Raw genomic sequence first — 230686 nt, forward strand, 5'->3', positions numbered from 1 at the left:
GCATCATTTAACGAAGTCGATGGTATCCCCGCAACGGGAAGCAAATGGTTAATGACAGAAGTTTTGCGCAATCAATGGGGTTTTAAAGGTTTTGTTGTTACAGATTACACCGGTATTCCTGAAATGATAGCACACGGAATGGGCGATTTACAAACTGTTTCAGCACTGGCATTAAATGCTGGTGTAGATATGGATATGGTTGGCGAAGGCTTTCTTGGAACTCTAAAAAAGTCCTTAGCTGAGAAAAAAGTAAATATCGAACAAATTAACCGTGCCTGCCGCTTAATTCTTCAGGCAAAATACAAACTAGGTTTATTTGAAAATCCATATAAGTTCTGTGATGTGAAAAGAGCGGAAACGGAGGTTTTCACACCCCAAAACCGACAGGCAGCGAGGGAAATTGCTTCGGAAAGTTTTGTTTTATTAAAAAATCAAAATAACGTTTTACCACTAAAAAAGACAGGAACAATAGGCTTAATTGGCCCTTTAGCAGACAATACAGCTAACATGTATGGCACCTGGAGCGTTGCCGCATTATTCGATAAATCGATAACTGTGTTACAAGGGATGAAAAACGCTGTAGGAGACAATGCTAAAATTCTAACCGCCCGCGGTTCCAACTTCCTCGCCGATTCGGTAATGGAGCATCGTTATGTTAATATTCATAACAAAACTTATGCCCGCGACTCGAGAACTGAAGAAGAGCTCATAAAAGAAGCTGTTAATGTTGCCAAAAAATCGGATGTTGTAGTTGCAGTATTGGGAGAAGGTTCGGAATTTACGGGGGAGAGCAGTAGTGTTACCGATATTCAAATTCCTCAAACCCAGAAAAATTTATTGAAAGCTCTAGCGCAGACGGGAAAACCAGTAGTACTGGTTTTATTTACCGGCCGTCCCTTAGCTTTAAATTGGGAAAATGAAAATATCCCGGCTATACTAAATGTATGGTTCCCCGGTAGTGAGGCTGGAAATGCCATTTCTGATGTCCTCTTTGGTGATGTAAACCCATCAGGAAAGCTGAGTGCAACCTTCCCTCAAAATGTGGGACAAGTTCCAATTTTTTATGCCCATAAAAATACCGGTCGGCCATTGGCAGATGGAAAATGGTTTGAAAAATTCCGTTCCAATTACCTGGATGTAAGCAACGAACCGCTTTATCCTTTCGGTTATGGGCTTAGTTATACAACTTTTACATACGGCGATATTAAATTAAGTTCGAACACTTTAACTAAAGGAAAAAGCATAACTGCTACCATCGCAATTACCAACAATGGCACTACTGGTGGTAAGGAGGTCGTTCAGCTTTATACAAGAGATTTAGTTGGCAGCATCACACGTCCTGTTAAAGAGCTTAAAGGTTTCCAAAAAATATACCTTAAAGCCGGCGAAACAAAAAATGTCACTTTTTCAATTTCGGAGCAAGATCTAAAATTCTACAATTCAGATTTAAAATTTGTAGCGGAACCAGGAGATTTTAAAATTTTTATTGGCACAAATTCAAGAGACGTTAAGGAGGCTTCTTTTAGCCTGAAGTAAATTTAAAACCATTTAGTAACAACCCCGACTATTGTATAATGGTCGGGGTTTTTTATTTTTGCAACATGAAGCAAATATTTGTAACCTTATTCTTGATGGCTTTTATGTCTGTTTTAAAAGCGCAGGATTTAAATAAATACGATAGGGGTAATTTTATAAAGGGTAAAGACTCTATTTCTTACAGAATTCTTTTCCCGGAAAATTTTAATCCAGCTCAAAAATATCCGATTATTTTCTTTTTACATGGTAGTGGAGAAAGGGGAAATAATAATGAAAGCCAGTTGGTGCATGGCGGCAAACTGTTTTTGAAAGAAGAGGTCAGGAAGAATTTTCCGGCAATTGTTGTATTTCCGCAGTGTCCGGCAAACGATTACTGGGCTAATGTAAATATTTCATCTAACGAACAAGGAAAAAGAAGTTTCAGTTTTGTTGAGGGTGGAAAACCAACAAAAGCAATGAAAGCTTTAAACAAAATGGTAAAAGATTTTTTAAAAAAACCATTTATCAATAAATCGCAGGTGTATGTCGGCGGGCTGTCTATGGGTGGAATGGGTACTTTTGAGTTATTGAGAAGGCAGCGAAAAACCTTCGCCGCAGCAATTGCCATTTGTGGAGGCGATAACACCAACAATATTGAGAAATATAAAACTGTACCACTTTGGATTTTCCATGGTGGTAAGGATGATGTGGTTGATCCCGCTTTTTCAATCGCAATTTCTGAACGATTAAAAACTGTTGGTGATGAGGTAAAATTCACACTGTATCCTTTAGCCAATCATAATAGCTGGGATAGTGCTTTTGCTGAACCAGATTTGTTGCCATGGCTGTTTAGCCATAAGCGATAGATTATGTTAGAGGCTGTATCAAATTAACTAGCATTAATGGCAGAATTTTATTTCGCTTTCCGTCATTCTCGCCCGGGCGGGAATGACGGAAAGCGCTATGCAATAGCATTAGGATTCCCAATCAGATGGGAATGACGACGTATCAAAATGTAATTTGCTTAATGATCCAAAGTTAATCTTTTTTTATACAGCCTCTTAAAGAAACGTTATTCAGCCATATTATGGTAAACAGCCTGAACGTCATCGTCTTCTTCCAATTTATCAATCAATTTCAATACGTCTGCTGCTTGTTCTTCAGTAACTTCGTGATGCGATAAAGCAATGCGTTCCAGTTTAGAACTCTTTAATTCAATGCCTTTTTCTTCCAAAGCCTTTTGTAATGAACCAAAGTTTTCGAAAGCACCCTGAGCAACTGCAACATCATTTCCTTCTTCATCGGCTTCAACGTATAACTCTTCTAAACCAGCATCAATTAATTCGAACTCAAGTTCTTCCAAATCCAGGCCTTCAGCTGGTACAAATCGAAAAACAGATTTACGGTTAAATACAAAATCCAATGAACCTGTTTTACCTAAAGAACCATCGGTTTTATTGAAATAACTACGGACATTGGCAACGGTACGGTTTGTATTATCGGTTGCTGTTTCAATCAAGACCGCAACACCATGTGGCGCATATCCCTCATAAACAATTTCCTCATAATTTGCCATAGATTTATCGGAAGCACGCTTAATTGCCGCTTCCACTCTATCTTTGGGCATATTTACAGCCTTTGCATTTTGCATTGCTGTACGTAAACGTGAATTGGTTTCAGGATTTGGACCCGATTCTTTAACAGCCATTACAATGTCTTTACCAATACGGGTAAATTGTACGGCCATTTTAGACCAGCGTTTAAACTTTCTTTCTTTTCTGAATTCGAATGCTCTTCCCATTTTTTAGTATTAAGTATTTGGTATCAAGTATTTAGTATCAAGTATCAAGACCGGGCAATTGTCCCCCAGTTTAAACCTCATCCCTTATCTTATACCTAATTTCTGCTTTTAGCTTTTCTTTAAATTATTTAACATATCAATTGTGAGTTTCGATAAATCAAACTCTGGTTTCCAATTCCAGTCATCTCTTGCAACACTGTCATCGATAGAACGTGGCCAGCTGTCGGCTATTTGCTGACGTGGATCTTTCTCTCCGTAAGTTAACTTAAAATCGGGAATATGCTTCCTGATTTCTGTTGCTAAAATTTCCGGTGTAAAACTTACACCGCCAAAATTATAACTACTTCTAACCGAAATCTGGTCTGCAGGTGCGTCCATTAATTCAATCGTTCCGCGGATGGCATCGTCCATATACATCATAGGCAATTCAGATCCTGCGTTCAAGAAGCTCTGGTAACTGCCTTTTTTCAGTGCATCGTGGAAAATGTGAATTGCGTAATCCGTTGTTCCGCCACCTGGCGCTGCTTTCCAGCTGATTAAACCAGGATAGCGAATGCTCCGTACATCCAAACCATATTTCTGGTGGTAATATTCGCACCACCGCTCGCCGGCGAGTTTACTGATTCCATAAACCGTGTTCGGATCCATGGTACAATATTGCGGCGTATTATCTTTCGGCGAATTTGGTCCGAATACTGCAATTGAACTTGGCCAGTAAACTTTTGCCGTTTTATATTCCAATGCTAAATCCAAAACGTTGAGCAGGCCATTCATATTCAAATCCCAGGCAAGTTTAGGATTTTGCTCACCAGTTGCAGATAATAAAGCGGCCAGCAGATAAACCTGTGTGGGCTTGTATTTTTGAAAGATACCTTTAATCATTTCCTTATCAAGCACATTAACAAACTCAAACGGCGCGGAGTTTTTTATATCATAATCCGGCCTACGGATATCGCAGGCGACTACATGATCATCACCATATATTCTACGTAACATGGTTACCAACTCTGTACCTATTTGTCCGTTAGAACCTAAAACAACTATATTTTCCTGCATATTTTTTTTCGAGATTGAGCAAAGGTAAAAAAATGAGATAAAAGGGCTACAAAATATTTAAACTAAGTGTTTAGCTCCAGATCGATCGACCTGGGCAACAGGTAATGAGCATCTTTAACCGTATTTATACCTGATAATTTTAAATCTACAAGAAATAAATTATTACATACTTGAATTCCAGACTTAAAATAAGTGTCTTCAATCGGAATAATTTACAGATTTCGTACCTTGTATCAAGTACCTGCTATTGCTTATAGGCAATTTTCTACTTTAATTAAGTTGGCTCGAAAAAAATAGATGTAATGCGTTTTTTTGGTGTTTGAAAATAGCTGATTAAGCGTATATTTTTTCAAAGCAAGATTTAGGACAAAAAAACGTTAATCTAAGTATTACGAAAAATTCAGGAATAGGAAAAGTATGCTCCTGGATCAACTGAATTTTTGCAATAAACCCCTACTACAACATTCATTAGTAAATGTAAAATTCATTAGCGCTAAATGTAAATTATACACGAAGTAATTATCGGGGATAATATTGCTTGAATGCCATTTAAACCAACAAAAAAAATATTATTTAGAACTATTCTTTCTAGTAACAATCGCATTGTAAATAATTAATAAACTAAAAATTTAAACGTTTTTATGGCATATTTTTTTTAATATTACCAACCAATATATAACAACACATATAAACGATGCATAGAAGAGAAGCACTAAAAAACGTGGCATTTCTGCTTGGAGGCGCAATCTCCGCGAGTACGATGGGCGTTTTATTTGAAAGTTTTACGCTCCCGGAAAATGAAAAAAACTTTGTATCCTATTCTCTCCAGGATGAAAAGATTTTTGCTGAGTTTGCCGATATTATTGTTCCGACAACAAAATCATCTGCGGGCGCAAAAGCAGCTGGTTTGGGCAAATTTATACCTATGATGATGCAAGATTGTTACCCTGCTACAATGCAAAGTTCTTTTGCCAAGGGTTTCAAGGAACTTCAGGATAAATCGATGAAAGATTTCAAAAAAAGTTATGCAGCATTGACCGTTGCGGAGAGAACGAAATTAATGGTTGATTTAAGGGCGATGTCATTGGCACAAAAGGAAACTAAATCTGACGAAAATAGGGATATAGTATATTTCTTTACGACTGCTAGGGATTTAACTTTATTGGGCTACTATTCTTCAGAAATTGGCTGCACTAAAGCCCGAGAGTACGTGCTTATTCCCGGTAAATATGACGGTAATGTACCGTTAAAACCCGGTCAAAAATCCTGGGCAACCTAATTTCTCAACTACAACGACAAAACATCATGAATTTAAATACTAATTTAAAAGCGGAAAATACTTACGATGCTATTGTTATAGGATCGGGGATTAGTGGCGGCTGGGCTGCAAAAGAACTTACTGAAAAAGGTTTACGTGTTTTAATGCTTGAAAGAGGCATGAACATTGAGCACATTACCGGTTATGAAACTGCTATGAAAAACCCATGGGATTTTGAACATGCAGGTAGATTAACCGAAGAGCAAAAACGTACGCATCCGGTTCAAAAAAGAGATTATCCTTATCAGGAAGCCAACGAAAAATGGTGGGTAAATGACTTGGAATGTCCATATACTGAAGATAAACGGTTTGATTGGTATCGCGGTTTCCATGTTGGTGGTAAATCATTAATGTGGGGTAGGCAGAGTTATCGTTTAAGCGACCACAACTTTGAAGATAATGCCAAAGATGGTCATGGGGTTGATTGGCCAGTACGTTATGCAGAAATGTCTCCCTGGTACGATTATGCAGAAAGATTTGCAGGTATAAGTGGTTCTAAAGAGAACTGGCCTACTTGTCCCGATGGTGAATTTTTACCTCCCATGGATTTGAATGTAGTGGAGAAATCAGTTAAAGCCCGCGTTGAAGAGCATTATAAAAGAGAACGCATCATCATGATCGGTCGTACGGCTAATTTAACTGTGCCTCATAAAGGTCGTGGCAATTGCCAGTATCGTAATTTATGTAGTCGAGGATGCCCTTTTGGAGCGTATTTCAGCACACAGTCTTCCACCCTACCCGCTGCTATGGCAACAAAACGTTTAACGTTAAGGCCATATTCTATCGTGAATCATATCATTTACGATAAGGATACCAAGAAGGCTAAAGGCGTAATGGTTATCGATGCAGAAACCAACAAAACGATGGAATTTTATGCAAAAATCATCTTTGTTAATGGTTCTACCTTAGGTACAACTTTCATTCTATTAAATTCGACTTCCGAAGCGCATCCAAATGGGTTAGGTAATTCAAGTGGTCAGCTTGGTCATAATTTGATGGATCATCATTTCCGCTGCGGCGCATCTGGCGAAGCAGAAGGTTTCGATGATAAATATACTTACGGGCGGCGTGCAAACGGTATTTACGTTCCACGATACCAAAATATTGGTAACGATAAACGCGATTATTTACGCGGTTTTGGTTATCAGGGTGGCGCAAGCCGCGCCAACTGGCAAAGTGATGTTGCAGAACTTTCTTTTGGTGCAGGTTTAAAGGAAAAGATGACTAAACCAGGCAAATGGACTATGGGCTTAGGCGGTTTTGGAGAAATGTTGCCTTACTACGAAAACAAAGTTTACATAGACAAAACCAAAAAAGATAAATGGGGTCAGCCGGTATTAGCAATTGACTGCGAATACAAGGAAAATGAGAAGAAGATGCGTGTGGATATGATGAATGATGCAGCAGAAATGTTGGAAGCAGCTGGCATGAAAAACATTAAAACGTATGATAACGGGTGTTATCCTGGCATGGCTATCCATGAACAGGGAACAGCCAGAATGGGTGCAGATCCAAAAACATCAGTTTTAAATAAATGGAACCAAATGCACGAAGTTAATAACGTTTTCGTAACTGACGGAGCTTGTATGCCATCTATTGCATGTCAGAATCCATCGTTAACATTTATGGCTTTAACGGCCCGGGCCGCAGATTACGCAGTAAAAGAATTAAAGAAAAATAACATTTAATAAAAAGTAAATGCAAAAGGTTTAAGGTTTATGGCTCGGTCCGTTTACCTTAAGCCTTTTGTCGTTATCTTATCCCTTATGCAAAGAAAACTAAGAATGGGCATGATAGGCGGCGGTAAAGACGCTTTTATCGGTGCCGTACATCGCCTTGCGGCTAACATGGATGGTTTGATTGAACTATCTGCGGGTGCCTTAAGTGTAAATCCCGAAGTTGGTTACGAATCAGGAAAAATGCTGTTCCTTCCGGATAACCGGATTTATAAAAACTATGAAGAAATGCTCCAGAAGGAAAGTGAACTTCCTGCTGATGAACGAATAGATTTTGTAACCATTGTTACGCCTAATTTTGCGCACTTTGCTCCTGCAATGATGGCTTTGGATTTAGGCTTCAATGTCGTTATCGAGAAACCAATGACACTTACTTTGGATGAGGCCAGACAACTCGATGCCAAAGTGAAAGAAACCGGTCTTACGCTTTGTTTAACGCATACTTACTCTGGCTATCCTATGGTTAAACAAGCAAAGCAAATGGTCAATGAAGGTATTTTAGGTGAAGTAAGAAAAATCATCGTGGAATACCCTCAAGGTTGGTTAAGTACATTATCTGAAAGAGAAGGAAATGCCCAGGCGGCATGGAGAACAGACCCATTAAAAACCGGAAAAAGCGGTAGCATGGGCGATATTGGTACGCATGCGGCTCATCTAGCAGAATATATTTCGGGATTAAAAATTTCGAAAATTTGTGCCGATTTAAGCATCGTAGTTCCGGGTAGAGCGATTGATGATGATGGAAACGTTTTGCTAAAGTTCGATAATGGATCTAATGGCGTTTTAATCGCTTCGCAAATTGCGGCGGGAGAAGAAAATGCTTTGAAAATTAGAGTTTACGGCGAGAAAGGTGGCTTAGAATGGCACCAGATGGAACCAAACACCTTAATCGTAAGATGGCTAAATGAGCCTGCCCAAATTTACAGAACCGGTAATGGCTACATGGGTAGTTTCGCAAAACACAATACCCGCACACCTGGCGGTCATCCGGAAGGTTATCTGGAAGCTTTTGCAAATATTTACAGAAATTTTGCGTTAACTGTTGATGCTAAGCTTAACAACGAACAGCCAACGGCAGAAATGTTAGATTTCCCGACTACAGAAGACGGCATAAGAGGAATGGCTTTTATTGAAAATGTTGTAAACTCAAGCAATTCTGACCAGAAATGGTGGGACTATAAAATTTAATCGGATATGACGACTATAAAAGGACCAGCAGTATTCTTAGCGCAATTCATCAGCGATGAAGCACCGTTTAATTCTTTGGAAAGCATCTGCGAATGGGCTAATGGATTGGGCTTTAAAGGCATTCAAATGCCAACGCTCGATTCGAGATTTATTGATTTGCAAAAAGCTGCCGAAAGCAAAACATATGCAGATGAGTTGAAAGGAAAAATTGCTTCTTATGGATTAGAAATTACAGAACTTTCTACACACCTTCAGGGACAGTTGGTCGCGGTACATCCTGCTTATAATGATTTATTCGACGCTTTTGCACCGAAAGAAGTGCATGGCAATGCAAAAGCCAGAACCGAATGGGCTGTACAACAAATGAAATATGCTGCTCAAGCCTCACAAAATTTGGGTTTGAATGCACATGCCACTTTTAGCGGTTCATTATTGTGGCAATATTTCCATCCATGGCCTCAGCGTCCGGCAGGATTGGTTGAAGAAGGCTTTGCAGAATTAGCTAAACGCTGGACACCAATCTTAAATGAATTTGATAATTGCGGTGTAGATGTTTGTTATGAAATACATCCGGGAGAAGATTTATTTGATGGGGAAACCTATGAAATGTTTCTTTCTGCAGTGAATAATCATCCTCGGGCATGCTTATTGTATGATCCTTCTCACTTTGTGTTGCAACAATTAGATTACATTCAATACATCGATTTTTACCATGAAAGAATCAAAGCTTTCCACGTAAAAGATGCAGAATTTAACCCTACAGGCAAACAAGGTACTTTTGGAGGATACCAAAGTTGGGCAAACCGCGCGGGCAGATACCGTTCTCCAGGCGATGGGCAGGTTGATTTTAAAACCATTTTTAGTAAATTAGCTCAATATGATTTTAAAGGCTGGGCCGTTATGGAGTGGGAATGCTGCATTAAAAACCAGCAGGATGGTGCCCGTGAAGGTGCAGAATTTATCAAAAACCATATTATTAAGGTAACAGATAAAGCTTTTGATGATTTCGCAGCATCTGGTAACGATGCTGATTTTAACAAAAAAATATTAGGTTTATAAAACAACATTTAAGAACACACAAAAGAAAACTTGCAGGTTGAATTATTTAAATAAAACGATTTATGCAAGCTGAATACTAATAAAAACATACACACACATGAAAACCTGCATAAGCAACAACTAGAAGAAATTAACCGCTTATGCAAGCTTGAATTCCTTTAAAACAATACACACACATGAAAAAAACATTTTTAATTTTAGGCGCGGTTGTAATCTTTATGGCGTCTTTCTCGAAGGCAGATTTAACGAAAGAAAAAGCGGTTTCAGCAATCGCGCCAAAAAACAATCACGTGGTTTTACAAATATCTCCGGGTGAAAAATTAATAAACAAATCTGATTGCTTAGGTTGTCACAACAAAACCAACAAAATTATTGGTCCGGCTTATGTAGATGTGGCTAAAAAATATCCTGCAACAGAGAAAAATATTAATTACTTAGCTGATAAGATTATTAAAGGCGGAACAGGTGTTTGGGGCACCATGCCAATGACAGCACACGCAACTTTGAAAAAGGAAGATGCTAAGTTAATGGCAAAATATATACTTTCATTGAAGAAAAAATAGACCAGTTATATAACCTACTAATAATGAAAACAGAGCAAGAAAATAAAAACATGGGTAACCGCCGTGATTTTATTAAAACCAGCGCCATTGCTGCCGCTGCATTTATGATTGTTCCACGCCATGTTTTAGGTGGCAAAGGATTTTTAGCACCTAGTGATCGATTACTTGTTGCTGGTATTGGTGCAGGTGGCAAAGGCCAGAGTGATATTGCTATGTTTGCTAAGAGTGGCAAAGCCGATATTGCTTTTTTGTGCGATGTTGATGATAGAAGAGCTGCTGCGAGTGTAAAGGCTTTTCCTAAGGCGAAATACTACAAAGACTGGAGAGAATTGCTTGATAAAGAACATAAAAATTTCGATGCAGTTTCAGTTTCCACACCAGACCATAATCACGCGATACAGACTTTAGCGGCTATGCAGCTAGGGAAGCATGTATATGTGCAAAAGCCGCTTACGCATGATATTTACGAAGCCCGTATTTTGACCGCTGCAGCAAAAAAATACAAAGTTGTAACTCAGATGGGAAATCAGGGGGCATCGAATGATGGACCCCGCCAGATGAAGGAATGGTATGAAGCAGGCTTGATTGGTGATGTGCATACTGTTTACGCCTGGACCAACAGACCTGTCTGGCCTCAAGGCATTCCGTGGCCTGACAAAAAAGCCGAAATTCCTAAAGAGTTAGACTGGAATTTATGGCTTGGTACAGCTCCGGATAAAGATTATGTAGATAAATTAGTGCCATTTAACTGGCGTGGCTGGTGGGATTATGGTACAGGCGCGCTGGGCGATATGGGTTGCCACTTAATTGAAGCACCTTTCAGTGTATTAAATTTAAAATATGCTAAAGAGGTTGAGGCAAGTGTTGGTTCTGTTTATGTTGATGAGTTTAAGAGAGGTTATTTCCCTGAAAGTTGCCCTCCATCGAGCCATGTTACTTTAAAATTCCCTAAAACCAATAAAACTAAAGGTGACGTTACACTACACTGGATGGACGGTGGTATTCAACCGGAACGCCCAGATGAATTGGAAGCAAATGAAACATTCGGCGATGGCGGAAACGGAACCTTATTCGTAGGTACAAAAGGTAAGATGATGAGTGAAACCTATAGCGCTAACCCGAAACTTTTACCATTAAGTAGAAACAAAGACATCAAAGTTGCATCTAAATATGCCCGTGTGCCAGATGGTGCCAACGGACACTACAAGCAGTGGGTGGAAGCAGCTATTGCTGGCTACGGCAAGCAGGAAGTTAGTTCCCCATTCGAAATTGCTGGTCCGTTAACCGAGGCCTTATTAATGGCAAATTTAGCAATCAGAAGCTTTGATATTCAAAAAACAGTGAATGGAAAAGTAACGTATCCGGGAAGATATACTAAAATGCTCTGGGATAACGATAACATGAAAGTCACTAATTTTGACGAAGCCAACCAGTTTGTAAAACGTGAATACCGCAAAGGCTGGAACAACCTGACGCTTTAATAAAAATACATCCTCAACCCCGCAGGTTTAAACCCGCGGGGTTCAAACATTAAAATATGAAAAAAATCTTTCTTTCTGCTTGTATCTTATTAGCAGTTACGCAGATATCAAAAGCTCAAAAAGGCTTTAAGCCATTGTTTGATGGCAAAACCACAACAGGCTGGCATACTTATAACAAAACAATTGTAGGTAGCGCATGGCAAGTTCAGGATGGAGCGCTTCACCTTGATTTAGCCACGAAAGGCAAAGATGGCGGCGGCGATCTAGTAACAGATAAAGAATATGGTGATTTCCATTTAAAATATGATTGGAAAGTAGCGCCTAAAGCAAATAGTGGACTCATTTTTTACGTGCATGAAGACCCAAAATTCGGCGCAACTTACTCAACGGGATTAGAGATGCAGGTAATTGATAATGATGGTCACCCGGACGGAAAAATTACAAAACACCGTGCAGGAGATTTATACGATTTGGTAAAGAGTACATCCGAGCCGGTAAAACCGGTTGGCCAATGGAATACAGCCGAAATCATCAGTAAAAAAGGCCATTTAACCTTAATATTAAACGGCGTTACGGTTGTAAAAACTACGCTTTGGGATGACAATTGGAAAACGCTGGTTGCCGGCAGCAAGTTTGCAACTTGGAAAGACTGGGGAACATTCAAAACCGGAAAAATCGCATTACAAGATCATGGTGATGAAGTATGGTATAAAAACATTTCAATTAAAGAACTATAATTTATTAAAGATTTAGAGAGAAAATGCATAATGTGATCAGACGTTTTCTTACAAAACAACCTAACTTTTTCTAAACCAAATAACCAAATGAATAGCACTACTCGCTTTAAACTTTCTTTCATGATGTTCCTTGAATTTTTTATCTGGGGCGCATGGTTCGTTACTTTAGGAACGTTCCTGGGTAATAATTTAAAAGCAACCGGCGCCGAAACCGGTGCTGTATTTTCAACACAATCATGGGGCGCAATTATCGCCCCCTTTATTGTTGGCTTAATTGCTGATAGATATTTTAATGCCGAAAGAATTTTAGGCGTTTTACACATTATTGGCGCGGTTTTAATGTACCAGATGTACAATGCAACTGAAATAAGTGTTTTCTATCCTTATGTTTTAGGCTATATGATTCTTTTCATGCCTACCCTGGCCTTGGTTAACTCGGTTTCGTTTAACCAAATGAAAGACCCTGAAAAAGAATTTTCAAACATCAGAATTTGGGGAACAATCGGCTGGATTGCAGCGGGTTTGCTTATCAGCTTCTTCTTCCACTGGGATTCAAAAGAAGGAACAGAATCCGGTCTGCTAAGAAACACTTTCCTAATGGCCGGAATCGTTTCGTTGGTTTTGGGTGTATTCAGCTTTACGTTACCTAAAACACCTCCGAAAGTTACAGGGGAAAAAATTACCGTTTCTGACGTTTTAGGACTGGATGCTCTAAAGTTGTTGAAGGACAAAAACTTCTTAATTTTCTTCATATCATCAATTCTGATTTGTATTCCATTGGCATTTTATTATCAAAATGCCAACCCATTCTTATCTGATATTGGAATAGATAACCCCACTGGAAAGATGACAATCGGTCAGGCCTCTGAAGTTATTTTCCTGCTTTTTATACCAATTTTCTTTAAACGTTTTGGCTTTAAAATGACCATACTAGTTGGTATGTTGGCTTGGGCCGTGCGCTATGCATTATTTGCATATGGCAATGCGGGCGAATTAAGCTTCATGTTAATACTTGGTATTGCCTTACACGGTGTTTGTTATGATTTCTTCTTTGTCTCAGGGCAAATTTATACAAATTCCAAAGCAGGCGAACGTTTTAAAAGCTCCGCTCAGGGTTTGATTACGTTGGCTACTTACGGTGTAGGTATGCTTATCGGCTTCGCCGTTGCGGGTAAAATTTCTGATGCTTATAAATCAGCAGAAGGTGTTATCGATTGGAAAATGGTTTGGATTATTCCCGCCGGTATCGCAGCGGTTGTATTTGTGCTGTTTGCGCTGGTATTTAATGATAAATCAAAAGCGGCTGTAGACGCTAAAACAATATAATCATGCAATCAAATTTAAACAGAAGAAACGCCTTAAAAAATATCATTGCCGGCACGGCCGCAATTGGTGTTTCTTCCGGTTTTTCGGCGTTAGCTATGGATAAAACAGATTTGATCGAGCCTACAACAAAACTCAAAGGGAACATTAACCATTCTGTGTGCCGTTGGTGTTTCAGTGCGCTTGATTTAGAAACTTTGTGCATCGAAGCCAAAAAGCTAGGCTTAACGGGAATCGATTTGGTTGGTCCGAAAGATTGGCCTACGCTAAAAAAACACGGATTAACATCCAGCATGTGTAATGGCGCTGAAATCAACCTCGTTGATGGTTTCAACGACAAGAAGTTTCATGACCAGTTAATCAAAAATTATTCTGAAATGATTCCTTTAGTTGCAGCTGCAGGATATAAAAACCTGATTTGTTTTAGCGGAAATCGACGAGGAAAAGATGACGAAACGGGCTGGAACAACTGTGCCGAAGGCTTGAAGAAGCTCATGCCACTTGCCGAAAAGCATGGTGTAGTTTTAGTTATGGAGCTTTTAAATAGTAAAGTAAATCACAAAGATTACCAGTGCGACACCACGCCATGGGGTGTCGAATTGTGTAAGCGTGTGGGATCTGAGCACTTTAAATTGTTATATGATATTTACCACATGCAGATCGATGAAGGTAATGTCATCAGCACGATAAAAAGCAGTCATAATTATATTGCGCACTACCATACCGCTGGTGTTCCCGGCAGAAATGAAATCGACGATACGCAGGAACTTTATTACCCTGCTATAATGAAGGCTATAGTAGAAACAGGCTTTAAAGGTTTCGTAGCACAAGAATTTATCCCTAAAAATGCAGATAAACTGGCTTCTTTAAAGGAAGCTATTTCAATCTGCGATATTTGAAAAATATATGATATCGAGAAGAAAATTTATAACCAATAGCAGTATGACAGCAGCCGCTGCTTTTTTAATGCCCTCATTTGCTTTTGCAGCAGAAAAAAGAGTGGTCGGCTTGCAATTATATACGCTTCGTGAGGAACTTCCTAAAGATGTAAAGGGTGTTTTAGAGAAAGTAGCAAAAGCCGGATTTAAAGAAGTTGAAACCTATGGTTTTTCTATCAAGGATCAGTTTTGGGGATTTACACCTGCAGAATTCAAAAAAATTTTAGATGCTAATGGCTTAAAGGCTGTTAGTGGTCACTACAGTTACCTTTTAGAGGATAATACTGGTGAGTTAAAGGCCGCAGTAGACGCCGCTAAAGTTTTAGGAAGTGACTACGTTACTGTGCCCTGGTTAGACCAAAGCGTCAGGAAAAATGCCGATGACTATAAAAAATTGGTTGGCAAAATTAATAAGGCTGGTCAAATGTGCAAAGATGCGGGTATTCGCATTGCTTATCATAATCATGATTTTGAATTCGAGAAGCTGGGCGATACAACGGGTTATGAGATCCTCTTAAATGGAACAGATAAAAGTATGGTCGACTTTGAGCTGGACTTGTATTGGGTTGTCCGTTCGGGTCATGATCCGATTAAGTTGTTCAAGGAAAATCCAGGACGCTTTACCATGTGGCATGTGAAAGACATGGATAAAACCAAAAAAGAATGGAATACGGAAGTAGGAAAAGGTGCTATAGACTTTAAAACAATTTTTGCATCTGCGAAACTTTCTGGTATGAAACATTTTTTTGTTGAGCATGAAACCAATTACAATCCAAATCCGCTTGAGTCAATTGCCGTAAGTTGCGCTTACATTAAAAAAGAGTTAATTTAAATAAAAGCATTGTCGATGAACTCAAGAAGAACATTTATAAAACAGGCAGGATTAGCAGCTGGCGCAGCATTGTTAATTCCATCTTTCGCTTTTGATAAAGTAACAAAAAAAGTTGGCTTGCAGCTGTATTCTTTACGGAAGGAATTGCCTACTGATGTAACAGGTGTAATTGAAAAGGTAGCTCAGGCTGGTTTCAAAGAAGTAGAAACTTATGGCTTTGCCAATGGTAAATTTTGGGGATTAACGCCAAAAGAGTTTAAAAATTTGTTGAAGGATAACGGATTAAAAGCACCAAGCGGCCACTATGGCATGGATGAATTTAGCAAAACCAGAAATACAGATAAACTAAAAGCTGATATCGAATCATCTGCAGCAATTGGCGGAAAGTATTTCACTATTGCAGGTGCTCATGTAGATATGAATAAAGGTGTCGATGGTTTCAAAAAAGTGGCTGATGACTTTAATAGAGTTGCTGAACTAGCGAAAGCATCGGGATTAAAATTTGCTTATCATAACCACGATTTTGAATTCAAAAAATTAGGAGATACAACAGGCTACGACATTTATTTATCCGAAACCGACAAGGATCTGGTCAATTTCGAGCTGGATTTATATTGGGCCGTTCGTTCTGGAAATGATCCAATCGCTTTATCTAAAAAATATCCCGGGCGTTTTACAATGTGGCATGTTAAGGATATGGATAAAGCAAAACCCGAATGGAATACTGAAGTAGGCAACGGGTCAATTAATTTTAAAGCAATTTTTACTGAAGCAAAACTGTCTGGGATGCAGCACTATTTTGTAGAACACGAAACCAATTACAATCCCAACCCTATTGAATCGGTTGCTAAGAGTTGTGCTTATATTAAAGCTAATTTAATATAATCCTCATTAGACTTACGAAGTTTCAAAACTTCGTAAGTCTTTATCTAAAAAATTATTAATTCAACTTAGCCGCCAACACACAAGTATTTTTGTAACGCTTCGTATGTCCCTCCAGGTCAAAAACATCAAACAAGACGACATAAATTCCAATCGGGACTAATTTTCCGTCATCTCCTAGACCGTCCCAAATGAGCATGCCTTTTGTTCCAATTGTTTGATTTTTCATCAGGCTTTTTATTAACCTTCCTTTAGCCGAATAAACAAGGACGGTTGCAAAACTGGCATCTTCCGTAACCTGGTAATTAAGCGTTAATAGATCTTCAAAATTATCCCCATCGGGTGAAAAAGTTTTGGACAGCAATTTTACATAACTTTCTTCGCCATTAGGCTCCTGTGAGTTTTTATAGGTTGGGGTTGCAAATCTTACAGATGCTGCTGCAGATTTAAAATTACCTAAATCATTAGCACCTTTGTAAAAAGATACCCTTTCTAAAGAAACGCCGTCAGGATTTTGAAGCAGGGCAACATGCATCTTTTCAGAATAATCAAATCTATCAACTTGTAAGCTATTCCTCAATAAAATCACTGTTCCTTTATCATTATTGTAAATAGGCATACTACTTATCTGCGCAAAATTATCTGGATTTTCACAGGAATAGTCGTTTTTCACGACAGCAACATTCGACGTAATTACCCAATATGTTTTTGGTGGCATTAATAAACTCTGGCTCGATACATTTTTAACATTCCCGGCTTTTCCCGTTGCATCTAAATTGGCCAGCTGTAAATCTTTCAAATCTAAAATATGGTCTGTATTATTATAGATTTCCACAAAATCTACACTCCCAACTTTTGGATTAAAAACTACTTCTGAAATTAAAATATCGTTAGCGGCTATTTTCTTCGCAATAAATAATTTAGCCGTGTTTGCTGTTGGGCTTATAACATTTCCCGCACAATCAGTCAGGTTGGTAACGATTATTGTATTTTCGATTCCTCTTGATAATTCTTTTGAAAACTGAAGCGTAACTACATCAAAGCCTGGTGATTGAATGCTAACCGACTGCGGATTGCCAATACCATTATTGACTACATAATTTTGGAGCTGAACGGCAAATAAACTGTCAACAGGCTTTGAAAACCCGATCTGTACGGTTACACTGTCGATTACACTTGCTGATAAAAGTTTCGGAATTCCTGAGCTTATCTGAGTCCTGTACACAGAATTCTGTTTACCTGGTGTACCGCCTGAAACATCGCTGGAAGCTGACCAATTTTGAGTTCCGCCGCAAACATTCATGGGGTCGATTAGCTCTAAGCTGTAACCGCCTTTTTTCTTTACATCATCTTTATACCAGACGTCATAGTAGTCAACTTTATCAATAAGTTTGCCAGTGTTATCGGTTAGTGTTAGGATATCTTTATCATTATTCAGGCTCGGCCACGGGGAAAGTCCGATTGTTTTCCCATAAGGCTTATACAAAGCTTCATCAGCTTTAGCGGTAAGAATTAAAAATTGATTAGGTTTAATTGTATCGGCCGAAAATGCGTAAGTTGAAGTTTGATCAGTATAAATCCAGCCTTTAGTTAAAATAAATTCGTTTGTTGTATTCCAGATTTCAATAAATTCTTTCTGTGGTAAGGCCGGGCTTCCTGTCGGATTTGCAAATATTTCGTTTATGACCACATCACCGTACCTCGCGATGTAAGGTTTGATATATGTAAAACTTAAACTACTATTGGCAACGATTAAATTTCCTTTTTTGTCCATTACATCTCTTACAGCCAGGTGGTAATCGCCTGTTATAAATTCTTTCGGATAAGTTAATCTGTAAACATTTGCCAAAGCGGTTGAAATGACATTTGATGGACTGCCATATCCATTCGATAGACTATAATTTACGGCATCTGTTGCAGATTTCAGATCTAAAGGCTCAGAGAAGGTGACATCCAGATTATAGGCATCGATCGTGGTAACGCTTTTAATTGTTGGTGGTGTTTTATCAGGAACTAAATCATCAATGGCAAAATCATCGAAGATAAATTGGTTGTATCTTGATGCAGTGGCATACCTGCAAAAAAAGCCTGCAAAGGCCGAAGTTGTAAAACTATTATCTGTAACGCTTCCCTCAAGTATAAAATTATTCCCTCCCGATACATCGGTGAATAATTCCCATTTGCCGGCGGCATCTCTTGCGACCTTAATCTTTGCTAAAACGATATTAGCATTAACTCTTGTTTTCTGAGCGCCGGAGATAATTTTTGTAAGTGACGTTCCGCTCTGCTTGTATAGATTAAATCCATCGCTTGCGCCCGTCTCTCCTATTTGCACAAAATAGCCATTTAAACCTGCCTTTAAATCTTCCTTATCGGATGTTAGGTAAATCCGGACAAAGTTGGTTGTCGTCGGGTCGAAATTGAGCTGCACAAAAAACGTCCAGCTGGCATTTAAGCTTAACAGACTTGCCGTAGATAAAGAAATTGTCTGAGACGCAAGCGCTTGCCCTTGTGATTGCAATTGCTTTTGAGCATTGATTTGAAAATGATTCACATCGCCACTCCAGGTAGGATTTTGGGAGAAATCGCCGTCAATAAATGAATCAGAAACCTGGGAAAATGTATTTTTACAAAATAACAATAGGGATATAAGCAGAATTTTCTTCATATTTGGGCTTATATCAAATGTTTAGTAAATATAATAATTAAAATTTAAAATGAAAGTAGCAGTAGTAGGTGCAACCGGTTTGGTTGGCACTGTAATGTTAAAAGTATTGGAGGAGAGAAATTTCCCTTTAACAGAGTTAATTCCGGTAGCATCTGAAAAGAGTGTTGGTAAGGAAATTACTTTTAAGGGTAAGAAGTTCCCAATCGTTAGCATGGATACTGCAATTGCTATGAAACCGGATATTGCCTTGTTTTCTGCTGGTGGAAACACTTCATTAGAGCATGCACCACGGTTCAAAGAAGCTGGCACAACGGTTATCGATAACTCGTCTGCATGGAGAATGGATCCCAATGTAAAATTAGTAGTTCCTGAAGTTAACGCGCACGAACTTTCTATCGATAATAAAATTATTGCAAATCCAAACTGTTCTACCATTCAAATGGTCGTGGTTTTAAAACCTTTACACGATAAATACAAAATTAAGCGTGTAGTGGTTTCAACTTATCAATCGGTTACCGGAACAGGTGTTAAAGCGGTCGAGCAATTGATGGATGAGCGTAAAGGTATTGATGGACCAAAAGCTTATCCCTACGAAATTGACTTAAATGTTTTACCTCATATAGATGTTTTCATGGAAAACGGCTATACCAAGGAAGAAATGAAAATGGTTAAGGAAACCAATAAAATCATGGGTGATAACAACATTAAGGTTACTGCAACGACTGTTCGTATTCCGGTTATGGGCGGTCACTCAGAATCGGTTAACATTGAGTTTGAAAACGATTTCGATCTGGCTGAAGTGCGTAGTATTCTGGAAAAATCGCCCGGCATTATCGTTGTTGATGATGTAGCAAACTTAAAATATCCAATGCCTAAAGATGCGCATGAAAAAGATGAGGTGTTTGTTGGACGTATTCGCAGAGATGAATCGGCTCCGAAAGCATTAAACCTTTGGATTGTTGCCGATAACTTGCGTAAAGGTGCTGCAACCAATGCAGTTCAGATTGCAGAATATTTAATTCGAAAAGAATTAGTTTAACTACCGACACGTCTTGCTGAATTTATTTCAGCATCTTAATTCAAGAAGACTCTGAAATAAATTCAGAGTGACAACATAATTATAAAAAAGTGATGTGTTTGTTACACATCACTTTTTTTATTTCATTTATTTTTACAATATGAAGTTTTTCAAGTCTGCCTTATTCTTTACTCTGCTATCCTTAAGTTGTTTTGCTCAAAACAGAATTCAAAACCTTGAAAAAGCGTTCAATAATTTATTGGCTGATGAACAGGCAAAACATGCCATTACCTCGCTTTGTGTTTTAGATGCAAATACAGGCAAAATGCTTTTCGCAAGAAATGAGCAAATCGGAATGGCAACGGCCTCAACATTAAAGACCATCACTGCGGCTACGGCCTTCAGCATTCTTGGCAAGGATTTTCGGTTTCAAACGACCCTGGCTTATTCAGGAAATGTAACAGGCGATGGAACTTTGAAGGGCAACCTAATCATCATCGGCAGCGGAGACCCAACTTTAGGCTCATGGCGCTATCAGAATAAAGAAAAAATAGTTTTAACACAGTGGGTGGACGCTATAAAAACGGCAGGAATAAAAAAGATTGAGGGCTCGGTAATTGGCGATGACCGAATTTTCGGTACACAAACCACGCCAGAGGGATGGGTTTGGCAGGATATTGGAAATTACTATGGCGCCGGAACTTCGGGTTTAGCCTGGAGGGAAAACCAATTTGATATCCACCTAAAACCAGGTTCAAGCGTAGCTGAACAAGTTAAGGTGGTCAAAACTATGCCAGAAACCCCATATGTTCAAATCGTAAATGAATTGAGAACTGGTGCCTCAGGAACGGGTGACAGAAGTTATGCATTTCTTCCACCTTACAGCAACGTTGCTTATCTGCGTGGCAGTTGGGGATTGGGAATTAACAAAGCCGGAATATCTGTTGCGCTCCCCGACCCTGCTTTTGATTGCGCCTATCGTCTACAAGATACGTTAAAAAAATTAGGAATTCCGACCGAGCAACCAGCAACAACTGCGAGACTACTGGATTTGAAAAACCAGATGATTCCTGGTATTACACAAAAAATAAACACGATCAGTTCGCCTCCACTAACGGAAATTACTTACTGGTTTTTAAAAAAGAGCATTAATTTATATGGCGAAACCTTGTTAAAAACCATTGCCTTAAAATCTGGAAAAGCAGCGACTACATCGAAGGGTGCAGAAACCGAGATTAATTTTTGGTCAGCGAAGGGCATAGATAAATCGGCACTTAATATTATTGATGGTAGTGGACTATCCCCCGGTGATAGAGTTACAACTTCAGCAATGGCCGGTATATTATTCCAGATTCAAAAAGAAAATTGGTTTCCTGATTTTTATAAAGGTTTGCCAGAGTATAATGGTATGAAAATTAAAAGTGGAACTATAAATGATGTTTCGTCGTTTGCAGGTTACCATACAGACGCATCGGGAAATAAATATGTGGTTGTGATTAACATTAATAACTACAGCGGCAGTAGCATCAATAAAAAGTTATTCCGGGTACTGGATGAGTTAAAATAGATTTTCTTATTTGTTGTTCTCCTTAATGAGAAGTTTCATAATATGTAGAAGTCTCCTTTTTATTTCCCCCCTGGTTTATATGTATAGACTACAATTAAGCTAGGAATTCACATTCTACAAACAGAAATTCGAATTTATATGTTGATACCAGTATGGATTTAAATTTGCCAAACCGGACAAATAACTTTAAAAAGTGTGAAGAGGACTACCATTTTGGCGACCATGTACACCTGGTTGATTCTGCGTTTCTTATGCCACAACTAAATAAACACAGGCGGATCTGGATTTATTTACCAAAAGATTATGCGAAGTCGGAAAAGAAATATCCGGTTATTTATATGCAGGATGGCCAAAATCTGTTTCATGCGAATCCTCCACGGGCTAATGAGTGGGCTGTGGATTCAGTAATGGATAGCTTGATTCGCGAGGGTGCAAAAGAGATGATAGTTGTCGGAATTGACCACGGCGACGACGACAGATTAACGGAATACAATCCTTATGATAGCGAGTATGGAAAAGGTGAGGGAAAAGCTTATGTCTCCTTTTTGGTTGAGACCTTAAAGCCATATATCGATTCGAAATACAGAACTTTAAAAGATGCTAACAATACATCCATTGCAGGCAGTTCGATGGGCGGATTGATTTCAATGTTCGCCATTACAGAATATCCAAAAATTTTTGGTTCCGCAGGAATTTTTAGCCCGTCATTCTGGTTAGCACCGAAAATTTATGATGATATTACAGATAAGCTGAATACACTTAAAAAGAGCAAAATATTTTTTGTGGTGGGCGATAAAGAAGGACAAACCATGGTTCATGAAATGAAAAAGGCTTACACGATTCTTAATCCTGGTGGTTCGAACAAAAATGTGGTGCTTATAGAAAAAGCGGACGGAAAGCACACAGAATGGTTTTGGCACAGGGAATTCGAATCATTTTATAAGTTTATAGCTCAATAATGGAGCGTTGACTTCAGTCAACCGCAATGAAATAAAGATCGCCTAATATCATTGCCTTCAGTTTTTAACTGACAGAAGGCCTAATAATTTTGGCTTTAAGAATAAACATTAAACTCGATTGAGGGCTTAAAAAAGGCAGCAATTGCATTCCAAAAATCAATATTAATTTAAAATTAAAACTTGATTATCTATCGTAACATTAACGCCTAATCGCTTTATTTATTTAAAAAATATACTAACTTTGATGTTACGCTTAGTAATTGTACTTTATACACTAAGCATTTAAAGATTAACAAAAAATCAAATAGAAATGAGCATAATCGTTAATGTCCATGCCAGACAAATCCTCGATTCGAGAGGCAATCCAACAGTAGAAGTTGAAGTAGTAACAGAAGCAGGCGCTTTTGGCCGTGCAGCTGTACCAAGCGGTGCGTCTACCGGGCAATATGAGGCTGTTGAATTACGTGATGGGGACAAATCTACTTATTTAGGCAAAGGTGTTTTAAAAGCTGTTGAAAATGTAAATACTAAAATTGCAGATGCTTTGCGTGGTATTGATGTGTTCGAGCAAAACGCTATTGATAAATTAATGCTGGAACTTGATGGTACTGAAAACAAAGGTAACTTAGGTGCTAATGCTATTTTAGGTGTTTCTCTGGCTGTTGCAAAAGCTGCTGCTGATGAAATTGGTCAGCCTTTATACCGTTATATCGGTGGCGTTAACGCGAACACTTTGCCAATTCCGATGATGAACATCATCAATGGCGGTTCTCACTCTGATGCGCCTATCGCTTTCCAGGAGTTCATGATCATGCCGGTTGGTGCGCCATCTTTTTCTGAAGCTTTACGTTGGGGAACTGAAGTTTTCCATAGCTTGAAAAAAATTCTTCACGATAGAGGCTTATCTACTGCGGTAGGTGATGAAGGCGGTTTCGCTCCTACTTTTGATGGTACTGAAGATGCAATTGAAACGGTTTTGAAAGCAATTGAAACCGCAGGTTACAAACCAGGTTCTCAAATTTGTTTAGCATTAGACTGCGCTTCATCTGAGTTCTACAAAGATGGCAAGTATGACTATACTAAATTTGAAGGTGCTACAGGTGTGATTCGTTCAAGCGAAGAACAGGCACAATATTTAGCTGACCTTTCTGCAAAATATCCAATCATCTCTATTGAAGACGGCATGGATGAAAATGACTGGACAGGCTGGAAAAGCTTAACTGATAAAATCGGCGACCACGTCCAATTGGTTGGTGATGATTTATTTGTAACAAATGTTACCCGTTTACAACGTGGTATAGATGAGAATACAGCAAACTCAATCCTGGTAAAAGTGAATCAAATCGGTTCTTTGACTGAAACAATTAATGCAGTTACGTTAGCTCAAAATAGTGGTTATACTTCGGTAATGAGTCACCGTTCGGGAGAAACAGAAGATGTTACCATTGCTGATTTGGCTGTTGCACTAAACTGTGGACAGATTAAAACCGGTTCTGCATCTCGTTCTGACAGAATAGCAAAATACAATCAATTGTTGCGTATTGAAGAAGAATTGGGTGAAAACGCTCGTTTCATCGGTTCAAAGTTCAAGTACGCGAAAAAATAAACCTCTGATTCCTCTAAAGGAAATAAGAAAATGCATTCCGCCGCTTTAGGCGTGTAGGGTGTTAAGAAGTTGAAAAACTTATTTGCAGAGCATCCGTAGATTTTAAATCTTCGGATGTTTTTTTATACATTTACTTTCTGATATCATAAAATGAAACGTTTAATAGACCTTTTCCGTAATAAGTATTTTATCGCAACAGCTGCGTTTGCGGTTTGGATGCTGTTTTTTGATAAAAACGATATGATGTCGCAATACGAATACCGCAGCCAGGCGAATAAATTGCAGGAAGAAAAGGAATATTTCGAAAAAGAAACCGCTCAGATCAAAAAGGATTTAAACGAGCTTAACACCAACTTAAGTACTGCTGAAAAATTCGCCCGGGAAAAGTATTTCATGAAAAAAGCTAACGAAGACGTTTTTGTTATCATTCATGAAGAGAAGAAAGATTAACCAAGATTATAACCAGCATATACCAGATTTAAGGATAAGGAAGGATTAAACCAGGATTTAAGGATAAAGCAGGATTTATAATTAACTAATATTTATTCGAATTTAAAATTCTGAAAGTTAACAATAAAACAATTGAGCAATTTGAATAATTCAATTTAGACAATCCTCGCTCTATGCTCCATATTTTATACATCATTGCAATCACTGCCGAGGCCATGACTGCCGCGCTTTCTGCTGGCAGAAGAGATATGGACTGGGTTGGTGTTTGCATCATCGCCTGGGTTACTGCATTGGGTGGTGGAACGGTCAGAAATGTATTGTTTGGTCATTACCCCATGAGCTGGGTAGAACATCCTGAGTATTTAGTAATTACAGCTGGTGCAGCCCTATTTGCGGCTTTAATCGCATCCGTAATGACGAAACTCAAAAAACTTTTCCTTTACCTCGATGCCATGGGATTGGTTGTTTTTACTATAATAGGTTGTCAGGTGGCACAGACGATTCATTTACCTTATCTGATTGTTTTATTCAGTGGAATGATTACTGGTTGTGCCGGCGGTGTCCTAAGAGATGTCCTTTGTAATGAAGTTCCATTTCTTTTCAGGAAAGAAATTTACGCCAGTGCAGCAATCGTTACAGGAGCAGTGTATATCGGTATGGAACATTTCCATGGAAGTGAATTAATGGCAACCGTTATAGCGGCTGTTATTGGTTTAGCGATTAGATTACTTTCTATAAAATACCAATGGCACATGCCTAAGTTTGTGTATAAAGATGAGTGGCATTAATTCAGTTTGCAGTTTAGCTGGCAGTTTTCAATTTAACCGCAAAGGCCGCAAAGTTTTCCGCAAAGAAAATAAAATTTAAGTTTTCCCACAGCGCGCACAGAGGCATTAACAGAGAAGAAAATGAGGTTTTTGTTTTACAACCAACCCTGCGTGTTTGGGGCATTTTCTGTTAACAATTTCAATTTAACCGCAAAGGCCGCCAGGTTTTCCGCAAAGAAAATAAAGTTTAAGCTTTACCACAGCGCTCGCAGAGGCATTCACAGAGAGGAAAGGAGGTTTCAGTTTTTACGATCAACCCTGCGTATCTGGTGCATTTTCTGTTAATAATTTCAATTTAACCGCCGAGGCCGCAAAGTTTTCTGCAAAGAAAATAAAGTTTAAGTTTTACCACAGAGCGCACAGAGGCATTCAGAGAGAGGAAGATGAGGTTTCAGTTTTTACAACCAGCCCTGCGTTTTTGGTGCAGTTTCTGATAATAATTTTCAAATTAACCGCAAAGGCACCCAGGTTTTCGCAAAGAAAATAAAGTTATAGATAATAATTACAAACAACCTTTGTGTATTCTGCGCCCTTTCTTTGTGAACTTTGTGGTTAAAATTAAGCCGCTTACTTACAACTCCCCGCTTCTTTTACGTAAAAACCACTCCACACTTAGCAAAGCTAAAATCAACCCGAATAACCATTTGATATTAATGAGTTCATCGTATTTACGATCTTCGTAACTGATGGTCTTGATGTTCTCATTTTTCAGGATTTCATCAGCAATTTTCAATAAATCTGCCGGCATAAAAAGCCTGCCATTGCTTTGTTTGGAGATGGTATTGAGCAATTGATGATTAGCTGTTGTTTGCTGATATTCTGCAATTAACGCATTCACGTAAAAACTTCCAGTGGCAGTAAATTTTTGACCACCAAGAGAAGTATTGGCTACATAAGAATAATTTCCCGCAGGCATTGCTCCCGCGTCGAGTAGATAGCCCTTGTCAGTTTTCGAGAAAACATAGTTAAAAAACTTTCCTGCATCATTTTTTATCTGCAAGTTCACTTCAGATTCGTTTACTGGCTGATAACTTTCATTGTAAAGTGTTCCATTGAATTGGATTGATTCATTTTCATCGTAAGCAGATTTAGATGTAAAAACCTTAAATCTACTTTTATCATCCTTTATGGAAAGATATTGAACGGTTTGAGAAATTAAATCATTTAAACTCGATTGTTCAATTTCATTTTCAGCAGCTGATAATTTCCATCGCCACAAGCCCTCACCCATTAAATAACCGGCTTTTAAACCATTTTCATTAGTAAAAAACAATAATGGTTGTTGCGTAATCACTTTCCCTATACGCTGATTAAAAACTGAAGTTGCGCTTGCATTTACTGTTAATCTACCGAAAGGCATCAACAATGGATCGAAACCTGAAAACTGCTTTTTATCTTCTTCTGATAAATTGAAGCTCGTGAAGCCATTCTTAAAATCTGGATAAACTTCCTGAACAGAGCCGTTAGCGGAACTCAAATTGACCTGAGTCTGAATTTGATTGAATGCATGCACGTTAGATTGTGCACCAAGAATATACCAGACAGGTTTCTTTAAAGCGGTAACTTTCTTCAAAAATGAAGGTGGAGTGTTTTGTGCATCTGGCAGTTGATATAAAACGATTAGGTCGAATTTAGTGGGGTCTGTTGAATTTAAATCATCAGCCAATGCAAGTTTAGCCTCGTAATGCTTATTAAGCGAAATTGCTTCTTTTAAAACCCCTAAATCAGGATGTGGAGCAGCGGCAGCCAACAATACCTTCTGCCTGCCATCAATTACTTCCACATAGAAGGTTTGCGAATTATTTATCGTCGTAATCTCATTAGTCAGTACACCAAGCTGGACGGTATACTTCTGGACACCAATTTTACCCGCATGTAATTTTACTGAAACCGTTTTAACAAATGAATTTCCAGAAATTGCAACATTTTGTTGCTCAACTTTAGCACCATTCTGGCTGACTGTTAAAGCCGTATTCTCCCGGTCACTTTGGAATGCCTGAACCTGAACTTCAATGGTAAAATCATCATCCAAATAAACGATGTTGTTGTAGTTTATATTTGAAATTAAAACATCACGCTTTGGAATGCTATCGCCCAGGGCAATAGTATAAACCGGCGCATTAATCTGGTTGATGCTGTAAAGAGGGTTTCCGCCATGATTAAAGATTCCATCGCTAGCCAAAACGATTGCTCCAACGTTCCTATTGGTGTATTCATCTCCAATTTTTCGGAAAAAAGCAGAGGCATCAGTAAGCTTTCCCTGTTTCTTGAAATCAAATCCATCTCCGACAGAATCGCTGAAATTGTAAGTTTTTACTTCATACTTATCTGATAATCTATCCTGTAAAACCTTAAGATTTTCCTCGTATAATTTCTGATTAAAGGTAGCTGCTTTAACCTGTCCTACGGAAAGTGAGTTATCTTGCCCGATAATAATGACAGGTTTGTCTAAAGTATAGTTTAGCGTTTTAATTAATGGCGCGAATATCAACCATGCAATACCTGTAACAGCAACAGTCCTGACAGTGGCTAAACCATATTGTAGTTTTTTATCAAGATTTTTATTTCGCTGGTACAGCAACCAGGAATATAAAACACCCAAAGCAAGGCAACCCAGAAAATACAAAATAGAAGCACCGGCAAAAAAGCTGTTCATATTTTATAAAGATGCTAATTTTGTGTTTAACCGCAAAGAAATGCAGCCGTTAGATTTAACCACAAAGGACACAAAGTTAGGCACAGAGATACGCAGAGATTAGATAACAAGATTTATTAAAAAAGAGAAATACTTTGTGTTTCTCTGTGATTATTCACAAAAAAAAATCTCTGTGGTTCTCTGTGGTTAAATAATTAGATTTGGCCAAAGAATTCCATGAAATTAACCTGTTTAATCTTTCTCTTGTCCATGAGCATGATGGCCAACGCGCAAAATAATTTCAAGGCAACCCAAATTAAATTCGAAAGAGTAGAAAAAGCTTATGATGAGAAATGGGAAGCTTTAAAGAAATCCATCAAAGCAGCAGGTTATGGCAATGATTTTTCGATGCTCATCAACGCATATAAGGCGGAAGGAAAATTAGAAGTTTGGTTGAAATCTAAATCAGATAAAAACCATTCCCTATTCAGAACCTACGATTTCTGTGCACATTCCGGTACTTTGGGCCCTAAAGTGATAAAGGGCGACGGACAAACACCTGAAGGCTTTTATTACATCAATGTTTTTAATCCGATGAGCAGTTTTCATCTATCGCTTGGTGTAAACTATCCAAATGCCGTTGATTTAGCCAGAACAGGCAAAAATAGAAAAACTGGCGGCGACATTTACATCCATGGAAATTGTGTAACTGTTGGTTGCATTCCGCTTACGGATGATAAGATTAAGGAAGTTTACATTTTAGGCATTGAAGCTATAAACACTGGTCAAGATAAAATTCCGGTTAACATTTACCCATTCAAAATGACTGATGCAAATATGAAGAAGTATTCAGCTCAATTTCCTTTACAGCTCCGCTTTTGGAAAACCTTGCAACCGGGCTACCTGGCTTTTGAGAAGAATAAAACTGCATTAAATATGAAAGAAGATAAGGGACAATATGTATTAAGGTAAAATGCGAAAGGCCTAAGGTTAATATTTTAATTTACCTCAGGCCTTTTAATATTAGAAAATATATCTACGACTTATCTTTATTCTTTGCTCTTTTATCTTTCATCTTTAAAGCATTCCGCCGCAAACAGATAGTGTTTGTCCGGTTACATAAGCGCTCATATCTGATGCCAGGAAAACACAAACATTTGCGATATCATCCGTTTCGCCGGCACGTTTAAGCGGAATATCTTTTTCCCAGCCAGCAACCACTGCAGGGTCTAAAACCTCCGTCATTTCGGTACGAATGAAACCAGGTGCCACCACGTTAGCGCGAATATTTCTTGAACCTAATTCTTTAGCCACCGATTTAGTAAAACCAATAATACCCGCTTTAGATGCAGCGTAATTTGCTTGTCCGGCATTACCTGTAACCCCTACCACCGAACTCATATTAATAAAAACGCCTTTACGGGCTTTCATCATCACTTTCGATGCGGCTTTAGTAACATTAAATATAGATTTTAAGTTGATGTTGATAACGTCGTCCCAGTTTTCTTCACTCATACGCATTAACAAACCATCTTTGGTAATACCTGCGTTATTTACAACGATGTCGATTGTTCCGAATTCGGCAACTACGTCATTAATTAATTGTTCTGCCTGGTCGAATTTTGATGCATCAGAACGGTAGCCTTTAACTTTTGTTCCAAAGCTTTGTAATTCTTGCTCCAATGCTTCGCCTTTTTCTACTGATGATAAATAAGTGAAAGCAACATTTGCACCTTGCTCAGCAAATTTTTCAGCTATTTTACGACCAATACCTTTCGATGCGCCTGTAATTAATGCGGTTTTTCCTTCTAATAATTTCATAACCCCTAAATCCCCTAAAGGGGACTTTTATATAATTTATAAAAAATTTAAACTGTTGTAAAGTTAATACTTAAAACGAAATTGACTAATGACTTTCGAATTAAGACTTAAAGAGCTGGCTCCTGCTGACTCAAGCAATGAAAACTGCCTAATCCCCAGATAATATCTACCGAATTGATGCCGATCACCTTTCTATCTGGGAAACAAGCTTGAATAATATCCAAAGCTTTTTGGTCGTTCACATCATCGAATACCGGAACAATTACTGCAGCATTTGCAATGTAAAAATTTGCATAAGATGCCGGCAAACGCGTATCATCATAAATTACGGGCGAGGGCATCGGCAACTCCACGATGTTTAGCGGTCTCCCATCTGTTAGTCTCATCGCTTTTAAGGCTTCTAAGTTCTCTTGCAGCAAAATATAGTTTTCATCTAACGGATTGCTTTCTACAACCGTTAAAACGGTATCTTCATTTACGAAACGAGTGATATCGTCAATATGTCCGTCCGTATCATCACCTATAATTCCGTCGCCTAACCATAAAACCTGTTCTTGACCATAATATTCAAGCAAATATTTTTCAATCTGCTCTTTGGTTAAATGTGGATTACGATTTTTGTTGAGCAAACAAGCCGTTGTTGTTAAAACTGTACCAGCACCGTTAAATTCAACAGAACCACCTTCCATCACAATATCTGGCGCGAACAATGGCAAACCGAAATGTTTTGCAATTTTTGTAGGTACCACATCATCCAAGTCAAATGGCGGATATTTTCCACCCCAGGCATTGTAACCCCAATCGACTACCGCTTTCTCATTTCCTTTAAGCAAAAATGCAGGCCCATGGTCGCGGCACCACGCATCATTCGTTTCGTTGAAATAGAATTCAATCTGGCTTAAATCTGCATCAACTCTCGCTAATTCAGAAGAAGCAAAAGCTTTCATTTCCTCATCCTTGACATTGATGCGAACTTTTTCGCCTTCGGCAACCGCTTTAATAAATTCACAATATGGCTTGTAAATCATTTCCATTTTCCCTGGCCAGCTCGCTTCTTTGTGCGGCCAGCTTAACCAGGTTGCTTCATGTTTAGCCCATTCAGCAGGGAACGCATAACCCTGTTGTTTAGGAGAATAATCGAATTGATTTAGATTTAAATACTCTTTAGGAGGGAAATTTGACATCAATTTTTGTTTTAGAAAATGAATGGTTCGTGAGGACACAAACCATGGATTTGGATAGTCGTCATCTCGACTGAAGCGCAGCGAAATGGAGCGATCTACTAATAAATACCTGAAGTTAGATTTCTCGACTCGTTTGCACTCCGCTCGAAATGACGATTCTAGAGATTTTTCGCTTTGAGCTTTGGTCTTTAGCCTTTAAGCTTAATCCCCATCAATATACCTCTTCGTAATTGGCTGATAAGAATCGATTCGTCTGTCTCTCAGGAAAGGCCAGTGTTTACGCATGAAGTCACTTTGGTCTAAATCCAGTTCCACAACTTCGGTTTCTTCTTGATCGTGAGAGGCTAGATAAAGTAATTTGCCCTGTGCATTTGTGGCAAAACTTCCACCCCAGAATTTCATACGACCTTCTTGCTCGAAACCAACACGATTTACACTTACAACAGGTACACCATTGGCTACCGAATGTGAACGCTGGATAGTTTGCCAGGCATTGTATTGATCTCGATTTGTTTCCTCATCCTGCGTGGTGTCCCAACCTATAGCTGTTGGATAAAACATAATGTCCGCACCCATTAAAGCAGTTATTCGGGAAGCCTCAGGATACCATTGGTCCCAACATATTAAAATACCGATTTTAGCAAACTTCGTTTCAAAGACTTTATAACCCAAATCGCCCGGAGTAAAATAAAATTTCTCATAATAAGCCGGATCATCAGGAATGTGCATTTTGCGATATTTCCCCAAATAAGAACCGTCAGCATCTAAAACAGCTGTTGTATTATGATACAAACCTTCAGCGCGTTTCTCGAACAACGAAGCAATTACAACAACGCCCAATTCTTTGGCGACAGTTTGCAAAGCATCCGTAGAAGGACCAGGAATTTTTTCAGCCAATTCAAAATTATCGTAATCCTCAACATCGCAGAAATATAATGAGGTAAAAAGCTCTTGCAAACATACGATTTGTGCACCCTTAGCAGCTGCTTCCCTTATCTTAACGATAGCCTTCTCTAAATTTTCCTGTTTATTTTTAGTACAAGTCATTTGTACCAAGCCAACTTTTACTTTCTTCATGTTCATGGAAATAATAAAATGACGGAATGATTAAAGGATAGAATGTTCGACTTACAGACCTATCCACTCATTCAAAACTCATTCATTCAAAATTTTCGTCAAAGTTACTATTTTGTTTAAATGTAGAATGGCATAATAGTGTAATTGTTTTAAGCAAGGTGAAATCATACTGATAAACTTTTATTCTGTTCCTAAAAGCACCCCGGAAACATTCCAGGCACTTGAACTCGAACCTTGCGGTGGTCCCATTGGAATGGTTACCTTAATGGTATGTTGCCCGGCCTTCAAATCGCCTAAACTGATGATATTCGGATTGGTTACCGTTCCGGGGCACCAGTTTGAACGACTTAAATCAGATGAAGATAAACCGCTTTCAAAATTACCAGAGGCGGGATTTGATAAGCGGTAAGAACCACAGTCCTGCCGCCATGGTGTAAAAGCAAAAGCTTCCTTTCCATCCAGCCAGATGGTATTTTTCCGAGGAACAAACTCATCACCACCACCCCAACCACCATGACCAGTTGTAAGGTAACGTAATTTTGCATCTTTAACATCTTTAGCCAATGTAAATGAAACCTCCAAACCCTTATCATTGCTAAACATGGTTGCGTATTCCTGTCCGGCCATTTCCATTACATTAGTAGAATTAAATAAAGGCATAATTATGGCTTTATCAGCCTTTTCCCTGCCGCCATTATGAAGGGTAATGTTTACAGAAACCTTGTGACCGCCCTTATCATAATTACCGATAAAAACCGCTACCCAAGCTTCTTTTCCATTCAGTAATGGAAATAATTCTGAAATGTCTTGTCTATAATAAACTTTATCTGCCCAGGTTTTATCTTTTAACTTCAGGTTATTGTATTTCCCGACACCAAAGGGCGTAAAAAACCGCATCAGTTCAATAACAGGATTATAGTTTGGCGTAGCCACAACACCCTGGTAAACTTTTCCATTACCATTGTCATAAACGGGCAAAACCTTTACCGAATTCTTTAGCGCGTCCATCAGGCTCGTTGGTTTATCCGTTGGAATAATAAAAACAGAACCTGTTCTATCGTAAGCATCGCCGTTAGATTGTTCCGTTACATCGACAAAAACATTTGGACTGGCCGGTACGTCGGGGAATTTAATTTTTCTGGCGATAACTGTTCCACCGGCAAATCGGAAAATAGAATCAGAGCTGAGTTTGTCTGTAAAATTGATGGTTTCGTTATTGAAAACGTTCAGCGTGGTAAACCTGCTTTTCCAAAGCAAATCTTTATATGTTAATCCATCTGTTGGTTTTTGTGCGCCTAAATCAATCGGTTTGTAGTTATTAACTTCTTCAATCTTTGTTGCTGTTACATAACTATTCCCATTTCGGACTTGTTCCAATACCAAACCCAGGTTCTGCCCTAAAACGGTCGGAGCAGCTTTAATTCCGGCATCAGTAGTGTACCACAATTCAATGGTATTGGAGTTTACAATTGTTTTTGCTTTTTTGCACGTGTAACCTAAAATCACTTTAGTTTCGCTACTAAATTCGAATGCCTGTTTAGCAATCGCTGTGCTATCAGCAGTAAAAATTTGATTGTTTTTACCTAAATCTGCAACCTGAAGAAGAATGTTTTCCGGTTTGTAAACAACACTTTGTTCGAATGGATATTTGGCATTGTTCGCTAATATAGTTTCAGTACTTAATACATTTTGCTTTGCGCTGGCAATCACAACTGTTGAATTTCTATCCCCTTTAGGTTTACCGTCTGCAGAGCGCCAGTAAACTATTTTGTAAATAGAATTAACTTTTAATGCCTTTTGCGCCTGAGCCAAAGCAGTAATAAAAAAGAAGAAGATTAGGATGTAAAGCTGTTTCATATTTTCAAAAACCCAAATATAAGCTATCGTTCCAATCTTTCCTCTACAAAAGCGAAGGGCAATAAACTCGTTACACCAGGTACTTTCAAAACAGCGCCATTTAAGCAGTAAAAAATAACTTCAATTGGCTTTTGCTGCTTTCTTTCGAATTCTACCATGACCTGCAAACACCCTCCGCAAGAGGTAACAGGGTTTAAAATTTCGAAATTATCGGTTTTCGCCGTAATCGCCATACTTTCAATAACCGCATCAGGATAATTGGCGCCTATTGAAAAAAGCGCAACGCGCTCTGCACATAAGCCCGATGGGTAAGCAAGATTTTCCTGGTTGCTACCTAAGACTATTTCTCCTGAAGCCAGACGAACAGCAGTTCCTACCCTGAATTTTGAATAGGGCGAATAAGAACTTGCCAAAGCCTTTTCTGCCTGTTCGCATAAGATTTTATCTGGGTTACTCAACTCCTCGATGCCAGTATATTCTTCAAAGCTTATACTTAATTTCGTTAAATTCATATCTTTATAAATCTATACCCGCTGGTCATATTTTTTTTTTATGGGGGGCGAACAATTTAGGTTATTTTTTGTAGTAATTATAAAAGATCGCTTTAATTAATTTTAAAGTTGGCTCCTTCATTTAAAAACACCAAACATAAGTAGCTTTGAATAAATACGTACGTAAAAGTCTTAAAGTTTTACTCTGGGTAATTGCCTCTGTAATCATTCTTGTTGTTGCCCTGGCACTTTCATTAAACATACCCGCTGTACAAAACTTCGTTAAAGGTAAGGCCATTAATTACCTTAAGAATAAAACAAAAACGGAAGTACGCCTGGAAAGCGTTAAAATTGCACTTCCGAAAGATGTTGTTTTAAATAAATTTTATATCGAAGATAGGAAAGGCGACACCCTTTTATATGCTGAAAAGCTGGCGGTCGACATCAGTTTATTTAAGCTTTTAAAAAACACTGTTGAAGTCAATAACATTGAGCTTAAAAACATACGCGCCAATGTAAAACGAATAAATCCGGATACCACTTTTAACTTTTCCTTTCTGGTTGATGCGTTTATGAGCGATCAGAAAAAACCTGAAGAAAAAGTAGATAAAGACACCACTTCCACCCTAAAGTTTTCTGTCGATAAAGTTTCCTTCGAAGATATCGGCATTACGTATCGTGATGACGTTGCCGGAAATGACGTAAAACTTTATTTAGGTGCTTTTAAAACCAAACTTAAGACTTTCGATTTAGCCGGACAGCATTATGTTATTAAGGATCTAACTTTAAACAACACTTCGCTTAGTTATCTTCAACAAAAACCGTTAACACAACTTGTTCAACACCTCACCAACAGCGTTGACAGTAGTCAGAAAGAAAACGGCAAACTACCATTGATAGAGGTGGAAAATTTTGCTTTTCGCAACGTAAAAGTGAATTATGATGACCAGATTTCCACAACAAAGGCGATCGCAGATGTTAATGAGCTGGGTTTGGTTAACCTAAAGGTTGATTTAACGAACAGTAAATATACCGTTGATGATGCGAAGCTTAATAAATCAAATATCCTTTTTGCCTTTAAACCGGCACCGAGCAACGATTTGAAAAAGGTTAAGGATACTGTTGTTACACAGAAGTCGTCTTTGGGACTAATTATTAAAAATATCAGCCTGGCGGATAATAATTTACAATTCGATAATCTAGGTGCAAAAGCCTCTCCGAAAGGAATGGACTTCAATCACCTGAAAATTACCGGATTAAATTTTGGTGCGGGTGATGTGAGTTATAGCGCCGATGGCATCAAAGCCAATGTTAAAAATGGTTCATTGAAAGAAAAAAGCGGCTTTGCACTGAATGAGCTCAAAGGAAACGCGGTTTACAATGACAGACAAATCAAGCTGACCAACTTTATTTTAAAAACGCCCAATACCAGTATCGAAAACGCAACGGAACTGAATTTTACCTCGATGGATGACTTGACCAAACACCCTGAACGGGTAAAACTGGCTTTGAGTTTGAAAAATACCAGCATTGGATTAAAAGATGCGGGATATTTCAGTGATGCCATTCCTGCAAATTACCGCAATGAAAAGATTAAGATCAATGCCGATGTAAACGGGTATATGAACAATCTGAATATTCCACGTCTGCAAATTACTGGTTTAAAAAATACGCAGATTGACATCAGCGGAACGGCTAAAGGTTTGCCAGACTTAAACAAGACCTTTCTGGATTTAAACATTAAAAAAATATATCTGACCAAAAGTGATATTTTAGTTGTCGTACCCAAGAAATCTTTGCCGCCGTCGATTGAATTACCAAATGTGATTAAGGCAAAAGGTAAATTCACAGGTTCGATGACGGATTTCAACACCAATATGAATATCCAGACGGATATGGGCGGTGCCATTTTAACCGCAGCAATGAAAGGTCCGAAAGGACGGGAAAGCTATAAGGCAAATGTTAATCTGAACAATTTTAATGTTGGCCGCTTATTGAAAATGCAGCCAAAACTAGGCCGGGTTACGGTTAAGGCCGATGTTGCAGGTACAGGTTTAGACCCAAAAAAAATAAATGCTAAGTTCAACGCACGTGTTCTAAGTGCTTATTACAATAAATATACTTATCGCAATCTGAATCTTGCAGGCACTTACGCCAACCAGAACGTGGCAATAAAGGGCAGTATGCCAGATAGCAATGCGAACTTCATTTTAAATGCCAAGGCCAGTCTCGCCGGAAAATATCCATCGGTTAAAGCCGATTTGAACCTGAAACAGCTAAATCTTCAGGCTTTGAATTTCAGCCCTACTGTTCTAAGTGCTGCTGGATTGATAAAAGTAGATTTAGCCACCGCCGATGCAGATTATTTAAATGGATCGGTTGATGTTACAGGACTGCAACTGGTAAAAGACGCGCAACGGATAAACGTAGACACAATTTCTGTCCTGGCAAAAACAACTGAAACAGCCAGTGAGTTAACCTTGAAATCAGAAGTTCTATCGGCCAAGATTGATGGTAAGTATCAATTAACAAAAGTGAGCAATGCGATAATAAATGAGATTAATAAATATTACGCATTCGGAGAAGTTACCCAAATCCCGGATCAGCGCTTGAGGTTCTTTGTCCAGGTTTATGATTCAAAATTATTGAAACAGTTTGTGCCTGAATTAACCGTTTTTAAACAATCGCAGTTTTATGGATTGATTGACACCCAAAAAGACAGCTTGCAGATAAAAGGAAATTTCCCTCAAGTGGTTTACGGGGATTTTAAGGTGGATACTACAGTGCTTAACATCAATAACGATAATAATAAATTAACCTATGGGTTGACTGTAAAAAGACTACAAAGCCCGTCCATTGCGCTCTTTAACACCGAAGTTAGTGGAGACGCAGCAAACAACAATTTGGGCATAAATATTTTCCTGCGGGACAGCCAGCTTAAAGACAAATATGTTATTGGTGGTACATTCCAGTCAATCAATAAAGATTTCAAATTTAGCCTGGATCCGCAAAAATTATTGCTCGATTATCAGAAATGGGTGGTTTCGCAAGATAATTACATACAATTCGGCAACTCTGGTATTCTGGTAAATCAATTTCAACTCAGCAATAGCGGCCAATCTTTATCTATAAATAGCAATCCAACACAGCCGAACGCCCCTTTAAACGTAGAATTTAAAGATTTTCAATTGGAAACCCTAACTAAATTTGCTGAGACAGATACCACATTGGTAGGCGGAAGATTAAACGGAACGGCAAATGTTAAAGATTTGGCATCAACGCCAAAATTCGAAGCAAACTTAACTATTGACCAATTACGTTATCAGAAAGACCAGTTAGGCACCTTAAGGTTGGCGGTAAACAACAATACTCAAAATGCTTTTGAGGTTAATCTGGGATTAACAGGGGTCCACGAGTTAAGGGTTAATGGTTTCTATTACACTGCACCGCAAAGCGCATTAGACCTGACGGTTAACATTGACAAAATTGAGATGAAGAACATCGAAAGTTTATCTCAGGGACAGTTAAAAAACGGAACTGGAACGTTAACCGGTGCGTTATCGGTAAAAGGCGCTTTAACAGCACCAAGAATTTTGGGCGATTTAACATTCAACAATGCAGGAATCAATGTGGCGTATGTGAATTCTTATTTCCGATTGCCAAATGAAAAAATATCATTTACAAGCGAGGGAATTGCTTTCAATAACTTCACGCTAATTGATTCTTTAAACCAGAAAGCGATTATTGACGGCAAGGTTTATACCACTGACTTCAAAAATTACCGTTTTGGTTTGGACGTCAGGATGAACAATTTCCGGGCGATTAATTCAACCGCAGCAGATAATGAAATGATCTATGGAACGGTTTTCTTAACCAGCAACATCAAGGTTAGAGGCGACCTGAACCAGCCTGATGTAAACATGACAGTAAATGTTAACAAAGGGACAAAATTCTTCTTTGCCTTGCCTGCCAACGATCCGGCGGTAATTGATCAGGAAGGAATTGTTCAATTTATAGACGCAGATGCACCACCATTTAATGGACAGCGCGCTTTAAAAGTGGACAGCATCAGCAAATCACCGGTTAAAGGAATAAACCTCGTTGCTGCAGTTAAGGTTGATCCAGAGGCAGAACTTAACGTTGTTGTAGACCCTTCAAACGGCGATGCTCTTAACATAAAAGGAGATGCAGACCTGAATGCCACAATGGATCCCAGCGGAAAAATCAGTTTAACTGGGCGTTATGAAGTGGTAGATGGATCTTATAATCTATCTGTTGGTCCGCTCGGAAAAAAAGAATTTAGAATTGTTAAAGGGAGTACCATCATCTGGACAGGCGAACCTACTACTGCAAATGTAAACCTAACTGCTATGTATGAGGTTAATGCGGCACCAATTGACTTATTAAATCAGCCGGATCTAGTTCAGGCTAAAACGAAAATGCCATTTCAGGTTTACCTGATGATGAAAGGTGAGTTGCTTAAACCAATAATTTCATTCAAAATAGATTTACCTGAAAATGAACGGGCAACAGAAATTGGAAGTTTAGCTTATACCAGACTTCAGAATGTAAACCGCGATGAAAGTGAGCTGAATAAACAGGTTTTTGCTTTACTTGCTCTAAACCGTTTTATTGCTAATAACCCATTCCAAAGCTTAGCCGGAGGTGGCGGAGGTGTATCTACACTCGCGCGATCGAGTGTGAGTAAATTATTAACCGAGCAGTTAAATAACCTTACCTCTGATTTAATTCAGGGCGTTGACCTTAACTTTGGTGTTAATTCATCGGAGGATTATTCAACCGGCTCATTGCAGCAAAAAACAGATTTGGAAGTTGGCTTATCTAAAAAATTATTAAATGATAGGTTAACGGTTACTGTGGGAAGTTCATTTGCATTGGAGGGTCCACAGGCACCAGGAGAAAAATCGACTAATATCGCCGGAAATGTGAATGTAGAATATGCCCTTTCGGCGGATGGAAGGTATCGTTTACGGGCTTACAGAAGAAATCAAAATGATATGATTGTGCAGGGCCAAATTATCGAAACAGGGTTAGGATTTACCTTAGTTGTGGATTACAACAAATTCAAAGAGATATTCCAGAAGAAAAGAAACAGAAGAACAAGAAACGTTGAACAGAGAGCACAAAATGAGAAAACTAATTAGACCTATTTTATTTTTATTGGCCTGTTTAGTTTATGCGGGCTGTAGTAGTACGAAATCACTTAAACCCGGACAGGTTTTATATACTGGAGCAGAAGTTAATATCAACCCGGATTCTTCGGGCAAAATTGATGATGAAAAGCAAGTAAAAGCCGACTTAAAAAGCAAAACACGGCCGCGCCCTAATAATAAACTGAAGCTGGCCATTTATAATTTTGCAGGCGAACCTAAAAAACCAAAAGGTTTAAGAAACTGGATCAGAAAAAAAGGCCAGGCACCTGTACTTTTAAGTGAGGTTAAATTAAAATATAACAATGATGTGTTAACAAGCTATCTGCTTAGTGAAGGTTATTTGCAGGCCGTTGTTACCGGAGACACCGTGGTGAAAAATAAAAAAGGAAAAGCCATCTACACGGCAGTTACGGGTGAAAGGTATAAAATCAATAAGGTAAATTTCCCACCGGATTCAGGTGTGCTGACTAACATTATAAATTCCAATAAAGACAAAACCTTACTAAAAGTTGGTGACTATTATGATTTGGACGTTTACAAAAATGAACGCGTCAGGATTGATAATGATCTGAAAGAAAGCGGCTATTTCTATTTTAGTCCTGATTACTTGATTATGCAGGTTGATAGTACGATAGGCAAAAATTTGGTAAACATCACAGTAAAGGTAAAAGATATAGCACCTGATGCCGGGTTGAAACCTTATACGATTAATAATATCAACATTTACCCTAATTATTCTATTCGAAGAGATAGTATACTTCGTCGATTGAAGCCTTTAGAATACCATGAATTTAATATTTATGATGATAGGAATACATTTAAGCCAAGGTTATTTGACCGGTTGGTCTTTTTTCAGAAAGGCGAATTGTATAACCGCAGGGATCATAACCAATCGCTAAACAGAATGGTTAATGTAGGCGCCTTTCAGGACGTCCGGGCTGAATTTCTACCTTTAGATAGCTTTAAAAACAACCAACTAGATTTAAATATCTATTTAACCCCTCTAAAGAAGAACTCACTTACCTTTTCTGTTACAGGAACTAGTAAATCGAACAACTTCGTAGGTTCAGAAGTTAAGGTAACGCAAACCACGAGAAATTTATTCAGGGGTGCAGAGCAATTAGATATTAGTGCGAGCGGTGGTTTCGAAACCCAGACAAGAGGAACCTCATTAGGCAGGAATTCACTTTCACTAACCGCTGAAGGCAAACTGACGTTTCCAAGGTTTATTATCCCATTTTACAAACCAAACAGCACAACTGCTTTTATTCCAAAAACAATCGCTTCGCTTTCCTACCAGATGTTAAACCGTGGTTCTGAATACACTTTGCATGCTTTCAAAGGCCAATTTGGCTATAACTTTAAAGAAAATCAATACAAAGAACATAATTTTAACCCCATATCTGTGAGTTACATATCTACCGGATTTACAGATACAATTATCAGAGATAGTATATTTAAAGCTAACCCACTATTAAGGACTACGCTAGAAAATCAATTCATTATTGGTAGCAACTACAATTTCACTTATACCAATCAAATGGAAGAAAACCGTAGAAACAACGTATATTTTTACGGTGGGGTTGAAACCGGCGGTAATGTTTGGGGCGCGTTTGTTCCCAAAGATGAGGAAGGCAGACGATCGATCTTTAATGTTCCTTTGTCTCAATTTGTAAGATTTGAAGCGGATTTAAGAGATTATTATAAAGTTACCAGAAATGTCGTATGGGCTAACCGGTTAAACCTAGGTTACGGTTATGCTTATGGAAACAGCACATCACTACCGTTTGTCAGACAATTTTTTGCTGGTGGAAGTAACGATATCCGGGCATTTCCAGCCAGAACATTAGGTCCGGGTACCTATAAAGTTCCTGAAGATGCGGTTTTTGCCGATCAGGGTGGCGATATCAAATTGATGTTAAACTCAGAATTAAGGTTTAAAATCGTTAGCATCTTATATGGTGCATTGTTTGTAGATGCCGGTAACGTTTGGCTACGTAAGGAAGATACAGGAATACCTGGCACAACAAATACGGGCAGACCAGGCTCTGAATTTAAACTCAAGAATGCGCTAAATGAACTTGCCGTAGGCACGGGAGCTGGGGTCCGTGTAGATGCAACTATTTTTGTAATCCGTCTTGATGTTGCATTTCCTATCCGTAAGCCATACCTGCCTGAAGGGCAACGCTGGGTATTCGACAATATTTCTTTTGGAAACAAAGATTGGAGAAGGCAAAATTTAATCTTTAATATTGGTATAGGCTATCCTTTCTAAAATTTATGAAATTAATTACCAGGATTAAAAATTTTTTCATTGCGCTTTATCATCTTTTTATAGCCGCAGGAAAGGGTTTTGCCGAAGACAGAATTACAAAACTCAGTGCTTCATTAGCTTACTACACTATTTTTTCGCTTACACCATTAATTATCATTGTCCTTTCCGCGGCCACTCTGTTTTTGGGCGACAAAAGCAACAGTGATACCCGAATTAAGTTTTTTGCACAAGTTACCAATATGGTTGGTTCTGATGCCGCAGCGCAAATCCAGGGCTTTGTTGAGCATTCGACTAAATCCGGTCAATCTACTATCGGATTAATCATCGGTATCTCAACGCTTATTATTGGTTCGACGGCAATTTTTATTGAAATCCAGGACAGTATCAACATGATATGGAAAGTTAAAGCAATTCCAAAAAAAGGCTGGCTTAAAATGCTGACCAACCGGTTGCTTTCCTTTTCGCTTATCGTATCGATGGGATTCTTGTTACTGGTTTCCCTGGTCATAAATAGTGTTGTTGTTGGATTAGGCGACAAATTAATTAACTTAATTTCAAAAACTAACATTGATGAGGTTGTACCCGTAGCAGACGATACAATGGGCTTAATAATTTACATTCTGAATAATGTAATTACGCTGGCCGCAGTAACCGCCGTTTTTACAGTCATATTTAAAGTTTTGCCTGATGTAGTCATCAAATGGAAATCTGCTATAATAGGCGCATTGTTTACCGCAGTGCTTTTTAGCCTGGGAAAATATTTAATTGGTATTTATATCGAAAAAGGTAATCCGGGTTCTGCATTTGGCGCTGCAAGTTCAATCATAGTGATACTGCTTTGGATTTACTATACATCAATAATTCTGTACTTCGGTGCAGAATTTACTCAGGCTTATGCAGAAAAATACGACGGCGGAATTAGCCCTAGCAAATATGCAGTGTTCACGAAAATCACTATAGTTGAGAAAAAGGTGGATGTATTACCTCCTCAACACCCCGAGGATACGATTGATGCGCCGGAAATAAAATCCTAGTTAAAGAATTCCTGTCGTAAATGGATTAAGCCGTTAAGCAACTTCATTAATTAGCTTTGGTTCTTCCTCAACCTCGTCTTTTTCCACACGCAGATTTTTGATAATATGCTGTTGCCGATCAGGTGTATTTTTGCCCATATAGTATTCCAGCAAACTTTTAATCGTCTGGTCTTTCAATATTACCGGGTCAAGCCTGATGTCTTTGCCAATAAACAAACCAAATTCATCAGGTGAAATTTCACCTAAACCTTTAAAACGGGTTATCTCTGGTTTATTGCCTAGTTTTTCTATTGCGTTCCGTCGCTCTTCATCACTATAACAATAAATGGTTTCTTTCTTGTTGCGAACCCTGAATAGCGGGGTTTGTAAAATGTATACATGCCCTGCTTTTACTAAATCAGGAAAAAACTGTAGGAAGAAAGTCATCATCAATAACCGGATGTGCATGCCATCTACATCGGCATCAGTAGCGATAACAATGTTGTTGTAATGCAAGCCCTCTAATCCATCTTCAATATTCAAAGCATGTTGAAGCAGGTTGAATTCTTCGTTTTCATAAACCACTTTTTTAGTTAATTCATAACAGTTAAGAGGTTTGCCTTTCAGACTGAAAACAGCCTGACAATCCACATCCCGGGATTTTGTTATTGAGCCCGATGCAGAATCACCTTCGGTGATGAACAAGGTTGTTTCGTATCGTTTTTCATGTGTGGAGTTAAAATGAACTTTGCAATCCCGAAGTTTTTTGTTGTGCAAGGATGCTTTTTTAGCCCGGTCATTCGCCAGTTTTTTAATGCCCGCGATATCTTTACGCTCCCTTTCTGATTGATTAATGCGCTTTAAAAGCGCATCAGCTACATCAGGGTTTTTATGCAGGTAATTATCGAGTTCCTTTTTAACAAAATCATTTATAAAGGTTGCTACAGATGGTCCCTCCGGTCCCATATTCTGAGAACCTAATTTTGTTTTGGTTTGTGATTCGAATACCGGTTCCTGCACACGTACTGAAATGGCTGCTATTATCGAAGAACGAACATCAGCAGCATCGAATTCCTTTTTGAAAAATTCGCGGATGGTTTTGACGACTGCAGCCCTGAAAGCTGCCTGGTGTGTTCCACCTTGCGTGGTATGCTGTCCGTTTACGAATGAATGATAATCCTCACCATATTGCTGCCCATGTGTCATGGCAATTTCTATGTCGTTACCAATCATGTGAATAATCGGATACCTTATCTCTTCCGGTTTATTAAATTTAGAAAGTAAATCGTAAAGTCCTCTTTCGGAAAAGTATTTCTGGTTGTTGAAGTTTATGGTTAGACCGGTATTTAAGAATACATAATTCCAGACCATGCTTTCTACAAAATCCGGAATGTAATGATAGTTTCTGAAAATGGTTTCGTCGGGATAAAAGGTAATGGCCGTACCATTTCGTTGAGTAGTATCAATTACCGGTTGTTCATTTACGATTTCACCTTTTGAAAATTCAACCTTTTTCGTTTTACCATCACGATAAGATTGTACTGTGAAACTCGTAGACAATGCATTCACCGCTTTTGTACCGACACCATTTAATCCGACCGATTTCTGGAAAGCATTACTATCGTACTTTCCACCCGTATTAATTTTACTTACACAATCTATAACTTTTCCAAGCGGAATACCACGGCCATAATCACGCACATTTATCTTTTGTTCTGAAACGGTTATTTCAATGGTTTTGCCGGTCCCCATTACAAATTCATCGATGGAGTTATCTACAATTTCTTTTAACAAAACATAGATCCCGTCGTCCTGAGCAGAGCCATCACCAAGTTTACCGATATACATACCGGGACGTAATCTGATGTGTTCTTTCCAGTCTAACGATCGAATACTGTCGTCATTGTAAATTACTTCTGCCATAAATATTTTTTACCTGCTTTGAAAACTTTGCTAAAATAGTCATTCCAAAAGAATTTATCTTCCCGGCAGAAGAAAGAAATATCAACAAAATTAGGAGGAAATTAATCCATTGCAAACTTAAAGCAACCCCGTCCCCGCCGATTTCATTTCAGCATAATTTCTGGATTTCGGATAGAAATAATTTCAAGTCATTGCCGTTTAGCCGGTCTGAGGCAATCATTAACTGCATCAACGCCTTAAATATTCCATAATTTCCATATCTTCAACACTTAATTTATTATCCCCTCCATGCAACAAAACAAGCAATTGTCGCTCTTCGATTTATCCATGATTGTGGTAAGTCTGGTTATCGGTATGGGCATTTTCCGTACACCCGTAAATGTTGCAGCAAAGGCGCAAATTCCCGAGTTGTTTTATCTGGCCTGGCTCATCGGCGGCTTTGTAGCCTTTTGTGGCGCATTAACTTATGCAGAAATTGGTTCCCGTTATCCAGTTACGGGAGGCTACTATAAAATTTTTTCCATTGCTTATCACCCATCCATCGCTTTTGCGATAAACTGTATTGTTTTGATTTCAAGTGCGGCATCAGTGGCAGCTATTTCAATAATCGGCGCTGAGTACCTTGGTAAAATCATTTTACCAGTTGAAATGCAGAACGAAACCTTTCGGGTCGCCATTGCCATTACCACCATTTTAGTTTTTTACCTTATCAATTTATTAGGATTAAAAGCAAGTTCTAAAACACAAAATGTATTAACCATTATAAAAATCGCCTTGATTTTGACATTGATTTGTGCTGTGTTTTTCGGCGGGCAGGAACAAACCACTACACCAGTATTTAAAACAGCGGGCGATCAATTACCAACATGGGCCGACTATGGAAAAGCTCTAGGATTATGCCTCATTGCAGTATCTTTTTCTTACGCCGGTTATGCGCAAACCATAAATTTCGGCGGCGAAGTTAAAGAAGCAAAAAAAGTAATTCCGCGTTCAATTATATTTGGGTTGACGATAATTGTTGCTCTTTACCTCATTCTAAACTATGTTTATGTTAAGGTTATTGGCTTTGAGGAACTAAAAACTGCAGAAAGCATTGCTGCCGTTCTGGCTTCAAAACTGTTTGGGCCTGCAGGTTTTAAAATGCTTTCAGTGGTTATTTTCATCTCCGTAATGGGCTATGTAAATGTAAATTTGTTAAGTAATCCGCGGGCAATGTTTGCCATGGGAGAAGAAGGCGCTTTACCCAAATTGTTCAGCAGAATAAACAGAAAAACAGACGTAATTACCTGGAGTTTAACCATCTTCACGGCAGTAGCGGTAGTAATTATCTTTTACGCTAAAACTTTTGACAAGATTTTAAACTATACGATTTTTCTGGAGAGCATCAGCATGGCCAGTTCGGCCGCCACAATTTTCATCCTTAGAAAACGCACAGCACATCTTGATAAAAAAACCATTTATACTGTCCCATTATATCCTATTTTGCCCATCATATTTATTGCTGCCTATACCTTTGTTGCTTTTAGTATTTATGCTGATGACCCAAATGCAGCACTTAACGGATTATATATTTTTATTGGATTTTTGATAATTTATTTCATTTCAAAATTGTTTAATAAGAAATAACTATTAAAGCATTTTAATGCTGATGGGTTCTGAAAGATCTGCTACGAAAAATCAATTTTGGAACCTGTATTACGAAACTATTTGCAAAATGACATAACCATTGAGATAATTTAATGAATAAAACACTCTCGCTAAAACAAGAAATTGCTTACGCTGCCGGTATGATTGGCTGGAGCACAATGACGAATATCATCATTGTGATGCTACCTTATTTCTACCTCCCACCAAGTAATGCAGGCCTGCCGCCATTAGTGCCACAACTTGTTTTTTTAGGTTTGTTTAACATTTTGTCGATTATTGCGGCATCGGGAAGATTGGTTGATGCAATTTTTGACCCGTTCATTGCCTCAAAAAGTGATGCAAGCACCAACCCGGACGGTCGCCGGATGCCCTTTATGAAACTGGCAATTGTACCAGCAATGATTTTCTGTGCATTGGTTTTTTATCCTGTTCAGAAAAGTGAAAGCCTGCACAATGCCTGGTGGTTAACCATTACACTATGCTTGTTTTTTGTATCAGTAACCACTTATATTATCCCTTATAATGCTTTACTTGCTGAAGTTACACACACGCCAAGGCAAAAAGTTAAACTCTCCAGTTACCAGCAAGTCGGTTTCGTAATCGGGATAATCTTATCAGCATGTACCAATAATTTCGCCGATCTGGTGCAGAGTAATTTCTTGGTTGCTAACCGTAGTGAAGCTGTTCAGATTGCCATTTGGGCTTTGTGTATCCTATCCGGACTTGTAATGTTAATGCCTGTTTTCTTTATTGATGAAAAAACATTTTCAGTAGCAAAGCCGACCCACATTCCACTTTGGCCAGCGATAAAAAACACGTTTAAAAACAGGAATTTTAAATATTACCTTATTTCTGATTTTGCCTTTTACACCGCTTTAAGCATCATTTCAAGTGGCTTATTGTTTTTCTGTACAGTTTTATTGGGTCTGCCAGAATCAGAAGGCGGAAAATTTATGGGTGCAATGGTCATGGCGTCTTTGTTATTTTATCCAGTTGTAAATTTCGGTTCAGTAAAAATTGGCAAAAAACCATTTGTTTTGCTGGCGTTTGGTGTGCTCTGCCTGATATTTGTAACCATTTTCTTTTTAGGGAAGCTGCCTCTTGGACCATACACCCAGATTTATATATTAGTTTTATCAGCATCTTTCCCGTTGGCCGCTTTGGGCATTTTACCAACCGCAATTTTAGCGGATATTGCGCAAAAAGATACATTGGAAACAGGCGAAAACCAGGAGGGCATGTTCTTTGCCGTAAAATATTTGTTTGTTAAACTAGGTCAAACTTTAGGCATCGCAATTTTTGCCATGCTTACCATTTACGGTAAAGACCCCGGAAATGACTTTGGATTGCGTTTAAATGGGATTGTAGGTTTTGGCTTGTGTTTAATTGCACTTTTATTTTTTAGCAGGTTTAAGGAAAATACAGAATGACCAGGATTTTAATGATTAAAGGATTCTAGGATTAAGGCTACAATAGCTGGCATCCCTATTTCCATTTTTCCAATTTCAATTACCTATTTTCTATTTTCGATTCCCGCTCTTTTCATTTCCCTAATTCCATTTCCCTTCCTACATTTTCAATCTTACATATATTATCGTATCTTTGCAGCGAAGCAGGAATAAGGGCTTGCCATTCTGAATGGCATATTCTCTCCGCAAGTTAGTCCTTCAACATATGATTGTTCTAGCTTCTTCGATAAATATTACACAGAAAAATACATGTTATTCAAAGAATTAAACCTCATTGAGCCAATCTTAAAGGCCCTTGAGACCGAAGGTTATACACAACCTACCCCGATACAGGAGCAATCCATACCAACAATATTAAAAGGAAAAGATTTATTGGGCTGCGCTCAAACCGGAACAGGTAAAACTGCCGCTTTCGCTATCCCGATGTTGCAATTATTGCATGAAAAGCACATCAACACCAAGGCAACAAAAAACATAAAAGCGTTGGTTTTAACGCCTACACGTGAACTTGCCATCCAGATTGAAGAAAGCTTCAAAGCCTATGGTAGTAACCTAAACTTACGTCGATTGGTAATCTTCGGCGGTGTAAATCAACATTCGCAAGTGGAAGCGCTTAGAAAAGGCGTTGATATTCTGGTGGCTACTCCCGGTCGTTTACTGGATTTAATGAATCAGGGATTTATCAGCTTAAATACCATCGAACTCTTCGTTTTAGATGAAGCGGATAGAATGTTAGATATGGGTTTCATCCACGATGTGAAAAAAGTAGTGGCTAAATTGCCTGCTAAACGCCAAACTTTATTTTTCTCGGCAACTATGCCTGATGAAATTCAAAAGCTAGCCAATACAATATTATCTAATCCAACCAAAGTGGAGGTAACTCCTATCTCTTCTACTGCGGAAACCATCGTTCAATCGGTTTATTTTGTCGACAAGCCGGACAAAAAGAAGTTATTAATCCATCTTCTGGAAGATAAGGATATACAAACCGCTTTGGTTTTCACACGCACCAAACATGGTGCGGATAGAATTGTAAAAGATTTAGCGCATGCGGGAATTAAAGCCGCTGCTATCCACGGAAATAAATCACAAAATGCGCGGCAGCGGGCTTTAACAGATTTTAAAGATAGAAAAATCCGTGTTCTGGTGGCTACAGATATTGCCGCCCGAGGTATTGATATCGACCAGTTATCTCACGTTTTCAACTTCGAATTACCGAATATTCCTGAATCTTATGTACACAGGATCGGCCGTACAGGTCGTGCCGGTGCAAATGGCATTGCCATTTCATTCTGCGATGCGGAAGAAAACGAATACTTACTAGACATTCAAAAACTGATAAAAATTACCTTACCAGTTGTTGATAACCATCCGTATCCACTAACCTGGGAAAGTATGCTGGCTAAAAACCAGGTAAAACGTAAACCGCAGGCACAATCTAAAGGTGGCGGCGGCGCTAAAAGAAATGGCGATGGAAATATGAGTGGCAAGCCCCGTAACGCCAGCAATAACAGACGATTCGGCGGAAATAGAAATAAAGCGAAAGCTTAAAGAAGAAAGCCTTAAAGAACAAAGATAAAGGAACAAAGATGAAGGATTAGGTGCAGAAGCTCAAAGCGGAAAAACTAAAGTTACCTTCTACTAATATGAAAACCCGGGTTATACAATTATAGCCCGGGTTTTATTTTTTATCCGTCGGCTGAAGCCGGACGGCAATGAATGGGCGAATAGTTTAATCCATTCTGCGAACGAATCGTCTTTGCGAGGTACGAAGCAATCCTAATGCGTTCGCTATGAACTTAAAGTTTTAAGATTGTCGTGAATAGCAATGACGGTGCACATAAAAAACCCTGAATTGATTGCTCAACTCAGGGTTCTTTATGTAAAAATTACAGGAAAGCTTTCAGCTTTAGTCTTTAACCTTTCAGCTTTAAAACTTAAACTACCACATTAATAATTTTTCCTTTAACAAAAATGATCTTCTTAGGCGATTTGCCATCTAAATATTTCATGAATTGCTCATCAGCTAACAAAATAGCCTCTACTTCGGGCTGAGCCAAAGTTAAACTCAGGTTGAGGTTCATTTTCATTTTTCCGTTAATGGATACCGGATAGGCAAATTCATCTTCCACTAAATGTTCAGGATTGAAAACCGGGAATTTGGTATAAGACAAACTTCCTGCATCGTTACCCAACTGAACCCAAAGTTCTTCGCAGATATGTGGTGCATAAGGTGATAAAATGACCACCATATCCTGCAAAATGCTTCGTTTATTACATTTTAAATCTGTCAATTCATTCACAGCAATCATGAAGCTCGATACAGAAGTATTGAAAGAAAAACGCTCAATATCGTCCTGCACTTTTTTAATGATTTTATGCAATGTTTTTAGTTCTGCTTTAGTGGGTTCTGCATCGGAAATAGTAAATTCCCAAGCCTCATTGTGGAATAACCGCCAGAATTTACGCAGGAACTTAAATACACCTTCAATACCGTTTGTATTCCAGGGTTTGCTTTGCTCCAACGGACCTAAAAACATTTCGTACATACGCAAAGTATCTGCACCATAACGCTCTATCAAATCATCGGGATTAACCACGTTGAATTTTGATTTCGACATTTTCTCGACCTCAACACCGCAGATATATTTACCAGATTCCAAAATAAACTCTGCATGAGCATACTCTTCTCTCCAGGCTTTGAATTTATTTAAATCTAGCGTATCATTTTCTACAATATTGACATCAACATGCAATGCCGTTGTTTTATATTCTTTTCTTAAGCCAGCAGAAACGTAAGTATTTGTTGGCTTGCCATCGGCGTCATTAACCCTGTATACAAAATTACTTCTGCCCTGAATCATTCCCTGGTTAATCAATTTTTTGAAAGGTTCTTCTTCTTTAGTATAACCCAAATCTTTCAAAAATTTGTTCCAGAAACGGCTGTACAACAAGTGACCTGTTGCATGCTCAGAACCACCAATATATAAATCAACTGCCTTCCAGTACTCAACGGCCTCTTTTGACGCAAATTCAACATCGTTATTCGCATCCATATAGCGGTACCAATACCAACTGCTTCCAGCCCAGCCAGGCATGGTACTTAGTTCGTAACTTCCCCCGTCTTTCGGACTCCATCCTTCTGCTCGCGCTAAAGGCGGTTCACCCGTTTCTGTTGGCAAATATTTATCAATTTCAGGCAAAATTAAAGGCAATTCTTCTTCTTTTATCAAGTAAGGTAAACCATCTTTAAAGTAAACCGGAATTGGTTCACCCCAATAGCGCTGGCGACCAAAAATCGCATCCCGCTGGCGGAAGTTAACCTTTGCTTTTCCCACTTTCTCTGTTTCCAGCCAGTTATTTAAAAATGGAACCGCTTCTTTATAGGTCAAACCATTGATGAAACCGGAATTGATATATTTACCCTCTTTAGTTGGATCGGCTTGCGTATCAATATCCTTTTGTCCATCCAAAATCTGGATAATCGGTAAATTGAAATGCGTTGCAAATAACCAATCGCGCTGGTCGCCACTAGGAACACCCATAACCGCACCTGTACCATAACCAGCAAGCACATAATCAGCAATCCACAATTGGACACGTTCGCCATTTACTGGATTAATTACATAAGTACCTGTAAAAGCACCCGAAACCGTTTTCGTATCCGCCATGCGGTCTAATTCCGATTTTTTTCTGGTTTGAGCAATATAATTCTCTACATCAGCTTTTTGCGCTGGTGTGGTTAATTCGGCAACCCATTCGTGCTCCGGTGCTAAAACCAAATAAGAAACACCAAAAATGGTATCAACACGCGTTGTAAAAACTTCTATAAAGGCCTCACCCCTTCCCTCTCCGAAGGAGAGGGGGTTAGAATCGCCTAACTTATCGACTGCTTTATCCGACCTCTTATCTAATTCTGTTTTTATTTTATTGAAAACATCACCCGAATTACTTAAAACTTCATCATTCGAAAAACGAATTACATCAAAACCTAATTGATTCAGCGCATCAGTTCTAGCTATGTCACTATCTTGATTTTCTACATGATATCCACCATCAACCTCAATAATTAATCTTTTATTTAAGCAAATAAAGTCAGCAATATAAGTTCCGATTGGATGTTGTCTTCTAATTTTATGACCTGTTTTATTATTTCTTAGTTCTTGCCAAAGTGCATTTTCAGCATCTGTCTGATTGCCTCTGTTAACTCTTGCATTTGTCTTTAATATCTCCCACAACAAAGGGTCCCCGGTTTCATAGCCGTAACCCATAGCTCCCTCTCCTTCGGAAAGGGTTGGGGTGAGGATTTTAAACTTTACACTTGCTCCAACACTTTTTCCAATCCAGTTGCGTTGCATTTCTTTAATTGGTTCCGGCCAATCTATGGTATCCAAACCTTGCAAAAGCCTGTCGGAATACGCAGTGATTCTCATGCTCCATTGCATCATTTTCTTTTGCTCAACCGGATAACCGCCACGTTCCGAAAAACCGTCTTTAACTTCGTCGTTAGCTAAAACTGTTCCCAAAGCAGGGCACCAGTTTACGGTACTTTCACGAAGGTAAGTCATGCGGTATTTCAATAACTCGATTTGTTTTTCCTCATCAGAAAAGCTTGCCCAATCGGTCGGTAAGAAAGATTTCACATCTTCATCGCAAATGGCTTTAACATCTGCTGTGCCGGATGCATTAAATTTCTCAATTAAAGTGGTGATGTCTTCTGCCCTATCATTTTCAATGTTGTACCACGAATTGAACAGCTGCATGAAAATCCATTGTGTCCATTTGTAATAAGATGGCTCGCTGGTACGCACCTCGCGACTCCAATCAAACGAAAAGCCAATCTGGTCTAACTGGCGACGATATGTTGCTATGTTGGCTTCGGTGGTAATCGCAGGGTGTTGGCCGGTTTGAATGGCATATTGTTCTGCGGGTAAGCCAAATGAATCGTAACCCATCGGGTGCAGAACATTAAAACCTTTAAGGCGTTTGTATCTCGAAAAAATATCTGATGCAATGTAACCAAGCGGATGACCAACATGTAAACCGGCTCCTGATGGATAAGGAAACATATCTAACACGTAGTATTTTGGTTTTTCGGAATTACTTTCGGCTTTAAACGTCTGATTATCTGCCCAAAACTTTTGCCACTTTTCTTCTATTTCTTTGAATTGGTAATCCATTGCAAGTTTTAAATTTTTAAAGTGGCGAAATTACGGAAATTAAGGGGTTTAGTAAAACCAAAAACGAGTTAAAGCGCTAACTTATTTATTATTATCTTCGTTAATCAAAAATGAGTAGTGATGACGCATATAACAATCGAAAATAAAAAATACGTACTCATCCCCGAAGAAAATTATCAAGAGTTGAAAAAACCAGCAGCCCTGAAACACCATCCCGAGAAAACTTTTTCAATTGCTGAGGCCAGCGCGCAAAGCAAAAAGTTAATCAGGAAATGGTCAGCAGAAAATAGTTATTAAAGAATCGGTAGTAGAAAGCGTCGCCAGGATTCCTGGTATATCGAATCAAAAGGACTTCCTGCAACAGCAGAAAAATTTTCAGATGCTGTTTATGATTTTATTGAGACCTTAGCCGACAATCGGAAAAGATATAGAACCTGTAGAGAACCAGAAAGAATTTAATGGGCTACAAATGTATAGCTTATAAGAAGAAGTACACCTTAGTTTTAATGGAATTCGAGACGGAAATAATTATCTGCGACTTTCTCGCGTCAAAAATGATTCATTGGTAAAAAATACGCCATTGATTATTACAATCAACGGCGCAAGCAAATAATCGGGGGATTAAGATCTTATCTCGTTAAATAATACTTTTTAACAATATTGGTTTTATCCATTTTTGCTGTGAACTGCAGCTGTGTAGCAGATAAGGTGGAAACCGTACAATATGATGTTCCTTCCGGAAAAACCATACTGAAGTCCTTACCTAAAGAAATTATATAACTCCCGATTGTACGCTGATTGGACATACCCAACTCCACTTGGTCATCATCATTCGATTTAAAGTCCATGTAATCATTTATTGTATAGGTAAATGTTCCATTAAGGCTTTCATTTGAGTTGCCCGAAACTTCAATTTTATTAACCATCCATTTACCAATAATTCTGGCTTTTAGCGAACTATCGTCCTTTTTACAAGAGAATAACGCTGCAGTCGCTAAAAAAAGCAAACTTAAAACGGTAATTTGTTTTTTCATTTAGGGGAGATTTAAGTTTTGATTATGATTATTAACGCCCTTTAACCAAATTTCGTACCATTCTAATAAAATAAACGGAATTACATTATGAATTACTTAAGGACTAAATTACTGATTACAGCGTTATAATCATTTAGAAATGCTTTAAATTGGCGTTTATCAGGTATAATTTATATTTTCGCAAAAACAAAATTTAAATACATGGAAGAATTCGAAGTAAGTGATGCATCTAAGAAAACTAAAACGGTATACATCTCTACTATTATTAGTATTGCGTTGGTTCTATTAATGCTGGGACTGCTTGGGTTGGTACTTGTACATGCCAAAAACCTGTCTAACTATGTTAAAGAAAATATCGTATTAAACATCATTGTCGATGAAGGTGCTAAAGAAACTGACGTACTGGCTTTTCAGAAAGAACTGAATTCCAATCCCGCTGTAAAACAAACCCAGTATGTGAATAAAGAACTAGCAGCCCGAAATTTAACTCAGGATTTAGGAGAGGACTTTGTTAACTTTTTAGGTTACAACCCCTTAACTTCTACCTTCGATGTCTATTTGAAAGCAGACTATGCAAATAATAAGAGTATTGACGCTTTAAAAGCCAACATTGCAAAAAACCCTGTTGTCAAAGAAGTGGTATATCAGAGTTCCTTAATTGACATGGTAAATAAAAATATCAATACCATTGGCCTGATAATTTTAGCTTTTGCTGCACTGTTACTTGTCATCTCTATTGCATTGATTAACAATACCATACGTCTTGCGATATACTCACAACGATTTTTAATAAAAAGTATGCAGTTAGTTGGTGCAACGAAAAATTTTATCAGACGTCCTTTCTTATTGTATGCTGCACTTCATGGTTTAATTGCAGCATTTATCGCAATAATTATTTTATTGGCGACATTGATATATGCCCGTAAGGAAGTGCCTGAAATCATTATTCTGAATAATTATACAGAATTTGGTTTCGTGTTTATTGGCCTGGTAATTATTGGCATTTTTATTACAGGAATTAGTACATGGTTTGCAGTAAGCAGGTATTTACGTTTAAAATCTTATCATCTTTATAGATAATGGCAGAGAAAAAAACAGGTCCGGTAACAAAGGACGTTAAAAGCAAGTTGGTTTTCACTAAGAAAAACTATCAGTTATTACTTATCAGCATGGCAATTGTTGCTGTCGGCTTCGTATTAATGATGGGTACAACAGGCAACATTTACGACTTCAGAAGAACTTTGTTAGCACCTTTAGTTGTGCTTTCTGGTTTTGCTTTTGGCATTTACGCGATTCTTAAAAAATAATTTTCCGCTCAGGATTGTAATGGAAAATGCTAAATATATAATTTAGCGTTTCTCTATTGCCGTTATCTAATATAAATTATGAATTCTTTTGAAGCCATTATCCTTGCAATTATCGAAGGATTGACTGAGTTTTTACCCGTATCCAGTACTGGACACATGATTATCGGTTCTTCCTTAATGGGTATTGCCAGCGACCCTTTTGTGAAGCTTTTCACGGTTGCTATACAACTAGGTGCCATTCTTTCAGTGGTTGTATTGTATTTTAAAAGGTTCTTTAAATCGATAAATTTTTACATTAAACTTTTAGTTGCCTTTATCCCGGCAGCAATATTTGGTCTTTTATTGAGCGATACTATTGATGCACTTTTGGAAAGTCCGATGGCAGTTGGGATTTCCTTATTAATTGGTGGTGTAATTTTATTATTCGTTGATAAATGGTTTAATCAGCCAACGGTTACAGAAGAAGAAGATGTTACCTATCTTACGGCCTTGAAAATAGGCTTCTTCCAATGTATCGCTATGATCCCAGGCGTTTCCCGTTCAGGTGCAACTATCGTTGGCGGTATGTCTCAAAAGCTAAGCAGAAAAGTGGCAGCTGAATTTTCATTCTTTTTAGCCGTACCAACCATGTTCGCTGCAACAGCAAAAAAACTTTATGACTTTTATAAAGAAGGAAATACAATTACACACGAACAAACCACTTTATTAATTATTGGTAATGTGGTTGCCTTCATTGTCGCACTTCTGGCGATTAAAAGCTTCATCGGCTACCTGAACAAACACGGTTTCAGGGTTTTCGGCTGGTACAGAATTGTAGCGGGATTAATCATTATCGGACTGTTGCTAACCGGACATAACTTACAAATTATTTAATCTGTATCTTTGCGCAAAAAAGATTTGTGAGTACAGAAAATTCAAAGTTTAAAGATTTCGATTTTGCCGGGGGCGAACTGCTGCTGATTAATAAACCATACAAATGGACTTCGTTTGATGTGGTAGGCAAAATACGTAATTCTTTAAAGCCATTAAAACTTAAAGTTGGTCATGCGGGCACGTTAGACCCGCTAGCAACAGGTTTGCTTATCATTTGTACAGGTAAACTGACTAAACAGATAGATACTTTTCAGGCTGAAGAGAAAGAATATACAGGCACTATGATTCTCGGTGCCACCACACCTTCATTCGATATGGAAACCGAGGTTGAGGAAACATTCGACATCAGCAACATCACAGCAGAAGAAATTTATGAAGCCTGTAAACCCTTTATAGGGGATATTGAACAGTACCCACCTGCACACTCAGCGGTAAAGGTAAATGGTGAACGATTGTATGTGAAAGCCAGACTAGGTGAAGAGGTAGAACTACGTAAACGTTCTGTTTCTGTTCCGGAATTTGAAATTACCCGTATAGAGTTGCCTGAAATCGATTTCCGAATTGTTTGTAGTAAAGGTACTTACATCCGATCATTGATATCTGATTTCGGTAAGCAGCTAAACAATGGTGCTTATCTTTCTAAACTTACACGCACGCGCAGCGGAAACTTTTTACTTTCGAATTCGTTTGAGGTTTTAGAGCTTGTTAATTATATTCGCAGCAAGAAAGATGAAGCTAAAGTACAGGAATAAGCATGAACAACATCAAAAATAAGAATGCCCGGTTAATCAAAGAAATTTTATTAATCATGGCTGGTGTTACTTCGGCATGTTTTGGTCTGAAAAGTTTTTTAATGCCCAGTCATTTTATTGATGGTGGCGTTACCGGCATTTCATTACTTGTTAGCACATTAACCGGCTGGAATCTATCTTACCTGATTGCGATTATCAACATCCCATTCGTAATTTTAGGCTTCAGGCAAATTGGAAAAGGCTTCGCATTGAAAACGGCGATTGCAATTGCCTGCCTATCACTTGCCTTAGTTATCATCCCTTTCCAGCCTATTACCCATGATAAATTATTAATTGCATTTTTTGGCGGGCTGTTTTTAGGTGGGGGAATTGGCTTAGCAATGCGTGGCGGATGCGTAATTGATGGCACTGAAGTACTGGCACTTTACATCAGTAAAAACAGTATTCTTACCGTTGGCAACATTATCCTGGTTTTAAATATCATCATTTTTGCATTTGCTGCATATTTTTTAAATATTGAAACAGCGCTATATGCTATTCTCACCTACCTATCGGCATCAAGTACCATAGATTTTATTGTAAATGGACTGGAGCAGTACACAGGTGTAACCATCATCTCAGAACATCAGGAAGAAATTAAGGGCTATATCATTAAGGATATGAAGCGTGGTGTTACGATTTATAAAGGTGAGGGCGGTTATGGCGAGAAGAAGGATCTTGATATTATTTTTACCGTTGTAACTAAACTTGAGATGAGCAAACTTCAAAGCGCCATCAGACAAATCGATGCAGACGCTTTTGTAATACAACAACAAATTGCCGATCTGAAAGGTGGCGTGGTTAAACGCCATTCTTTACATTAATTATCAATCCATTGAAAATATACAATCATCTTTCCGAATTTTCGAAACTGAATAATGCAATAGTAACCATCGGCACTTTTGACGGTGTACACTTTGGACATCAAAAAATTATAAGGCAACTGGTCGAAAAAGCCAAAGCAGATAATGGAGAAAGCGTAATATTGACTTTTTTTCCGCATCCAAGAATGATTATCGACCCTGAAAATCAGGATTTAAAGATGATTAACACCATAAATGAAAAGGCTGAAATTCTAAAAAGCTTAGGTGTCGATCACCTTATTATCACACCATTTACCCGCGATTTTTCGAATCAGCTTCCCGAAGATTACATAAAAAACACTTTAGTAAACAACATTGGCACCAAACACATTATCATTGGTTACGACCATCGTTTTGGCAAAGACCGTTTAGGTAATCTTGCCGATTTAAAAGCTGCCGGATTACACTATGGTTTCACAGTTGAGGAAATCATGGAACAGGATATTCATGATGTAGCAGTAAGTTCGACTAAAATCAGGCAGGCACTATTAGAAGGCAATGTAGGTTTGGCAGCTGACTATTTAGGCTATCCATTTTCCATTTTCGGTCGTGTAATTAAAGGCGACAAGATTGGCAGAACAATTGGCTTCCCTACGGCAAATATTTTCGTAGAAGAAACCTATAAACTCATTCCCGGCGACGGAATTTATGCGGTAACAGTAGAGATTGGTTCAGCATTGAGCGTTGAGGGTATGGCGGCTGAACAACGTCAAACGCCAAACGCCAAACGCCAAATTTATAAAGGCATGGCTTACATTGGACAAAGGCCAACGATAAATGGTATGACCAGAAATATTGAGGTTAATATTTTTGATTTCAGCCAGGAAATTTATGGCCAGGATATAAAAATGAACTTTTTAAAATTTTTGCGCCACGACGTAAAATTCACCGGATTAGACGCTCTAACTGTTCAGCTTCAAAAAGATAAAGAAGCAACTTTAGATTATTTCAAATCCATATAATAATCGGTTTTATTACAATTTTTTCTTTAAAAAAAGCCTCATTTTAGCTATATTAGCAGCAATGAGGCTTTTTTACATCGTCAACATTTTTATTTTTTTTATTGGCTTTGCAAGCTTTGCTTCGCAAAAAAAGCAGGTTATCGACTCAAAAAAAGGTACTAAACTCAGTATTACTTCAGGCAAAAAACAAGTTAAAATTAATTCCGATTTTAGCCAGTCGAATGAAAATCTGCAGAAAGATTTCATCAATAATACGGTTATTAAGATTTCCCATCCGGCTTGCATTCTGCTCACATTTCTCTCTTTTCTTTTTTTAAAGAACAAATCGACAAAAGCGAGAACGGCAATCAAAAGATTGAAATTTATTTATTGGTACTTATTTAAAATCCTTTATCCGAAACACGTTTTCTGGTAGCAATTATAAATTAGAAGCAGCAATGTAGAATTATAAACATAGCCCTTAGCTATGCTTACCATTTACCCTTTCTCCGAATTTATACATGCATTTACCAGATTTAATAGCCGATTTAGGATTAATTCTTGCCGCAGCGGGAATAACCACACTCATATTTAAAAGAATAAAACAGCCTCTGGTTTTAGGCTACATCTTAGCGGGTCTCTTGGTTGGATCTCACCTAAGTTTCTTTCCATCCGTAACCGATACAAAAAGCATCAATATTTGGGGAGAGATAGGGGTGATTTTTCTACTATTCAGTTTAGGTTTAGAGTTCAGTTTCAAAAAACTGGTTAAGGTAGGCGGGTCGGCTTCCATTACCGCTATCGTTAAAGTACTTTTGATTATTCTTGCCGGTTATCTGGCTGCTAAAGCGTTGGGTTGGTCTGACATGGATAGTTTATTTCTCGGCGGGATATTATCCATTTCCTCGACCATGATAACGATAAAAGCCTTTGAAGAACTAGGTTTAAAACATAAAAAATTTGCTGGTCTTGTTTTCGGGGTTTTAATTGTAGAAGATTTAGTTGCGATTTTACTCCTGGTGTTATTTTCAACACTTGCCGTTAGTCAGCAATCGGCAGGAACAGAAATGTTATTTTCCATCTTAAAACTCGCGTTCTTTTTGGTCCTTTGGTTTTTAGGGGGCATCTTTTTAGTTCCGTCGTTCCTGAAAGCAACTAAAAAATTAATGAATGATGAAACCATGCTGGTCGTTTCCCTGGCACTATGTTTAGTAATGGTTTTACTGGCCGATAAAGTGGGTTTTTCTCCTGCTCTTGGTGCTTTTATCATGGGCTCTATTTTGGCAGAAACAACCCAGGCGGAACGTATTGAGCATTTAACGAAATCTGTTAAAGACTTATTTGCGGCAGTTTTCTTTGTATCTGTAGGCATGCTTATCGACCCTGCCATGCTGGTTAAATACGCCGTCCCAATCTTAGTAGCTACATTTATCATCATTTTCGGAAAGATACTGTTTACTATTCTCGGCGCCTTACTATCCGGGCAACCACTTAAAACATCCGTGCAATCGGGCATGAGTCTAGCACAAATCGGTGAGTTTTCGTTCATTATCGCATCGTTGGGCTTAACGCTCAAAGTAACCAGCGATTTCCTTTACCCGATAGCAGTAGCTGCAGCCGCGATAACGACCTTTACGACACCATACCTAATTAAACTGTCCGACCCGTTTTATCAGTTCTTGAAAAGAAAATTACCACAAAAATGGCTCGATGGAATTGAAAGGTATAGCTCGAGTACCGAGGGCATCACCACTTTGAGCGACTGGAAAATCCTGCTACGATCGTATATTTTTAATACAATTATCCACTCCGTAATTATTATCGCCATTATTTTTTTAGCATACCGATATGTTCAGCCTTTCATTGCAAAAAATGTAGTCAATGGTATCCAGTCTACTATTATAAGTTTGATAGCCTCTTTCATCCTGATGGCTCCGTTTTTATGGGCATTATCGATCAGAAGGATACAAAAAAATGCCTATTCACATTTGTGGCTAAATAAAAAATATACGCGGGGACCTTTGATTGCCATTGAGGTTTTTAGAATTGCCCTTGGTATATTTTTCGTCGGTTTTTTAATGTATGAATTTTTTGATACCTGGATTGCGGCAGGTATTGCTTTAGCACTTATCATTTTGGTAATGGTCATATTTTCGAGAAAGCTACAGGCATTTTACAATAAACTGGAAAAGCGTTTCATGCTCAACCTGAATGCGAGAGAAAATCTAAAGCCGGATATTTTACCCTGGGATACTCACTTAACCGAAATTAAAGTCTCTCCCGAATCAAGTGTTGTCGGGAAGACATTAGCTGAACTGATGATCAGGGAAAAATATGGAGTAAATATTGCTTTGATTGAACGGGGCAGAAATAATATTCCAACTCCTGGAAGGGATGAAAGACTTTATCCTAATGATAACCTGCTACTGATTGGTGCCGATGATCAACTGGCCTCAGTAAAAGCACTTCTGGAAGTCGACATTCCGGATACCGAACAAGAAAAGACTTTTCCTGATAAGGAAATGACCCTGCAAAAGGTTGTGGTAAGTACCGAATCGCCGGTATATGGCCTGAGCATCAGAAATGCAGGAATCAGAGAAAAGGCACAGGCACTAATTGTTGGCATTGAACGTGGTACAAGCAGAATTTTAAATCCTTCATCTGATTTCGTTTTCGATAACGGCGATGTTATCTGGATTGTTGGCAATAACAAGAAGATTAAAGAAGTGATTTAAAGTTGATGTCTTGATACCTGATACTCCTATCTTGATACTAATTTCATACCTTCGTTATTATCCTAAATATGAAAGTCGATAAAGAAAAGAGTGAGTTTCTGGATGATATGATTGAGCAGTGGCAAAACGACGGCTTAATTAGTGAGGAAACCAGCAATAAACTTCGTAAAAGCTATGAGGCCAAAAATTTCGATTGGCTACGCCTGGCACAATATGCTTTCTGGGTTGCGCTTGCCTGCGGATTTATTGCATTAGGTTCTTTGCTTATCGATAATTCTATTCTTAATTATTTAAAAAGGGTTTATAACACACCAAATATTGTCATCGCAATTGTTTCGGGCGGACTCGCAGCCTGGTTGTACATTTTAGGTTTCAGAAGGAAACAAAAACTGGCCCATCTAAAGTTCAGCAACGAAGCCATCGTTTTTTCTGCCATTCTGTTAACAGCAAATGCCATTGCCTATTTCGGAAAGGCATTGGATAATGGCTCGGGTAATTTCTCTATGCTGATATTGATTTCAGTATTCATTTACGGTGCCCTGGGATTTGTTTTCAATTCAAGATTAATCTGGATTTTTGCTTTAATCACTCTTGGTGCCTGGTTTGGAACCGAAACCGGCTATTTAAGTCGCTGGAATTATTATTTTCTTGGGATGAACTACCCCTTACGTTTTGTCATCTTTGGAGCAATATTAACCGCTGCTTCATTTATTATGAAAGTACGTCCGAAAATGCAGCACTTTTTCCAGGTAACTTACATTGCCGGAATGGTGTACCTTTTTATTTCATTATGGGCCTTATCGGTTTTTGGGAATTTTGCAAGCCTGGAAGAATGGTATAGCGTCAGGCAATTAAGTTTGTTTTATTGGGCACTGATCTCTGCAGTAGTATGCGTTGCAAGCACGCTTTTCGGCTTAAAATACCATGATGATATCGCCCGTGAATTCGGGATAACATTTCTTTTCCTGAATCTTTATACCCGCTATTTCGAATACTTCTGGGATAGCTGGCACAAAGCGTTATTCTTTGCCGTACTGGCTGCATCATTCTGGCTTATCGGTAGAAAAGCAGAAAAGATTTGGAATGTTGAGTTTTTAAAATGAAAAATTAAGTCATGTATTATATTGTGGAACAAGGTCTCCATATTTTATGGTTTCTTTTATCACCTGTAGCTGGTGAGTTGCTTCTAAAATACAGCTCCAGGGCAAACATCAAAACGCTCTTAATTTCCAGTGCGTTGTTATTTTCACCAATACTCATCGGATATTCTTATACATTTCCCTATTTCAATGAAATCCTGTTCTTTGTCATTTTATCAACTTCTTATACATTTATTGTTCAACTAATAAATCCGCAAACAAAGATCACCATTTTTGTGGTTTCTGTATTTGGACTATTCGGCTTGGCTTGTCTGTCTAAGATTGCAGGAACAATAACTGTAGAAGAAAAATGGGAGTTCGAAAACTACAAAATCGAATATAAAAAAGATCAGGGTTTTTCTGGCGGCCCTCTATATACTTACAAGTTAAGCAGATACACAAATGTTCCAATTTATATCAAAGAATTAGAAATTAAGGTAGCAATTAAAGATACCCTAGAAGGTTGCTCAATAAATTTTCCAGAAAATCAATTGACATTTGATAAATGTGTGCACAACGACGGCAGACCGGCGCTTACCATTGAGAATCGGTAATAGCAACCAAAGTCACCTATCAAAAAACATTTCTTAACTGATTGACCTCGAGATTACCTTTATTCCTATAGTACAATTATCAGCTGCTTAACGATCAAATAAGCTGCTAAAACGTATAAAAATATCGCTATAGATTTATTAATAATTAAGCTGCTTAAAGCAAATTTCTCCTGAATAAATGTAGCGAAATGTGCATATACATATAATGCCAGCGCCGAACCAAATCCAGAACCAATACTAAAGATTATTAATGATAAGTAATCTGTTTTAATCCATTCATGCAGGATAACATAGTTACCAAAGAACAGCCAGAAAGGAATCTGAACAGGATTTAAAACACCTAAAATTAATCCATAAAGCACACTCCCACTACGCTTATCTTCCTTTTTGCTGCTAGTTTTGGGGGTTTTCTTACGATTTACCCAGGTTATCGTTCCCATCACAATAAACATGAGAATCATGAAGCAATCCACCAGCGTGCCAAGCCTTACCTCGCTTACTGCTTCATTAGGATTGATGTCGCTCATCGCCCATCGTGCAAAACGCATCATCCCGAAAGTGAAACAAATTTCTACGCAGGAGAAAGATAGAATGAAGTACCAAACCTGGCGCATACCTTTATTTATCGCCAGCTGCGCCACTGTGAGGTTGATATTACCTGGGGGTATATAACCCATCGCATTGACCAGGATGCCCAGGAAGAACGTTATAACAAGCATTGCCGAAATTATGGATTTAATTCTAAATGCGATGCCAAATATTTTCCAGTAAACGAATTTTTCGCTTTGGCCAAATCTTCGGGTACACCTTCAAAAACCAGTTGGCCACCACCATCGCCCCCCTCCGGACCGATATCAATCACCCAATCGGCACATTTAATCATATCCATATTATGTTCAATAACCAGGATGGTATTGCCCTGTTCAATTAAGGTATTCAAAGCCTTTAGCAATTTTTTAATGTCGTGAAAGTGTAAACCAGTAGTCGGTTCATCAAAAATGAATAGCGTTTTGTTGGCATTATTCCCTTTTATTAAGAAAGAAGCCAATTTAATACGCTGCGCTTCACCACCTGACAAGGTATTGGAAGACTGACCTAAATGGACATAACCCAGACCAACATCAACTAAGGGATTCAGTTTATTCAGTATTTTCTGTTCATCTTTGAAGAATATAACGGCTTCGTCAATGGTCATATCCAATATTTCTGAAACGTTTTTTTCTTTATAGGTTACATCAAGTACCTGTTGCTTAAAACGTTTACCACCACAGGCTTCACAAGGCAGGTAAATATCAGCCATAAATTGCATTTCAATTTTAACTTCACCCTCTCCCTGGCAAACATCACAACGGCCGCCTTCAACGTTAAAAGAGAATGCTGCGGGTTTCAATCCAGCAGCTTTAGCAGCAGCCAATCCAGAAAATAAGGCCCTGATGTCATCCCAAGCCTTTACATAGGTAACCGGATTCGAACGACTGGAACGACCAATAGGATTCTGATCCACCATTTCTACCGCACTAACCAGTTCATAGTTTCCGAAAATACCGTCGTAAGTTCCGGTTTGTTCACCGGCATAGTTACCAATTGCTTTTTGCAAAGCAGGATATAAAATCTTCTTAACCAGACTCGTCTTTCCGGAACCGGAAACGCCACTCACTGCTGTAAATACACCTAATGGAAATTTTACATCAATGTTCTGGAGGTTATTTTCCCTTGCGCCCTTAATTAGAATATGGTCTTTCCATTTACGGCGTTTTTCAGGAATAGCAATCTTTTCAATTCCAGCTAAATATCGACCTGTTAAACTTTTTTTATCTTTTAAAATTTCTTCATAATTACCACTAAACACCAGGTTTCCGCCATGTGTTCCCGCTTCAGGACCGATATCAATAATGTAATCAGCAGCACGCATCATCTCTTCCTCGTGCTCAACTACAATTACCGTATTACCAACATTTCTTAATGAAATTAAAACTTCAATAAGCTTATTTGTATCCCTTGGGTGCAAACCTATACTTGGTTCATCCAAAACATAAATCGAACCCACCAAGCTACTACCCAGAGATGTGGCAAGATTAATTCTTTGTGATTCGCCGCCTGATAACGTATTCGACAAGCGGTTTAAGGTTAGATAACCTAATCCAACATTGTTTAAATAGAGAAAACGGTTATTGATTTCCGCAAGTAATCGCTTGGAAATCTTGGTATCGTTCGCGTTTAATTTCAATTCATCAAAGAAAACACGTGCCTTTGCTAAAGGCATCAAAACCACATCGATGATTGATTTCTCTGCGATTTTTACATATGATGCATCCTTACGCAATCGGGAACCTTTACAATCCGGACAGGTTGTTTTACCACGATAGCGTGATAGCATTACCCTGTATTGAATTTTGTACGTTTGCTCTTCAAGCTCCTTGAAAAATGCATCCAGTCCGGAAAAATACTTATTACCAGTCCATAATAACTGGCGTTCCTTTTCGGTTAAAGCGCTATAAGGCCGATGGATAGGAAAATCGAATTTAGGTGCTGCCTTCACGAAATTCTGCAACCATACGCCCATTTTTTCGCCTCGCCATGGTGCTATGGCATTATCGTAAACACTTTTACTTTTATCAGGAACGACCAAATCTTCATCAATTCCGATTACATTTCCATATCCTTCACAGCGTTTACATGCGCCATGGGGATTATTGAAAGAAAAGAAATTAGGCGTTGGTTCCTCGAAACGGATACCATCCAATTCAAATCTATCGCTGAAATGCTTTGTTTCGCCCTCAGCCTCAACATAAGAATCCCCTTTGCCTTCAAAAAAGGCAGTTTGTACAGAATCCGCCAAACGGCTTAAAGTTTCTTCTTCCCGATTGGTTACAATTCTGTCGATTAAAATTTGTACCGTTTTATCATCAGTGAGTTCCGCATCCTTAAAATCAGCATCATCTAAAACCAATTCAATTTTTAAGATTTTCCCATCAATTAAAACCCTTAAAAAACCTTTTTGAAGCAAAATTGCCAGTTCCTCTTTAATCGTTCTGTTATTGTGCGGATAAAGGGGGCAAAAAATTGTTACAGTGGTATCTTCCGGAAAGTTACTTACGTAATCCACAACAGTACTTACTGAATCCTTTTTAACTTCTTTGCCCGAAACAGGAGATATTGTTTTACCGATACGCGAAAAAAGTAATTTTAAATAATCATAGATTTCTGTAGATGTGCCAACCGTAGAACGGGGATTTGAAGTAATCACCTTCTGTTCAATGGCAATTGCAGGTGCAATACCTTTAATGTAATCTACATCCGGTTTGTTCATCCTACCCATAAACTGCCGGGCATAACTGGATAAACTTTCCACATAACGACGCTGACCCTCAGCATACAATGTATCGAAAGCCAGAGAAGATTTGCCTGAACCCGACATCCCTGTTACCACGACTAATTTATTTTTAGGAATGGCAACATCAATGTTTTTTAGGTTGTGCACACGGGCACCTTTTATTATAATATTCTTATGCGGATCTTTTTCGGCTTCTTTTTTGCTCATGTATTATAGGAGATAATAAATTATAAACCCTTTTAATTGATTCGGGTTTTATAAATAACATACAAAAATAGGGTACTGAGGTGGTTAATTTATTTTTTAACATTTTATTTTTTGTTTTTTGATAAAAAAAACACTTTCTTTGAATATTAACAACCTCAAAACCAAACTAACACATTCAAAAAACATAGGAGAGCAGCTATAGAAATTAAACTTCTACAAATTAATTTTTAGCAAATAGTACGGGATTTAGTGTAGGTAAACCTATGAATTTACAATCATATAATGATCAGGACCTGGTAAAGTTATACGTTGCCGGGGACGAGAATGGATTGCAGGAACTTTTACGAAGGCATAAAAGTAAAATTTATACTTCTATCTACTTATTGGTTAAAGACCAATATCTGGCGGAGGATATTTTTCAGGATGCTTTTATTAAAGTGATTAATACCCTGCGGTCAGGGCGATACAACGAGGAAGGCAAGTTCTTACCTTGGGTGATGCGTATTGCGCACAACTTAGTTATCGATTATTTCAGGAAGGAAAAAAGAACGCCGATTATTACAAGTTCTGATGGGATGGATGTATTTAATATGCTACACTTTTATGATGAAAGTGCAGAAGAAAAAATGCTTCGTGAGCAAACTCATAAAGACCTCAAAGCGATGATTCATTTGTTACCAGATGAACAGAAGGAAGTGCTTCTAATGCGTCATTATGCAGATTTAAGCTTCAAGGATATTGCTGATCTAACTGAAGTGAGCATTAACACCGCTTTAGGACGTATGCGATATGCATTAAGCAATCTTCGTAAAATGCTGAAGACAAAGGAAATGACGTACAAAGGGTAACATAAATATTACATAAAATATGTAGCGTATTGAAATAAAGCAAATGAACTATCGTTAAGTTTATAAAACAAAAACATTTAGTGCTTATGACAAAAACCTCTACATCAAAAACAAATGTAAATTTACCAACCCAGAACATGTTTCAGTCTACTATTGATAATGAATCTGATGCGGAAATCGACTTATTTTATGATCAAATTAAAAGTAAGTTAGATGTGCTGATTAAAAATCCTTCGGACGATACAATCAACAGGATTTTAGCGTACAGCAACATAAAGTAAGGTTACACGAGCTAAAAAAAAGCTGCTTCACGGGTTGAGGCAGCTTTTTTTATGCTTTTCATTTACACTTTTATTACAAATACCTATTATAAAAGCCATATCTTTGCTTAGTGTAATTTTAACACTAAGCAACGCATGAATAAGAACTTAATTCCCTTAACACTTGGTGGTTTAGGAATCGGCATTACGGAGTTTGTAATGATGGGCTTATTGCCTGACATTTCGAAAGATTTAAATGTTACCATCCCAGAGGCGGGCCACTTAATCTCTGCTTACGCGTTGGGCGTTGTAATCGGGGCGCCATTACTGATAATGATTGCCGGAAAATATCCACCAAAAAAGATTCTGATTGCTTTAATGGTTATGTTCACGGTGTTTAATGCCTTCTCTGCATTCGCCCCTACCTTTAATACTTTATTTGTTGCCCGGCTACTTTCAGGTTTGCCACATGGCGCCTTCTTTGGTGTGGGCTCAGTTGTTGCAAGCCGCATCGCAGAAAAAGGTAAAGCTGCACAAGCGGTTTCCCTCATGTTTATGGGTTTAACCATCGCAAACATAGTTGGTGTACCTCTTGGTACTTATATAGGGCATAATTTTTCATGGCGGATTTCTTTTGCTGTTGTAGTTTTTGTGGGGTTGGTAACCTTATTAAGTCTTAAGTTATGGTTACCGGCTTTGGAAGCGACGAAAAACCGTGATTTGAAAGCGGAGCTAAGTTTTTTTAAAAAACGTGAAGCCTGGATAATTATCGTTATGATTTCCATTGGGACAGGTGGTTTATTTACCTGGTATAGTTATATTGCACCATTGATGACAGATGTTGCAGGATTCGCTTCAAATTCTGTTACTTACATTTTAATGCTTGCTGGCTTTGGCATGATGGTGGGAAATTATATTGGTGGTATTTTAGCCGACAAGTTCTCACCGGCAAAAGCATCGGCGGCCTTGCTGCTAACAATGGTTATTACTTTAATTATTGTACATTTTGTGTCCGCAAATCAGCCTTTGGCTTTAATTATGACTTTTATTACTGGCGCTGTTTCGTTTGCTTTGGCTGCACCAATACAAATGCTCATGATTCAATCGGCAAAAGGTTCTGAGATGCTGGCAGCTTCGGCCAGTCAGGCAAGTTTTAATATCGGAAATGCATTAGGTGCATTCTTTGGCGGCCTTCCATTAGTTTATGGTTTCGATTATACTGCTCCAGCTTATGTAGGCGCAGCAATGGCTTTAGTCGGGGCTTTCTTTGCCTTCTGGTTGATTAAAAGAAACGCATCTAAAACCGAAATTGCAGGATCCGAAATAAAAGAAAAGTACATATTACAGCATTAATATTTTTTGTATTCATTTCGGTAATGCCAGGTTCTGCCATCTAAAAACATGATAAAAAATATAGCCGCCGATCTGTGGTGAACAACATCAAAAATTAAATCACCATCCGGGGAAATTGTTAGTCGTGTCTTTTTAATATCAATCCCACCTGCTAGATAGGGAACAAGTAAAAAGCCAAGATTTTTATTCTTTAGATACATATACCCGTCTTTTCTAAGGCTGGTATTTAAGATGCGCTCCTTAATTATTTGTTCGTTTTCAATATAATTAATTTGCAAATGGCTGCCATCAAGCACCAATAATTCAAATTTATATCTTTTAAATGAATCCAGTTTAAAAGTATCTGCCATCAACTTTCTATCAATCTCCGTCAAGAAATTGTTGTACATCCAATATTTTTGAGTTACGCTGTCCGGTTTCCTTTCTTTAATATCGTAAACTCCATTTAGCTTTTTAACATTTGCTGCATTTAAAGGATAAGGATTGATGAGATTTTTTTCGAATGTTACGCATCCCGAATAAACAAGGGTAAATAAGAGCATTCCAAGAAAGTTTATAACGCATTGATCTCTTTTACTTATAATGCCAGCGGCTGCAAAACTTTTTTTTTGATCATCAGCCAAACCTTCTGAAGAGGTAAATACCGATAATAAATTTATACTTTTCATTTTCATTCCATTTATGCCTTGCCTGAATTAGCAGACGCTCAAAAATAAAAATGAAAAAAGTGGAAGATTATCTCTTTAGATTATAAATAGTCGATTTATCAATTATTAAGAATAAGAAATGACCTAATATAAACCTCAAAGATTCTATTAAAATAATAATACACCTCAATAAATTTAATTAGTTAATATTTTTCATTAACTTCAATCAACAAGATATTCTTTATGATTAATGAGCAAATTATATTTTTTGAGTCAATAAAATCATCGCTACCAAGCTATCAAAATCTGGCATTAAGCATAGCTGATGCATTAGCAATCAGTACCAATGAGGCTTACAAGAAAATCAGAGGAACAAGCATTTTAAACCTGCAACAGATTGTAAAACTCTCAGATCATTTTGGTGTTCCGTTTCTATATCAGCCAAACCAGCTGCCCACTGTAACTTTTAATTATCTGAGCGTAGATCAGGAAATACCAAACATGCTTATTTATCTAAAGGACCTATTGGATAATCTCAAACAAATCCATCGGCGCAACAATAAGCATATTACTATTACTACAGACGATATTCCGTTATTTCATTTTTTTAAGTACCCGGAACTCACCTGCTTTAAATTGTTCTTTTGGTCTGACAGTGTGATGAATACAGAAGTAAAGTTTGACCCTAATCTTTTTGACCAAGAAATCATATCAATCTCCAAAGAACTCAATCAACTTTACCTGGAAATTCCATGTACAGAAATTTGGGCAAAGGACACCGTACATGGTACAATTGAGCAAATAAGATATGCTTATGAAGCTGGCTACATATCAAAAGAATTTGCTACACAAATAATTGAACAAGTAAGATATTGCTTAACCGACATGAACATGTACGCCATCAGCAGTAAAAAGACAATTGATCCAAACCACACTTTTAACTGGTTTAATTGCGATGTATTAGGAAGCATTTCTTATTTAGTCGATTTTAAGGATTCAATGTCTTGCTATAACAGGTTTAATACATTCAATTATTTAAAAACGGAAGATCAATCCTATTGCCAGCAAACCAAACAATGGATGCAGAGCCTCATAGGAAAGTCAGTTTCATTTAGCGGGCAGGGAGAAAAACACAGAAATAAGTTTCTTTATAACGCTTTTGCCGAATGCGACAAACTGCTTGCTGAAATTAATAATTATACAATGTAACTGAAAGCACTTTTCGTAAAGCTTACAGGTAAAGCATTTACCAATAGAAAATAAATACTGCTAAAAAATGGTCGCCTTACAAAATGGCCCATACAATTGAGGTAAAAACAGGAAGATTAAGACCGAAGGTTTTGCGTTCATTTTCACAATATAATCGCGCTCATATTATTTTGCTTGCTATATTTGGCGATGCTTAAAAAAGAACGATATAAACTTTTTGTAGAACATTTTTCGGCGAAGCAACCCGATGCAGAAACCGAACTGCATTACAACAATCCTTATCAACTTTTGGTTGCAGTAATACTTTCGGCACAGTGTACTGATAAAAGAGTTAACATGGTTACCCCCGCGCTCTTTCAGCGATTCCCGAATGCAAAAAGCTTATCTGAAGCAACGCCAGACATCGTTTTCGATTACATCAGAAGCATCAGTTATCCCAACAATAAAGCAAAACATTTAGTTGGGATGGCCAATATTTTAGTCAATGAATTTAATGATGTCGTTCCATCCGGTATAGACGATTTACAGAAAATGCCGGGCGTGGGCCGTAAAACGGCAAATGTTATTGCCTCTGTAATCTACAATGCACCTGCAATGGCCGTAGATACGCATGTTTTTCGTGTGGCAAACAGATTAGGCTTAACAAACGGGAAAACGCCTTTGGCTGTAGAAAAAGATCTGGTTAAAAACCTTCCTCAGCATGATATACATATCGCTCACCACTGGCTAATTTTGCATGGACGATATGTTTGTGTTGCCCGGAGTCCGAAATGTGAAGTTTGCGAAATTACCTACATGTGCAGGTATTTTGAGCGACTACGGGCTAAAAATGAACGAGAAAAGCATATTGCTTAAAATATTTTTAATTTACTATTGACATTAGCTAAAAAACAATTAACTTAGCTAAATATTTTAGTATTACAAGTTTTAAACATAAAAGTATATTAGCCGACAATTCAATTATATTTACGAAATCAAATAACAATAAAACATGGCAAGCGCAAATCCTGATAAATTAAAAGCCCTACAGTTAACGCTGGATAAATTAGAAAAATCTTATGGTAAAGGTACCATAATGAAACTTGGCGATACCGCTATCGAACCTATTGATTTCATTTCGACTGGTTCAATCAGTTTAGATATAGCCTTAGGTATTGGTGGTATTCCTAAAGGTAGGGTAATCGAAATATACGGTCCTGAGTCATCAGGTAAGACTACTTTAGCCACACACATTATTGCAGAGGCTCAGAAAAAAGGTGGTATCGCTGCATTTATTGATGCGGAGCATGCTTTCGATCAATTTTACGCAAAGAAATTAGGCGTTGATACAGATAATCTTTTGATTTCTCAACCAGATAATGGTGAGCAGGCTTTAGAAATTGCTGACAATTTAATTCGTTCTGGTGCTATTGACGTTATTGTTATTGACTCGGTTGCTGCATTGGTTCCAAAAAGTGAAATTGAAGGCGAAATGGGCGACAGTAAAATGGGTTTACATGCCCGTTTAATGAGTCAGGCGCTACGTAAATTAACAGGAACCATTTCAAAAACAGGATGTTGCTGTATTTTCATCAACCAGTTGCGGGATAAAATCGGTGTTATGTTCGGTAACCCTGAAACAACAACAGGCGGTAATGCATTAAAATTCTATGCTTCGGTTCGTTTAGATATTCGCCGTATTTCACAGATTAAAGATTCTGATGAGGTTTCTGGAAATCGTGTGAAAGTGAAAATCGTTAAAAACAAAGTTGCGCCGCCTTTCCGCATTGCGGAGTTTGATGTCATGTTTGGCGAAGGTATTTCTAAAAACGGTGAGATCGTCGATTTAGGCGTGGATTTTGGTATTATCAAAAAAGCTGGTTCATGGTACTCTTATGGCGATACTAAATTAGGTCAGGGTAGAGATGCCGTTAAACAACTTTTAAGCGACAATCCTGAACTAGCTGAAGAGCTGGAAATCAAAATTAAAGCAGAAGTGACTGGTGATAAGTTAGAAGAAAAGTAGTAAAAAACTAATTATCATAAAAACCCCAAACTAAATCAGTTTGGGGTTTTTGCATTTAAAGGGTTGTACGAGTTAGTTGCCATCCTGACTGAAAATTGCATTAAAATCTTTAGTTACATAAACGATAACTAATATTGCTGCAATGAGTAAGGCACCCAGAATAATAACACCCCAACTGCCTTTCATTTTATTTTTATCTTTTCTAATCAGGTAATATAACATTCCGATTAAAGGAATAGCACAAACTATCCAGAATACTAACGATGCTCCAGTCATAAATAAATTAATAAACAATAATCAAACTCAAATAATCAGATCAGGATTTTTAAGATTTAAGGATAAGACATGATAAGTTTTCATCCCTGAAATATTTCAAAATCAATCTTTAAAACTTTCTAGCATTTAAACAATCATAGTAATCCTCAATCTGTGTAATCATTTTCTAAATTCCATTTAATCGATTTGACAATTAACCGATTAACCTTTTCAAAACTCCATTCTCGCCATAGGCGAAACTTCCTGCCCGACAAAATCTTGTTTCAAATACTTTTGATAACCTGCAATGGCAATCATACCCGCATTATCCGTGCAATATTGAAAAGCAGGGATGTAAACTTTCCAGCCCAGCTCTACTGCCATTTCCTGCAAAGTATTTCTCAAGCCAGAATTAGCAGATACACCGCCAGCGATGGCAATTTCATTAACGTTATATTGTTTTGCTGCTTTTATCAGCTTATTCATCAAAATCCGGATGATGCTATATTGAACAGAAGCACAAATATCATTTAAATTTTCGGCAATAAAGGTGGGATTCTCCTTTTCCTGCTTCCTGATGAAATAAAGAATTGAAGTTTTAAATCCGCTGAAGCTGAAGTTTAAATCGTCGATTTTTGGTTCGGCAAACTTAAAGGCTTCCGGATTACCCAACTGAGCATGTTTATCTATCAAGGGGCCACCCGGATAAGGTAATTGCAAAATTTTAGCCGTTTTATCGAAAGCCTCACCGGCAGCATCATCCAGAGTCTCACCAACAATTTCCATGTCAAAATAATCCTTCACCAATACGATTTGTGTATGTCCACCGGAAACGGTCAGGCATAAAAAAGGAAAATTGGGTTTAGGATCGTCAATAAAATGCGCCAATATATGTGCATGCATGTGATTAACAGAAATTAGCGGTATATTTAACCCCAATGCGAAAGACTTTGCGAAAGAAACACCAACCAGCAATGAACCCAGTAAACCTGGCCCGCGGGTAAAGGCAACGGCATTAATGTCTTGTTTTGTGACATTTGCATTTTTTAACGCCTGGTCGACAGCCGGTACGATATTTTGTTGATGTACCCTTGAGGCCAATTCAGGGATTACACCACCATAATTTTCATGAATTGTTTGGTTTGCAATAACATTGGCCGTAATTTTGCCGTTGTTACAAATAGCGACTGAAGTATCATCGCAAGAAGACTCGATAGCAAGTATAACAGACAAATTATTTTTATTTAAGCTGTAAAATTATTAAAAAACTATTTAAAATACTCCTTTGGGTAATTGCATCAATAATTTTGCTGCTGGCGCTTCTCGTTTTTTCATTGCAATTTAAATCTGTTCAAACTTATTTTGCACAAAAAGCAGCTGCTTACCTCTCAAAAGAGCTTAATACCACGGTTTCAATAAAAAGCTTATACATTAAGCCTTTCAAATCCATCGTGCTCGAAGATTTGCTCATTCTGGATCTACAGAAAGATACCCTTTTAAGCACGCCGGCTTTCATGGTCGACATTAACCAGTTATCCATCAAAAAAAAGATAATTGATATTAACACTGTACAAATCAATAACGGAACCTTCTTTTTAAAAGACTTCAAAGATAATTCATCTAACCTCGATTTCATTATAAATTATTTCGATTCTGGTAAACCCAGTGTAAAAGATTCTACCAAAAAACCATATAAAATAGACTTCGGAAGAATAATCATCAACAAGCTGAATTTTAAATACAAGAACTTCAAAGCCAAAGATTTGACACAAGGTAAAACTGTGAATTTTGATAATGTTGATGTTAAAGAGTTGAGTGTGATTATGGAAGGCTTGGACACCAAAAATCATTTGTTTAAAACCAATATTAAAAACCTGACCTTAAAAGAGAAAAGCGGATTTTATTTGAAGAATCTAACAGCGGAAACAACCGTTGACTCCAATGCAATTGAGTTAAAGAACCTGCTATTGGTTACCAATCAAAGTCGCCTGACTAATTATTACCAAATGAAGTTTAAAAGCTTCAAGGATTTCAACCATTACATAGATAATGTGCGCATGAAAGCTATTTTTAAAGATAGCCACATCACGTCGAAAGACGTTGCATTTTTCGCCCCAGAGATGAATTCCATGAAACTGGATCTTGATGTTGACGGGCAGATTACAGGTTTGGTTAACAACCTGCGGGCAAAAAAACTATCTATAAGATCGGGGAAGGCAACCCATATAAAAGGCGATTTTATTATTAAAGGTTTGCCAAAATGGGAAGAGACTTTTATGGATCTGAAAATTGAAATGGCCGGTACAAACAAAACAGATCTGGATGAAGTGCTTGCCGGCATCACGGGAAAGAATAAAAAGCTGGTTCCAAAAATAGTTAGCAAATTTGGCAATATTAACTTCAACGGAAGTTTCACCGGGTTTCAAAATGACTTCATTGCTTATGGCGAATTTAAAACGAAGCTAGGCAGAATCGTGTCCGACGTAAACATGAAAATCGATAAAAACGATGTACCCTCCTACTCAGGGAACGTTAAAACCTACGATTTTAACCTCGGCAACTTGATAGACGAAAAAAGTTTAGGCAGAATAACTTCGTCACTTTATGTTAAAGGAAGCGGCACGGAACTGAAAAAATTAACTGAAAAACTGACCGGTAAAATTGACTACATTGATTTTAATAAATACAGGTACAGAAACGTTAAAATCGATGGAACTTTTGACAAGAAATATTTCAAAGGAAAATTAAGCATCAACGATAAAAACATTAAACTAGCCTTTGATGGCGGCGTAAATCTAAATCCTAAACTACCTGTTTTTAACTTTAACGCAACCATCTCCGGTGCCAGGTTAAAAGCCCTGCATCTGCTTAAAGATTCTTTACGCGTAGATGCAAAATTCACGACCAACTTTTCTGGTACCGATCTGAACAATATCGAAGGACGACTTCGCATTCAGGAAATTACTCTAAAAAACCCTAAAGGTACCTACAGCATCGATTCTGTTGAACTCACTGCAAAAGGAAGGGGTGTTGGTCGCAATCTCGATATTAAGTCCGACATCCTTGATGCAAGCATCAGCGGCAAGTATGATCTGAACTCCATAGGCTCGTACTATAAAGCGATAGCCAAAACGTATGTTCCATCTTTCCAGACTAAGATTATAAAATACAATGAACAGATTTTCCAGTTTAATTTAAGGATTAAAAAGTTCGAACCATTAGCGCAATTAATTTCGCCGGGATTGGAACTTGCGGAAGGTGCTAACTTTATCGGCAACTTCGATTCACGGAACAATACAGCGACGCTTAACGGCTTTGTAAAAAACTTAAAATACCAGGGCATTGTGGTTAATAACATCATTGTCGATGAAAACACCACACCGCAACAATTGCAACTGAATATTACATCGGACAGGGTTCAGATTAATGATAGCCTGTTTATCAAAGATGTAAACATCTCAAATATTTTAAGAAACGATAGTTTAGCATTCAACTTAAAAATGTCGAGCACGCAGGAAGACAATCAGCTCGATTTGAACGGATTAGTAGAATTTACAAAAAATCAGGACACCGCGGCGAGGTTAAGTGTTTTACCATCGATTTTAAAAATCAATAATGAAGAATGGCGCATTCAGGAAAAGGTTCGTATTATTTTAAATAATGGAAAAACAGAAATAAAAAATTTCGATCTGACAAATGGAAACCAGCAGATAACGGTGGATGGTTTGATATCCGACGATTCAAAGGATTTACTTCGGGTAGGCTTTAACGATTTTAATCTTCGAACGATAAATCCATTTTCAAAAGGCTTTGGTGTTAAATTGAGCGGAAATGTGAACGGAAAAACAGACCTATACGGGGTTTTAAAAGGGCCAAGAATTACAGATGACGTTAAAATTGACTCGTTGAATTTTAACGATATTTATATAGGGACATTAACTGATACTTCTTCCTTCAACAGTGATAAAAATAAAATCAATGTTTATACGAGGATCATGGCTGATGATACAGAAACGTTTAAATTATCAGGTAATTTAGACCTCAATGAGAAAGATATAGATCTGCAGGTGAAGATGGACGAAAGTAAACTCACCATTTTTGAACCTTTTGTTAAAACACTGGTATCGAATTTAAAAGGAAATGTTTCTTCAGATTTAACCGTTAAAGGAAAATTGGATAACCCCAAAATTAATGGAAGCCTGTCTTTCAGCGAAGGCCAGCTCATGGTTAATTACCTGAAAACAACTTACATCATCAGTGATGAAGTCCGGGTTGAAAATAGTGTGATAAATCTCAAAGACTTCAAACTTTCTGATATTGAAGGTCATGAGGCGACCGCATCCGGTTCGGTGGATCTAAATGATATTAATGATCCCACCCTGAAAGTCGTATTAACTGCACAGAATTTTATGGCATTAAATACAACTGCCAAAGACAATTCTGTTTATTATGGACGGGCGTACGGTACCGGGATTTTCAAGTTTGATGGCCCTACGAGCAAAATGAAAATCGACATCAAGGCTAAAACGGAGAAAGGAACGGTATTCAATTTACCATTAAACAGTTCCGAAACCGTATCCGATAAAGATTTCATAAACTTTATCAGCAGGGACTCGGCTAAAGTTGTTAAAAAAACGACAAATTTTGATGGCCTCACCTTAACTTTCAAACTCACAATCGATCCTAATACCACTGCGAATATTTACACTACGCTAGGTAATTTAAGCGGGAAAGGTAATGCCGAACTAAACCTCAATATTAACAGCTTAGGCGATTTTGAAATGTCGGGTGATTATACCATCGAAACGGGTAGTTTTGATTTCACTGCGCAGGAGGTTATTAATAAAAAGTTCACGATTCGTCAGGGCGGAAGCATCAGGTGGACAGGGAACCCTACAGCCGCCCAAATAAACCTGAAAGCTGTTTATGCATTAAGAGCAAGTTTAAATGACCTGTTTAAAGCCGCTAACAGAGATGCGAGTGCTAACGCCAATCAAAGAGTAAACACAGAGGTAGAAATGGGCTTAACCGGCTTATTATTACAGCCTGATATTAAATTAGACATCAATTTCCCTTCCAATCCGGCCATCAAAGAAGAATTGCAGACTTACTTCAGCGATGAAAGCAATCGGAACTTACAGGCTTTCAGCTTAATTATCCGAAGAAGCTTTGCACCTGGCAATGGCGGTGAATCCATAGGAAAACAGCTGGGTTCTACAGCTACGAGTACAGCTACGGAATTGATTTTCAACCAGTTCAATAATGTACTTGCATCACTAAACCTGAATTTTATAGATTTAAACGTAAAATCGCTAAGTGAAGCAAGCGCATCTGCTAAACTGTTTAACGACCGTTTGATTATAAATGCGGGGATAGTTGACAGAAATAGTCTGAACGACTTTGCAGTAATCGATTTTTCTAAAAACAATGTTGGTAGTGAAGTGGAAGCTTTATTCCTGATCAGAAAAGATGGAAGTTTAACTGGGAAATTAGCAAATAAACCACCTACCCAACAAAGTATCTTTTTAAATAGTGGTATAAGCGCGACGGCAAATGTCACTTCAATCGGATTAGTGTATACGCAACAATTCGATACTTTTAAAGAATTTTTACAGAAACTCACCGGCACTTACAGAAGAAATCTGAGAAAAAAACAAGCAGAGCAACCTGTTAAAACAAATAAATCGATAAGCAAAGAAGCGATTATTAACGACAGGAAAAATAACCCCAGAAAGTAGTTAGCAGTTACCAGTTGGCGGTTTTAAGTTAATCCAAACTTCCCTGTCCCTGTCTCACAGAACGAAACAGAAATTGAGATTTAATGAAATGGTCTGCGAGACACAGACCATGAATTTTTTAGAATGAAGTTATCAGCTAACAGATGCCAGTTTTCAATTGACAGTAAGTTCAAACTGTGAATTGAAAACCGGCAATTGAAAATTAAATTATCCTTTCATGATGGAGTGACCCATTTTGTCTCTTTTGGTTTTCAGGTAACGCTCATTATGAACATTGCTCTCAATCTCTATCGGAATGTTTTCTACGATTTCCAGACCATAGCCAATCAGTCCGGCGCGTTTAGTAGGATTATTGCTCATCAGGCGCATTTTGGTAACACCCTGCAGCCTCAAAATCTGTGCACCAACGCCATAATCACGTTCATCACCTTTAAAGCCTAATTTGATATTTGCTTCAACTGTATCAAAGCCAGCATCCTGTAAATTATAGGAGCGTAATTTATTGATTAGCCCAATTCCACGCCCTTCCTGGTTCATATAAACAACAACACCCTTACCCTCTTTTTCGATCATTTCCAATGCTTTATGTAACTGAGGGCCACAATCGCAGCGGCAAGATCCAAAAATATCGCCAGTAACACAAGAACTATGTACGCGTGCAAGAATGGGTTCGTCCTCTTTCCAAACGCCCTTAAATATCGCCAGATGTGTTGCGTTGTTATCAAGCTGTGTGTATGCAGTCATCTTGAAATTGCCCCAGGCTGTAGGTAAATCGATGGTAACTTCTTGTTTAACAAGACTGTCGATACCTAATCTGTATGCGATTAAATCTTCTATGGAAATAATTTTAAGTTGATGTTGCTCAGCAATTTTAAATAAGTCCGGTAGACGGGCCATTTCACCATCTTCCTTTAAAATTTCGACAAGCAAACCTGCAGGTCTCATACCAGCTAACCGGGCTAAATCTACAGCAGCTTCCGTGTGCCCTGCACGTCTGATTACACCGCCATCTTTAGCTCTTAAAGGGAAAATGTGTCCCGGACGCCCTAATTCATCAGGATTGGTATTCGGATTGACTAAAGCCAACATGGTTTTAGAGCGATCACTCGCAGAAATACCTGTTGTACAGCCATGACCAACCAAATCTACTGAAACTGTGAAATTAGTTTCATAAGCTGCTGTATTTTTACCCACCATCAAATTCAGATTGAGCTCGTCGCAACGCTCTTCTGTTAAGGGAGCACAAATTAAGCCCCGCCCATAGGTAGCCATGAAATTAATTACCTCCGGGGTTGCATTCTCGGCAGCTGTTAAAAAATCGCCTTCGTTTTCACGGTCTTCATCATCTACAACAATAATAACTTTTCCAGCCCTGATATCCTCAATGGCCTCCTCTATGGTATTTAATTTCGCTTGCATTTTGTGTTTACAATAATCAATAATGAGAGCTGAATTTCGACCGCTTTGATTTAACTGCCTGCCATTCACTAGAGCAAAGGTACAATCTTATTGACCAATATGTTTTAAGAAAATATCATTTAGAAGTAAAGGAAAAACCTCCTCTAATTCTGTTTTTTATTAAAAATTTTATTAAAAACCTGCTTATACTGGTTGATATCAAACAGTGCGGAATCAGCAGTTGCCTTATAGGTGAGGAATATTGCTAACGGTGTCAAAATGATAAAAGCAATCCACATCCCAAAGATGGGGTTAATAGAACCTTCCCTGGCAGATTTTTCAGCTACGGTAGTTACAATATGATAAACCAGGAAAAAGGAAATCGCAATAACAACAGGTAAACCCATACCACCTTTTCTAATAATGGCACCCAGGGGTGCACCAATGAAAAAGAGCAAAATACATGAAGCGGCAAGCGTAAATTTTCTTTGGTATTCTACACTTGTAAAAATTATTTCTCCTCGTAAATCCTCATCCCGCGGACCACTATTTGCCAAATTTTGCGTGATTACGGTTACAGTATTGGATGCGTTCTGAATACTGGATAACCTTGAACCGTTTGGAATGCTTTTCAAAATATTATTATAAATTTTCTTTGGTGTCACTTTAAGCTTTGAATAACCTAATGCGATGTTATTTTGCTTAAAGTTATTTGCTAAACTTTTGCCCGTGTTTCGATAAAAGGTATCTATTTGTTTAGTAAGCGAGTCGCGCTTCCTTACAATTCCTTTCAAACTGAGCATGACCGTGCTATTTCCAAAGGCACCCTGGTCAGTTTTCTGCATATCAAAGGACTCCATACTGAACTTAGGTTCCGTTTCCTTAAATCGACTCCTTGATAAAATCTGCCTGGGATTATACACACCGCTACTGCTCGATTGTTCTTCGTAGGTCACTCCATTTTTAAGGTTAAAGATTAAGTACTTACCGTCTTTAGACTTTTTCATCTCCCCTTCTTTTGCCATTATGATTTTAGGAATTCCATTAGTGCCTTTATGGTCGTAAATCATGATACCGAACATTTTGCCGTCGGCGTCTTTACTGTCTACCCTAATGGAATAGTCGGGAATGCTGTTATTGAAGACACCAGGCTTAATTAAAAAGGCAAGTTTTTTATTCCGCACATCATACATCAAAGAATAAAACTTAAGATTTGCTTTGGGCAGAATATAATTTGAGAAAAAAAAAGACCCAACAGTAAGGCAAAGGATTAAAATAACCAGGGGCTGCATGGCTTTCTGAAGTGAAATACCGGCCGATTTTATGGCGACAAGCTCATAGTTTTCACCAAGTGTACCAAAAGTCATAATGGAAGAAAGCAGCACCGAAAGTGGCAATGCCATGGATATCTGAACCATGGATTGATAGTACATCAATTCGAGTATGGTGTACCATTCAAAGCCTTTGCCAATTAAATCATCTACATATTTAAAGAGGAAAAACATTAACAGAATAAACATTACCACAAAGAAAGTGGCAATAAAAGGCCTGATGAATGTTTTTATAACCAGAAGGTGTATCTTTTTCACCTTACAAAGGTAAACAAAGCATAGAAATATTACGCACCTAAAACGCTTATCAGGTAATCAATCTGGTTATCCCAGATTAATTTTTTTTCTGCAAGCAGTTCATCAGTAGAGAAATCAGTAATCGAAAGTGCAACATCATTGGTTAGTTCATCCTGCACAATTTCCATTTCGAAATAACATTGTGGTTCGTCATCGAGCCATTTAAACTTAACCAGCTTATTTTCTTTTATCGAAACCAGCTTTGCTTTTTGTTCCTCGTCATCCCAGGTGAAAGTATAAACCTGATCGCGGAAATTCACATCATCAGCAAACCATTGTGATAAGCCATTCGGCTCACTTATAAAACTATACAATATTCGTGGCGACGATTTAACCTCGTACTCTAGCGTAAATTTTTTCTTTTCTGCCATGTTAATTCATTACCAGAATAAATTCCGGACTACTTTTTTTTATTTTATTTTTCTAAAGAAAGGTAATTTATTCTATATTTGCAACTCCAAAAAATAACCACCTAAATATTTGATAATATAAGCAAATATTTTTGCCCGGCGGGGTAGCTCAGATGGTTAGAGCGCAGGATTCATAACCCTGAGGTCGGCAGTTCGATCCTGCTCCCCGCTACCGAATCGGCAAAAGAGGCATAATCCAGAGATAATTCTGGTATGCCTCTTTTCTTTTTACTGATAAGTTGCTGAAAATAAGCTATATACAAAAACACTAAATTTATTTCAGTGGTTCGAACTTTATCATTTTTCTTATCATAACTCATACCACTAGGGAACAGTAATGTTTGGAGTTGTTGCTTAGTATGGTAATCACCAGAAAGCCAGTTTAAAGGTAGCTGAGTGGCATATTCTATAGCCAACCTAACGCATTTTAAAAGGTTCGAACTTTTATTAGACAGGATGAGCAAATTCCGCTCAATTTCTCTTTTTTCGTCCGAATATTTCTCATGGTACTTTGTGTAAAGTTCCTGACTTATATCTTCTTCAATATATCTTTCCTCTAATCGCTCCACCTTCTTCTTCACTTCTCTGTGGCTGTTCTCCAACTCTAAAAGATCCGCTTGCTTATTTTGAGTCAACTGGTTAAATGTTGCAGCAACCTGCTCAACCAATAGTTCTATATATTCCTTGGCAATGTCAATTTTAAAGAAATCAAGTATGTCTGCAAATCTGGAATTAAGAGAATCAGCATTTTTGTTATTACAGCAAGCTTTGGTTTTGCATTTATAATAATGTATATTCTTTTTGCGTGCGAGGTAGCCACTCAACGGCTTCCCGCATTCGGCACATACCATAAAGCGCTTCAAAGGAATGTGCACATTTTCTTCATTTAGTGAAAAACCATGGGGAATCTTATCTAGCATACCGTTAACCTTTAAGAAAAGTTCCCTGCTAATTAATTTCTCGTGATTGCCCACAACCACTTGTCCCTCCAACATATTGTGCACCATCAAGCCACAATAGAATGGATTTCTAAAGATTTCTGAGATACGCTGATGAATCAATTTTAGTCCTTTAGCCGCCAACCTATCGCGAATTACCTCATTTGACACATTTTCATAAGCTTTCCATTCAAAGGCCTGACGAATGAGCCTTCCCTTCCCATTTATAACAATCTGCCTTTTGTTCTTCGATCTGTCAATCTCAAATCCTAAAGGGGGATTAGTCGGCCAATCACCACGCAGTAACATCTCTTTTATACCAGCACTACATTTTTGCTTTCTCAATTGATTGTCAAACTCGCCAAACAGGAACAACAACTTTTGTTGCATCTGACCCGAAGCACTCGAGGTATCAATAGGTTGTGTTACGGAAATTATTTCTATACCTAAGCGCCTCAATTCTCCGCTAAGCCAGATTGAGTTGTCATTTCTTGAAAACCTCTCCAGACTATACACTAAGATAGAAGATATTTTTCCTTTGAATTTTTTCACGAAAGAAAGCATGGCGGTAAATTGCTTTCTCTCATCGTTCTCAGCGCTTTCGTAGGTTCCCCCAAACTGAGCGGCAATATTAAACCCAAATTTCTCTGCGTATAGCATACATGCCTTCAATTGGGTTCCCAGGCTTAAATTATCAGCCTGTTCTTTACTACTAACCCTTGTATAGATAACGCATTCCAAGCTTTTGGAAACTTTTTTATTTTGTTTCCCTTTTGCAAATGAGTCGAAAAAAAAGATGTCTGACATAAATAATACTTCTTTTTATTACACTATAAGATACTAATAATCAATTAATTTATCAAGTTTTTTGATCCTTTTTTTCACTTGCATTAAAAATGATTATAGACATTTTTTTGATAGTAAGGATCACATCCTTAGCCTGCTGCTCGGTAAAATGTGAAAACATTTGCTTTGAAAGCACCTCTTCGATCGTTAGATCATGCTGGCGCACAATAGTTTCTATATTTAAATCAAACTCCATATCCATGACGTTTATTTTGAGTAACAAATATTTTTCGAACGGTATTCTGAAGAATAACAGGATTGGATAATCACATTTAATTACGCTCCTGTTAGAAATAGATGCAAATAGGCATAACCTGGGGTGCATCTATCATTAATGTACTCGCATTTTGAGATGAGCACATGAGTCTCCTGTTAATAATTTATCTTTGCAAATCTGAATGATCTATTGCCAAAGATTCAATTACGCCATCGCGGATTACCTCAAATCCCGCTACACTATCTGTATTGTATATCGCGACTGTTTTTGGTGGCCAAAGTTTCGGGTCGTTTGTTTTATCCCAGTCAATCCCAATGCCTGATGGATAATAATCCCAGTTTTCCCAGGCTCTCTCTTTAATTAAAAGTCCGTCGTAACCCAGTACCCTTGTAAGATATTCATTACGGTTACCTTCCCAGTCCATCCCATAGCAGAGCAGATCAGCAACCTTGTAAAAATCAGAGAGCTGGTCATCGTGCCGGTGATTTAGGTATCGCTCGGAAACTCCTGCGCACAGCAAAATACTCCGGACGCGAGATGCGTCCAGAGCTTTGTCAGCATCCAAAATGCTGGCATCCTTGCTGAGTGTTATCTTATAGATTTTGGCATATCCAAGATTATCAAACCCCGATTCACCTTTCAATCTTGACTTCTGGAGTACGAGATGGCTAAAAAGGCAGGCGGCGTCCTCACTTATTGAAGTATAAAATGCATTTCCGAGAGTGAGAGCGTTCCAGCCAACTCCTTTACCGGACTGGATGTTTATTTTCCCACCGTCCAGTCCAAGCGAACCATGATAAAGTGCCAGCAATTCTGGGTTTATTTCCTTTACTTTCAAACTCCAAATTCCGTCTTTAGGTCTATCGGGTAGTTAGCTGTTAGCACCTCCGTCTTGCTTTTCTGCTTTCCTCCTTTTGCATTAACGGAAACCTGTTGCTTTACCGACCATTGATGCCAGCCATGTTCTTTGGCATATTTTTCCAATATTGGAGATGGGTAGGAAGAGAGCAAAAACTTGCCTTTTATTCCGGCCAGTAAAAAAAGAAGGGCTTCAAAATCCCCTTCAGAATAACCGTCATAGTGACCACAGTCAGAGTTGTAGTAGGGCGGATCACAGTAAAAGAAACTATCTGCGGTATCGCGGCTTGCGATGATGTAAAGCGCATCTGCGCATTCTATCTGGCAGTTCTGGAGCCTGATAGCCATTTCTTCAACAAATCCTTCTTTCTTGGAATTTATTTTTTTTGTTGTGGTATTACCTGATTTATCATATCCCCAACTGCTGTCAAGCTGCGAAGAAAAGCTCTGTGATGAAGTCAACCAGACTGCCCATGCCCTTTTTACCTCCGAAAACATATCCGGATTGTTATAGATCACCGAAGCCTTTCTGTGCAGATCCCTGGAATGAAGAGAGATCCTGATCTCCTTTTCTAGTGAAGTAAAATCCTCCTTCGCTACCCTATAAAAATTCATCAGTTCTTTATTGGTATCATTAATTACCTCAACCTTTGATTGTTCTTTAGCAAAGAATACCGCCGCGCCACCAATAAAAGGCTCACAATAAAGCACATGCGGCGGAATTACCGAAACAATGCGCCTGGCTAATTTTTGCTTACCCCCATAATAGCTTATGGGGGTTCTTAATTTTAGTTTGGTCATAAATTCTAATACAAGTCGTCAATGCTTAAATCAACTTTTTCACCCTCAATCATTACCGACACCCTGCACTTGATATCGGGCGTAGCCATACTTTCTACCTGAAAGCGCTTGCCGTTTAAGTTATATAGCAGGTGATCTTCCTTAAGATCAAGGGTAACCCATCCGCTTGCGCGGATGCGGTCTATCTTAGCTAAAAGCTTTCTCATTTTTTCTTTGCTGTTACAAAAGATTATCTTCCTATTTCCTCGCTTTGGGAGGTATCACCATCCCGCTGGTTTTCCCATGGAAACCGCTCTTCTGTATTGCTGGCATCGATTTCGCTTTTTTGGGAAGTTCTTTGCTCAGCCGAGGCCGTGCTTTCTTTTTGCTCTTCTTTTTTAGGAAAGATTTCATCCTGGCGGATAATGGCCATGTTCTTATCATAAACATCAAGTCCCTTAAACTGGGGATTCGCGGTTACCATTACAGCAACGGCTTTCTTACCCACCATCATCTCGGCCGGTGCCAGATGGCCACTTCTCAGCATTTTCATCATACCATCCTTTCCAAGTTCAGTAAGACCCTTGAACGGATATTTGTCTATGGCATCAGATAGCTCAAACTTGAATTCGGGGTAGAATTTTTTCAGGGGATGATTCCCGTAGGCATCCTGAACATCAAGGTTGAGCTTAAACCAAACCTTTTTCTTTTCCGAACCCTCACTGTTTTCCAATTTGGTGTAAACATCCCGTTCAAGTGAGTTCCCAGAGAGTAGTTTATAGGCCTGTAGCACCGTAATCCGGTTGTCCCTTTCCAGATCAAAGATTTGTCTGATAGGCAAGGCACTTCCGGCCTTATTCAGAGTTACCTCATAATCGTTCAGAAAATACATATCGCTCTGCTTGGAGCGGTTGAAATTCAGCATGAACCTGACCTGATCGGAACCAATTGCAGGATTCTTTTTGGCGTTGGCAGATGTGTAGCTTTGCGTAACTCCGAGGGTAAAAGCAGGGAGTTCCCTGGAAATTGCTGATTCAAGAACATCGTTAAGTTTTGTTCCAAAGCCCAGATAATCCAGGCTCTTTTTTAGATAATCCAAATTTTGTTCATTCATAAGAATATATTATTAATTAATCAAAATAGGCTAAGCTGTCGCTCAGGCTGGGGAGGGCTATAGCCATTTTCCCGGGCGAGGTGTTCGCCAAGGGAGATTGCCAGTTCCTCGATGGACGCATATCCGCAATCCTTTAAAAAAGCAGAAAAGAGAAAATGTGACCGGTAGCCGGTACCGGATATAATATTGGAATCTGAGCGAAACTCCAGGTGTACAACGGTTGGCTCTTTTTCATCATTTCTTTTGCTGGGCCAGTTGTACACATAATTGACATTGACATCGAATCCAAATACCCGGATATCGAGACTTATATCCTGTTTGAAAATTTCTGGAATCATGGGAATGGATTTTACCGGATTTGCAAAGGCCTTAGATTAGTCCTAAATCCGGTGATCTTACAAAACCTATTAAGTGAAAAGAGTGATTCCGCACATGAAAATTCGCATGACTTAAAAGTGAAAATCACATGATGGGATAAAACCAGAAAAGTTGCGTCAAATCCTTTCAGCCATAGCGAAATCTTACAGGTTAATACGATTGCAGGCAGATCATCTCCGAATACAGTCACGAATTTCGCATTGGGGAATACCAAGCTGATGCGTATTATACCTTCCGGAAGAGCAAGAAAACCAAACGTTGCCAGCGCGGCATCCCGAAATTTGACTGAGGTAGCATCCGACAGAACTTTTAGACAATCCCTTTTTTCATAAAAAAGATAAACGGTACGGATACATATCTCTGGCAGCCCGTAAGGAATCAGGTATGCGAAACCATCGCACATAACCCATTCTCTGTCCATATTTATCTAGATATGCCATGACTATAGCCGCGGCTATACTCGTTTTTGAACTCATCGAGTTCTCTCTGCTGCAACATCTCGTCTGAAATTGCGCCATCGTTTTTTTTCAATTCCAGGAATGCTGATTCAAAGCCTAGTGAAAAGGGAGTCTGATGAATACTTGAATCCATTATGGGAGCGAGATCTTTTAATAAAAAACCCGCGGCTTTACCGTCTTTCAAAAAAGTTAAGATAAGTGCTGTACGGCTGGCTACGATCCCCTTGGGCTCACTGGCCCTATGTTGAATCATCGTCCCATCGATTAGCTGCACAATGCGTCCTAGGGCAAAATCCTTACTTTTCTTTACATCTAGTTTCTCTCCGTTGATCTGAAATGGAACCTCTACCCCTTTTGGATCATAGGAAATGAACTCCCTGGTTTCACTATCATATTCAAATACGATAGTCCTATTCGTGCCATCAGGAAAATTAATGGGTTTTGCAATATTCTTAACCTCTCCTGCGACCAGCGCATCAGCTTCAACATCCAATAAATCCGGAGACAGTTTCGGCTCCTTGTAAATAGGATGCAATTTTATCTCGTGGAGACTATCTTCATCCAGGTTTAAGGATAGCTTAGCATCCAGGCTATCAATAGCAAAAGCCTCGCTGACCAGATTCTTTAGGTTCACTAAAGAAGTTCTCCTGCCCGAAAGAAGTGCAGCAATGTCTGTGTCGTCCAATAAGTACCTGGTCCCGTCGTATAGCCCTAGCCTGGATAGCTCTGCAACGGGCAGGGCCTCCTCGATAATTATATTTTTCATAAATTCGTTTTATCTGTTTAAATCAAGATGTGATTGGTTCACAGCTTCGCCAATCTGGTTAGTGTGCTTATCATTTTGAAACTCAGCACCCATTTCGCGTTTGAGATATAAAAGCGCTGCGTAGAGTTTATCTTCCCGGCCCAATGTAAATGCATTGCCGTTCAGGCTTTCATGCATCTTCAGCCTTCCCTGTTTTAAATGGCCTAGAACCTCATAGACCGATCCGTTATATGGAATCTTATCTCCCGTGGTGAGATACCCAGAAGCTTTTCCGGGAGCAGGCTGCATCGCATTCAGGGAAACCTTTTCATTGGTAATCTCCTGCTTTCTTTCTATATCCATGATATAGCCAAGAATACGCTCGGCATCCATGGAAGCAGAAAAGATCTCAAAAGGATTGTTCTCCAGAATCGATATCCAGCTTTCCACATAGGCATAATGCTGTCCCGGGTCATGGCCTATACCAAGTTCCTGTCCAATAAGCATCGAAGCGATTTCTGCCCTGAGCTCCTCCCTGGCATAGCTCGCATCCCCAAAGCCTTTACCCATGTCTCGGTTCAACCGGTCTGGATGCCCCGTCCAGTGTCCCAGTTCGTGGAGCAGTGTAGCATAATATTTGTGGCTTTCAGAAAACCAGTCCTTGTAGGGAAGCGTAATAGCATCCCTTTTTGGGTCATAAAAGGCATTTGCGGAATATTGGTGAAAAATTACTGCGCCTGAGGAGGCAATGAGATTCTCTGCCCGCTCAACCGGTGCCCACTTGGTGCCTGGCTTTTCTCTTTCCAGTTTGGGCATGCCCTCGATCTGCGCGGCATTAAACACGTAAGCATTGCGAACAATGGCATGGGGAAGTTCCCTTGTTTCCTTTATGGGCTTTCCGAGCTCATCATGCATAACCTTTCCTGAAGCGTCGCGCCTGGTTCGCTCATCACTTGTTTTAACGAACTGGATGAGCATGGATTTCTCTCCCTTTCTCACCTGCATTCCGCTTTCCTCTGCCTGCCTGTAGGTCATCCATCTTGGATCTTCCCTACCTGCCATCAAAAGTGATAGGGCATTGATTCCCTTATATCTATTGCCGCTCTGAAAATTGTAAGGCATTAGAAGAGGCATGCCCGCTGAATCCCATGGAATCTGCCAGGGTGCGGTTCCGGCGCGGAGTGCCTCAATTACTTTCTCGGCAACCTGAACGTGCAGGGGTTTATGAACATCTTTTTTATCCATCTTGCTCTTCCTCCGTATCCGCAAAACCAATTCCGTAAACCCAGGCCTCGTCCTGATTCAGTTCCACTTCCTCTACCATGGCGAGTAGTTCCAGTTTTTGCCTTAGGGTCAAATAGGCTGAATTTTCCATAAAATTTATTTGATTAATTTTGGCTACTTTATAGTAGCGAAGAATAAAGTTTACAGGATCGATGTAGACTCCCCCGATGCGCAAACTAAAGTGCAGGTGTTCGCCAGTCACCCTACCGGTAGATCCCGTAACCGCTATAACTTCCCCAGAACGGACTTCCTCGCCCTTTCGAACCAGAATAATGGAGAGGTGGCCATATATGCTTTCAAGGCCTGAATGATCAATCCTTATAAATTTTCCCAGAATTGGATTAAAGCCTACGCCGGATACCTTTCCGGTAAGAAAAGAAAATACAGGCTCATTTCTTGCGTGAAGATCAATGCCACGATGGAAATCCGCAAAATGGGTAATAGGATGTATCCTTTTACCAAAAGCGCTATTTACCTTTATTGAATTCAAAGGCAAGGAGATTTGGGAGTAGCAGGATAGAGAAGAGCAAACAAAAATGAGAAGTACGCCTGCCAAAAGCCTAACGCTCAAAAGAAACCGCTTCGCTGACATTTATATTGTGATTTCGTGAAATATAGTCCTCCAGGGAAATCATGCTCCTTTTCATCACCTCTGGATTTTCGACAGCAATCTTCATCGCAGCAGAGATGTGACCATAATCTGAATACTCCTGTTTCATATTAATATCGAGCAAGTCTTTAAAAGTACCGGCATCCATATCCTTTACCCCAGTCATAATATCCTGATAAAGCTCCCTTTTATCCTTTAGCACAAGGAGGGCATCTGAGGAATACCTGCCAAGTGGGCCACCACCAAAGCCGACGCTAATGTTATCTTTTTGAAGATCCGCTATTGCAATTACACCTATCTGACCCTGTCTGGAAACAGGATCTGTTGTCAGCTGGGGATGTACCACCACAAGCCGGCCGGTTAATTCTTCCATAAAAATTGATTTTAAGATTGAAAAAAAATAGTTTGTTTATCTCTTCATTCCGCCTGCCATGGAGGCTTTGGGACTTTCCCCATTTTTTGGGACGGCAGCCTCGGTTCTGAATTTTTTAACCAATACCTGTATTTCATCATTTATGCGCATGAAGTTTTTACGGAGAATCTCATCCTTTTTTCCTGCGAAATCATAATACAACGGCATATCAGGGTAAGCTTTTTCCTCTGTAGCTAATGCCTCCATATCAAGATTCACCCTGCAGTTGATCGCCGAGGTATCAAATTTTCCGGTATATTCTTCTACCGCATCCGCTGCAAGCATACCAACGAGCTCTCCGGCCTTCAATGATGCGATCTTACCTGCAGGAATCAGCGATTCTAGTTTTTCCGAGAGCGACACCGATGTCTTGGTTCTATCAATGGACAAGCTCTCTGACTGTTGCTTAACTTTCCCAAAAAGCCGCTCCAGCCATTCGAGCGTTTCCTTGTTCCTTACCGAGCCAGAAAGTACATTCCCTACTACCGAGGTAATGGTGGTTGCGGTATCCTTTCCATATTGCTGCTGAAACTGTGGAAGCTCCTGGAGTCCCATGAGAACCGCTACCTTATTTGATCTGGCAGTGGCAATTAGATTTTCAATGCGGTGCACAAATAAGGTTGGCAGCTCATCGATAATCAAGGCCGAGGGCCGGTTTCCTTTAGAGTTGATAAGCCTGGTCAGCCTGTTGAGCACCACAGAATAGCAGGCGGAATTGATATTCTGTGTATTGGGGTCATTGGCAAGGACTAATATAGAGGGCTCCGCCCGGGATGAAATCTTTAAGTTGAAATCATCCGCGGAAAAAACCCAGAACGTCTCTTTAGTAGCTAAGCGGGAGATGAATACCTTTAGCGTTCCTATCTGCCCCTCTAGCTGGTTGAAAGCTTTAGCCTGCCATGCAGTGGCAAATGGAGAAAGTAAGCTCCCAAGCTCAGGATTGGAAAATAGCACCGAAAAAATCTGCTCATAACTGCAGTTCAAAAATGAAAGTACGTGCGGAAAAGTAGAATACTTCCCTCCCTGGTACTGAGAAAAGAAATAAATGCAGGAAGAAAGAAAATTTACCGCACTCTGGGTAAAGAACTGATCGCTACCACCGGATTTATCCCCTTTTTTCAAGGCTTCAACCAGGGCTTCCGCTGTTTCGCCAGCATCGGCGAGCGTTACTATGTAATCTGGTCTTAATACATTTATCCTCCTGCTTCGCTCTACCTGGGTTAAGTTGATGACATGAAAATCAAAGCCTGAGAGCCTGCCCTGCTTTTTACCCAGCAGATAATGGTAATAGGCGATCTGACCCAGGTCGGGAAACTTAAAGTCATAACAGCAGATACAGAATTCCTTAAAGATAAGCTGCCGGATAAAGGGCATAACAATGCCAAAACTCTTGCCCGAGCCCGGGGTCCCGATCAAAAGCGTTCCGCGAAAGATGTTCTCTATGTTAATGAAGCCCGAATGTACTTTCTTGCGGTAATAAAAAAGTGAGGGGATGGTAACTGCAAATGGTCCGTTTACAGGCTTTCTTGCCTGCATAAAGGATTCTTCTTCGGTATTCCACTTATCCTTACCTAAAGAAGAGCTGATAATCTTGGAAACATTATCCATCGCTAGGTGCACCAGGATCGTACCTATCAACAATAAAAAGATATACCCGATATCCTGCCAGCTGGTCAGATAAAAAACCGCAGTCCCCTTTTCACCAAAAAAAAAGATACTGGCCGCCATTAAGACTAATCCCAACACGAGCGGATAAATGATCGCTGTTTTAGCATCAAGATCTTTTTCTTTTTTGCTCAGTGTCCCGATTGAAACCAGCGAGATAAGCAACAACGAGAAAAACCGGCTATAGAGCGGGTGCTGGTAAATAATAATCCGTGACATGCGCACTAGAAACCTGGCGAGCCCGATTTTCTCTGCACCTAAATCAGTTAACAGCTTAGTTGCATAGACAAACATGAGCACATCTAGCAAAAGGGCTAGATAAATGGCAAACTGAAGGAAGCGGTGCAGGCTCTGTTGTTCCTTGCTTTCTTCCATAATGAAACATTAAAAGGTGTCGGCGTTTAGGATATCGGAGTAACTTAATGAAGCGCGAAGATTTCTTCCGGAAATCTGCTTTTCCGATAATTCAATACTGAATTCCTTGTCACCGGGAAAGGTGGTTTTTTTAATGAAATAAATATTACGATAGGATTTCGAAAATCTTTCAAAGGGATAAAGCTGAAAAACCGGCTTTAATTCTATGGACTGGACATTGGTAGATTTATTGATCTTTCTGTCCGCTATCTTAAACCTGAGCTCGTCGACATCAAAGGTGAGATTTGTCGAGTTATGGAAGCTCAGGTCAAGAAGGATGCAATCGCCAAGGGTATAAACCCGGTTTACCACCAGTGATATCCCGAAAGCTGATTCTTTTTTAATTCGGGAATCCCCTCTGCGCTTTAGCAGGGAAAGCGCATTGCTCTTCATTTCGTTCTGTGATAATCCTATCCCCGAAATATCAATGGATCTCATATAGGTTGGCAGGATATCGATTTGTGTGGAAACCAGCTCGGGACTAGCAGGCGATAAAAAGGAGAGTCTGTATTGTGCAATAAAGGTTTCTCCGACAATGGTAACCAGGCCAGCATCGCCGCTGGAGAAAAGAGCGGCAACAGAGTCTGGAATCGCCTTGATCCTGAGAATGTTCTTTTCCGGAAGGTCACCAATCAGCGAACTGCTGGATAGGTCTACATAGGAAATTTTCTCTGGCGAGATGAAGTGGATAGAAACTGAACCCGATATTCCGATTACCGGAATATCGGCAACGGTAACTGAGTGTGGCACTTGCGCATAAAGGGCCAGTGAGCTCAGGAAAATTTGAGCTAGGAACAATATTTTTTTCATGAAATTCTAATAAGATTGTTGTTTTCTTTTAAGCTCATTGGGATCAATGAGATAAACCTGGGTATTGTATCTGACCTTGACCTTATTGGACCGGATCAACTTGTTTACCGCTGTTGTTGTAGACTGGAACATCTTGGAAAGCACCCCCATAACGAGTTGATTGTTGTTTTCTGCCATCTGCTGTATGGTAATCCCTTGCGTGCTTGAACTGCTCATGTCCCTGGTAAATTCGCGAAAGGCGGAAGATGGAACATAAATACCGGCCATTCCGTCGTTGTCATAAACCTGAAGATTTACCGGCAGAATTTCCCCGCCATGGAATACCGATGAGATCACCAAGGAAACCCTTTGGGCAGAGAAGCCTGAAATAGTTGCATAGAGGTAGGTGCCTTTAGGGATCATAAACTTGCCGGCCATGATATCATCAGTCAGCCTTATACGCAGGCGCGATCCGGAAAAGCCTGTAACATCCTGATCAATGATCGCAGAAATAGGGCGTTCGACATCTCCGGAAAGTATGGTATTGAAGCCAGCCGAAAATCCATGCGATCTTTTGACCGGAATGATCTTCTTGCTTTTGGCTTCTGCTTCGGCCAGTTTCAGAGCCCGTTCTTTTTCAATATTCTCCTTTACAGCGGGATCATTAGCTTTCCCCATACTGTCGACAAGAGCCATCTGTGCCCGAAAAAGCTGCATGGGATCGGATGGGTTTTTAGAGTTATCAACCTCCTTAGTTACCCTGTTCTCCTGCATTTTTATCTTCGACAGTGCCGAGGCGAGTGCGATGTCCTGCTCAGTTCTGGAAGGGTTCCGCGACTTTACAAAGCTCTGTCCTGCCGCAGAATATCCATGGTTTACATTTTCCGGTCTGCCTGGCAGACCATATTTTGCCTTCATTACCTGGTCAATGGAATCTAGCATATGCTTTTCCCTCAAATTGTAGGATGAGCTTATCTCTGCCAGCTGTTGGTTTTCTTCACCAATACTACCAACAGCAGTGTATCCATCGGCCTGCTTGAATTTATTTCTAAAGGCATCCAGCTTTCCCGAAAGCTCCTGGTTCCTCACCTGCTCGGAAACATTTGCCACGTTGGTCTGTAGCGAATCTCTTCCCAGGACTATTTTACCTTCTTTTCCAAAACTGCTTTTATAGACATAAAAGAAGAGAAAAAGAAAAGGCAGACAGATTATGGGAAGAGCGTACCTGGGCTTTTTTAAATCTATTTTTTTCATATAATTTAATTAATTCTTCGTGTGGCCGGCACGCTCAAGCTCGGCTACCATACTGACCATGAGCAGGCTGTCCTGGCTATTTAGCGTTTCCTTGGCCAATAAAACTTTCAGCGCTTCCCTAATTTCCAGAGTTCTTTTAAGCTTACTTACAGTTGTTCCTATTTCGCTAAGCCCACTCTCAACTTTTAGCAGTGCTTTTTTTTCTAAAGGGGCTTTTTTTGAATCCATTCTCAGCAGCGTAAAGCACAAGAGAAAGGAACTGCCTAGTAGCAGCACCATAGATGAGAAGATAACCTTCGGATATTTTTTGAAAAAACCTGATATGGAGGCCAGGAGGCGTTCGATCAGATCAGAGAACTCATTTCTGAGTTCTGAAAACACAGTTGTCTTTTTCATTGGAATGCATTTTTATCTATAGTTGAAATATCCCTGTTCTCTAATGTCTTCCATCTGGTAATTAACACCGCGTGGGGATTATTATCAGATCTTGTTTCAAGATCGACCAGGCTTCCCTCCGTGATAAGCGAGCGGGTGACGCTTGAACTTCTCCTGTCTATTTTCTGTGTACCATAATACCGGAAATACATTCTTTTTTCATCTAAAAAAATAGAATCGGTTCGGAGCGTGAGTACAGCAGAGGAGGAGAGAATAGAGGTGAAAAAACCTTTTTCCTTCAGATTATTATACTGAAGGGCACCACTTTCATCAATAAGGTACATGGCCTGTTTCATCTGATATTCTATGAACTTATCATCTGGTACCAGCGAAAAGAAAAGAGAATGGAATTTTGCAATATGTGCGCGATATTCTGCTGCTCTGTTTAGCTGCACATCGGTCTGTTTTGCCAGGATTGGTGTTCCCGAGGGGTCAAGAATATAAATACTTTTACGAGAATCCCTAACATATCCATAGGCAAAAAAAGAAACAACAGCGACTACCGATAGACAGAGCAAAAAACTTCCCAGCGAAAGGAATGTGGCTAGACGGATTTTGGATTCGATACTTTTTATCATCATCTCTCTATCCTCCCATTATCTGTCCAGCAACCCTGGTCATGCTTGATGCACCTCTTCCCATAGAACTTGCGGCAGAAGATACACCCGATGTGGATACTATCCATGTTGAAATGCTCGGCACGGTAAGCATGGTTAGTGCACCGATGATAAAGGTTACGATTACCATTCCAAAGGAGAGAACTCCATTGCTGGCAAACCAGCCGAGCTTTTCAAGGCTTGCCCCGCCAGTCCCAACAAGCTCCTGATAACGGGTAATTTCCGCCTCAAGTGCATAATGCTGGAAAAGGGACGCTACATACATCACCAGATATGCAATCCCTGAATAAAGGTTTACCGAGATGAACCTGGCGACCCATGTCGAAAAGGAATCCCTGAAAGCTGGCAGAATAGAGACGGCTACTGAAAAGGGGCCTAAAATAATCAGTATCGTGGAAAAGATGATCTGAATGATAAAAATAATGTAGGTGCAGACCCTGAGTATCCATATAGCGAGTGTTTCCAAAAGAGAGGTAGCCAAAAGTTGCAGACCAACCTCCAGCCGGTTTCTCATTTCCACTATCGGGTTCCAGACTTCGGAAAACCCTTCCTTTACCGAAGACTTAACAGATTCCCATGCATTTTCATACCAGGTATCCGCTTCTGTTTTTGCTGTCTGCGTCTCGGCCTGAATTTTATAGAGCTGATCAGAAACCTCTACCATGAGCTTCGCCCGCTGTAGCCTGAGATCATTGATCTCTGCCTGGCTGCCATCGAACATTGCTGAGGTCTTCTGTTCTACAACATCGGTTGGATACGCAAGGACCCGGGTAAAGATGCTCCACCATAGAATCACCATGGTCAGACCGAAAGGACGGAGCAGCGGCATAATTTCAAGCTGTTTATCCCCGGAGATCATTTCATAGCTTTTGATAGCAAAAAAGATGAGCATAAAAATTGCCGCCAGTGCCTGCGCATCTGCAATAAAGGCATCATAATGAGTCCAGATCGTACTTTTCATCTCATGCAGAAAATGCATCATCCCCTCTTCATACACGCCGTTGCCCTGAAGAAAATTAAAAGTGTCCTTGAACGAATCGGGCACTGCCTGCACAAAAAAACCGGCTGTGCCGGTTATAACATTTAAAATATCCATTGCTTATAGTTTTGATTTTTTAAGAATATCATTGGCAATCTGGATATCGCTCTTTGGGGATGCTGGTCTTTGAACTTCACCGGCCCGTAACTTCTGGACAGACGAGCGGATAGAGAGATAGGTTTTTGCCCTGGATTTCTTGGTTTCCCAGCTTGCCGAGAGTTTTCTGAATTCAGATAGCATCCTGTGGTAGGCCATTATCCTTGATCCCCGGTCTAAGGTAGTCGACCTCGCGATTTCCAGCCTTTCAAGAAGTGCACTGCTTTCCTCCCTGTACCAGTCAAACAGACCCACAGATATTATGTATTTCTGTTCTGCAAGCGAAAGGCCTGCAAGCATATCGGCATCTGCCTGATTTAATAATCCTTCAAACTCGTTGCGATAGTACATTAGCCAAAGGGGATCGGCAAAAGAAAGTGCCGAAGAATAATTGGAGGCCTCGCTCAGCGCAGTATTGCGAAGGGTATCCGCATGCAGTTTGTAGAGATTATCTGTGTTCTGCATGGCTGCTGCCAACATCAGCCGTTGCGTTTGTGGACCGAGCGGGCCAAGGGGTCTTAGATCCGTTTTGGGATAATTGGGGTGAAGCGCCCAAGTAATCCAGTAATCAGGGTTGAGCCCTAAAAATCCTGGTTTGGGCGTAAACTTATCCGCATCCCATTGCTTGAAGACCATTCGTTCCTGCTGGTAGGTAATGTGTTTGTCGGTAATTTTCTTCTGTGACCAGAGGAGCGTTGAGAGCAAACAGAGGAAAAGAAGCAAAAAAGGTTTTTTCATGGTTTTAAAAGTTTTGATTTGAATAAAATATCACTCCCGAGACGCAGATCCTGATTGATAAAGCCCTGATAGGGATTAAGCGAACGGAAGACTCCATTCATTTTTGTCCAGTACATGGATTTTTTCATGCTGAATACCAGGGCACGGATGACGCGGAGCTCTAGGGCAATTTTCTTAAGCAGCGCATCGCGCTTTTCGAAATCCATGAGGACGTTTTCGCCTTCCTTCAATACAAAAGCAGAGACTTCTGAAAATAGGTTTATCCCCCTATCTTTTACCTGGCGGGAAACGTCTTCTGCAAAAAGCAGCAGATGGGGATCTGATTTGGCGATATCAATCATCCCGGCACTTTCCGATGAAATCTCGGCAACCAGTGAGCCGATCTGTCTGACCGCGATTGCTGTTTTGAGCCCCTGATCAACTTCTCTTAAGGAAGACAGGATTAATGACTGAACCATAACGACCGCGCCCAGATTGAGATTAATATCCGAAAGGCGGTTGTTGATCGTATTTAAATAACTGTTATACGTATTTTCAGCTGCCAGACGTACTGCTCCATTTTCATTTACGATATTAAAATGCCCGCGGTCAAAAACTAGCCTTTGAGCTTTACTACAATAATGACCAATCAGCATTAAAAAAATTAAAATAAGCAATTTCATAACATCAGTTTTTTAGGATATCTTTTTTTCGCAGGATTTCATCTACCAATTTTTTATCGGTATTGATAAATTCTGAGAAAGGGTTTAGCTGATTGAAGACCTTTTTTCTTGAAGAATATTGAAGGGTTACCGCCAGTCCTCTGGATGCCCCGGCTATCAGGCGGAGTTCAGTGAGCACATGGGAAAAAAGCATTTTGCGGTCGCTCTGCTTCATCTGGTTGATGTCCTGCATAGAAAGAGCAAGTCCGTACAAAAAATTCAGCAGTGCATGTGCCCGATCCCCCATATCCAGCTCTGCCTGTATGGCCAGAACGGAAAGTATAGAATCGTCCTTGCATAAATCAAAAATCATCCCCTGGCTTTCGGTAATATCAGCAATCAATGGATAGGCTTCGATTCCGATCTGCACCGCATCAATGGCAAGTCCCAAAGTCTTGAACCGGGACTGGATATCCCTGTATTTATTCTTTAATCTTACCATCAGGGTTTTGTTTGCCTCCTCATTTGCAGTGGATCCCGCCTGCCTGTCCCTCGCATCAGACTGTTTTCCGTGTTCTGTTTTGCTATTACCCACAAGCTGGTGCAAAAGCCCGACATTCAACTGCGCATGAGCAGCTATTGATATGAAAATCATAGCCGTGAAAAATGCTGCGCTTTTCATTGCTTGAGCATCTTGGCATTCCTGATAATATCGTCCGCTATGCGTTTATCAATATTGATATATCCTGCATAAGGGTTTAGGGAATTTAAGATTCCGCGCTGCTTTGCCCAGTACATCGTACGGTACATGCCATAGGCCACTCCGCGGAGGATGGTAAGTTCTGTGACGATCCTATTGAGAAGCTTTGCCCGTTCACCGGAATCCATCAGCGCGTCCCTCCCGTCTTTTAATACAAAAGAGCTAACCTCGGTAGCAAGGTTGATCGAACGGGTTTTGAACTCCCTAGCACCTCCTTCGGCAAACAGCAATAATACCGGGTCACCAGAGGCTAGATTAATCGCCTTATTCACATCAATGACAATATCCTGAGAAATCGCATAAATATCCTTAACAGAAAGCAGAGACCTCATTACTCCTGAAACCTCAGATAAGCCTCTGTAAATAGTGGATTGAAGGTCATTTACAATTCCAAGCTGACCAGTTACCGCGAGCTGTGCCCTTTGCACAAGAGTAAGGTTGTCGCTGGTTCGGGACAGACCGCTGTTCATCACCCCTGCATGGGCAGCCGTGGCCGCAGCGGTTGTTGGGTCAACGTATATTTGTGCGGAGGCCGATTGCACGAAGATTCCAAATAAAAAATAGATGAATATTTTTCGCATAAAAATAGAATTTAACTTGTGATGGATGAATTGACTTTCTTGACAAATTCGGGAAGAGAGATTGCGCTCATTTTCATATCGGCAACGAAATGTTCCAGTCCCAGAGGATAAGAACCGTAACGCTTGACATAAGATTCGACAGCAGTCTTTTCGGGTTTTTCGGTTGTGAAGGTTAAATACTGAAAAAGCGACACTTCAACGCCATAGACCTCCCCTATACTTCCGCGCTTAATGTAAACCTCCTTGAATTTCCCGCGTCCGGCCTTATTTTCAAGCGCATTGATGGTAAATATCTTTCGCTGCTCTACCTCACTGAGCGCCAGGAGCTTTGCTACCTCTGCATAATTCCCCCTGAACTTGGATTGATCGAGCAGGCAGATGGTGTCGGAACTGGCCAGAATGGAATCCTTTATTACAGCATTTCCGATAATATCGCCCAGTTCCTGCGTCACCACAATTGGCTCTCCCCAGAATTTCCTCATCGTTTTATAGAGGTAAAGAATGTAGTTAGCCATTAGCGGAGATGCGATTGCCTTCCACGCTTCTTCCAAAATCATCGCTTTTCGCTGGCCTGTACGGTGCCTCATTTTCTGCAGTACCAAATCCATAATCACCAGCGTCACGATTGGAAAAAGAACCCTATTTTCCTTGATTGAATCAATTTCGTAGACAATAAAACGCTCTGTAAAATCTGAGAGATCAGCGCTTTCGTTGAGCAGCCTACCGTACTCTCCGCCAAGACAGAATTTTTTAAGTACATAACGGTACTCATCAAGATCGAAACTGATCTTCTCATTTTCCTTGATCTCCGAAATCTTAACGATCGAATAATGGTAGAAAGAATCAAAACACAGCGCATAATCAGCCTCTCCTAAAAAGAAGTCTGAATAGTAGGCCGAGAGTACATTTGAGAAAACCGTATCCTCAATCTGCGATACGCTTCCCTCTGCACCCTTTAAAAGAAGTCCGATAAGTGTTTTGAGGAAATCCTTCTTTTCGATGTTATATTCTGCTTCAGAAATAAGAAAGGGATTCATCGTGATCGGATTCTCCTCGGTATAGGTGTAATACTTTCCTCCAAAATAATTGCATAGCCCGGAATAGGAATGTCCTACATCAACGATCACGATGTCGTAATTATAAAGCATATACTGTTCAAGCAGGCTGTTCATAAAAAAGGATTTACCAGTACCAGAGCTGCCCAGAACAAATTTTGAACGGTTGGTAATCCTGCCAGATTCCATAGGAAGATCTGCTGGATCTATGCCTACAGGGATTCCTCTCCTATCGGTAAAGCGCATGAGAAACTTGGAGGGCTCATCCCGCATCAGCCGTTCCTTGTAGAACAGGCAAAGGGCCGCATCCGAAGTGGTGAGGAACCAGTCGTATTTTTTCAGTTCCACTGCATTTCCAGGCAAGGCACTCCTAAAGAGTTCCATCTGGTTATAGGCATTCTTGGAGGGGATAATCCCCTGCTGAAATAGGGAAGCTTCAATAAAGTTACAGCTGGTATCCAGAAGTGGAAGTTCGCAGCAGACCAATAAAGAATAGTGCGCATTGACGAGCAACTGGTTTTCCCTTGCCACATCTATGAGCAACTTATCAATATCCTCCACACACATCTGATTGGCTGGATCAGGAACTCCGGAATGCCGCTTGCGTTTCAGCTGCAGTTTGTTCAGGGTAATGCCCTGGGAAGGAATTTCAATTAATTGGTTATAAACAAGACTTTCAATACCCGGAACTGATGACAGGAAAGAAAGGTTGTCCATCGGAAATTCCTGTAGTCCTTTCCCGTCGTTCGCCATTAAATATGGCCCAATGGATTCAGGCATGTCAATGGAATCGATATTGACCAGGCTCATGCAGCGGATCACCTTTTTCCCAATACCTATTTCAGTATCCCCGGCCCTTAAGTTATTGAGCGAAAAATGGTCTGAGGAGAAATCCATGGCAAGCATCCGCGAAATATAGCGTTCTATCTCACCCTGGGGCAGTACTTTTGGTGATACCGATGCTCCTTTCAATAGTTCACAGACCTTGGCAATATTGGATACAAAATCCAAAAGGGCTTTCCTGTCATAAACGTACATTGCCCTTCGTTTGACCTGACGGGTTATAACCAGATAACTAGAGTGCTCAATATATTCCCTCCCTGAAAAATGCTCATCGTATTTTTGCTGAAGGGGTTCACTTTGCACTTTCGCCTGATAAGTTCTTTTAGAGAACACATCCTGTTTCTGAATGATATACCCTTCACTCAATATCTTGATCACATTGAGAAGCAGAAGATGAAAGGCCTGGTAGCCTGCCGGATCAGCGGAATAAATAAGCACCGGATTTTCGATAGAAAGAATTACTGAAAAATCGCCTGACTCACCATAAAGAACGGAAAGTCCGCCTATCTCTTCTATTCCGGCATATGGCAGTTTAAATTCCTGTTTTCCCATAACCTCGCCTTAAATAAATACGATGAATGAATATCTCCCTGGATCTGGTCTTATCATGAAGACCGGATGCCTGCTTGGAATATGTGTAGAGGAGCCCACCGGCTATTGAAAGAATGGTTAAGAGGCCACCGATATACATATTGAGGAGCGCACCGGCTAGGCCTCCTGTGACCAGCCCAAGACCTAAGGAAGAAATTCCATAAGCAATAAACTTCCCTTTGAAACCGCGATAAACAAGGGGCTTTTGAAGCCCCTTGTAAACTGGATACATCCTCATGCTATACGCCAAAGAAAGCCTTGATCACTACCGATACCAGAACCAGAAAAAGGCAGGAACCTCCCCAGCCCATAATTTCTTTGTTGATGTCCTGATCTCCGGAATTCCATTTGATGTAGACACGTACCCCGCCGATAATACCTACCACGGCACCAATCGCAAGGGTGAGTGTAGAAACCGGATCTACATAAGAGGTCAGCGAGGAAGTCGCCGCATTGATTCCTGTTGTTCCTCCCCCAGTCTGGGCGGAAACTGCCTGCACTAAACCCAATAGCGCGGCCAATGACAAAAGTCTTTTGCTTTTTCTTGTCATAAAAAAATTGATTTAAATTGAATAAAATTGTATTTACAGTCCGAAAAGACCGCGGAGGAATACACCGATGAGAGATAAAAAGAGGCATGAAAAGAACCATCCCATAACCTGCGCATCAATGTGGTGCTTGCCCATCTGCCAATTGGCATAAACCCTAAGTCCACCTAGGATTCCTGCGATTGCGCCAATAACCAGTACCAGATCCGAGAGCGAAAAATACCAGCCTTTCACCTCTGCCGAGGCGGAATAAAACTCTGAGATTCCTGGTTGAGCATTAGCGGAAAAAGTAGAGAGCAAAAAAAAAGAAGCTGACGCTGCCCTTAAAAAGAATAAAGAAAACCTCATGGAGTTTAGTAAGGTATTGCCCGCGTATGTTCGATGAGGTTGTCTTTCGCAAGGGAAAAAAGCTGTTTTAGTCCAATGCCTCCACTTGAGCTAATTGGACCTGTTGGCAAATAAGGGGCTGGTTTCTCCTTTTTTTCTGAATCCGTAGGCACAGCCTCCTCAGCTTTCTCTTCCAGGGTAATCAGCTCAGGGGTAAATGTTTGTGCAAAGAAAAGCTCGTCTTCCGGAGTTTCATTCACACCAACTCTTTGAGATAGAAAAAGATCAAAAAATAAGTTCAGTAAATAATAAACCATATATACAATAAAGATTATGGTCAAGAAATTAGTCCAGCTCATGGGTCATATTTTTTAAAGTTTGAGAAATATATTCGTTTAACCAGGGATGGCCTTTTAAAAACTGGTGGAGGGAAAAAACGATTACCCTGGTCATATCAATATTCGAAGTAATCTTTAGTTGCCTAAGCTTATTCATTGTGCGCTTATCAATGCGGATAAGGATTTTCTCCTGCCCATCCATATTAAAGTCCCGCAGGGATGAGAGAAAGCTAGCTAGCCGCTTGGTATTCACGACCGTTTCTTTGGATTCAGTTTTTTTTACACCAATCTTTTCAGCCCCATGACTGGCCTGGGATTTTTCCGGCAATCCCTTTTCCTCTTGGATCCTTGATTTCAATTGATCGGCAAGGGACTTGATTTCGCTCATGATGATATACCTCTCTTCATAAAGCTGCCATAGATAAAGTCCATTGCCGGCATAAAAACTGGAATTAAAGAGGCCGGGACATGGATGGTTCCTACCCGCTGAAAATCGATGCGGTCAGAAATACCGGGAGAAATCTTTCCAAATCTGGATAGTACCTTGTCTACCTCTTCCCTGGTTTCATACTTTACGGTTGTTTTAATCCTATTTGGCACATACACCATGGGTGATAAATTATTGATCTCCCGACATACAAGCGAAAAGAGCACTGTACTGTCTACAGAAAATTCATCATAATTAAACGGGCAGATAATGAGTTCCGCGGAACTGATAATGGGAATCAATAGATCATCGTCCATTTTACCCGGAAGATCAATGAGCACAAACTCATCCCTATTTTGGTTAAGCAGTTCCAGCAGAGCCGGGAAGTACTTAAGATCAGAGGGAATAACCTCGTAGAGGGGATCGTTCTCAAGAATTTTTGCCTTTTCAAACTTGCCTGAAATCGAAGCCTGGTAGTCCATATCCAGAACGGTAACCTTCTTTTTTTTAAGCATTGAGAGGAAATAGGCCAGTAACAGGCAGAGTGTACTTTTACCTGCTCCCCCTTTCTGATTTCCAATTAATATAACCATAAGCATAAAAATTTAACGTGTATTGGTTCTTGCTTTTTTTTGCCTGCGCCTATTCCGTCCGAGGATCTGCTCATCATCAATATCATCAGAGATATCTATATCCAAAGAGAATTCGCCAATGGATATACAATCATGCATTTCAACCTCGTCAGCAGGAAATATTGACTCTGATGGATTTTCAAGGAGCATCTCTTCCTTTGGAGAAAACTGATTTTCATAAATACCCTCCGAAATGGGTATTGACGTTTTTACTTCTTCGGTTTGGCGTAAAGTCTCCATAAATTTAGTTATGGACATAATATCGCCACCTTTAAAAACTTCCTTGGTGGAATGGTCTAAAATGGTATAGCCATATGGCGGCTTGTCACCTTTAAAATGAAATACAAACTGAAGGCCGAATGAAGAAGATAATTTTTCGCTTAACTCAGAGTTATAGAATATTACTTTTCCTTTCTCGCCACCTGGAAGATCTTCCCTGATCGCTTGAATTCTGGAATCGGTAATTGGCCTATACTTTGCAAAAATCTGTTTTAACTGTTCCTTTCTTTTCTGATCAGGTGAAAACCGGGCAATTTTTTGTTCTATTCTGGTTAAGTTTATACTGCCTACTTTTTCACCATACTTTGACAGATCAAGCGTATCCTCCAGAACTTTTAATGCATATCCCTGTCTTTCAAGCAACATCATAAACTGCGCCTTATTGGAGAAGCTGTATTGAAGTGCCCTCGTCAAAGCTTTTTCAGCAGCATGTTTCTCATCATTACCGATAAGTTTATTCAGTACCTTATAAGCCCTGATCTTCTCAAAGCTGTCGGAAATCTTTTTCCCTTCCAGGTCTATTCTTGAAGATACCATATGGATGTGATTATTCTGCGTGTCCTTGTGGAAAATGAGAAGATACGGCTGATTTCCATAACCCATGCCCTCTAGCCAGCCTTCGGCCAGTGTAACTAGTTCCCCCTTGTCCAAGCTTCTGCCCTTTGAAGATATCATTGCATGAAATTGCGGATATACAACCCTGCGGTTTCTGCTCGCTAGGGATGAGAGGTAGTTTATATAATCTCCAGGCCTGATCTCAGATAGCCCTTGCAGCGCCCCAAAACCGGATACCTTTACCAGTTCTCCCTTATTTTTTTCAACTTTATTGGTATTGTACCTAACTGCCCTAAAAGTCTTTGATTTCCAAAGAATTTTCACAATCATAAACTAAGCCTTTAATAATCTGAGTAATTCCCTGGTTGCTCTCTCCATTCCTCTAAATATTGAAATGTAATCAGTAAAAATCGTGTTGAACTGAAGTACAATTTCAGCAGAGAGCATTCCTCGTTTATTTAAAAAGTTCGCATGCCGGGCAAGCTGGTTAATGTTGTTTCCTGACCTACCGATCTCTGCACCGATCTGGTTCAGGTGTTTTAAAACTTCGACAGCATTGATTTTATTTGAAACCGCAGAGGAGATTAAAAGCCTTTGCCGCAAGAAATCACTTTCTTTCAATCCAAGGGAAAGCCAAAGGTTTCGGAGTAAAGCATATTCTTCCTCGGTAAATCTGGCCTTAATGAACCTGGTTCTTTTACCATCTAATTTTAAAGGCCTCCCATTCTTTTTCTTGGTCATATTCAACAATTAAGGGACATCCTCCGAAGAAGAAAAAACTAGTTGCGACGTTTTTTCCATCCCGCTACGCCCCCAAGGCGAAAAAAAGCGGGCAAGTTATAGGGTTTTTGAGCAACAAAAACACAACTTGCAGGCTAAAAAACCAAAATACACCAACTATAACGAAAGGATAAAAACCAAAAAACTTAAGCTTGGTTTATTAGGATTTTGTTAAAAAGTATTCCGGCAAAACAGAAAGCCTAAAGCTATCTTTGCCAGATGGAGCTGCAGGAATTAGAAGAGTTTTTCAAGAATTGCCGGAGACCGGAAATGCCGGTGTTTTTAAATGAGGCAACAAAAGTAACTGACTTTGATTTATTTCTAGAGAGCCATTTCGGGCCACTTAGAGCTAATCCGGAAAGTAAAATCAATAAGCCACTATTAGTAAGACTAAAAATGATGAAACTTATCATTGAGTTTAACTAGCTAAACATATATCCACATATTTCTATATAAGAATATCCACATATACCGATAGAGACATATTGATATTTAAGCATATATAGATAATTATATCTATATAGCTCAATATTTACATAGTTATATATTCATATATCAACGTGTTATACCAAAACCATTCTCTACACTAAAAGGCATAGGCTTAACAATAGATTTTTCAATTTGCCTTAGATCAGCCACAAGCTTTTCATTATAATCCTTAAACCCTGCATATTTGAACGAACAGTCTATACTTCCATGTACATCTCGGATAAATTCCTGCGCAGCAGATTTTCCTGCTTTATCATGGTCAAAATAAAGTTCAATAGAACCAAACTGGTTTGACCTACCCTTGGCAGCCTGTAGAAACGAAAGGGAATTTAACACCAATATGGATGCAGGATCCTGTGGATGTTCGACTTTCCAGCTCAGAAAATCAAAGTAACCTTCAAAGACACCTAGCCTGTCAACAGCCCCCTGCAAAAAACTCATTCCCTTGTGCCCCAGGCAACCCTTAAAATATTTGTTGCGTACCTCCCAGCCACCATTCTCATTTGGCCATGCAGAAGCAAAGTAATTCCTGCGCTTATTGCTGCTGTCCATGACCGAATAATAAAGTTCATATAAATAACCACCTGCAACGCTTTGCACTCCCCTGCCTTTAAGATATGAGCTGATGACATCGTTGCCGATTGATTCATTTACTACTTCTACTTCATATCTTGGAACTTTGAAGGGCAAGGGCCTTCGGGAATTATCAACAGGCACATCCGCGGTTCTCTCAAGGTTTATTTTTGCATACTCTACGATTTTTTTAAGAACCTCAGGAAAGCTTGAGGGATACCAATATGCAAGGCCAAAATCGATTATGCTTCCGCTTTTTATTCCCGATACTCCTGCACCGCCATGGTCAAACCAGACCCCCAGATTATCATTTACACAAAGTGAGGCCGTATATTCTTCACGCAACATACTTAGAAAAAAATACTCTCCCCCCGATACTTTCTGGGGACTAAACCCCAAGTTCTTCAAAAGATCGAGGAGCGACACTTTCTCCTTGATCTCATTAACGTTTAAAAAAGCTGACATACCGATTTAGTTTTAGAATTTTCAGAAACAAAAAAGGGGCTTATCGCCCCTATAAAATAGAACCCAAAAAGAAGGGCCTCTATATATTGTAATTTCGGAACTACTCGCGTCGATTTCTACAAACCGGACTTATCGTCTGCCAATGCGCTTTCACCTTTTTGACGTCATCTCAAAGCTTCGCAAAATTCCCTTCAATTTAAAGGGTAATGTTTCATTCCTGAATGTCAAAGACCAACTCTTTTGTTGGCTCAAAATTCAGTATGTGCAAGACGTGTTATTGACACTATGAAAATAGTGTGAACGATTTTTATAAGGCTATTTTTGCCTTGATCTGAAAGTTATTTATTGGAGATCAGATTTGTTATAAATTTTACATTCATCAGTTTAGTTGATTACTGATCCATTTTTATTAAACAGAAGAGAATTTCATTAAATCACTAGCATTTTATTTACAAAAACTATAACACTTTTATTTAGGTGTGTAATTTTTTTAATCTGGATTATTTTGAGGATATCCTGCGATATGAGAAAAATTATACAAAGTGAAATTGGCAATTTGGTTGATTATCAATTAAACTTAAGTTTTCTGGCAATGTGATCGTTTATGGCATTTCTCATACTGTCTAAATAAACAGTATATCCCTTGCTTTTCCTTCTAGAGATATCAATGAACTTGCGATAAGCGACACCCAGATCTACATTTAAGCTCTTTTCAAGAATATCAACGACCTGAGAAATATCTGCTTTTCCATTATTCAATGACCCCATAAAATATATGCCATAGGCAAGTTCTACAAGCTTCACTTTATCGTCTGTCCATCTCAGGTTTGAGTTTTTTGACAACAATTGAAATATTGAGGATTCTGGGTCGCTGTATAAAAGTCTGATGCGTGTCAATAAAAACTCCCGCAAATGTTCATACGCACGGAATTTAGCAAAGGTATAATCTCCCTTTGTCTCGAATTCACTAAAATTCACTGCGGGAAGTATGTTCTGCCTATTACGCCTTAAAAAGTATTCTTCATCTAGTGCGCTCTGGTCATTGAGATAATATTGGTAAAGAAATTGATTTTGTTCGAAATATCTTCTTAAGAAATCTATTTCCCTTATGTAATAATTTCGGATTGCCTCGTCTGTATCTACTGGAATATTCGAGACAATATTGAACTGTTCTACAATAAAAATTTTCCAACTGTAAAACTTGGGCTTGATCTGTTTAAAGAAAAATATCTCTTCTGCTTCCGAGGAAAAACCTAATCGGTTTGCTAGGGAATTTAAACGGATTGTGCCGCTTTCTATCATTTCAAGGGAGGAGGATAACCTAAGCAGATCACTTATAAGTTCATTTTTTCCAGCATGAAGCTTAGAGGTCATTTCCAGGTACAGCTGTTCAGATTGGGGGATTAACATACACAAAGGATTTAGATGAAAAATAGGTTTATTTTAGGCAGCTAAAATTCAGCCTGCGTTGCTGCAAATTGAATTATTGCAGGCATAGAATCAAGTTAACTATCAGTTGCATAATTGATCAACCCCCTTTGAATTCATTATTTGCAGATAAATTCTAAAGACAATATACGTCGGTTTTTACTTTTGAGAATATGTTTGTCAGCCTAATCAAACTATTCGTGTAACCACCCAAGGCCTCGGTGTAAAAATCTTTTTGACAGGTAAATTCAGTCATAAATTGTGCTAAAAATCAGCTATGAATTACCAATTTATTTTTTTTGAGGAACATCTCACAAGCCTGCAAACGAAAAAAAGTTTTGCAAAAAATTTTGCAGTGGAGTCAAAAAAAAATCTTGAACGAGAACATTCCAGACTGACCAGAGCCTTCAGGGATATGGCCGTTGAACTAAATAATCATAAAAAGTCAAAAGCATATTTAAATTTTCACCAACAGAACTTAACCCTTTTAATGGATAAGACCAGTAGAGAAAAAACGCAAAGGGAAAAAGATCCGGACCACACGATTATCATAAGCACTCTGAAAGCACTGCTGGACATAATGGAAGAATTACTAATCTGGATGAAACAAATCTTTCCGGAAATATTCAATTATAAAGGCAGGATACCTATAAAAATGATTGAGTCAGAAATTTCCGAAATTGAGAATGATTTGAACTTAATCGTTGGAGAATTTGAAAAGAAGAAATTGGATCCTAAACTGATGCAGGTCACAAGATCGGTTTTGGATATAAGTCAGATAGTCAGTTTTAAAGATCTTAATTTTTGGAAAGAATCCTGCGATAAAATCCATCAAGATCTTATGTTGCTTGATTTGATTGATGAGTTTAGCATTATAAAAATTTTCATGGGGCTTGGAATAAATCATCCTGACTTATTTTTTTATGCCAAATGGCATATTTCAAAAGAGATTGAGCATAAGACAACTTTAGGGGAAAAAATTTCTGCAGTCTGTTCCTATCGGAAAGAGATAAGAGTATTATACAGAGAAACCCAAATGCTCCAGTTTACAAGGAAACCCGATATTCAGCGCACTATAAAAAAATTCCTTCGAGAAGAACTCCTTTTACTCCGGGCTATGGAATTCGTGAATCATGAAGTTGAGGAAGCGGGAATCATGAACGCCAACTATAAAGTTTCCTTTTCCGTTAAACAGCTGGCCTTTTTTGTCCATCTTCAGATGGAGACCGGGATAATAATATGGCAAAGGGCAAAATTCGCGCACCAGTATATTGCAAGGCACTTTAGCACGGTGGAACGCGATTCAATATCTGAAAAAAGTGCTAGAAATGCCCACTATAATCATGCTAGTGAAGATATTAAGAAAGTGATCGCAAAGCTCAGTGAAATGCTAGCATTAGCTCAGGAAAGATATTGAAATTGTGAGAATACTGCGAATCTTGCAATTTGATGAGGGGTTGCAAGACCATAAAATTTCTGCAACTTGACAAAGTTTTCAAATAGCCGTTCTTTATCCCTAAAAAGATATGGACGTAGAAAACTATTCACAGAAACTAAACGCATTTCACTCACTCTCGCCTGGACTCAAAGCATACATCTCAACCATAGCAAAAAAAACTGCATACAAGGCTGGCCAGACAGTGTTCTTGACTAGAGAAGATTATAATTTTTATCCCTTGATTGAAAGCGGGTCATTACGGCTAATGGCAATCGATAAGGATAATGACGAAGAAATTGTTATCCGAACCTACAATGCTGAGGAATTCCTTTATCATTTCCCAAACGTTATGCCAAGGTCGAGATTTGAACTTTATGTAGAGTTTTTAGAGGATTCTTATTTGATAGCGTTTAGCGAAAAGCATTATTCGAACCTTCTGAAATTATTCCCTGATGCGTACCTCTTGAATCTATCCTATACAGCCTGGCATTTAAACATACAGTTGGAACTTCTATTCGGCAACAATAAAATTCCTGATAGGCAAGAACATATATGACACACCTTAAAGTTTACCCTAAATCATATTTAAATGAAACGACTCATCGAAAAACTGCAAAGTCTTCAAAATGCAAGCGAACCTTTTGTAAGCCAACTGGCGGAAATCTCTGTTCAGAAAACTTTCAACAAGGGCTTACTTATTAGCACACCAGATCATTCATACCCAGAACTGTATTTTATCGAAGAGGGCCTTGCAAGAGGGTATTTTATTTTCGAGGGGCAGGAAAATACTTCCTGGATATTACAGAGTGGGTTTATTTTTCCGACTACGTCGTTTTTTTCCTTCACTCACACAAATGAGTACGTAAATTTTTTAAAAGACAGTTCCGGCTATTCAATAAGTCTATCCCAATGGAGTGAACTTGCCAAAGCAAATCCCCAATTTCTAATGATTCTTCTGGAAATCTATGAGGAACATTACCGTGAAATTACGCAAAGAGAACAAATGCTGAGGATCAGACATGCGGAAACAAGATTTCTCTATTTTCAAGACAGGTATCCAGAATTAATTAATCTTCCCATTCATAAGATTCTGGCTTCCCTTCTCGCAATTGAATCAAAATACCTCTTCAAAATAAAAAGGAAATACCGCAGATGACACGGTAGGGAATCGCATTATTACACAAATAGGTGTACGATTATTTCTTTTCCCAAGGGGTGCAAAAAGAGTAAAAATTGCCGAATTCGGGTAGTTAATATTATTTCTGTTGTTTCGAACTTTAATCCACAATCAGATGGGTTTTTAATAAACAAAACATGGAAAATATTTATTCACATAAACGGACGCATATAAGCTATAAAAGCTTGGTATCAAATCTAAATACCGTTGGAATATTCCTGCTGACATTGCTATGGTGTTATGCAGTTTTTGCAAAGCTCGCAGATCTAAAACTTTATCAGCTCCAGATGAAGGATCAACCCTTTTCTGAAGAAATACAACGCGTACTGACATATCTGGTCCCGGTTCTTGAGCTGACCGCTGCTACGCTGCTGATTTTTAATAAACACAAATGGGGACTGTGGCTTTCCTTGTCCCTGATATTGGGATTTACCATATATATCACATTGATCCTAACCCATGTTTTTCCTAATGCCCCATGCAGCTGCGGTGGCTTCATTTCTAAGATGAGCTGGAAAAGCCATCTCTACTTCAACATGCTTTTGTTTTTTATAAATATGGGTTGTCTTATTAGAGTTACCAAAAAGGAAAGGAGGTTAAGCGGCAAAGAGTGAAAAATATAATTCCAAAATTTAATGCATTCAACAGGGCATGGTGCCCAAATCTTAAACTAACTTTTTCGCTTGTTTTTTCGAAGTAAAAAGCATCCTTAAATTATGTATACAGCAATAAAAAATGTAAGCAAAGGCCTAATGGCCGCCGCTTTAGGATTAGTATTAGTATTTGGTGGTTCTGCATTCAAGGCAGATAGCAAAAGGGTACAATATACGTTTCAGTATACCGGTAGCGATAAGTCCCGAACTGAGGTTGAAAAAGAATCTAACTGGACTTATAGTCCTAACGCAGCGGGCTGTGATGAAATTCAACAAGAAGCCTGTCTTATACGAGTAGATGCAAGCTTTGTGAATACAAGTGGCACCCCTACGCTAGACCCTTCACTTAACTTAATCGCAAGTCCCCACACATCAACACGTGCTTATGTAGTATCCAGTGATGATGGAGACATGGACATCGAAAACAAAACTGCCCAATAACCTAAGGGTAAAATATGAGGGGGAAATGAACTCCCCCTTATAGTTTAGTTTTGTGGCATGCCTGTAGATTCAATAATATCAGTGGGCAACGGCAAAGCATAATATCGTGAATCTGGCGCAAGGGTGAAGACTTGACTTCCGAGAACCCGTCTTAGAATTATATTTGCTCCTTCTTTGTTGTACCTTTTAAGGTCAGCAAAACGAAGACCTCTCATCAACAACTCCTTCCTTCTTTCTTCACGGATTTTTCTAATAGCATCAGACTTATCGGTTGCAGTTACAGGCGAAAAGGGCACTGTATTTCTCCAACGGGACTTTAATAAAATATTCAATGTTTCCATAGCCCCAGACAGGTCATTGAGCCAGGCTTTACATTCGGCGCTGTTAAGATAAAGTTCATCTGTTGCAAGGCCTGAAAAGTAAATCGTTCCACTTGCGGTGTAATTCCCCTTGAACTGCTGGTATGGCGCAGAAGCCCGGAAAAATGCAGTTCTTCTTAAATCGTTAATGTTATAACTGGCATACAAGGCAGTATCGACTCTAGAATTTGTAGTATTATTGACTCCAAAATTACTGGAAAGTTCTGCATACCAAATCGTCTCCTTATTAAACTTTTTGATTGGTACTGTGCTACTTAGCGCCAGGAGATCACTATCGCCATTGTAATCCATTAGCTTGCTGTTGAATTTGAGTGCTTCCAGTGTATATTTCAATGACGTTTCATATTCATGACGGTACAGAAAACATCTTGACAACAGCGCTGCTGCGGCTCCTTTTGAGGGTCGCATCACATGCTGAGGGTAGTCGGGCAGTAAGGTTAATGCTAAAGTTGCATCTTCAATTATTTTTTGGTAACAATCGCTTACCGAAGAACGTACCGAGGGGACATTAAAGTTAGATGATGTTCTAAGCGCAATACCTAAATCATTGCCAGAATTTTTTTCATCAAAGGCAAGTCCATGTTGATTGGTCAACATCAAAAAATAAAAGGACCTGTAGAATAAGGCGCTTCCCTTGGCATTGTCCCATTGAGAACTGTTCGCTGGCGTTCTGTCTATGCTTTCTAATAACTCCAGGCAAAGATTACTATTAAAAACAGACGTATACGCCAGACTCCAATCATTGGCATGTCGATAAGGAGTAGGCTTCCAGGTATAAGCTTCTTGAGCCCTTACACTTAGCGCATTGTAACTGTTGACTGTCAGGAAAAAATCATCACTTGATGCTTCGCCAAATGACGGAGTTAACCTCAGGTTCATAAGATTGGCATCGTCCAAAAGTCCTTGTACGTCAGATAAAGTATGTGGAATTACCAATTTGGCATTTGATTTAACCTCAAGGTACTTTTTACAACTCAAGGTAAGTAGCATTGCAGTACAAAGTACAATACTTATTGCAATATTATTTTTCTTCATAATTACTATTTCTATCATGGTTTTAGAATGCCCCCTTTATACCAAATGATAACTGGCGGGAAGGAGGTAATATGTTTGAATAATCCGGATCATAACCGAAATGATTCGCTTTCCAGAGTAATCCGACATTTTGTAAACCTGCGTATACTTCAAGATTCCGAAATGGAAATTTCCACTGAACTGTATTTAATGTGTAACCAAATCGAATATAATCAAGGCGAATGTGGTCTCCCGACATCACATTAATTTCAGATTTACTGTAAAATGCATCCCGAACACTTGGTGCAGGGTAGATGAACGAGGGAACATTAGTTACGTTTTCATCACCAGGCTTCTGCCAGCGAGACTCATATTCATAATTTCCCTGCCCAGTTTCTATTAGCGTTGAATATGCCAGTGCCGGTTTTCTGACCTTATAACCTAATTTGTAATTGATATTAACCGACAAACTGAAACCCCTAAATGACAAAGTATTGATCAAAGAACCGAAATACGTCGGACTGGCAGAACCCAGAAAGGTGACATTATTCCCCGTATTAAAAGATTCATCTGCGATAGACTCGTAATCAGTACTGAGTTTACCATTCAAATATCCCTGTGGATTCCCCTTGCTGTCCAGCCCTCCCCATTTATAAGCTGCAACCGCATATAGTGGATAGCCTTCGATTGGAGTAATAGCATTCCCTGCGGTAAGTAAATTGTAAAAAGCTGATGAATTGTCTCTGCTTTTATATTTTGTGGTTTTACTGGTGTTATAACTAAAATACAGGTCAGTTCCCCAACTAAAATTGCCAGTTTTAAGATTTTTGCTGTGAAGATCGAGATCAATACCCTCTCCCCTCATATTAGCAACATTCTTTGTGATTACATCACGTGCACCCCAACTGGTATAGTCATAGCCCGTTATACCATACAAATCCGTTCCTGTTTTGACGTAATAAGAAAATGATCCGGTCAGAATTTGCTTGGGAAGTTCAAAATCCAGTTTCATATCAACCTGCGAAAGCTGTTCCCATTTCAAATCGGGGTTATTTATTGCATTTATCCTCGTGATTGGAAATCCCGTCAAAGCATTCGTGCCATAAGTGGCAATTGGGGACGCAGTTTTCGTTAGGTCTACATTACCACTGTAGCCAAATGTAGTGGTTAACCGCAGAACGGGCAGCCATCTTAAATTATAAAAGGATTCATCTGAAATCTTCCATCCAATACCTGACGACCATAAGGGCTTCCATTTATCATTTATATCAGCGCCAAAAATATTTGATCCGTCACGTCGTATGCTTCCTGACAACAGGTAACGTCCTTTGAAGGAATATGCGAAATTGGCATACATGCTTATAAAACGGTATGCAGTCTGAGTTAAAGTATTGACACTTCCGATCTGGCTGCTAAATCCAGTTAAGTATTGGCGGTAAAGCCCTACCTCGTCAACTGGAGTAAAATATAGTGGGTCGGATTGATAGCCTAATCTTCTGCTTCCACGAGAAGAAGTATTCGCACTCCTTGCCTCAGCACCGAAAATTGCATTGATGCTATGCAAGCCAAAAACGTTGTTGTAGTTGAATTGCGCTCTTCCTGTTTGTGAGTTGACTACCGAAGAAGAAGAATTCAGTATCCCTCCTCTTGGAACCGGATAAGTAACTATTCCCGTAGAGGCATTTACCTGACTAAACGAATTGATCAGATTTCTGGCCGCATAACTTTGTTCATCGGATGTTCGTTCAATATCTGAGCTCTGCCGTTGATATTGGTAATTTACCTGCAGGTTTAACCCTTTGACGATTTGATACCTAAATCCGACGTTAGCAAATAAGTCCTGAGAACGGGAATCGGTATAGTCATGTTTATAATCTTCTGTGGGATAAAATTTCCAGTCTAAAAGTCTACCTTTTGCCAGTGTATCAGTATATGCTGACCGAAATTCTGTAGCAAGTCCTCCAGCCTGTGCAAAATCCAGGTATGGCGGATACCTTCCCCCAGCGCTCAGATAACCATTCGCAGGACGGCCGGTCTTTCCAGTAAAATTTGTATAATAAACATTAGTACTTAGATTTAATTTTTCAAGCACCTTAAAATCATTGGCAAAATGCAGGTTTAATTTACCTGAGGTATTGTAAACTTCCCCTCTATTCTGATCGTATGCTGCAGAAAGTAAATAGGTATTCCGCTCACTCCCCCCTTTAAGATTTAAACTATACTGTTGGAGAATCCCACGAGTGTAGAAATTGTCCAGATAGGATTGTTGTGTATTATTTCCCGCTAATAAATTTATTCTAGCATCAGCCGTTGACTGAGAGATCTGCCCGTTTCTTCTTGCTAGAAGAACTTCTACAACAGGGGTTAATGCCAACCATGGTGTGGTAGATATCCGATCATTAAAGTAGCCCGATTCGAAAAGTTGTTTTTCAAAAGCGATATAATCGCTACTATTCATCTGCCTGATAGAATTAAATCTTGGTAAATCCTGTACCAATACATTTGCACCAAAGGCAATTTGCATAGGTTGGTTTTGTCTGCCTCTCTTGGTTGTAATCACAATTACGCCATTACCAGCCCTTGCACCCCAAATCGATGCAGCTGCTGCATCTTTTAATACAGATACATTTTCTACATCATTGGGATTAATGTTAGATATATCTCCCTCATATATAAAACCATCTAACACGATTAGCGGATCTAACGGACCATTGATTGTTCCAAGACCACGTATAGAAATGTTGGTCTTATTTTGCGGATTGTTATTACTCTTTCCTACCTGGAGCATTAATCCGCTACTTTGACCAATTATCCTTTCTAAAATATTCGACCCTGTACGTTCTCCTAGAGCTTTCTCACTAATAGAGGATATTGTTCCATTAACTTCATTGGGTTTCAATGTTTGGTAACCTGTCTGAACGGTGACCTCCTCTAACTGCTGGGAATCATCGGTCATTTTAACTGAAATGAATTTTTCATTTATTGAATAAATCCTGAAAATTGTTTTATATCCAGTTGCAGTAATACGAATTGTATCTCCAGGGTTTACTTTTCCTAAAGTAAAATTTCCAGCCTCATCAACTATTGTCATATTCTTTCTGGAGCGAACGCTGGCCGGGATTACATTTCCATCAAAGTCAGTAACCTTCCCTTTTAACACATTTGCTTCCTGAGCAAAAGCTGTTATTGCAGAGAGGATAATGATTATCAGAGCCATACAAAACAGTAGAAAATTCCACTTCATTTTTCTAGTGTTGAAATGATTTGCCATCATATTAATCTTTTTTAGTTTTAAGGTTAAGACTTAAGCCTGCGATAAGCCGCGAGACGTTTTCTTCTGTAAGTTGATCCGCGCGCGTAATCGCTTTAATACGTCCATCGGCACCAATCCAGATATAGTGCGGCATTGTATTGACTGGAAAAACGTTCTTTATTTCAGCGCTATTGAGAATTATGGGTAATGCGAAATCTTTAATTTTTGCCTTTTGCGCTGCCAAAAATTTTTCTAGAACTTCTACAGTATCACTTGCATAAGTATTCATCAGTAAAAACTGGATATTTTTACCATATTTTTTTTGCATAGCATCCATTTTCGGAAATTCGGCTATGCACGGCGAGCAGTATGTCGCCCAAAAATCGAGGACGAGTGCTTTATTTCTAAAGCTCGAAAATTCAGCGCTTTTTTGGTTAAAATTTAGGATTTGCGAAAGGGTAAGATTAGGTACTTTATCGTTGATTGCGAGTTGGCGGCTCGTTGCCTTTGCCTGTGCGAATAGAGTAGTTGAGAAGAAAAATAAAACCGTAGTTAACCGAATGATTTTCTTTCTAAGTAGTCTTTCTAGATTTATCTCTCTATTAGCCAATTTAGCAACATTCCTTGTTGTCTGGCCATCCAATTGAAAACAGCTTAAGCTTAAATTCCCATAAGAAGGTGGAACACATCTCTTGGGTTTCTTTATAAGGTCGATTCCAAAAAAAAGGCATGGCAGTGCCCTAGCGATAGAGAATATCGTTTTTTTCATTGTTTGTTGGTTTAAGTTAGTTGATCGGAAAATTAAATGAGGAATCTCAAATATTGAAGAGAACTAAGGCAGGCGCATTATTAAAGAACCTATTTTCTATCATTAACCGTAGGGTTGACCTGCCTTAGCCTGGCATCTTATTCAGGAGAACAGATAACCAGGCTAATTAGGATGATAAATGTCCATCCGAGAGTATAAAAAACAGAGATTTGAGGACCTAAAAAGTAGGCCAGAAAATAGCATGTTCTGCTGAAATTTGAAGAAATGATGATTTCAAATGCTTTCATGGCTAATCTGTGTTAACCGAAAGTCAAACGGAAAAGGGCCGCCTTACGCTTTATTTGAAGTGAAGGTGTAGGACCACCACCGCCTCGCAGCGGCCGAACTCAAATAAAGCAGGCGACCCAAATCCGTATGCTATACAAAGATAGCATAGGAATTGAGTTTTACCTACCTCTCGTGTTCGAACGTCCTACTTTTCACCACAAGTTCTTTCAGTAATTACTCAATCCAAATTAATGGAAGTTATATTCTATCGTTTTTCTATATCGTTAATTTTATTAAAGCTAAGATACAAAATATTAACCAAATCCACAAGTGGAGTTGACTTAAATCATCAAAATCAGTCACTTGCACATGTAAATGGTAGCACCTGAAGACGAGTTAATTTTTGTTGAAATCTCTCAATTAGATTTTATGTTGATTGAAAGAGTTAAGGCCTTGAGAATTGCCAGTAAAATGACTCAACTTCAGTTAACTCAGAAGATGAAATTAGCTGATGGGTTTATTTCAAAAGTAGAAACTTTTACAGAACGTGCCAAATATAGCATTAGACATATAAACTTGTTAGCAAGCGCTCTCAATTGCACTATACAAGATATCCTCCCCTTGGAGCAGCCAAAATATGACATGGTCATATTAACTTTAAGGAGAACAAACAAAATTAACAAAGATGGTTCTTTGTCTCAAAAGAAAACCACTGAGGTGATTAAAATCGAACCAAAAGAAAAAAGTTAATTTGGATATGCAAAGTAATTGAGGGATCATTTTTGAGATTACCCTAAACTTTGACATATGGAACAACTTCGTTGCGTCGTAATCGACGATGAAAAACATTCAATCTCGATTCTCTCAGATTACATTGAGACGAATCCCAACCTAAAATTAGTCAAGACTTTTTTTGATCCTCTTATTGCACTATCAGGAATCAGTATCAGAGACAAAATAGACTTTATTTTTTTGGATATAGACATGCCAGAAATTACCGGCATTGAGCTCGCAAAAAAATTAGTCAATCGAGCTCGATTTATTGTATTTACCACTGCATTTACAAAATATGCCATAGAAGCTTTCGAAGTAAATGCATCTCGGTATCTGGTTAAGCCGATCTCAAAACCGAAATTCATTAAAACCGTTTGGGACATTTTAGATGCAGAAAGAAAAAGAATTGAAGGGATACGGATTGCCCAAAAAAAATATTTCTATGTCAGCATCGGCGAAAGGGGACAGAAATTGAAGATAAGGAAATCCAAAATATTATTTTTCGAAAGCTTGAAAAACTACATGAAAATTGTCACTGAAGATGAAGATTATACAGTCTATTTGACAATGAAGGAAGTTGAAAAGGAGTTTTGGGGCACATTGTTCTACAGAGTCCACCGCAGTTACTTCGTAAATGAAGAAAGGGTTGAAAAAATAGCTGGGAACACATTAAAGCTTGGAGCACACATCATTCCGATGGGCAACAACTACAAGCAAGGTTTTATTGAATTTTCTGAAAATAAAACATTAAGATCCGGCCGGAAGTCTTAAGGATTCAAATGTTGAACCAACATTCAACGATGGCTAATCAACGTTTCATTGGAAATAATGATGATACTGGAAGTAGTCGGATCAGTTTCGGACTTTCGAATTGTTTGCTGCGATCTAAAAACAAATACTGTTTTTTTGACCAGTTTTTTAGGGTTCTGTTTCATGTTTTTATTTTGAAACTAGAGCCATTATTTAGCGTAAAAAAAGTTTTTACACCGCGATAAAATGAGGTTACACCAAGAGCAATTATACCATGACTAAGAAAATTTTCGAATGGGGAAAAGTGCAGCGCTTGCACCTAATTGGATGGGCAATATTCATAACATTAGAGATCGGACTAATCGGACTTTCAATGGGCTTTTTTGGAAAAGCTTTTAATTATGCCCTCCATTATATTCTTAATATTATTCTATTTTATACGAATGCGCATTTTGTGCTTAAGAAGAGTTTTACGAAGCCTAAACCCTGGACAAGGGTAATTATCTTCATGATAATTCAAATCGGCTTATATATTTTTTTCAGGTCTTATCTTAATTACGTACTGGAAGGAACCCATAAAGGATTTAACATCCCAACAATTATTACTAACCATAAAAGTTTTTTTCAATCGCTCTGGAGAGGTTTGTTTTTTATCGTTCTTTCCTGCTTTTACTTTTTATTTTTGCGTTTCAAAGAGGAACGTTTAAAAAGAGAACATTCAGAAAGAATGGAATATTTAAACGATTTGAAAAATAAAGAGATGCAAAATGAATTGCATGTTGCGAAGTATGAATATTTGCGAGCCCAAATCAATCCACATCTGTTATTCAACACATTGAGCTTTTTGTATGATAGCGTTCGAAAATTTAACGAGGACGCCGGAGAAGCAGTTCTTAATCTGGCTGAATTGATGCGGTTTAGTCTTGAGACGAAGGAATCCCCCGAAGAATTTCCCAAGCTGGAGGAGGAACTGCATCAGATTGATAACCTCATATCCCTTAATAAAATAAGGAAAGACAAAGAACAGTATATCAATCTTTCTTTTCCTGAAGAGGTTAAAAATTTTCGCTTTATACCATTGGTCGTAATCACATTGTTAGAAAACATGCTTAAGCATGGAAATTTACAAAAGCCAAACCAACCTGGATTATTAGATATTAAATTGAGTAAAAACGAATTGTCAATAAGTACTTCTAATTTGATCAACACCAGGATCCACCATTCAGGCTTCAATAAAGGAATGGAGAATATTGAAAAGCGATTAGGTTTGGCTTATGGCGATAAATTTTCATTGTCTTACGGAAAAAGGGATAGTAACTATTTTGATGTCAATTTAATTTTAAAAATTTATCCAGCTCTGTAAGTCATTGATATAATGTATTATTTTGTTGGTTGAATTTCGATCCAAACAGGGCAATGGTCACTGGCTCCCTGCCAGCCCCGCACATGTTTGTCGACTCCACCGTCAATCAGCTTGTCTGACAAATCCGGAGACAGCAGGAAATGGTCCAATCTCAAACCGGCATTCCTTCCAAATGCATTCCGAAGATAATCATAAAAGGTATATATAATTTCATCGGGATACAGGGTTCTTATTGCATCTGTCCAGCCCAGAGCCAAAAGCTTCTTGTATGCTTTTTTGGATTCGGGAAAGAAAAGCGCATTATCCCTAAATCTATCGGGATTATAAAGGTCAAGGTCAGTCGGTATAACATTATAGTCACCGATCAAAATTGTTGGGATGCCAAACGAAAGCAGCTTTTTCGAATGGGCGGTAAGCCTTTTGAGCCATTTAAGTTTATATTCAAATTTTGGACCTGGTGCCGGATTTCCGTTTGGAAGATAAATGCAGCCTATGATCAGTCCACCAATAAATGCTTCGATGTATCTGCTATGGTCGTCGGCAGGATCGCCAGGAAGTCCGCGTTTCGTTTCTTTGATTTCCGTCTTAGATAAGATTGCAACACCGTTCCAGCTTTTCTGACCTTGCCAGATGGCGAAATAACCTGCTTCCTTTAATTTCTTCGCCGGAAAATCTTTGTCCTGACATTTTATTTCCTGCAGACATACAACGTCCGGTGACCGCTCTTTCAACCATTTAAGCAAAATTTCGATCCTTCCATTGACCCCGTTAATGTTGTAGGTTGATAGAATCATTCAAAAAGTTCCTGAGATTGCGTAAAGTAAGCTTTGCGCCCACCGATTTTCTCAGACAAAATCTCCTCGCCCTTTGGTGTCTTTTTTAATTCGGCACCATGTACCATCATAAAATCGCGCAGCTCACCTTTGAGTTCGTCACCGTTTGCTTCTGCGATTTTTAAAATCGCCTCAGCTAACACAGATTTTATGCTTTTGTATAATCTCTTTGCCGCTTTATCCGGGATAGCTTTGGCGACTGAAAAGGGAGAAATCCCGGCATGATAAAGTATCTCATCCGAATAGGAATTGCCAATACCGCGAACAAGATGCTGATCCATGAGCAAAGTTTTTATCGATGTTCTCTTTTTAGCCAGCAAATCAAAAAAATATTCCTCCTCCATTTCCAGCGCATCCGGGACGTCGATAGGTTCAGGATTCAATGTGGGCGTTGCTTGCTTTTGAAGATCGATCAATGCAAATGCATCGCCCCCTTCAAAATGAAACCCTAAAATCTGGAAGCGTGGCGGCTCATCCTGATCAATAGAGATCAGTTCTCCCCTGAGCATTAAGTGAAGACCAAGAACCTGGCAACCCGAAAAAATAAGTTGAAGCGTCTTTCCGGAACGCCGGACATCCAAAAGTTCTCTTCCTTCCAAAGCTTTTTTCATTTCCTTGGCCGAGACATTAATTTTTTTGGATTCCGTAATTTCCAGCGTTTCCAAAATCTGCCCTTTGAACTTTCGGGTTAGTATCTGAGCAAATACGGTTAAATCTGGTAATTCTGCCATAGATTTAAGCGGATATGTATTTTTTTATTTCGAGGATAGAATTTCCCCGCAACAGTGCTGCGGATTTTAGCTCACCCGTACTAATCTGAAACTGTTCAGCCCAATAGCGGAGTTCCCTAGGATCATCTACATTTAGCTCGCCGTCATTTGTCCCAAACTCCTGTGGTTCCAGGGAATCAAGATCGCTTTCAGTTTCATGTCTGTCGAGGCAATCATCAGAAGTGACGAATTGTTGGGAATTGATGTCCTTTTCCACTTCATTTCCAAACTTTGGCTGACTGTTTTGCTGATTATCCATAACTATATTTAGATTACTGTTTTTTTCTAACCGGGTAAAATTGATCATAAAAGGACTGAACATGATCAGGCGTTGTACTGCTTAGAATTTTTTGAACATAATCCACTACAGGATCCCCGGTGGTACTGTTGCGGAGATGAGCCTTGAGTTTTTCATCCCAGTTGTTTACAGCTTCAGCAACAGAATTCCCTCTTCCAAGTATCGATTCATGGATATCCTGAGGGAGCACACAGAGAAAACCCGGAGATTCACTAAAAATCACTGCTCCAAGTTTTCCGGCAAGCCCATCAAGTGAGACATCTACCGACTTACGCCTTGGCATTTGACTTAATATATTCGGCAATTTTCGCCCTGGAAGAACTTCCCGACGCTTTAGCCAGTTCCTTGTATTGAGCAGAAGTTACCCCAGCCTGTTTTGCTGCATAAGCAACTTCGCTTGCATCGTTCAGATCAACTTTTGAATCTTCTCTGCCATCCTGTTTCTGTTTGTTATCGCTCATAATATTAGTTTTTATGATATAACTGATCTCAACTGAAAATGGTTTTAAAATCTAAACAATCACCCCTAAAAAGTGCTTTATGGAAGCATCCAGCCGTGTTAAATCGAGTACTCGATAGCGGGCAGGTCTTCATAAATAAAGGGCGTTGATGGTTCAAGTGTCGACAAGAACTCTTTCGCAATCGTGCAGGCATCCATTTGTTTGGCAGGAAACTGACTGGATGCAATCTCGGTGATTCGCTCATCGCTTAAATCCCCGAACATCCATTCATAGGCCAGCTCATCATTTAAAATTGTAGGCATACGTTTTTTGGAATTATGGACCTGTTCCATAAGCGGATTGGCCGGCGCGGTAGTGACAGCGACTGTCTCAACAATTTCCCCGGTTTCCTGATCGGTCCACTCCTGATAAATTGCCGCCATGTAGAAGTATTCCTCGTCCTTAACAGAAATGTAGTAAGGATACTTAACGGCAGTTTTCAAAGGCTCTCCTGTTTTTTTGTTCTTCGGAAATACATGGCGCCACTCGTAAAATCCCGTTGACAGCACCAGGCATCTTCGCTCGCGGGCTGCCTTTGCATAAATCGAGGGACCGCCCTTTTCATTTGAAAAAAGATTTTCGGCCTTTGCATTGAGTGTTGTATATCCGATATGCCATTTACCGGCAGCATCTTTATATCCGTTGCGAAAATTCTTTGCAGCCTCGCGGTTTTTAAGGTAGGGAGGCAAAAAACCCCATTCCATCTGCACGATATCAAAGTTTGTCTGCTCTGCATCTCTTTTTAATACCGCAACGGGTGAATAGGCAAAACCGTTATGAACAGCCCTGTCGAGAAACTGATAATTTTTTACCGCCTTTTCAAGTTGAAGGAGTGAAATAAACTCTGCTCTTGAAACGCGTTGACCATTGTAGTAACACATAATTATTTATTTTTCAAATGTTCAGCAATCTTTTTACCAAAAAATTCTGCCTCTATCTGTCTTCCCTGCGGAACAGATGTCCAGAATGGCCTGTAACCATTCGCTTCGGTTACGTTTAGTGGTGGTCTTCCATCCGAGAACTCGATCCTATATATTTCACTGCCTCCGATCAGATGTGAGGTAACGATCATCTTAATATCGGGCAGGACAATCTCAAAAGCCTCTTCTATTTTCATCATCTTAAAAATACAAAATCTTGAACCAAATAGGAAATAGTTAGTTGATGCCTATAATTACAAAATACGGATCATCTGCTTTCTTGACAATCAAGTCCAGGTGCTCCTCGAAATCAACCAGGTTTAAGACCTCATCTTTTAAGAACGTAGTGAAGACTTCCATATCTGTTTCCTTTGAAATAACCACCTCAAGGGTTTCACTGCTCTTCCACTGGGTAGACTCAATTTCGGGATAGGCTCCCTTTAATAGTGAGGGATATCCTTGTCTGGAAAAAGCCTCTGAGAGCTTGGATGCGATATCCCAGATATGAGGCGCTAGTTCTTCATCAAGTGTGTCCCATTGAAGACCAAGGTTTTCATCACGCCACATGCTTCCGATGTATTTGCCATCAAGCGTCACCCCGTAGCATTCGCCTGAAGTTTCTACGACAGCCTCTTTTATCCCGCTGTCGGTGGGGATTTCAAAAATATATCTTTCCATATTCAGTCCGGGCTCCAATGGTTTTAACGGCTTAGCCAATTTAAAATGTTTTTTTGAGAAAATTAGATAAGCCGTAGTTAAGGAAAATCCGAAAATACCGCCAATGATCAGTTCACTGCGGTGTGCTTTTGCCCAGCTAATGACACTTTTTTCTACCTCGCTAAATAGGCTGGTTACTTCTTTTCTTTCCATTTTGTAACAACAGTTATTTGAGCAGATAGGTTTTGAAAATCAGGAAGATGGGATAAAATCGATTAAGAATTATTATCCATAAATAAGATTTTAAGATCTATTTTATCAAGGATAGTCATCACAGTAAGGAATGCAAACTTTCCACCAAAACGGGAATGTTTTCCACAATTCATTTTTTACTAACATTTTTAGCTTTATGTTTGTTGTATAATTTTATAATACTAAATATAATAGTATTTAATTCAGTAAGTCATGAATGCCAAAAAAGAATTACTTCAGAAATTGCAACAGGATATCCTGTTATGGCAGGGGTTTAAACCCCATTGCACAGGCAATGCCGAACGCATCGGACTGGGAGAGATTGAAAATTCATTTCCTGGTGGTGTTTTTCCCAAAAAGGCAATTCATGAATTTATCACAATTCAGCCGGAGCATTCGGCGGCCAGTGACGGCTTTATCGCCGGGCTACTTTCCGTCCTTATGGAAAATGGTGCGGCCTGTGTGTGGGTAAGCACGACCCGGAATCTCTTCCCCGCTTCTTTGAGCTTATTTAACGTAGAGCCTGAGCGCATTATTTTTATGGATGTTCAGAGCGAAAAGGATGTGCTATGGATTACAGAGGAGGCCATCAAATGTGAGGGGCTTGCGGCGGTTGTGGCAGAACTTAACAATGTGAGTCTTATAGAATCCCGCAGGCTGCAGCTGGCGGTTGAGACCAGTGGTGTTACGGGATTTATCCTGCGCAAGGACGGAAATAAAAAGGCGAGCACCGTGGCAACAGCAAGATGGAAAGTCAGCCCACTTCCTTCAGTTACGCAGGACGGCTTGCCCGGGATCGGATTCCCGCGCTGGCAGGTTGAGCTGCTAAAAGTCCGTAATGGAAATCCGGGAAGCTTTATACTGGAATGGGCAGGCGAAAAATTTGAAGAAATTAAGAAAACAGGTAATCAACCGATTTGGTCTGATCTGGAGGGCAGACAAATTGGATAGCTATTATGCAAAGGCGTTTTGTTTCGATATGGTTCCGCCAATTACTGGCTGACTGGCAGCTTATCCGCCGCCCTGAACTAGCCGAGGTGCCTTTTGTTTTCGCTGCGCCCGACCATGGGCGGATGATGATAACCGCAGTAAATCCATTGGCATTTAGCTTTGGAGTTGAGGTCGGCATGCGTGCAGCGGATGCGAAGGCCATATGTCCCGGGCTCGAGGTTCTGGACGACAAGCCAGGCCGCCCGAAAAACCTGCTAAGGGGACTAGGCGAATGGTGTGTGCGCTATTCGCCCTCTGTATCCATTGACGAATTCGGAATGGACGGACTGTTACTTGACGTTTCAGGCTGTCCGCATCTTTGGGGTGGAGAGCGAGAATACCTGAAAGAAATTGTAAACAGGCTTAAAAGTAAGGGATATACCGTACGCTTAGCGATTGCCGATACACCCGGCGCTGCATGGGCGGTGTCCCGGTTTGGTAAAGTTACGCCATTGATTCCTTCCGGCGAACATGTAGATGCTCTGCTCAGTCTGTCTCCTGAGGCGTTAAGACTGGAAGATACAGTTCTTGCGAAACTTCGTAAACTGGGATTCTATCAGATAAAAAGCTTTATAGGGATGCCCAGATCGGTGCTCCGAAGGCGATTCGGGGAAGATTTTTTATTGCGGCTGGCTCAGGCTATTGGAACTGAAGCAGAAGCGCTTATTCCATTAAAGGTTCCCGTAGCATTTAGCGAAAGGCTAGCCTGCATGGAACCGATCAAAACCAAAACTGCAATTGAGATCGCGATTCAAAAGATGCTTGAAAATCTGTGTAACAGGATGCAATCTGAAGGTAAGGGATTGCGAACAGGAATGTTGACAGGATACCGTATCGATGGAAAAATTGTGCAGGTTTCCATTGGAACCAGTGGCGCTTCGCATAGTGTGAGTCATCTATTCAAACTTTTTCAGTTAAAGATCGATCAGATCCGACCAGCCCTGGGAATTGAACTATTTGTTCTTGATGCGCCAAAGGTGGAGGATGTCGATGTGCCCCAGGAAGAAATGTGGTCATCCAAGCCCGGCCTGAATGATAATAGTGTGATCAGGTTTCTGGACCGTGTTGCCGGAAAGGTTGGTGCGCAAGCAATCCATCGTTTTTTGCCTGCAACCAGATACTGGCCGGAACGTGCAATATCAAAGGCAGCTTCGGTAACAGAAAAGGCCTCAAATCCATGGCGAACGGATAAGCCCCGGCCGACCGAAATGCTTAAGGTTCCCGCCCCTATTGAGGTAATGGCGCTTATTCCGGATCATCCGCCAAAGTTTTTTATTTATAAAGGCGTCCGCCACCTGGTTTCAAAGGCAGACGGTCCCGAGCGGATTGAGCGCGAATGGTGGATGGATAAGGGAGAGCATAGGGATTATTATCAGGTGGAAGATGAAGAAGGATGCCGCTACTGGCTTTTCCGTTCCGGACACTATGGTGGGGAACAACAACACAAGTGGTTTATTCATGGATTTTTTGCTTAAAGGAGATGGGTTATGGCTTACAGTGAATTACAGATTACCTCAAACTTCAGCTTTTTGCGTGGCGCTTCGCATGCGCACGAACTGGTTGAACAGGCCGAAATCTTCGGTTATAAAAAAATAGCCATAACCGACAGGAATACCCTTGCCGGAATTGTACGTGCGCATGCTGCCTGCCGTGAGAAAAACATAAAACTAATTCCCGCCTGCAGGCTGGATCTGCTGGATGGAGGGAGCCTGCTCGCCTATCCGACGGATAGGGAAGCTTATGGCAGGTTGTCCGCACTATTGACATTGGGCAATATGAGAGCAGAAAAGGGCAGCTGCCATATTTCCCGTGCCGATGTTTACGCCCATAGCAAAGGGATTCTTTTTGCCCTTGTAATGCCTGGCGCTTTGAACCGTCGCTTTGAATATGAGGCTAGCTTTATCGCCTCAGTTGCAGAATATCGCGACGCTCTAGGTGGTCAGCTTTACCTTGCTGCAACAAGATCTTATTTGGGAAACGACGATAAGCTGATATTTAGAACTTCACAGCTTTCCAAATTTTACGAAATACCGGTCGTTGCAACAGGCGACATCCATTATCACAATCCTTCACGAAGAGAACTTCAGGATGTACTGACCTGTGTAAGAGAGAAATGCACCATTCAGGAAGCAGGGTTTCGTTTGCATCAAAATGCTGAGCGGTACATGAAAGAGGTGGCTGAGATGGACAGACTTTTCAGAAAATATCCAAGCGCAATTCAAAACACGATGGTCATTTCCGAAGCCTGCAATTTTTCTCTTGATGAGCTCAAATATGTCTACCCCGAAGAAATCAATCCAAGCGGACGCAGTCCGATGGAGGAGCTCGAATTTTTAACCTGGAAAGGTGCTCATGAATTTTATGGCGAGAAGATCCCGGAAAAGGTTGTTAACATGATCCATCATGAGATGGCTTTTGTGAGGCAGATGGATTATGCCAATTACTTCCTTTTTGTTGAGGATATTGTTCGTGAGGCCAGATCCCGCGGGATTCTCTGCCAGGGTCGGGGCTCGGCAGCTAATTCTGCAATTTGCTTCGTGCTGGGTATTACCTCTGTTAATCCGATGAAGTTTGATTTGCTATTTGAGCGCTTCATCTCACCCGCCAGAAACGAGCCTCCCGATATTGATGTCGACTTCGAGCATGAGCGCAGGGAAGAAATCATCCAGTATATCTATACCAAGTATGGACGTGACCGTGCGGCAATCGTTGCAACCGTCACACAGCAACACCAGAAAGGAGCCATCCGGGATGTAGGCAAGGCAATGGGGCTATCTGTTGATACAATCAATCGCCTGTCAACTTCAATATGGGAGTTTACAGATGAATGGTTCGAGGGCAAGCGCGTTACCGAGCAAGGTCTAAATCCAAATGATCCGCACCTTAAGAAAACACTTGAGCTTACTTCCCAAATGATGGGCTTTCCGCGGCAGCTCGGTCAGCATACAGGAGGATTTGTAGTTACGCAAGGGAAGCTTACAGACCTCTGCCCTATCCTAAATGCCCGGATGGAAGACCGCACCAATATCGAATGGAATAAAGATGATATCGATGCGCTGGGTTTTTTAAAGGTGGATGTGCTGGCGCTTGGGATGCTTACCTGCATCAGAAAGGCTTTTGATCTCTGCCGGGATCATTACGGCGTGCAATATACACTGGCCAACATTCCCCAAGATGATCCAGAGGTTTATGATATGATCTGCCTCGCCGATACCCTGGGCGTATTCCAGATCGAAAGCCGGGCGCAGATGTCCATGCTCCCTAGGCTTAAGCCAAGAGAATTTTATGATCTGGTGATAGAGGTCGCGATCGTTCGCCCGGGACCCATTCAGGGAGATATGGTTCATCCATATTTGCGCAGGCGCAGCGGCGAAGAACCTGTTGTCTACCCCTCGCCGGAACTGAAAAAAATTCTTGGACGCACGTTAGGCGTTCCGCTGTTTCAGGAACAGGCGATGAAAATTGCTATAGTAGCGGCAGGCTTTACCCCTGCTGAAGCTGATGGCCTTCGTCGCAGCATGGCAACATTCAAGTTTAAAGGAATGGTGAACCAGTATGAGCAAAAACTCATCGACGGAATGATGAACAAGGGATATACAGAGGAATTTGCAAAAAGGATATTCAGGCAGCTGGAAGGGTTTGGGAGCTATGGATTTCCCGAAAGCCATGCTGCCAGTTTTGCCCTCCTCGTTTATGTATCCTGTTGGCTTAAACACTACTATCCTGACGTTTTCGCTGCCGCATTGCTAAATAGTATGCCGATGGGCTTTTACCAGCCGGCACAAATTGTTATTGATGCGCGGAAGCATTCGGTTCAAGTTCGCGAAGTTGACGTCAACCATTCCTTTTGGGACAATAAACTTGAGGAAAAATCAGGTAAGTATTTTACGCTTCGGTTAGGGTTCAGGCAGATCAATGGCATTAGAGGAGATGACATGGACATTTTGGTCAATGGTCGCGGAAGTGGTTATCAAAGTATTACCGCAATCAGGGATTCGGGAATATCGATTGCCACCTTGGAGCGATTGGCCGATGCAGATGCATTTCATTCGATGGGAATAGATAGGCGAAAAGCACTTTGGGAAGTTTCTGCCCTAAAAGATATGCCGGAGGAACTATTCAAGGGGCAACCGTCTGAAAGCATATTGGAAACACAGGTTGAACTTCCGTTAATGGGCAAGGGAGAGCATGTCGTTCAAGATTATGCCACTACAGGACTTTCTCTAAAAGCACATCCGGTGAGTTTTGTGCGGACTCAGCTCGAAATGCTCAACATCAGAACATGCCATCGCATTAATAATGGTTCGACAGATGGTCAGCTGGTGAAAGTAGCAGGACTGGTATTGGTACGCCAGCGTCCCGGAACGGCAGGCGGGGTATGTTTTATTACTATTGAAGATGAAACAGGCTATTCCAATCTGGTTGTTTTTGAAAAGCTTTTTGAAACCTATAGAAAAGAAATTCTGCATTCGAGGCTTCTCATGGTGGAAGGCAGGTTGCAGCGCGAGGGACAGGTGGTGCACGTGATCGTGAGTAAATGTTTTGATTTTACAAAGATGCTCGGCAAGTTGGTGCAACGGGAGGTTGATGAGCTTCCAGTGTTGACCTTAGCAGGTGGAGATGAAAAAAAATCGTCCTATCCTTCACAGAATAAACGTGCTCAGGTTCGCGAGGATGCCACGAAAAAAGTGTTCCATGAGGGCAGGAATTTTAAATAATTGTTTATTGTCAAAAGAAAACAGTAGGTAAAAGCAGGGTTAAAATGCAATCTGTAAGTTTTAATGAGATAATTTGTTAATATTGAGAATTCTAAGGAAAGGAACTTTTGCTTGGACACGCAACTTAATTAACGACTAACTCAAAAAAATGCCAATTACTGGTGAAGATTTCGAAAAACTTGTGGCGCCTTTCTTCAAAAAGTTGTTTCAAGATATGGGCTTTTTAGTCATTCAGGTAAGAAAACAGACAGCCGGCACTCAAAATGGTTTTGATATCAGTGTTTTGTTTTTAGATGAGAATGAATTGGAGCGAGAATTTTTTATCGAATGTAAATACTATGCTTCCGCCAAGCTGGAATGGTCAGAGATTTTCAGTAAACAGGTACAGCTTGACTCTTCAAACTACGATGCAACAGCATTTATTGCACTTTCTCCGTTGAAAAACCTAAGCAATATTGATCATAACATACAAGCAAAACAAACAAAAGCATTTAAATTCCCTGTTGACTTTTGGACACCCGATAAGGATGTTGAAAAGATGTTTGCATTGGATAAAAAACTATATCAAAAAATATACGACGAGCCCTGTTTACTTGTTTTGGACGAGGAAAAGGAGCTTCAGCGGCTCAAAGTACTTGTCAATTTGTTGATTAGCAAAAAAGATCTGCTTAGACATGCAAATCTAATAAAGATCCCTGATGCCACTTCACCCATTAACGGTGATGAAGAAATGGTGACATCACTTGATATCAAATTAAACGCAATATGCAAGTCAGATGATCAGTATCGGATTATCTATCACAAAGCAAGAGCTGACTATAAAGTATATCTCGAAAGTTTAGTTGATGTACATTCGGAGCTTAGAACCAATATTTTAAATTGGGAGGAAAATATGAGACTAAAGGCATCGCGACTTACGCATAACTTTAAGATGGACGATTCCTACACTCCCCAAAAGTTCTTCAGTGACTTTTTTAATGAAGCGGAAAAGGAAATATTAACCTTTTATGGAGAAAATGAACTAAAGGGAGATAAAGAAAAATTATTATGCGGAATTGTATTTGAGTTAGCAGCACAATGCCCATTAGATTGGAGGAAAAATGGAACTGATTAATCACTTAATACAAAATATTACCGAGAAAGGCTTAACACCAAGCATCAACCTGGATAGACCGCTCTTTGTCCAACCAGAAGACCGTATGGAGTTCCGGGCCGCAAGAATTGCGGTAATTCTTGGTATACTTAACACGAAAAATGGATTAAGTAAAAACGTTATTGCATGTGTTGATTTTCTTCTAAGAAATGAAGCCTTCCAGTCTAAATTCATTTTGGAATACTTCAACGGCAAAAAAAATATTGTTGATAAGATTAAGAAATTCGAGACAACACAACAAGTGGAAATTGACTTCAATATTGTCCAATATAAAAGTGTGCCATGGGACATCAGGTTCAATGATATGTTTATGTATTTATATACCAGAAATCTTTTGGCCTATAAATCTGATAAGGATCAAAAAAATATCAGATTATTTCTAACCGATACTGGTAAAACATATTTTGAAAAAATAAAGGATGCATTTCCTCGTGAACATAATTTTCTTGATCTTTTTGGTACAAGCATAGTTGAAGAAAAACTAATTAAAATAATAACTGAAGTAATACCTAATTCCTATTGGAAACAGAATGCCACGTTTGATAATAAATAAACTAATCTACCATATCCAAACTGATGATGGTAAAAAATATGGTGCTGAAATTCCTTTTCGGGATGGTCTAAATATTATTTTTGGACCTAACTCAGTCGGGAAGACAAGTATTGTAACAGGTATAGTCTATGGGTTGGGAGCCGAAAAAGGTTTAGGTGTTTTTAAATCGATACAAAACCCTTTCAAACCGGAATTCTATAAAGAAATAGATAATAAAAGGGTTGCGAGATCTTATTTGTTATTGGAAATCTCCAATGGTGAGGATGTAGTAACGATTTTTCGATACATAGCTGGCGGAGATAATACAATAGCTGCAATAAAATCTTGTCCTGCTGACCAATTCTATACCAACCCAGAATCGGAAAGGCTAATAGTTGTCGGTGAAGGTGTTTTTTCTGAGAACGGCTTTCAAACATTTCTTTTTAGTTTTTTGGGTCTGCGCCAAGTTGAATTACCAACCTATGATCGTAAACTATCCAAATTATATTTCGAGAATATCTTGCCTTTATTTTTTGTTGAACAAAGGGCGGGATGGTCTCAGATTCAAGCCCGTCAGGTCTTAAGGTATAATATCAAAGACATCAAAAAGGTAGCATTTGAATTTCTTTTTGGAATGGATCGTTTTAAAATTCACATCAGTGAGATACGTTTGAAGGAACTTGATTTAGAGCTTAAAAAAATAATTGAAGAGTTATCTGGAAAAGAGGAAAACCTGTTTGTTATATCTGATGGTGAGAAGTCGGAAGATGTACTTATAGTCAATACCGACTCTATTGGTAAAGCCAGTATAAGCGACTACATTAACTACCTTGACGAGCGTTATAAAGTCGAGGCAAATTTGGTAGAAAGTGCGGCAAATCCAGTTACAGACTTTGAAGATTCCAAAATAAATCTTCGCGAGAAAATAAAGGTTGCGAACTATCAGTTGAGGAAAGCTAACGAGAGGCTAGAAAAAATAAGTCTAGAAATAAATGAATATGAGAAATATTTGGAGCGGATACAGCTGAATAAATATAAAAATAAACAGCTTAAAAAGATTAAGGAGGCTGAAACGGAAATAAATATAACCACATGTCCGGTTTGCGAAGCTAAATTGTTGTCTACTGAGGATGACGAATGCAAATTATGTCATAGTGATTTGAGAAAGAAATTGTCAACCCCTGATCAAAATCTGAAGTTTTTGGAAGATGAGGAAGCTACGTTTAAAAAAGTCATTGAAAAGCGATTGTTGGATAGACGCAAGGTTTTTGAACAAAGGAATAATCTAAAAGATGAAATTTCTGGTTTGGAGAAAGAATTAGATCATCAAATTACGACTTTTGCTGGTAGTGACTTTGCGATTTTAAGGCAAAGAATATTGAATGCCGATTCATTATATAAAGACCTCGAACGTTTCAAACGCGTAAGTGAGCGATGGAATGGACTTACATCATTGCGACAGAAAATCAAAACCGATCAGGCTGCTTTAGATAAACTAAAAGCGGAAGTGGACGCTTATAAGCAAACCGCGGATGACCAGAAAACCATCGATACAATAAAAACATTTCTGCAGGAAAACGTAAAAAGCTTAGGCCTTTTTAAGAAGAATCGTGAACTAATAGCTGCGATTAGACTTGATGCATCGGATAACTATACACCATATCTAGACAATTACGACATTTATAACATCAGTAGTTCAAGTGATAACATTAGAATCATCCTAAGTTATTACTTAGCACTATTACAAACATCTATTGAATTGAAAACTAAAGGGAAGATTATTTTTCCAGACATATTAGTACTTGATGAGCCCAAACAGCAAAACTTAGATAACGATTCCCTGATAGATTGTATAAAAGTTATGGCCGATCTGCCGGTTAATTCTGGTCAGATAATTTTAACGACATATAGTGAATTACCTGAAGATAAACTGAAATTGAGTGAATACATAGTGTACGAGATGCATTCTAAAACAGATTACCTATTAAAACCGATTTAAAAATACCTTGAATTTTTATGGAAGTAAACTTTTAAGTAGCTTAATTTCACCAACGATGACAAATTGATGATTTCGCTTAGTCTGATTAGGTTGTTACGAAAATTTGAGTCAATAAGTTCCGCTCAAATTGACCACCAAAACATATTCATTGATGAGAGATTAAGGCCCCAAATTCTTGGATGTTTAATTCGCTGCGGAATCGCCTGGTTAGTGGCTGATTTCGAATCAATGATACCGAAGTTTCCATCCTCTTCACAAATTATAAGAAGCGTTATCAAATTTCGGAGATTTTTAATATCCACATCGAAAATGGAAATTTGAGACACCAGTAAAAAAACCAACTGTATGCAATTTCTCCATGTAACAGGTTACACCGAGGTGTATCTTGAGCCAATCCCAAAAGACACACTTACTTTTGTATCGGGCTATCCTACGGATACGTTGTTGATAAGGCTCTCGAAGATTAATGCCATGCTATTTCAGCAAATGGACAACCAGATGATCGATCCAGAGATACTCAGAGAAGCAGTCTTTTGCGACGTCCCTGGTTTTGAGCGAGTGACGGAATTCCGCCCCCTATTTACCGATGAAAAAAGATGGTTTGCCGAAGGTCCGATTGGTTTGCTGATTATGGACCTACTCAAGAATTTTAAGATGATCGAGACACTGACTCCTATCGAACCTTTGGAGTTTGCTCGAAACCTTTTCAAGACTATGTTAATCTATAATGATCTTTATTATGGCAGGCCGAAGGGAATTGTTTTTGAATCGCTTGAAGGTTTATTCACCATGGAAACAATGCAGCAGGGGTATCTGAGGGCAAAAGGGGTGATGAAAATTGATACCTTTACCAAGTTTCTCTTCATGAGCAAATTTCTTGATAGCGATGAACTGCTTAAAGAAGAAGCGGACATGTATTGCGAGAAGATGAAGATTGAAAACCCCGGGACTTTTGCTAAGTTTTTCCTTGCCGTACTTGGCTCGGCTATCCATCCTCAAAACTGGGGCAACCACATGTTAGACCTTTCTCATTTTTGGCCGGAAAAATTGATGAGGGAATTTGGGGCAGAACCTATGGAATTAGCTGGTAAGGAAAAGGTTTCACTTAATATGGATGTAGTCACCAAGCCATTTTTATTCCTAAGTCCGAAAAAAATTCTCGTCCTCGACTACAATTTTTTCCAGTATGCACTAGAAAATGGTTTCCTGTACTCTTTGTATCACCATAGCTCTGAGAAACTGAAGAGCAAGTTTAAAACCTACGCAAATTTTAAAGCCTATATCGCGCTGGAATTCTTTGAAAAATACCTTGTCGGTAGTCTGCTCGGTGAAATATTTCATAAAAGGAGTCAACAGCTTATCTCCACTGAGAAGTATCAAGATTTTATCGTCCGTGCTTCGAGCTGTGATGTTTTCGTGTTTGAGGTGAAGATGAACGATCTACATCCCAACACCTTCGAAAATTTGGACTATAAGGAATTTACCAAAGAATTTTTGGACAAGCGTTTCCTTTCAGATAAGATAAATGGCAATAAGGATAAAGGGGTAGGTCAGATTATTAGACAGCTTGGACATCTTTCAGAACCGAATAGCGACCTTCGGAACAAGCTTGGCATCACGCGTTCGGAAAAAATGAACATATATCCTGTAATCATCTGCTCAGAGCACCATATGAATATCGCGGGGGTGAATCACTATCTTAATGAAGGTTTTCAACAAAAGAGCAAGAATCTGAAGGGTAATTTCCAGACCATCAAGCCGCTAACAGTCGTCCATATTGATTTTCTGATCAAGTACTTTGGGCCGCTCAGGCGTAAACCTGCGCTTTTTGCCGAATGGTTGAGCGGTTATCATCGCAGCAGAAAGGGGCTTGAAAAACTCTATGATGAGAAAGGAGGCCCAATAACCTATCTTCTATCCAAAAGGTCACTGTTTGGCTACATGGAAATGAAAAAGAATTTCCCAAGCCCATATAAGGCGACTGTAGACGAGATAGAAAAGTGCTTTGATTTGGAGACACAGGGTGTTTAAAATGCACTGGGCATTCGAGGTCAAACGGTATAAAAACGTTAGCTGCCAATGGTTATGCTCAAATCTATACTTTGCAAATAACGCTTATAGCCGCCATTAACTTAATGAAGCGGTTTGGCATAGGCTTAATCTTGGTTGATGGCATCTTCTCTTCTAACTGGCGGCTCATACTTTTTGCCATCCCTGATTGCGCTGCAGATTGAAGGGTTCGAGAATAGGATGTTTTCGATATCGGAGCTTTGAAGGATAAGGCCCTTGATCTTTGTGGTCATAAATGTTAACATATCCTTTCCCCTTTTACTAATAGTTTCCCTATCCCAGCCTTCACTTATGGCTACATCGATTTCATTATATGATCCGGTTTTGAAACGTTCCCTTTTATCTGACCAGCTCCTGTTACCAAGAGATGAGTTTTTCCCGTTTTTAAGAATAGTAAGATTACCTAGGGTATGCAGCAATACCTTTGTTCCATGATAGGCATGCTCTTCGGTCAGGTTTTCAAAAACCGAACTTACCTGCTGTTGCCAGTTGGCTTCATATTCCTGGGGAATAATATGTTCAATGGTTGTTGAATCAAAATCCGAAAGATCTACCTTGTCATTAGTCTCTTTATAATGATATTTAAGGTGTTCCTCATATTCGAACAGAAAATATTTAAGTGCACCCCAGCGGTGGAAACCCTTCGGTCCGCGCTCGTAGCCATATAACCCATTAAAGTAGTTCACCATATTCGCCGTTAAAACTGGAATGTCCAATTGCTCATTCAAACGGGCCATGACAAGCACTGCTGATAGGTTGCCATTATAGATATCCCTTGCCCAGGTAGCAAAGGAACGCTCATCAATTACCCCAAGCCCCTGAATCCGATTACGGAACATGATGCGCTCGAGCTTGTCCAATGCCTGATCCAGTTTCCCTGGTTCCCATTCAAATGATTTTAGTTGAGTGAGAAAAATCTTCATTTCCTTTCCACCATTTAAAAGTAGTACCTTATTTATCATCGGATGACTAGAGTTATGGATTTCGTACCATTTTGGGGCAAATGCAGAAAGCTTCAAGATATAGTCTTGAATTTTTTCATAACTGACTGGACTTTCCTTGGTATTTTCCTCTCCCGAGTCATATTGTTCGGCACGGTTGGAGAATATTTCAAAGACTTTTTCCTCGGCAAGTTTTTCAGAAAAAACAGCATCCTTAGGTGTCCGGACCAATGATAGATGTGCAGATAGAAAGATGTCCTCATCGAGAATCTGTTCTGGATTTTTAGCCAGCCAGTTGTATATGATGCCCCAGGATCTGTTCACGTCATTCCTTAGCGACTTGCGGTCTTCATCCGCCAATCCCAGTTTTTCGGTCAGGTGCATTAGGCGGTTCTTTAGTTTTTCGAGCGTGGATAAAGGCTTCCCCCTGTTGTTCATCGTTTCGAAAACGGCCTGAACGTCAAGATCCTGCTCAATTTCACGAAAATCAAATTTTAAGGCTGTAGTTACCTTCAAAAAGATAATTTCCCGATCTTGACTGGTAAGCGGTTTGATTCTTTGCTCAAAAAAATCCTTGGCCTGGGATAGATTTTTGCTGTACAAGTTAAATTGACTTTCATCAAACACAGTACCGGAATGCTCGAATATTTTATTCAGAAGATAGGCATAGTTCTTGTCTGATTGGAAATAACAGAAACGGTAAATCCTACTGGCACCACTTCTGTTTGATCTGAATATGTATGCTTTTTCTAGGTCTTCCCTTGTTTCATTACAATATCCTTCCCCTGCATATTTTAAAAGTACTTGAAGCAAAATGCTAATGGTGGTCAACCGTTGCTGTCCATCTACTACGTTATAGAAAGTGAAGCCCGTAAGCCATCTTTCGATTTCCTCTGGTTGAGCAGCCTCTACGTAAATGGTTCCAGTATAATGCGGTCGCAAGCATCCATTAATTTCAGAAATCTCCAGTATATCCTCCCAAAGCTCCCGAAGCTGTTTATGTCCCCAGGCATAACCGCGCTGGTAGTCGGGAATCCTATAAATTTTTTGACCGAATAGATCTGAGAGGTTAATAGCTTTCATCGTGCTTTTAAATTGAAATTTAGAGGCCACAAGGTAACCTTTTCTAGTCTTGCAGTCAATGGCAAACAAGCGTTTTTTGCACAAAAAATGAGACTGATAGCCATTGAATATTTTAGTTTCCATGGCCGTAAATCATTTGGTGTTTTTTTCTCTCGGTGCTTTGGAAGGGTGTAAAACGGCAAAGCTTCGGCTAAAGTACAGATGATATCACACCTATTTTTGCATAGAGGAAAAGTCGAAAATCACTTGTCGTTTATCGATTGGAATGGGTGTTTTACCTTTAACAATTGGCACTGCAATAGTCGCTGGCCCAATTTGTTTTTTATGAATATCAGAATAGAAATTTTAATCAGAAAAGGCATGATGTGCAAAACTTGCGAAGCAGAAACTCAACCGCTTCAAAAGTTTGGTGTATGCAGATATGGCGATTTCAAAGCCCAGATTTGCCTGTCCTTTGGAATATCAAAGATTATTTGTATAATAGGGCGGTCCAACGCCCCTAAAAGGGGGCGCAATAAAAAATTGCGATAGCTATGGACTATAACCAAATCATCAAATTAGTTGCCGTCATCGGCGGGTCTGCAAATGTCGGTATTGCGCTCACACTTATCTATAAGTTTATATTAAGGAAGAGGCCTTTGGAGGAAACAGAAGAATTTGACAGCAAGGGAAGGGTATTGAAACGCCATAAAAAATTCAGGTAACAGGATGCAATCTAATGGACGAAAATTTATTCGTGTCACTTTGCTATGCTAGATTTGGCCTTCGGGGTATTGGTTACCTTCCAAAGCTTGTAATTTATATTGTACATAATCTTGAAGGCCGCGCTTGCTTTTCAATCAATTCCTCCCAGTCGATGCTATGGGCATCCCACTTCAGGCAGAACTGTCCAAGATCTAATGATGGAGGCAGCTGATAATTACTTCCGTTCCATCTTTTCGGTCTTATACTAAAATTTATAAAAAAGCGGGGATGTCTAAAGCAGATAAATATTTGGCGCAATCGTATTTGGATGGCATCAAATATAAATATTACTGAGAATGCAATACCCTTAAATAGTGTCAAGCAAGTTTAAGTTTGATAAAAGTCTCAGCAAAACCTGCTGCAAATTCGTGACTATGGTTCACAGTGACCGTTTCTTTGTTATACTGGGCCTTTACAGTCCAATTGTAAGAGCCATGAACAACAGTCTTCAAATCAATGATACAGAATTTATGATGCATCAGGTTTTTGTATGTGCCTTGAGGTAATTTGTAATAAGCTTCAAAGTGCTGTAGAACTTTTGACTTTAGCTTTGCATTAATATCATCGTCCATTGCTACAATCTGGATATTGACACCAGCAATTTTCTTTGCGTGTAATTCCCTTAATAAATCCAAATCTGTTAGCCACGCGACGGCTACCCAGATCAAAAACTTGGCTTTCCTGATCTCATCTATAATAATTCCTCTGTTTTCCTCAAAATATGCTTCAATTTTTATAGGATCTTGTATAAGCGCACCGCTTATCTTATAGCCACCATTTCCAGCATCTACAAACTCATATCCATCTTCTTTGATAACAACATTTATTGTCTTTACTGCCGCATTAAGGTCTAGACCAGATTCAAGAAAATGGACTTTAGACACAACTGTTTCGAGCAAGGCTTGCATTTCCTTAGTGCCATTAATCTCTTTAAGCTTTTCTACAACATACGCATTTCTGGAAAGAGCATTTGGCATCCCCCCGTTCCCCCATTCATAAACATCCTTAAAGCCAACACTATGGAAAAGCGTGAGTATTTCCGGCCCTGACAATTTAGGGAACGATTCTTTATCGCCAGAAATATAGGTCTTAAGTCTGTCTAGTGTCAGGGGTGATAATTTCATTGTGGAGTTGTCCAATTGATTACGGCTAATCTAGAAATTATTATCATTATTATTCCATCCAGCTTATGGGTATTTATGCTAACTTATTAATTTTAACCAATTACAATATTTGTGGTTAGATTATATCCCGATTTAAAAAAAATCTAGCCATTTTTCCACTTTTATATAGAAAAACAAATAGCTCCAATAAATCGACAGAACAATACGGAATTAGACTACGTGCATCTGGCGGAATAAATAAAAGACTAATCTAATTAAAGATTTCGCTTGGGGTGACCAAGGTCATTATAGGATTTTTGAGTCAATTTGTATCGTTCAAAATTGACCACCTAAATATATCAATTGCTAAGGCATTTAAGAAGTGAAGGTCATTACTTGGGCTGGTCAACTCACTATGGAATCGCTTTATCAATCTTGCCGAAATCTCTGGTAACGGTGATAACGCTCATACGATTATCTCATTCATTGTCTAAGTGTTATTGTGACTATAAATAACCAAAAAAGGGTATATTCATTGTTTTTAAGTATTAGTATGACGGCGGGACAATTAAAAGGAACATTACTAGAATACATCGTAAGAAATTTGATGATAAACTGCGGTTTTGCATCCGTTATACCAGATGGACATTACATCTACCGGCAAGATGGATCAGGGCTGTTTTTCATAAATGGCAAGGGTGCGGCGCATGACGCTGACGTTTTAATGGAACCTCCCATACAGATGCCATTTTCTTACCCATCTAGGCTCTTGTTTGAATGCAAGAGTTACGATAGGAGGATTGGGCTTGATGTAGTTAGAAACGGCCTTGGTCTTCGGTACGACATAAACGAATTTGAAATCGTAACCGATGAGACGATTCAGCGAAGAAAAAACAACAGGCGTGACACCTATGCCATTTCAAGCAGAAAAAGATACCATTACCAGGTCGGCATTGCTTCAGTGGAGGAGTTTAGCCGGCCAGCTTTTGAATTTGCCGCAAACAATAAAATTCCGCTTTTATCGATGCGTTGGTTTTTAAAAAACTCCACTTGTGACCTATTCCATAGGATAAACGACACCTACCTTCACGACATGTCCGTAGAAACCAGGGGGCTTTTATATAAATTTCTGAAAGATAAAACCCCCGATTCAAAAACTTCCAGTTTATACGATGATTTGTTTGAATATCTTCTTACTGATAATATATCGGGTCAGATTTTAAGGGATTTTGAGGAGGTAATCAATAATTGCGTTGTTGGGCTATTGGAGACCGGGGACCTGCTTTTTTTGTTTGCTAATGAAAGAGGTGTTGGCAATCTCTTTCGGGAGCAAGGCCAGGGGGGTAATATGGAAGCGAGGTTACATTATTATGCTGATGACGTGACCAAATGGACATTGGCAATTAACAATTACCGCAGTCAGGTATCGCGTCCAATCGAACTTGAATTCAATGTCCCGATAGGCTTGCTATACCAATGGCGTGATTTTAACTATGATAAATATGCTGGATATACAATGAAAGGTGCGTTTTTTTCCAGGATCTTTATTTTCTCGCAACGAGCCAGCAGCTATGGCTTGCCTTTTACAGTTGTTAATTTAGATAGCGAATGGCTTGAAGAATTAAGGTCCAGAGGAGAACAATAACTATTCACACTAAAACACTTTATACAAATCTCAATGACAAGCAAAATCGAAAGCCTTGAAGAATATATAAGCTTAATTTCAGGCACCTATTCTTGTGGGCACCACGTTTTTAGAGGGGTAAGCAATGCGCAGCATAAACTTATTCCATCTGTCGGCCGTAATCCGCATTATTCAGACAGAGACGAAATAGAACTTTTTGAGCAGTTTAAGCGTAGGGCACATTCAACGGTTGTAAGTCAGCTCAAAAATGACTGGGACTGGCTGGCGGTTGCACAACACCATGGCTTGCCTACCCGCCTTTTGGATTGGACTTCCAGTCCTCTGGTCGCCTTATATTTTGCAACAAAGCCAAGGATAGTCAATTACGCTATTGAACCCTGTTCTCCGAATGGTGGCTGTGTAAGCGTACTGCATTTTTGCAATTACATTGATACCAAAGGGCATGAAAACCCTTTTCAATATCCAACAGTTGGTGTCTTCCAACCACCACACATTGCCACAAGAATTACAGGACAGGCGGGTTTATTTACTATTCAGCCAAGCCCGAATGAAGAGCTGACTTTTGTGAAAGACAAAACCCTGCCAGATGAAATAGAACGGATAGAATTTGACCAATCTGCGGCAGCGCATATCCAAGGACAACTATTTAAAATGGGCATCAGGGAAGATATGCTGTTCCCTGACCTCGACGGTTACGCCAACGGTATAAGGATTAACGAGATACTTGGTGCACACCATTACAAACAGTGTTAGATTTAAAATTTTAGTACCTTTAGAAACGCTGATGACCTTTTATATTATTAGACCTTTACCCTAAAATGAGCGAGACAACCCCAACCGTCAATATTTATTTTGATAGCCCTAAAACTTTTGACGCGGGTAATATCCTTTCATTGAACGGCATTACAGGCCTGTACTTTATTTTTAGTTCTTCTATTCAGATTCAATATCCCTTTGATCCTTCCAGGCTGCTTTACATTGGCATGAGCGAAAAGAAAACCAACAGTATAGGAAGCAGGCTGAATGGTCACTTTGGCGGTAAATCAAAAAACGTCGGTTTGGTGAGTTACAGAAAAGTTGAACCGCTTTGGTTTACCTACATCAATTTCGAAATGCTTAAAAGTATCTGGGCTTTTCGCGTTGAGGATTTGGAAAGCTATTTCATTTTAAATTTTGTGGAGCATTTTGGCATATATCCGATTTGCAATAATAAGACAGGTCTGGATGTGATGAGTAACAATATCGCAACCCATTTCAAGATCGACTGGAACTATTTTAAATAACAGCTATGAGTAACGACGTAAAATCCGGCAAAGAAATTTTGGACGACTTTTTCAAAGAGATCGAGAACATTCCAAACGTGGACAAAGTGCTTGCACGGTCCCTGGCAACCCTATATGACCAGGGCAAGCTTACCGACACAAACGTGAAAAATGAATTACACACTTTAAGAGAGCAAGATGCCAATCAAAATTAAGCAACTTCATATTTCCGGGTTAAGGGGTGTCCAGGAACAGTTCGCCTTAAATCTTGGTGAAAAATCCATCCTTTTATACGGGGATAATGGCACTGGTAAAAGCAGTATATCGGATGCACTGGAATGGTATTACACTGATGCGGTATCGCACCTGGGTAGCCAGGAAATAGATTTGAAAGATGCGCTTAGAAACGCTTACCTGTCTGGGGAAAAAGAATCGTCGATCAAGATCAACTATAGTAAACCGGTCATTAATGCCGAAAGAAAGCTCTATTATAAAAAAGGAAAATTAGTTACTGAATTTTCAAATGATACAACCGATTTTGCAGAATACCTTGAACGGTCACGAAAGGAAAACTTGTTACTGCGCTACCAGTTCCTGCGCGATTTTGTTGACCAAACAAAGAGCGACAAGCTAAAAAACCTGTCGGATATTATCGGTTTTTCCGAAGTGACAAAAGCAAAAGAAGTACTAAAGAAGTCTTTCAACTTTATCAAAGCTGAAATCAAAAACCAAAACTTTGAGAACCAAATCAATACTCAAAAAACTACCTTAATTGAGAAAATAGGGGCGGCTTTTAGCCAAGAGGCTAATCTTTTTGAGAAAATCAATGAAACCATTGCTCCATTATGTTTGGGCTTCACCGTTGGGTCAATGGCCGATATAGATAATGTCTTGGCTAAATTGAAAACACCTGCATCCTCCAAATTCGTAAACGAGCTGAGGTTTCTGGAAACTTGTCAGGCCTCACTAACAGACCTCGAAAAGGAAGTTGATTTCATCGATACGGAATACACTAAATACCATGTAGAATTTAATAAAATTGCCGATGATGTAGGATCTATCATGCAGACCTATCTTGCCGAACTCTTAAAGGTTGGGAATGATGTCATCGTCAAAAAATTCCATAAGGACGAAAGCTGTCCGCTTTGCTTACAACCAAAAAATCTGACCGACTTACAGGCAGAAATAAATGTGCGTCTTCAGGAAATAGGAGAAGCCGCTAAAAAGAAAGCGGTTTTCGACAGTTCAAAAACAAGCATGGTGGCCATTGCTGCGGAACGTATAAAAAGGCTCGATGCTTTGGCAACCGACCTGTTGTATAAAGATCTGGCCAATTCAAAAATCAGTAAGGCTGTTGCTGGATTGAAAGTCAAGATTGGACTGTATCAGAAAGCTGCATTGGAAAAGGTTACCTCTGGTAATAGGTTAAGTGATGCATCTTCCCTGAAACTTCACGCTGCGGATTTTCTTGAAAACGTCGACATAGCTGCCCGGATCTCAAAGATAAAAACAGCCATTGCAAGTGATAACACGACGGTGCTATATGCTAATATATCAGCTGCCAAAGATGCTTTTATGAAAATCAAAAATTTCGAAGAAGACCGGGAGAAACTTGAAAAACAAAAAAACTCGCTTGAGATCATCTTTAACGAGTTTGTAAAAAAACAAAAAGAAGGTCTACAGAATTTTATTGATACCTTTTCGGGTACCATCAATGATTATTACCAGTACATGAACCCTGGTGAACTTTTTGAGAAAATCCGTATCGTCACCATTGGCGAGGATGACGAGCTTAACGGCATAACCATTGAATATAAATACAAGGGTGAATGGGTATCACCACCTCAAAAATATTTTAGTGAATCTCACCTGAACTGTTTTGGCATTTCATTCTTTTTGGCTTCGGTAGTCGCGTTTAACAAGGAAAACAAGTTTTTGATACTGGATGATATAATTTCCAGCTTTGATACCAATCACCGGAAAAAATTTGCTGACCTTTTATTCGATAAATTTTCGGAATATCAGATTGTCCTGCTTACCCATGAAGAACAATGGTTCCAATATGTCCGTCAGATTGCTAAGAAAAAAGGCTGGCTGATTAACGAAATCAAATGGACAGAGATCAAAGGAACACATTTGAGTGAATCGCCAGATGATCTGAAAGAGATAATTGAATATAACTTAGCTAATGGCAATGTCACATTATTAGGCAATCCTATAAGGAAATATTTAGAGCATATTCTGAAGAAGATCTGTTTGAACTTGGAAGTAAAGCTGAGTTTCAAGTATAACGAGGTGAATGAAAAACGGATGCCGGATGAAATGATCAACGAGCTTAAATCAAAGATTAATAAAGCTAGTGCGGAATTAAAAGTTAACCTTCCGATTATAGATAAGTTGTCCAGTTCTTCTGTGTTCGGTAATCTGCTTTCTCACGATAATCCTTTCGATCCGAAACTCGGGGACCTAAAGGCTTTTTGGGCCGACATCATCGCCTTTGAAAAGCTTTTTCATTGCCAAAACAAAGAATGTAAAAAACCGGATGTGTCGCTACGAAATTACGACACAGTTGCCAAAAACATTCGCTGCGGTTGTGATACCACCAAATATGATTGGAAGAATTAATTCAATTAAATCATTATTTAAATCAATAATATAAAATTAGATAAGACAATCCTACGGTTAAATGCTCATTTTAAATATAATATCCATTGTATCGACACTTGTTGAACAAACTTTTTTTAGTAAAGTTATTACCTCAGTTTTATAAGAGGAAAACTCATACAAATTAAATTTAGCTGTAAGGCTTTCATCTTTAGGACTCTTTGTTTTGTATTGATCTAAGACCCATTCCAGCGCACTACGATTACCAATTTTGTATTCCCAAGCACTATTGGGTATACCACGGAGCTCGGTGTTCTCATCGATTGTTATTATTCCCGATATCTTATCTGCCTTAAGTTTTGTTCTGGGATTAGTTTTATTACCAGTTTGAACCTCCGCTAGCGGATATAATTTGGCATTTTCATAATTTAATTGGATGGATATTAATGTTTTACCCCATGATTGCCACTTATAAAAATCCTCATATAATGGAATCTTAGGAAAGTCACGTTGAAGGTTTAGTTCATATTTAGAGAGATAAATAGGAAAGTGAAGTATCCCATAGATGTATTCAAAGATTTCTTCTTTTGAAATAGATTTCAACTTATAATGAGTAATAAATTTAGTTAATGCCCAATCTGAAATATTATCAATGCGGCCTTTTTCATCATAACGATAAAGCGGAAAACATTTTGTATCTCCAGTGTAGTGAAGATCGGGATAAGTATCAACTATAAGAAATCGAAAGTCAGATCCGTTCCCGTTAATACAAATTGCGATATTATTGTTACTACTAAAGAAATTTTGATTATGGCTTATCACATCATTCAAAACCGAATTTAAAGCCAATATTTTTTTGGTGTAAGGTCTATAGTTACATTTAACAAAAGAAACGGATTTCTCGACAGCAAATATTTTTCGCGTTAATTTATTTTTTAAATCACGACTCCACTTGATTTCTTTTGCATATTTTTCAAAATTGCCTGCGTTAACACAATTGTTATAGATCTTAATAAAATACTTGATTTTAGATTTTAGATTTTTCTCATTGAAATCATAAACCCACTCATCTCTATTAGTAGAAATTCCATTGGAAGCCAAATTAAAAATCGACTTACTACCACCTTTAATGTACATCGGAAGCAATTTATCAAAGTCATTATCTGTGTTGTTCAGCCAGTTGCTATTTTTATCTGGATGAATATGAGTGAATGAGGCCGAGGAAATGGAATTTTCTGTAAACCATTGAAGTTTTTGCTCTTTTTTCCAGTTATCATCGAGTGCGGTATAAAAAATACTGCATTGTGCACCCTTAACTCGGTTTTGTTTTTTGATCAAAAACATAACTGCAACACCAGTCTGAATTCCAAAAACGTTGTGAGTTGTACCAGCGATTTTAGGATTGGCTCTGACATCACTTATGGTATCTATAATATAAGCCTGGTCAAATTCTGTTTGAATAACTTTACGAAAACCATCAAAGGTTTTACTATCAATAAAACTCCGATTTGTAACAAATGCAATAATTCCCTTATCTTGAATTCTATCGAAAGCCCATCTATAAAAGCGGGAATACATATCATAAACTTTTGTTTTTTGAGCTTTACTATATTTTATGAAAGTATCTTTTATCCTTTTATCGATTTCTGGGTATTCCCTATTCTTATTGTTCTCATTCTCATTAACTTGATTTGCATTATATGGAGGATTACCAATTATCACCGAAATCTTTCTAGTATTTTGTTTGATGATACGAAGGCTATTTTCTTGGGAAAATGGAGCAAATAGATTTGTTTGCTTCCCCATAAAAGTAAATCCCAAATTATCAAGAGTATCTACAAAGCATAGATTAGTAAATTCTTCATATTTACCCATTTTTTGGTTATAGGTAAACTCAATATTTAAATTACTAATGTAATAAGGCAATATTGCGACTTCATTTGCGTGTAGCTCATTTTTATATTTAAACTCTAATTTATCTTTAGGAATATAATCTATTATATCGGTAATAAATGTTCCTGTTCCAGTAGCGGGGTCCAGAATTTCAACACCTTGGTCGGATAAAAATTTATTAAAATGCTGATGTAATAAAAAATCTGAACCCTTAATCATAAAATTAACGATTTCGTTTGGAGTATATACTACCCCTAAGCGATCAGCAGCTTTTGGATTATAGCTTTTATAAAAGGTTTCGTAAATTACCTTTAAAAATTTTTGCTTCTCATGATGATCAGCGATTCCAGCCGCGGCAGCATTAATCGCTTGATAATAATGTTGAACGCTTGATAGTGCCGTTTTTCTGACGGTACCGATAAAAAAGGTATGAATTACCTTTTCTAATTCACGGGCAATATTATTTTCTCGATGAAATTGATTCTCATCAAATATTGTATTAAAGACATCCTCAGTTAAAATATGCTGGATAATCATCTCTCGCACATCGTCGGACGTCACATTGGGATTTATACTATCGTGACATATTTTTAAGAATTTTTTGCTGTATTTTTTAAACTCTTTATTAGATTTTTCTGCTTTCTCAATAATTTCTCTAATTGTCGCGGTAACTTTAGGAATATCCAATTTAAAAAGTTCAATTGCTTGACGAAAATGCTTAACCTCTGGCCTTTCATAATTTATAAAATCAGTTAAAAGGTTGTGAAGAGCATTTGCATCTTTCATTGATACGCGACTTGTTTCTAGCCCGTTATGAAAAAGAATTGCCGTCTTGCTATCTTCGAAAAGTATATTTTGAGTAGGGTATCCTTTACTGAACTTTTTCTGTACTTCTTCGTTTATATCGTCACTTTCATCTTTACTTTCCCAATACCCCCAGTCTTGTCGCAACGAGTCTTTTAAAGTACCATCTGGCGTAACCTTTTTATTGCTATTATTCGCCTGAATACTCACTTCCGTTACTACCTTTAGACCCTTTCCTTGTGCGTATTCATTTAATAGATTATGGAAAGCACTCCTTATAGCAGTCTCTTTTTTTGTCCCACCAAAGTGAATGATATCTTCTACTTCTTTTTGATAATTGTGAATAGCGAACAGGCTCATTGAGATTATAAATATGAGTGAAAGATACTTGTTGTCGCTAGCATTTGCAATTTATGTATGTATATTAATTCATTTGCCAGCCCCTAAGTTTCACTTTGTATTAAATTAAACTTAAATTGTAATGCGCTATTTTGTTATAGCTTCAAAGCTGATGATAGAATATTTCAATATCCCTATAACATCATCAACATAAACCGTTTTTAATAGACCCTTTCGTGAAAATAGGAATTTCTCTCGAACCCCTTGTAATTAAAACGCTTAAAACTAAGTAAAATTCGTGCAACGGTATCAAATATTAGTTGTGCACATTGGGAACCGAAAAACAACTTGTGCAATTTCTGTGCAAATGTCACCGCAAATTAACCGAATTAGAGTGCATAACTTATTTAGAAAGCCTTCATCCTTAAAACCCTCTGCTTACAGGAAATCGGGCCAGGTATTACAAATTCAGTTTCCCGAAGGTCGTCGCTCCAGTTTGGTGAACCTCCAAGAGGGCGTGTTTGATATTCTTGTAGTCGATAATTTTATGTAAAAAGCATACAGCGCCAGCTTTCTTTGCCTCCTCTATGTAAAAGTTTTCTATCTCTGAAGTTAGGACAATCACTTTCGCGTGGGGCCATTTCTTCAAAATTTCTTTTGTCAACTCAAGACCATTCAATTTGGGCATGCGCAGGTCCGTTAAAAACAAATCAGGCAAAGTCGAGCAATTTTCTGAGAAAGTAAGAAGCTCTCTGCCATCACTAAAAGCGCCAATGACATCAAAGCCACTTTCGACCAACATTTCTACCATTGGTTCCCGAAACCAGCGCTCATCTTCCGCATAGGCGAGAGTTATTTTATTTGCACTCATAACATTATTTTCCTACCACTATATTTCCTCGGAAAGCTTTTCTCAATATACAAAAATAAAATTATAGGGTTGAAAAGAAAGCTTTTATTGGCTCAAGAATATATTTTGGCTAGCGCAAAGCTTCTCTCAGAATATTTTCGTCAAAAGTATTGGTGTTCTCTGCAGTTAAGGAAATACAATTATCGCCTGCGGTCTCTGCGTCTAACCTTTTTACTAAAATCAGGATAAATTATTACCACTTCTGATAAAAATAGCTATTCCAATACCCCCACCTGCCAAGAAAATATTGATGTTACACGCCAATCTTCAACCAGAAGTCTTTAGTTAAGGAAACTTTTAAGAAGCCTGCTTCTAAAGTTTGTAAGTCTCACCTTTTTGATAAGGTTTCGAAGTCGACCAATTAAAAAGTGAGATAACATTGGTGATGAGGATTTTGATTCCATATAATGGAATGCTATCTTAGCCTTGAGAGCGTTAATTTAGATATCGGGGATATGGACACCGTTCAGTCCCCGTGTCTATTTCTAAACTCATTGCACATCTTGCCTTAGTGAACGCTAGTTTCATTTAGTTCAATTACTATTTTTCTGAAAAATGCTAATCCCACGGTATGGCGGCTATCGTGAATTGTTCACAAGAAAATGACTGGAACTTTTTTCCGTTTTGCACCAGTTACCTTTCTCCCAGATTAAATAAAAAGCCCTCGTTTTCGCTTTCAATTACAAATACTATTTTATCTTTTAGAAATGCCTTTCTCGTATAGCGCTTTCACCCAACACGGTCAGATGGAAATCGGTTTCTAATTTCCAAAACGAAACGATTCGAAGCATTCTGCACCAGGCGTAAAAGTACTGCGAAAATATAATGTTCTTTAATCCGGTTCGGTTGAAATGATCATCGCTTAAACACTTAAGCGTGGGACAGTTACAGAACGAAACAAAAAAAAACGGCAGCCCTAAAATATATTTTAGATAAACCTAAATTTATTTTTAGTCTTTTCTGTTTTTATTATTAGATTTACAAAAAATCAGATAACATGCAGAAAAGATTACCCATTGTCCTGCTTTCACTTATGAGCCTAGTTGCTATAATGGTGTCCTGTGAGAAGATAATCCCTTCTTCTCCAAAAGAGGATGAAATTCTTGATGGCCCGGTGGAAGGACTCAGCTATGACCAGCTCAGACGTTTCGCTTTGGGAGATGCGGCCTTTAACAATGAGATATTTACTCCTGCGAATGGCCTTGGTCCTGGCTTTGTTGCAACCAGCTGCGGAAGCTGCCATGCTGGAGACGGCAAAGGCCATCCCTTTACTACGCTGGTCCGTTTCGGGCAGACCGATGAGACAGGCAATAAATTTTTGGACCAGGGAGGCCCACAACTGCAGAACAGGGCTATTCCCGGGTACAAACCTGAGCAAATCCCAGCAGACGCCAGCTTTTCAAAATTTACACCGCCTGCCAATACCGGCCTTGGCTTTCTCGAACTGGTAGCTGATGCAGATATACTAGCTATGGCTGACCCCCAGGATCTGGATAATGACGGCATTTCTGGTGTCCCAAATTACGCAGTGCTTCCGTCATATGTTCAGGCCTTTAACAACGCTATTGCACTGAAGGGAAAATATATCCATCGTTTTGGAAAAAAGGCGGCAGCATATAACCTGCTCCACCAGACTGTTAATGCCTACAACCAGGATATCGGGATAACTTCAAGCTTTGATCCTGTGGATGCCTATACGCGGATGGTGATTGATCCTGAAATTTCCACACTTACAGTGAATAACGTGGTGTTTTATCTACAGACGCTAAAAGCGCCCATACAGCGCGATGCCGGAAATGCCGAAGTTGAAACCGGCAGGAAACTGTTCGAAAAGATCAACTGTTCAGGCTGTCACAAGCCTACCCTAAAAACAGTTTTTTCCCCAGTGGTTGCTCTATCCAACAAAGAATTCCATCCCTATACCGACCTGCTGCTTCACGATATGGGACCTGGGCTGGACGATGGTTATACGGAAGGATCGGCTAAGACCTTCGAATGGAGGACCCCGCCCCTATGGGGACTGGGACTTTCGATGAATTCACAGGGTGGATCTTATCATCTGCTGCATGACGGAAGGGCAAAAAGCATCGAAGAGGCGGTAACCCTTCATGGAGGAGAGGCATCTGCAAGCCGCAACAGGTTCAACCAGCTGTCTGGGGCAGAAAGAAATGCCATGCTGAGATTTTTAGAATCACTATAGAAATGAAAAGAAAAGATTTTATAAAAGGCTGTGGAATGGCCTGCCTTGGAGGCCTTGGGATCACCACGTTGATCAGTGGATGCAGCAGCCTGGTGCCGGCGACGGGCGAGATTGCAGGGGATAACCTGGTCGTAGAAATGAAGGACTTTGAAATCAGACAGGAAAAAAATGTCCAGTTCAAAAGATACATTGTAGTCAGCAATGACCTGCTCCGATATCCCATCTGTATCTACCGGCATGATGAACTGAATTATTCTGCACTATGGATGCAGTGCACCCACCAGGGAACCGAGCTCCAGGCTTTCGGAGACAGGCTTCAATGTCCGGCCCATGGAAGTGAATTTGACAATAAGGGCAGAATGACAAATGGTCCGGCAGAAGCAAACTTAAGAACTTTCCCCATTACCATAGAAAAAACCAGGATCAAAATTTCACTGAAGGCAGTATGAAAAAACTCTTTACGCTTATCATATCTATTGGTATCGGTCAGATGGCTTTTGCCCAGATCGACCCGAAACTTTTAAGGGCCAAACCCAGTGATACAGCAAAAAACTCACTCAACATGGATGCAGTTTATGAACGGCCTTTTATTGCCGTGGGAAAACTTCCGGTATCAGTGGGCGGGTATATGGAAGCCAACTGGCAGTATCAGGGTACAGACGGGATCTCTGAAGGACAGCAGTTCCAGTTCAGAAGGATGACGCTATTTGTAGCCTCAACCATTTCCAAGCGCATCAAGTTCCTTTCCGAGATCGAATTTGAACCTGCTGAAAAAGAAATAGCGGTTGAATTTGCTGCGCTGGATCTGGAACTGCACCCCTTGCTTAATTTAAGGGGTGGAATGATATTAAATCCCATTGGTGCATTCAACCAGAACCATGACGGTCCTAAATGGGAATTCACCGACCGTCCGATCGCCATGACACAGATGCTGCCTGCAACCTGGAGCAGTGCAGGATTCGGGATTTATGGCAAGAACTATAGCGGTGACTGGATGCTGGGCTACGAGTTATATGCCACAAGCAGCTTTGACGATTCCATTATTGCAAACCCTGAAAACAGAACCTCTCTGGCTGCCTCAAAAAGGAATCCGGAAAGGTTTGAAGAAATTGCAAGCGGGCAGCCGCTTCTAACGGGAAAGGTTGCGGTACGCAGGAACAATATAGGCGAACTCGGCGTATCCTATATGGGAGGTGTTTACAATAAATGGCAGTCGGACGGAATTGTTATCGATGACAAACGCAGGTTAAATGTTTTCGCCATAGACTTTAACACTACACTTCCCAAACTTAAGACCTTCATCACCGCTGAGTGGGCATGGATCAGGGTAGATGTTCCCGACACCTATTCCCAGCAGTTCGGGAGCCGTCAGATGGGCGGATATATAGATATTGTTCAACCTGTGATCAAAAAAACGATTCTGGGCTGGCAGCATTCTGTTGTAAGTTTAGCCTGCAGGGTAGAGTATGTGGACTGGAATGTAGGGAAGTTCAGGGAGACCGGCGGGAATATTGGTGATGAACTTTTCAGCGTAATGCCCGGCATCAGTTTCAGGCCAAGGCAACAAACCGTGCTGAGGTTTTCCTACCGAAAACAGTGGCAGAAGGATATCCTTGGAAACCCGCCTGCCAGAACCGGAGCGGTGCAGTTCGGGGTGTCAACCTATTTTTAATGATACCAGCCAGGATAAAAGCGACAAGAAGCCTAAGAGTATATCCCATTCATTGTCCAAATCCATTTAGGGTGTTTGGCCTGATTTATTTTTTATGCGTTCCCGCACCAAATGGATATTATTTTGCTTTCCCTGCGAGAGCATAGACTTGCAATAAGGCGTAAAAAAACGGTGGGCTGATAGAAATGCAAGTGTTTCTTTATCCCAATGGCTTAGGTCCACATCTGCCCTTTTCTGCATTTCGCGCGCAACCTTTGCATCGGTGATGAGAAATTCCTCATTGCCCAGGTTATAGGTATCCGCATCACAGATAATTTCTTCAAGGATATTGCTAGGGCTATGTGGAATGGAGGTGGAGAGTATGCAGCGGCCGATGGCGGAAATGCTATCCGGTGCAATCCCTTTATCTGAAAGAAACTCTTCCATCAGCCGCACGCTTCGATGCTCATGGCCGGCAGGAGGCCCAGTTAGCTGCCCGGTGTCATGAAACCATGCGGCAGAGAAAAGTATGAATTCCTGAAGGTCATCCAGGCGAAAATTGGAAGCGATTTCCTGGGTCCTTTTGACCACAAGTCTGGTATGATCCAGATCGTGGTATGCCAGGTCAGCCTGCCAGTGCTCCTCAAAAAGATAGCTTACATAAGCTTGAACATCTCCTATAAGCATACTGAAGATGTTTCTGCGCCTGCGCTTAAAAAAGTATTTACCTGTTAGCAGGATCACAGACCCCGCTAGCACACAGATCAATAATAACTGATAATAATTCATAATATTCTTATTTTTTTAATCCGCCTGTCCTAAAGAGATAATAGGCACTCTGATAATAAGAAATGGCTTCCCTTCCAAGTGTTTCAGAAGATTTCGCCGAGGTCTGTGTATTGGTTTTGAAATCATAATGATAGCTCTGCGGAGGCTTCCTTGGACTGAGTACCACAAGGGTGTCGCTACGGAGATAACCGAGCTTTTGATAGGTTCCTAGCAAGATCCTTGGGCGGTACCCGGCTGATCTAACATCCATACCGAAGTTATTGCTCTCAAAGTCCCATTTCAACAGGCCGAACAAGGTTGGATAGAGATCTATCTGTGAGCAAAGGCTGGGAATTATTGAAGGGGGCTGTCCATTGAGGTTGTATATCATCGCCGGGATATGGTAACGGGAGATATCAATCTCGTTCTTTCCTGCGCTTTCCGCGCAGTGATCGGCAACGAATATAAACACGGTATTGCTGAACCATGGCTTTTTCCGGACCTGTCTTAAAAATTCCCCAATGGCATAATCGGTATATTTTACTGCGCCCTCTCTTCCCGTGCCTGGTGGGATATCTATCTTTCCTTTGGGATAGGTAAAGGGCCGATGGTTGGAAGTGGTCATGACAAAATCGTAGAAAGGTTTCTTTAACGAGTGCCTTTTATCCGCATCACGGATTACCGCAGCGAAAAGATCCCCGTCCGAAACGCCCCAGGCATTTTCAAAGCTCACTTCGCTATCGCTCAGGATGGTCCGCTTTCCCAGATAGGCATCACCCATTGTAAGCTTCCTCCCCCTATCTGTTATGTCATAGCCATTGCTTCCGAAGAACTGGTTCATATTGTCAAAGTAACCGTCCCCGCCATAAAAAAAGCCTGTGGAATACCCACGTTTGGAAAAAATACTGCCTATTGTGCTCAGGTTTGCATTATTGCTCCTCCTTACAATACTATTCCCCGGTGTTGGCGGAACGGCGAGGGAAAGCGCCTCCATCCCTCGCACGGTACGGGTGCCTGTTGCATACATGCGCTCAAATAGGATGCTCTCTTTGGCCAGCGAATCCAGAACAGGTGTCAGTTTTTGTGTATTGCCAAAAGTGCCCATATAATCAGCGCTGAAACTCTCCATGACCACCATGATGACATTGGGTTCCGTCTGGCCATTACCGGCCAGAACCGATCTACGTACCGAAGGACCTTTGAAAATAAACCTGCTAGAGGAAGAGGAGAGTTCTTTTCTTACCAAATTGAAGGCAAGCTGATTTGTGAGCATCGGATAAAACTGATCGTAGCTAAGTTCATTCGCCTTGAAGGCCGCTACGAAAGAATATATCCCTGCTTTGGAAATTTCTGCCGCATAACGGTTACCGCTTTTATCCCCCCAGGAGTTATCTATCTCGATCGTATAGAATATTGCTGTCAGAATGATCAGGGCTGTATTTACCGATCGACGGGCAAAAGGTGTAGCAGACTCGAAGCTCTTCCTGAACGCCCCCTTCATAAGATAGTTCCATAAAAAGGAGATTATGACAACAGCTGAAATCAAAAGCGGCAGCGGATAGGACTCGTTGATGTTGTGCACAACCTCATAAGTATAGACCAGATAATCTACTGCTATAAAGTTAAAACGGCTCTCAAATTCCCGCCAAAAAGTAAATTCTGCGAAAAAAGAAAATACCGAAATCAAGACCATCAGAAAAAGAAGGATATGGGTAAACACCTTGTTAAATCCAGTCCTGTTCCATTTTTGGGGAAGGATGAGCAGATAAAAGGCATAAATTACACTGAAATATGTGGCCACCCCAAGATCGAAGACGAATCCTTTAGCAAAGGCGGTGAGGATTTCTCCAAATCCCAGCCCCGCCTTTCCGAGCGAAATCGCAGTAAAACTGATCCTCAGCATGGTCGAGACACAGATGAAGAAAAAGATAAAGAAATATAGTACACTATATCGGCTTTTCATAAAAATCTGCTTCATGGTTTATTTTTTAGATCCGGGGGTGTTGATAACAGAATCGTTGTTTTTTTCGTTGGTATCCTTGTCCCAATGTGAATTATAGAAATGTTTGGCTTTAAAATAAATGGCGAGTGCCAGCAGCAGCGCCAGTATCCAATAAAATACCATCAGGAAAACCGATTTCTTTGGCCCCTTGGCCTTTTTCTTTTTTGGAGCTGTTCCCCCACCCCTGGCAGCAGCAGGCCTGGGCCTGTTGTTTCTTTTGATCTGCATTTTATTCAATGTTTTAAGATCGGTCAGGAGCCTTGTGGATACCTTTCCGCGGTTTGGATTATATTTTGTGTGATCAGGGGATAGTCTTTGCACTGCCATTATCCCTCCAGGCTGATAAACCATTGCTGGGCCCTGTTGATGGCGACCTCAACAATATTGAGCTCGCTTACCTCTTTGGTAATTCTAAGCTCGTTGGCGATCTCGATCGCTTTTTCCCTTACCCTTGGGTCAAGGTCCTTCATCTCAAGTGGAAAATTTTCTGGTGTCCAGTCCATAGGTTTTTAGTTTTAAATTAAATTATTTTTGGATCATGCCCGAGAGCACATTGATTGTCAGGGCAACTATTACTGTATTAAAGGCAAATGAAAGAACACCGTGCATCCATGCAAGCCTTCGGATCCGTTTGGAGGAGATTTCTACGTCAGATACCTGAAAAGTCATTCCAACCACGAAAGCGAAATAGACAAAATCCATATAATCGGGATCTTCTCCTCCCGGAAAGATCAGTCCTCCGGGTTTTTCTATTTTTCCTTTCTTCTCATGCTCGATGTCACAGTAATAGAAATGTGCATATCGCATGGTAAAGACCGTATGAACCAACCACCATGAGCTAACCACGCAGAGCAACGGAATAACGATAGTCATAAAAAGGCCCTGATCGGTCTTTTCCGAATTTTCACGCAAAAGGATAATAATGGAAAAAAGACTGGCGAATGCAGCAGCTATGGCAAAAAGAAAAATGAGCGTCCTGCTTGAATCCTGCGCATGGGCATCGTGTTTTATCTGACTGGGATGCGAGGAGCTAATGGTTGTCCATGCAAGCGCTATGCTGGTTGTTGCATAGCTTAGCCATACAACCATCAACCTGACAGAGGCTTCCAGTTCCGTAGCATAGCAAATACCAAGGACGGCAAGAGCAACACCCAGGGAGAGGTAAAGTTTATGGTGCGCATCGAACTGACTGATTTTAGCGATAATATTCATCGGTTTAGATTAAATAATGAGCCCCAGAACCATAAACAGAAGAAATCCTAAGAAAAAAGCCGCGGTAAAAAATGGAGAATCCTTTTCTTCATGGGCTTCGACAAGAAGTTCCTCGGTAACTAAAAACAGTAATGCTGCGCTACCAAATGAGAGCACAAGTTCCAGTACTTTTTCTCCTGTAAAATGCAGCATAAAAAAACCTCCCCCTGTTCCCAATAGAAAAACCAGGCCAAATAGCGAGAGCACCCTGATCAGCCTCCTTTTGGAACTTCCAAGCTTGGTCAGCCTGGTACCTACTGCAAGTCCCAGCGAAAGGCATTCCATCGCAAGTGCCAGTGCAAGCAGGGTTCCTTCTTTTGATCCCGCTGCAAATCCTATCCCTAAAAGAAGACCGTCCAAGAGCAGGTCAATGCCTACCGCGATAAGCATTCCCCAAGGCAACAGCTTGCTGTCGTTTGTTCCGCCCATTTTGAGCTCAAGCCTGGCGGTATACCATTTGATCAGAAGCATGGCCGAAATACCCAAGGTAAAACCTATAATTATCGCGGTTGTATCATGGATCCTGATCATATCTGGCAAAAGCTCGACTGCCACGACTGAAAAAACTACCCCTGCAGCAAAGTGGAGGATCGTACTCTGCACAGCAGCCGTGGGCTTTTTCCAGGTTACGATCATTCCACCGACTATAAGTAAGACGACCGGAAACGCTGCAAACAGCAGTATGTTTAATGAAATAAGTTGTTTAGCCTGCATAATTCTTTCTTAAATAAAATCTATAGGCACCAAAGGAAAGGTACCCTAGATTGAGGTCGAGGCATGTGCCGATAAGAATCTCCATGGGGGTCAGGAACAGATATTTCAGCACTGAGCCAAGTGTCGAGTAAGGCAGATAGATGATGAAGAATAGAGGTACTCCGGTAAAGAGCACACTAAAAACAATTGCATGAACGGCAGGAAATATGAGATGCTCCACAGCGTCCATATCAGCGATATCGGCACCAATGTTCAGGACGATTGCCGGCACGCTGAATATGATCAACAGGTACAATACCCATTTTGGATAGTGTTTCCTAAGCGTTTTGGTCAGCCTGATACGGTCGCAATCCTGGATTGCAGCCATCAGGGGGAATGTATTGATCATTGCCCAAAGCGTTGCCAGACCATATTTTGCACCGCCCCGTGAATAGGTGGAAATACCTGATGGGTCATCGTCACTCGCACCGGTAACGATGCCCGGCCCCAGGGCTTTCAGGAATTTTTTAACCTTTTTGAACATGCCTTATTTTTTCCTCTTTTTCGGTGCTTTTTTATTATGTCCGTTGTCGTAAGCAAGTAAGCGCAGCGCATTAAACACTACGACCAACGTCGATCCCTCGTGGGCGATTACTGCCGGTCCGATCGAAGCGACACCCAGTATGGTCAGTGGAATAAGTGCGGCGACAACACCAAGGGAAATCCAGAGGTTCTGTTTAATGATGCCCCGGGCTTTACGGCTAAGCCCGATGGCAAAGGGAAGACTTTCCAGCTTATCGCCCATCAGGGCAATATCTGCTGTTTCCAAAGCAACATCAGATCCCGCAGCGCCCATAGCGATACCTACGGTACTTTTGGCCATGGCCGGGGCATCATTCACGCCGTCTCCCACCATCGCAACCATTTTTTCTGATTTGGCGAGTTTCTGTACTGCCTTGACTTTGTCTTCCGGCATAAGGTTGCCCCATGCCTCGGTTACACCGATCTGTTTAGCTACCGCTTCTGCAACCTGTTGGTTGTCCCCGGTTAGCATAATCATTTTTTTGATCCCCAGCTCTTCGAGTTCTTTAAGCACATGTTTTGCCTCTTCACGGGGAACATCCATAAGGGAAAGAATGCCGATGAAATCTTTATCGACCCTGACAAGCATTGAAGTATGTCCGCCCTTTTCCAGCTCTTCAACCTGTTTGAGAATATCTTCGGGTATTCCATCCTTTTCAAAAAGGGCCTTGTTTCCAATGAATACTTTTTTACCGTTGACCTCAGCCTGAACACCTCTTCCGGTAATGCCTTTCACGTTATGTGCCTCAGGAACGGATTTTTTCTTCATCTTTTCGAGTGCGCCTTTTACAATTGCTTCGGCCAGCGGGTGGTCGCTGAGTTTTTCAACTGCAACAGCAATACCCATTAGTTCCTCTTCTGACATGTCGTTCAGTGGAATCACGTTTGTGAGCTGGGGCTTGCCTTCGGTAAGTGTTCCGGTCTTGTCGAACGCGATGGCGTTGAGTTCGCCCAGATCTTCCAGTGGCCGCCCTCCCTTTATAAGGACTCCGCCACGTGCAGCCCTTGCAATACCGCTAAGTACTGCGCTTGGGGTAGAAATCGCCAAAGCGCACGGGCTGGCAGCAACCAGTACGGACATCGCGCGGTAGAAACTTTTGCTAAAAGGCTCATCGATAACCAGGAATGCAAAACATAGTGCGGTCACAAGAACCAGTACAACTGGAACGAAATACTTTTCGAACCTGTCGGTAAATAGCTGCGTTGGGGATTTTTGTTTTTCCGCCTCATTTACCATTTTGATCAGGCGTGAGATGGTAGAATCCTTGGCTTCCCTGATTACCTTAACCTCCAGAACCGATGCTCCGTTGATTGTTCCGGCAAATACACGGAACTGGGGCTTGATGGTTTTTTCGGCAGAATAGTCCTTTGATGCGTCCGGTACGGGTGATTTGTCCACTGGCACACTCTCTCCTGTTATAGGGGCCTGATTGACACTGCCCTCACCCTTTACAACCACTCCGTCTGCCGGAATCTTGCTGTTGGGCTTGATGATAATGACATCTCCAAGCTGAAGCTCTTCGATGCGCACTTCAGATTCCTTGCCATCCCGGACAACCAGGGCTGTTGGGGGAGCCAGACTGGTAAGGGCAGCTATGGATTTTCTTGCCTTGCCCATCGCATAGTGTTCCATCGCATGTCCCAGACTGAACAGGAAGAGCAATAATGCGCCTTCGGCCCAGGAGCCCAGGATCGCTGCGCCGATTGCGGCGACCAGCATCAGAAAGTCGATCTCAAAGCCACCTTTCAATATAGTTTCAACTGCTTCCTTGGCCGTAAAGAAACCGCCAAAGAAATAGGCTGTTATGTAGAGTGCAAGGCTTGCCCATTCGGGAACACCGTCTATGAAAGAAATTCCAAATCCTATCCCCAGCGCCGCGCCACAGATAAAGGCGAAGATCATTTCCGTGTTCTTCCCGAAAATCCCGCCATGTTCATGATCATGGCCTTCCTCTTCAGCATGGTCAAGATGAGCCTCTTTCTCCTTTTCAGCTTCTTTTCCCTTCCTGGATGGTTTTTCAGAAATAGGCTGTGAAGAAGTTTTGGTTTCTTCCTTTACCGGCTTCGCTTTTGTTTCTTTGGAATCTGAGCCTTCCTTCCGGACTACAGGCTTTTTGGCAGATGATTTGGTGTCGGATTTTTTCTTCTTGTTTTCCATATCGGGGTAAATTGATTTTTGTTGAATATTCAGGGCAACCGCTTTATCTGTATTCTCTGCCCGTGTGGGTTCACTTTTTTTAAAAAGATGCCTCCCTAACGAGGCACCTTTTATTCAATGTGTGTACTAAAAATTCTTTGTGGGGACTTTACTCTTCTTCGCTGTTCTTCATTTTTGACAGCAGATCATATGTACCTTTAAGTACAACCTTGCCTGTAAAATCCCGTCCCGAAGGCATAGTTACCTCTATATAACCGCCATCGGATATACCCGTTGTAACCTCTACCATTTCGAAATGATGGCCGGCCTCAGTGGCGCTTTCTTTGTTTCCCGACTCGTTTTTTGCTGGTTCCTTTGCCTTTTTTTCCGCCGAGTTCTGGACGAAAATGTATTTTTTGCCCTCAAAGTCTACAACCGCTGCAGAAGGCAAAGCCATTACCTGCACGGCACCTGTTTCGATGAAAGCCTTAAGGTAAGTACCAGGGATAAACCCGGCGCTTCCCTGGGCAATAGCATGAACGGTCACGGTCTTATCGGCATTGATCTCACCGCCTACCAGCTGTACGACAGCAGTACGCTGGGTTGAATCATTGGTGAGTGAAAAAAGCACCTTCTGTCCTTTTTTTACCTTTTGTGCATCTTTCTCGAAAACGTTGAGCTCAACGTGGAGATTCGAACTGTTTACGATTTCGAACATTGCATCATTGGGGGCCACAAATTTGCCCGTATTTACGTTAACCTTGGTTACATAGCCATTGATCGGCGAGTAGATATTTATCTGGCTACGGATATTGCCGGCGTTTAGCGAGGACGGATTGATATTGATCAGTTGAAGACGTTGCTTTAATGCATTTTCCCTTGCAAGATTTCCCAGATAAGCTGCTTTGGCCTGTTGGAGTGTTTTTTGAGCATTAACGTTTTGCTGGGCAAGGGTCTGTTGTCTTTTGTATTCAGAATCCGAAAGTTCAAGCTGGCTTTTGCTCTCCAGGTAATCCTGTTGCATCTGCACATATTCCTGATTCTGGAGTATGGCAATAACCTGACCTTTGCTCACCTTTGTCCCCTGTAAAAGCGGAGTGGATTTTACAATACCGCCCATCTGAGTGGTAATGCTCACCAGGTTCTGTGGTGGCACGTCAATAAAGCCATTTACTTTCAGCATACCGCTGAGTGCACGGAGCTCGGGACTTCCCAGCTCTATCCCTACAGACTTGAACTGTGACTGGCTGAGCTCTACTGAGTTGCTTTCCTCGGTGGCCGTGCTGTCTGCAGAGGCTTCTGTTCCAGCGCCATCTTTTTCCTTGCTGCCGCAGGAAGAAAGCACTACTGCCAGTGCCCCAATGTAAGATAATCGGCTGAGGGCTTTTAATATTTTTTTCATTTTTATATTGTTATTGACCTTTTAGGTACTGTAATGTGTATACTGATTGATTGTATTGGTTGATGGCCTCCAGATAGCTGAAGCGGATATCAGAGTAGGTACGCAGGGCCTGCAGATACTCTACATAGCCGATCTCCCCTGTCTGAAATGCAATCTGGGACTGCTTTAGGATCAGGTTGGCATTCGGCAGGGCACTGTTCTTATAATAGGCGATACTTCTGGAATTTTTCTGAAGGTCCTGGAAGGCCTGCTCATACCTTCCACGAAGATCTGTCTGGGAAAGGATAAAATCGCTTTCGGCTACCTGCTTATCTATCTTTGCGGCTTTTATCCTTGAGGAGAAAGGCTTAAAGAAAAGCGGTATGGAGATCCCGGCGGAAACTCCCTGAAAACGTTTGCCTCCATTAAAATAAAGATCCTGACCGCCAACATTCTGTGCTCCGATAATGGACTGGTTGAAATAGCCGATACTGAAATCGGGGCCGGAGCGTGAGCGCTCGAGCCTTACCGTCTTGTCGGCAATATCTATCTGCTGGGCCTGCAGCGCAAGAATTGGATTTTCTGATGTAATGGTATCAGCCTGGCTAACATTCCAGACTACCTGGCCAAAGTCCGCGTTCATGATACTGATCTGTTCCCTGGTATTGAGCAAACGCTTAAGTTCGGCGGTATAGGCAAGGATATCAGCTTCGTTCTTGCTCATCTGGTTGCGAACCTCATTATACTGAGTTTCGGCGGTAGTTTTTTCAAGCAGATTGGTCTCTCCTGCCTGGTACCTCAATGAGGCGGCCTTCAGAAAGTTACTGTAAACACTGTCCTGGCTTTTGTAAAGCTTTTGAAGGGCAATGAAATAGCCCAACTGGGCGTAAACGCTTTTCACCTGATAGGAAAGTTCTCTTTGTGTTACCTGAAGGCCGATTTCGGCTCCCCTGATCTGCGCATCATACAAGTTGCGCTGACTTTTGAACAGCCCCGGATAGGGTATGTTCTGAGAGGCCGAAAAGTTATTGTCGCGTTTGATGGTATTCATCTGTCCGTACTGCACCTCAAAGCTGGTCTTTCCAAGATCTGTTGAGGATCCCCTTAGCGCCTGTTGCCTGCCAATCTGCAGGGTTGAGGATTTCAAAGCCTGGTTATTACTCAATGCTGTGCTCAAAGCCTGCTCAAGGCTCATACCCTTGGTGGGAACCGTCTGCGCCTGCGCCTGTCCCGATAAAATGAAAAGTCCAAAAAACACCGCTAGGGTAACTACAGTTGTTGGAAGGGCAGTTTTTTTGCTTTTCCAACCTTCAAAATAAGTATATAGCACTGGAAGTACGATTAAGGTTAATATGGTGGAAGTAATCAGTCCCCCGATTACTACGGTTGCTAACGGTTTCTGCACCTCAGCGCCTGCTGCACTGGATATTGCCATTGGAAGGAACCCAAGAGAGGCTACAGTTGCGGTCATCAGTACAGGTCTCAGACGGATAGCAGTTCCCTTGAGGACAATGTCCCTTATACTATATTTATCCATTTTTTTCAATCTGTTGAATTCGGTAATCAGTACGATTCCGTTGAGCACGGCTACCCCGAATAATGCAATAAATCCAACACCGGCGGAAATGCTGAAAGGCATTCCCCTCAGGATTAATGCAAATATTCCCCCGATTGCGGCCATCGGAATAGCAGAAAAAATCAGTATCGACTGTTTTACAGATCCAAATGAGAAATACAGTAATAGCAATATCAGTAAAAGTGCAACCGGAACGGCAATAGAAAGCCTTTGTGTCGCCTCTTTTAAGTTTTCGAACTGCCCTCCATAGGTAATGTAATATCCTGCGGGCATTTTGATCTGTTCGTTTATTTTCTGCTCAATCTCTGTTACCACACTCTGGATATCACGGCCACGGACATTCAGCCCCACTATGATGCGCCGTTTGGTATCCTCACGTTGAATCTGGTTAGGGCCGATCTTAAACTCTATGTCAGCAAGTTGGTCAAGGGGAACCTGATTGCCGTTCGGGGCAGTCACATAGACATTTTTAACATCATCAATACCCTGGCGGTTCTGTTGGGAAAGGCGAACAATGATATCGTAACGCTGCTCTCCCTCGTATACCAGCCCCGCAGACTGTCCTGCAAAAGCAGTATTGAGTGCCTGGTTAACCGTTCCTATGCTCAATCCATATTGTGCAATCCTATCACGGTTGATCTTTACCACTATCTGCGGCAGACCGGTTGCCTGTTCCAGATAGAGATCTTTTGCGCCCTCTACACCCGAAACAATTTTCCCGATCTTTTGGGATATACTGGTGAGGGATTCGAGGTCATCTCCGAAAACTTTGATCCCAATATCCTGTCTAACTCCCGAGATAAGTTCATTTGAGCGTAATTGGATTGGTTGTGAAAAACCGAAGCTCACGCCGGGAACTTCTTCAAGTGCCTTACTCATCATCTCTGCCAGTTCTTCCCTGTCATGGGTAGTGGTCCAGTCTTTTTTATCTTTGAGTATTATGGTCAGATCACATGCTTCCATTGGCATGGGATCGGTAGGAATCTCGGCAGCACCAACCTTACCAATTACTTCTTTCACCTCTGGAAATTTTTCTACAAGGATTTTTGAAGCCTGATTTACTTTATCAATAGTCTGGGAAAGGGAACTGCCGGTAAGTAGCCTGGTTTCTACCGCAAAATCACCTTCCTCCAACGTGGGAATGAATTCTCCCCCCATCCGGGTAAAGATAAAAATACTGATGACCAGAAGAACAACCGATGATGCCACAACAATTATTCTTTTATTGAGTGCAGCCTTGATCATTGGAGTGTAACGGCGCTGAAAAAAATCCATCATCCGATCTGAAAAATTCTTTTTGTGGGCAACTTTTTTGCTTAAGAACAGCGAGGAAACCATAGGAACATAGGTAAGGGACAAAATAAAGGCTCCCAATATGGCAAAGGAAACGGTTTGTGCCATAGGACCGAACATCTTGCCTTCAATACCTACAAGGGCAAGGATGGGAAGATAAACGATCAGAATAATGATCTGTCCAAATGCCGCAGCGCTCATCATCCGCACGGCAGATTTTTCAACCTGCTCATCCATTTCGGCCTGTGTATAAGCGCGGCCAAGCTTATTCCCAGAGAGGATGTGCATTGTGGCTTCCACAATAATTACGGCCCCATCGACGATAAGTCCGAAATCTATCGCGCCAAGACTCATCAGGTTTCCCGATACGCCAAAAAGGTTCATCAGGGAAATCGCAAATAGCATGGCAAGCGGAATCACTGAGGCAACAACCAGCCCGGCCCTAAAATTTCCAAGAAAAAGAACCAGGACAAAAATAACAATCAGGGCGCCCTCGATGAGGTTTTTGGCTACTGTGCCCATGGCACGATCAACAAGCGCACTTCTATCTAAGAACGGCTCAATGGTTACCCCCTTCGGTAGAGTTTTACTGATTCTGTCTATCTTAGCCTTCACCTGTTTTACCACGTTATTGGCATTTGCGCCTTTCAGCATCATTACTATACCGCCAACAGCCTCACCTTCACCATCCTTTGTTGCACGGGTAAGTGCGCCATAACGGATGGAACTACCGATCTGTACGGTGGCGATATCGTGGATAAGCACCGGGATTCCGTTCGCATTGTTTTTGACAACGATCTTATTGATGTCATCAAGATTGCCGACCAGGCCTTCGCTCCTAATAAAATAGGCATTTGGCTTTTTGTCTATATAGGCGCCCCCCGTGTTCTGGTTGTTCTGTTCAAGGGCTGCGAAAACATCGCTGATGCTCAGGTTAAGGCTCCGCAGCTTATCGGGATCAAGCGCAATCTCATACTGTTTCAAAAGGCCACCGAAACTGTTGACCTCTGCAATGCCCGGCGTACCAAGGAGCTGTCTCCTTACAATCCAGTCCTGGATGGTGCGCAGCTCGCGCGCGTTGAATTTCTTTTCGAATCCAGGCTTTGCATGGATCACGTATTGGTATATCTCCCCAAGACCTGTTGATATGGGTGATATTTCTGGATTACCAAGTCCTGATGGGATGTTATTCTTGGCCTCGGCAAGCTTTTCGTTTACCTGTTGCCGGGCCCAGTAGATGTCAACATCATCATGGAATACGATAGTTACAACCGAAAGTCCGAACCTTGAAATGGAGCGTACCTGCTCTATTTCAGGTATGGTGGACATGGTCTGTTCTACGGGATAGGAAATAAGCCTTTCTACCTCCTGGGTAGCAAGGGATGGGCTAAGGGTTATGACCTGAACCTGATTATTGGTGATATCAGGAACGGCATCAATGGGAAGTTGTCTCAGGGAATATACGCCCCATGCGATCAGCCCCAAAGTGAACAGGGCTATTACAAGCTTATTCGCTATTGAAAACTGAATAATTTTTTTCAGCATTATTTGTTTAATTAAGTAAAAAATAAAAAAACCAGATCAATGCACAGCGTAGCCTCGTATGGATTATACGGGCAAAAACATAGCATCGAAATGAAGATCGATTTTTAACTTAATTTAGGCGGCTGCCAAACAGATAATGGTAAAGAGATAACCTCACCCATGTAAGCTTCATTATATTCTGAGCTTATTGGTTTTGAGATTACCACAAGAGGTGTTGAAGAAATAACTTCAGAAGTGGTATTACAGCAGGAACAAACGCAGAACGGTGAACAGAAATCACTGCGTTCTTTTTCTGTAGAATGGGTTGTTATGCTTTTTTCAGTTAATGGTCCACCATGCAACTTACCCATAGCCAATACGTCAGCGCATGGAATGCAGCTGAGTATTACGATAATGAAGCAGAGAAACAAACTGGATATTTTCACTTTCAAAATTTTACCAAATATATAAATTTATTTAGGAACATTTTTTTTTAGTCCTGGTTTGAAAAAATTTAATACTTTTTTATTAAAATAATCATAGCCTATAGGTTTTCACCCATCATTCAAAAGTTCCACCACTTGAACAACCAAACGGAAACCTTCTTTGCCCAAATCAAAAAACTTCATATAATCTGGGTAAAAAGGGAAGGAAGTTTTCATTTATTGATGAGATAAGTCCAGAGGTAAGCCTGAATCTTCCACTAACAGACCTTATCGGCCAGCATAGACTCTTCTGATGGGAAATGTCTTTTAACCGCACCGAAAGCTTCAATTATTCAGCCAGCCAGGGATTTTTTGGCCATCAAATCCCTGGCCCGGCTAAAATGTGAATCCACTACCCAGAAAAGTCGATTACTACAGGTTTAAAGTTTGAATTTTATCCCTCCGTTTACTACAAACCCATCTACAGGCGCATAGATGTCCCTGAAAACAGGGCTAGTAATGCTACCTGTATAGATCGAATCAAAGCTGGTCTGCCTGGTGTCCGTTAAATTCTCAAAATTCACAAAAATTGAAAACCGTTCCCAAAGCTTTTCTGCCATCAGACCAGCTGTCCAATAGCTTTTACCAGTGGCACCATCGTTTAACTTCTGTTTGCTGAAATAGTATGCTTCGGCACCGATCTTCCATTTATCTTCAAGCTCATACATCAATACATTATTTACCCTGTGCTTTGAAACCAGCGGATAATTTGTGCTGGTGCCTCCTGTATGCTGGTTCACATCCGCTAATGTATAACCGATGAAAAGTTTAAAATCACCGTAGGTTACTTTGGCATTTGTTTCCATTCCCCTGGTATCTAAATTACCTTTAGGCTGAACATAGGTCAGGTTGGCTCCATTAGCAGCAGTCAGCAATATCGGGTTATTGATACGGGTATAAAAAAACATCTGATTGATGCTGAATCCAACCGCTCCGTCAAACAATGAGGTGCGATAGTTAACATCATAGTTGGCGCCATAAGAGCGTTCCGCCTTTGTATTGGCCACATCTAAAGGCGCTACATTTCTGAACTGGATCCGCTCAGCATCTTCGGTAAATACAGTTGGTGCCTTATAACCCAGACCACCGCCTAATCGGGTAGAAAAATGTTCATTGATCTTCCACAATCCGGAAATTCTTGGTAAGAAGAAAAATCCGTATTCATTGTGGTAATCTCCCCTTACTCCTGATTCAAGACTAATTTTTTTAGATATGTTCCAGGTGTTCTGTGCAAATGCCCCAATGGTATTATAATTGTAACTTCTGAGTGCATTGTCACTGTTCTGGTCTTCCTTAAAATTGTCGGTCAAAAAGTTCACCCCCAACACCCAGTCTGCTTTTTCTCCGTTACGGCTATAATTGGCCTCACTGTAGGTTGACACTTGAACGCCTGAAAAAAGGTAATTTGGCAACCCAATACTCCGGTCGTAATAGCTCACCGAATTGCGGATAACAAGCTTTTCCTTTTCGCTCAGTCTATGATCCAACTCAACCTGAGAGCTGTAACGCCCGGTTTTATTCTCCTCAAAATAAGAATGGGCAGCACTGCCATTTCCCTTCACATATTCCAGGTCGCCGCCAATCCGTTTTTCAGTTGTGGCGTTGATTCCGGCCAAAAGCGTAGTCGCATCATTGAAATAAAAATATAGTTTGGGGTTCAGGGTGAAACGGTCAAACTTGGGGATAGCGGTTAAGCCAATATCAGAAGGATCATAGGCAGTCCCTTTGTTGTATGCACCATAAACCGTGATACCTATTTTATCAAATTTCTGTCCATAAAAACCACTGGCATCCAGTCCCAAAGCAGAAGTACCGTTTAAAAGGAAATTAAGCTGACGCGCTTCAGTCGGTTTTTTAGAAACCAGGTTCACCAGTCCAGCAATTGCTCCACCTCCGTAAAGGGTGGACGATGAACCTTTGATCACCTCTACCTGCTGCAAATCCAATGGGGCAATCTGAAGCAGGCCCAATCCACCCGAGAAACCAGAGTATAATGGAAAACCGTCCCTAATGATCTGGGTATATTTTCCGTCCAGTCCCTGTATGCGGATACTGGAATTTCCGCTGGTCGCAGAAGTCTGCTGGGTCTGGATGCCTGTGCTTTCTGCCAGCATCATGCGGATGTCGCCAGGTTTCATATTACCTTTTTCGTCCAGTTCTTCCCCGGCGATGACCTCAACCCGTGTAGGAATATTATCAATGGTACGGCTGCTCCTTGTAGCTGAGATCACTACATCCTCTAGTTCCTGGTCTTCTTCAGCTGCAGTAAGTAAAATAGTCAAAACGTTAGTTTCAGCAAGGGGAAAGGTCAGCGTATCAGTTTTGGTCTGATAGCCTACATAACTAAACTGAATGATCTGTTTACCTGAGGGTATACCATTAATACTTGCATTACCTGCACTATCTGATTTAGCGCCAATGGTCGTTCCAAGAACTTTTAACGTAGCTCCTGGAAGTACTTGGTTTGTCTTTGCGTCTTTGATGACGGCTTTATATCTATTTTGGGCAAAGGCGGTAACTGTAAACAACAGTATAGCCAAAACCACAATCGTTCTTTTCATAATGATCTTTAAATAATGATTTCGATAAATATGTCCGGTTAGGACGAGGGAAAAATAAACTACGAAAGTTTGGGCGGCTGCCAGATAGAAATTGAAATGGCCTGTAGCTGAAGTGGGATGTAAGCCGTATTATGCTGTACAGGTAAAAGCTGGGCCGCAAAAACGATCGTTGTCCGTGTAGTGATGGTAAAGCCGATACAGGTACCACAGACATAAAACGGTGAACAGCCTTTGCAACAATTATCGTTATGTTCACTGCAAGCATGTTTTTCCGCTTTATCGGTTTTCAGTACATGGCTATCTTCTCGCGCTAAAGCGCAGCATGGTACCGCGGTTAGCGTATATACGATGAGAGATAAAACCAGGGCAATGAATTTCACGGTGTAAAAGTATAAAATTTACTAATACTCTGTGTTGTTGTTATGTGATATAATAGATTGCAAGATCTGTAAATGAAGAATAAGAGCCTGGCACCCTCAAATTTGACTGTCCAATTGATTGGGGTTATTTCGCAAGCTTCAAGGCATCAGCAAACTCACCGGACAGGGGGACTGTTTATGATAGCTGTGGGGGATGCTTCCACGTCGTGCTCGACACGCTTGAATTCAATTTCAATACTATTTGCATCGGTTGTAGAACAGCCTGCATTTAAGTGAACATAAGGTAACAACCCCTTGGGTCACCGTCGTTAGGCTTTCCGAGGGATCCCAGGTTGATCACATGTTTGAACTTTCAATATGGGGTTTCCAAATTCTGTGATACGGCTTGTGGAAGTGCACCACAAAAAGCAGATCTGCATCAGCTTCTTTAAGCATTTCCAAAACATAGTCTGCATCTGTGTCTATCAGTATGTATTCATCTATACTACTGGTACTGCCGTGCGCGAAAACAAGATTTAGTTTTTCACCGCTCAGTTTATATTCTAACCTGATATGCGCCGGAAGCGTTTTCAAATATCCCCTGTTATCCTCACGCAACGGCCATCGGTAACAGCATCTGCCTTTTTCCTCTACTAAAAAAATATCAGTCGATTTTGGCATTTCTCAATCTCAGGGAATTCAAAATAACGGAAACCGAGCTAAAACTCATCGCGAGTGCAGCTATCATGGGAGAAAGTAAAACTCCAAAAAACGGATATAAAATACCAGCCGCTATCGGAATCCCCAATACATTGTATCCCAGGGCAAAAAACAGGTTTCCTTTGATATTGCCCATTACTTTATGGCTCAACAACCTTGCTTTTGCGATCCCGTTTAAATCCCCCTTCACCAATGTAATCGAGGCACTCTGGATAGCAACGTCTGTTCCCGTGCCCATGGCAATCCCGATATCAGCCTGGGAAATTGCAGGGGCATCATTGATGCCGTCACCTGCCATGGCTACCTTTTTGCCTTCGGCCTGTAGTTTTTTTATTTCATTCAGCTTATCTTCAGGCAACATCTGAGCTTTGAACCCATCCAGATTTAAAGTTGCGCTTACTGCCCTCGCTGTATCCTCATTGTCTCCGGTAAACATGATTACCTTGATGCCTTCCTGCTGGAGCTTTAGAATAGCAGCTGTGCTGGAATGCTTGATCTTATCCGAAATCACAACAAACCCCACTGCTTTATTTCCAACGGCCAAATAAGAAACCGTCTTGCCCTGCCTTTGAGCGGCACTAACCTGCTCGGACAGACTAGGATCAATCGCCGCTTTAACATGCTCCATCAGTTTTTGGTTCCCCAAAGCCAGTCTTTCCCCATTCAGACTGCCTGTTACGCCCTTCCCGGTAACGGCCTCAAAGTCGGATATAGCCTTAACGGATATTTCGTTTTCCTCCCCATAACGCAAAGTTGCCTGTGCCAATGGATGTTCGCTGCTGCTGTTCAAAGCCACAATTTTCTCCAGGATCTGTTTTTCGGTAAAGCCCTTATCTACGCTAACCACACTTTCAACCGAGGGCTTTCCCTCTGTAACCGTACCAGTTTTATCGATGACCACTACATCAATAGCATTCATTTTCTCAAGAGATTCCGCATTTTTGATCAGTATACCAGACTGAGCGCCCTTCCCTACTCCCACCATTACCGACATTGGGGTAGCCAGGCCTAGCGCACATGGGCATGCAATAATCAATACCGCGATTGCATTTACAAAAGCATAAACATAGGCCGGATCGGGGCCGTATACTGCCCATACCACGAACGTTACAATAGAAATCAATACCACAACAGGCACGAAATAACCTGAAATTTTATCGGCCATCTTTTGGATGGGCGCTTTTGAGCGGCTGGCGGAATTGACCATTTCGATGATCTGGGAAAGCAGTGTTTCTGAGCCTACCTTTTCGGCAAGCATGACAAAGGTCTTTTTACCATTGATGGTTCCTGAACTGATTTTATCCCCTATCTTTTTCTCAACAGGAAGGGGTTCTCCTGTGATCATGGATTCATCAATTACAGCTTCCCCGTTCTTAATACTACCATCCACCGGAATTTTTTCACCAGGCTTTACCCTCAGCAGATCTCCTTTCTGAATATCATCAATAGATACTGATATTTCCTTATCCCCGACCACTTTTGTTGCTGAATTAGGTGCCAGCTTCAACAGCTCCTTAATGGCGCTGTTGGTTTTGCCATGCGCCCGGGCTTCCAAAAGCTGACCGAGCAGTACCAGCGTAAGAATCACGGTTGCCGCCTCAAAATAAACGAAAACGGTGCCGTGATGTGTTTTAAACTGATCAGGAAAAACTCCGGGGAATAGAAGGGCGACAATACTGAAGCCCCAGGATACCCCGGCACCAATCCCAATCAGTGTAAACATGTTCAGTTTCCAGGTAATGATGGATTGCCATGCACGCTGAAAGAACATCCAGGTTGCATAAAAGACCACCGGAATAGAAAGAAAAAACTGAACCCAGTTCCAGTATTTAAGTTCCATTAGATCAAACAAAGGATTGCTGGGAATCATTTCCGTCATGGCAATAACAAAAATGGGTATGGTAAAACCTGCTGCAATCTTGAACTTTTTGAGCAGGGTTTCATAAGTTTTATCTTCTTCTTCAAGGTTTGTCCCTGTAGGTACCAGGTCCATTCCGCAGAGCGGACATGATCCTGGTTTGTCCCTGATAATCTCGGGATGCATGGGGCAGGTAAATTGAGATGCCTGTTTCTTGGCAGGCTGTTTTACCAGGTCCATCCCGCATACAGGGCAATGACTTGGCTTATCATAAGTCTTCTGACCTTGACAGTGCATAGGACAATAAAACAGGCCTCCCGCTTCATTTTTATCATCATTTTCAACCTTGGGACTTTGCTCATGGGTTGAATGATCATGATTAGGATGTTCTGAAGATTTTAGAACATGTTTTCCCTGAACTGCCATTTCAATACCGTAATGTCCGGCGGCAGAAAGAGCCTCCTGCAGCTTTTCCGTCGGGATATGTTCTTGCATAGTTATGACGGCTTCAGCAGGTTCAAGGGTCACCTGTGCAGAAACGCCATCAATCGCATTCAGCACATTTTCGACTTTGCTCCGGCAGCCCTGACAGCTCATTCCGGTTATTTTATAGGTGTGTTCCATGTTTTTGATTTGTTAATAGCTTAATGTCAATCCGGCGCCATAGCCCATATCACTGTCATAATGTGTTGAAAGCCCAAAATACTTAGTAACGATGTACCTGAATCCGGCCATATATTCCTTATCGGTATTGACCATAAACTGGAAGCGCAGTCTTTTGGAAACGGGGATATCTTCCCTCATCAGCTGAAACCTGACATTCCCCTTGTGATCGAGGGAAGCATCTGCAACGATCAGCAGTGGTAGGGTATATTGAACTCCCAAATGAAATACCTGCCTGAAATTTTTGGTATTTCCCTGCCCGAAAAGGTTGTTTCCCGGCGAAAGTGATTGCCCGAAAACATTCTTGTCCAAGGGATCAACCGTTCTTTTTCTAAAATCCCATCCGATATAGGGCAATAGCCATTGGTTTCTCCCGATATATCTTCCAAAATGACTTTCACTTTCATAGCCCATTTCCTTGTCAAACCCAATCCGCCATTCAGTGGTAAAGCGGTAACGGGTATTGGCGAGCATAATCTCTCCGTCGCTGCCATTGGTTTCGATTCCGATGCGTGCCATTGGATGAAATGCCCTGTCATCACTGAAAAGTTTTCGCTGTGCCAGCTTGGGGTCCGGGATTTCGGGATTAGGCGGAGAATTCTCATAACTGAATACCCTTCCCATACCGCTCATCATGTGATAGAGAATATGGCAGTGGAAGAACCAGTCGCCTCCTGGCTCTGTTGCTGCAAATTCAAGGGTATCCCGCTCCATGGGCATGATGTCGATAATGTTCTTCATCGGGGCATATTCTCCCTGCCGGTTAATTACCCTGAAGTCATGGCCATGAAGGTGCATAGGATGGCGCATCATACTGTTGTTGTAAAGGATTATCCTAACATTTTCGCCCTTTTTTATCAGTATCTTATCGCTTTCAGAAACGGTTTTGTTATCCAGCGTCCAGACGTAACGGTTCATATTTCCTGTAAGGTCAAACTTAAGTTCCTTCCATGGGCCTTTTGGCAGGGTTGTTTTCTTTGGATCTCGAAGCATATTATAGTTCAGAGTAACAATATCGGCGGTTTCTGCCTCCATATTCATCCCTGCCATGCTCTTGTCACCAGACATCTGCATACCAGGCATCCCCTTCATTTTTTTCTCTGTTTTTGAATTTTCTTCACCGGTTACCTCCGGGTACATCACCGTATTCATATCCATGATCTGGTTCTGCATCTTCATGCCTTCCATCTGTACCATATTGCCGCTCATATCCATCATATCGTTCATCATTTTCATTCCGGCAAAATACTTCAGTTTGGGCATTTTCTCTGCATGGACCTTTTCTCCCTTGCCCAGCCATAGTGATGCTGATCCCGTACGGTCTTCAGGAGTGACCAAAAATTCATAGCTCTTATTTTCCGGAATCGTGACCACTACATCATAGGTTTCGGAAACCGCTATAATCAGCCTGTCGACCTCTACAGGCTCCACATCATTTCCATCGGTAGCGACAACGGTAATCTTGCCCCCTGCATATTTAAGCCAGAAATAATCTGAGGCTCCACCGTTTGCAATACGCAGCCTTACCTTGTCCCCAGCCTTGAACTGCGGCTGTTCGTTCTGATTTTTCCCATTGATGAGAAAGGCTTCATAATAAACATCGCTCACATCCATGGCATTCATGCGCTTCCATTCATTGGCTACCTTTGTTTTAAAATGTCCGGTCCTGATCGCTTCTGCATAACTCTGGGTAGTCCCTTTTTTGATGGCAAACCAGTCGTTGGCATTTTTCAGGCTTCTATGAACCTCCTCGGGCTTCATATCTGTCCATTCGCTAATGACTACTGGAAGGGTTGGAATATCCCACTCCGTACGTTTGTTCATGATAAATGCCCCATACATACCTATCTGTTCCTGAAGGCCGCTGTGGCTGTGGTACCAGTGCGTTCCATGTTGGACGATGGGAAACTTATAGATGTAGGTAGTGTGCGGTTTGATCGGCATTTGGGTCAGAAAAGGAACACCATCCATCTTGTTCGGAAGAAAAAGTCCGTGCCAGTGCAGCGCGGTTTCCTCGTCGAGATTATTGTGCACGTAGATCAGGGCGGTATCGCCCTGCGTAAAGGTCAGTGTGGGCATGGGGATCTGACCGTTTACCGCAATTGCCCGCTTTGATTTTCTCCCATAATTTACCGTTGTATCGGCTATGTAAAGATCATAACGCACGGTACGTGGTGGAAATTTATTCGCAACGGTCTTAATCGGGCCCAAATTGGCCTTTGCAGTTTTGATATTTTCCATGTCAGAACTGTTATCATCCATTGCCATGCCCGCCATATCCCCCATATCCTCACTCTTTTTGGAACTTTCCTTTGTTCCCCCATTCTGTTCAGGCGCTGACCTGGGCTTTTCCCTGATTAGCTTCATCCCGCATTTGGGACAGTTGCCAGGTTTGGAGTCATGGATCTCAGGGTGCATTGGGCAGGTATAGGTTACTGATTCCTCTTTTGGCTTACTTTCCAATTTTTCTGCCAGCATTTTCATGCCTTCCATAGCTCCCTTTTTTGTACCTTGCTTCTTTTTGCCCGGATCAGCTGTCTTTGCCTTATCCACTTTACCTTTCTGCAGGATAAGCTTCATTCCGCACTTTGGACAGTTACCGGGTTTTTCCGATTGTATTTCCGGGTGCATCACACAGGTATAGATTACCCTGGACTGACCAGCACTGCCGTTCTTGTCCGTTTTCATTCCCTTCATATCCTGGGCGGAAACCACAGAATAAATTATCAATAAAAAGACTGTTAATATATTTTTCATTTCTTTGTTAATTTAAAGAGCAGTGAGATTCTTTCTGTTCAAACTATCCCTTGAATTCTGTACCCACTTTATGAGTATCGACTTTTCCCTTGGATCTAATATTGCATTTCTGTGGATCAGGCTATAAGAGGAAAGCGGCATTGTACCATCTTTTAAGCTATTTTCTATGGCCCGCAGTTTGTTCTGACGCCTCCGCAAGGTATAGCCGGCAAATTCATTAAAGTTCAGCTCCTCTTTTCCCGATCGTATGTGACTGTTAAGGTACCAGTGAAGCGGCTGAACATAGGCATACCATGGATATTCCGTGTTGTTGCTGTGACAGTCATAACATGATTTTTTAAGTATCCCCTGCACATCATCAGGCATAGGAACAAGTGTGGATATATCCTGAGGCATAGCCTGCGCGCTTTTATTGCGTGCAGGCTGTAAGATCTGCATAAGCATGAAGATAACTAATAGCCCAAGAAAGGTTTTTTTTATGCCCGTCATTTTTGTGCTATTTCAGTTCTTCTTTGACAGTGCCACAGGTGGGCATCGTTTTTCCAAGGTAAGGGTTTTTGATCTCCTTTATCTCACTCACCCAGATTGCACCCTTGTTATTGTTGTACATGGGACAACGGTCCACATACAGGGGCTTGTCAGTGCCAAGGAGCTTGATCATATCGTACATGTCTTTGCTCAGCATATCGAAATGCTCACGTTGATGGGCAATATTGCCTGCATTGGAACCGATATGCTCTGCGTGCTCTTTGGCATCATCCCGAATATCGCTATATGCCCTGGCCTGCTCCGAAGTCAATGATTTTTCATCAAAACTGGCGAACGCTGCGACCATTTCACTGCCTGCGGCGGCAGCTTGTTTATCATCGTCCGTGGTCAGGGCATTTTTCAGTTTCAGATAGCCGGATAAAAGCGCAGCCGTTTGGGATTTTTTTACATTATTGGTTTCCCTAGAAACATTTTTGGTCGTGGAATCCGCAACAGCGGAATCTTGCTTTTCATTTTTGCCATTTGTACAGGCGGCAAGGAAAAATAGTGGGCCCAGAAGGCTATATATTAATGTTTTCATTGTTTTTGATATATCTTGAATAAATTATTTCGAGCTGTATGTAGAATATATGCATACAGCTATATTGAACGGACCAAAACATCACAATGCTAAATGTCCGCTCAATAACAATATGAATTATTTGATAGTCTCCTTTACTGCACCACAGGTCAGCATCTGCTTACCGAAATAAGGGTTTTTGATACCAGCGTTATCAGAAAGCCAATAGCTCTTTTTCAATGGACAATAGGTATAATAAACAGGCGCTTTGGTGAGTTTAACGGCTTTTGCCAGTTTAAAAAGATTGGCAGAAAAAGTTGCGAAATATTCTCTCTGATGGGCAATATCCTTACTCTCCGATATGTGCTTGGCATCAAAGGCAAGCTTATCCTGTAAACCTATAAATATATTCATATCGGCTTCTGGCATTGACTTCATGTCCATGCTGCCCAGCGCTCTGGAAAACTCAGTGGCTTTTGAGGCGGCGACTGTCGCATCTGCATTTATCAATGCATTTTTGATATCGTAATAAGAAGTTAAAAGTGACTGTGTCTGGCTATTTTGCGCAAGGACGCGGCCAGTGAAAACGATTGCCAATAGGGCAACCAGAAAAAATATTTTTTTCATGATTTTAAGATTAAATGTTTACACTCTTTCCGCAGGAGTTTTGGCCGCGCGAAAGCCAGGCACCATGTCAATGTAACACGGGCTCTATTGGTAATTCTTGGTGAAATCTTATATCTGAAAGCTATTGATGGAAATCCGGATGTCCCTGTTGGGTGGCCGCTCCCGCTGTCCGGCGTAAACGCTCTTTTTGAGAGCCAGTTTGACAGAAGGAATTAAAAAGTTGTAATTATAATCTGGAAGCAATAGAACAGGTAGGATAACCTGGTTTTTAACGCTTTGGGGAACAAGCTTCCCCTGAACCACAAGGTCGTTGACCAGAGTCTTGCAACAGGGATCTTCTTTTGAAAGATTCGGTCCATTTGAAGCACTGTGTTTATGCACATGTGCACCTTTATGCTGATGATCATGTTTGTGATTATTCTTTTTAGAGGAAACATGTACATCACTTTCTCCATGATTATCTCTTTCCATTCCAACTGCACAGGCAAGGCCAACAACAGTGTTGAGCAGAAAAATCACTAAAAGAAAGATGGCTTTGGTTTTCATCAGACTACAAATCTATATAAAGATGCAAAATTAAATTTATATAATTTCCCATATCTTTTATATAATTATATTAGAAAATCACCTCAAATTTCTGACATTGAACTTGTTTCAATATTTTTCGGCCCCTCGAAAAGTAATTTCGTTTCGCAGACTCCGACCTGTCAAATGCTGGATTTGCTTTTCACCAAGGTCCAGACAGTATTAGCGCAATCAAGCTACATACTATGCCAAATTTTACTTACCATGGGTATTTATCCATAAGATATGACGCACCAAATCATAACCTTACCCTCCATTTTTGAATATCGATTCACTCTCCAAGAGGTAGGCTCTACTGGTGACCACTATTTCACCTAGTGAAATGCCAGACAATACCTGCACATAGCCCCCGTTCCCTGCTCCGGTATTGACCTTTCTTCCAGAAAAACTTCCATCACGATTTTTGATCCATACCTTATTGCCTTTACCTCCTGCTAGTATTGAAGATGTGGGCACAGCAACAGCATTCTGTTTTCCATTACCAATGGAAATGTATGCCAACATCCCCGGCCTGATCAGCCCCTGCGTATTTGGAACTGCGATCCGGATGAGCACAACCTTAGATTCATCTGATAGTTCAGGATTTACAAATTCCACCTTGCCTTTAACAACCTGTCCGTTCAGATCTGGAAAAGAGACATTCACCATGTCATTTTCCTTATAGTTTCCGCTTTCGCCGGCATATAACTGCGCCTCTATCCATAGATTGGCTAACCCTTGCGTTTTTAATATAGCCATCCCTTCAGTTACGTAATCACCCTCGTGGATGGCTATGTCGCTTACCGTTCCGTTAACCTTGCTGTATATGGTAACAGTGGCCGAAGTTTTGGACAAAGAAGAAAGATTTATGATCTGGGCGGAGTTCAGGCCCCATAACAATAACTTGTGCTCTACTGTCTTGATCATGGCCTCATAATCGACGTCAGGATTATTTAATACCTTCTGCTGCTGCCTGGCCAAAAGGTATTCTTTTTCGGCTGATAACAGGTCTTCGCTATAAATGGAATACACTGCCTGACCTATTGTTATTTTTTCTCCAACGGACCTAACAAATAAACGCTGTATGCGTCCGGCCACTCTTGCACTGATCTCTTCCGCCTTACTTTCGTCCGTGGCAACTGTTCCGGTCAGAAGTTTTTCGCCCCCTGTATTTTCTTCCCTTACCGTATCAACTGTTATGCCTGCCAACTGAATCTGGCTTGCTGTCAATGTTATTTTTTCCGTGGCAGAATTTCCTGATCCAGTAAGTTCGACCTTGATCAGTTTCATGCCACAGATCGGACAGTTGCCGGGATGGTCTTCATGTATCTGTGGATGCATGGAACAGGTATAGTAAAATTTGCTTTTTGCTTTTGCCGCCGGCTCTGCTTTTTGTTTGCAGCTGTTAAATATACTTACTGAAAGCACAATAATCAGTAAGGCACAGATCCTTTTCAGGTTAATTCTTTTTATGTTATTCATGACCCTTTGTTTTGATGAAACTCTCACTGTCTGTTAAATACCCTGCATCTACTGCCAGGGTATCGGTTGCGGAAAGGCCTCTTGTTATCTGTATTTCGTTCCCTTTGAAAGTCCCAATATTTACACTATGTGCATAGTATAAGCTGCCTTTTTTTAGCCAGATTATTTTTGTCTGCCCAAGATCCTGCAGAGCAGACCTCGGTATCCAAAGCCCTTTGGATTTTCCCGTCTCTATTGAGGCATTGATTAGACTGTTTACCTTCAGCTGATGTTCCATATTGTCCAGATAAACCCTTGCGCTAACCGTTTTGTCACCTTGCTGAAGGGTAGGTTCAATAAAATCTACTTTCCCATATAACGTTTTACCTGGCAGATCCGGCAGGGTAATCTTAACCGGTTGATTTAACTCTAAGCTGGCCAGTGAATTTCTGTCGATCTTGATAATGGCCTGGAACAGGGCAGCCCAGGTGATCAGCTCAGGCATAATCTGGTAAGGGTGCCTTAAAATATGAACCGGCCTATGGTCCGACAGAGAAAGCCTGCGTTTTTTAAGGTAGACGGTAAAAAGAAGAATTGCGCAAAGCAGCAACCCTCCCGGTAAGCTTCCCCTTGGAGAGAGGATGATTTGTCCGGGTTCAGCAGCAAAAGCAGCATAGTTCCCTGCAGCATAAACCAGTTTATACCCGATAAGAAAACCTAAAAATCCATTGGTTATCCATTCCCATAACAAAATCTCCTTCTTAGGCTGTATAATAATCTCAACAGGTGCTATATGTCCTGCAGCCTCCTTTCTTTTAAGCTCAGCAGAAAACAGCAGGTAACCAGAAATAAATGCCAGGGCCACAAAGAAACCGAAAGTCTGAACGGGAAGCGGAATATATATTCCAAATAGGTATTCAATAAGATGGGTCAGGGTTGGGAACATAGGCAGAAACTGAAAAACCGCAACGTAAAAAAATATATTAGCCGCCATCAGGAAATTGCCCCAAGTAGTCCATAAAGTGGGGACCCTTTAAAAAGCAGATCCCCACTGATCCTATTTGGATAACAATAAGTCTTAAGCCAGCAAGCGTTTGAGCCACTTTAATTCAATATATAAAATTAAATGCCCAAAGACTAGTAAGCCACGCCTCAGAAGCTAATTATGACCTCATTGTTACGATTCATAGTTATGGTGGTACCTTTAAAAAGTCGCACTGATCGGGCTATTTCTTTCCGGGTCGATCAAAAAACATAAAGATTAACAAGGGATAAAAAATAAAAAACAATATGTGATTTTTGTCAGCTTTATCCCTGGACGAAGTGTTAGGTTTACTTTGGAAAAAACGCGCTGCATGTTTTAATTAGGGAACCATAGAGAGTTTCTTTGTAAATTTATTATACCCTTTATTCTATATCCAAAAAATGTATTCCAATATTTTAAAGAATTTTGGCGCAGGCCTGCAGTATAGTTATCTTTAAAATCCAAAACAGCTAAAATGAAAGATATGACCATTGCGGAATACATCGAAAGACTTTTTCCCCAGTTTGAACCTGCCCTTAAGACCATCCTTATCGAGAATGCGACGCTTAGGGATTTTCAGGGAGGTGATATGCTCATGCAAACTGGGCAGAATATGCGCTCCACGGTGCTTATCGTAGAAGGCATGGTAAAGCTCTACAGGGAGGGAGAAGATGGACAGGAATTCTTTATGTATTATCTCCAGCCAGGAAATGCGTGTGCACTTTCCATGATATGCGCAACCAAACAGGAAACCAGTCAGGTAATGGCAAAGGCCATTGAACAGACCAAGGTACTCATGATTCCGATTGCCCTGATGGATAAGCTGATGCGGGATTACAGAACATGGTATTACTTTGTCATTGAAACATACCGTATGCGCTTTGAAGAACTCCTCTTTGTCATCGATAATATCGCCTTTAAGGCAATGGATGAGCGGCTGGCCTTTTACCTGAAAAAGCAAGCTGGAGATTTAAACACAAAAGAACTGCACCTTACCCACAGTGAAATTGCATCTGATTTGAACACCTCCCGGGAAGTAATTTCAAGGCTGCTTAAGAAAATGGAGCAGGCAGGAGAAATTAAGATGTACCGTAATTACATCGAATATTTAGCCTAAGCCCATAAAAAGAATAAAGTTATTTTTACTGCGAAAGGCATCACTTCTTGAAAATATAATGAGTGTGACAAAAGTCACCAACATTGGTAGATGATAACTCGATTTTTGTTAAAAAATAACAGAAATGGAAATCATTGCATACGTTGCATCTGCCTTAATTGGAATTTCGCTTGGATTGATCGGCGGTGGCGGTTCTATCCTCACCATGCCGGTACTGGTTTACCTATTTGGGGTTAATCCGCTATTGGCTACTTCTTATTCATTGTTCATCGTTGGCTCTACAAGTTTAGCAGGTACAGTCGGGAATTTTAAGCGTGGGCTGGTGAATATTAAAACAGCTTTGCTGTTTGGTAGTGCATCCATCTCAACTGTATTCTTAACCCGCAAATTCATTATCCCCCTTATACCCAAGATAATAATAAAAATCGGCGATTTTGAGTTAACAGAAAACATGCTCATGATGGTACTCTTTGCAGTTTTGATGGTAGCGGCTGCAACAGCGATGATTAAAGGTGCAAGAGCAGAAAGCAGCACCCGAATAGAAAAACCCCCACTTCACATCGGTAAACTGTTTTTATACGGCATTGCCATCGGCCTCGCTACTGGTTTTTTGGGTGCTGGTGGTGGCTTTCTACTTATTCCTACACTTGTTATTTTAGTGGGCTTACCCATGAAAGAGGCCGTAGGTACTTCACTTTTCATCATAGCGCTTAATTCGCTCATCGGTTTCACCGGCGATCTTGGACATTTCCATATCGACTGGATCTTTCTCGCCAAAATTACTACCGTTGCCATTGCCGGTATCGTGGTAGGTGGAATGATAAACAAAAAAATAGATGGAGGAAAACTGAAGAAAGGTTTCGGGTGGTTTGTACTGGTTATGGGTTGCTACATCATTCTAAAAGAGGTAATATTTAAGTAACCTTCAGAAACAAACTCCTTGTGTGACAAAAGTCACCAACGACCATATCGTTAAGGATTAATTTTGACATACTAATTTAATCATCATGATTATAGAACAAATTTACACCGGATGTCTGGCACAAGGTGCCTATTATATAGAAAGCAACGGAGAGGCGGCCATTATCGATCCGCTTCGAGAGGTTAGTCCGTATATGGAACGTGCACGGAAGAACAACGCAAAAATAAAATACGTGCTCGAAACACATTTCCATGCCGATTTTGTATCCGGACACATTGATCTGGCTAAAGAAAGCGGCGCAGAAATCGTTTACGGGCCGAATGCAAAACCCGACTTTGATTTTTACGGTGCGAAAGACGGAGAAGTGTTGCGACTTGGTGGGGCAAAGATTAAAGTGTTGCACACCCCAGGACATACCATGGAAAGCACCTGTTTCCTGGTTAGCGATGAGCAAGGAAAGGAAATAGCACTGTTCTCCGGCGATACGCTTTTTATAGGCGATGTGGGAAGACCCGATCTGGCACAGAAACCGGTCAGTGAGCTTACAAGTGAGATGCTAGCAGGTTATCTCTTTGATTCTTTACGCAATAAGATCATGCCTTTAAGCGATGATATTATGGTTTATCCTGCACATGGTGCGGGTAGCGCATGCGGAAAAAATATGAGCAAAGAGACCACCGATCTTTTGGGAAATCAAAAGAAGACCAATTATGCGCTAAGGGCAGGCATGTCCAAAGACGAATTCATTAAAGAGGTTACTGATGGTCTTTTACCGCCTCCTGCATATTTTCCTGAAAACGTCATGATGAACATCCATGGATATGATAGTTTTAACAAAGTGATAGAACGAGGCATGCAAGCCCTTAACCCCGATGCTTTTGAGCGGGTTGCAAATGAAACAGGAGCGGTAATTCTCGACACAAGAGCTCCAGAGGATTTTATAAAAGGCTTTCTCCCAAACTCGGTAAATATTGGCATCGATGGAAATTTCGCCCCCTGGGTAGGAACTTTAATCCCGGACATTAAACATCCTATTTTACTTATTACAGATGAGGGTAGAATTGAAGAAGTGCTCACCCGTTTATCAAGAGTAGGATTTGATGGTGCAGTAGGTTACCTAGATGGCGGCGTCGTTGCCTGGAAAAAAGCTGGTCAGGAAACCGACGAGATAAAATCGGTTTGTGTAGCCCGGCTGGCCGAAATCGGCAAAAAAGCGGAGGTAAATATTCTGGACGTCAGAAAAACAAAGGAATACTTAAGCGAGCATGTCGAGGGTGCTGTCAACCTTCCACTGGATTATATCAACGAAAACCTCGGCACCGTCGATAAAACCAAGACCTACTTTGTTCACTGTGCAGGTGGTTACCGTTCTGTTATTTTCAATTCCATCATGCGCTCACGCGGGTACCACAACCTCATCGATGTGGCTGGTGGTTTTAAGGCCATACAGGAAAACGGATGTATTCCGACTACAGCATTTGTATGTCCAAGTACCTTAATATAAAAGGGATATGAAAAATGAGAAAAAATCGCACTGGGAAAAGGTGTATTTAGAAAAAAGTCCTGACCAGGTCAGCTGGACGCAGGTCTACCCCACAGTTTCAATGGAGATGATAACGGGGTTCAATCTGGATAAATCTGCTCCGATAATCGATATTGGCGGGGGAGACAGTCTGCTTGTGGATTTTTTGCTTCAGGAAGGCTACAGCGATATTACCGTAGTGGATATATCTTCCCGGGCATTGGAAAAGGCAAAGGCAAGGCTTGGAGAACTGTCTGGCAGGATACACTGGATCGAGACAGACATCAGGGATTTTGTGCCGCAAAGAAGTTATGCAGTCTGGCATGACCGGGCCACTTTTCATTTCCTTCATTCATCAGAGGAAATCCATAGTTATGCAAACACGGCAGGTCAGTTTACCGGAGAATACTTGGTCATGGCGACTTTTTCGCTCACCGGACCAGAAAAATGCAGTGGCCTGCCCGTTTCAAGATACAGTGAAAGAACGCTGCGCGAGATATTTAGAGAAGGGTTTACCGAAATAGAGTGCAGGCCGCAAGAGCACACTACCCCAATGCAAAGCACGCAGGATTTTCTGTTCTGCAGCTTTAAAAAAAATACAGAGCAATAAGAAACGAATAAATACAATGAATAAACTACTTCAAATGATCAGCAGTTTTTTTTCAAAAGGTGCGTACAACCTCGATGGCTACCACTTCAAAAACGAATTTACAAAAAGCAGTGACGCAGTCCTCTTAGATGTAAGGACAAAGCCTGAATATGCCCCAGGCGCGCTTCCTTCAGCCATATATATCGATTTCCTGGGTTCTGCCTTTTCTTTAGAACTTGCAAAGCTGGATAAGGCCAAGCGGTATTTCCTCTATTGCAGAAGTGGAAAGCGTTCCTCCTCAGCGGTATCGGAGATGAGAAAACTTGGGGTGGAAGCATTCAACCTGGTTGGAGGTATCGGTACCTGGCCAAAATGAAGAAATATATTCAAGAAATATTGATCTATTCAACGCTGCCGGCCGGATTTCTTCGGGATGGCAGTTTGCTAAAATGATTCAGCACTTACTTGCTCAAACCGCCACAGGCATTACCTTTTAACAACAACAAAAACACCCATATTAACATTTCATTTAAAAAAACATGATTGATTTTATTAAACAACCCTGGCCTTGGTATTTCTCGGGCAGCATGATCGTACTCATTATGCTCATCCTACTTTTTTTCGGAAAGTCCTTTGGCTTTTCATCAAACCTGCGAACGATGTGCAGCATAGCCGGAGCAGGCAGGAAAGTAAAATTTTTTGATTTTAAATGGAAAGACCAGACCTGGAACCTCATGTTCCTTATCGGCTCGGTAATAGGTGGATTTGTTGCTACAAATTACCTTAGCAGTCCATCTCCCGTAAAATTATCATCCGCCACAATCTCCGATTTAAATCAATTGGGCATTAAGTTCGATGGTGGGTTAAATCCAACCGGCCTGTTTTCACTGGAAGCAATGAAAGATTTAAAAACGCTGGCTATTTTACTCATCGGTGGTTTATTAGTCGGTTTTGGATCTCGTTATGCAGGCGGTTGTACTTCTGGTCACGCCATATCCGGGCTTTCGAATCTGCAAGTACCATCACTAGTAGCCGTAATCGGTTTCTTTGTTGGTGGCCTGATCATGACTTTCCTCATCATGCCTTTTATCTTTTAAATCTAAAAAAAATGAAATTCATAAAATATATTCTTGCAGGAACACTTTTCGGAATCATCATGACCAAGTCTGAGGCTGTTTCCTGGTACAGGATCCAGGAAATGTTCCGTTTCCAGTCTTTCCATATGTATGGAATTATTGGTACGGCCGTTGTACTTGGCGTAATTGCAGTATGGCTGATCAAAAAATTCAAAGCCAAGGATCTGGCCGGAAATCCGATTGTCTTCCACGATAAGGACAAGGCCTATATAAAATACCTACTAGGCGGCACCATTTTCGGCCTGGGCTGGGCACTCACCGGCGCCTGTCCCGGCCCCATGTTCGTCAACCTTGGGAGCGGATATGCCGGTATGGCGGTGGTCATCCTTGGTGCGCTCCTGGGCACCTATCTATACGGAGCGATGAAAAGCAAGCTCCCTCATTAATAAAATAGAATCTGATGAGCAAACTAAGGGCTATAATAGACCATAGATGTCCCAGGTGCCGAAAGGGAAAATTATATACCCATTCCATGTTCCATTGGAAATATGATCAGATGAATAAAAAATTTGCCTGCTGCAACCTGAACTATGAGATAGAGCCGGGCTTCTTTATCGGAGCGATGTATGTGAGCTATGTTTTCATTGTCGCAGAACTTGTCAATGCGGGCATTCCGGCATTCATGATCTTTGGCGAAGAAGAGCAGTGGGCAATCATCGCAACCACTATTTCGCCGGTCATCCTACTGTTCACCTTCAACTACCGCTATGCCAGAACCCTTTTGCTCCATGTCCTCTCTCCGATCAAATATGATGAAAGTGCAGGCAGAAACTGCTGAGAAGATTTTGGGGCGCTGTGACAAAAGTTACAGTGCGAAGAACCGCTAAAGGGTAAATTTGATGTAAACCTGGCAAAGGCAGGAATCATACCGTTAAACACATTAATCAAAAATAAAAACACATGAAAATAGAACAATTTGAAGACAAGCACCTCTCCCATTACAGCTATGCGGTACTGAGCGAATGCCGGAATGAAATCATATTGATCGATCCCTCCAGGGATCCGTCTGCATATTACCATTTTGCCGAAAAACACCAGGCCAAAATAGTTGGTGTTATCGAGACGCACCCGCATGCGGATTTTGTGAGTGCTCATCTTGAAATCCATCATAAGACCGGCGCAACAATATATTGCAGCAAACTCAATACGCCGTCCTACCTGTTTTCCCCATTTGATGAAGACCAGACGATAACCCTGGGAAAGATCACCTTAAGGGCAATCAACACCCCGGGGCACTCTCCGGATAGTATCAGTATTTTGCTCGAACACGATGGGAAACAAAAAGCGCTATTTTCCGGAGATACCCTTTTTATCGGTGACTGCGGAAGGCCGGATTTAAGGGAAAGCGGAGGTGATTCAATGGCGGAACGCAATTTCCTTGCCGCCCAAATGTACCATTCATTAAGGGACAAACTGATGAAACTCTCAGATGAAGTGATTCTGTATCCGGCACACGGGGCAGGTACGCTCTGCGGAAAAGCGTTGAGCGAGGCCAATAGCAGTACCATTGGTGCTGAAAAAAGAAGTAACTGGTCACTGCAGGAAATGACTGAGGCCGATTTTGTGAGCGCATTAAATGAAAACCAGCCATTCATTCCATTTTACTTCCCTTTTGATGTGGCCTTGAACAAGAAAGGCGCAGCACCGTTTGAAGATTCGGTAAGTGCGGTTCAGATCATGGAATCCGGTGAAAACTTAAAACCAAATGCCCTAATTATCGATACGCGAAGGGAAGATGTTTTTAAGAAGGGACATATAGAAGGCGCTGTAAATATCATGGATGGAAACAAATTTGAAACCTGGCTGGGCAGCATTGTGAAGCCTGAAGAGCCTTATTATCTTATGGCAGAAAATCTTGCTACATTGCATAGTCTTATCGCGAGGACCGCATCCATCGGGTATGAAACGCAGCTTGCCGGCGGTTTTATAAACGCAGTAGAAACTGTCCCGGATGAGATTATCGATATCCAAAATTTTAAAGAGAACCAAAATGGATATACCATTGTGGATGTGAGGAACAAGACAGAGCGTATGGAAAACAGTATTTTTGAGAACAGCATAAATATTCCACTGGGAAATTTAAGGGAAAGGGTAAACGAAATTCCGCTGGAGCAACCCGTAGCAGTACACTGCGCCGGTGGATACAGAAGTGCGGCTGCAAGCTCACTGATTGCATCCGTTATTGATGGCAAGCAAAAGGTGCTTGATATTGGTGAGGCCATTAAGGATTTTCAGAATTAATATTTTAAAAGTGTGAAAACAGAAAGAAACAACGAGGATAAACTGCAGGTATTTGCCCGGTTTGGAAAATATCTCGTATGGACGTCATTTCTATTCGTTGTGATCATGTTTTCTCTTGTTTTAGCACTCAGCGGATTTCATCTTCCAAAAAGTTTCTATGCGGATAAGCCTAATCCATCCATTCAAAAGAATCAAATAAAACCTTTAGAGCGCCGTGTTGCTAAACCCGAATATTGGAAGGCGCCTGATACGATGCAGCTTCAGGGCAAAGCTGATGCGGATCTGATCAGGTATGGCCGGGATTTGATTGTCCGTACGGCATACTATTTAGGGCCGCAGGGTATCGTAGGAAAGCTGACTAATGGTATGAATTGTCAGAACTGCCACTTGGATGCAGGAACCAGGCCCTTTGCGAATAATTTCTCCATCTTTTATGCAGGTTTTCCAAAAATGAGCGCAAGAAGCGGTAGAAAGGAAGAAGCCTTTGAACGGATTAATGAGTGCTTCGAGCGAAGCATGAACGGCAAAGCTCCGGGAAGAAATTCCAGGGAAATGGTCGCCATGTTGGCCTATTTAAAATGGGTTGGAAAAAAACAGGATGCCGCACATTCCATTGCGGATAATTCGGTAAAAAAAATCCCATCTCTGGATGTGCCTGCAGATCCCCTGAAGGGGAAAATGGTATATGCCTCCAAATGCAGCAGCTGTCATGGAGAAACGGGCAAAGGCGTTGCCTCACCTGATGGAAAAGGATATATGTACCCTCCCCTTTGGGGCAGGGACAGCTATAACGATGGTGCAGGAATGTTCAGGCTTGGAAATTTTGCAGGATTTGTCAAAAACAACATGCCTTATGGCGCCACCTACAAAGATCCGAACTTAACGGATGCGGAAGCCTGGGACGTAGCTGCATTTGTGAATGCGCAGCCCAGACCGCACCTGGATTCCAAAAACGACTATAAAAACCTGTACACAAAGCCAATAGATTATCCCTTCGGGCCATATGCAGATCACTTTAGCGAAAAGCAGCATAAATATGGTCCCTTTATTGACATGGCTGAACAGCACGCACCTATAAAACAGAAAAAATAGAAACATGAAAAAATTACTGATCTTACTCCAGCTTGTCATCATGATGGTCATCACCACCAATGTATCTGCACAGGAGACAAAAAAACCGTTTACGGGTGCTGTTGCAAAAAAGAAATCATATAAAGCGCTATATGTACTTAACAGTGCCGAGGAAAAACATATTTCGGGAACACTCAGGAACATCAACAATGCTTTGGAGGATCCAAGATTGAAGGGAAAACTGGAGGTTGAGCTTATCGCCTTCGGGGATGGCGTGGCGGTTTATCGCAAGGATGGAAAGTTCCTTGAGCAGCTTAATTTGCTAAAGTCAAAGGGCGTAATTCTTGCGCAGTGCGAGAATACCGTTCGCGAGCGGAAAATCGATAAGTCAGATCTCTTCGATTTCATCAGCTATGTGCCAAGCGGCAACGGAGAGATCATCATCCGTTCGGCGGAAGGATGGGTAATCGTTCATCCCTAATGTAAAAACCAAAACGGCAGTGAATCTTTAAAAGGTGCAAATTGGTATTTCGATACGATGCAAAGATTAGGATCAGTTGTGCCGGATCCATTTCACCCGGGGCCGCAAACGCCGAAAATTATTGTCATGTTTAAATATCAATGGCTTATGCCGGCAACACTAAAATTCAAAAGGTTCGACAAAATTGTCTATCATCGTATGTGCTGTGCGGAGTAACGCATTTAAAAATGCTAGGGAATTTATCGAAAAGCTACATAATTAAAACAGTACTCGCCCAAACAGCATTGATAAAATTTTGTTAATCAGGCATGCGGTGATCCGTCAACCAATATTATCAATAATGGAAAAAGAAGAACAAGCCATTCCTAAATCAAACACTGGTGACCATCTGGCCAACGAACGGACTTTTCTTGCCTGGATAAGAACTAGCATAGGAATTATGGGCTTTGGTTTTGTGGTGGTAAAGTTTTCACTTTTTATCAAGCAGATCACTCTCGCTCTTGGGGCCAAAGCCGTCGTACACCAAACCGGCAACTCACAGAGGATAGGAATACTTCTTGTCGGGGTAGGCGCACTGACCATCATCCTGGCATTTATGCGCTATCAAAAAACTCATACACTTATTAATCAAGGCAGTTATTACCATTCCTCTACACTCATCAAAGTCCTTACCGTGGTTATTTTCATTTCAAGCATGCTTTTGTTGATATATCTTGTAAGAACGACTTAGCGGATCTCTGACATGGAAACACTGATTGTGAGCACGAATACCAAACTTGAGAGAACCCGTACTTTATCACCGGTCAAATATGTTTCGCTACCAAACGCAGCAGGTCGTGAATATCGAAAGGCTTTTTAATAAAATTCTCTGCAGCGCAGCCCCTTCTAATGTCATAACGGTCCGCATGAGCACTCATCATGATAATCGGAACATTCCGGGTTTTCTCTAAGGACTTCAGGTAACTGCAGACTTCAATGCCGTTTCCATCGGGGAGCATAACATCCAGCAGAAAAAGATCTGCAACATGATCACTTAGCCCTGCCATAAACGAGCTTACCGAAGAAAACGCGGAAACCCCATACCCCTCACTGTTAAAAAGAAGCTGTAATACTTCGGTTATACCCTCATCATTTTCCAAAAGATATATCATCTTTTCCATTTGTCATGCATATTGTGGGTTGCCCCTGGTTATAATAAATCTGATTTGCCATTCCTACGAATGTTTTTTAAAGGTCTAAAAAGGCCCCTACTTCCTCAATTTTCGCTTCTCATTGAGATGGCCGGTTTCCAGGTTCAACCGCTCCAGCAGGTAACGCAATAAAACCTCTCTATCTTGGTTTGCGGGGTGATATGCGTTATCTCCACCCTTTGCTGAGGATTTATTATGGTCAAAAGTTTCAAATGGTTGTGAAATATTTTTCTCTGTCATAATTTAAATTTTAGGTTAAATATTTTGCCTATTATTTTTTAGTTCCTGAAATTGCCAGAGCCAAACGAAGTCCAAAAAAGGAAACCTGCCCTCCGCTGCTTTTCCAACCCTCATAACGAAGGCCGAGATCTGCACTATAATGCTTCGAAATTGGAATGCTGGCACCCAAAGTCGGTCCGTAGGCAAAAGAGGTATTCAGCCGGTCTCCAAGAGTATTTGCTGCACCAAGCTCAAGGGCAGCGTAATAGATACCTTCAAAGTAATATTTTGCTCCGACTTTAATTGGAACAACACCATTCATGCTTGTTGGCTCTCCTAAATAATCGAGACGTTTTTTTACCTCATCCCTGTAGCGGAAAGTCATATAGCCCGCAGATCCGGTTAGGTTGAGGTGCTCCGAAACCTTGAATTCCACCTTTGTTGATGCCCCATATCCGTTGACATAAGTTTTAGCCGTCTTACCGGTCGGAAAGCCCATGACAAAGCCTACCGATATCTTGGGGACGGCAGTTTGATCTTGCGCCTTTACCTTTACAGTCATTAATAACAGGAAACAGATCAGAAAAGGTTGAAATGTCCATCCGGCATAGGCACTCATAGGGAGGTCCTGTAAAAAATGTTTAACTCGGCCGCAATGCTTTCCAGGTAAGGGGCAAGCTTAAAATCTCTTGATACAAAGGATATTACCCCTTGTTTTTTACATTCCCAAACCGTCCCAACCAGCTCTCCCTCGATGTAGACCTGGTTGCATCTTTTCTTTGGGACATCTATGCAAATGTGTTTTCCCCCGATTTCAAACTCATGGTTAAATTCTAAATCTTTCATATTTTCCTTTTTTCTTATCTGACTAATAAAAAGATTTGCCGGGCGGCTAATATCCGCCCGGCAATGTTTTATAGCGTCTGACCGCTTTTGATCTCATCGTTCGCGGGCGAAATAATCTCTGTCCCGGCTTTGATGGAACCAAAAATCTCGGTCATCTCTGTTCCCTTCATCCCTTCCTTAATGTCAACGAGCTTGGCTTTACCATTTGCAATTTCCACTACGTACTTCCGTTCTGTAGAACGCACGATAGCAGAATTAGGCACAAGAAGCGAAGTCGCACCGGATTTAAGCGGGATTTCAACCTCGGCATACATGCCGGCCTTCAACCTGTTATCTTTATTGGCCACGTCAACCTCGACGATTTCCTGGCGCATGTTGCCCAGTGAATTTGCAGACCGGCTGATCTTGGCCTGGCGCTGTTCCCCCGGCAGCGCATTGAAGCGGAACTTGACCATCTGGCTTAGGTCCACTTTGTCTACATAATCCTCAGGTATAGAAACTTCAAGCCTCATGTGGGTCAGGTCCTGCAATACCAGCATGGGTAGGTCCGAAGATTTGCCCGCCGACACCAGTGCTCCCGGTGATACATTCCTGTCAACGATCACCCCGTCAAAAGGCGCATATACTTTCAAGTAGTCCTGCATGGTACGTACGGAGGATACATTTGACCGCTCAGCCTCAGCTATGGCCTTATCTCCTTTCATCCTGGAAAGCGCATTATCAAGTTCTAGCGGAGATACCGAACCTTCCTCTTTTGCTGCTTCTTTCAGACGTCTGTATTTCTCACTGCTCGCCGATGCGGTCTCCCGTGCCTGCAGGTAACGGGAATTTGCCGATTGCAATTGTGATTCGAGTTCCGGTGCTTCCAGGGTCATCAGCAGCTGGCCTTTGGTCACCTTAGAACCCAAATCGACCAGTATTGCTTTCACAAAACCATTGGCCTTGGGAAAAATGTTCACCTGGTTGAAAGGCTTGAGCACCCCGGGAATGCGGGTAAAACTGGAAAGGGCCTCTTCTTCGACCTTTGTGGTTTCATATTTGGCTTCCTTGCCGTTTTTTTCGGGACTGATGTTCACGGGCTTCTGGTTTCCGCCACACGCGGCCAGAGTACTTATAATTATTATGATGGGAATGAATCTGGTTTTCATGTTGTTTATCTTTTAAATTCTTGTTTTTCTAGGCATTAGGTTTGGTTCTTTTAAGCTGCTTTTTTTCTGTACCCAAGCGAAAACCTGCGGAAGGATGAAGAGCGCGGCAAGGGTTGAAAAGAATAGCCCACCAATAACAGCCCTGCCGAGCGGCGCGGTCTGTTCACCGGATTCGCCCAACCCAGAGGCCATCGGGATCATCCCGGCTATCATCGCAAAACTGGTCATCAGGATCGGCCTTAAACGAATCCCGGCACTCACCACTGCCGCCCGGGTAGAATCCTTGTAATCCAGCCTGAGTTTTTCGGCGTTGGTCACGATAAGTATCGCATTGGCCACTGACACCCCGGTGGACATGATCATCCCCATGTAGCTCTGCAGGTTAAGCGTAGAACCTGTAAGCAATAATGCGGTAAGCGACCCAAGGATTACAGCAGGAACGGTCGAAAGAACCGTCAGCGAAAGCTTGAAAGACTGGTAATTGGCCGCAAGCAGCAGGAAGATCACCAATATCGCAAAAGCAAGTCCGCCCTGAAGAGAAGATAGTGTTTCAGTCAACAGGCTCGACATACCTTTCACTTCAGCAGTTAGTCCCTTAGGAGGCGTGCCTACGGACTTTAGTGCCTTTTCTACATCAGCAGTTGCCGTTCCAAGATCCTTTTTATAAATGTTTGCGCTCACGGTCAGAAAGCGTCTTGGCCCGGAGCGGTCATATTCTCCTGGAAGGTAACTGGTATTGAAAGTAGCGATGTCGCCCAGTACCGGACTGCTCTGCCCTTTAACCAAAGGAATTTCTTTGAGCTCATCCATTGTATTCATGACATACTCTGGAACCTGTACCTGTACCTGGTAGGTATAGGCGGTTTTTTCATCGAGCCATTGGTTCTTCTCAGTAAATCGGCTGGATGAGGTACTTGCAGTAACTGACCTTGCGATATCAACCACGTTCAGCCCAAACTGCGCCGCCTTTAATCTATCAAGGGTAATAGAAACCACGGGAATGTGCAGGGGTTGAGCAATCTGGATATCACGGAGGTAATCTATTTTTTTAAGTTTAGAGAGCACCTTATTAGCGTAAGACTCGATCTGGTCCATATCTTTTCCTGCTACTCTGATCTCAATAGGAGTTGCAGCGCCTTGGCTCATAATCTTTTCGGTCATGTCAATCGGCTCAAAGGTGATACGTAGGTCAGGAAGTTTATAAGCGATGTTCTTTCTCAGCGCATCTTTCAGCTCATCCATATTTACCTTATAATCTTCATCAAGGTTCACCTGAAGCACAGCCTCATGGGTACCGGTATTGAAGATATATAAGTTACTTGTTCCGTAACTACTCGGAATAAGCCCAACGTATCCCGAACTAACTGCGATATGGTTATCTACTGTCTGATTGATAATGGAAAGTACCTGCTTAAATTTCTCCTCGGTGCGCTCTAATCTGGTACCGTCCGGCGCTTTGATGCGTATCTGGAACTGTCCGTTGTTGAGCTTTGGCATCATATCCTTTCCAATAAAAACAAATCCCAGTCCTGCAAGAGAAATGACCAGAACTAAATAAATCCCGACAATACCTTTTTTCATCGGCATCCACCGCTGGATGATTGCCATAAACCGCACCTTCACCCTTTCAAAGAAATCATTTTTTTCCGGTTCATCCTTTTCATTTTGCAGATGCTTTTCTACCTGCTCTCCTTGCCTCTCGTCCAGGGCCTCTCCTGCATGAGCATGGATCTTACCATGGTCATAGTGCTGGTAACGTTCTTCGTTTATCATCCAGTTGGATAGAATGGGAACTAAGGTCTGGGCCACGATGAAAGAGACAACCATGGTGAAGCCAATCGAAAGGGATAGTGGCAAAAACATCGCCTTTGGTATACCGTTCATCATAAAAGATGGTGCAAATACGGCCAGAATACACAGCAGGATGAGCAGCAGCGGGAATGCGATTTCTTCACAGGCATCGTAAATGGCTTCGCGTTTGGGCTTGCCCATTTCCAGGTGCTGATGGATATTTTCGATCGTCACCGTTGCCTGATCGACCAGGATCCCTATTGCAAGTGCCAGACCGCTCAAGGTCATGATATTTATGGTCTGACCGAACATGCCTAGTAAAAGCACCCCAATTAAAATCGATACCGGAATGGTGATCACCACGATAAGACTGCTTCGCAGATCACGCAGGAATAGCAACACCATTAGGCCCGTTAATAGTGCACCAAGACCACCTTCAGTGATCAGGCTTTTTACCGAGTTGATAACGGCAACAGACTGGTCAAATTCATAAGAGATGTGGACATCGTCCGGCAAGAGGCTCTGCATTTCGGGGATTTTGGCCTTTAAGGACTTTACCACTGACCAAGTCGAGGCGTCTGCTGTTTTGACCACAGGAATATACACAGACCGTTTCCCGTTGATCAATGCATAATCCACGGTAACATCCGCTGCATCGGCAACCCTTGCCACATCCCTTACCAATATTGAAACGCCGTTTTTTGTAGCTATTGGAATGTTGTTGAATTCATCGACCGTTTTAACCAGGGAGTTCATAGAGGTCACCATCATGGTATTGTCCAACCTTAGATTTCCCGAAGGAGACATGACATTGAACTTGGATAAAGCCCCTACCACCTCGTCCGGAGTCAGATTATAACTCCTTAATTTGCTCGGATCTACACTAATGGTAATCGAGCGGGAATTGGCACCGAATGGCGGTGGCGCTGAAAGCCCTGCGACAGAGGAAAACATGGGCCTGATACGCGTTGCCGCCATATCATAGATTTCTTTCAGACTGCGGGATTTGGCCGAGAGTACAAGCTGGCCTACTGGCAGTGAAGAGGCATCAAAGCGGACCACCTGCGGAGGCAAAGCGCCTGGAGGGAAGAACTTCATGGCCCGGTTAACCTGCAAGGCAACTTGGGCAGAAGCCTCTGCCATATTGGTGCTTTCATAAAAACTCAGCTTTAGCATCGTCAAACCCTGAATGTTTTTGGCGGTAATATTCTTAACGCCATTAACATAAAGAAACTGATCCTGTAGACGAGTGGAGAAGAAGCCCTCCATCTGTTGTGGAGACATACCTCCGTAGGATTCAATAACATATATTGTCGGCGAATTAAGCTGGGGGAAAATATCTATTGGGATCTTCAGCGCACTGAGAACTGCAAAGAGCAGTAAACTCGCGGTGATCACCACTGTTGTAATCGGCTTTTTCAGGGCCGAGGTAACCATTGACATATCTTTATTATTTTAATGTGTTTAACAGTGAATCTACTTGGTTGGTGGCGATAGCCTTTTGAAAAAGCGCCCGGATGTACAGATATTTTGCGTTGACAAAATCGGTTTCTGCACGGTAAAGGATGGTCAGGGCTGCATTGAGCTCAATGATGTCGGTCAGCCCGTTCTTATAAAGCGAGAGCTTCTGGCGATACCCTGCGGCCGCTGCCTTTAGCTGGTTTGGTATTTCATCGAGTCTTTTATGCGCGGTACTGATCTCAAGTCCTGCTTGAAGGGCGGCATTTGATAACATTAACCTTTCCTGCTGTAGTTCCTTTAAGTAAAAATTGCTACTGGCCTTTTGGGTCCTAAGCTTCAACTGACGCCTGCGCAGATCAAATAAGTTATAACTGATCCCTACGCCCACGAGGTAATTTTCCCGTTGCCATTCCAAGCCATTCGAGAGACTGTTGAAATTATCATTGGCATCAATGCTTGATCCCCTTGACCAGGCAGCAGCTTGCAGGCTTACCTTTGGATTATAGGCTTTTTTGACCAGGTTTTCCTTCTCAACGCTGCTTAGATAATTGCTTTTGTAGAAATCAAGCAGCGGATGGCTTGAACTGTCGGTCAACTTTACCGATAGGTTTACCTCAAGCGATTTTAGCCGATCCAGGATCGTACTGTCAGCGACAATACTTTCCGGATTTAGCCCGCTGATTGCTGCAATGTCGAGCTGAACCTGTCTGTAGGTATTGTCCATTTCAATATAGTTCAATCTTGATTTGGAGAGTTCGGCCCCTGCGATACTGGTATCCACACCCGGACGCACACCGCTTCTGGCAAGGGATAAAATCGAACGGTTGATCTGCTCATTGCGACTGATATTGCTTGCTTGAATGGATAGCATGTCCTGAAGCTTTAGTAGACTCAGGTAATCATCAATAGCGATGGCCCTTGTCTGGTATCGGCGCTGGGCAAACTTGGATCGTTCAACGACAAGTTCTGATTTGGCGACTGCATTCTGAGCTTTATAGGCACCAAAATTATAGACCTCCCAATCAAGGGAGACAATACCAAGATTAGTAAGTGTAGCCTTGGTAGTGCTTTCAGTCCTAACACCTCTGGAATTGGAGGGAACTATACCAAAGGCCATATAAGGTCCTGCCACGTTATTGTTTGAGCCCAGATCTGCCTGATAATTAAGCTTCAGATTTGGAAGGGCATTCGCCGCGGTCTCTCTTAACTGGGCGGCACGTATATCAACTGTTGCTGAATCAGCGGCCAGTGAAGGTGAAAAAGCGGTCACGTGATCGATCAGATCAACGATCCCGATGGGCTTTGGGGAGGTTTGGGCATGGCTTTCCAGCCCCATATATAAAAGTGGGAACAAACAGAAAATCTGTTTAATACGGATCATGTCTTTAAATTAAAATTTAAGGAAAAAGATTTGACGGACGTCTTGGACAGGAAACACGGTGATTAACCGGCCGTCGTCACTTCATCATTTGAAGGACCTGTCAATAAAAGAAAATTGAGATAAATCTCAGATCCGAAAGACCTGGTTGGAAATATAAATTGGGACTGATCCGGCAATCCTGTATCTGATCTCAAGAAAATACCTGTTTAGGTTAGAGGCTAAAAGCGAAAGCCCCAAAAATAAGATGACGCCGATAAGAAAAGCTTCCAAAACAGGAAGCACGGTTTTCTTGCGTTCATCAAGGATACACTTAAATTGTCTGGTAATTTTTGAATCCTTTCCAAGCGGAGAAAAGCTACCTTTGTACTGCGCAGCTGATTTTATTCCCCGGGCGGACTCTAAAAGGGAGAGGTTGGATAAAAAAAAGATATTGCCCAAAGAGATAATCAGGTACAGCAAGACGACTCCAATTATAGAGCAATTTGGTACCTGCTTAACTTTCAAACCCTTCAAATTTAACAACCTAAATATATAGGCGCTAAAATCTGCATTAATCTAAAAAGATGAGAGGATAAACCGCAACAAAACCGTTACAAAATATCAACAAATATTAGGTTACGATATTTCTCACCCTACTTTCGATTGTCATCGAATAATTTCTTTTTCCTATACTGTCCCTCCATCTTGTTGTTCAAAACTTTATCAAAATTAACCACAGCTTCACAATGCTCAAAAAGGGTCGAACTTCCGCGGGTTGACCCTACTAAGTGGCAATATGAGGCATCTAAAAAGTATGCCTCTTATTTTTTAAACATTAAGAACTTGAAAATAAGTCACTTACAATAGATTAAATTGAATTTTTCGGTTCGAACTTTTTAGAATTTTCCCTAAAATTAAGATATACCGCAACTATTTATAAAACACCAATTGTCTAGACATCAGTGTTGAACTCCATAAACTGCTATCTAATTAGCCAAATAAGCATGTGGATTAGTTTCAATTGCGAACATCGATCAGCTTGAATATTATTCAATTATAGGATAAACGGGGGGAAATCCGTTTGGTCTAAATTTTTTTACAATTATGCGCAAATGCCATGTAGCTTGCATTTAATTTAGAAGGTACATACCCTCGGTTTAACAACGTGATTGATTTAACACCGCCATTGAAATGAAATTTGTATTTTTTGTTTTTTGAAATAATTTGATGAAGCGGGAATTGAAAGTTCATGCATTATTTAATGCATTCCTCAACTCGCATCTAGCCTTCATTTTCATAGAATTCGAATTATCAAGTACTCATCATCAAAAACTGAAATTCTTATTTGAATAATGGAATGAGTTTATGAGAATCATATCCTAAAAAACCCATTTTTTTAAGGCTAGAGAAAGGACATACCAAGAACAACCTCAAACCTTGGTAAATATCAAATAATGAGTGTTTAATGATAGACTAAGTAATACAATACTAATGGCCTGCTTGTAACTCTATGTCTTGGCTACTAAGCTTATAAAAACAGAAAGCGGAAACAATCATACTGATCATCCCGCTTTCATATTAACGCTCTCTATTAAGTTACGGCTAATTGCAGATTTTATTATACGAACCTTATAATTTCATCTTCTGTATCCTTACCGCATTGAGTATCGCCAAAAGCGCGACTCCAACATCTGCAATTACCGCTTCCCAAAGGTTCGCAATCCCTCCTGCTCCAAGGATCAAGACAATAACTTTGACAACCATTGCAATGGTTATATTCTGCCAGACTATCTGGCTCGTAATCTTACCAATTTTAATAGCCGTTGTGATCTTTGAAGGCTGATCATTTTGAATTACAATATCCGCAGTTTCAATGGTAGCATCGCTTCCAAGACCGCCCATCGCAATTCCTGCATCTGCCAAAGCTACTACCGGGGCATCATTAACCCCGTCACCCACAAAAGCGATCCTGTTACCTGCATCTTTAAGCCCCTGTACTTTTTCAACTTTCCCCTCTGGCAATAGATCTCCGAAAGCCTCATCAATGCCAAGGGTCTTAGCCACTTTATCCACGACCGCCTGCTTATCTCCAGACAACATTACCGTCTGGATCTTAAGATCATGCATCTGCTGGATGGCCTGTTTTGCATCTTCTTTTATTTCGTCAGCAATAGTGATGTAACCTGCATATTTATCATTAATCGCAATTACAACTATGGTATCTACTAGTGCATCTATTTCTGCAGGATAAGAGATATTAAATTTCTTAAGCAGTTTTGCATTACCTGCAAGGATTACTTTTCCTTCTACAGTTCCTTTTAAACCATGCCCTGATATTTCCTCTACATTTTCGGCTTTCAAACCTGCAGCTTTATCGGCAGCATATTCTACGATAGCCTTGGCAATAGGGTGGGTGGAATTGATTTCAATTGCAGAGGCAGCCCTGATTAGTTCATTTTGATCAATATCCCCGGTAACAATTTCCTGTACTTTAAATACCCCTTTAGTCAAAGTTCCGGTCTTGTCCATGATTACGGTATTGATTTTGGTCATTACATCCAAAAAGTTAGACCCTTTAAATAGTATTCCATTTCTTGATGCAAGGCCAATACCGCCAAAGTATCCCAGCGGTATAGATACCACAAGCGCACAAGGGCAGCTGATTACCAAGAAAACCAGCGCCCGGTAAAACCACTGTTGAAAGTTGTAAGTGTCCACAAAAAAATATGGTGCAAAGCAAACCAGCAGTGCCAGTGCAAACACAATGGGTGTATAGATCTTTGCAAACCGGCTAATAAATAACTGTGTCTGAGACTTCCTTGCTGTTGCATCCTGTACCATTTCAAGTATCTTACTCAGCTTGCTATCTTTAAATAAGGATTTGACTTGTATCTGAGATACTTTATCTAGGTTGATCATTCCGGCAAGTACCTGTTCCCCTTTTCGCTTGGTGTCAGGTTTACTTTCCCCGGTCAGCGCCGCAGTATTGAAGATTGCCGACTCAGAATCAAGAATGCCATCCAGAGCTACCTTTTCTCCGGACTTCACCTGGATCAGCTCATCTAAAACAATTTTTTTAGGATCGACAACAACCGGGCTGCCGTTCCTGAGTACAGTAACCTGGTCTGGGCGAATGTCCAGCAGGGCCTTAATGCTTTTTTTGGCTTTATTGACAGCTGCATCCTGGAACCACTCTCCGATTGAATAGAAGACCATTACGGCTACCCCCTCACTATAAGAGCCAATACTGAATGCACCAATGGTGGCTACGCTCATTAAAAAGAATTCATTAAAGAAATCAAAATGTCTGGCTTTACGAAACGCCATGCCCAGTACATTATACCCTGCCAGTAAAAAAGCAATGGCATAAATAATCAGGTTCAAAGGAAACGCTAGCTGGAACTTAAATCCAAATTCCAGGGTTAGCATCACTACTAAAATAAGCAAGGCAGTGAGTAGCGGCCAGTGGCTAAGAATGGTTTCTTCTTCCTGATTCTTGTTTAAATCCAGCACCTCATCATCTTCCTCTTCCTCCTCACTAAATGGATGCACTTCCTTGCTGCTTTTTAACAGGGGATCCATATTTTCTTCTGTTTCTACAATTTTATTTTCCAGGTTATTGATATCTTTCATTTTATTAGTCTTTTAATTCAGTAAACCATTCTTCTGCAATTTCCTTTTGCAGCGCGTCATTTGAATTAATCCATTATTTCGTACCAAGCTGTAAAAGTTAATGCCATCAAGCTAAATCCGAACTAGCTATACTTTGTCTTAAGCAACCATTTCGGACCATTAGAAGCTTGTCTTTCAAAGTCGAATTTTTACACCACCATTTATCACAAAGCCATCTAAAGGCGCATAAATATCCCGGAAAACAGGATTGGAAATACTGCCTGTATAAATAGTATCAAACTTTGTTTGACGGGTATCAGTTATATTTTCAAAGTTAATGAATACCGAAAACCGCTCCCATATCTTTTCGGCCATTAGCCCTGCTGTCCAGTAGCTTTTGCCTCTAACTCCATCATTTAGCTGCTGCGAACCAAAGTAGTAAGCCTCTGCACCAATTTTCCATTTGTCCTCTACCTCATACATCAACACATTATTGAGCCGATGGCGAGATACCAGAGGATAAGTTGTATTAACATCATTGGTATTTTGGGTTACATCTGCAAGGGTATAACCCAAGAATAATTTAAAATCGCTGTAGGTTAACTTCACATTTGTTTCGATGCCTTTAGTATTTAGATTCCCCAAGGGCTGCTGATATTGTAAATTAGCATTGGTTAATGCAGTAAGCAGGATAGGATTATCTATTCTTGTATAAAAAAACAACTGGTTCACACTTAATCCAACCTGACCATCAAACATTGAAGTACGATAGTTGATGTCATAATTGGCACCATATGACCGCTCGGCCTTTGTGTTTGCTACATCTAACGGCAGTACATTCCGGAACTGAATGCGTTCGGCATCTTCTGTAAATACAGTAGGCGCCTTATAGCCTAACCCACCACCCAACCGGGTAGAAAAGTGTTCAGTAATCTTCCATAAGCCCGATATCCTGGGTAAAAACAGAAAGCCATAATCATTATGGTAGTCACCCCTTATACCTGTTTCCAAAGTAACTTTCGGGCTAATGTTAAATGTGTTTTGTACAAAGCCACCAATGGTATTGTAAGTATAGCTTCGCAAAGGGAAGGTGTTATTCTTTTCCTCACCAAAGTGATCAGTTAAAAAATTCAGCCCTACCACCCAGTCTGCTTTCTCTCCGTTTCGGGTATAGTTGGCCTCAGTATACGATGCTACCTGAACTCCTGAGAAACGATAGTCTGGCAAAGTGATGGTGCGGTCAAAGTAGCTGACACTATTTTTAAATGTTAGCTTTTCTTGATCATTTAACTTATGATCAAGCTGTAACTGGCTACTGTATCTGCCAGTTTTGTTCTCTTCAAAATAAGAATTCTGATCGCTTCCATGGCCTTTAATAAAGTCCAGGTCACCTCCAATACGGTTTTCAACCGTGGCATTGATTCCGACATTCAGCGTGGTACGCTCATTCAAATAGATCCATAGTTTTGGATTAAGGGTATAGCGGTTAAACCTGGGAATGGCTGTTAAGCCAAGGCTTGATGGATCATAAGGTGAGCCATGATTGTAGGCTGCATAAATTGTAGTCCCTACCTTGTTAAACTTTTCACCATAAAATACACTGGCATCAATGCCTTTTGCCGAAGTGCCATTTAGCAAAAAGTCTAATTGCCGTTCATCGGTGGGTGTTTTGGAAACCAAATTAACCAATCCTGCAATCGCACCACCCCCATACAAGGTTGAAGAAGACCCTTTGATCACCTCTACCTGCTTTAAATCCAGGGGTGCAACCTGTAATAAGCCCAAACCACCTGAAAAGCCAGAATACAAAGGGAAGCCGTCACGTATGATCTGCGTGTACTTACCATCAAGACCCTGAATTCGAATAGCTGCATTACCACTGGTTGCTGATGTTTGCTGAGTTTGGATACCTGTACTTTCGGCAAGAAGCATGCGGATATCTCCTGGCTTCATATTGGCCTTTTCTCCTAGTTCCTCACCTGATATCACCTCCACGCGCGTAGGGATGTTGTCAATAGTTCGGCTGCTCCTGGTGGAGGTAACTGCGACCTGTTCCAGCTCTTCACCTTCTGCCTGTTCTAGTAGAACGATTAGAGGCTCTGTATTAGACAGAGGAAATGCGAGGGTGTCAACTTTGGCGGCATATCCAACGTACCGGTACTCAATGGAATGAATGCCGTTTGGAATATCAGAAAAAGTGACTTGACCCTGGGCATTGGTAGACAAAGCTTTTTTAAGGTCATTTATGGTCACTGTAGCGCCAATTAAAGGCTCTTTAGATTCTGTATTTTTTAAAATTACAGTAAAATTATTTTGGGCAAAGGCAGTAATAGAACATGCCACTGCAACAAAAAGCATAATGAATCTTTTCATTGAAGAAATTAATATTTACCCTTATGGGTACTAATAAAATATTTTAAACTTTTAGAGAGCCGAGGGTAAACCGGGGTGGTTGCCACACGGAAGGGCTAATCCTGATTGGAGTGCCTGAATTAATAGTAATAATAAAAACACCTTTTACAGGACGATAAGTTAGCAAAAGAGGTGGTTGCTGTGGAAGTAAAATCGAAAATGGACACCGGGTGCAATTACAAAAAGGATTGCAAACACTTCTATCGGGTTTGTCTTTGCCAGCCTTACTCACTTCTATTTTAATGTAGCTATTTATAATATCCTTATCCTTACATGGATCAAAACCAGTAAAGATCATTAAGACAGTCATAAAAATAGCGAACAGCTTCATTGAGGCCAAAGATAATGTTATTATCAAAACAGTTTGTGATACTCGAACGGAAATAAATTTCCATTCCCCAAGGATTTTACATAAAGCTGGAATAATAGGATGGTAGCTCTTGAATTACCAAATAATGATGAGTTATTGATAGATGTTAAAGTATTGTATAATAACTTTTATATGCCAAATGACTAACTACAACAGCTACTACCTTCCTGAATAGGAGGACAGGGAACAGTACCAAAACTACAGAATACACAACAATCGCCTAAATTAGGTTTGATTTGTGCTTTACAGCTTTCACATTCGTAAAAGTACTGACAAGCATCCGTTGGCATTACCTCTTCTTTTTTATACCCACATGAAGGACAGGTAATGGTAGAATTTAATTGAATTTCTTTAGCCATTTTTATTAGGGTTTAATATTTGTTACTTGGTAACCAGTTCTGTTTATCTGAGATTTTAAACTATCAACTGAAATCTTTTTAGGGTCATAAGTCACCCTTGTTTCAGCTTTTTCGTAGGAGGTTAAGCTTTTCGCTACACCAGAAACCTTAGAAAGTGTCCCATCAATGTGTGCGGTACAACTGGCACAGGACATGCCTCTAACCGAAAAATTAACCGATTTCAAATTACTTTGTTGTTGAACATTAGTCAATTTTGCAGGCGCATCATATAGGGCTGATGAATAATAGGGAAAAGCAAGAAGTAGACCTGAAAAGAGTGTAATGAAAAGTAATGCTTTTTTAGATTTCATAAAAGATGAACTTTCACACTGGCAGTCTTCTTCTTTCTGCGATTTTTTAGATAACTGCTGATACCAGGCGAAAGCAAGAACAATTACGGTGACCCCTATTAAATAAGGGCGAGCAGGTTCTACCCAGGAAAAAAATGAGGCCATACCAAAAGTTCCTGTAATTAACGCAAGCAGCGGAGTTATACAGCATAATGATGCTGCAAATGCAGATAACAACCCCACACCTACTAATCCTGACCTTTCTCTTGTTTTCATATTTGTTTGATTTGATGATTTGGAGTAGTTATATGTGTAAATAAAGGCTTTAATAATTCTATATGACGAGGCTCAATGGAGTAATAGATCGTTTGAGCTACTTTGCGGGCTTTAATAATTCCCCCGTCCTTCATTTTACGTAGGTGCTGAGAAATAGCAGGAGTACTCATACCTAAAATATCTGCTAAATCACAGGGGCATAACTCAAATTCTGTTTCTAAAAGAAATAGAATTTGAAGCCTTACTTCATTTCCGGTGAGGGCAAGTATATTACTTAATTGAAAAAAGGATGACTTATTAGCTCGTAAAAGCTCTTTACAGCCCTTTATCTGATTCAAATCGGCTAATACCCTAATACAAGTTTCCAGTTTTTCCATTGATCAAATATAGTGACTATTACTATTTAAGCAAATACTTAAATACAAATCTTACCTCTACGTGTTCAACGTTCATTAAAGTATCAATCGAGTTTCACATTTTTTAGCCGTAGCGAGTTTAGAATTACAGATACTGAACTTAAGCTCATGGCTAATGCCGCAATCATTGGAGAAAGCAGGATTCCAAAAAATGGATACAAAACGCCTGCTGCAATTGGAATTCCCAGTACATTGTAGCCTAGGGCAAAAAACAGGTTCCCCCTGATGTTTCCCATAACCTTATGGCTCAGTAGCCTTGCTTTAGCGATCCCGTTCAGGTCGCCTTTCACCAAAGTGATAGCAGCGCTTTGGATGGCCACATCCGTTCCTGTACCCATTGCTATTCCAATATCTGCCTGCGACAATGCAGGGGCATCATTTATGCCATCGCCAGCCATAGCTACTTTTTTTCCTTTTTGCTGTAACCGTTTAATTTCGTTCAGTTTATCTTCGGGCAGCATTTGAGCTTTATATCCATCAAGGCTTAAAGTTTCACTCACTGCCTTTGCGGTATCTTCATTATCTCCGGTAAACATGAATACCTGTAAGCCTTCCTTTTGTAACTTACCAATGGCTTCTTTACTTGATTCCTTAATTTTATCAGAAATGACTACAAATCCAATAGCATGATCACCAACTGCTAAGTAGGAAACTGTTTTACCTTGTTTTTGCTCGTCCTTAACCTGTTCCATTAGTTCAGGCGAAATGGCTGCATGAACCTGTTCCATTAGTTTTTCGTTACCAAGAGCCAGGTTTTCCTTGTTAAAAATCCCAATGACCCCTTTTCCGGTAACAGCTTCAAAATGTTCAATAGGTAATTGTTTTATCTGCTTTTGTTCCCCGTAGCGTATGGTCGCCTGAGCAAGTGGATGCTCAGAACTGCTGTTTAAGGAGATGATCCTTTGAAGGATATCCTGCACTGTAAAAGCAGCATCTGCGCTGATCACCTTTTCAACCGATGGTTTGCCTTCGGTGACCGTACCTGTCTTATCAATCACAACGATGTCAATGGCATTCAACTTTTCCAGTGATTCCGCATTTTTTATGAGCACGCCTGACTTTGCTCCCTTTCCAACACCCACCATAACAGACATTGGGGTCGCAAGGCCAAGTGCGCATGGGCAGGCTATAATCAGCACCGCTATTGCGTTTACAAAAGCATATACATAAGAAGGCTCTGGCCCATATACTGCCCAAATGATAAAGGTCACTACGGCAATAAAAACAACAATAGGAACAAAGTAGCCGGAAATCTTATCAGCCAGCTTCTGGATGGGTGCCTTTGAGCGGCTTGCAGAATTGACCATGTCAATGATTTGGGATAGCAGGGTTTCCGATCCTACTTTCTCAGCCAGCATGGTAAAAGTTTTATTTCCGTTAATGGTTCCTGAACTCACCTTATCTCCCGGTTTTTTATCTACAGAAATGGGTTCCCCGGAAATCATCGATTCATCGATGGTAACCTCTCCTGTCTTAATACTTCCGTCAACAGGTACTTTCTCCCCTGGTTTTACCCGAAGCAGGTCCCCTTTTTGTATGTCATCAATAGCAACCGTTGTTTCTTTTTCGTCCACGATCCTGGTGGCCTGATTGGGTGCCAGTTTCAACAGTTCTTTGATGGCACTATTTGTCTTGCCATGCGCCCGTGCTTCTAAAAGTTGCCCAAGCAACACCAGCGTCAAAATCACAGCTGCAGCTTCAAAATATACATAGACGTTACCCGAATGGGTCTTAAACTGGTCTGGGAAAATACCGGGAAATAATAAAGCCAGTAAGCTAAATAACCAGGCCACTCCCGCCCCAATACCAATTAAGGTAAACATGTTCAGGTTCCAGGTCACCACCGACCTCCATGCACGCTCAAAGAACATCCAGGTTGCATAAAATACGACCGGAATTGAAAAAGCAAACTGCACCCAGTTCCAGTAACGAAGCTCCATCAAATTAAACAGCGGATTTCCGGGGATCATCTCCGACATGGAAATAATGAAGATCGGAACGGTAAACAGTGCCGCTATCTTAAATTTACGGAGCAACCGGTCATAGGTCTGGTCTTCTTCTTTATCAGAGCCACCGCCTCCAATTGGAACTAAATCCATTCCACATATCGGACAGGCTCCCGGCTGATCCCGGATAATCTCCGGATGCATAGGGCAGCTATATTGTGTAGCCAGCTTTTGAACGGGCTGTTGAACAAGATCCATTCCGCAAACCGGACAATCACCAGGCTTGTCGTAAGTTTTATCTCCCTGGCAATGCATGGGACAATAATACTTACCTGTTCCTGATTTAGTTATTGTTTTAGGATGATCTGCTTCAGGATGACCGGCATAGACAGGAGACGGCAATACCTTGTTATGGGGTAAATCTCCATGGTGATCCCCTGCCATCAGGATTTTATAATCACCAGCTTTAGATAAAGCTTCCTGTAATATCTCTGTTGGCACATGCTGTTCCATAGTAATGACCGCTACCGGGGGAACTAAGGTAACCCCTGCAGAAATCCCATGGATTCCATTTAAGGCAAACTCCACTTTTTTGCTGCATCCCTGGCAGCTCATTCCACTTATTTGATAGGTATGCTTCATGATGCTTATAATTAATAGGTGAGTGTAAGTCCGCCCCCATAACCCATATCGCTGTCGTAATGGGTGGAAAGAGAAAAGTATTTGGTCACAATGTATCTGAAACCGGCCATATATTCTTTATCGGTATTGGCCATAAAGTTAAACCGTAACCTGCTGGTCAAGGGAACATCTTCACGCATCAGCTGAAACCGTAATTTTCCTTTACTGTCTAGTCTTGCCTCGGCTGTGACCAGCATAGGAAGAATGTACTGCGCACCGATCACGGCTGCCTTTCTGTTCTTTTGATTGCTGAGCTGCCCAAAAAGGTTATTTTCCCTTTCATTGCTCATGCTGTTGTAATGGTAGTCAAAACCGACAAACGGCATTAGCCATTGCATTCTGCCAATGTAACGCCCAAAGTAAGTTTCACTCTCAATCCCATGTTCTGATTTTAAACCAACCCTCCACTCTGTAGATAATCTATAACGGGTATTGGCAAACATCAGCTCTCCATCACTACCATTACTTTCCAGTCCAATACTGGCCATTGGGTGATATTTCCTATCATCGGCAGATAACTTCTTCCAGGCAAGCTTTGTATCGGGCAGTTCAGGATTAGGCGGGGAGTTTTCATAACTAAAGACCCGGCCCATACCACTCATCATATGGTAAAGAATATGGCAGTGAAAAAACCAGTCGCCTCCCTTTTCACTGGCCGCAAACTCAATCGTATCTCTTTCCATTGGCATAATGTCAAGAACGTTTTTCATTGGCGCATTTTCACCCTGCCCGTTAATCACCCTGAAGTCATGGCCATGCAGGTGCATGGGATGTCGCATCATACTATTGTTATACATAATGATGCGTACATTTTCGCCTTTTTTGATCAGGATCTTATCAGTTTCTGAAACCGCCTTATTATCCAGCGTCCAGACATAACGGTTCATATTCCCGGTCAGATCGAATTTGAGTTCTTTCCATGGCCCTTTTGGTAGCGTTGTCATTTTTGGATCCCGGAGCATATTGTAATTCAGGGTTACGATATCCAAACTTTCAGGAGCCATATTCATTCCTGCCATACTTTTGTCGTTAGGCATCTGCATGCCAGGAGCATCAGTTTTCTTGCTTTCGGACTCCGGACTTTCTTCACCTGTAATTTCGGGATACATCACCGTATTCATATCCATGATCTGGTTCTGCATCTTCATGCCATCCATTTCAATCATATTTCCCTGCATGTCCATCATGTCGTTCATCATTTTCATGCCGGCGAAATATTTAGGTCTCTTCAGTTTTACTGCAGAAACTTTTTCTCCGCTCCCCAGCCACAAGGATGCTGATTTGGTACGGTCCTCCGGTGTAACTAAAAATTCATAACTCTTGTTTTCAGGAATAGTCACCACCACATCGTAGGTTTCAGAAACAGCAATGATCAGCCTATCCACCTCTACAGGTTCAACATCATTTCCATCAGTGGCAACCACGGTAATCTTGCCTCCCGCATATTTCAGCCAGAAATAATCAGATGCGCCTCCATTTGCAATGCGCAGCCTGACCTTATCACCAGCTTTAAACTGGGGCTGTTCATTTTGGTTTTTGCCGTTGATCAGGAAGTTCTCATAATATACATCACTGACATCCATGGCCGTCATGCGTTTCCATTCATTGTTTACCTTAGTCTTGAAGTTTCCGCTTTTTATAGCCTCTCCATAGTTTTGTGTTGCCCCTTTTTGTATAGCAAACCAATCAGTCGCATTTTTTAAGCTGCGATGTACTTCTTCAGGTTTCATATCCGTCCACTCACTTAAAGTAATTGGTATTGTCGGAATATCCCACTCTTTTCTTTTATTCATGATAAAAGCGCCGTACATGCCAATCTGTTCCTGAAACATACTATGACTATGATACCAGTGGGTACCGTGCTGAACGATCGGAAATTTGTAGACGTAAGTAGTGTGGGGCATAATTGGCATCTGCGTTAAAAAAGGTACCCCATCCATTTTGTTAGGCAGGAAAAGGCCATGCCAGTGAAGGGAGGTTTCTTCATCAAGATTATTATGCACATAAATCAGAGCGGTGTCGCCTTCGGTAAATGTTAAGGTAGGCATTGGAATCTGGCCATTTACTGCAATTGCCCGCTTTGATTTTTTTCCATAGGTTACCGTAGTATCTGCGACGTATAGATCGTAGCGCACTGTACGGGGCGGCGTACTGCTGGTAATGGTTTTTATCGGGCCTAAATTCGCTTTTGCCTTTCTGATATTAGCCATAGTGGCGTCATCATCTCCCATCTGCATTCCTTTTATATATTCCATACTGCCCGGCTTTTTAGCTTCCTCTTTCATGGGCATATCCATTCCATCATGCTTTATTGGTGTTGTCTTAGGAACTTCTTTCACGAGTTTCATTCCACATTTAGGACAGTTGCCCGGTTTAGAAGCATGGATTTCCGTATGCATCGGGCAGGTATAGGACACTGCGTGCATAGACTTATCTGTAATCTTTTTTTGAGAAGGCGTTTTCATGCCGCCCATATCACCCATCTTTTCGGATTGACTTTTTTTGGCCGGTACGGCTTTTTTAACCGGAACGCTTTTTTTCTTTTCAGCGACCAGCTTCATCCCGCATTTCGGACAATTGCCAGGCTCGCTACTCTGAATTTCGGGATGCATTGGGCAGGTATAGACTACCGGCTGTTGTTTTTGCTGCAATGAGATGGTCTGTCCTTCGTGCGCAGAGGCGAACCCGTACAAACCCATCAGCAAAATGTATACTACTAGTTTTTTCATCTTTATTAATTTTTTAAAAGACTGTCTTTTGTTTTTTCTATCCAGTCCAGGATCAAGTCCTGTTCAGCTTTTGTAAGTCGGGCATTCCTATGTATCAGTGTATAGGAACTGATAGGCATCGTGCCATCTTCTATACTGCCTGTTATTGCTTTTAGCTTGCTTTGCTGTCTGCGTGAGGAGTACTTGCCAAACTCATTAAAATTGAGCTCTTGTTTTCCTTCTCTGATATGCCAGGCAAGCCACCATCCACCAGGCTGTATATTTGCGTACCAGGGATAACGGGTATTGTTACTATGACAGTCGTAACAGGAGGTTTTCAAAATTCCCTGCACTTTTTCTGGTACAGGATAAGTGCGGCTAATATCGGCAGGGTAAGCCTGAATGCTGATATTTCGTTCAGGCTGAATAAACTGGATAACTACCAGCAACCCTGATAAAAACAAAAGACTTTTTGTTACCCTGCCCATGATTAATTTAGTTCTTCCTTAACACTTCCACAGGTTGGCATTTCTTTGCCCAGGTATGGGTTTTGGATGTCTTTGGTATCACTAAGCCAGTTGCCACCCTTTCCATTATTGTACATCGGGCAATTATCATAATAAAGCTTTTGTCCTGCGCTACCACCCGCTTTAACCAGATCATAAATTTCCTGGCTTAAAGTTTCAAAGTGTTCCCGCTGGTGCTTGATGTTTCCTGCATTGGATCCAATGTGCTCAGCATGTTCTTTTGCATCATCAGCGATATCCGTAAAGACTTTAGATTGTTCTGTACTTAGCGAAGCTTTGTCTACTACGTTTATGGCTTCAACTAGGCTCTTAGCAGCCTGCGCAGCAGTCTTATCGTCATCTTTTGTTAATGCATTTTTCAGTTCCAGGTAAGCTGAAATAACCTCTTTAGTAGGGACTATACTTTCGGCAGTAACCCCCTTTTTAGGTAGCTGAGTTTCCTTTTTATTTTCAGCGCTATTTACTGACTTTGTTCCGCCCGTACAGGCGGCAAAAAGTAGGGTAAACATTACCCCGCTTATTATTAATCGTTTCATGTTGTTCTTGAATTATAGGTGACCTGCAACATTTCTTGTCTACAAAACCTAAGATCTTTTCTGGAAAATAGGTGAGCTTTTAAATGCTGAAAAAAATAAAAATAGATAAACAGCCCTATGCTTTTGCATAGGGCTTATTTAGATAATAACCTCTATTTTATAGTTTCTACCACATTTCCGCAGGTCAGCATGGCACTGCCGTAATACGGATTCTTAACTGCTTTTTCACTGCTTAGCCAATTGCTTTTTTTCATTGGGCAATACATTTGGTAAACAGGTTCAGCCGATAATTTTGATGTCTTAGCCAAGGTGATCATGCTGGTTGAAAGACCGGCAAAATGCTCACGCTCACTTTTAAGATCCTTGCTTTTAGCAAGTTTAACAGCATGTTCCAATAAGCCCTTCTTACTATTTTCATTAATTACTTTGGAATCAGTGCTGTTTACCCCTTTAACAAATTCCTGGGCTTTTGATGCTGCAAGTTTTGCATCGCCACTTACTAAGGCGTCTTTAATATTATAGTATAAAGGAAGGAGTGCAACAGGTTGCGTTTGATGATCAGCATGGTCAGTTTGTGCAAATCCATATTGCACAAAGGATGTTGCTATAATAGCAACAATTAGAAATATCTTTTTCATTTTCTTAATTTTAATAGAATAATTATTGAGCTGCAATGGTTAATACCATCGGGAAAAACGATTAAGCTTTAAAATCAAATTTGGAAACTTTGTATGGCAATACGTACGTCAGTAATTGGCGGACGGCAATGCCGGACAAAATAGGTATTGGGAACATTTACTGGAAAAGTAACCTCCTCGCCTATTCGATAAACTGCCGAAGGCAAAAGGAAAAATGAAGATGACAGCAAATTATAATTAAACCCTGGTTGGGTCAACTTATCTGCTTTTGTTAATTTGTCTACTTGTTCCTTGCAACAATTGTCTTTTTGACTTTTAGAGGCATGATCTGTTCCAGTACTTTTATCATGACTATGTTTGGAATGATCATGAGCCTGATTGTGTTTACGGGTATGTCCACTGGAATGAACCCTTCCCTGCTCCTGGTGATGCCCATTATTGAAGCCCATGTTAGTTCCAACAGCACAAGCGAAGCCTACTACCGTATTCAAAAGGAATACAAGAGTTAAAAAGGCAGCCTTAAACTGTATGGATGAACGGGATTTCATTTATATAAATATAGTAATATTCTTTAATTACGTACTACCAGTCAAAGATAAGCGGACTTCTATTGCTAAACTTATAAAGTTTTGTAAAAAATATACATAATTCTTACCTATCCATTTAGGACAGGTAAGATTATCAGACTGATCTAAGCAGCTGTCGCCATCTGCTCACAGATTTTTCGCATTGGCGGCAAGCCTCTGCATATTCCCTGCAATGCACCATGCCCAATTTGAGCATGTTTTCAGATTTTGAAACATTTATTTATTGTTATTTGCCAATAGCCATTCTTGTAACTCCTTGATTTCTTTTTCCTGGTCTTCAATAATATTAGAAGCCATTGTTTTCATCTCTGAATGGGTTCCGTAGTCCAGTTCCATTTTGGACATTTCGATAGCACTTTGGTGGTGCTGGGCCATCAGGATCGCAAAATCATGGTCTATTCTTCCATTTATAATTTGCAGGTCTGCATTACGCCCCATTTTCTCCATGCCCATCATCATTTGCGCATCAAATTCCGGTACGCTTAAATGTGCAGGATGAGCCTGTAAAAATGTGTTGAGTTGGGCAATTTCCTGGGTCTGCGCGCTGATCATCTTTTGTGCAATTGCTTTCATCGTGGCATCGGTTCCATCTTTAAGTTCTGCATTAGCCATATCAATCGCTCCCTGGTGGTGCATTGTCATCATCATGGCAAAATCATTATCAGGATCTTTGGTCATTTCCATGGCATCCATCTTATCCATCATCTGGTGCATGATGGTCATCATTTGGTTTTTATCGTGCTCCTGAATAGTGATTTGATTATCATCTTTACTGCATGCCTGCGCAAAAATTAATAGCGAGGCAAGAGATAGCATTTTTAGTCTATTTTTCATAGTTATAAGTATTAAATAGATTGGTTTATTGATACAATTAGTTGTGGATCAACTTTATTTATGCCCTGCCTGCCAGTTTTCGAACTCTTGGATTTCCTTTGTTTGGTCAGCAATCATTTTTGTTGCCATTGATTTAAACATTGGTTCGGCCTCTGCCATATCAACAGCTCCTTTATGATGTTCCTGGAGAGAAGCTGCAAGATCATGATCCGCATTTCCTGATTTCTCCATCTTATGCATATTTTCCATCATCTGGTTCATGGAAAACATAATGGACGAATCTGCCATATTACTTTTCGTGGTACTCATCGCATGGGCGGAACTGTCACCGTTCATTAGCGAATCATTCGTTTGACTACTGGATTGCTGGTTTTGGCAACTTACCACAATTGCCGCTATGGCAATTAATGGCATGATTAATTTGTTTTTCATTGTTTAGTTTTAATAAATAATTGATTATATTTTGTCCAGTGGCTTTCGGCTATTTAATTTCATGGTCTTAAACTCTCTTGGAGAGAGACCAGTAACTGATTTAAACTGATTTGAAAGGTGTGCACTGCTGCTGTACCCTATTTTCCATGCGATCTCATTTAGATTGAGTTCCCCATATTGAAGCAGCTCTTTTACCTTTTCGATCTTTTGCTGGATAATGAATTTTTCAATGGTCAGATCTCCGCTTTCAGAGAATAGGCGGCTTAGATAGCTATAATCTTTATGTAAGCGATCCGTTAATACCTGACTGAAGATAATATGTTGGGTTAAATCCGAATGATGTATAATTTCTATAACGGTGTTTCGGATGCTTTCAATCAACCTATCCTTTTCATTATCGATCAGCTCAAAGCCAAGCACTTTAAAAGACGCTGCTATTTCTCTCAGTTTATTTTCCGAAGGGTCAGGATAGACAAGAGCCGTCCCAAGAGAGATTTCTGAAACCTGCAAGTCCAGGTGTTCTAATTGTTGGCGTACAACCATTGTGCAACGGTCGCAAACCATATTTTTTATATGTAATAACATTTTAAAAGATCAAGCTAAATGAAAATATATAGGATACGGGATGTTCCATGGACTATTAAATAGTCCTAGCTTGATCAAATCAGGAAGGTACAGTTGGAAATATAAAGTGGAGTTTTTAAAAGGCCAGGTGGTGCATTACCCTTTGGCCAATCCATAGATTTTTTTTCTTTGCGAAAGATGAAGAGATCCTTAAAACCTGTTGGATAAGTTAAAATTGCAAAGGCAGTGAAAAATGGGCTGGACGAATTCTGGATATTTTCGCTGATGGCATACTGCCCATGCTGGTCACAGCACTCACAATCTTTCTCTTTAGAACACGGTTTTTCTTTATGGGTATGAGGTTTGGCCTCTTCATGGGATTTGGCTTTGTTATGATGATTATTGCTTGCCTGCGGTTCGAGTAAATATTCACCTGCACAATGAACAATACAGACAAACATGCCTGTTGTTAATAACAGGTAGAATACTGCAAAACTTATGGCATAGGCTTTTCTCATTATCAGGTAACTAACTTAATACAAATCATTTATAAGTTTTGTTCTAAAATTTAATATTTCATCTTAAAAAGCTGATATATGAGTTAGTTATGGATTGGCAAATCACAAAATGACATTGCCTTATTTACTTTAGTCTACTATTAACCAAATTTTGATAAATATTAGGTGACTCACGGAATTATGTAAAAATTTTTCAAAGTTATATAAGATCTATAAGTACTCTTTGTCGTAATTTCGCCTTATGAAGATCATGGTCTTGTTTCTGGCTTTATGTATTGTTGTTTTCCCATTTATGGAAGGAAATGCAAAAAGCATGCAAAGAAGTGCATCAGACAAGTGCTGTCATGAAATGACCAAGGAGTCATCATGCACCGATTTATCGAAAAACCGATGTAATCCGACCGCCTGTCAAACAATGACCATCTGTATAAATATTACTTTTCTGAAAAGTGAAGTTTTATCTCCTGCATCCTTGTTTCCTATCTTCATGAAGAAAGTATCCATCCCGAATTACCTTGGAGAGTTGTCTCGATACTCTTCGGTAAGCTGGCGTCCGCCTGCTGTTTAATAATTTATTGCTTGATTCAATTTTATCAGTTCATTAATTAATTAAACATTCAATCTTAAAACATGAAAAAGTTTTTATTTATCACCATGATAATGGTGATCACTATATTTTCCATTTCTTTCGCCAATACTCCATGCTGCAATACAAAATTGCATGACTGTACCAAATGTTCCAAAACTTGTACCAAACCGAACTGTATGGATAACTGCAGTAAAGCATGTAAGGGTTCTGGGAAGTGCGATAAAACCTGTAAGTATTAGGTTAGCTAGTTAGATTTAATAGATATGGTACAAAGGGTAGGACAAACCTGTCTTTGCGCCATATCTATTTTAAATAAAGAGTTACTCGGTTTCTAACAAAGTTGCATATTAAATTATTTAATCGTAACATTGCAATATACAATTATGGGACTTACAAGAACAGAAATATTCAGCGCCGAACAAAACCAATTGGCTACTTTACTAAAAGCATTGGCCCATCCTGCCCGTATCGCAATTTTACAAAGGATACTTGCTTCGAATACCTGCATCTGTGGGGACCTGGTCGAAGAACTTGGTCTTGCCCAGGCGACGATATCCCAACATTTAAAAGAATTAAAGACTGCTGGAATCATTCAGGGTACCATTGAAGGAGTCAGTGTTTGTTATTGTATCAATCCGGTAACCTGGAAATTAATAGAGACCCAGATGGGTGCTTTTTTAGGCGCTTACATACAAGAAGCTGACTGCTGTTAGTTTTTTTAAAGATTAAATCAATCGTTAAATTGCAATATTAAATATATCGTTATGAAATTATCAGAAATTAAAGAAATCCTGGCTAAAAGAGAAAGCGTTAATTTTAAACTAGAGAACGGTCAGGCTGTGCCTGAGCATTTTCATGTTACCGAAGTTGGTATAATCACTAAAGACTTTATCGACTGCGGAGGTACCGTACGACATGAGAAAGTAGCAAATTTCCAGCTTTGGGATGCCAATGATTTTGAGCACCGTTTGAAAGCAGGAAAATTATTGAACATCATTTCTTTGTCTGAGCAGGTTATCGGTATGGAAGATCTTGATATAGAAGTAGAATATCAGTCTGAAACCATAGGTAAATATGACCTAGCCTTTGACGGGGATAACTTTGTTTTGACCTCAAAAACGACTGCTTGCCTTGCCATGGACAAATGCGGCATTCCGGCAAAAAAAGAAAAACTTGAAATGGTAAACCTGGCAGGTGACGCAAATGCGTGTACTCCAGGTGGTGGCTGCTGCTAAATAAAAAACATGGGGATTAGAATTTTAGTTTTTTCAGATTGGGAGCAGGTTAAATCTATTTATGAAAAGGGAATTGCAACTGGCAATGCCACTTTTCAAACCACTGCCCCAACCTTTGAGGAATGGGACGATTCACATTTAAAAACTTGTCGCTTTGTCTATGATTAGAATGGTACTATCCGTGGATGGGCCGCATTAACCCCTGTTTCTTCCAGATGCGTTTATGCCGGGGTTGCAGAAGTGAGCGTGTACGTTGATCCAGAGTTTAGTGGAAAAGGTATTGGATCTGGTCTGCTTAATAAGCTAGTCAAGGCAAGTGAACAGGAAGGCATCTGGACTTTGCAGGCTGGAATTTTTCCGGAAAATGCATCAAGCTTAAAAATTCATGAGAAAGCGGGTTTTCGGATCCTTGGCATTAGAGAAAAGATTGGAAAACAACATGACACCTGGCGGGATACCGTCCTATTAGAAAGAAGAAGTAAAACCATAATTTAAACAAAATTGAAAAATATATTAGTCCTGTGTACAGGAAATAGCTGCAGAAGCCAGCTTGCTGAAGGTTACCTGCGTCATTATGCAGAAGGTAAAGCCAATATCTATAGTGCAGGAATAGAAACCCATGGGGTAAACCCAAAAGCGGTGCAGGTCATGGCAGAAGACCACATTGACATTTCATCTCATACCTCTAACCATGTAGATGAATACTTGTCTATTCCTTTTGATGCAGTGATCACCGTATGTGATAATGCAAACGAGGCCTGTCCTTATTTTCCTGGCAAGGTGGAGCGCTTTCATCAGAACTTTCCTGATCCTGCAAAAGCGACTGGAACTGCGGAAGAAGTCATGGACGAATTCAGAAGGGTCAGAGACTTGATTAAAGTTTACTCGGATGACTTTATCAGCGAACATATAAACCAAAAGACTTAATGAGCGCAAATAATTGTGCCCCTGTGGCCGAAAGAAAAAAACTTGGTTTCCTTGACCGGTATTTAACCTTATGGATATTTATTGCAATGGCTCTTGGGGTGAGCATAGGTTACTTCGTGCCTTCATCCTCTGGTTTTATAAATTCCTTTTCCAGTGGCACCACAAACATTCCTTTAGCCATTGGACTGATCCTGATGATGTACCCTCCGCTTGCAAAGGTGAGTTATGAAAAAATGGGTGAAGTATTCAAAGACACTAAAGTATTAAGCGTCTCGCTTATTCTAAATTGGGTAATTGGGCCATTACTAATGTTTTTTCTGGCCATTATTTTCCTAAGGGGCTATCCGGAATATATGGTGGGTCTGATCCTAATTGGCCTTGCCAGATGTATTGCCATGGTGGTAGTCTGGAATGAACTTGCCGAAGGAAACAGGGAATATGCAGCAGGTCTGATTGCATTGAACAGTATTTTCCAGGTATTATTATACAGTGTTTTTGCCTATATCTTTATTACGGTATTGCCTCCTTATTTTGGCTTGAAAGGCCTGGAGGTTAATATTACGATTAGTGAAATAGCTAAAAGTGTTGCGATTTATTTAGGGTTGCCTTTTGCGCTTGGAATTATTTCAAGATACGTGCTGATTAGTATAAAGGGAAAAGAATGGTTCAATAATGTCTTTGTACCTATGATTTCTCCCATTACCCTTATTGCTTTACTTTTCACCATTGTGATCATGTTCAGTTTAAAAGGAGAATTAATCGTACACATTCCCATGGATGTAGTTAGAATTGCCATTCCACTGGTCATATATTTCTCCATCATGTTCATCATGAGCTTTTTTGCAGGACGTTATTTTGGTGCAGACTATTCTAAGAGCGCTTCTATCGCATTTACGGCAACCGGGAACAATTTTGAACTCGCTATTGCTGTCGCCATTGGCGTATTTGGAATCAATTCAGGTCAAGCCTTTGCCGGAGTGATCGGCCCTTTAGTAGAAGTTCCTGCACTGATTGCCCTGGTGAACCTTGCTTTTTACTTCAGAAAAAAATACTATCCAGCTAAGACCTTAGAAACAATACAATAATGAAGATTGCACTTTTTTCGGATGTACATGCTAACCTTCCGGCTTTTAAGGCCATGTTGGAAGACCTGGACGAACAGACTGCTGATGCTATATACTGTCTTGGCGATTTGATAGGTTACAACGTGTGGCCAAATGAAGTCATTGCTGAAATTAGAAAGCGGGGTATAGCTACCCTTGCCGGAAACCATGACTTAAAAGTAGAAAACCTGATCACTACGCCCCAGAGCTTAAGCGAGCCTGGTAAAAAGTATGCTTACCACTTAGTTGAACAACATCATCGAGATTATTTGTTGACGCTCCCTGCGCACATCAGACTGGAATTTAAGCAAGGCAGTGAAAAATTAAACATCGTAATGGCTCATGGCAGTACCCGGAGTGTAGATGAATATACGTTGTTTGATACCGAAGAAAAACAGGTGCTGGAAATGATGGAAGAAGCAAATGCTGACCTATTATTTGTCGGCCATTCTCATAAACCCTATCACCGGATAATGGAAAGCAGTGCCGGTGTTTTTAAACATGTAATCAATTTAGGATCGGTTGGAAAACCAAAGGATGGCGATTCACGGGGATGTTACGTTATGCTAACAATAGATAAGAAGAGTTCTGTATCGGATCCGGAAAGTATTAAAGTAGAATTTAGAAGGGTCGCCTATGACCTTAACATGGCTTCTCAGGGAATACTGGAAAGTCCTTTACCAGATGAATTTGCACAAGGATTATTTGAAGCTAGGTAAAAGCAACCATTACATTTAATAGTGAGCCTATCGTTAATTGGTCGTTTTTTTTAAAATATTAAAAGGTAATATATCGTTAAAGAAATCGTGCACTCTATTATTTAAGTTCACAAATATTATCAAATACTCATCTCTTTTTCTATCAAAAAACGGTGGAATAATGGATACTACAAGATTTATCACACAAACCGAAATTTCTTTTTTCGCCGTAAGCTTTAATTAAAGTCAGATCAGCCAGGACCGTCTTTTTAAAGGAGGGAATTATGAAGTCTTTGGGTGATCGACGGATTGTTGGCGTAGTGCTATTTGGTTCTAATACGTGCAAAATCATGTTAACTTCAATATTGCAATTGTGTTTCTGTAGCTTTAAGGTCATCTTAATATTATGGCTTCTCAAATATATTTTAAAGGTACACGCTGGTTAAAATGCGACCTGCATTTACATACAACTGAAAGTGTTTGTTTCCGGGATCAGACCGTTTCTCCTGAACAATGGGTGCAAAAAGCCATTGATCAGGGCTTGAACTGTGTTGCCGTAACCGATCATAATTCTGGTAATGCTATTGATCAGATTAAAAATGCAGCCACTGGTACTGGCCTTGTAATTTTTCCTGGTGTGGAAATCACATGTGACACTTCTAAAATCCATCTGCTAATCCTCTTTGATGTCGAGAAAACCACTGCGGACGTTAATGACTTCCTAATCCGATGCGGAATTAGTCGTTCGGATTTTGCTAATGCGGAGGCTTTCACTTCTATGAATATTTTTGATGTCGCAGACATTGCCAATGAGGAAGGGGCGTTAATCATACCCGCACACGTTGATGAGTTTAATGGTTTGGGTGACGTAAGCGTTGCTAATCTAGAGAAGTTTTATGCATTGGGTTACATTAATGCAGTTCAGGTGGTTCACAAGGAGTTCTTAAATCAATCTTTATCTACAACAGAAAATACAGAACTAAGGGATAGCCTAAATGAGTATTATAGTCAACCAACTCCTCGTATTGATGACACTACCATTAAGAAATGGTTCACTGCGGCAAAATATGCAGTTTCATCTAAGTTGGCGGTTCTGACTTTCTCAGATAATCCTCATGATTCAGGGGATTCTAAGCATGGTTTGGATGGTATCGGTTCTAGATATACCTGGATTAAAATGGACGAACAGCCCACCTTGGAAGGCCTTAGGCAAGCCATATTGATGCCTAAGTTTAGGATACGTAATGACTTTAGCTATCAGCAACACCCATATGAAGCACCCGACCTGTGGATTAGATCTATTATGATTACGGGATCGCATGTGACGCATGCAAGCATTCCATTACATATTGAATTTAACCCTCAATTAACAACGATCATTGGTGGAAGAGGTAGCGGTAAATCAAGCATCCTCAGGTTTATCCGAGGCTTATTTAACCGCACCTTAGATATTTCAGGACTGAATGAAATAATATCGGACCATAATGGTTTCTATAAAAAGTTTGATTCAAAGACGGAGAAAGGCGTTATTAAAGAGGGAACAATAATAGTTGTCGAATTTGTCCGTAACCGTATTTTACACAAGATTACTGCTACTGACATAACTGATTCTAGTCGCCAAACGATTAGCATTAAGAAATACGACCAAGTTACTTCGGCATGGCTTCCTGAATCGGCTGAAGGGTATATTGATTTTCTAAAATATGAACATTATTCACAAAAGCAGATCTATGAAATTGCACAAAAGCCGAACTCTTTAAGAGAACGCATTGACCGATCTGTTGAAGGCTTGGAAGATATTAAAAATGAGCGTGATGTTTTACGCCTGTCATTCTTGGAAAAGTCTGCTGCAATTAGAACTAAACAGGAACAAATCGCGGGGAAAGGCAGGCTTCAGACAGAGATAACAGATCTGACAGATCAGATATCACTATACCAGCAAAGTGGAATAGCGACATTGCTCATTGATAAAGAAAAGTTCTCAACCCAGAAAAGGTTGATAAATGATTTTGTCAATGAAGCCCAAACGAAAGAGGGGCTATTAGAGGAAGCAGCTGAAGATATCGTTGTTGATAATATCCAGTTCGATAGTTTTGAGGCATCTGAATCAACTGAGCTGGAACAATTATCTCAAGCTGTTGTGAATGGATACAATGCTATCAAAGTTGAGTTGATAGCATTACAGCAAAGAGCTGTCCAACTTAAAAGTACTTTTGAAATCGCTTTAACTTCCAGTTCTTGGGCCAATAGTTTACGAGCAAATGAAAGTGATTTTGAAGCGAAAAAGGCAGAACTAGCGGAACAAGGTATGAACGATCTTACTAGATTTGAAGCGCTTACAGAAGCCAGAACGATCAAATCTGCTGAGCTAGAGCGCCTAACAGAGATTGAAACGTCGCTGAGTGTAGAAATGACTGAAAGGGAAGGTATCAAGACCGACTTCTTCGCCAAGACTCGCGAGATATTCCAAGCAAGGAAAGACCATGTAGAGAATTTAATGCAGGACGATAAAATTAATGTGACTATTATTCCTTTTAGGGATAAGGGCGATTTTGTTGTCAGACTAAGGGGGATTTTACAGAAGCCAACTGGTTTTGAAAGTGATATAGACCAATTAGTTAAGATAGCTTTTACAGGAGTTACAGAGCAAAAAATGGTGACCGTGAAACAAGCCATTGTAGATTCAAAAGCCGGGTTAGTAGTAACGGGCATAAGCGGATATTTCAGAAATCTTGCTGCAGATCTTACCGAATCGCAAATGGACGAAGTTGAACTGTTCTGGCCTGAGGATGAAATCTCAATCAAGTATAAGCCTTCAGGATCTTCAGCATTAAAGCCTCTGAGTACAGCCTCTGCTGGACAAAAAACAACAGCAATTTTAACTATTATTCTAAGTCAGGGAACAATGCCGCTATTATTGGATCAGCCAGAAGATGATCTGGACAATCGCCTTGTCTATGAACTGATTGTTGACCGCTTGAATCAGGCAAAGGAACATCGCCAAATCATTGTCGTCACCCATAACGCGAATATTCCGGTTAATGGTGATGCAGAATACATACACTCTATGGATTCTGAAAGTAAGAAACTTTCTGTGTTACAATCAGGGACTGTTGAAGACCGGGTTATTAAGAAAGAGATATGCGATGTAATGGAAGGAACTGAATATGCATTTAATATGCGTTCAAAGCGTTACAAATCAATAATATAGTTAGGCCAATGGTAATATTATAAGATAGCCTGATTTAGAAGCACATCAGGCTATCCTATTAGAATTCTGGGAGGATCTCAAATAACCAGCGTTTTTGTGTCGCAGGGCATCGGTACGTACGGCCCGCCGATGCGTGTAGGCACAAAGAGCGAGATCGTGGTGCTGAATTTGAAACCTCAGAATAGAAAGTAACCGGTTTTAAAAAACAGTTTACCCGGATATAATGACTTCATCAGCCTTTCTTTCCTCCATCCCATTAAGCGTAATCTCCCGATGTTGCAAGCCCCATTCCACCATTTTTTGGATGACCTCATAAAGCTGCTCACCTGAAGGTGTCAATTCATACTCGATCAAAACCGGTGTGGAGTTAATCACATTTCTCCTGACCACACCGTTGACTTCCAGCTCTTTCAGCTCCTTGGAAACCATTCGGGGCGTAATATCCGTAATTGCCCTTTGTATATCCGTAAAACGTTTTTTACCACTGAGCAAGGTGCATACCACCGCCAGTTTCCATTTGCCGCTCACCACATTCAGCGTGTCTGTTAGTGCCATGATTAAACCCCTGTCACACTTCATAATATCTGAATACCTGCTATCCATCATTCCAATTATTTTGTTCGTAAAATTCCTGTCAACAACTACTTTTATTTATATTAACTATACATCTGTATAGCACTATACAATCGTATAGTCATATAAATTGTATAGCAAATATAGGTAACTTTGTCACATTAGAAAATAGTAAACAAATAGAAAAAATGATTTTAGTAACAGGAGCCACAGGGCATTTGGGAACAGCGGTAATAGACCAGTTGTTAAAACATACCTCAACAGAGAACTTTGTTGCATTGGCGAGAAGCGAGGAAAAAGCAAAGGCATTGAAAGATAAGGGTGTACAGGTACGCATTGGCGATTTTGACGATCCCGCATCGCTGGAAAAAGCCTTTGCAGGAATAGACAAACTTTTACTGATTTCAACGGTAGCTCAGAACAGGGGCGAACAGCAAAAAGCCGTAGTAGAAGTTGCCAAAAAAGCGGGTGTACAACATATTGTTTACACTGGTGTTTCACTGAAAGATCTGAGCACATCCGCTATCAAATGGTTGATGGCAAGCCATTTCGAAACAGAAGATGCCATCAAGGACAGCGGCCTTGTCTATACGTTTCTCCGCAATGCGTTGTACACCGATGTGATACCGATGTATGTGGGAGAGCACGTTTTTGAAGCCGGAATTTACCTGCCTGCCGGTGATGGTAAAGCACCGTTTGCCCTCCGCAGGGAAATGGGAGAAGCTGTTGCCAATGTTTTGTTGCAGGACGGACACGAAAATAAAACCTATGAAATTACAGGCAGCGAACTGTATTCGTACACCGATGTAGCTCAGGCTCTTTCGGAATTATCAGGCAAATCGGTTTCTTACACCAATGCCGACCCAACAGAGTTTACCGAAAAACTAAAGCAGTTTGGCGTTCCCGAATTTGCCATTTTACTAACCGCCGGTTTTGCCGAAGATCAGAAAAACCACCAGTTTGAAGAGGTAACAAACGATCTGGAAAACCTTTTGGGAAGAAAACCTTTGGCATTGAAAGAAGCATTAAAAGAAATCTATAAGTTGTAACAGCCCATACGACCTCATTAATGTAAAATCTTACACCACCACACTCAGCATTTGCCGGGTGTGGTGGTGTATTTTAGACTGTTTTTTTATTTTGTTAGTTTTGCATATATGATTCATCTGACAGATTGATTAAGAATATCCAATATTTCTTCCCAGGTCAGATGCACATAAAAACGATGCAAGATTTTGAGTACATAAAAATTGTTCCTGACGAACGGCTCTCCGGTTTTGTGGAGAGTTTCCTGCTATGTGCCAATCATACCGATGAAGATAAAGAAGTCATTATTTTTCCCGATGGAAGAGTGGACATTATGTTTAGCTGTACAGATCAGGAACCATTGGTAGCCGAATTATTTAATCTGGATAAAAAAGCAAGGCGGTATATTTTCAAAAAGCAAACAAAGCTTTTTATGGTATGTCTTACCTTGCTCGGTGCCGAATACCTGCTCGGATACAACGGGACAGATTTTGGAAAAGATGAGATTCGGCTTCCCGCAGGTTTTTGGGATATTTCTAAAGAAGACCTTACAAGCTTAGATAGCTTTGCAGAAAAGGTTTCGGAAAAACTTTTGGAAATATTCCCGAAAAAGATGGATGAAAGAAAGCAACAGCTTTTTGAGCTTATCTATTCGTCAGGTGGTAAGGCGTTATCAAGTACCCTCCTTACAGCAAGAAAAAACTCAAATGGCTAAAATCGCTTTTGGAACAAATTTCTTAATGACACAACCAAAGAACACTCCGTAAAAAATCAATTTAATTTTGACGATGGACATTACAAACCTTCCCGAAGATCTATGGGAACATAACGAAACTCATACTTCGGATTTGCAAATTTTCAATTACGAAGTGTATAAGAACGGTTATAGAAACAAGATTGGCCTGAATAAAAATGTATTCAGTTTCTTATTGAATGGTCAAAAAAACATTCACTTTTCTAATGATATCATTTCAATCAATGAAACACAATCGCTACTTATCACATCTAATAATGTTTTGGTTACCGAACTGGTAGGTGTAAGTTCATACCGTTGTTTACTCTTCTTCTTTTCTCACAAAAACATCACCGATTTTTTATTGAAACATTCCCATTCTTTCAGTCAGAATGCCTCAGATAAAAAGATAACGGATATACCTTATTTCCTTTTAGAGAAAGACAATTTTATCATCCATTATATTCATTCGCTCCAACAGATTTTTGGTTTGCAACAATCTATCTCTCAAAAGATTTTGGAACTGAAATTTGAAGAAATAATGCTTTATCTGGCGGATAAATATGGGACGGTATTTTTAGATTACTTACATTATTTACTAATCAATGAAAGAGAATTATCATTTAAAATGGTAATTGAAAAGAACCTTTATACGAACTTGAATATTGACGAAATAGCCTTTCTGTGCAATATGAGTGCCTCTACTTTTAAGAGAAAATTTATAAGTATATACCAGGAATCTCCAGGGAAATGGTTTCAGCAAAAACGGCTTAACAAGGCCAAAGAATTGTTACATAATAACCAAGTCACACCTTCCGAAATTTTTATGGACTTTGGCTATGGCAGCTTGTCAAATTTTAGTGCAGCCTTTAAAAATGAATTTGGGTATAGCCCCAACCACATCCACTCAAATTGACCTCTTTTCATAACTTATCGAACCAAACTAATAAACGAAGCAGCGCTGGTTTTTCTAATTTTGTCTGATTGAAGAATTTTTTAACTAAAAAATAAAAACAATGAAAAAATTAGGATTGTTAGTTCGGTTGGAAGCAAAGGCCGGCCAAGAAAAAAACGTTGAAGATTTTATTACAGGAGCATTACCGCTTGCTCTTGAAGAAGCCGGTACCGTTACGTGGTATGCATTCCGTATTGATGCTTCTACCTTCGGTATTTACGATACTTTTTCAAACGAAGAAGGCAGAGAGGCACACCTTGGCGGTAAGATCGCAAAAGCATTAATGGAAAATGCACCAGACCTATTGGCAACACCTCCGTCTATAGAAAAATTGGACATTTTAGCTGCCAAATAGCCTAAGATAATACCATTATATTTAAGGGAGGATTTTGCAAAAACTCAGCAAAATCCTCCCTTAATTGTTCAAAAAAATATCTTCTCTTCTTCATTTTTTTAGATATCTAAAAATCAACCCAAAAAAGCTTACGTCCTTTGCATTATCAAATTTTAAAGAGATAAGGAGTTCTACACTAAAAGTGGGTTTGTCAAGATAAATATCACTTCTATTTATAAAAGGGTAAATTAATACCATAATTCTCAGAAAACGGTGGAATAATGGAGTGTATAACTTTTGGCCCAAGCCAGATTGGTCGAACAAACCATAATTCTCTCTTTTGCCGTAAAGATTCAATGGTGGCCACATCAGCAAGGCGGTCTTTTAAAAGGAGGGAATAATGAAAATAAAATGAATGGAATAAATTTGCCTATTTATAAAAATGAAAGGGCAACTAGAATGCTGCCCTTAATCAATTAATGCTCACGGTGATTGGCATCTTAAGCAGCTACTCCTGTCATTCTTCTGCATTCTTCCGCACAAGCCTTACAAGCATCTGCACATTCCTGACAATGCTGGGTATGATGATTACTACACTCATCTCCGCATTGCTGGCAAATATCTGCGCAAATACGGCAAATGTCTTGAGCAAAAGAGCTACCCATACTCATCAATTGAGCGGCAGAGTAGCAGATGGCTGCACATTGCATATCAAGCTCAATACACCGCGCCATCATTTTCACGTCTTCTTCCTGAGTGCATGAACTTGCACAATGATTGCAAATTGAAGCACACTTTAAGCATGCATCAATACAGTTTTTCCATTCATGGTATCCCATAACTTTAATTTTTTAGGGTTATAAAAAAAATTCCTATATAGATAACATGGTTATTTCCAGGCGGTTTCATTTTGTTTAAGAAAAGCTTTAATCCCGTGATATGATGCTTGTTTAAACGGTAGAAGAATAAGAAACTGGTTCTCGTATTCAAATAAGGAGGAATAGTGATAAATTAAATTCTCAACACCTACTTTAAGATTTTGCACATCATTTTATTAGTATTATATTTGCAATACGGAAATGGTGTCCTTCCGATTCAACCGCTTTTTTCAAAAGCTGATGGCGCCTACAATAGAAATTCCAGCAGGTAATAAAATCTGCCGGTCAAAGTATTGTAGGTGAAAAAATTAAAAATAAATTCTCAACTCTTATTGCTGGCAGCTATCTTAATTGCGCTTGTCTTACTTTGTCTGTCTGCCAAAGTGAGATCAGTGTTAGCAATGGTCCTGCCGGTTGAAACTGAATGGTTCTTGTGGATAAATCAGCACCATAATGCATTCTGGGATACGATCATGTACTGGGCCAGTGATAAGCGTTTTTGGCTTCCTTTTTATGCCTTCATTATTTATTGCCTCTTCCAGAATTTCTGCAAAAAAATTTGGCAGGTTCTTATTACCATTGCGCTACTAGTTGCTAGTGCAGATCAGATTGCTTCAGGACTGATTAAAAACACCGTTAAGCGTCTACGCCCTTCCCATGAACCGAATCTAACTACGATCATTCATTTAAGTAAAGCAGGTGCGGGTGGGATGTATGGATGGCCATCCGCTCTTTCATCACCTATCTTCAAAAGCATTCTTTCCGCTGGTTCGGCATTTACCGGATCATTGCCGGAGCAACGGTTCTTGTACTCATTTACTTTGGAATTATTCAATAACGGAAAATTAACATAAAACTATGTGGTGGATCTACGCGCTATTATCAGCTTTCTTTGCTTCCCTTACGGCCATCTTTGCAAAAGTCGGCGTAACCAATGTCAATTCTGATTTGGCTACTGCCATACGAACGGTGGTAATACTGATTGTAGCCTGGGGGATCGTAATGGCCAGAGGCGAACTTAAAGGAATTACGGAACTGTCAAAGCATAACCTGCTATTTCTTTTTTTATCTGGCCTTGCCACCGGCTTGTCCTGGATATTCTACTACAAGGCTTTGCAGATCGGGAAAGTGTCCCAGGTCGCCCCTGTTGATAAGTTGAGTATTGCCCTAACTATTATACTTGCAATGGTGTTCCTGAAAGAAGCTCTTACCCTGAAAGTATTCTTTGGTGCCCTGCTGATCATTGGGGGAACACTGGTTTTGATCTTTTGAGAAACTCAATTATTTGTAAGCAACCGAAATA

The 230686-nt window shown here is 40.4% G+C and carries 205 protein-coding genes, 1 tRNA gene and 1 riboswitch (1 of these 207 running past the window's edge); of the genes, 95 read left to right on the forward strand and 111 right to left on the reverse strand.

Features of this window, described 5'->3' with window-relative positions:
• Both bglX and ASF92_RS14935 read left to right on the forward strand, forming a co-directional pair.
• Positions 1–1536, forward strand: partial view of a beta-glucosidase BglX gene (gene bglX, locus ASF92_RS14930; RefSeq protein ID WP_056094826.1) — the 3' portion only. Its footprint begins 762 nt before the window's first position; the window shows 1536 of its 2298 coding nt (coding positions 763–2298); its start codon lies beyond the left edge, outside the window; it ends in the stop codon at positions 1534–1536.
• Positions 1537–1601: 65 nt separating this feature from the next.
• Complete coding sequence (locus tag ASF92_RS14935; protein ID WP_056094828.1) at positions 1602–2381, forward strand: dienelactone hydrolase family protein; 780 nt, start codon at positions 1602–1604, stop codon at positions 2379–2381.
• Positions 2382–2587: 206 nt separating this feature from the next.
• Here the strand turns inward: ASF92_RS14935 and ASF92_RS14940 are convergent, their stop codons facing one another.
• Both ASF92_RS14940 and ASF92_RS14945 read right to left on the reverse strand, forming a co-directional pair.
• Positions 2588–3316, reverse strand: a complete 729-nt coding sequence (locus tag ASF92_RS14940; RefSeq protein ID WP_056094831.1) for a YebC/PmpR family DNA-binding transcriptional regulator — start codon at positions 3314–3316, stop codon at positions 2588–2590.
• Positions 3317–3424: 108 nt separating this feature from the next.
• Positions 3425–4372, reverse strand: a complete 948-nt coding sequence (locus ASF92_RS14945) for an NAD-dependent epimerase/dehydratase family protein (protein WP_056094833.1) — start codon at positions 4370–4372, stop codon at positions 3425–3427.
• A 694-nt stretch (positions 4373–5066) separates the two neighbouring features.
• Between ASF92_RS14945 and ASF92_RS14950 the strand changes: the two genes are divergently transcribed.
• The 11 genes from ASF92_RS14950 (at position 5067) to ASF92_RS15000 (ending at position 16432) form a co-directional block, all read left to right on the forward strand.
• On the forward strand, positions 5067–5651 hold the full coding sequence (locus tag ASF92_RS14950) for a gluconate 2-dehydrogenase subunit 3 family protein (protein ID WP_056094836.1): 585 nt from the start codon (positions 5067–5069) through the stop codon (positions 5649–5651).
• Positions 5652–5677: 26 nt separating this feature from the next.
• Complete coding sequence (locus tag ASF92_RS14955; RefSeq protein WP_197413306.1) at positions 5678–7378, forward strand: GMC oxidoreductase; 1701 nt, start codon at positions 5678–5680, stop codon at positions 7376–7378.
• Positions 7379–7456: 78 nt separating this feature from the next.
• Entirely contained in the window at positions 7457–8614 is a 1158-nt protein-coding gene (locus ASF92_RS14960; RefSeq protein WP_056094841.1) for a Gfo/Idh/MocA family protein, read from the forward strand.
• 6 nt (positions 8615–8620) lie between these two features.
• Entirely contained in the window at positions 8621–9673 is a 1053-nt protein-coding gene (locus ASF92_RS14965) for a sugar phosphate isomerase/epimerase (protein WP_056094844.1), read from the forward strand.
• A gap of 176 nt (positions 9674–9849) precedes the next feature.
• The gene (locus tag ASF92_RS14970) at positions 9850–10236 is read left to right on the forward strand and encodes a c-type cytochrome (protein ID WP_056094846.1); all 387 of its coding nucleotides are present in this window, start codon (positions 9850–9852) and stop codon (positions 10234–10236) included.
• A 23-nt stretch (positions 10237–10259) separates the two neighbouring features.
• On the forward strand, positions 10260–11717 hold the full coding sequence (locus ASF92_RS14975) for a Gfo/Idh/MocA family protein (RefSeq protein ID WP_056094848.1): 1458 nt from the start codon (positions 10260–10262) through the stop codon (positions 11715–11717).
• A 56-nt stretch (positions 11718–11773) separates the two neighbouring features.
• A complete protein-coding gene (locus ASF92_RS14980; protein ID WP_056094850.1) occupies positions 11774–12454 on the forward strand; it encodes a DUF1080 domain-containing protein in 681 nt (226 codons plus the stop codon).
• Between the two features lie 87 nt (positions 12455–12541).
• On the forward strand, positions 12542–13780 hold the full coding sequence (locus tag ASF92_RS14985) for a nucleoside permease (protein ID WP_056094853.1): 1239 nt from the start codon (positions 12542–12544) through the stop codon (positions 13778–13780).
• A gap of 2 nt (positions 13781–13782) precedes the next feature.
• On the forward strand, positions 13783–14676 hold the full coding sequence (locus ASF92_RS14990; protein WP_056094856.1) for a hydroxypyruvate isomerase family protein: 894 nt from the start codon (positions 13783–13785) through the stop codon (positions 14674–14676).
• A gap of 43 nt (positions 14677–14719) precedes the next feature.
• Positions 14720–15547 carry a sugar phosphate isomerase/epimerase gene (locus tag ASF92_RS14995; protein ID WP_231729831.1) on the forward strand — a complete coding sequence of 276 codons (828 nt, stop codon included), beginning with the start codon at positions 14720–14722 and terminating at the stop codon, positions 15545–15547.
• A 15-nt stretch (positions 15548–15562) separates the two neighbouring features.
• The gene (locus ASF92_RS15000) at positions 15563–16432 is read left to right on the forward strand and encodes a sugar phosphate isomerase/epimerase (RefSeq protein WP_056094861.1); all 870 of its coding nucleotides are present in this window, start codon (positions 15563–15565) and stop codon (positions 16430–16432) included.
• Between the two features lie 55 nt (positions 16433–16487).
• Here ASF92_RS15000 and ASF92_RS15005 read toward each other — a convergent pair whose 3' ends face one another.
• Positions 16488–19097, reverse strand: coding sequence for a lamin tail domain-containing protein (locus ASF92_RS15005; protein ID WP_056094863.1), 2610 nt, complete (start codon positions 19095–19097; stop codon positions 16488–16490).
• Between the two features lie 49 nt (positions 19098–19146).
• On the opposite strand from ASF92_RS15005, the gene ASF92_RS15010 reads away from it, so the two are divergent.
• The 6 genes from ASF92_RS15010 (at position 19147) to ASF92_RS15035 (ending at position 25485) form a co-directional block, all read left to right on the forward strand.
• Positions 19147–20136: an aspartate-semialdehyde dehydrogenase gene (locus tag ASF92_RS15010; RefSeq protein ID WP_056094866.1), complete on the forward strand. Its 990-nt coding sequence runs from the start codon at positions 19147–19149 to the stop codon at positions 20134–20136.
• 139 nt (positions 20137–20275) lie between these two features.
• Complete coding sequence (gene dacB, locus ASF92_RS15015) at positions 20276–21682, forward strand: D-alanyl-D-alanine carboxypeptidase/D-alanyl-D-alanine-endopeptidase (protein ID WP_056094869.1); 1407 nt, start codon at positions 20276–20278, stop codon at positions 21680–21682.
• A 152-nt stretch (positions 21683–21834) separates the two neighbouring features.
• Positions 21835–22641 carry an alpha/beta hydrolase gene (locus ASF92_RS15020; protein WP_056094872.1) on the forward strand — a complete coding sequence of 269 codons (807 nt, stop codon included), beginning with the start codon at positions 21835–21837 and terminating at the stop codon, positions 22639–22641.
• A gap of 310 nt (positions 22642–22951) precedes the next feature.
• Positions 22952–24247, forward strand: a complete 1296-nt coding sequence (gene eno, locus ASF92_RS15025) for a phosphopyruvate hydratase (RefSeq protein WP_056094873.1) — start codon at positions 22952–22954, stop codon at positions 24245–24247.
• Positions 24248–24397: 150 nt separating this feature from the next.
• Entirely contained in the window at positions 24398–24697 is a 300-nt protein-coding gene (locus tag ASF92_RS15030) for a septum formation initiator family protein (RefSeq protein WP_056094876.1), read from the forward strand.
• A 173-nt stretch (positions 24698–24870) separates the two neighbouring features.
• The gene (locus ASF92_RS15035; protein ID WP_056094880.1) at positions 24871–25485 is read left to right on the forward strand and encodes a trimeric intracellular cation channel family protein; all 615 of its coding nucleotides are present in this window, start codon (positions 24871–24873) and stop codon (positions 25483–25485) included.
• Positions 25486–26095: 610 nt separating this feature from the next.
• Here ASF92_RS15035 and ASF92_RS15040 read toward each other — a convergent pair.
• The gene (locus ASF92_RS15040) at positions 26096–28180 is read right to left on the reverse strand and encodes a hypothetical protein (protein ID WP_056094883.1); all 2085 of its coding nucleotides are present in this window, start codon (positions 28178–28180) and stop codon (positions 26096–26098) included.
• Positions 28181–28396: 216 nt separating this feature from the next.
• Here ASF92_RS15040 and ASF92_RS15045 point away from each other — a divergent pair, with 216 nt between their 5' ends.
• Positions 28397–29131 (forward strand): murein L,D-transpeptidase family protein, encoded by a 735-nt coding sequence (locus ASF92_RS15045; RefSeq protein WP_056094885.1) that lies wholly within the window; start codon positions 28397–28399, stop codon positions 29129–29131.
• A 105-nt stretch (positions 29132–29236) separates the two neighbouring features.
• Here ASF92_RS15045 and fabG read toward each other — a convergent pair whose 3' ends face one another.
• From fabG to ASF92_RS15070, 5 genes are all read right to left on the reverse strand, one after another.
• Positions 29237–29980: a 3-oxoacyl-[acyl-carrier-protein] reductase gene (fabG, locus tag ASF92_RS15050; protein WP_056094887.1), complete on the reverse strand. Its 744-nt coding sequence runs from the start codon at positions 29978–29980 to the stop codon at positions 29237–29239.
• 107 nt (positions 29981–30087) lie between these two features.
• A complete protein-coding gene (locus ASF92_RS15055) occupies positions 30088–31164 on the reverse strand; it encodes an agmatine/peptidylarginine deiminase (RefSeq protein ID WP_056094891.1) in 1077 nt (358 codons plus the stop codon).
• 201 nt (positions 31165–31365) lie between these two features.
• Positions 31366–32241, reverse strand: a complete 876-nt coding sequence (locus ASF92_RS15060) for a carbon-nitrogen hydrolase (RefSeq protein WP_056095453.1) — start codon at positions 32239–32241, stop codon at positions 31366–31368.
• Positions 32242–32421: 180 nt separating this feature from the next.
• Complete coding sequence (locus ASF92_RS15065) at positions 32422–34098, reverse strand: PNGase F N-terminal domain-containing protein (protein WP_056094892.1); 1677 nt, start codon at positions 34096–34098, stop codon at positions 32422–32424.
• A 23-nt stretch (positions 34099–34121) separates the two neighbouring features.
• On the reverse strand, positions 34122–34610 hold the full coding sequence (locus ASF92_RS15070; protein WP_056094895.1) for a cytidine deaminase: 489 nt from the start codon (positions 34608–34610) through the stop codon (positions 34122–34124).
• 146 nt (positions 34611–34756) lie between these two features.
• Here ASF92_RS15070 and ASF92_RS15075 point away from each other — a divergent pair, with 146 nt between their 5' ends.
• Genes ASF92_RS15075 through ASF92_RS15085 form a run of 3 tightly spaced genes read left to right on the forward strand, consistent with a single transcriptional unit; the run spans position 34757 to position 43072 of the window.
• On the forward strand, positions 34757–39754 hold the full coding sequence (locus ASF92_RS15075) for a translocation/assembly module TamB (protein ID WP_056094898.1): 4998 nt from the start codon (positions 34757–34759) through the stop codon (positions 39752–39754).
• A complete protein-coding gene (locus tag ASF92_RS15080) occupies positions 39738–42038 on the forward strand; it encodes a BamA/TamA family outer membrane protein (protein WP_056094901.1) in 2301 nt (766 codons plus the stop codon). The genes ASF92_RS15075 and ASF92_RS15080 overlap by 17 nt, the downstream gene beginning before the upstream one ends.
• 5 nt (positions 42039–42043) lie before the next feature.
• Positions 42044–43072 (forward strand): YihY/virulence factor BrkB family protein, encoded by a 1029-nt coding sequence (locus ASF92_RS15085; RefSeq protein ID WP_056094905.1) that lies wholly within the window; start codon positions 42044–42046, stop codon positions 43070–43072.
• Positions 43073–43105: 33 nt separating this feature from the next.
• Here ASF92_RS15085 and ASF92_RS15090 read toward each other — a convergent pair whose 3' ends face one another.
• Positions 43106–44974: a DNA topoisomerase IV subunit B gene (locus tag ASF92_RS15090; RefSeq protein ID WP_056094908.1), complete on the reverse strand. Its 1869-nt coding sequence runs from the start codon at positions 44972–44974 to the stop codon at positions 43106–43108.
• Positions 44975–45262: 288 nt separating this feature from the next.
• On the opposite strand from ASF92_RS15090, the gene ASF92_RS15095 reads away from it, so the two are divergent.
• From ASF92_RS15095 to ASF92_RS15105, 3 genes are all read left to right on the forward strand, one after another.
• The gene (locus ASF92_RS15095; RefSeq protein WP_056094911.1) at positions 45263–46600 is read left to right on the forward strand and encodes an APC family permease; all 1338 of its coding nucleotides are present in this window, start codon (positions 45263–45265) and stop codon (positions 46598–46600) included.
• A 113-nt stretch (positions 46601–46713) separates the two neighbouring features.
• Positions 46714–48051: an MFS transporter gene (locus tag ASF92_RS15100; RefSeq protein WP_056094912.1), complete on the forward strand. Its 1338-nt coding sequence runs from the start codon at positions 46714–46716 to the stop codon at positions 48049–48051.
• A gap of 288 nt (positions 48052–48339) precedes the next feature.
• Positions 48340–49641: a DEAD/DEAH box helicase gene (locus ASF92_RS15105; RefSeq protein WP_056094915.1), complete on the forward strand. Its 1302-nt coding sequence runs from the start codon at positions 48340–48342 to the stop codon at positions 49639–49641.
• A 386-nt stretch (positions 49642–50027) separates the two neighbouring features.
• On the opposite strand, the gene leuS is transcribed toward ASF92_RS15105, so the two are convergent.
• Entirely contained in the window at positions 50028–53270 is a 3243-nt protein-coding gene (gene leuS, locus ASF92_RS15110; RefSeq protein ID WP_056094918.1) for a leucine--tRNA ligase, read from the reverse strand.
• A gap of 120 nt (positions 53271–53390) precedes the next feature.
• Here leuS and ASF92_RS21050 point away from each other — a divergent pair, with 120 nt between their 5' ends.
• Positions 53391–53567, forward strand: coding sequence for a hypothetical protein (locus tag ASF92_RS21050; protein ID WP_157263918.1), 177 nt, complete (start codon positions 53391–53393; stop codon positions 53565–53567).
• A 332-nt stretch (positions 53568–53899) separates the two neighbouring features.
• Here the strand turns inward: ASF92_RS21050 and ASF92_RS15115 are convergent, their stop codons facing one another.
• Entirely contained in the window at positions 53900–54304 is a 405-nt protein-coding gene (locus ASF92_RS15115) for a hypothetical protein (protein WP_056094922.1), read from the reverse strand.
• A 201-nt stretch (positions 54305–54505) separates the two neighbouring features.
• On the opposite strand from ASF92_RS15115, the gene ASF92_RS15120 reads away from it, so the two are divergent.
• From ASF92_RS15120 to ASF92_RS15165, 9 genes are all read left to right on the forward strand, one after another.
• Positions 54506–55384, forward strand: coding sequence for an ABC transporter permease (locus ASF92_RS15120; protein WP_056094924.1), 879 nt, complete (start codon positions 54506–54508; stop codon positions 55382–55384).
• A complete protein-coding gene (locus ASF92_RS15125) occupies positions 55384–55611 on the forward strand; it encodes a DUF3098 domain-containing protein (protein WP_056094928.1) in 228 nt (75 codons plus the stop codon). Before ASF92_RS15120 ends, ASF92_RS15125 begins: the two co-directional genes overlap by 1 nt.
• A 78-nt stretch (positions 55612–55689) precedes the next feature.
• Positions 55690–56484, forward strand: a complete 795-nt coding sequence (locus tag ASF92_RS15130; RefSeq protein WP_056094930.1) for an undecaprenyl-diphosphate phosphatase — start codon at positions 55690–55692, stop codon at positions 56482–56484.
• A 26-nt stretch (positions 56485–56510) separates the two neighbouring features.
• On the forward strand, positions 56511–57236 hold the full coding sequence (gene truB / locus ASF92_RS15135) for a tRNA pseudouridine(55) synthase TruB (RefSeq protein ID WP_056094933.1): 726 nt from the start codon (positions 56511–56513) through the stop codon (positions 57234–57236).
• Between the two features lie 2 nt (positions 57237–57238).
• Entirely contained in the window at positions 57239–58099 is an 861-nt protein-coding gene (locus ASF92_RS15140) for a YitT family protein (RefSeq protein WP_056094936.1), read from the forward strand.
• An 11-nt stretch (positions 58100–58110) separates the two neighbouring features.
• Entirely contained in the window at positions 58111–59100 is a 990-nt protein-coding gene (locus tag ASF92_RS15145; RefSeq protein WP_056094939.1) for a bifunctional riboflavin kinase/FAD synthetase, read from the forward strand.
• Positions 59101–59600: 500 nt separating this feature from the next.
• A complete protein-coding gene (locus tag ASF92_RS15155; protein WP_056094944.1) occupies positions 59601–61814 on the forward strand; it encodes a cation:proton antiporter in 2214 nt (737 codons plus the stop codon).
• A gap of 68 nt (positions 61815–61882) precedes the next feature.
• Entirely contained in the window at positions 61883–62917 is a 1035-nt protein-coding gene (locus ASF92_RS15160) for a hypothetical protein (protein ID WP_056094947.1), read from the forward strand.
• 11 nt (positions 62918–62928) lie between these two features.
• Complete coding sequence (locus tag ASF92_RS15165) at positions 62929–63507, forward strand: hypothetical protein (RefSeq protein WP_056094951.1); 579 nt, start codon at positions 62929–62931, stop codon at positions 63505–63507.
• A 65-nt stretch (positions 63508–63572) separates the two neighbouring features.
• Here the strand turns inward: ASF92_RS15165 and ASF92_RS15170 are convergent, their stop codons facing one another.
• Together ASF92_RS15170 and uvrA are read right to left on the reverse strand one after the other, a co-directional pair.
• Positions 63573–64226 carry a LysE family transporter gene (locus ASF92_RS15170; RefSeq protein WP_056094955.1) on the reverse strand — a complete coding sequence of 218 codons (654 nt, stop codon included), beginning with the start codon at positions 64224–64226 and terminating at the stop codon, positions 63573–63575.
• 8 nt (positions 64227–64234) lie between these two features.
• Positions 64235–67048: an excinuclease ABC subunit UvrA gene (gene uvrA / locus ASF92_RS15175; protein WP_056094960.1), complete on the reverse strand. Its 2814-nt coding sequence runs from the start codon at positions 67046–67048 to the stop codon at positions 64235–64237.
• Between the two features lie 263 nt (positions 67049–67311).
• Between uvrA and ASF92_RS15180 the strand changes: the two genes are divergently transcribed.
• From ASF92_RS15180 to ASF92_RS15190, 3 genes are all read left to right on the forward strand, one after another.
• Positions 67312–67896: an RNA polymerase sigma factor gene (locus ASF92_RS15180; RefSeq protein ID WP_056094965.1), complete on the forward strand. Its 585-nt coding sequence runs from the start codon at positions 67312–67314 to the stop codon at positions 67894–67896.
• An 86-nt stretch (positions 67897–67982) separates the two neighbouring features.
• Positions 67983–68177, forward strand: coding sequence for a hypothetical protein (locus ASF92_RS15185; protein WP_056094967.1), 195 nt, complete (start codon positions 67983–67985; stop codon positions 68175–68177).
• A gap of 135 nt (positions 68178–68312) precedes the next feature.
• Positions 68313–69509 carry an MFS transporter gene (locus tag ASF92_RS15190; RefSeq protein ID WP_056094970.1) on the forward strand — a complete coding sequence of 399 codons (1197 nt, stop codon included), beginning with the start codon at positions 68313–68315 and terminating at the stop codon, positions 69507–69509.
• On the opposite strand, the gene ASF92_RS15195 is transcribed toward ASF92_RS15190, so the two are convergent.
• The gene (locus ASF92_RS15195; protein ID WP_157263920.1) at positions 69506–70177 is read right to left on the reverse strand and encodes a hypothetical protein; all 672 of its coding nucleotides are present in this window, start codon (positions 70175–70177) and stop codon (positions 69506–69508) included. The two genes, ASF92_RS15190 and ASF92_RS15195, sit on opposite strands and share 4 nt — an antisense overlap.
• Positions 70178–70399: 222 nt before the next feature.
• Between ASF92_RS15195 and ASF92_RS15200 the strand changes: the two genes are divergently transcribed.
• From ASF92_RS15200 to recA, 3 genes are all read left to right on the forward strand, one after another.
• Entirely contained in the window at positions 70400–71365 is a 966-nt protein-coding gene (locus ASF92_RS15200) for a hypothetical protein (protein ID WP_056094977.1), read from the forward strand.
• A 189-nt stretch (positions 71366–71554) separates the two neighbouring features.
• Positions 71555–72220, forward strand: coding sequence for an endonuclease III (nth, locus tag ASF92_RS15205; RefSeq protein ID WP_056094979.1), 666 nt, complete (start codon positions 71555–71557; stop codon positions 72218–72220).
• 136 nt (positions 72221–72356) lie between these two features.
• Entirely contained in the window at positions 72357–73370 is a 1014-nt protein-coding gene (recA, locus tag ASF92_RS15210) for a recombinase RecA (protein WP_056094982.1), read from the forward strand.
• A gap of 72 nt (positions 73371–73442) precedes the next feature.
• Here recA and ASF92_RS15215 read toward each other — a convergent pair whose 3' ends face one another.
• Together ASF92_RS15215 and tsaD are read right to left on the reverse strand one after the other, a co-directional pair.
• Positions 73443–73646, reverse strand: coding sequence for a hypothetical protein (locus ASF92_RS15215; RefSeq protein WP_056094985.1), 204 nt, complete (start codon positions 73644–73646; stop codon positions 73443–73445).
• A 210-nt stretch (positions 73647–73856) separates the two neighbouring features.
• A complete protein-coding gene (tsaD, locus tag ASF92_RS15220) occupies positions 73857–74858 on the reverse strand; it encodes a tRNA (adenosine(37)-N6)-threonylcarbamoyltransferase complex transferase subunit TsaD (protein ID WP_056094987.1) in 1002 nt (333 codons plus the stop codon).
• A 101-nt stretch (positions 74859–74959) separates the two neighbouring features.
• Here tsaD and ASF92_RS15225 point away from each other — a divergent pair, with 101 nt between their 5' ends.
• Positions 74960–79363 carry a translocation/assembly module TamB domain-containing protein gene (locus ASF92_RS15225; protein ID WP_231729832.1) on the forward strand — a complete coding sequence of 1468 codons (4404 nt, stop codon included), beginning with the start codon at positions 74960–74962 and terminating at the stop codon, positions 79361–79363.
• 207 nt (positions 79364–79570) lie between these two features.
• On the opposite strand, the gene ASF92_RS15230 is transcribed toward ASF92_RS15225, so the two are convergent.
• From ASF92_RS15230 to ASF92_RS15240, 3 genes are all read right to left on the reverse strand, one after another.
• Complete coding sequence (locus tag ASF92_RS15230) at positions 79571–80782, reverse strand: bifunctional 3,4-dihydroxy-2-butanone-4-phosphate synthase/GTP cyclohydrolase II (RefSeq protein WP_056095456.1); 1212 nt, start codon at positions 80780–80782, stop codon at positions 79571–79573.
• Between the two features lie 143 nt (positions 80783–80925).
• Positions 80926–82350 (reverse strand): LptF/LptG family permease, encoded by a 1425-nt coding sequence (locus ASF92_RS15235; protein ID WP_056094993.1) that lies wholly within the window; start codon positions 82348–82350, stop codon positions 80926–80928.
• 29 nt (positions 82351–82379) lie between these two features.
• Positions 82380–82760, reverse strand: a complete 381-nt coding sequence (locus tag ASF92_RS15240; RefSeq protein ID WP_056094996.1) for an START-like domain-containing protein — start codon at positions 82758–82760, stop codon at positions 82380–82382.
• 137 nt (positions 82761–82897) lie between these two features.
• Between ASF92_RS15240 and ASF92_RS15245 the strand changes: the two genes are divergently transcribed.
• A tRNA-Met gene (locus ASF92_RS15245) sits at positions 82898–82971 on the forward strand.
• Here ASF92_RS15245 and ASF92_RS21605 read toward each other — a convergent pair.
• The 31 genes from ASF92_RS21605 to ASF92_RS15410 form a co-directional block, all read right to left on the reverse strand.
• Complete coding sequence (locus ASF92_RS21605) at positions 82931–84544, reverse strand: recombinase family protein (protein ID WP_369817107.1); 1614 nt, start codon at positions 84542–84544, stop codon at positions 82931–82933. The two genes, ASF92_RS15245 and ASF92_RS21605, sit on opposite strands and share 41 nt — an antisense overlap.
• A gap of 52 nt (positions 84545–84596) precedes the next feature.
• On the reverse strand, positions 84597–84779 hold the full coding sequence (locus ASF92_RS15250) for a hypothetical protein (protein ID WP_147273612.1): 183 nt from the start codon (positions 84777–84779) through the stop codon (positions 84597–84599).
• 184 nt (positions 84780–84963) lie between these two features.
• The gene (locus tag ASF92_RS15255) at positions 84964–85611 is read right to left on the reverse strand and encodes a hypothetical protein (RefSeq protein WP_231729833.1); all 648 of its coding nucleotides are present in this window, start codon (positions 85609–85611) and stop codon (positions 84964–84966) included.
• A 23-nt stretch (positions 85612–85634) separates the two neighbouring features.
• Positions 85635–86459, reverse strand: coding sequence for a DNA adenine methylase (locus ASF92_RS15260; RefSeq protein WP_056095006.1), 825 nt, complete (start codon positions 86457–86459; stop codon positions 85635–85637).
• A gap of 5 nt (positions 86460–86464) precedes the next feature.
• Entirely contained in the window at positions 86465–86665 is a 201-nt protein-coding gene (locus ASF92_RS15265) for a hypothetical protein (protein ID WP_056095008.1), read from the reverse strand.
• Between the two features lie 23 nt (positions 86666–86688).
• Positions 86689–87552 carry a hypothetical protein gene (locus ASF92_RS15270; protein WP_056095011.1) on the reverse strand — a complete coding sequence of 288 codons (864 nt, stop codon included), beginning with the start codon at positions 87550–87552 and terminating at the stop codon, positions 86689–86691.
• Between the two features lie 20 nt (positions 87553–87572).
• A complete protein-coding gene (locus tag ASF92_RS15275; RefSeq protein ID WP_056095014.1) occupies positions 87573–87890 on the reverse strand; it encodes a hypothetical protein in 318 nt (105 codons plus the stop codon).
• Positions 87891–88353: 463 nt separating this feature from the next.
• Positions 88354–89154: a DUF4099 domain-containing protein gene (locus ASF92_RS15285; RefSeq protein ID WP_056095020.1), complete on the reverse strand. Its 801-nt coding sequence runs from the start codon at positions 89152–89154 to the stop codon at positions 88354–88356.
• A 9-nt stretch (positions 89155–89163) separates the two neighbouring features.
• Positions 89164–90402: an ArdC family protein gene (locus ASF92_RS15290; protein WP_231729834.1), complete on the reverse strand. Its 1239-nt coding sequence runs from the start codon at positions 90400–90402 to the stop codon at positions 89164–89166.
• Positions 90371–90907 carry a M23 family metallopeptidase gene (locus ASF92_RS15295; protein ID WP_197413307.1) on the reverse strand — a complete coding sequence of 179 codons (537 nt, stop codon included), beginning with the start codon at positions 90905–90907 and terminating at the stop codon, positions 90371–90373. The genes ASF92_RS15290 and ASF92_RS15295 overlap by 32 nt, the downstream gene beginning before the upstream one ends.
• A 70-nt stretch (positions 90908–90977) precedes the next feature.
• Positions 90978–91400, reverse strand: a complete 423-nt coding sequence (locus tag ASF92_RS15300) for a hypothetical protein (RefSeq protein ID WP_056095029.1) — start codon at positions 91398–91400, stop codon at positions 90978–90980.
• Positions 91401–91436: 36 nt separating this feature from the next.
• Positions 91437–93479 carry a type IV secretion system DNA-binding domain-containing protein gene (locus ASF92_RS15305; RefSeq protein WP_056095033.1) on the reverse strand — a complete coding sequence of 681 codons (2043 nt, stop codon included), beginning with the start codon at positions 93477–93479 and terminating at the stop codon, positions 91437–91439.
• A 9-nt stretch (positions 93480–93488) separates the two neighbouring features.
• Entirely contained in the window at positions 93489–94328 is an 840-nt protein-coding gene (locus ASF92_RS15310; protein WP_056095036.1) for a DUF4138 domain-containing protein, read from the reverse strand.
• A 6-nt stretch (positions 94329–94334) separates the two neighbouring features.
• Positions 94335–95561: a conjugative transposon protein TraM gene (traM, locus tag ASF92_RS15315; RefSeq protein WP_056095039.1), complete on the reverse strand. Its 1227-nt coding sequence runs from the start codon at positions 95559–95561 to the stop codon at positions 94335–94337.
• Between the two features lie 9 nt (positions 95562–95570).
• Positions 95571–95957 carry a hypothetical protein gene (locus ASF92_RS15320; protein ID WP_056095041.1) on the reverse strand — a complete coding sequence of 129 codons (387 nt, stop codon included), beginning with the start codon at positions 95955–95957 and terminating at the stop codon, positions 95571–95573.
• On the reverse strand, positions 95954–96577 hold the full coding sequence (gene traK / locus ASF92_RS15325) for a conjugative transposon protein TraK (RefSeq protein ID WP_056095045.1): 624 nt from the start codon (positions 96575–96577) through the stop codon (positions 95954–95956). Before traK ends, ASF92_RS15320 begins: the two co-directional genes overlap by 4 nt.
• 4 nt (positions 96578–96581) lie before the next feature.
• Positions 96582–97709, reverse strand: coding sequence for a hypothetical protein (locus tag ASF92_RS15330; RefSeq protein WP_056095048.1), 1128 nt, complete (start codon positions 97707–97709; stop codon positions 96582–96584).
• A gap of 3 nt (positions 97710–97712) precedes the next feature.
• The gene (locus tag ASF92_RS15335; protein WP_056095051.1) at positions 97713–98486 is read right to left on the reverse strand and encodes a hypothetical protein; all 774 of its coding nucleotides are present in this window, start codon (positions 98484–98486) and stop codon (positions 97713–97715) included.
• Positions 98483–99148, reverse strand: coding sequence for a hypothetical protein (locus ASF92_RS15340; RefSeq protein WP_056095054.1), 666 nt, complete (start codon positions 99146–99148; stop codon positions 98483–98485). Before ASF92_RS15340 ends, ASF92_RS15335 begins: the two co-directional genes overlap by 4 nt.
• Before the next feature lie 4 nt (positions 99149–99152).
• A complete protein-coding gene (locus ASF92_RS15345) occupies positions 99153–99809 on the reverse strand; it encodes a hypothetical protein (RefSeq protein WP_056095057.1) in 657 nt (218 codons plus the stop codon).
• Positions 99806–100468 carry a hypothetical protein gene (locus tag ASF92_RS15350; RefSeq protein WP_056095060.1) on the reverse strand — a complete coding sequence of 221 codons (663 nt, stop codon included), beginning with the start codon at positions 100466–100468 and terminating at the stop codon, positions 99806–99808. Before ASF92_RS15350 ends, ASF92_RS15345 begins: the two co-directional genes overlap by 4 nt.
• An 11-nt stretch (positions 100469–100479) precedes the next feature.
• Entirely contained in the window at positions 100480–102918 is a 2439-nt protein-coding gene (locus tag ASF92_RS15355; RefSeq protein ID WP_056095063.1) for a TraG family conjugative transposon ATPase, read from the reverse strand.
• Between the two features lie 278 nt (positions 102919–103196).
• Positions 103197–103508, reverse strand: a complete 312-nt coding sequence (locus ASF92_RS15365) for a DUF4134 domain-containing protein (RefSeq protein ID WP_056095071.1) — start codon at positions 103506–103508, stop codon at positions 103197–103199.
• Positions 103509–103541: 33 nt separating this feature from the next.
• A complete protein-coding gene (locus tag ASF92_RS15370; protein WP_056095073.1) occupies positions 103542–103853 on the reverse strand; it encodes a DUF4134 family protein in 312 nt (103 codons plus the stop codon).
• A gap of 5 nt (positions 103854–103858) precedes the next feature.
• Complete coding sequence (locus ASF92_RS15375) at positions 103859–104191, reverse strand: hypothetical protein (RefSeq protein WP_147273667.1); 333 nt, start codon at positions 104189–104191, stop codon at positions 103859–103861.
• Complete coding sequence (locus tag ASF92_RS15380) at positions 104178–104558, reverse strand: hypothetical protein (RefSeq protein WP_056095077.1); 381 nt, start codon at positions 104556–104558, stop codon at positions 104178–104180. Before ASF92_RS15380 ends, ASF92_RS15375 begins: the two co-directional genes overlap by 14 nt.
• Entirely contained in the window at positions 104555–105190 is a 636-nt protein-coding gene (locus ASF92_RS15385) for a ParA family protein (protein WP_056095079.1), read from the reverse strand. The genes ASF92_RS15380 and ASF92_RS15385 overlap by 4 nt, the downstream gene beginning before the upstream one ends.
• A 12-nt stretch (positions 105191–105202) precedes the next feature.
• Positions 105203–106393, reverse strand: a complete 1191-nt coding sequence (locus ASF92_RS15390; protein WP_056095080.1) for a relaxase/mobilization nuclease domain-containing protein — start codon at positions 106391–106393, stop codon at positions 105203–105205.
• 3 nt (positions 106394–106396) lie between these two features.
• Positions 106397–106804, reverse strand: a complete 408-nt coding sequence (gene mobC, locus ASF92_RS15395) for a plasmid mobilization relaxosome protein MobC (RefSeq protein ID WP_056095082.1) — start codon at positions 106802–106804, stop codon at positions 106397–106399.
• Positions 106805–107398: 594 nt separating this feature from the next.
• On the reverse strand, positions 107399–108370 hold the full coding sequence (locus ASF92_RS15405) for a toprim domain-containing protein (RefSeq protein ID WP_082489583.1): 972 nt from the start codon (positions 108368–108370) through the stop codon (positions 107399–107401).
• A 567-nt stretch (positions 108371–108937) separates the two neighbouring features.
• A complete protein-coding gene (locus tag ASF92_RS15410) occupies positions 108938–109780 on the reverse strand; it encodes an RteC domain-containing protein (RefSeq protein WP_056095091.1) in 843 nt (280 codons plus the stop codon).
• A 295-nt stretch (positions 109781–110075) separates the two neighbouring features.
• Between ASF92_RS15410 and ASF92_RS15415 the strand changes: the two genes are divergently transcribed.
• The 5 genes from ASF92_RS15415 to ASF92_RS15435 all read left to right on the forward strand — a co-directional run bounded on the left by ASF92_RS15415 (position 110076) and on the right by ASF92_RS15435 (position 113507).
• Positions 110076–111215, forward strand: coding sequence for a hypothetical protein (locus ASF92_RS15415; protein WP_056095094.1), 1140 nt, complete (start codon positions 110076–110078; stop codon positions 111213–111215).
• A gap of 109 nt (positions 111216–111324) precedes the next feature.
• On the forward strand, positions 111325–111792 hold the full coding sequence (locus tag ASF92_RS15420; RefSeq protein WP_056095096.1) for a hypothetical protein: 468 nt from the start codon (positions 111325–111327) through the stop codon (positions 111790–111792).
• A gap of 33 nt (positions 111793–111825) precedes the next feature.
• Positions 111826–112392, forward strand: a complete 567-nt coding sequence (locus ASF92_RS15425; RefSeq protein ID WP_056095098.1) for a Crp/Fnr family transcriptional regulator — start codon at positions 111826–111828, stop codon at positions 112390–112392.
• A 158-nt stretch (positions 112393–112550) separates the two neighbouring features.
• Positions 112551–113027, forward strand: coding sequence for a MauE/DoxX family redox-associated membrane protein (locus ASF92_RS15430; protein ID WP_056095101.1), 477 nt, complete (start codon positions 112551–112553; stop codon positions 113025–113027).
• 102 nt (positions 113028–113129) lie between these two features.
• Entirely contained in the window at positions 113130–113507 is a 378-nt protein-coding gene (locus ASF92_RS15435; RefSeq protein WP_056095103.1) for a hypothetical protein, read from the forward strand.
• Between the two features lie 44 nt (positions 113508–113551).
• Here ASF92_RS15435 and ASF92_RS15440 read toward each other — a convergent pair whose 3' ends face one another.
• The 3 genes from ASF92_RS15440 to ASF92_RS15450 are packed head-to-tail and all read right to left on the reverse strand — an operon-like array spanning position 113552 to position 118923.
• A complete protein-coding gene (locus ASF92_RS15440; RefSeq protein ID WP_056095106.1) occupies positions 113552–114940 on the reverse strand; it encodes a RagB/SusD family nutrient uptake outer membrane protein in 1389 nt (462 codons plus the stop codon).
• A 4-nt stretch (positions 114941–114944) separates the two neighbouring features.
• The gene (locus ASF92_RS15445; protein WP_231729835.1) at positions 114945–118145 is read right to left on the reverse strand and encodes a SusC/RagA family TonB-linked outer membrane protein; all 3201 of its coding nucleotides are present in this window, start codon (positions 118143–118145) and stop codon (positions 114945–114947) included.
• A 31-nt stretch (positions 118146–118176) separates the two neighbouring features.
• Positions 118177–118923 carry a TlpA disulfide reductase family protein gene (locus ASF92_RS15450; protein WP_056095111.1) on the reverse strand — a complete coding sequence of 249 codons (747 nt, stop codon included), beginning with the start codon at positions 118921–118923 and terminating at the stop codon, positions 118177–118179.
• A gap of 642 nt (positions 118924–119565) precedes the next feature.
• Between ASF92_RS15450 and ASF92_RS15455 the strand changes: the two genes are divergently transcribed.
• The 3 genes from ASF92_RS15455 (at position 119566) to ASF92_RS15465 (ending at position 122077) form a co-directional block, all read left to right on the forward strand.
• A complete protein-coding gene (locus tag ASF92_RS15455) occupies positions 119566–119940 on the forward strand; it encodes a helix-turn-helix domain-containing protein (protein WP_056095113.1) in 375 nt (124 codons plus the stop codon).
• A 57-nt stretch (positions 119941–119997) separates the two neighbouring features.
• The gene (locus tag ASF92_RS15460; protein WP_056095117.1) at positions 119998–120735 is read left to right on the forward strand and encodes a LytTR family DNA-binding domain-containing protein; all 738 of its coding nucleotides are present in this window, start codon (positions 119998–120000) and stop codon (positions 120733–120735) included.
• Positions 120736–120988: 253 nt separating this feature from the next.
• The gene (locus ASF92_RS15465) at positions 120989–122077 is read left to right on the forward strand and encodes a sensor histidine kinase (RefSeq protein ID WP_056095120.1); all 1089 of its coding nucleotides are present in this window, start codon (positions 120989–120991) and stop codon (positions 122075–122077) included.
• A 17-nt stretch (positions 122078–122094) separates the two neighbouring features.
• Here the strand turns inward: ASF92_RS15465 and xth are convergent, their stop codons facing one another.
• The 8 genes from xth to ASF92_RS15505 form a co-directional block, all read right to left on the reverse strand.
• Positions 122095–122871 (reverse strand): exodeoxyribonuclease III, encoded by a 777-nt coding sequence (xth, locus tag ASF92_RS15470; RefSeq protein ID WP_056095123.1) that lies wholly within the window; start codon positions 122869–122871, stop codon positions 122095–122097.
• Complete coding sequence (locus tag ASF92_RS15475) at positions 122868–123641, reverse strand: DNA-formamidopyrimidine glycosylase family protein (RefSeq protein ID WP_056095127.1); 774 nt, start codon at positions 123639–123641, stop codon at positions 122868–122870. The genes xth and ASF92_RS15475 overlap by 4 nt, the downstream gene beginning before the upstream one ends.
• Before the next feature lie 4 nt (positions 123642–123645).
• Positions 123646–123939, reverse strand: a complete 294-nt coding sequence (locus ASF92_RS15480) for a DUF3606 domain-containing protein (protein ID WP_056095131.1) — start codon at positions 123937–123939, stop codon at positions 123646–123648.
• Positions 123940–123952: 13 nt separating this feature from the next.
• Positions 123953–124261, reverse strand: coding sequence for a hypothetical protein (locus ASF92_RS15485; RefSeq protein WP_056095133.1), 309 nt, complete (start codon positions 124259–124261; stop codon positions 123953–123955).
• Positions 124248–124439: a DUF3606 domain-containing protein gene (locus ASF92_RS15490; RefSeq protein WP_056095135.1), complete on the reverse strand. Its 192-nt coding sequence runs from the start codon at positions 124437–124439 to the stop codon at positions 124248–124250. The genes ASF92_RS15485 and ASF92_RS15490 overlap by 14 nt, the downstream gene beginning before the upstream one ends.
• A 98-nt stretch (positions 124440–124537) precedes the next feature.
• On the reverse strand, positions 124538–125359 hold the full coding sequence (locus tag ASF92_RS15495; protein ID WP_056095137.1) for an SOS response-associated peptidase: 822 nt from the start codon (positions 125357–125359) through the stop codon (positions 124538–124540).
• A 2-nt stretch (positions 125360–125361) separates the two neighbouring features.
• Entirely contained in the window at positions 125362–125598 is a 237-nt protein-coding gene (locus ASF92_RS15500) for a hypothetical protein (protein ID WP_147273668.1), read from the reverse strand.
• A 37-nt stretch (positions 125599–125635) separates the two neighbouring features.
• On the reverse strand, positions 125636–126268 hold the full coding sequence (locus ASF92_RS15505; protein WP_056095141.1) for a hypothetical protein: 633 nt from the start codon (positions 126266–126268) through the stop codon (positions 125636–125638).
• 252 nt (positions 126269–126520) lie between these two features.
• Here ASF92_RS15505 and ASF92_RS15510 point away from each other — a divergent pair, with 252 nt between their 5' ends.
• The 7 genes from ASF92_RS15510 to ASF92_RS15540 all read left to right on the forward strand — a co-directional run bounded on the left by ASF92_RS15510 (position 126521) and on the right by ASF92_RS15540 (position 137730).
• Entirely contained in the window at positions 126521–127258 is a 738-nt protein-coding gene (locus ASF92_RS15510; protein ID WP_056095144.1) for an ImuA family protein, read from the forward strand.
• A gap of 5 nt (positions 127259–127263) precedes the next feature.
• Complete coding sequence (locus ASF92_RS15515; RefSeq protein WP_056095147.1) at positions 127264–128772, forward strand: DNA polymerase Y family protein; 1509 nt, start codon at positions 127264–127266, stop codon at positions 128770–128772.
• Between the two features lie 12 nt (positions 128773–128784).
• Complete coding sequence (locus ASF92_RS15520) at positions 128785–132015, forward strand: error-prone DNA polymerase (protein WP_056095149.1); 3231 nt, start codon at positions 128785–128787, stop codon at positions 132013–132015.
• Positions 132016–132163: 148 nt separating this feature from the next.
• Positions 132164–133129, forward strand: coding sequence for a restriction endonuclease (locus ASF92_RS15525; protein WP_056095152.1), 966 nt, complete (start codon positions 132164–132166; stop codon positions 133127–133129).
• Positions 133116–133721, forward strand: coding sequence for a hypothetical protein (locus ASF92_RS15530; RefSeq protein ID WP_056095155.1), 606 nt, complete (start codon positions 133116–133118; stop codon positions 133719–133721). The genes ASF92_RS15525 and ASF92_RS15530 overlap by 14 nt, the downstream gene beginning before the upstream one ends.
• Complete coding sequence (locus tag ASF92_RS15535) at positions 133708–135699, forward strand: AAA family ATPase (protein ID WP_197413308.1); 1992 nt, start codon at positions 133708–133710, stop codon at positions 135697–135699. Before ASF92_RS15530 ends, ASF92_RS15535 begins: the two co-directional genes overlap by 14 nt.
• Positions 135700–136044: 345 nt before the next feature.
• A complete protein-coding gene (locus tag ASF92_RS15540) occupies positions 136045–137730 on the forward strand; it encodes a hypothetical protein (protein ID WP_056095163.1) in 1686 nt (561 codons plus the stop codon).
• A 125-nt stretch (positions 137731–137855) separates the two neighbouring features.
• Here ASF92_RS15540 and ASF92_RS15545 read toward each other — a convergent pair whose 3' ends face one another.
• Complete coding sequence (locus ASF92_RS15545; protein ID WP_158542224.1) at positions 137856–139793, reverse strand: DUF262 domain-containing protein; 1938 nt, start codon at positions 139791–139793, stop codon at positions 137856–137858.
• Between the two features lie 533 nt (positions 139794–140326).
• Between ASF92_RS15545 and ASF92_RS21055 the strand changes: the two genes are divergently transcribed.
• The gene (locus ASF92_RS21055) at positions 140327–140497 is read left to right on the forward strand and encodes a hypothetical protein (protein ID WP_157263924.1); all 171 of its coding nucleotides are present in this window, start codon (positions 140327–140329) and stop codon (positions 140495–140497) included.
• Positions 140498–140854: 357 nt separating this feature from the next.
• On the opposite strand, the gene ASF92_RS15555 is transcribed toward ASF92_RS21055, so the two are convergent.
• Positions 140855–141661 carry a phospholipase D-like domain-containing protein gene (locus ASF92_RS15555; RefSeq protein ID WP_056095173.1) on the reverse strand — a complete coding sequence of 269 codons (807 nt, stop codon included), beginning with the start codon at positions 141659–141661 and terminating at the stop codon, positions 140855–140857.
• A gap of 532 nt (positions 141662–142193) precedes the next feature.
• On the opposite strand from ASF92_RS15555, the gene ASF92_RS15560 reads away from it, so the two are divergent.
• The 5 genes from ASF92_RS15560 (at position 142194) to ASF92_RS15580 (ending at position 147172) form a co-directional block, all read left to right on the forward strand.
• Positions 142194–143285, forward strand: a complete 1092-nt coding sequence (locus tag ASF92_RS15560; protein WP_056095176.1) for a hypothetical protein — start codon at positions 142194–142196, stop codon at positions 143283–143285.
• A gap of 33 nt (positions 143286–143318) precedes the next feature.
• Complete coding sequence (locus tag ASF92_RS15565) at positions 143319–144038, forward strand: FRG domain-containing protein (RefSeq protein ID WP_056095179.1); 720 nt, start codon at positions 143319–143321, stop codon at positions 144036–144038.
• A 65-nt stretch (positions 144039–144103) separates the two neighbouring features.
• Entirely contained in the window at positions 144104–144568 is a 465-nt protein-coding gene (locus ASF92_RS15570) for a hypothetical protein (protein ID WP_056095182.1), read from the forward strand.
• A gap of 5 nt (positions 144569–144573) precedes the next feature.
• Positions 144574–144762 (forward strand): hypothetical protein, encoded by a 189-nt coding sequence (locus ASF92_RS15575; RefSeq protein ID WP_056095184.1) that lies wholly within the window; start codon positions 144574–144576, stop codon positions 144760–144762.
• Positions 144746–147172 carry an AAA family ATPase gene (locus ASF92_RS15580; RefSeq protein WP_056095188.1) on the forward strand — a complete coding sequence of 809 codons (2427 nt, stop codon included), beginning with the start codon at positions 144746–144748 and terminating at the stop codon, positions 147170–147172. Before ASF92_RS15575 ends, ASF92_RS15580 begins: the two co-directional genes overlap by 17 nt.
• A 57-nt stretch (positions 147173–147229) precedes the next feature.
• Here ASF92_RS15580 and ASF92_RS15585 read toward each other — a convergent pair whose 3' ends face one another.
• Together ASF92_RS15585 and ASF92_RS15590 are read right to left on the reverse strand one after the other, a co-directional pair.
• A complete protein-coding gene (locus tag ASF92_RS15585) occupies positions 147230–150208 on the reverse strand; it encodes a type ISP restriction/modification enzyme (RefSeq protein WP_056095192.1) in 2979 nt (992 codons plus the stop codon).
• Positions 150209–150647: 439 nt separating this feature from the next.
• Complete coding sequence (locus ASF92_RS15590) at positions 150648–151058, reverse strand: response regulator transcription factor (RefSeq protein ID WP_056095195.1); 411 nt, start codon at positions 151056–151058, stop codon at positions 150648–150650.
• Positions 151059–152094: 1036 nt separating this feature from the next.
• Between ASF92_RS15590 and ASF92_RS15595 the strand changes: the two genes are divergently transcribed.
• Genes ASF92_RS15595 through ASF92_RS15605 form a run of 3 tightly spaced genes read left to right on the forward strand, consistent with a single transcriptional unit; the run spans position 152095 to position 154969 of the window.
• Positions 152095–153297 (forward strand): di-heme oxidoredictase family protein, encoded by a 1203-nt coding sequence (locus tag ASF92_RS15595; RefSeq protein WP_056095197.1) that lies wholly within the window; start codon positions 152095–152097, stop codon positions 153295–153297.
• A gap of 2 nt (positions 153298–153299) precedes the next feature.
• Entirely contained in the window at positions 153300–153746 is a 447-nt protein-coding gene (locus tag ASF92_RS15600; RefSeq protein ID WP_056095200.1) for a ubiquinol-cytochrome c reductase iron-sulfur subunit, read from the forward strand.
• Positions 153743–154969, forward strand: coding sequence for a hypothetical protein (locus tag ASF92_RS15605; protein WP_056095202.1), 1227 nt, complete (start codon positions 153743–153745; stop codon positions 154967–154969). Before ASF92_RS15600 ends, ASF92_RS15605 begins: the two co-directional genes overlap by 4 nt.
• A 66-nt stretch (positions 154970–155035) precedes the next feature.
• Here ASF92_RS15605 and ASF92_RS15610 read toward each other — a convergent pair whose 3' ends face one another.
• The 21 genes from ASF92_RS15610 to ASF92_RS15710 form a co-directional block, all read right to left on the reverse strand.
• A complete protein-coding gene (locus tag ASF92_RS15610) occupies positions 155036–155737 on the reverse strand; it encodes a metal-dependent phosphohydrolase (protein ID WP_157263926.1) in 702 nt (233 codons plus the stop codon).
• Positions 155738–155744: 7 nt separating this feature from the next.
• The gene (locus tag ASF92_RS15615) at positions 155745–157694 is read right to left on the reverse strand and encodes an LTA synthase family protein (protein ID WP_056095210.1); all 1950 of its coding nucleotides are present in this window, start codon (positions 157692–157694) and stop codon (positions 155745–155747) included.
• A 3-nt stretch (positions 157695–157697) separates the two neighbouring features.
• Positions 157698–157946, reverse strand: a complete 249-nt coding sequence (locus ASF92_RS15620; RefSeq protein ID WP_147273669.1) for a hypothetical protein — start codon at positions 157944–157946, stop codon at positions 157698–157700.
• 98 nt (positions 157947–158044) lie between these two features.
• The gene (locus ASF92_RS21255; protein WP_167398035.1) at positions 158045–158221 is read right to left on the reverse strand and encodes a hypothetical protein; all 177 of its coding nucleotides are present in this window, start codon (positions 158219–158221) and stop codon (positions 158045–158047) included.
• 22 nt (positions 158222–158243) lie between these two features.
• Entirely contained in the window at positions 158244–158930 is a 687-nt protein-coding gene (locus ASF92_RS15625; RefSeq protein ID WP_056095215.1) for a DUF1345 domain-containing protein, read from the reverse strand.
• 9 nt (positions 158931–158939) lie between these two features.
• Complete coding sequence (locus ASF92_RS15630) at positions 158940–159683, reverse strand: ZIP family metal transporter (protein WP_056095217.1); 744 nt, start codon at positions 159681–159683, stop codon at positions 158940–158942.
• Positions 159673–160206: a divalent metal cation transporter gene (locus ASF92_RS15635; protein ID WP_197413309.1), complete on the reverse strand. Its 534-nt coding sequence runs from the start codon at positions 160204–160206 to the stop codon at positions 159673–159675. The genes ASF92_RS15630 and ASF92_RS15635 overlap by 11 nt, the downstream gene beginning before the upstream one ends.
• Positions 160207–160209: 3 nt before the next feature.
• Positions 160210–162402, reverse strand: a complete 2193-nt coding sequence (locus ASF92_RS15640) for a heavy metal translocating P-type ATPase (RefSeq protein ID WP_056095221.1) — start codon at positions 162400–162402, stop codon at positions 160210–160212.
• A 148-nt stretch (positions 162403–162550) separates the two neighbouring features.
• Positions 162551–163726, reverse strand: a complete 1176-nt coding sequence (locus ASF92_RS15645; RefSeq protein WP_231729836.1) for an efflux RND transporter periplasmic adaptor subunit — start codon at positions 163724–163726, stop codon at positions 162551–162553.
• Between the two features lie 67 nt (positions 163727–163793).
• Complete coding sequence (locus ASF92_RS15650) at positions 163794–168176, reverse strand: CusA/CzcA family heavy metal efflux RND transporter (protein WP_056095227.1); 4383 nt, start codon at positions 168174–168176, stop codon at positions 163794–163796.
• Positions 168177–168280: 104 nt separating this feature from the next.
• Positions 168281–168601, reverse strand: a complete 321-nt coding sequence (locus tag ASF92_RS15655; protein WP_146202963.1) for a DUF6660 family protein — start codon at positions 168599–168601, stop codon at positions 168281–168283.
• A gap of 419 nt (positions 168602–169020) precedes the next feature.
• On the reverse strand, positions 169021–171201 hold the full coding sequence (locus ASF92_RS15660) for a TonB-dependent receptor (protein ID WP_056095233.1): 2181 nt from the start codon (positions 171199–171201) through the stop codon (positions 169021–169023).
• Positions 171202–171917: 716 nt separating this feature from the next.
• On the reverse strand, positions 171918–172241 hold the full coding sequence (locus tag ASF92_RS15670; protein ID WP_056095240.1) for a hypothetical protein: 324 nt from the start codon (positions 172239–172241) through the stop codon (positions 171918–171920).
• A complete protein-coding gene (locus ASF92_RS15675) occupies positions 172225–174762 on the reverse strand; it encodes a heavy metal translocating P-type ATPase (RefSeq protein ID WP_056095242.1) in 2538 nt (845 codons plus the stop codon). The genes ASF92_RS15670 and ASF92_RS15675 overlap by 17 nt, the downstream gene beginning before the upstream one ends.
• A gap of 12 nt (positions 174763–174774) precedes the next feature.
• Positions 174775–177558, reverse strand: a complete 2784-nt coding sequence (locus ASF92_RS15680) for a multicopper oxidase domain-containing protein (protein WP_082489585.1) — start codon at positions 177556–177558, stop codon at positions 174775–174777.
• Positions 177559–177570: 12 nt separating this feature from the next.
• Positions 177571–178047: a heme-binding domain-containing protein gene (locus ASF92_RS15685; protein ID WP_056095245.1), complete on the reverse strand. Its 477-nt coding sequence runs from the start codon at positions 178045–178047 to the stop codon at positions 177571–177573.
• Between the two features lie 7 nt (positions 178048–178054).
• Positions 178055–178627 carry a DUF3347 domain-containing protein gene (locus tag ASF92_RS15690; protein WP_056095249.1) on the reverse strand — a complete coding sequence of 191 codons (573 nt, stop codon included), beginning with the start codon at positions 178625–178627 and terminating at the stop codon, positions 178055–178057.
• A 117-nt stretch (positions 178628–178744) separates the two neighbouring features.
• The gene (locus ASF92_RS15695) at positions 178745–179233 is read right to left on the reverse strand and encodes a DUF3347 domain-containing protein (RefSeq protein WP_056095252.1); all 489 of its coding nucleotides are present in this window, start codon (positions 179231–179233) and stop codon (positions 178745–178747) included.
• A 108-nt stretch (positions 179234–179341) separates the two neighbouring features.
• Positions 179342–179779: a hypothetical protein gene (locus tag ASF92_RS15700; RefSeq protein ID WP_056095255.1), complete on the reverse strand. Its 438-nt coding sequence runs from the start codon at positions 179777–179779 to the stop codon at positions 179342–179344.
• Between the two features lie 285 nt (positions 179780–180064).
• Positions 180065–181279: an efflux RND transporter periplasmic adaptor subunit gene (locus ASF92_RS15705; RefSeq protein ID WP_056095258.1), complete on the reverse strand. Its 1215-nt coding sequence runs from the start codon at positions 181277–181279 to the stop codon at positions 180065–180067.
• Positions 181272–182204, reverse strand: a complete 933-nt coding sequence (locus ASF92_RS15710; RefSeq protein WP_159435276.1) for an efflux RND transporter periplasmic adaptor subunit — start codon at positions 182202–182204, stop codon at positions 181272–181274. The genes ASF92_RS15705 and ASF92_RS15710 overlap by 8 nt, the downstream gene beginning before the upstream one ends.
• A 562-nt stretch (positions 182205–182766) precedes the next feature.
• On the opposite strand from ASF92_RS15710, the gene ASF92_RS15715 reads away from it, so the two are divergent.
• The 12 genes from ASF92_RS15715 to ASF92_RS15770 all read left to right on the forward strand — a co-directional run bounded on the left by ASF92_RS15715 (position 182767) and on the right by ASF92_RS15770 (position 192091).
• On the forward strand, positions 182767–183399 hold the full coding sequence (locus ASF92_RS15715; RefSeq protein WP_056095462.1) for a Crp/Fnr family transcriptional regulator: 633 nt from the start codon (positions 182767–182769) through the stop codon (positions 183397–183399).
• Between the two features lie 124 nt (positions 183400–183523).
• Positions 183524–184321: a sulfite exporter TauE/SafE family protein gene (locus tag ASF92_RS15720; protein WP_056095265.1), complete on the forward strand. Its 798-nt coding sequence runs from the start codon at positions 183524–183526 to the stop codon at positions 184319–184321.
• A gap of 85 nt (positions 184322–184406) precedes the next feature.
• Complete coding sequence (locus ASF92_RS15725; protein ID WP_056095268.1) at positions 184407–185825, forward strand: rhodanese-like domain-containing protein; 1419 nt, start codon at positions 184407–184409, stop codon at positions 185823–185825.
• 7 nt (positions 185826–185832) lie between these two features.
• Positions 185833–186453: a trans-aconitate 2-methyltransferase gene (locus ASF92_RS15730; RefSeq protein ID WP_056095270.1), complete on the forward strand. Its 621-nt coding sequence runs from the start codon at positions 185833–185835 to the stop codon at positions 186451–186453.
• A gap of 16 nt (positions 186454–186469) precedes the next feature.
• Positions 186470–186808, forward strand: a complete 339-nt coding sequence (locus tag ASF92_RS15735) for a rhodanese-like domain-containing protein (protein WP_197413310.1) — start codon at positions 186470–186472, stop codon at positions 186806–186808.
• 163 nt (positions 186809–186971) lie between these two features.
• Positions 186972–187529: a YeeE/YedE family protein gene (locus tag ASF92_RS15740; RefSeq protein WP_056095272.1), complete on the forward strand. Its 558-nt coding sequence runs from the start codon at positions 186972–186974 to the stop codon at positions 187527–187529.
• A gap of 11 nt (positions 187530–187540) precedes the next feature.
• Positions 187541–187954, forward strand: coding sequence for a DUF6691 family protein (locus ASF92_RS15745; protein WP_056095276.1), 414 nt, complete (start codon positions 187541–187543; stop codon positions 187952–187954).
• Positions 187955–188064: 110 nt separating this feature from the next.
• The gene (locus ASF92_RS15750; protein WP_146202964.1) at positions 188065–188346 is read left to right on the forward strand and encodes a hypothetical protein; all 282 of its coding nucleotides are present in this window, start codon (positions 188065–188067) and stop codon (positions 188344–188346) included.
• Positions 188347–188468: 122 nt separating this feature from the next.
• On the forward strand, positions 188469–189809 hold the full coding sequence (locus tag ASF92_RS15755; RefSeq protein WP_056095282.1) for a rhodanese-like domain-containing protein: 1341 nt from the start codon (positions 188469–188471) through the stop codon (positions 189807–189809).
• Positions 189810–189821: 12 nt separating this feature from the next.
• Positions 189822–190901: a c-type cytochrome gene (locus ASF92_RS15760; protein WP_197413311.1), complete on the forward strand. Its 1080-nt coding sequence runs from the start codon at positions 189822–189824 to the stop codon at positions 190899–190901.
• Between the two features lie 4 nt (positions 190902–190905).
• The gene (locus ASF92_RS15765; RefSeq protein WP_056095285.1) at positions 190906–191361 is read left to right on the forward strand and encodes a DsrE family protein; all 456 of its coding nucleotides are present in this window, start codon (positions 190906–190908) and stop codon (positions 191359–191361) included.
• 340 nt (positions 191362–191701) lie between these two features.
• Positions 191702–192091 carry a YidH family protein gene (locus ASF92_RS15770; protein WP_056095288.1) on the forward strand — a complete coding sequence of 130 codons (390 nt, stop codon included), beginning with the start codon at positions 191702–191704 and terminating at the stop codon, positions 192089–192091.
• 73 nt (positions 192092–192164) lie between these two features.
• On the opposite strand, the gene ASF92_RS15775 is transcribed toward ASF92_RS15770, so the two are convergent.
• The 22 genes from ASF92_RS15775 to ASF92_RS15885 all read right to left on the reverse strand — a co-directional run bounded on the left by ASF92_RS15775 (position 192165) and on the right by ASF92_RS15885 (position 217121).
• Positions 192165–192521 carry a response regulator gene (locus ASF92_RS15775; RefSeq protein WP_056095291.1) on the reverse strand — a complete coding sequence of 119 codons (357 nt, stop codon included), beginning with the start codon at positions 192519–192521 and terminating at the stop codon, positions 192165–192167.
• Positions 192522–192608: 87 nt separating this feature from the next.
• Positions 192609–192791, reverse strand: coding sequence for a hypothetical protein (locus ASF92_RS15780; protein WP_056095295.1), 183 nt, complete (start codon positions 192789–192791; stop codon positions 192609–192611).
• 31 nt (positions 192792–192822) lie between these two features.
• The gene (locus ASF92_RS15785) at positions 192823–193389 is read right to left on the reverse strand and encodes a hypothetical protein (RefSeq protein WP_056095298.1); all 567 of its coding nucleotides are present in this window, start codon (positions 193387–193389) and stop codon (positions 192823–192825) included.
• Complete coding sequence (locus ASF92_RS15790; protein WP_056095301.1) at positions 193386–193616, reverse strand: hypothetical protein; 231 nt, start codon at positions 193614–193616, stop codon at positions 193386–193388. Before ASF92_RS15790 ends, ASF92_RS15785 begins: the two co-directional genes overlap by 4 nt.
• Before the next feature lie 68 nt (positions 193617–193684).
• Positions 193685–194764 (reverse strand): efflux RND transporter periplasmic adaptor subunit, encoded by a 1080-nt coding sequence (locus ASF92_RS15795; protein WP_056095304.1) that lies wholly within the window; start codon positions 194762–194764, stop codon positions 193685–193687.
• Between the two features lie 12 nt (positions 194765–194776).
• Positions 194777–197998, reverse strand: coding sequence for an efflux RND transporter permease subunit (locus ASF92_RS15800; RefSeq protein WP_056095306.1), 3222 nt, complete (start codon positions 197996–197998; stop codon positions 194777–194779).
• 7 nt (positions 197999–198005) lie between these two features.
• Positions 198006–199397, reverse strand: a complete 1392-nt coding sequence (locus tag ASF92_RS15805; protein ID WP_056095310.1) for a TolC family protein — start codon at positions 199395–199397, stop codon at positions 198006–198008.
• Between the two features lie 1608 nt (positions 199398–201005).
• Complete coding sequence (locus ASF92_RS15815) at positions 201006–203009, reverse strand: heavy metal translocating P-type ATPase (RefSeq protein WP_231729838.1); 2004 nt, start codon at positions 203007–203009, stop codon at positions 201006–201008.
• A 174-nt stretch (positions 203010–203183) separates the two neighbouring features.
• Positions 203184–205361 carry a TonB-dependent receptor domain-containing protein gene (locus tag ASF92_RS15820; protein ID WP_056095317.1) on the reverse strand — a complete coding sequence of 726 codons (2178 nt, stop codon included), beginning with the start codon at positions 205359–205361 and terminating at the stop codon, positions 203184–203186.
• A gap of 552 nt (positions 205362–205913) precedes the next feature.
• Positions 205914–206129: a GDCCVxC domain-containing (seleno)protein gene (locus ASF92_RS21545; RefSeq protein WP_082489586.1), complete on the reverse strand. Its 216-nt coding sequence runs from the start codon at positions 206127–206129 to the stop codon at positions 205914–205916.
• Between the two features lie 5 nt (positions 206130–206134).
• A complete protein-coding gene (gene merTP / locus ASF92_RS15830) occupies positions 206135–206734 on the reverse strand; it encodes a mercuric transport protein MerTP (protein ID WP_056095322.1) in 600 nt (199 codons plus the stop codon).
• Positions 206731–207111, reverse strand: a complete 381-nt coding sequence (locus ASF92_RS15835) for a metalloregulator ArsR/SmtB family transcription factor (protein WP_056095325.1) — start codon at positions 207109–207111, stop codon at positions 206731–206733. Before ASF92_RS15835 ends, merTP begins: the two co-directional genes overlap by 4 nt.
• A gap of 83 nt (positions 207112–207194) precedes the next feature.
• The gene (locus tag ASF92_RS15840; RefSeq protein WP_056095328.1) at positions 207195–209738 is read right to left on the reverse strand and encodes a heavy metal translocating P-type ATPase; all 2544 of its coding nucleotides are present in this window, start codon (positions 209736–209738) and stop codon (positions 207195–207197) included.
• Positions 209739–209749: 11 nt separating this feature from the next.
• Entirely contained in the window at positions 209750–212506 is a 2757-nt protein-coding gene (locus ASF92_RS15845; RefSeq protein ID WP_231729839.1) for a multicopper oxidase domain-containing protein, read from the reverse strand.
• Between the two features lie 5 nt (positions 212507–212511).
• A complete protein-coding gene (locus ASF92_RS15850) occupies positions 212512–212973 on the reverse strand; it encodes a heme-binding domain-containing protein (RefSeq protein ID WP_056095332.1) in 462 nt (153 codons plus the stop codon).
• A gap of 2 nt (positions 212974–212975) precedes the next feature.
• A complete protein-coding gene (locus tag ASF92_RS15855; RefSeq protein WP_056095334.1) occupies positions 212976–213548 on the reverse strand; it encodes a DUF3347 domain-containing protein in 573 nt (190 codons plus the stop codon).
• 152 nt (positions 213549–213700) lie between these two features.
• Positions 213701–214186, reverse strand: a complete 486-nt coding sequence (locus ASF92_RS15860) for a DUF3347 domain-containing protein (protein ID WP_231729840.1) — start codon at positions 214184–214186, stop codon at positions 213701–213703.
• A gap of 74 nt (positions 214187–214260) precedes the next feature.
• Positions 214261–214734 carry a hypothetical protein gene (locus tag ASF92_RS15865; RefSeq protein ID WP_056095337.1) on the reverse strand — a complete coding sequence of 158 codons (474 nt, stop codon included), beginning with the start codon at positions 214732–214734 and terminating at the stop codon, positions 214261–214263.
• A gap of 255 nt (positions 214735–214989) precedes the next feature.
• Positions 214990–215607 carry a DUF305 domain-containing protein gene (locus ASF92_RS15870; RefSeq protein ID WP_056095340.1) on the reverse strand — a complete coding sequence of 206 codons (618 nt, stop codon included), beginning with the start codon at positions 215605–215607 and terminating at the stop codon, positions 214990–214992.
• Positions 215608–215661: 54 nt separating this feature from the next.
• Complete coding sequence (locus tag ASF92_RS15875) at positions 215662–216039, reverse strand: DUF305 domain-containing protein (RefSeq protein WP_056095342.1); 378 nt, start codon at positions 216037–216039, stop codon at positions 215662–215664.
• A gap of 24 nt (positions 216040–216063) precedes the next feature.
• Positions 216064–216624, reverse strand: coding sequence for an AraC family transcriptional regulator (locus ASF92_RS15880; RefSeq protein WP_056095345.1), 561 nt, complete (start codon positions 216622–216624; stop codon positions 216064–216066).
• 74 nt (positions 216625–216698) lie between these two features.
• Entirely contained in the window at positions 216699–217121 is a 423-nt protein-coding gene (locus tag ASF92_RS15885; protein WP_056095348.1) for a hypothetical protein, read from the reverse strand.
• 241 nt (positions 217122–217362) lie between these two features.
• Here ASF92_RS15885 and ASF92_RS21060 point away from each other — a divergent pair, with 241 nt between their 5' ends.
• The 9 genes from ASF92_RS21060 to ASF92_RS15920 all read left to right on the forward strand — a co-directional run bounded on the left by ASF92_RS21060 (position 217363) and on the right by ASF92_RS15920 (position 224884).
• Positions 217363–217689, forward strand: coding sequence for a hypothetical protein (locus tag ASF92_RS21060; RefSeq protein WP_157263928.1), 327 nt, complete (start codon positions 217363–217365; stop codon positions 217687–217689).
• Positions 217690–218093: 404 nt separating this feature from the next.
• Positions 218094–218423: a helix-turn-helix transcriptional regulator gene (locus ASF92_RS15890; RefSeq protein ID WP_056095350.1), complete on the forward strand. Its 330-nt coding sequence runs from the start codon at positions 218094–218096 to the stop codon at positions 218421–218423.
• Positions 218424–218474: 51 nt separating this feature from the next.
• Entirely contained in the window at positions 218475–218945 is a 471-nt protein-coding gene (locus ASF92_RS15895; RefSeq protein ID WP_056095355.1) for a DUF6428 family protein, read from the forward strand.
• A gap of 9 nt (positions 218946–218954) precedes the next feature.
• Positions 218955–219113 carry a hypothetical protein gene (locus tag ASF92_RS21450; RefSeq protein ID WP_231729841.1) on the forward strand — a complete coding sequence of 53 codons (159 nt, stop codon included), beginning with the start codon at positions 218955–218957 and terminating at the stop codon, positions 219111–219113.
• Between the two features lie 9 nt (positions 219114–219122).
• Positions 219123–219440, forward strand: a complete 318-nt coding sequence (locus ASF92_RS15900) for a GNAT family N-acetyltransferase (protein ID WP_231729843.1) — start codon at positions 219123–219125, stop codon at positions 219438–219440.
• Between the two features lie 6 nt (positions 219441–219446).
• The gene (locus ASF92_RS15905; RefSeq protein ID WP_056095358.1) at positions 219447–219872 is read left to right on the forward strand and encodes an arsenate reductase ArsC; all 426 of its coding nucleotides are present in this window, start codon (positions 219447–219449) and stop codon (positions 219870–219872) included.
• Positions 219872–220957 (forward strand): ACR3 family arsenite efflux transporter, encoded by a 1086-nt coding sequence (gene arsB / locus ASF92_RS15910; RefSeq protein ID WP_056095362.1) that lies wholly within the window; start codon positions 219872–219874, stop codon positions 220955–220957. Before ASF92_RS15905 ends, arsB begins: the two co-directional genes overlap by 1 nt.
• Positions 220957–221694 (forward strand): metallophosphoesterase, encoded by a 738-nt coding sequence (locus ASF92_RS15915; RefSeq protein WP_056095367.1) that lies wholly within the window; start codon positions 220957–220959, stop codon positions 221692–221694. The genes arsB and ASF92_RS15915 overlap by 1 nt, the downstream gene beginning before the upstream one ends.
• Before the next feature lie 385 nt (positions 221695–222079).
• Positions 222080–224884: a TrlF family AAA-like ATPase gene (locus tag ASF92_RS15920; RefSeq protein ID WP_056095370.1), complete on the forward strand. Its 2805-nt coding sequence runs from the start codon at positions 222080–222082 to the stop codon at positions 224882–224884.
• A gap of 210 nt (positions 224885–225094) precedes the next feature.
• On the opposite strand, the gene ASF92_RS15925 is transcribed toward ASF92_RS15920, so the two are convergent.
• Positions 225095–225490: a helix-turn-helix domain-containing protein gene (locus ASF92_RS15925; RefSeq protein WP_056095372.1), complete on the reverse strand. Its 396-nt coding sequence runs from the start codon at positions 225488–225490 to the stop codon at positions 225095–225097.
• Between the two features lie 155 nt (positions 225491–225645).
• Here ASF92_RS15925 and ASF92_RS15930 point away from each other — a divergent pair, with 155 nt between their 5' ends.
• From ASF92_RS15930 to ASF92_RS15945, 4 genes are all read left to right on the forward strand, one after another.
• Positions 225646–226506: an SDR family oxidoreductase gene (locus ASF92_RS15930; RefSeq protein ID WP_056095375.1), complete on the forward strand. Its 861-nt coding sequence runs from the start codon at positions 225646–225648 to the stop codon at positions 226504–226506.
• Between the two features lie 176 nt (positions 226507–226682).
• Entirely contained in the window at positions 226683–227198 is a 516-nt protein-coding gene (locus ASF92_RS15935; protein WP_142528595.1) for a hypothetical protein, read from the forward strand.
• 73 nt (positions 227199–227271) lie between these two features.
• Positions 227272–228132 carry an AraC family transcriptional regulator gene (locus tag ASF92_RS15940; RefSeq protein ID WP_056095381.1) on the forward strand — a complete coding sequence of 287 codons (861 nt, stop codon included), beginning with the start codon at positions 227272–227274 and terminating at the stop codon, positions 228130–228132.
• A gap of 100 nt (positions 228133–228232) precedes the next feature.
• Positions 228233–228526, forward strand: coding sequence for a putative quinol monooxygenase (locus tag ASF92_RS15945; RefSeq protein WP_047096321.1), 294 nt, complete (start codon positions 228233–228235; stop codon positions 228524–228526).
• A gap of 479 nt (positions 228527–229005) precedes the next feature.
• Here the strand turns inward: ASF92_RS15945 and ASF92_RS21610 are convergent, their stop codons facing one another.
• Positions 229006–229344 (reverse strand): four-helix bundle copper-binding protein, encoded by a 339-nt coding sequence (locus ASF92_RS21610; RefSeq protein ID WP_008245450.1) that lies wholly within the window; start codon positions 229342–229344, stop codon positions 229006–229008.
• A 227-nt stretch (positions 229345–229571) separates the two neighbouring features.
• Positions 229572–229640, forward strand: a riboswitch (Fluoride riboswitch).
• Positions 229641–229682: 42 nt separating this feature from the next.
• Here ASF92_RS21610 and ASF92_RS15960 point away from each other — a divergent pair.
• Positions 229683–230237 carry a hypothetical protein gene (locus ASF92_RS15960; RefSeq protein WP_124910972.1) on the forward strand — a complete coding sequence of 185 codons (555 nt, stop codon included), beginning with the start codon at positions 229683–229685 and terminating at the stop codon, positions 230235–230237.
• Between the two features lie 4 nt (positions 230238–230241).
• Positions 230242–230655: an EamA family transporter gene (locus ASF92_RS15965; protein ID WP_056095387.1), complete on the forward strand. Its 414-nt coding sequence runs from the start codon at positions 230242–230244 to the stop codon at positions 230653–230655.
• The last annotated feature ends 31 nt before the right edge of the window (positions 230656–230686 follow it).

This window comes from Pedobacter sp. Leaf176, from assembly GCF_001424305.1.
Taxonomy (GTDB): domain Bacteria; phylum Bacteroidota; class Bacteroidia; order Sphingobacteriales; family Sphingobacteriaceae; genus Pedobacter.

Bases quoted from the DNA above. Each gene is read 5' to 3' on its own strand.
- ASF92_RS14975 (WP_056094848.1), top strand. From the start codon at position 10,260: ATGAAAACAGAGCAAGAAAATAAAAACATGGGTAACCGCCGTGATTTT.
- ASF92_RS15965 (WP_056095387.1), top strand. From the start codon at position 230,242: ATGTGGTGGATCTACGCGCTATTATCAGCTTTCTTTGCTTCCCTTACG.
- ASF92_RS15390 (WP_056095080.1), bottom strand. From the start codon at position 106,393: ATGATTGTGAAAATTCTTTGGAAATCAAAGACTTTTAGGGCAGTTAGG.
- ASF92_RS15800 (WP_056095306.1), bottom strand. From the start codon at position 197,998: ATGTCAATGGTTACCTCGGCCCTGAAAAAGCCGATTACAACAGTGGTG.
- ASF92_RS15870 (WP_056095340.1), bottom strand. From the start codon at position 215,607: ATGAAAAATAGACTAAAAATGCTATCTCTTGCCTCGCTATTAATTTTT.
- ASF92_RS15170 (WP_056094955.1), bottom strand. From the start codon at position 64,226: ATGCTTGTTATAACGTTCTTCCTGGGCATCCTGGTCAATGCGATGGGT.
- ASF92_RS14950 (WP_056094836.1), top strand. From the start codon at position 5,067: ATGCATAGAAGAGAAGCACTAAAAAACGTGGCATTTCTGCTTGGAGGC.
- ASF92_RS15340 (WP_056095054.1), bottom strand. From the start codon at position 99,148: ATGAAATTGCTTATTTTAATTTTTTTAATGCTGATTGGTCATTATTGT.
- ASF92_RS15455 (WP_056095113.1), top strand. From the start codon at position 119,566: ATGGTAGCACCTGAAGACGAGTTAATTTTTGTTGAAATCTCTCAATTA.
- ASF92_RS14965 (WP_056094844.1), top strand. From the start codon at position 8,621: ATGACGACTATAAAAGGACCAGCAGTATTCTTAGCGCAATTCATCAGC.
- ASF92_RS15675 (WP_056095242.1), bottom strand. From the start codon at position 174,762: ATGGAACACACCTATAAAATAACCGGAATGAGCTGTCAGGGCTGCCGG.
- ASF92_RS15865 (WP_056095337.1), bottom strand. From the start codon at position 214,734: ATGAAATCCCGTTCATCCATACAGTTTAAGGCTGCCTTTTTAACTCTT.
- ASF92_RS15305 (WP_056095033.1), bottom strand. From the start codon at position 93,479: ATGGAAGAAAGCAAGGAACAACAGAGCCTGCACCGCTTCCTTCAGTTT.
- ASF92_RS15755 (WP_056095282.1), top strand. From the start codon at position 188,469: ATGAAAATAGAACAATTTGAAGACAAGCACCTCTCCCATTACAGCTAT.
- ASF92_RS15890 (WP_056095350.1), top strand. From the start codon at position 218,094: ATGGGACTTACAAGAACAGAAATATTCAGCGCCGAACAAAACCAATTG.
- traM (WP_056095039.1), bottom strand. From the start codon at position 95,561: ATGAAAAAAATAGATTTAAAAAAGCCCAGGTACGCTCTTCCCATAATC.
- ASF92_RS15190 (WP_056094970.1), top strand. From the start codon at position 68,313: ATGAATAAGAACTTAATTCCCTTAACACTTGGTGGTTTAGGAATCGGC.
- ASF92_RS15590 (WP_056095195.1), bottom strand. From the start codon at position 151,058: ATGAGTGCAAATAAAATAACTCTCGCCTATGCGGAAGATGAGCGCTGG.
- ASF92_RS15940 (WP_056095381.1), top strand. From the start codon at position 227,272: ATGGACATTACAAACCTTCCCGAAGATCTATGGGAACATAACGAAACT.
- ASF92_RS14945 (WP_056094833.1), bottom strand. From the start codon at position 4,372: ATGCAGGAAAATATAGTTGTTTTAGGTTCTAACGGACAAATAGGTACA.
- ASF92_RS15480 (WP_056095131.1), bottom strand. From the start codon at position 123,939: ATGGATAATCAGCAAAACAGTCAGCCAAAGTTTGGAAATGAAGTGGAA.
- ASF92_RS15300 (WP_056095029.1), bottom strand. From the start codon at position 91,400: ATGGAAGAATTAACCGGCCGGCTTGTGGTGGTACATCCCCAGCTGACA.
- ASF92_RS15350 (WP_056095060.1), bottom strand. From the start codon at position 100,468: ATGCGAAAAATATTCATCTATTTTTTATTTGGAATCTTCGTGCAATCG.
- ASF92_RS15935 (WP_142528595.1), top strand. From the start codon at position 226,683: ATGCAAGATTTTGAGTACATAAAAATTGTTCCTGACGAACGGCTCTCC.
- ASF92_RS15380 (WP_056095077.1), bottom strand. From the start codon at position 104,558: ATGAGCGAAATCAAGTCCCTTGCCGATCAATTGAAATCAAGGATCCAA.
- ASF92_RS15405 (WP_082489583.1), bottom strand. From the start codon at position 108,370: ATGTCAGCTTTTTTAAACGTTAATGAGATCAAGGAGAAAGTGTCGCTC.
- ASF92_RS15055 (WP_056094891.1), bottom strand. From the start codon at position 31,164: ATGTCAAATTTCCCTCCTAAAGAGTATTTAAATCTAAATCAATTCGAT.
- ASF92_RS15815 (WP_231729838.1), bottom strand. From the start codon at position 203,009: ATGAAAGATATCAATAACCTGGAAAATAAAATTGTAGAAACAGAAGAA.
- ASF92_RS15585 (WP_056095192.1), bottom strand. From the start codon at position 150,208: ATGAGCCTGTTCGCTATTCACAATTATCAAAAAGAAGTAGAAGATATC.
- ASF92_RS14955 (WP_197413306.1), top strand. From the start codon at position 5,678: ATGAATTTAAATACTAATTTAAAAGCGGAAAATACTTACGATGCTATT.
- ASF92_RS15310 (WP_056095036.1), bottom strand. From the start codon at position 94,328: ATGAAAAAAATATTGTTCCTAGCTCAAATTTTCCTGAGCTCACTGGCC.
- ASF92_RS15615 (WP_056095210.1), bottom strand. From the start codon at position 157,694: ATGAAGCAGATTTTTATGAAAAGCCGATATAGTGTACTATATTTCTTT.
- ASF92_RS15740 (WP_056095272.1), top strand. From the start codon at position 186,972: ATGATTGATTTTATTAAACAACCCTGGCCTTGGTATTTCTCGGGCAGC.
- ASF92_RS15930 (WP_056095375.1), top strand. From the start codon at position 225,646: ATGATTTTAGTAACAGGAGCCACAGGGCATTTGGGAACAGCGGTAATA.
- ASF92_RS15835 (WP_056095325.1), bottom strand. From the start codon at position 207,111: ATGGAAAAACTGGAAACTTGTATTAGGGTATTAGCCGATTTGAATCAG.
- ASF92_RS15415 (WP_056095094.1), top strand. From the start codon at position 110,076: ATGAATTACCAATTTATTTTTTTTGAGGAACATCTCACAAGCCTGCAA.
- ASF92_RS15200 (WP_056094977.1), top strand. From the start codon at position 70,400: ATGATTAATGAGCAAATTATATTTTTTGAGTCAATAAAATCATCGCTA.
- ASF92_RS15095 (WP_056094911.1), top strand. From the start codon at position 45,263: ATGCAACAAAACAAGCAATTGTCGCTCTTCGATTTATCCATGATTGTG.
- ASF92_RS15610 (WP_157263926.1), bottom strand. From the start codon at position 155,737: ATGAATTATTATCAGTTATTATTGATCTGTGTGCTAGCGGGGTCTGTG.
- ASF92_RS15265 (WP_056095008.1), bottom strand. From the start codon at position 86,665: ATGAGAAAGCTTTTAGCTAAGATAGACCGCATCCGCGCAAGCGGATGG.
- ASF92_RS15925 (WP_056095372.1), bottom strand. From the start codon at position 225,490: ATGATGGATAGCAGGTATTCAGATATTATGAAGTGTGACAGGGGTTTA.
- ASF92_RS15575 (WP_056095184.1), top strand. From the start codon at position 144,574: ATGAGTAACGACGTAAAATCCGGCAAAGAAATTTTGGACGACTTTTTC.
- recA (WP_056094982.1), top strand. From the start codon at position 72,357: ATGGCAAGCGCAAATCCTGATAAATTAAAAGCCCTACAGTTAACGCTG.
- ASF92_RS15030 (WP_056094876.1), top strand. From the start codon at position 24,398: ATGAAACGTTTAATAGACCTTTTCCGTAATAAGTATTTTATCGCAACA.
- dacB (WP_056094869.1), top strand. From the start codon at position 20,276: ATGAAGTTTTTCAAGTCTGCCTTATTCTTTACTCTGCTATCCTTAAGT.
- ASF92_RS15035 (WP_056094880.1), top strand. From the start codon at position 24,871: ATGCTCCATATTTTATACATCATTGCAATCACTGCCGAGGCCATGACT.
- ASF92_RS15595 (WP_056095197.1), top strand. From the start codon at position 152,095: ATGCAGAAAAGATTACCCATTGTCCTGCTTTCACTTATGAGCCTAGTT.
- ASF92_RS15240 (WP_056094996.1), bottom strand. From the start codon at position 82,760: ATGGCAGAAAAGAAAAAATTTACGCTAGAGTACGAGGTTAAATCGTCG.
- ASF92_RS15540 (WP_056095163.1), top strand. From the start codon at position 136,045: ATGCAATTTCTCCATGTAACAGGTTACACCGAGGTGTATCTTGAGCCA.
- ASF92_RS15375 (WP_147273667.1), bottom strand. From the start codon at position 104,191: ATGAGCTGGACTAATTTCTTGACCATAATCTTTATTGTATATATGGTT.
- ASF92_RS15780 (WP_056095295.1), bottom strand. From the start codon at position 192,791: ATGACAGAGAAAAATATTTCACAACCATTTGAAACTTTTGACCATAAT.
- ASF92_RS15855 (WP_056095334.1), bottom strand. From the start codon at position 213,548: ATGAAACGATTAATAATAAGCGGGGTAATGTTTACCCTACTTTTTGCC.
- ASF92_RS14980 (WP_056094850.1), top strand. From the start codon at position 11,774: ATGAAAAAAATCTTTCTTTCTGCTTGTATCTTATTAGCAGTTACGCAG.
- ASF92_RS15880 (WP_056095345.1), bottom strand. From the start codon at position 216,624: ATGTTATTACATATAAAAAATATGGTTTGCGACCGTTGCACAATGGTT.
- ASF92_RS21545 (WP_082489586.1), bottom strand. From the start codon at position 206,129: ATGGCTAAAGAAATTCAATTAAATTCTACCATTACCTGTCCTTCATGT.
- ASF92_RS15450 (WP_056095111.1), bottom strand. From the start codon at position 118,923: ATGAAAAAAACGATATTCTCTATCGCTAGGGCACTGCCATGCCTTTTT.
- ASF92_RS15580 (WP_056095188.1), top strand. From the start codon at position 144,746: ATGCCAATCAAAATTAAGCAACTTCATATTTCCGGGTTAAGGGGTGTC.
- ASF92_RS15085 (WP_056094905.1), top strand. From the start codon at position 42,044: ATGAAATTAATTACCAGGATTAAAAATTTTTTCATTGCGCTTTATCAT.
- ASF92_RS15725 (WP_056095268.1), top strand. From the start codon at position 184,407: ATGATTATAGAACAAATTTACACCGGATGTCTGGCACAAGGTGCCTAT.
- ASF92_RS15335 (WP_056095051.1), bottom strand. From the start codon at position 98,486: ATGAAAAAACCTTTTTTGCTTCTTTTCCTCTGTTTGCTCTCAACGCTC.
- ASF92_RS15715 (WP_056095462.1), top strand. From the start codon at position 182,767: ATGACCATTGCGGAATACATCGAAAGACTTTTTCCCCAGTTTGAACCT.
- ASF92_RS15660 (WP_056095233.1), bottom strand. From the start codon at position 171,201: ATGAAAAGAACGATTGTGGTTTTGGCTATACTGTTGTTTACAGTTACC.
- ASF92_RS15915 (WP_056095367.1), top strand. From the start codon at position 220,957: ATGAAGATTGCACTTTTTTCGGATGTACATGCTAACCTTCCGGCTTTT.
- ASF92_RS15155 (WP_056094944.1), top strand. From the start codon at position 59,601: ATGCATTTACCAGATTTAATAGCCGATTTAGGATTAATTCTTGCCGCA.
- ASF92_RS15565 (WP_056095179.1), top strand. From the start codon at position 143,319: ATGACAAGCAAAATCGAAAGCCTTGAAGAATATATAAGCTTAATTTCA.
- ASF92_RS21450 (WP_231729841.1), top strand. From the start codon at position 218,955: ATGGGGATTAGAATTTTAGTTTTTTCAGATTGGGAGCAGGTTAAATCT.
- ASF92_RS21605 (WP_369817107.1), bottom strand. From the start codon at position 84,544: ATGTCAGACATCTTTTTTTTCGACTCATTTGCAAAAGGGAAACAAAAT.
- xth (WP_056095123.1), bottom strand. From the start codon at position 122,871: ATGATTCTATCAACCTACAACATTAACGGGGTCAATGGAAGGATCGAA.
- ASF92_RS14960 (WP_056094841.1), top strand. From the start codon at position 7,457: ATGCAAAGAAAACTAAGAATGGGCATGATAGGCGGCGGTAAAGACGCT.
- ASF92_RS15195 (WP_157263920.1), bottom strand. From the start codon at position 70,177: ATGAAAAGTATAAATTTATTATCGGTATTTACCTCTTCAGAAGGTTTG.
- ASF92_RS15010 (WP_056094866.1), top strand. From the start codon at position 19,147: ATGAAAGTAGCAGTAGTAGGTGCAACCGGTTTGGTTGGCACTGTAATG.
- ASF92_RS15555 (WP_056095173.1), bottom strand. From the start codon at position 141,661: ATGAAATTATCACCCCTGACACTAGACAGACTTAAGACCTATATTTCT.
- ASF92_RS15045 (WP_056094885.1), top strand. From the start codon at position 28,397: ATGAAATTAACCTGTTTAATCTTTCTCTTGTCCATGAGCATGATGGCC.
- ASF92_RS15860 (WP_231729840.1), bottom strand. From the start codon at position 214,186: ATGAAAAAGATATTTCTAATTGTTGCTATTATAGCAACATCCTTTGTG.
- ASF92_RS15180 (WP_056094965.1), top strand. From the start codon at position 67,312: ATGAATTTACAATCATATAATGATCAGGACCTGGTAAAGTTATACGTT.
- ASF92_RS14995 (WP_231729831.1), top strand. From the start codon at position 14,720: ATGACAGCAGCCGCTGCTTTTTTAATGCCCTCATTTGCTTTTGCAGCA.
- ASF92_RS15065 (WP_056094892.1), bottom strand. From the start codon at position 34,098: ATGAAACAGCTTTACATCCTAATCTTCTTCTTTTTTATTACTGCTTTG.
- ASF92_RS15260 (WP_056095006.1), bottom strand. From the start codon at position 86,459: ATGACCAAACTAAAATTAAGAACCCCCATAAGCTATTATGGGGGTAAG.
- ASF92_RS21060 (WP_157263928.1), top strand. From the start codon at position 217,363: ATGAAGATCATGGTCTTGTTTCTGGCTTTATGTATTGTTGTTTTCCCA.
- ASF92_RS15625 (WP_056095215.1), bottom strand. From the start codon at position 158,930: ATGAATATTATCGCTAAAATCAGTCAGTTCGATGCGCACCATAAACTT.
- ASF92_RS15690 (WP_056095249.1), bottom strand. From the start codon at position 178,627: ATGAAAACATTAATATATAGCCTTCTGGGCCCACTATTTTTCCTTGCC.
- ASF92_RS15485 (WP_056095133.1), bottom strand. From the start codon at position 124,261: ATGCCAAGGCGTAAGTCGGTAGATGTCTCACTTGATGGGCTTGCCGGA.
- ASF92_RS15060 (WP_056095453.1), bottom strand. From the start codon at position 32,241: ATGAAGAAAGTAAAAGTTGGCTTGGTACAAATGACTTGTACTAAAAAT.
- ASF92_RS15945 (WP_047096321.1), top strand. From the start codon at position 228,233: ATGAAAAAATTAGGATTGTTAGTTCGGTTGGAAGCAAAGGCCGGCCAA.
- ASF92_RS14990 (WP_056094856.1), top strand. From the start codon at position 13,783: ATGCAATCAAATTTAAACAGAAGAAACGCCTTAAAAAATATCATTGCC.
- ASF92_RS15440 (WP_056095106.1), bottom strand. From the start codon at position 114,940: ATGATAGAAATAGTAATTATGAAGAAAAATAATATTGCAATAAGTATT.
- ASF92_RS15770 (WP_056095288.1), top strand. From the start codon at position 191,702: ATGGAAAAAGAAGAACAAGCCATTCCTAAATCAAACACTGGTGACCAT.
- ASF92_RS14935 (WP_056094828.1), top strand. From the start codon at position 1,602: ATGAAGCAAATATTTGTAACCTTATTCTTGATGGCTTTTATGTCTGTT.
- arsB (WP_056095362.1), top strand. From the start codon at position 219,872: ATGAGCGCAAATAATTGTGCCCCTGTGGCCGAAAGAAAAAAACTTGGT.
- ASF92_RS15125 (WP_056094928.1), top strand. From the start codon at position 55,384: ATGGCAGAGAAAAAAACAGGTCCGGTAACAAAGGACGTTAAAAGCAAG.
- ASF92_RS15130 (WP_056094930.1), top strand. From the start codon at position 55,690: ATGAATTCTTTTGAAGCCATTATCCTTGCAATTATCGAAGGATTGACT.
- ASF92_RS15885 (WP_056095348.1), bottom strand. From the start codon at position 217,121: ATGAGAAAAGCCTATGCCATAAGTTTTGCAGTATTCTACCTGTTATTA.
- ASF92_RS15430 (WP_056095101.1), top strand. From the start codon at position 112,551: ATGGAAAATATTTATTCACATAAACGGACGCATATAAGCTATAAAAGC.
- ASF92_RS15795 (WP_056095304.1), bottom strand. From the start codon at position 194,764: ATGAAAACCAGATTCATTCCCATCATAATAATTATAAGTACTCTGGCC.
- ASF92_RS14940 (WP_056094831.1), bottom strand. From the start codon at position 3,316: ATGGGAAGAGCATTCGAATTCAGAAAAGAAAGAAAGTTTAAACGCTGG.
- ASF92_RS15650 (WP_056095227.1), bottom strand. From the start codon at position 168,176: ATGCTGAAAAAAATTATTCAGTTTTCAATAGCGAATAAGCTTGTAATA.
- ASF92_RS15365 (WP_056095071.1), bottom strand. From the start codon at position 103,508: ATGACAAGAAAAAGCAAAAGACTTTTGTCATTGGCCGCGCTATTGGGT.
- mobC (WP_056095082.1), bottom strand. From the start codon at position 106,804: ATGACCAAGAAAAAGAATGGGAGGCCTTTAAAATTAGATGGTAAAAGA.
- ASF92_RS15140 (WP_056094936.1), top strand. From the start codon at position 57,239: ATGAACAACATCAAAAATAAGAATGCCCGGTTAATCAAAGAAATTTTA.
- ASF92_RS15640 (WP_056095221.1), bottom strand. From the start codon at position 162,402: ATGGAAAACAAGAAGAAAAAATCCGACACCAAATCATCTGCCAAAAAG.
- ASF92_RS15005 (WP_056094863.1), bottom strand. From the start codon at position 19,097: ATGAAGAAAATTCTGCTTATATCCCTATTGTTATTTTGTAAAAATACA.
- ASF92_RS15560 (WP_056095176.1), top strand. From the start codon at position 142,194: ATGACGGCGGGACAATTAAAAGGAACATTACTAGAATACATCGTAAGA.
- ASF92_RS15765 (WP_056095285.1), top strand. From the start codon at position 190,906: ATGAAAAAATTACTGATCTTACTCCAGCTTGTCATCATGATGGTCATC.
- ASF92_RS15445 (WP_231729835.1), bottom strand. From the start codon at position 118,145: ATGAAGTGGAATTTTCTACTGTTTTGTATGGCTCTGATAATCATTATC.
- ASF92_RS15160 (WP_056094947.1), top strand. From the start codon at position 61,883: ATGAAAGTCGATAAAGAAAAGAGTGAGTTTCTGGATGATATGATTGAG.
- ASF92_RS15840 (WP_056095328.1), bottom strand. From the start codon at position 209,738: ATGAAGCATACCTATCAAATAAGTGGAATGAGCTGCCAGGGATGCAGC.
- ASF92_RS14970 (WP_056094846.1), top strand. From the start codon at position 9,850: ATGAAAAAAACATTTTTAATTTTAGGCGCGGTTGTAATCTTTATGGCG.
- ASF92_RS15230 (WP_056095456.1), bottom strand. From the start codon at position 80,782: ATGCAAGCGAAATTAAATACCATAGAGGAGGCCATTGAGGATATCAGG.
- ASF92_RS15720 (WP_056095265.1), top strand. From the start codon at position 183,524: ATGGAAATCATTGCATACGTTGCATCTGCCTTAATTGGAATTTCGCTT.
- ASF92_RS15070 (WP_056094895.1), bottom strand. From the start codon at position 34,610: ATGAATTTAACGAAATTAAGTATAAGCTTTGAAGAATATACTGGCATC.
- ASF92_RS15215 (WP_056094985.1), bottom strand. From the start codon at position 73,646: ATGACTGGAGCATCGTTAGTATTCTGGATAGTTTGTGCTATTCCTTTA.
- ASF92_RS15680 (WP_082489585.1), bottom strand. From the start codon at position 177,558: ATGAAAAATATATTAACAGTCTTTTTATTGATAATTTATTCTGTGGTT.
- ASF92_RS15920 (WP_056095370.1), top strand. From the start codon at position 222,080: ATGGCTTCTCAAATATATTTTAAAGGTACACGCTGGTTAAAATGCGAC.
- ASF92_RS15570 (WP_056095182.1), top strand. From the start codon at position 144,104: ATGAGCGAGACAACCCCAACCGTCAATATTTATTTTGATAGCCCTAAA.
- ASF92_RS15120 (WP_056094924.1), top strand. From the start codon at position 54,506: ATGGAAGAATTCGAAGTAAGTGATGCATCTAAGAAAACTAAAACGGTA.
- ASF92_RS15785 (WP_056095298.1), bottom strand. From the start codon at position 193,389: ATGAGTGCCTATGCCGGATGGACATTTCAACCTTTTCTGATCTGTTTC.
- ASF92_RS15790 (WP_056095301.1), bottom strand. From the start codon at position 193,616: ATGAAAGATTTAGAATTTAACCATGAGTTTGAAATCGGGGGAAAACAC.
- ASF92_RS15605 (WP_056095202.1), top strand. From the start codon at position 153,743: ATGAAAAAACTCTTTACGCTTATCATATCTATTGGTATCGGTCAGATG.
- ASF92_RS15105 (WP_056094915.1), top strand. From the start codon at position 48,340: ATGTTATTCAAAGAATTAAACCTCATTGAGCCAATCTTAAAGGCCCTT.
- ASF92_RS15500 (WP_147273668.1), bottom strand. From the start codon at position 125,598: ATGATGAAAATAGAAGAGGCTTTTGAGATTGTCCTGCCCGATATTAAG.
- ASF92_RS15330 (WP_056095048.1), bottom strand. From the start codon at position 97,709: ATGGATATTTTAAATGTTATAACCGGCACAGCCGGTTTTTTTGTGCAG.
- ASF92_RS15165 (WP_056094951.1), top strand. From the start codon at position 62,929: ATGTATTATATTGTGGAACAAGGTCTCCATATTTTATGGTTTCTTTTA.
- ASF92_RS15320 (WP_056095041.1), bottom strand. From the start codon at position 95,957: ATGAAAAAGACAACTGTGTTTTCAGAACTCAGAAATGAGTTCTCTGAT.
- ASF92_RS15000 (WP_056094861.1), top strand. From the start codon at position 15,563: ATGAACTCAAGAAGAACATTTATAAAACAGGCAGGATTAGCAGCTGGC.
- ASF92_RS21255 (WP_167398035.1), bottom strand. From the start codon at position 158,221: ATGGACTGGACACCAGAAAATTTTCCACTTGAGATGAAGGACCTTGAC.
- ASF92_RS15515 (WP_056095147.1), top strand. From the start codon at position 127,264: ATGCAAAGGCGTTTTGTTTCGATATGGTTCCGCCAATTACTGGCTGAC.
- ASF92_RS15020 (WP_056094872.1), top strand. From the start codon at position 21,835: ATGGATTTAAATTTGCCAAACCGGACAAATAACTTTAAAAAGTGTGAA.
- traK (WP_056095045.1), bottom strand. From the start codon at position 96,577: ATGATGATAAAAAGTATCGAATCCAAAATCCGTCTAGCCACATTCCTT.
- ASF92_RS15490 (WP_056095135.1), bottom strand. From the start codon at position 124,439: ATGAGCGATAACAAACAGAAACAGGATGGCAGAGAAGATTCAAAAGTT.
- ASF92_RS15685 (WP_056095245.1), bottom strand. From the start codon at position 178,047: ATGACGGGCATAAAAAAAACCTTTCTTGGGCTATTAGTTATCTTCATG.
- ASF92_RS15700 (WP_056095255.1), bottom strand. From the start codon at position 179,779: ATGAAAACCAAAGCCATCTTTCTTTTAGTGATTTTTCTGCTCAACACT.
- ASF92_RS15805 (WP_056095310.1), bottom strand. From the start codon at position 199,397: ATGATCCGTATTAAACAGATTTTCTGTTTGTTCCCACTTTTATATATG.
- ASF92_RS15745 (WP_056095276.1), top strand. From the start codon at position 187,541: ATGAAATTCATAAAATATATTCTTGCAGGAACACTTTTCGGAATCATC.
- ASF92_RS21050 (WP_157263918.1), top strand. From the start codon at position 53,391: ATGACGCATATAACAATCGAAAATAAAAAATACGTACTCATCCCCGAA.
- ASF92_RS15630 (WP_056095217.1), bottom strand. From the start codon at position 159,683: ATGCAGGCTAAACAACTTATTTCATTAAACATACTGCTGTTTGCAGCG.
- ASF92_RS15620 (WP_147273669.1), bottom strand. From the start codon at position 157,946: ATGCAGATCAAAAGAAACAACAGGCCCAGGCCTGCTGCTGCCAGGGGT.
- ASF92_RS15695 (WP_056095252.1), bottom strand. From the start codon at position 179,233: ATGAAAAAAATATTTTTTCTGGTTGCCCTATTGGCAATCGTTTTCACT.
- ASF92_RS15635 (WP_197413309.1), bottom strand. From the start codon at position 160,206: ATGTTCAAAAAGGTTAAAAAATTCCTGAAAGCCCTGGGGCCGGGCATC.
- ASF92_RS15875 (WP_056095342.1), bottom strand. From the start codon at position 216,039: ATGAAAAACAAATTAATCATGCCATTAATTGCCATAGCGGCAATTGTG.
- ASF92_RS15735 (WP_197413310.1), top strand. From the start codon at position 186,470: ATGAATAAACTACTTCAAATGATCAGCAGTTTTTTTTCAAAAGGTGCG.
- ASF92_RS15115 (WP_056094922.1), bottom strand. From the start codon at position 54,304: ATGAAAAAACAAATTACCGTTTTAAGTTTGCTTTTTTTAGCGACTGCA.
- ASF92_RS15355 (WP_056095063.1), bottom strand. From the start codon at position 102,918: ATGGGAAAACAGGAATTTAAACTGCCATATGCCGGAATAGAAGAGATA.
- ASF92_RS15530 (WP_056095155.1), top strand. From the start codon at position 133,116: ATGGAACTGATTAATCACTTAATACAAAATATTACCGAGAAAGGCTTA.
- ASF92_RS15285 (WP_056095020.1), bottom strand. From the start codon at position 89,154: ATGAAAAATATAATTATCGAGGAGGCCCTGCCCGTTGCAGAGCTATCC.
- fabG (WP_056094887.1), bottom strand. From the start codon at position 29,980: ATGAAATTATTAGAAGGAAAAACCGCATTAATTACAGGCGCATCGAAA.
- ASF92_RS15845 (WP_231729839.1), bottom strand. From the start codon at position 212,506: ATGAAAAAACTAGTAGTATACATTTTGCTGATGGGTTTGTACGGGTTC.
- ASF92_RS15385 (WP_056095079.1), bottom strand. From the start codon at position 105,190: ATGGTTATATTAATTGGAAATCAGAAAGGGGGAGCAGGTAAAAGTACA.
- ASF92_RS15710 (WP_159435276.1), bottom strand. From the start codon at position 182,204: ATGTTCCCAACCCTGACCCATCTTATTGAATACCTATTTGGAATATAT.
- ASF92_RS14985 (WP_056094853.1), top strand. From the start codon at position 12,542: ATGAATAGCACTACTCGCTTTAAACTTTCTTTCATGATGTTCCTTGAA.
- ASF92_RS15850 (WP_056095332.1), bottom strand. From the start codon at position 212,973: ATGGGCAGGGTAACAAAAAGTCTTTTGTTTTTATCAGGGTTGCTGGTA.
- ASF92_RS15435 (WP_056095103.1), top strand. From the start codon at position 113,130: ATGTATACAGCAATAAAAAATGTAAGCAAAGGCCTAATGGCCGCCGCT.
- ASF92_RS15545 (WP_158542224.1), bottom strand. From the start codon at position 139,793: ATGAAAGCTATTAACCTCTCAGATCTATTCGGTCAAAAAATTTATAGG.
- ASF92_RS15820 (WP_056095317.1), bottom strand. From the start codon at position 205,361: ATGAAAAGATTCATTATGCTTTTTGTTGCAGTGGCATGTTCTATTACT.
- ASF92_RS15600 (WP_056095200.1), top strand. From the start codon at position 153,300: ATGAAAAGAAAAGATTTTATAAAAGGCTGTGGAATGGCCTGCCTTGGA.
- ASF92_RS15775 (WP_056095291.1), bottom strand. From the start codon at position 192,521: ATGGAAAAGATGATATATCTTTTGGAAAATGATGAGGGTATAACCGAA.
- uvrA (WP_056094960.1), bottom strand. From the start codon at position 67,048: ATGAGCAAAAAAGAAGCCGAAAAAGATCCGCATAAGAATATTATAATA.
- ASF92_RS15750 (WP_146202964.1), top strand. From the start codon at position 188,065: ATGAATAAAAAATTTGCCTGCTGCAACCTGAACTATGAGATAGAGCCG.
- ASF92_RS15495 (WP_056095137.1), bottom strand. From the start codon at position 125,359: ATGTGTTACTACAATGGTCAACGCGTTTCAAGAGCAGAGTTTATTTCA.
- ASF92_RS15895 (WP_056095355.1), top strand. From the start codon at position 218,475: ATGAAATTATCAGAAATTAAAGAAATCCTGGCTAAAAGAGAAAGCGTT.
- ASF92_RS15520 (WP_056095149.1), top strand. From the start codon at position 128,785: ATGGCTTACAGTGAATTACAGATTACCTCAAACTTCAGCTTTTTGCGT.
- ASF92_RS15730 (WP_056095270.1), top strand. From the start codon at position 185,833: ATGAAAAATGAGAAAAAATCGCACTGGGAAAAGGTGTATTTAGAAAAA.
- ASF92_RS15270 (WP_056095011.1), bottom strand. From the start codon at position 87,552: ATGAATGAACAAAATTTGGATTATCTAAAAAAGAGCCTGGATTATCTG.
- ASF92_RS15670 (WP_056095240.1), bottom strand. From the start codon at position 172,241: ATGCCAAAATCGACTGATATTTTTTTAGTAGAGGAAAAAGGCAGATGC.
- merTP (WP_056095322.1), bottom strand. From the start codon at position 206,734: ATGAAAACAAGAGAAAGGTCAGGATTAGTAGGTGTGGGGTTGTTATCT.
- ASF92_RS15410 (WP_056095091.1), bottom strand. From the start codon at position 109,780: ATGTTAATCCCCCAATCTGAACAGCTGTACCTGGAAATGACCTCTAAG.
- ASF92_RS15475 (WP_056095127.1), bottom strand. From the start codon at position 123,641: ATGGCAGAATTACCAGATTTAACCGTATTTGCTCAGATACTAACCCGA.
- ASF92_RS15505 (WP_056095141.1), bottom strand. From the start codon at position 126,268: ATGGAAAGAAAAGAAGTAACCAGCCTATTTAGCGAGGTAGAAAAAAGT.
- ASF92_RS15510 (WP_056095144.1), top strand. From the start codon at position 126,521: ATGAATGCCAAAAAAGAATTACTTCAGAAATTGCAACAGGATATCCTG.
- eno (WP_056094873.1), top strand. From the start codon at position 22,952: ATGAGCATAATCGTTAATGTCCATGCCAGACAAATCCTCGATTCGAGA.
- ASF92_RS21610 (WP_008245450.1), bottom strand. From the start codon at position 229,344: ATGGGATACCATGAATGGAAAAACTGTATTGATGCATGCTTAAAGTGT.
- ASF92_RS15705 (WP_056095258.1), bottom strand. From the start codon at position 181,279: ATGAATAACATAAAAAGAATTAACCTGAAAAGGATCTGTGCCTTACTG.
- ASF92_RS15090 (WP_056094908.1), bottom strand. From the start codon at position 44,974: ATGGCAGAAGTAATTTACAATGACGACAGTATTCGATCGTTAGACTGG.
- ASF92_RS15040 (WP_056094883.1), bottom strand. From the start codon at position 28,180: ATGAACAGCTTTTTTGCCGGTGCTTCTATTTTGTATTTTCTGGGTTGC.
- ASF92_RS15345 (WP_056095057.1), bottom strand. From the start codon at position 99,809: ATGAAAAGCGCAGCATTTTTCACGGCTATGATTTTCATATCAATAGCT.
- ASF92_RS15425 (WP_056095098.1), top strand. From the start codon at position 111,826: ATGAAACGACTCATCGAAAAACTGCAAAGTCTTCAAAATGCAAGCGAA.
- ASF92_RS15275 (WP_056095014.1), bottom strand. From the start codon at position 87,890: ATGATTCCAGAAATTTTCAAACAGGATATAAGTCTCGATATCCGGGTA.
- ASF92_RS15420 (WP_056095096.1), top strand. From the start codon at position 111,325: ATGGACGTAGAAAACTATTCACAGAAACTAAACGCATTTCACTCACTC.
- ASF92_RS15370 (WP_056095073.1), bottom strand. From the start codon at position 103,853: ATGAGGTTTTCTTTATTCTTTTTAAGGGCAGCGTCAGCTTCTTTTTTT.
- ASF92_RS15250 (WP_147273612.1), bottom strand. From the start codon at position 84,779: ATGGAGTTTGATTTAAATATAGAAACTATTGTGCGCCAGCATGATCTA.
- ASF92_RS15100 (WP_056094912.1), top strand. From the start codon at position 46,714: ATGAATAAAACACTCTCGCTAAAACAAGAAATTGCTTACGCTGCCGGT.
- ASF92_RS21055 (WP_157263924.1), top strand. From the start codon at position 140,327: ATGGACTATAACCAAATCATCAAATTAGTTGCCGTCATCGGCGGGTCT.
- ASF92_RS15525 (WP_056095152.1), top strand. From the start codon at position 132,164: ATGCCAATTACTGGTGAAGATTTCGAAAAACTTGTGGCGCCTTTCTTC.
- ASF92_RS15080 (WP_056094901.1), top strand. From the start codon at position 39,738: ATGAGAAAACTAATTAGACCTATTTTATTTTTATTGGCCTGTTTAGTT.
- nth (WP_056094979.1), top strand. From the start codon at position 71,555: ATGCTTAAAAAAGAACGATATAAACTTTTTGTAGAACATTTTTCGGCG.
- ASF92_RS15185 (WP_056094967.1), top strand. From the start codon at position 67,983: ATGACAAAAACCTCTACATCAAAAACAAATGTAAATTTACCAACCCAG.
- ASF92_RS15465 (WP_056095120.1), top strand. From the start codon at position 120,989: ATGACTAAGAAAATTTTCGAATGGGGAAAAGTGCAGCGCTTGCACCTA.
- ASF92_RS15460 (WP_056095117.1), top strand. From the start codon at position 119,998: ATGGAACAACTTCGTTGCGTCGTAATCGACGATGAAAAACATTCAATC.
- leuS (WP_056094918.1), bottom strand. From the start codon at position 53,270: ATGGATTACCAATTCAAAGAAATAGAAGAAAAGTGGCAAAAGTTTTGG.